A 188,288-nucleotide genomic window follows, 5' to 3' on the forward strand; every position below is an offset into this window, starting at 1 on the left:
CGGTCATGGCGGCCATCGGGAAATCCCAACCCCAGGTATCCTTCCAATCCCACACATCCCAAACCAGGTTAAAGGTTTTCTTCATTACCACAGTATCCAGTTTATCATTATAGGGTAACATACCATAGGCAGCCAATACTGCCGGGTGATCTGTTTTTAATTTAGGATTTGTATATGCATCCGGCGAACTTTCGGCAGCAAGATAAACGCCATCCTTTTGAGGCAACCGGGCCAACTTATTCAGAATTTGCGCATACTTATTATCCGGTTGCATGCCCAGGCGTTTGCGCCATAACTGAGCAGTATTTAAAGCCCATCGCCAGTATTGCAGCTCATAAGTTGGATTATATGTTTCTTCGGGCTTATAACGTTCCTGCGCCAGGATAATGCCCTTACCTAAATTATACCGGTCATTCTCCTTGTCATAAGTTACGAACGAAGCCATAAAATCCGCATCGGCCATTACAAGGTCTTTATATTTATCGAGGGTTTGCTTACTCGGATGGGCACGATAATCCAGTTCAGCAAAATAAATAAAATGCGGCTGCTGCCAGATCAGGAACGCCCCCACCGATGACGGGCTTTCGTTACCATCCGGGTCGGTCATTTTTTGCCAGCGGACGCCATCGTACCCTTGTCTTTTGGCTATGGCCCTGGCATTGGCTTTTACGTGATGATACCAGTCTAAGCTATTTTCGAGCAGTTGTTCCCTGCCCCACAGTGCAAAATGAATCCCGTGCCACCAGTGCATTTCAAGGTGTGGCTTGCCGTACCAGCTGTTATACGTTAAGCCGGTTTCCTGCGGGGGCTGATGACCTGAACATTGTATTTTGGTAAGATATTGAGACAAAACCACCCTGCGTTCCAGTTCTTTTGCACGGGGATCGGTACTGCCGCTAAAATCAACAGCGCCTCCGCTTTGCCAAAAGGCTTTCCATTGTTGTATGCTGTTGGCTTGTGTTTGGGCAAAACCTGGTAACGGCGTTGTGGTTTTCTTGAGGATAAACAAACAGGTAAATGTTAATTCATTGGTTTTGCCCTGCGGTGATAACACAAACTGATGAGCAGCGGTATTATTAAGCGATGCAGACTTATCCCAGGCAAGGCGTACAAAATACTGGTTGGTATCTAAACGGTGAATAATACTCGCCTGCCTAATCCCGGAAGTAACAATAGCCGAATAATGCTTTTGCGGATTTTTCCAGTTGTCGCCATAATCGGCAAACTGATTGGTTGGGAAAGGGAAACGTAGCCTTACCTTAAGCCTGCCCTGGGCTAACAATGGCGACTGTACTTTTACTGCTACCAGGTCCTGCCCCTGGTGCGCATAAGTTTGAACTTTTACGGGCTCACCATCAAAAGTAAAAGAGCTGCTAATAGCGCCCGTCCATAAATCAAGTTCCTGCCGGATATTTTGAATCTCGGTTATCTGCGCCTCGCTTCCATCCTTATACAATAACACAAAGCCAAGATTGCCCAATTGCAGGCGATGTACATTTTCCCTGAACCAGTTAGCAGCATTCCTGTTACGGCCGGGCTGGTTCCATTGTACCGAGTAGCTTACGTTGCGGCCATTGAGCGTGTATGTTTTTAACGTTTCGTCAAACTTGTAGCCTGCGGTATCTTTAAAGCTGTGCCAACCCCACTCAGATTGTGTGCCTAATGGAATGCCTTTATCATAATGTTCAGGAAAGGTTTGTAAGCCTGTAGCGTCAACCGTAAAAGCAAAACGACCATTGCCAACGGAGAGTGAAGATAGCGTGTCGGTGCCATTATTTATTACATTGTGCCTTTGCACCAAAGCCTTACGGTCTATTTTATTTTGCGCCCTCAGTAAAACCGGCCAAACAACAGCAAATAATGCAAAATATACGGGCAGTATTTTTTTCATATTGAGAGTACTATGATTCTATTTTAAATATAAATGGCGATGCTGTCATGTATTTACCACCCTGCGAGGTAGTAAACATATAAGTTGGTTTACCATTTTGGAATAAGAGCTGGGGCCGTTCAAACCTGCCATATTTGTTAAGGTATTTTGGCGGCGGTGGTTGATTAATATGATAATATTCAGCATTAAAATAGCCAATCTCCGGTTCGCTCCATTTTTTACCGGTTTTTGATTCCATGTATAAACCATACTGGTGATTAAATACCCCCATATCCCTGGCCAGCATTTTAAAGCGACCTTTATCCAACCAAACAAAAGCATCCTCCAACTGGGCATTATTGCCCCGTCCCGAAAAATCTATAACCGGGTTGCCATCATACTTGATATAAGGGCCTTCCAGCTTATCGGCAATAGCTAAACCATATTTACGGTTCCCCTTTACCAGCGGGTCGGTTGATGTTTCATATTCTTTGGTGTTCCATGATTTATAAAACAGCCAGTATTGCCCGTTGGGATGCTTAACAAATGCCGGATTGGTGGTACAATGATCGTCCCAAGCCCCTTCGGGACCGGGCAGCAGCAACGGTTGATCCGGACGGGTCCAGGGGCCATCAAGCGAATCGGCCATCGCCAACCCTATCCGTTTTGTATTGGTTTTACCGTTAGAGTTGCCCATAAAAAACAGGCAATATTTACCATCAACTACTTTTATTGATGGGTTATGACAGGTAGTTGCATCCCAATAACCCGGACCTCGCGGGGCAAGGATTACTTCTAAAAACTTAAATTCGCTTTCCGGCGTATCTGCCACAGCATGGCATATTTCGGATCCGTTGATCCATCCGCCCATTTTTTTTGAGGCAACCCATCTCGAAAAAAACACGTGGATCCTGCCGTCGGGTCCCTCAATAGGACTATTGCACCAAACGTAATAACCCTCTATTTCCAACGCACGGCCAACGGGCTTCAGTTTTTTGGCGAAAGCGGAAACACGATCATCGGTATTACCAAAGGCCCAACCCGGCAATAATGCCATTGCCGAAGCCATGCTTAGCCGTTCAATGAAATCTCTTCTTTTCATCATCCAAACACAATGTTTATTGAAACTATTGCTTTAAATATTTATTGAGCGCCAACTGATTGAACGAGCGGATACCCTGAATAACTAATTTAGCATTTAGTTGCGCACCCGGCTCCAGCGTGTGGGTAGCATCGGTACCGAAATAGGTTGACTTAACTTTTGCTTCGCCCTCCATATCGTAATCATCAGCAATCAGTTTGTTTAAGTCGATGAAAAAAGCCCCGGTTTGTTCGCCCAGCTCACGCGCCCATTGCCCGTAACTGTTTTCATTGTTGCGCCCTGCGGATTTACCATCTTTCCACACATTACGGGGTATAGGCGAACAGATGATAGGAGTTGCGCCCTTTGCCTTAGTATCGGCAATAAACTTGCGCATATACCAGCCGTAGGTATGTACCACCTCTTTTACTTTCCTTATAGGGTTGTATATTTCCTGCTGCTCGTTGCCAATACCTTTGATAGTTCCGCGGGCCCGGGCTGTATCATCCAGGGGACCGGCGTCGTTATGGCCAAACTGCATGATCACAAAATCGCCTGGCTTTATCTTAACCAAAACCTTGTCCCACAAGCCCATGGTTTGAAAGGTGCGGCTACTGGTACCCCCAAGCGCATCATTTTCAACCGCTATTTTTGTTGTATCAAAATAAGGGGCTATGTAATTTCCCCATCCCCATAAACCACCATCGCCTTTGCCTTTACCATTTTTTACGGTCGAATCGCCTATCAGGTAAAAGGTTGGCTTATCAACCGGTTTCATCAGCATAAAAGAAGATAACAGCATAACCAGGACAAGCAGTAAGCTTAAGCCGGCATTTGTACGCAACCTATTTTTCATAGCAGCTAAAATTTAGTTTTTAAGATATTTATTCACAGGGTTTGCAGGGTTGGCTTTAATGCCATCAACTACCGATTCAGCATTTACAGTAGCGCCCATCTTGTTAGTGTGGGTATGATCTCCGGGGAAGAATTTCTTAACTGAATCGGCTCCCCGTTGATCATATTTATCGGCTGTGATACGGTTCATATCAATGAAGATGACACCTTCCTGCTGTGCCACTTCCTGTGCCCATTTACCATAATCGTTATCGGCACGGATAACCTTGCCATCACGAAACTCATTCCGTGGAATCATGGATAGTACAATAGGCGTTGCACCTTTAGCTTTGGTATCCCTGATAAATTTGTGAAGATACCAACCATAGGTATGTACAGTTTCTTTAGTACCGTTAGGCCAGGTAAGCTCTACAGTTTCATTACCGGTGCCTTTTAATACCCCACGATACCCGGCTTTGGTAGTATCGGGTTTACTGCCTTCATTATGGCCGAATACCATCATCACATAATCGCCCGGCTTTAAAAGCGAATCAACCTTGTTCCACCGGCCTTCTTTGATAAAAGTGCGTGTACTGCGACCGGCCATGGCATGGTTTTCAATATTGATCTTCGACAGATCGAAATAGTATGGGATAATGCTTCCCCAGCCCCAGGTTTCCTTATCGTTATTATGCGTAGTGGAATCGCCAATTAAATAAATGGTTGGCTTTTGCTGATTGATAAAAGCCAGGCCTGCAAAGGCCATTATTAATAAAGCTAAAAGCGGTTTCAATATTTTCATACTATTTTTTTATGTTTTTAGGCTTCAGTTCGTCTGGAGCGCCATTGGTATAGGACACAAACACCTCTTTTGAAGGCGTTTTAAACAGATCTTCAACGGTGTCTATCGAAATGCTGTCAGCAGGTTTAAACTGCGGTGACGACATATATTTTAAAATACTGTAATATAATTGCTTTGCTGCCGGCCTGTCGTCGCCGGTTGTTGGCGAAAGATCGGCACTGCTTACCATCAGGCTACCCCTACCCACCTTTACTTCAAAGAGCAACGCTAAGCGGCGGTTCATGAACCAGGTATCGATAGGCTGAATAACCGGGCGAAATGTTGCCGGAAAATCTTCCAGGTGCATTACCTGAGCGTTCGACAGGATATCCCACCATTGTATTTCACTATAGGATGATGTAGGGAAATCATTAAATGCGGGATGTTTGGGATCGCACACAAAACCCAGCGCATGCGGGGGGCGCATTTTAAACCAGGAGGTATTCCAGAAAACCGGGGTAAACGATTGTATAATTTCTTTACCCTTTATTATTTTACCAGAGGCATTCAGAAATATTTTGCCGCCATTATTAAGTACCTCTTTAGCCTTATCATCCAGCGATGTAGTATAATATACATCGTTTTTTACAGCGGGCAATGTTGCCGGATACACCCAAAAGTCCCAATCGTTTACATATTGAGTATTGGGCACAGCTACTTCAAGGTTCAGTTTTACCGGCGATTTTATTTTTGATAAAGCGACATTGATCACTCCTGTCTGCTGACAGTTCCCCATTACATAGCTTTTTTTATCCAGCACACCCTCGCTGATCACTTTATGCTGAGCATCGGTTAATTTCCAGTTAAGCGTAGTTGCCATAGGCTTGCTATAGTTAAACAGCTCAACCTGCGCCTTTAGCGTTTCACTGTTTTGATATACAAACTTTTCGGTACGGATAAGTGGTACTGTTGCATTGCAAAACCGTGCAAACTGCTTTGCTGTAATATAGCCCTTACTATCCCAAAAGGCATTAAGTACCCCAACCAGTGCGGTTCCCTGCCCCGGGTAGTCATTCAGTGAAAGCAACTGAAATCCCGAATATCCGGGTGTACGCATGGCTTTTTCAATTTCGTACTTATAACATAAAGCCTGTAATTTCCCCGAAGCCATCAGAAATTTTTCGGCCTCGTCGGCCATGCCGTGGTCTTTAAGGTCTTCCTGAAAAAGTTCAAAGTTTTTGGCTTTATATATCCCCGTATACTTCTTAATTTCCTTAAAATCGGGGAAGGTGCAATACTGGCCCATCTCATGGGCTACAAAGGGCACATTAAACTGGGATATCTGTTTGCCGTAATCCGAATAACTTTCGGGCCGCTGGTTCCAGGCCAGGCCGCGCGCGCCTGCACGGGCCATATATTCGTTATTGGGGATTACCGGCCAGCTGCCGCCTACCGCCGCACCTGTGTAAAGCCTGCGCGGGTCTTTAGCTTTCCAGTAATCAACAAATTGGGTGAGGTATTCTACTTGCTTACCGCTGGGTTCATTGCCATAAGCCATCATGCAAAATGAAGGATGATTGCCATACCATTTAGCCATGCGGCTTGTTTCGTCATAAATATATTGGTCAACCGGTCTGCCCAAACCTAATCCACTGCCATGGTTTGCCCATGAAGGCCCTTCCACATGCAAATAGAAGCCGGCTTTATCAGCCGCTGCAAAAGCAGCCTCGGGCGGGCACCAGGAGTGGAAACGCATGTGGTTAAGCCCATGCTCCCTGCAAATTTTAAAGATCCTACCCCATTCTGCTTCGGTGGTAGGCGGATAACCCGAAAGCGGGAACTCACAGTTATTCACCGTACCACGCAGAAAAACGGGTTTGCCATTTATGGTAAATGTTTTTCCATCAGCCTTAAACTCATGCATACCAAAATTTACTTCCCTAATATCTGTTGATCCACCGGCAGTGTGTAGTGTAGCTGTAAGTCTGTATAAAACCGGATTAAATTCATCCCATGTTTGCATTTTGGGCCCCATGGGCAAATCAATGCTGAACTCAGCCACGCTATCTTTGATATTAACAGGTTTGCTAACAGCTGGTATAAGCTGCGAAACCGGGGTATTAAATGCTTTGGCCGAAAGTGTGATAGTGCCGGCGACAGATGTCCGTTCTGTTTTTACCCGTATTTTGATATGGGCTGTTTTTTGTTTCAGATCAGGGTAAACCTGGATCTCATCCAGCCAGGTCTGGTCTCCGGCTCTCAGCTCCATTTTGCCGATCACGCCATTCCAGTTGCCCTGTGTATGATCAGTAATACTATGTGAATCGGGTCCTACGTTGATCGCTTTAATGCGGTTATCAATACAAAGTGTGATTTGATGTTTTCCGACCGATAAATGTTCTCCAAGATCATACTGATGCGGAGCTACCAGACTGTTTTGCATCCCAATTTCGGTGCTGTCAATCCATAACCTGGTTTCGGTATGGGCCCTTTCCAGGAAAAGCACAAGGTGTTTATTTTTCCAATCCGCAGGAATAATTACTTCTTTTTTATACCATGCCGCTCCCGTGTAATGTTTCGGCGGTGTAAGCCAGAAAGGTATTTTGAGGTTGCCAGGCACCCGGTACTTTGCCAAACGTGGGTTATAAAACCACGAACTATCGTAGATGCTGCCTGTCCATTTTGTTTTAAGGCTGATATCATCACCTTTTAGGTTTTGGGCCATGGAACCCGGCAAGTGAATAGTATCCGCCAGCGGTTTTAAGAACCATTTCTCTTCAATCCCCTTATCAGCGCGATCCATCTGAAACTGCCAACGACCTGCCAGCGAAATAACATTGCCATTTTTCTGTGCCGGAGGGACTGACCATGCACAAAAAAGCATTCCCAAACCCGTACCCACGCAAATAAGGGTTCGCTTTAAAAGCTTGTATTTATTATTGACCGGCTCCCGCATCATTTAAATTAAGTTTTGTACTATCCTGAGTAGTGATCTGCGAGTTTTTCCACTCCCATCCTTTTGCAAACTGCACATCGCCCGCCGTGCCCGACTCAATATTAACCCCATCAAAATGGAAATTTTGCATCGTAGACTCTTTAAGACCTATAGCGTTAATGGCCTTTTTAGCACCTGTTACTTTAATATTTGAAATAAAAACATCTTTGAAATGCGGGATCCCTTTTTCGGCAGGTTCCACTTTATGCAGGATCTTTTTCCAATGGTCGGGCAGCGTCGCTTCAACGTAACCATCGGGCAGTTTAGAATAACTGTAGCTTGGGTTCCAGTTCATGGTGATTTGAAAGGCCGTGCCTACACCGTTCATCGTTATATTGGTAAAGTGGATATCTTCCACCGTGCCCCCCCGGGTAATGGCCGACTTAATGTTTAACCCATTACTTGTTCCGTTACCTGTCAGGTCGGTAGCAAGCACGTGCCTGATCCCACCCGATGTTTCGCTGCCACAGGTAAGCAACCCTGCACCCGCCCTTGATACACATTTACGGATCACCACATATTCGGTTGGTTTATTTACCCGCAAACCATCCCAATCGCGACCGGCTTTGAGGCAAAAATCATCGTCGTTACAATCAATATCGCAGTTTTGCACAAGGATCCAGCTTGATGAATCTATATCTATACCATCTGTCGATGGCCCATGTCCATCAACATTGTTGCGGATGGTAATGCCATCAACAGTAACATGATCTGAGTAAAGCAACTGCACCGTCCAGAACCCGGCCTGTTGCAGCGTAATGTTTTTAATGGTAACATCTGCCGAATTAGAAACCAATAACGTACGCGGGCGCCTGGCGTCATAATCAACTATCCAGCGCAAACCTTTAGGGTCATATTCAGCCCGCATTTTCCGGTAGAGATCCCAAAATGGTTTACCCTGTGCGTTTACCAGTCCTTTCCCGGTAATTGCCACATTGGCTTGCCCGGCTATGTTGATCAAAGCGGCAGGCCATTTCATTTCAATACCGGCAACGCGGGTATCAATTTCGGGATAATCTTTCAGATCCTGGCTACCCAACAACGTTACTCCCTCATCAATATTCAGGCAAACATTATTCTTCAAAAAAATTGAGCCGGTTAAATATTTACCCGGCTTAAATGTGACTATGCCGCCACCTTTTGCCGAACACTGATTAATAGTTTTTTGTATGGCGGCTGTGTTTAAGGTGACACCATCATTGACTGCGCCATTATCATTTACATACCACACCATTGTTTTTTGCGGCGCGTGCCTGGCCCCAACCTTTTTTGCCCAGTCAAGCTTAGTTTGCCCGTTTACGGCATTTGCGGTAATAACTATCAGAAGAAAAGAATACCGTAATAATTTCATAGGCAGTGTTAAGTTAACAGTACTAAGCCTTAAGTAAAAAGTTAAGCTCATTTTTTTTAACTTAGAACTTAAGACTTTCGACTAATGACTATCCATCATTATATGATTAACATTAAATGATTTACCCTCCGAAAACCCGAAGGATAAACTATTTTTATGGCGATCAGGATAGGTCATTACTTATCCGAATCAATACCCGGGATTTTGTGAGTACAGCCCTGGAGCCGCATCCAGTTGCGTTTGCGGTACAGGGTAAATAACGTAATTAGCAATAACCGGCTTTATCGCTTTCTGAGCATCTTCTTTAGCGATCCAGCTGTTCATAATAGTTACCAGGTTACCACTTCTTTGCAGGTCGAACCAGCGCGAACCTTCATCGGCAAATTCCCTGCGGCGCTCATCAAACAATTGTGCCAGCGTTACACCTGTTACCGGCGGTAAGCCGGCCCTTGTACGTACCTGGTTAACAATAGCGTCAACATCAGCCTGCGATCCGCCGGTTGCGCCATTCAAGATACACTCCGCCTTAAGCATTAAAACATCGGTATACCTGATGGCAATAAAGTTAATACCCCAGTCAAAGCGGCTGGCCGTTGGGATTTTTGTTATATCGAGCCATTTTTTAAAGAAAGGGCGATTTTCTGTGCTGCCCGCATTAGTGTAACCCGCGGTATATACTGTAAATGCTTTGCGCACATCAGCGGCGTCATAGCTGTTGGCCAAATCATTTGATACCGGGATGATTTCCAGGCTTCCATTTGATTTGGTATCCTTAATAGATAAAAAGTAAGCATTAGGTGTAAGTACCCAAGGGTATGAAGCACCATAAAGATCGCTTGTACCGCTTATGCCACTGGTATACATCACATCAAAAATGGCTTCTTTATTAACCGCTGGACTTTGATTGGTATATGAAAAAATATTGCTGTAAGTGGGTTCAAAAGCAAACTTGCCGCTGCTGATAATATCCTGCAATAATGGCAAAGCCAAATTCCATTCGTTTGATCCCGTTCCAGGCCCCTCAATACCGTAATTCGGTGCCGATTTAGCCATATACACCTGTGCCAGCAAAGCTTCTGCAGCATATTTGGTGGCACGGCCTACGTCTACCCCGGTATATGTGGTGGGTAAGTTAGCTACGGCGGATTGCAGATCGGCTATAATCAATTTGTAAACATCAGCTACAGAACTGCGGGCGATTGAATTAGCTTCAGGCGCAGTAACCGGGCGGTCAATGATTGGAAGCTTACCAAAATACCTAAGCAGATCGAAGTAATAAAACGCCCGCAGAAACTTAGCTTCGGCCTGTAACCTGGTTGCTAATGAAGCCGAACCTATGTAGCTGCCATTTTTGGCAACCTGGTCAAGCAGGGTATTAGCCCTGAAAATACCGTTAAAGTCGGTGCCCCAGGCTTCGGTAACGTAAGCGTTTGCTGCTAATGATGGCGAAAAATCATTCACCGGGTCCCAGTCGCGCACGGTGACCGAAACACCATAAATATTATCCGAACGAATTTCAGACATATTAGCTAACCGCACCGGGTAATTGTGCAGATCGGCATAAATAGCGTTTGTTGCCTGCAAAAAATCGCTTGGCGATTTATAAAAAGTTGCTGTTGTTGAGCTGGATATTGGTACCTGATTTAAATCCTTATTACAGGAAGCCATTAAAATAACAGCTGATATGGTTGATAGAAAAAATATCTTTTTCATTTTAATTGGTTGAAATAATTAAAAAGTAACATTTAAGCCGAAAATCAATGATTTAGCCAGCGGCAAGCCTCCGTAATCCCCTGCTTCGGGATAGTTACTGTCAGAACTGATGGCTGTGTTTTGCGCCTCCGGGTTGAAACCTCCATAATATTTGTCATGCCCGAAGAAGTTTTCGGCCGTAACATACAAGCGTGCTGCTCCTAAAACTTTGGTTTTAAAGACATTTTTAAGATCGTACCCTAACGTGATATTTCTAACCCTCACATAATCTGAAGAGTACAACCAATCGGTATTGGCTACGAAACCGAATGTAGAATAGGCTTTGCTAACGCGGCCGGCGCCCTGGTTTTCAGGAGATCTCCAGCGATTATCATAAAATGCAGGAGCATTATCAGTAAAGCCCTGGCCGGTACGGGTTATAGCCCTGCCCAGTAAGGAATAAACAGATCCTCCATTTTGGCCCTGCACTAAAACACTGAGGTCGAAACCTTTCCAGCGTACAGTATTGGTAATACCCCAGGTATAATTGGGGTTGGGATGGCCAACAATTTGTTTATCAGCTTCGGTTATTACACCATCGCCGTTAAGGTCCTGGTACTTTGGATCACCAACGGTTTCGCCAGTGCCGTAGGTTGCCACATGGTTATCAAGATCGGCCTGTGTAAGGAAACCGATTTGCCTTACCACATAGATACTGTTTATTGGCTGGCCTACGCGCAAAATAGCGTCTGAAACATCAAATGAATTTGGAATAATAATTTGCTGCTGGTTACTGTAAAGGCTTACGATTTTATTTTTGTAATGACTGATATTAATTGATGTGCTCCATTGAACTTTGCCAACCAAATTACGACTTGTCAATTCCAGCTCCTGACCAACGTTACGCACTGAACCTGCATTGCGCAGCTGGCTGCTGAAACCGGTAGATTGCAGGATGGGCACATTCAGCAATAAGTCGGTATTTAGTTTATTATAGTAATCAAATGAACCGGTTAAACGGTTGCTAAAAAAACCGAAGTCGAGGCCCACATCATAAGTTTGTGATTTTTCCCATTTGATATCGGGGTTCGGGAGGTTGCTTGGGGCCTGACCAATGGCCAATGCCTGCGGCGAACCCAAAACATAACCATATGAACCTATTTGCGAAATACTTCCATAATCGGCAATGCTGTTATTACCATTTACGCCATAACTAAAGCGTAGTTTCAAGTCGCTCATTACAGGCAGCTTTTTCATAAAATCTTCCTGAATGATGCGCCAGCCTACAGACGCCGAAGGGAAAATACCGTATTTGGTATTGCCGCCAAACCTTGAGGAACCGTCTTCACGTAAGCTTGCGGATAAGAGATACTTGTTCTTATATGCATATTGCGCGCGGCTAAAGTATGATACCAACACACTTTTAGTGCTGGAGGTGCTGCCTGTTACCGCTGCGGCAGCATTTAAAGTTTGGATGACGCTGCTAGTATAACCGCCAACTGATGATAATGAAGACTGATCTAAACGATCTGTATTGTAAGACTGGCCTAACAATATACTCAGACTGTGATTTGCGTGAATAGTGGTATTATAAGTCAGCGTGTTTTCATTAACAAAGGTTTGCCTTTTAAAGGTGCTGTATGATCCTGAAGTATTAGCTGTTAAATTAGGATTTTTAGCAGCATCAAATGTTCTGGAAGCAAGATTACCGGCTATTGTATACGGTGTGTAGCTATTAGTGGCATTGTCAACATTATCCAGGTTCAGTGAGCTTCTTAATGTTAACCCTTTTATAATTTCGTATTCGGCAAATATGCTGCCTAATGTGCGGTATTTTTTGGTTTGTCCTACCTTGTTCTCCAATTTAGCGATAGGGCTGTTTGCCGAGTTGCCCCAGGTATATTGTCCGTTCTTAAACGCGTTGGGGTATAAACCTACCGTATCTTCCTGGATAGGGCTATAGCTTATGGCCTGGTGAAAAATATTGTCTTTTCCTTCTACCCCAGGATCCTGCCAAATTGAATAAGTAGGTGCAATGTTTAAACCCAATTTCAGGTTTTTGGCAATACGAGCCTCCACATTGGCCCTGGCCGAGTAGGCTTTATAACCCAGGCCTTTCACAAAGCCATCCTGGTTGGCATAGTTTCCTGAAATAAAATAATTTACAAATTCGTTGCCACCGCTTGCGCTCAATGCCTGGTTTTGCATGGCACCTTTCTGCTCAATCGCTTTCTGCCAGTCTATATACTGCAGGCCGGGGTGGCCCGGCATGGCCCATCTTGGATCGAGCATATAGGCTGAGCTAAAGGCACCGCCATTCATCGCCTGGCGTGTTGCATTATCATCACTGGCAGTTGCACCTTTTGCACCATATTTGAGCACATAGGCAGCATTGATCATTTCGGTAGCCCTGTCAATCCATTGGTCGCCGTTAAGCATGGGCAAATATTTAGCCGCAGCATTATAACCATAGTAAGCACTATAGCTAATTTTAGCCTTACCCGATTTCCCTTTTTTGGTAGTGATCAAAACAACACCGTTTGAGGCCCTTGAGCCGTAGATAGCCGCGGCAGCTGCATCCTTTAAAACCTGGATATCTTCAATATCATTTGGGTTGATATTATCGAGCGGGTTTCCTGAGCCAAAGCTACCACCGCTGCCTATTGCCGATACAGACAAAGGAAAGCCATCTATTACATATAAGGGCTCATTACCGGCACTTATGGAGCCACTGCCACGTACGTTAACACTAAATGCTTTACCCGGTACACCCGTTGTTTGCTTAACAGTTACACCTGCCATTTGGCCTACCAAGGCCTGGTCAACACGGGTTATAGCGCGTTCGTTCAGGTTATCGGCCTTGAAGGTAGCCTGAGAGCCGGTAACATTAGCCCGCTTTTGTGCACCGTAACCGATAACTACCACTTCGTTCAATTGCGATTCAGTTTCCGTTAAACTAACATTGATGGTATTGTTTGTGCCTACGGTAACTTCTTTAGCATCAAAACCGATTGATTTAAATATTAAAACCTGCCCTGCGGAAGCCTTAATGGAGTATTTTCCGTCAATATCAGACGTGGTACCTGATTTCGTGCCTTTTATTTGCACGGAAGCAGCCGAAACCGGCTCGTGCTTACTATCTGTAATAGTACCCGTAATGCTAAGCTTTTGTGCCAATGCACTGTTTGCCCCTGCCACATTAAAGAGCAGCAACAGCAATAGCATTTTACAAGAATAAATAAAAATTCTTTTCATAAAATCAAATTAAGGGGTTTACTGTTTGGTACAGTTTGGGTTATAATTGTATAAACGAACATAAAAGTTAATTTCAATAATACCATCCTGTAGTATCCTGCTCCAATACATTAAAAACACAAAAAAAGGCGGCCAACATGACCACCTTTTTGAAATAAATCCTTAAATAATTACTTAACAAACAACGGCTTAACCGGCTCAAGTGTTACCGGACCAATCAAACCTGAAGGCTTCGGTTCCCAGTTTACAGCTGTAAAAAGTCCGTCCGGTCCTTTAGAACCCGGACTGTGTGATTGAAAATTGGTATTATAAAATATACGGTATGGGATATGCTTCCTATCCATGTCAATGATCCGGTTAACCATGAGGTTAGCTACCCTTACTTCCAACTGATTGACCGTCCTTAACTGTGCTGAAGGTATAGTAACTACATATTGCGGACCGATGAGCGTGGTCAGCTTTTTTCCGTTTAAATAAACCTCTGCACTTTCATTAACTTTCCCCAAATCAAGCTTCCAGACAGCAGCATTTTGCACCGGCTTTTTAAAGGAGATAGCGTAACTGCCCGTTCCGGAAAAAGCCTTGAGATCATCACCGCCTAAATCAGTCCATGATTTGAGCGCTGCGGTTTTTATTGGTTGAGGTAATGTTGGGCCACCTTCGGTAAAGCTCAGTGTCCACGTACCGTTAACAGGCACTTTATTACCTACAACCTGATAATAAGGATACGCTGCTATTTGAGTTTTTACAGGCAGGGTTTGTAAAATACAGCTTTGTCCGGGCGATAATTGCAGGTATACGCTGGTTTTACCATCGGCCTGCTTGCGGCTTTTAGCCAATCCGTAACTTTTTGTCATCGGATCAAATACTACTACTGATGCAGCATTAACAGATAGATCAACCCAACCATTAACCTGGTTACCGCCGCTATTTGTTATAAAGTAGCAGTTCCCATTTTCATAAGTACGGCGTACAAATTGCAGCCCTTTATCGGTCATTTGTTCCCTGTTTATTCCCGCCGCGTCCAGCAACGGAACAATATCATCTGCTATTAAAAAACGGCCTTTGCCAACTTTGGCAGTTTTAACACCATTATTTTCAGCAGTAAAATTAAGCCCGGCAAGCACTGTTTTAAATGCTTTTTCGCGTTCCTGCAACCCGGAATATCCCGGAACACCCGATGGAAGATTTTTATACACCACAATTGTTGCCCCGGCCTTTGCCAAATCCACCATTTTATTAAAGGTTTCGAACGGGATATATTTATTATCAGGCAAAAGGATAGTCTTATAATTAAGACCGCCGGTAAGCAAATGACCACCGGAGGTTTGTAAATCCATTATTTGCTTATCTGATATAAAATCAAACGTGTAGCCTTGTTTAAGCATTTCTTCGGCAGAGGATTCAAAGCCTGTCCCCTTAAAATCGGGTTTCATGGCATCATAATGCTTAAGCAGGCCCCTATCCCCCGGCTCGGAAAAGCTATCAAATAACGGGTAATAAACCAATATATCATTATTGGGCTTTCCTTGCTGCAAAAACGACTGACAATTAGTTATGTATTTATTTAATGTTGAAAAATCATTCCAGAACGGATTGGTTTGATTAAAATGTACCGCGGCATAAAATAACCACCCCGGCCATTGGGCATTTTGAGGCGAGTAACTGATTCCGTGATAGAAAATATGGTTTACGCCTCCTACAAAATATTTATCAATAGCCTGTTTAACATCTCCTAACGACGATAGAAAATGATCATTAAGCCATGTCGCCGACTCAGACGATGCAAGGGGCTTCCCCATTACATGTGCTGCCGATGTGGCAAATTTAAACCGCAGCACATCATCGCCCTCTGTTTCGGGAATATCAATAGCAGCATACAGATCCAGTATATTTGATGGGGAACCGTGTGATTGATTGCGGATTAAAGCGCCCCTGGTTTTAGCCCAGCCATGCCATGGTTTGGTAAAATCATCAAGCAACAGGTCGGATATAGTTTCCCGGTAGTCACACAGGATACGGCTATTGTTTTCTTTGCTATCATTACCAAACAGAGCAGGCAAGTGATCGCGCAGATCGTACCCGCGGCGTTTAATAAATTCGTCAAAAAACAGCGGGGTAAAGTTCGATTGCCCGCGAGCATCATCCACTTCGTACGAGTCATTAAAATATGCCCTGATCCCGCTTAAATCCTGCCCTTTAAATGCCTGATCAAACCGGGCAAGGTAATGATCAAGTGCCGGTTTGGAAAAATGATCGATGACATAACCTTCGCCGCCTGGAGCAGCACGCTCAACCATTTTACCATGCCAACCCTGGAAAAGTGCATAAAGTTTCCATTCGCCTACGGGAGCCGTCCAGTTAAGGTTACCGGCTGCATCAACTTTATCGGTAAGGTTCAGCACCTGCCCCTTACCATTGTAAGCCATTAAAACAGTTAAAGGGATCCGTTTTTCAAACCGGACCTGGTCAAGGGCTATTAACTGGAGGTTTTTATTGCTGCTGATGGGTTCAACAAGGTCGGTGATCTTCGGAGCCTGGCCGTCCGCCCTCACTAAGGGTTGCTGCACAAATACCACGGCGTCGCTTAGTTTTTCGCCACCTTTAACATCGTAATTTTTCCAGAACATTTCCTTACTGGCATCTTCATTGGTAACCCAAGGGCCACCAAAAGGCCAGCCAGTGGCATTAGCCAAATCGATACCCATATTTAGCCGCTTCGCCTCTGTGAGTGTATACTTTAACATATCTACCCATTGCGGCGACAGGTATTTTATAAACTCATTTTCGTGCCCTTTTACACCATAAATCGGCGTTATTTCCAAACCACCCAAACCTGCATTATGGTAGCTTTCCATGTTCCAGGTAAGGTCTTTTTTGTTTACAGCGCTGCCCTCCCACCACCAGCGGGCCCAGGGTTTAGTCTGTTCAGTAGTTGCAGGCCAGCCAACTTGTGCAGATGCTGTTTGAGTGCCAGCTAACAGTGCAATTACAACAGCCTTTTTTAAATTATTTTTAATGAATGACATCTGTTTAAAATTATTGATGTTTAGCAATTTCCACAGCGTAAACACCTTCGTGACCTTCAAAGTTGGCCCTGAAGATAACCCATTTTTCATCGGGCGAGAAATGCACATTAGGTTCCAGGTGGTAATTATGATGTTTCATATTTACCAGTTTTTCTGATTTAAAATGATCACCATTGGGCTTAAATAAATAGATCCACATGCCATCGGGTGCTTTGGCTACCTGCCCGGAATTGCCACCGTCGCCGGCAAAGGTTTGCTCATCTTTAGTTACATTAAAATGGATAGACCATTCGTTCCTGTCCATTTGATAAACACGGTCTTCTTTTCCTGTTTTCATGTTGATACCTGCCAGAAAAAAAGTTTGCCCTTTAGGTTTCTGCAAATCAAACCACTCAGTATTGCCCAACGGTGAAAAAAACTCATGACCGGCTATTTCATTGACCATGGTGCGCTTGTGCAACAGCTTGTTTTCGCCGGTTTTTATATTGATGTTCCAAATCCGGTCCACCTTTTCCCAGGGGCCTTCATGGCAATATGAAAGGTTATCAGGATCCGTCGGTGAAAAAAGCAGGTGATTTGTCCACTCGTTTTCCTGGTGTATTTGTTTCAATGCTTTATGTTTAACGTCGAGCACGTATAAAGTATGTTGGATATGCGCATCATAGATCCGGTTAAAGAAATCATGCTTTTCGGGATATTTTGCAAGTATTTCACGTTCCTGCTCGCCGGTAGCCTTAACGCAGGCCATATAGGTTCCATCGGCATTTACGGTACCCACCCTTCCTTTAAAATCGGGTGCAAAGGCGTAGATAAACCTTGTTTTGTGCGTGTTAACATTTACAGCGAAGATACTATCGGCACTTTGATAAAAGGCTTCACGGGTTTTGGCACAGACCATCTCGCCGGATACTTTTGTCCTGTTCGTTAGCTGTTCTATTTTCTGCGTTTTTAAATTAACCGTAAATAGCTGCTCTCCCTTATCCGTTTTACCGTAAAACACCATCAAATCGCCTTCATTCTTCAATTGAGGAACAAAAGGCGTATTGTTAAAATAAAAACTGCCATTGTCATTTTCGCGGTTCACCAGGCGCATCACTTTATGACCGGTTTCGCTATCAATCCATTGTTCGGGCATATGCCTGGTGCCACCTGTTTCCATTACTTCCTGGGCCTCTACAACCTGTGAAAGGACAAGCAATAGCTGTACGGGTACAATGAGCCGCAACGAAACGCAAACAGAACGCAGCAAGATCTTGTAAGGCAGCTTGATCATTATAGTATAATTTATCTGGTTACCGGCCGGTTTATACGGGCCGAGGTTTATAATAGATAAAGTTAGAGCATGTTTATACCAACAGCGTCCTGCACCATCCTGACTGAAGGCTCTCTTATTGTAACAAATTCATCACTTTATTTATTTTGGCTGCTTATTAAGCTTCCCCGGCTTACACACGCAAAAGGAGGGAGTCTTATCAAACCTAATTTGATTAACTTTAAGTTTTTGCCAGTAGCCAGTTCAATAGTTATGAAGTCTTCACGATTTTTAGAATACATTTATATTGATTATTATTCGTCTACCCCCAAATACATCCAGTTAGCTAACTCGATCATCAAAAGTGTACGTGAAGGAAAATTAATCATTAACGAAACGCTGCCATCCATTAACGAGTTAAACTGCAACTTTGAAATATCACGTGATACTGCTGAAAAAGCTTACAAACACCTGAAATCAATCGGTTTGCTTGGCTCGGTACCCGGCAAGGGGTATTACATCAAAAACACTGAAGCCGGGCAACAGTTTAAGGTGTTTTTAATATTTAACAAGCTAAGCACTCATAAAAAGCTGGTTTATGATGCCATAGTTGATGGCCTTGGGCATGAAGCCGCGATAGACTTTTATATATACAATAACGACTTCGAATTTTTTAAAAAACTACTTCAAAACAACAGCAACGATTATACCCATTATGTGATCCTGCCGCACTTTATGCACGGCGGCGAAAACGTTCACGACATAATCAATATGCTGCCAAAAGAGAAACTAATCATACTTGATAAATTAGTACCGGGAATAAAAGGCGATTTTGCCGCTGTATACGAAAATTTTGAAAAAGACATTTTCCAGGCCCTGGAGGAAGCCCTGCCGCAATTAAGGAAGTATCACACCCTAAAGATCATATTTCCTGAATACACTTATTTTCCGGGCGAAATATTGAAAGGCTTTTTCAGTTTTTGTATCCAATACGCGTTTACTTACAAGGTAGTTCATGACATACAAGGCGAGCCGATACATGAAGGAGATGTATTCATTAACCTGATGGAAAACGACCTTGTGGTTTTGATTGAAAGAATCCTGGCTACGGAATTAAAGATAGGTAAAGATGTTGGCGTAATATCATACAATGAAACCCCGCTAAAAAAAATCATCCTCAATGGCTTAACCACCATATCCACAGATTTTGAACAAATGGGAAAAATGACCGCGGATATTATTAAAAATGGTTCTACCGGCCGTTACGAGGTGCCTTTTTACCTTACACTCAGGGCTTCGTTATAGCGATTTTCGGATAATTATTTTGAAGGCGTTTTTAATAACCGCGGCTTTGTTTTGCAACATTAGCTCAGCTGCTTTTCTGCCCATTTCTTCAAAATCACTTGTAATAACAGTAATATCCAATAATTCTTTAAACACGGTTTCATTAAAAGATATGATCCCTATATCTTTCCCTAATTCATATCCACTTGTTCTGGCGCCTTTAATCAAGTCGGCCAGGTCATTTTCGGTCAATACAATATAAAGGGAGCCTTTTTTAAGATCGTCTGTTTTAAACGCGTCTATTACTTCAAACTTTTTGTTTTTCTCTTCACAGAACTGCATTATTCCATCCTTAATTTCGGGCGGATGGTGGCGATCTACGGGATATATGATAATTAATTTTTTGTATTTGGCAATCAGGTCGGTGACTACGTTTAATGCGCCGTAGATATCGTTGCGAAAATCCTGGAATACAGCCGACTGCCTGCCTAATTTGGGCAAATCTTTATCCAGCAATATCAACTGATCAACCGGAATCTTCTTTAAAATGGTTAAATATTCATGCTCGTTACTATAATCAAAAAAATGCGGCATTACCACATAATAATGGTAATTGCCCAAATTTGAATCTATACTTTCCTCAAGCAAAGCGGGATTATAATGATGAATATGAAGATCGACCCTGGCTTTATCACCCAGGGTGCGTACGATGGTATCATAAACTGTTTTCTTATAAGAGCTTAACTTATTAAACAACAAAAGTACCTTGATCCGCACATCGGGCTTACCGACTACAAAATAACCCTTTCCGGAAACCGAACGGATATAGCCATTGCTCTTAAGTATCGTGTAAGCCTTTTCAATGGTGTCCCTTGCTACACCGTGTTGCTTGCTGTATGTATTTATTGACAGCAGCTTTTCATTTTTCCGGTAAACACCTTTGTCAATATTCTTACTGATTGATCCGACAATTTGCTGCACGAGGGATTTCACCCCGTAATTAGCTCTTTGCTTTGTTTGCATTATGCTTGTTTAATTGGTTTACAACGGCGATTTAAACATAGTTTAATTTTATCAAAGCCGTGATAAGCAATGAAAATATAAAATATGTTATTAAATTAAAATATTGGGGGTATAGGCAGCATCGGTATTTTTTATCAGCTATTTTAAGGCTCCACCTCTAATAAAATAAATCTATGTTTAATATGGGCATTTAATAATTTAAGCGTCGCACAAAAACGATAAAACTACCTAACAGGTACAAAAAGCACTGCATCAGCCACAATTACGCCATCCGCGTTTTTATTGAAAATTTCAACATATGCCTTTTTTTCTCCTGAAAAGTTATATAGCCCCAGTGGAAGCCACTCACCTGAAGTTTGGCCTTCTACCTGCAAATCAGACTGGTTGATTATCTTTTCTGTGGCCTTATCACCATCATAAATAGTAATATAAGTTTTTGTTGCCGGATTCATAACCTTAGGAAAATAGGTATAAACGTGGTAAGCACCTTTTTTTAATTTTTCCGGAATAAACCTTACCGATTTTGCAGTTTCTGCTTTTGAATCATCCGCGAGATAAGTTGGCCCATAGCCGCCTGATTTTTCAGTTTTCCAGTCGCCTGTGATGTGACTGTCCTCATTATCAACCAGTACTTCGGGTATACTACCATCTGCAAGAGGGTCTGCCCTGAGCAAGCTTTGTACTTCTTTTACATTAACCTGCTGTACCGCAATTCTTTTATCAATAGCCTGGCATGCCGCCACAGCCGAAGATTGGCCTAATACCATGAATACCGGCTCCATCCTGATTGATCCGTAAGCTATATGACTTGCAGATAAGCATACCGGGACAAATAAATTAGCGGCTTCCTTTTGCTTTGGGACTATTGCCCTGTACGAAACAGCGTATGGCGCAAAACCATGTACCTGAACATCCCCCTCATTTTTCACCATGCCATTAACTACCAACCTTTCGCAATTATGCGAATCCATACCATATGCGGCCATTCCTACTCCATCTTCTACCTGTTCTTTTCCCTGACAATGATACTGGGTCATAACCAGTTCACCAATCATTCGTCGGGCTTCCCTGATATAAAGCTGTGGTGTCCAGTTCCCATTATCCGTATATTCATCTTTGGGATACCCCCATTGTTTCATTTCGTCCCTGATATTTCCGGGTATGCGGGTGTCATTGCCGATAAAATAAAAGAAACCTTTGGTATAATCTTCATGCTCCTTCCATATTTTGGCCCTTGTATTATAATCAGCCTCCGGATATTCCCAGTTCATCCCGATCATATCCGTAGAGAAACCTCCGTTATTATTGATATCCGTTTTGCCATTGGGCATTTTACTTATAATAAAAACATCGGAAATTGATTTCCAGGGTTGCTTCTCTTTTAAACGCAGCAGTAACTCATACTTTTTAGGATCATAGTTGTCGGGTTTTGAAATTGGGATCCGGTTTTCGGGCACATTGGTTAACGTGATACGAAAATTGTATGCCTGCACTTTTTTATCGCCCGCACCATTTACTTGTAATACCTCATTACTTATGCCCCACAATAAACCGCTTTTTGCGTCGCCCGGCACTTTATAGGGATCAATATTATCCGGAAACTGGTGTTTATCCAGCAACTCTACTCCGTTTATAGTTTCATCATACTGGCTGTTAGCTTCTCTTCCTACAGTATAAGAAACACCCGAGCGGGCCATCAGATCCCCTTCATAAGTACAATCAATAAATACCTTAGCGCGAATAGTTTTATTGGTAGCAGTCGAGGGCTTATAGCTGTCCTCTACTATAATTTCCTTTAGCTGATTTTCTTCCTTTTTCACTTTTATAAGCCTGTTCCGGAATAAAACAGGAAAGCCAGCCCTTTTTACATAATCGTTAAAAATGCTCTCCGCTACCTTTGGCTCAAATATCCATTGTTCAAATTTTCCATAATGCGTACCTATACGGCGGTAAAAATCCCGCGCTAAGCCCGTCACCACATATTTGTTCCCAATATCCGTATAGCCAAGACCTCCCGAACTCATGCCACCTAAATGCTTTCCCGGCTCTATCAACATCACCGTTTTCCCCATCTTTTTTGCCGTATATGCAGCGATTACCCCTGCGGAGGTTCCGCCATATACACAAACATCGGCGGTGATTAATTTGCTGCTTTGACCATTAACCGAAGCTCCGGCCATAAAACAGGTCGTTACTATTGCAAGGATGATCACTTTAATATTTTTCATTATTGCTTATTAAACATTTCAAATTTTCAGAAAAAAGATATGCCGGTAAATCTTAAGGGATAGGTAGTTAAGACTTGTAAATTTTGATTATTTAATTTTAAGCCTAATATCTGACAATTTTAAAAAAATATATAAATGTTTTGAGATTACGCCGGGGAGCTTAAATAATGGCGTATAGGTTTCTGAACTTTGCTGCGATGAGTTGCCAATAAAGCGTTCGTTACAGGGCAGGTTTAAGCTATCAGGGGTTTTGCTTAAACGAGAAGCTGTTTCAATGACTGAAGATTTTCCAGTGCCGCCCCGGCGGTATTGTTGAAGTACACGTAAACTGTTTTACCCTCCTGCTGCCATTCATTGATATACGATGCGTATTCAGAAAGGAAACTTTCACTGTAACTTCCTTTATAATTGCCTGATGGGCCATGAAATCGCAGATAAACCAGTTCATCGGCAGTGATTTCCATGGGCGTGGCCGATTTGGGCATATCCTGCAGTACCATTGCAGCCTGGTACCAGTTTAAAAGTTCAAAAACTTCATCCCTGTACCAGGACGGGTGACGAAATTCGACGGCGATGGGCCAGGTATAAGGTTTAAGCGCCTCCAGTAATTCTGTTAATTGAGGAAGTGCACCCGCCTGCAGGCTTGGCGGAAACTGAACAAGCAGACAGCCCCGCTCAGTTTCCGGCAAATGGATAGCCTGCATAAAACGGGTAACCTCTTCCTCATTAAAAAACAAACTTTTTTGGTGCGTGATCCCCTGCCACAGCTTGAAAGTGAAACGAAACCCCTCGGTTACTTCCGTTGCCCACCGGGCTATGGTTTTTGCCTGCGGGATTTTATAAAAAGAGCTGTTGATCTCTATACTGTTTTCCTGCAAAGCATAATAACCCAGCCGCGACAAATGGCTGTATTCAGGGGGAAAATCCCGCCTGGACCTGTCGATTTGTAAGCCACTGGCACCTCCAAAAAATAGTCCTTTCATAGGTCAAGTATGATATACCAATGATTGTCATCGTCGAGGGCATAGGCCAGGCCGTCACTCATTTCATAAACATCACGGCCATGTTTTTGACTAAAATAGATTTTCTCATCACGGATAATAGTCCCGTTGTTTTCCACCCGCAGAAAAAAAAGCAGTGCGCCTATGTTCGGCGCAACATCTTTAAGATGCCTGGCCTCCCCCTCTTTTACAAATGCCGAACTCATGCCTGTTTCAGTTTGGCTTCCATACTTTGGGTAGTGTGCGGAACCGCAAGCAGGCGTTCCTTTGGTATCAGTTTACCGGTAGTACGGCAAATGCCATAAGTCCTGTTTTCAATGCGCATCAGCGCGGCTTCAAGCTGCTCGATGAATTTTTTCTGGCGGGCGGCCAACTGGTTGATCTGTTCCTTTTCAAAAGTTGCCGAACCATCTTCAAGTGTCTTGCCCGCAATTGCGGCATCATCCCCGTTGGTGTTTGAAGCGCTGAGCGTACCCACCAGTTCCTGCAGCTCTTCGCGTGCCATGCCGATCTTTCCTTTGATCAACGTTTTGAATTCATTTAATTCGATATCAGTGTACCGTGTTTTAGTAGTTTCGTGTTGCATGATTGGCTTAACAAACATATGCATAAATGGTTGGCATAAATGTGATATGCTATATAAACCTGTTCAAACCGTTAATCCCCAACCCTTTGGATTAACCCTAACAGCCCTTCCCCCGCGGGAGTCGACTATATCAGCTACGCCCTCTCCTAATTTAATTAAATAATTAAAAAAATTCTTCAAAAGAAACCATTACGCATTTGCACTGTATTTAATGGTACAAAATCTATGCAATGACATTAATCAATCTTAAACGAGATGGTACCAGGAATAGCCCCTGGCAGTCTCTCAGCAGTTCGGCAGCCAGGGTTAGGCCTGAAGATAAAATATATGATTGCCTCATTGTTGGCGCCGGAATCACTGGTATGACGGCGGCGCTACTATTACAAAAAGCAGGCAAGGCTACCATTATTACAGAAGCGCATAATACCGGTTTTGGGACAACCGGCGGCACCAGCGCGCATATCAATACTTTTGCTGATACTACTTACAGCGAAGCTGAAAGTGCTTTTGGCGAGGAAGGCGCACAGGGTTTTGCAGACGCGATCAATGAGGGGTTCGAACTGATTAAGACCAATATCGATATCTATGGCATCAAGTGCGATTATGAACCGAAAACCGGTTACCTGTATTCCGAAAATGAAGATGAAGTGAAAATGCTGGATGACTTATACCAGGGTGCTACCAAAGTTGGCGTTCCTGTAAAATATACTGACGAAGTACCGACACCTGTTCCTTTTCAAAAAGCTTTGGCTTTCGATGGCCAGGCACAATTTCATCCCATAAAATATTTAAAAGGATTACTAAAAGCTTATTTGGAAGCCGGCGGCACCTTATTAGAAAATACGCTTGTTGAAAAAATAGTCACTGAAGATGAAATACATAATGTGCAGGCCGGTGAAAATAAGATCCGTGCAAAAAATGTAATCTATGCCACCCACATGCCGCCGAATATCAATGTACTCAATTTCGAATGCGCACCTTACCGCAGTTACGTATTGGCCGTTAAACTCCATAGTGGAAAATATCCTGACGGACTTATTTATGACTGCCAGGAACCATATCATTATGTGCGGACACATGTAATAGACGGACAGGAATTATTATTGATTGGCGGGCTGGATCATAAGACGGGGCACGAAGAGCCGGAGAAAGCTTTTGGCGACCTTGAAAAATATGCACGTAAGTATTATAATGTATCATCGGTGAAATACCGGTGGTCAAGCCAGTATTATGTACCCGTAGATGGCCTTCCTTATATCGGCCGCATGCCTTTAGCGGCCAATGGTATTTACTGCGCAACCGGTTATAATGGCAACGGCATGATGCTTGGAAGTGTTGCCGCCCAAATCCTTGCCGACCTGGTAAGCGGCAAAGGCAGCAAATATGAAAAACTGTTTAATCCGGGCAGAATAAAACCGATAGACGGGTTTAGCGAATTTGTAAAAGAAAACGCCGATGTAGCCTACCACTTTGTGGCTGATCGCCTGAAGATTAAAGGCACCGATTCGCTGAACAGGTTAAAGCCTGGCACCGGCAAAGTGGTTGAAGTAGACGGAAACAAAATCGCCGCTTACCGCGATGACGACGGCGCCATACATGCCTTAAGTCCCGTTTGCACTCACGCCGCCTGCATTGTTAGCTGGAACAGCGAAGAAAAGAGTTGGGATTGTCCTTGCCATGGTGCGCGCTACGATATTGATGGCAATGTATTAACCGGGCCAGCAACCAAAGGCCTTACGAGGATAAGCGGTGATGAAAACTAAAGAAATTTTAATTTCGGGAGTCACCGGCACTACCTTCATGACGCTGTTCAGCTATCTTGTATCGCTGGCCGATGGCGAAAACTTTAGCGAACCAGAGCGACTGGGGCAGCTAACCGGCCGCCTGATCCCTAAATTAGATAAACAGCAAAGCCAGGCGTTAGGCTGGCTGGGGCATTACGGCGTAGGCCTGCTGTTTACGCTCGTTTATGTAGAACTATGGCACCGCGGTAAATTAAAACCTGACCTTAAAACAAATCTTTGGTTGGGTGGCCTAAGCGGGCTGTTAGCTGTAGCTGTTTGGAAAACGACCTTTAAAATGCACCCATTGCCCCCGTCCCTCAACTTTAAAAAATACTATCTGCAACTGATACCAGCACATATTGTGTTCGCAGTTTTTGCCGGCATTGGTTATCACATCTCACAAAAAACAACAAGCTATGCTACAAATAATTAATAATCTCCCGCAGCACGTGATAGGGATTTATGCCAGCGGCGAAGTAACCCGCAACGATATGGAGATCATACTGATACCCAAGATACAGGAGCTGAAAAACCGCCAGGGTGAAATCAACTATTTGCTGGTATTGGGAACAGGCGTGGAGAATTTTACGCTGGCGGCCTGGTGGGACGACCTCAAACTTGGGCTAACCAACTTTACAAACTGGCACCGCATTGCGGTAGTAACCGACCAGAAAGGTGTGGAATGGTTTACGGACCTCTTCCGGTTTATGATACCCGGCAAGTCGCGCGGTTTTTCACCCGATCAACTGGAGGAGGCCAAAGCCTGGGTTAGCGGGGAAGAAATATGAAAGACCTGGCACAACGCTTTCCCGAAAACCCTTTGCTGCTGCCAAAAGATCTTGCTCCCAGTCGCGAGGGTTTACAAATTATCAGCCTGCTTAATCCCGGCGTTTTTAGGTATGGCGGTAAAACCTGGCTTATTGTAAGGGTAGCCGAAGGGGTTATGCAGGAGGAAGGAGTTTTATTTTTTCCTGCCCTGGATGCCATGGGCAATACCGAGATCATCAAAGTGCCGCTTAACGACCCCGACCTTATCGCTACCGATGCCCGGGTCATTAACTACAAGGGGTTGGATTATCTCACCACAGTTTCGCATTTACGTTTACTGGCCAGTGACGACGGCGTTCGTTTTACCGAACAGGAAGATTATCCGCCTTTGTTCGGAAAGGGGTACCTGGAACGTTTTGGTATAGAGGATTGCCGGGTTGCGCAGATAAATGACACTTATTACCTCACCTATACCGCTGTATCTGACAGCGGCGTAGGTGTAGGCCTGCTAACTACCACCAATTGGCAGCACTTTGAAAGCGGCGGAATGATCCTGCCTCCGCATAATAAGGATTGCGCAATTTTTGAGGAAAAGATCGGCGGAAAATATTACTGTTTACACCGGCCAAGCAGCAAAGAGATCGGCGGCAATTATATCTGGCTGGCAGAGTCATCAGACAGCCGGCAATGGGGCAATCACCAATGCCTGATAAAAACCCGGCCCGGAATGTGGGACAGCGGTCGCGTTGGCGCGGGCGCGACACCTATCCGTACGGAACATGGCTGGCTGGAGATATATCATGGAGCAAATGCTGAACACCGTTATTGTCTTGGAGCTTTTTTAATGGATATTAACAATCCATCAAAGGTTATCGCCCGAAGTGGTGACCCGATTATGGTGCCAACCGAGGCTTATGAGCTTAGCGGGTTTTTCGGTTATGTTGTTTTCACTAACGGCCACATTGCCGATGGCGACCGTTTAACCATCTATTATGGAGCAGCCGATGAGTTTGTTTGCGGTGCACATTTCTCTATCAGTGCCATCCACCAAACCTTAATTTATTATTAAAATAATAAATTACAACAAAACAAAACCGTATTTCCGGAGGTTTTTATAGAGTCTGTAATCGACAGGCCTGGATCAATTAATCATGGCAGAAAATAAGATTAAAGAATGTAGTAAATTGATAGCTCAACAGGGGATGACCATTGCTTTTGCCGAAAGCGCTACGGCAGGCTGGCTTTGTTCGGAGTTTGCACTTACCGACGAATCCGGCCAGGTGCTTAAGGGCGGGATCGCCTGCTATGATGCCGATCTCAAAGTATCACTGTTAGGTGTACCGAAGGGATTGATTGATCAGTTTACACCAGAGTCGATGGAGGTGACGAGGGAAATGGCATACCGCCTGGCACATCTTATCCCATCCGACATACAGGTAACCGTTACCGGGCTCACTACACCCGGTGGCAGCGAAACCCCGGAAAAACCGGTTGGAACTATGTTTGTATATGCGCTGATCCATGACAGGCACCTCAGTTTTCGAAAAGTATTTCAGGGATCATGCGAAGAAATTATTCAGCAAACCATCCAGGCTACCGCGGAGATGCTGATCAGGGGGCTAACTCAATTTAATTATCATCAACATATATCTACTATGGCAACAAAAAACAACAAAAAGACCGCAGCAGCGGCCAGTCGCAGTCCGGAAGCCGAGAGCGCGCTGAAAGAACTATTCATCGACGAGATCAAGGACCTTTATTGGGCCGAGAAGCATTTGGCCACCGCTCTGCCCAAATTGATCAAGGGAGCTACCTCAGAAGATCTGAAGCAAACTATCACCACCCACCTGGAAGAAACCAAAAACCATGTAACCCGACTGGAAAGCGTATTCGAGTCTATTGGTGAGAAAGCTTCGGCTAAAAAATGCCTGGCCATGGAAGGTTTGCTGAATGAAGCAACAGAATTGCTGTCAGATACCGACAAAGGCACCGAAGTACGCGACGTAGCGATCATTTCAGCGGCACAGAAAGTGGAGCATTATGAAATCGCGTCATACGGCACCTTGCGCACGCTGGCCGGTACATTAGGCTATAGCGAAGCGCAAAGCCTGCTTGAGGAAACCCTGGCCGAGGAGAAAAATGCCGATGCACTGTTAACCCAGGTAGCTGAAAACTATGTAAATGAAGCCGCAGCAGCGGAAACAGAATAAAACAAACCGATTGTTAGGGCGGCTTTCGCCGCCCTATTTATTAACCTTTTATTTTAGTGCTTAACCGAAAATTGCAGCAGGGACTTTGCGTTGGGAATAGCTGCCACTGCCGCGTCATTGTTAAAATAACACCATGCTTCCCGGACTTCCGGTTTTGAATTAATCTCATCGGCAAATTTCCGTAATTGAGCATCACTATAAGATGAGCGGTATAAATCCGGAACACCGTGAAAACGATAATATACCACAGGGCCGGTTACAACAGACTTATCCGGCAGTTCGGGATGGCTCATACCGCAAAAAGAAACACCACGCTCCCTAAGCCGTGAATAAACATCTTCCTGCCACCAGCCCGGGTGCCTGAATTCCAATACATTACTAAAGCTGGGATCCAATTGCGCCAACACGCGTGCCAAACGTTCTTCATCATAATGAAAACGCGGCGGGAACTGGAACAATACAGGCCCTAACTTTTCCTGTAAACCATCGCGAATGGTATCATAAAAACTCGTGATCATATCCACGGTTCCGTGAAACTGCTTAAAATGGGTAATAGCCTTGGGGGCTTTCACCGCGAAGCGAAACTCAGCCGGCGCTTTTTCGTACCAGGTACGCAACATAGATAATTGCGGAAAACGGTAAAAGGTTACATTTAATTCCAGGGTACGGAATTGCCCGGCGTAAAACTCAAACCAGCGTTTTTGCGCCAACCCTTCCGGGTAAAAAGTATTTTTCCAGTGACGATAGTAAAACCCTGAACATCCTATATGCCAATCCATACATATCATTTTTTAATGGCGCTGATATCGCCATTCCGTTCCATATACACCTTGTCTATCTTTTCTAAATCTTCAGTAAGTGCAGATTTGCGTACACCCTGCATGACATCTTCGCGGCAAACCAGTGCCCGTTTCATCCGCTCTTCATCAAACCGGCCGCCACGAAAAAGCGGGATCTTCTCCCCTTCTACCCAACTAACTAAAGGACTGTTACGTGCAATAAGCCAGCCCAGCAGCCGGTGTAGCAGAACGATCACAAAGCAGCAAACAATAACCGGCACAAAAGCCGAGGCACCAACCACCGCCCTGCTCATAACAGCCCCAAGCGAAATACTGACGATATTATCAAGCGGGGTACGTAACCCAAAAGAGCGACGTCCTGAAATGCGGATCAGCATAAGCGCGATAAAAAAGATAACAACGCCGCGGCTACTCATTTGCAGCGCATTCAGGTCCTTCCCCTCTCCAAAAACAGTGATCAATAACTTTTCCATAACTCAATTTTTTAAAGGTCCGCTGCAAACAACTACGGGCTTGACGTTTTGGGCCGAACGATACCTTACCGCCAGCCAAATGCCCGCTGCAACAAACCCGATGATGATCAAAAATCTTATTTTGCTTATCATAATCTCAATAACTGACGCGCCACCGGCGCTTCCAGGCATCCGGTTACTCTGACCTCTTATTACTCCTGGTATAACGTTTTGATTTATTTTGTTGATTTACCCGCGCGGCATCAATAGAATGTGTTTTGGTAAGGTCACTTTCTTTTTGCGCCAGTTCGGACAAACGGATATAAAATTTGTATAGGTGATCCAGCTCCTCTTCACTCAGGTCCTCAATATTAACCATCCTGTTACTGGTACCTTCATGAGAAGCCAGCAATTCATTCAGTTTTAAATGGACGGCTTTCGAATCCTTATTCTGCGCCTTCTGAATAAGGAAGACCATTAAAAAAGTAATGATGGTTGTGCCGGTATTTATAATAAGTTGCCAGGTTTCCGAGTAGTGAAATACCGGCCCGGTAACAGCCCATATCACTATGGTGGACGCGGCTATAATAAAAGCGGCCGAACTGCCGGTTGCCGCGGTAGCCCAGTTAGAGAACCGCTCAAAGTAATTGATTTTCTTTTTCATGTTATTTCCAGCTAATAGTGATTTCGGCATTGCCGGGTATTAAATATTCAAAGTGGCCGCCTTTGATTTTTTTTCCGTCGATAGGCTTCTGATTAACACGCACTTCTACCCCTGGTAATTTACCAGTACTGCTCTTAACCACCATCAAGCGGCAGTCGATGCGATTATCGCCCGCCATGCGGACATGAAGATAATCTTGCTTCCTGGTGGTAAATCGGTAAACAGGATAATCAGTGAAGACCATGAAAGGCTGATCAGGTATACGGATATAGTGGCGCGGCAGGATCCCGAAAGCGTTGCCTGCCCCATATACTTCCTGACCTACCTGCCCTGATTTTTCCCAGCCGTCGTGTAAATCCTCAAGCGCGATCCACAGGTTCGGATCAACCTCTCCTATTTTGGGCTTTTCCTGGAGCATTTCTTTTGGAAGCATTGTTGGGTAGTAATAAGCGGCACGGTCTACAAGGTAGCGGACATATTCGGTTATCAGGAGGCGTACTGATGGTAAAATCTCAATATCCTGGGCGTGGCGGAGGTAGTCATGCAGCGCGCAGAACACTTCCTGCTCTTCGTATACTGCCGTATAAGGAGCATCATTAAGCGGGAACAATGCAAAAAATGTCGGAAAGTTTTTCCCATAACCATAATCACAGTCCCACAGCCTCACGTTGTTAAACACACCGGCCAGGCACAGGTAACTAAGCTCGCGGTAAATTTCTTTTTTGGTGATTTTATATAAGCGCAGCATTGCACCAGCTGAAAAGGCGGTATTGTTGGCCTGGTAGAACAGGTCGAAACCCTGGCCGCGCAAATGCATAGCGGCTTTTTCCGCTTCGGTTAAATAGCGTTTTTCGCCCGTAAGCTCCCAGGCCTGCAGCATGACATGGGCATATAAACCCGGCACATCCTTTTCACCTCCTTTGCCTGGCTGCGTTTCGGCTTTCACTACCTCAAGGGTATCTACTTTATAAAAAACCGGCCATTTGTAATTAAAATGATGCGCCACCCGTATCGAAAATTCCAAAGAATCTAAAAAGAGTTTGCTGGCAACCTTATCGCCTTTCAGCGCAAGACGCGACAGGTTTAACAAAGGGTGGTGCAGGTACCAGGAATCCATAACCAGCGGTTGTTTTTGCTCCTCCTCACCTTCCAGCGTATCGGCTGCTTTTGGGTGCCAGCGCATTATGGTGCCGTATTTTTCACTATAGAATGATGGCAAGCCGGCTTTAACTTTTTTCATTACTTCCAGTTCCGCGCCGCTCCATTCCACATAATCAAGTAAAGGAAGCAGTACCGCCAGTTGCACCATGATTTCGGGAGGAGTGGCATAGTCTGATACATAGGCGTTAAAATAATGATGACCATCAAGTTGTACCCAGCAGCCCGGGCTGTCTATCAGGTCCTTTAGTCCTTTGCCAAGTATGTCGGGCCAATGAGTATAATTGGTTGCCGGTTTGGGTAAAGCCAGGTAAACTTCAGCCAGCAGGTCGAGATATTGCTGAACCATAGCCGCCTCATCAGCAGGCACTTCTTCCGAAAAAACAATAAAGGCATCACTCAAAGTATAGCTTTTACCTGCTGCCAGAGGTTTATTTTTAATGGTGGGCGGCAGGGCAAAGCCGATTTCAGGCCATTCGCCCCCTACACTATCTCCTGCGGAGGTTTCGGTTTGCTGGTTGTAACCGGCCAACGCGGTTAGATTTTGCAGGTATAATACCGAACCCGCTTTTGGCCGGCTCATACTAAAATAGAGCTGTCCCGAACGCGTACCAACCTGCCTGGTATGTATTTCTCCGTCGGCCATGTTTTCACTTCCGCCGGAACCAAGCGGTACAATGTCGCGCGGCCAGTAAGGGAACAATAAGGTGGAGGCCGGCGTTAACCTGGTGGTGTAATGAAGTACGGGCCGGTTTTCTGTGGGTAGCGTCAAAACAACTTCGTAGTCGCCCAGTAACGAGCCAATCTTCAATCGCACGTCGTTTTTCCTTTCTTTTAGTGTGATCTGTAACCGGTCGTTTGGTGAATAGGCCAACCGGAAAGCAACCTGGCTGCTATTTGGCCATCCGGCCACCAGCCAGCAGCTGTCCCCAATGTCATATATTTTAAAATCATAACTGCCTGCTGTGGTTTTATATACCGGAATAAGGTCAGGCAAATGCAGGGCGGCTTTGGTATTCCTGAGCCAGGGTGATGCGTTCATAGGTTTAAATCGACTAACAATTAAAAAAATCGCTGAAAAATATCTTTTAAATGATAATTAAAACATCGCTTGCTGTTTTAAGTTTTAATTATAAAACTATCAGTTTATGAAAAAGTTAATTACACCACTATTCTTAAGCCTTTGCCTGTTATTGAGCAGCTGTGATGCCATTGTCGGTATTTTTAAAGCCGGTGCTGCCGTGGGCATTTTCGCGGTAATCGTCGTTATCGCGGTCATCATCTGGGTTATCTCATTGTTTCGCGGCCGCAGCAATTAACAGGTAGATCATGGAAAAAGAGCTGCAGAATTTCAAGATCGCCCGTTTCGCGCTTAATGCCCGCTATGACGACATCGGTGAAACCTCCATCGAACAACTGAAACGCCATCTGCTTGACGCTTTGGGGTCGCTGATCCACGCCGGTAACAAACCTGCCATCCAAAAATTATTGAGGCAATTGCAGGTTATGGGCGAAGGCGGCAAATGCAAAGTGCCGCTTATTGAAAACTTACCCTACGACCGGGCGGCACAATTGTATACAGCGCTTATCCGTTATCCGGATTTTATGGATAATTTTATGGGCAAAGAAGCTACCTGCCATCCCAGTGATAATATAGGCCCGCTGCTGGCAGTAGCGCAGTTTGGGCCGATATCAGGTAAAGATTTCCTTGCTGCCATGGCCGTGGCTTACCAGATAGAATGCCGCCTCGTACTGGAAATCCCGGTCATGAAAGAAGGTATCGACCATACCTTGCTTTTAGGCTACTCAATGACGGCCGGAATTGCCCGCCTGTTAAACCTGACTGAACAACAAACAGCTCATGCACTGGGCATTACCGGCACTTCAATAAGCCCAATGGTAAGCAGCCGGGCATCATATACCTATGAGTGGAAGGGGTTTGCATCTTCCCTGGATGCGCTGAACTGCGTTAACATCTGTTTCCTGGCCCGAGAAGGGATGACCGGCCCGGTGGCCATTTTTGAAGGCCCCAAGGGCTTTGATGATGTGTTTGGTATGAGGCTGGATTATGACTGGGATAGAGAGACCTTTGAACTGCTACCACGCTGCGTATTGAAGAAATATAATGTAGAAGTACATGCACAGGCCACACTGGAAGCCCTTGACGAGCTGCGCAAACAGCAGCAGGTTAACCCGGAAGAGATTGAAAGCGTTGAGCTGACCACATTTTTAACTGCCTATCACATCATAGGATCCGGTGCTTACGGCAACCGGCAAATTGTAGAAACTAAGGAACAGGCTGATCACAGTTTATTTTATGCCGCCGCAGTGCTCCTTCTGGATGGCGAAGTTTATCCCGAACAATATGAGCCGGAAAGAATTAAAAATAACGATGTACAGCAATTGCTAAAGAAAGTGAAAGTAAGTACGGGTTTCCCGCTTCATCAACCGCTGATAGTTGCCGGTATCCTTGATCCTTATACCGTTGCTTATCCCGATAAAATGAAAACTAAGGTGGAGATCGGCCTGAAAAACGGCCAAACCCTAACCAGGGAACAGGAAGATTACCATGGCTTTTTTACCCGTCCGTTTACATGGAATGATACGATTGAAAAGTTCCGGCGGCTGAGCAACAATATTGTATCCGCAGAAATGCAGGAGCAACTGATCGGCACTGTTCGTAACCTCGAAAACATTCCCGAAATTTCAACCTTAATTAACCTGCTGGCAGCTATATAAAGAATTTATTTGAGCCACTATGGCAATTGCAGGGCTATGTCACAGCCGGAGATTTACGGCATGGCGCCAATCAAGCGGCAAAATGGCGCACATGATTAATGAGCTCATTCACATCAAAAGGCTTGGCCAGATAATCATTGGCGCCGCATTGTTTTTCGTGCATCGTATGCAACCCGTGACTTGCCGAAACAATAATTATAGGTATATCCTGCATACCAGGGTCATTCTTCAAATGTTTACAAATATCGCGGCCATCCATATCGCCCAGCATAACATCCAGCAACACAACATCTGGTCGTAAAGCCTGTATGGCTTCAAGGACGTCATGACCATTATCCAGTTCGGTCACCGCATATCCCTCCATTTCCAGGATCAGGTGCATTAATTCACGAATGTCCTTATCATCATCAACAACCAGGACTCTCTTCTGATAAGAGGCAATCATTATAGTTCTAAAAGCTACGTTTTAACATAGCTCCTTTCACACAAACATCATGCCCTGATATCGGAGGATTATTGAAAAATAAGTAGACACCCCATCTTCTGACCTGTTTAAAGCCGCCTTAAACAGCAACCAACTCTTCGTTTTCTATTGGCACAGTAAAACAGAACGTACTTCCGATCCCGGCTTTACTTTCAAACCATATGGTGCCATTGTTTCTTTCCACAAGCTCTTTACATAATAACAGCCCAAGACCGCTTCCTTTTTCACTGGCTGTACCAAAAGTAGTATATGAGGTATATTTGTTAAATATTTTTGATTGTGCTTCTTCAGGGATACCTTTCCCGTTGTCCCGAATCTTCAATATCGCAAAAGCCTCGCTTTTTTCCGCGGTTACGGTAACATGATCACCCGCTTTTGAAAACTTTACGGCATTCTCCAATAAGTTCCTGATCACAATATCAATCATAGTTTCGTCTCCGAATACCATCACGGGCTCAGCCATCTCCTCACTTGTTATTACCACTTTCTTTTCAGCGGCCCGTTGTTTCAGCAGCATAACATTTTGATCAATTAGCTTTCGCAGATCAAAACCGGCAGGGTTAAGTTGGATTCCGTCTAACTGGCTTTTTGCCCAGTATAGCAGGTTTTCAACCAAGCTGGAGGTTATAATCAGGGTCTCATCTATCTTTTCAATCCAGTAATCGCTTTCTTCTTCCGACAGGCTTTTTTCCTTTACAATATCCATCATATGGCTGATGGTATGGATCGGTCCCCTTAAATCGTGCCCGATAATTGAAAACAGGCGGTCCTTTACGTGTACAAGTTCTTCGAGGTGAAGATTTTGCTCAGATATGTTTTTATTTTGCAGAGCCAGTTGCTCACTGAGCTTCTTTTTTTGCATGTAATTTCTGAGCAGGATAAAAGCGAGCAATACTAAAAGTATGGTGCCCGCAGTTAAAATATCCCGCTTCAGGCTCACTTTCTCCAGTTCTTTCTGACCTATAATTTTATTTTTATTCAGCAAATCAATTTGCTGTTCCTTTTTTTCCAGCTCGTAAACAGACTGCATATTTTTGATAGTTTTCAGTCGTTGTTCGGTTTTCAAACTATCGTTCAAAGCCACTTCAAGGTTACGATAATACAGCGCCTGTTTATAATTACCTGTTTTTTTAAGGGTTAAGTACAATACGTTATAGGCAGTTTGAATAAGCTCAACAATGCCGGACCTCTTGCTTTCTTCAAGAGCTTTTTGTGCATAAAGTGTACTGGAGTTGTATTTACCTGTATAATAAGATGTAAGTGCCAGCCCGCCATGACAGTATGCAACATCTTCATCATCACCTGCTTTTTGCGCGATATCAAGCGCCTTGTTTAAATAATCTTCGGCCAGCCGGTAATTTTTCTTTGTAATATAATTTTCGGCGATATTATACATGGTGGCGGCTATATAGATGGGGTTCTTTATTCGTTGAGCTATGGCTAACGCTTTTGAATTATAGGCAATAGCCGAATCGGGTTTTCCTTTTTTCTTAAATATTTCGCCAATATTTACCAATGGGCTGAAAGTGCCTTCATGTGCGGAGTCATTTTGCTTCAGGGCTATGTTGTAAGCTTGCTGGTTATAATAAAGCGCTTTTGAATAATCCTCCATAGAGGTGTACAGGCCGGCGATATTATTGTATTCGTTTCCGCTTAAGCCTTCCATGCCCAGTTTTTCACTAATGCGCAGGCACTGTAAATGACTATTGAGGGCTTCGGGCCATCTTCCTTTGTATCCAAGAGCTACCCCTTCTGCAAGATATGCCAGGGCAATGCCTTTTTCAAAATTGATCCTTTTGGCAAGTTCAAGGGATTTTTGCGCCATGAACAATGCGCTGTCTGCATTTTTGCTCCAATACAACCTTGAAATAGCGTAATAGATCTTTACCCTGTCGGTGTCGTGCTTTGCTTTATCAAGGTTTTTAATTTGCATATTTATGCTGTTAACCTGGGCCTGGCAGGGTGACGCGCCCACAATCGTAAATCCACAGCAAGCCAGGATACCATGCATAATAACACACAGCGTATATAAACGAAGTTTACTAATCGTTGCCAAGCCGAACATTGATATGTTTTCTAAATGTTTATATAATGGTTTATTCCCTGACACTTTATGACATGCTCAATATCCCCCCTGCGTGTTAACGACCGAAGGCATGTTGCTTTTTGTGCAGGCGGATTGCAGTAAGAATAAGAACTAATATGAATATATAAATAGTCCAGGTATCCAGCGGACAATTATTATCCAGCGGGTCGCTGTCATCACACGGTGCGCCCGGATCATCGGCAAACAGCAAAATGGGGCTGATAACCAGGTACAAGGTCAATAATATCTTACTGACCCGGTAGATTGTTTTGCAGAGGTAAGATTTCATTTTTTATTAAATTTTTTAATCCCAATCAGCCTTTTGGTTGACTTGTCCGAAATCTCAACAATGTAGTTTCCGGGCAGCAGACTGCCTACGTTCTGTTGTATATTATTGCCATCCGTTTCCCGGTAAAACATTACCTGGCCGGTTATACCGGTTACTTTAAGCATCACCCTGTCTGGTGCATTTCTATTGATCTTAATATAAAGTTCGCTGTTAACCGGATTAGGATAAAGTGTAATCTGCTCATTAATAATGCCAGGTGCATTGAAGCTTACCGCTACTATTTTGCTATAGCTGATCGTATTAAAAGCATCATTTTGCTGCAAGCGGTAGTAATTGGTTCCTTCTGACGGGAACCTGTCTATATAAGTGTAAGACCCGCTGCCATTGCTTAACATAGATGTTAAAAGAACAAATTCCTTAGAGCCGTCCTGCCTTTGCAGTGTAAAGCCGGACAAGTTTCCTTCATGCTCAGTTTTCCAGGTTAACTGAATACCGTCTTTAACCGGGCTTGCCTCAAAACTCAGCAACCGGTAGTTTAATGAACTTTTTTTATGAAATACGATTTCGAACCTGTTTGCACCGTAGCTGGTTGTATCTGTTTTGTTGATATTGAACGGATAACGTTTATACTGGCTGAAAAGCAAAGAATCTTTTTTATAATGATCAAGCAGATATATGTCATATCTTGAATCAAGCGATTCAAACCCCGAGCCGGAAATTGTATCAGTGGTTGCCGAATTATTAACATTCACAAATAACTTAACCCGGGTAGTGGAATCTATAACATTCATCCTGTTAATGGCGAGCATATTTGGACTCCTGTATCCGTAACTGGCCAGTGTCGAAACATTTCCAATCCCGTTTAACCGGTCTGAATCATAAAAAGGCTCATATTCGTTTTTGGATCCGGGATCAAATAATACCATGATCTCATCCGTATTAACCGAATCAGATGAGAGTTTCACCCGCATTAACTGGGGCCTGGCTAATGCCTGGCTTTTTTTGCTCATCAACATATAAAGGGTGCTCCCCAAGGAGCTGGGTTGCACCGTTGTTTTGGCTGCTTCATTAAAAGTCAATGAAGCCGAGGTTGTAGTAGCCTGCACAAAAAAGCCCTGCCCGCTTGCAATGTAACGGGTTGCATTATTGGTGCCAATGCCCCCCGGGATCAAAGCGGTATAAGTACCATAATTTTTATTGGTATAATTGAAAACATATATGGTAGCAGATACACCGGGGCCGTAAATACCGTTTGTTGAACTGCTTTGCGAAAACGTATCCCAATCAATAGAAGAGGCATATGGGTTGCCTACCAGGTTATAACCGGTTTGTGCTTTACTTAAAGTGGTGCTGCTGCTGTTCCACCATAGTTTTACCGGGATGCTGCCCTGGTTTAACGTACCGACAGCTACCATCGTTGAAGCATCCGGGTCAATATAGCTTCCGCCAAAGCGGTATTGTTTATTCAGTGCTGTTGTTGAGGTAACATTGTTAACATTATTTCCGGCATAATATAACATGTAGCCGTTACCTACCGGAAGTGTTGTTGTTGCAGTGGTGGTGCCTGTGCCGGTATAATAAGATATGGTGTTACCCGAAATGTCTGTTAAGCCCTTAAAATTTCCGGAGTTAAAAGTAGTGCTGCTTGCAGGCAGGTTCTCTTTGTATAAATAAACCGTCGAGGCGGCGTTGGTGACAGTAAATCCACCCGCCGTCCCGGTTGGGCCGGCAACAAAAACCCCGGTGAAATTGCCTGAATTGGCGTTCAGATAACTAAGGTTATAGGCACCTGTAGTGGTATTTACCGGGGAAGACAGAAGCCGGTAATTGCGGGTGTTGGTAGCAATAGTCCCGGCCTTGAAATAACGTTCTGCATATACTGTTCCTGTAATACTGTACCCCGTAGGGATAGGATCGACAGAGGCCGTTTGAGATACACTGCTTTTGAGTACCATAATGGCCCCGGAGGCAACCGCCAGGTTCCCCTTGGTAATTTTGAGCTCGCTGTAAATATCAAGTGTATCACTATTAACCGTTATTGTTCCACCTGCCGAATTATTCACCTCCATAGTGCCTACATGCGCATACCCTGTAGAAGCTGCACCATTGTAGCTTTGGGCGGCACTGGTCCCATTCCAGGTTATCTTTGATGTGTTTAAATTATTCCAATCTATTTTTCCGGTGCCCTGGTTATAGATATTACATCCAACGCTTAAATTTGCCTGAAGGCTTATTGAAGCCGTACCGCTTAGTGTTAACCCGTATACCGAGGCATCAGAGTTAATTGTAATACTTTTTCCTGTAGGGATAATTAAAGTAGCTGTACCGTCAAAGGCAGGTGCCTGGTTGGTGGTACCAGCGGTGGTGTTATCCCAGTTGCTGGCATCGGTATAAGTCCCAGTAACGCCTTTATAAGTATAGGTTAGCGCGCCTGGTATACTCGCAGCATTAGTGACATTAACAGAGGTTGTACCAACAGTAGTAAACGTTACCGGGTTATTTTGATTTACATATTCTGCCTTAAGCCAATCGGCCGTTTTTGCAACATTGGAAACGCGTGGTTCATCAATTACCCCGTTAAAATAATAGCTGTTCCCCCCTTCTCCTACTCCAATATAAAAGCTTGTATTAGCCGAAGGATTATTGATAGTAGTTAATATTTTATATTGTGTTCCATCAACGTATGTACTGAGGGTCGTACCTGTATAAACACTTTGTATATAATGCCATGCGCCGCTGGCAAAAGCCGTTGGGTTGGGGATACTGAGCCGGTTTGTTGCGATACCCGATTCCGATTCAGGGATGTTATTAGTATAGATTCCCATTTTATAGCCGCCGCTAAGCCCTCCTGTGGCGTCCTGGTTTGTCATTACTTTTTGATCCAGGCCTGTAGCCCCTAATTTAACCCAGGCAGATAAGGTGAAGGGGCCTGTAACAGATACGGCATTGGTTGTAATTTTTTTACTTGATCCGTTAAAGCTGTAAGCCGTACCGATTTTACCGGTAACAAGGTCTGCCGAGGTCATCCCGCTGGAGGTGCCCGTATGCCCTCCCGCGGTACCATCAGCAACCGAACCCGTATAGCTCGATTCATTAAAATGAAATACTGCCAGGTAATTACTTGCCCAGGTATTTGCAAAAAATGCCGTATTGTGTGTTACCGTAGGTGATTTTGAACCGTAATAAAAAGATATGATATTGTTGGTAGCATAAGTTAAAGTAGGTATTTGTACCCAGACCAGCAGCGTTCCAGTGGTTTGGTTATAGCTTTCAACCTGGTAATACAACTCGCTGCCGCCACTTACAAATGCAAAATCGTAATTGGGACCGTTGGGATTTTGCACCTTATCCGCACAGGCATTTGAAATAATCAGGTTATTATCCTGTATGCTGAGTAATGCCGGAAAATTGGTAAGATTTGATGTGATGCCAAGCGAGGTTGTATTTAATGTGATGGTTTCACCAAAAGCATAATTACCATAGGTACCCAGGCTTACAGTTACATTTTGTGTTGATGACGACGAGCAGCCCGTAGCATTGGTTACAGTCAAAGTAATTGTTTTTGTTCCGGGCGTAGTCCATTGTACCGAAAACGGTCCTTGCCCGGTACCGGTTGAGGGTGTGCCTCCACTAAAATCCCAACTATAAGTTGAAGTTGAGGGGTCAGTCCCTGTATAAGTGACAGTTGCGTTTGAGTTAATATTTACCGAAGACGTCGCTGTAAATGCTGTTGAAGGGAGTGCATTTACAACCGCGGTTACATTTAATTGCGAGGTACAGCCATTTGAACCGGTTACAGTAAGTACATAAGTGCCCGCATTTGCTGATGTAACATTGCTGATGGTAGGATTTTGAGAGGCAGATGTAAAGCTGCCCGGCCCCGACCAGGAGTAGGTAGCGCCGCTTACTGTATTGGCCTGGAAAGTAAGCGTGCCCCCTGAACAAACCGGGGCGCTGCCTGCACCGTATAATGTATACACTTGAGCCGCAGTTAACTCTGTTTGATAAACAGCTATGTCATCCAATGAGCCGTTAAAATAATAACTGGATGGTGCACCCGGCCAACTTGCTAAATTGTCATAAGCAACCCGCCAATAACCTGTGTAAGCTCCTGCTGATGTCATCGTAGGGTCACTGGCCTGCAGTGCACCATCTACATACAGGTTGGCCCCATTAGTAGATGACATAGTTACAACTGCATGGTGCCATGCACCATCAGCATAGGATGCAGTAGTGTTTATTGTATTATATGTACTGCCAGGTTTAACCCCAAAGTATAGTTGTCCGCTGCTATTCATATAAATATGACGATCGTAACCCAAGATACCTGAGCTTGACCCAAATTCTGACGAACCGAAACCGACCAGCTTACCTCCTGCCGAACTTGTTTTAAACCACACACTGATAGAAAAAGTTTGCGGACTAATTAGTATAAGGCTGGAAGTAGCCATGTACTGACTTGAACCATTAAAACTATAGGCGCTGCTTGCTGCTCCATAACGATCAGTAGTAAGTGTGGGAGCATTCTGAGGTATTCCGCTATTTAAGTTACCGGAGCCATCATTGGCATTGCCGGTAAAAGGATAGGAAAGATATAAACTACCCGTAGTGGGTGCAGTTGATATAACAGGTTTGGCATTTACAGTTGCAGTTACGGCGATGCGTGGCGTGCTTGTTGCCCCGTTTTGAGTGTAGCTTACATAATAAGTGGTAGTTGTTGTTAGGGTTGGTGTAGTAAAGGTTGAGCCCGTTCCTAAAGATGAGCCGCCGGTAAGAGCTGCATACCAGTTATATACCCCGCCCGACGGGGAGCTTCCTGAAGCTGAAAGCGTTACGGTGCCCGAACCGCATGTTGAGCCGCCCGTACCTGTAGGTGTTGTAGGGTTAACCGTAATAGAAAATGTATTACTGGTACCTGCACCACTGGCATTATAGCCCGTTACAGTATAGTTGGTGGCGGCCATCGCTGCTGTCGGGGTACCGCTGATGCTGCCTGTTGAACTATTAAAGCTTAAGCCGGCAGGTAAGGATCCGCTCAGGAAAAAGCCACCCGTTGGGGTAGATTTATTCATCTGGTTGGCATAATAAGCCGAGGTATACAGTACGCCTTTACTGTCAATAGCAATCCCTTCAGGATCTGTAAGGGCTTTACTGGTAAGTAAGGTACTGCTTTGATTGTAAACATAAACTGTATTGGTAGCTGCATTGTCGCCCACATAAAAATTTCCGGCGCCATCAATGGTTATGGCTTGCGCTGATGTATACCCGCTAAGAAAAATAGATTGAAATGTTCCGGCCGAGTTATATTTTGTTACGTTCCCGGTGCCGTTATTTAACACGTAAATATTACCGGATGCATCCACAGCTACTCCAAGAGGAGTGCTTAAATTAGTAGTGGGCAGCGATAGTAACAGTGTACCGCTGGTGTTGTATTTTTGCACCGTAACGGCACCCTGATCGGCGATGTAAATGTTATTCGAATTGTCGATGGTCATTCCCAAAGCATAATTTAAGCCGCTGAGTATGGTTGACTGGTATACACCGCTTGAATTATATTTATATACGCTCCCCGTGCCCGGAGTGGCGCCAAGGTTTAATACGTAAGCGTTACCCGATGAGTCAAAAACCAGGTCTTTAGGGAGAGACATGGTAGCGCCGGTACCGAAGGTCCCCTGGTAGGTACCGCTTGAATTATACTTACTGATGGTATTGTTACCCGTATTGGTCACATAAATATTGCCGGCTGCATCGATAGCTACACCGCGGGGATTATTTAAGGTAGCGCCCGTAAGCGCCGTAGCCGCGCTATAACCTATCGCGCTAACGCCGTTAGTAACCGTAGGTGTCAGGGTAGTAATGGCTGTGCCAACTGTATAGACATTGGATGAAGTATAGGTAATGACCGGAATCGCGGCAAAAATGTTATTCCCCAGCAATATTAAAACAACCGATAGTAAAAAGTAAGCATGACGCCCTCTCATATTCACAGGTAAAAACGTTATTAAATAATATCTTTAATAATATCCCACCTTTATACGACCAGTCAAAACAATTGGTTTAGTTATTTACAGAAAATCAGCTATTTGAGCAAAGTATTATAGGCACGAGATCAACACTTAAACATATGCTTAATAATATGAAAGCTAATCATTCGATAGACGCGCAGGAAAATAAGCAGCGGAAAGACTTCGGCTTTATTGCCTGATGACTGGCGAACAGAAATCGCCTTTATTTTCAAAGATTGTTATTTTACGGTTAGCTTACAGAAGATAAAAGCAGCGTTAACAAACCCGGTAAGGAGCCTAAAAAGCGAAATAACCGGAAAATTCCAGTTACGGTATAGCGGGGGGTAAAGCTAAAAAAAGCCGCCCCTGTCGCTAATTTTATTCAGGCAGGTTTTCGCTAAAACGATAAATGCCGTAATGTTAAATTTTTACTAAGTCTTTATGCTAACCATTAAATTAACTGTTTAAAGATCGCGCGCAATTTGCATGACTTTTTCCGCTTCAATGCGACGGTGAATCTCATGCACCATACTATCCATTTCCCGGGCGCATTCGCGGAGTTTTGAAAAGATCTCTCTTCGCTCGCTCTCGTCTTCTGCCATATCCAGCAAGTTCACCAATCCGAGCATAGTTGCCACAGGCCGCCTGATCTCATGCGAGCTTATCCACGCAATCTCACGGAGTAAACGGTTCTGCCTGTTAACCTCTTCTTCTTTTTCTTTACGGTAAGTTATATCCTGACAAACGATGATGTATCCCTGAAAAGCGTTATCTTCATCATATGCCGGGGTTAACTGGGCTGATACCCAAACCGGGGTTCTGTTTTTGGTATAAATGATCGTATCTATACCAAAAGCTTCCCTGGCCTGTTGTTTTCTTATTAACGTTTGGATCACCGGGTCATCGGGATCTGTCAAAAAATCACCCGGCATTTTATTTACCACTTCTTCCATAGCGTAGCCGGTCAGCTCTACAAACGCATTATTTACCCATTGTACCCTTCGCAGATCATCGGTAATAAGCACCATATTATTTACCTGTTTGATGATGCGTGCCAGCCGCTTATTTTCCTGGGTGCTGCGTTTAAGGGCATCAATATCTCTTACCGCCCCTATCAGTCGTATCGGTTGCTTTTGGTCGTTATAAATAAAATACCCCTGGTCCATCACGTATTTATATTCACCTTTACCGCAATTGAGCCGGTATTCGCATTCCCAGTTGGTAAAACCGGCACGGCTGATCCTTTCCTGGCTGCTCACTACCTCTTCCATATCATCCGGATGGATCAGTGACCGCCACCATTCCAACTCATAACTGATTTCGTCGAGCGGTATTTGCACCAAATGCGTAAGGCTTGTATTGTATATCAGTTTGTTTTCAACAATATTAAGATCATAAACAACATCCCTGGTAGCCTGGGCCACCAGTTCGTAACGTTCAACTGCTTCTTTTAACCGTTCGTCTTTAAGCCTGTCTTCGGTAATGTCGGCGAAGTATACGGCAACACCTTCATCAGTAGGATAAGCAGCCATCCTGAGCCAGCGCTGCAGGATAACCGAGTAATCTTCGTGCCTCACAATAACCCTTTCTTCAAGCGCTTTATGGTAAACATGATAAAACTTATTTTCGGCTTTAGGAAAAAACTCAAAAATACTTGCACCAATAATCTGGCTTCTGTCTGTTTTAACCATCTCCCGAAAGATGTCGTTTATCCGGGTTATCTTCATTTGGCGGTCGAGCTCAAAAAAGCAATCGGTGATACTGTTGAGGGTATGCTCAAAGCTGTACTGGTAGCGGTTACGCTCCATTTCCAGTTGTTTAAGCTCAGTAATATCCTGTAGCGAACCCGCTATCTTAAGTTCCTGCTCCCCGGTGCTTTCTACGCGGGCAAGCTGCCGGATGTAACGGGTTGTACCATCCAGCGCAGTAATGCGGTGCGTTATATCAAGTTGTTTACCGGTACTGATCAGTTCATGCAAAGCGTTGATCATCATCGGCCGGTCTTCCGGAAAAATGTGATGTACATAAATATCGAAAGCTTCGCGCTCATCCCGTTTCAAACCCGCAATGCGATAAACTTCGTCTGACCATATCAGCTTGTTTTCACGGGGGTAGAATTCCCACCCGGCCACCCGCGACAACAACTGGGTTTCACTGAGCTTGTGTTTTTCTTCTAAAAGCTCCTGGTTTACTTTTTCAAGAGCCTGCTCAAATGCCACCCGTTCGGTCATATCACGTATCATAACCATGATATGGGGCTTTTTATTGAACCAGATCTTATGCGAGGTAATATTTACATAAATCAGTTGCCCGTCCTTTTTAATGTGACGCCAGGTACCGCTATCATTGAGCTTACTGTCCACCCGCTCTGATGAAGCAATCACGTTATCTCGGTCTTCCAAAGGTCTGATATCCAATATTGTCCGTTGCCTGAACTCTTCCGCACTGTAGCCATAAACCGCAATTGCGGCATCGTTTACCGAAATGAAACGGAGTGTCCCCGGCTCGTAAATCCACATTGGGTTTGGATTGGATTCATACATGCTCCGGTATTGCTTTTCGCTCTGTTTCAACCTTTGCTCTTCTGACCTGATCAACGCGTAAAGAGCAATCGCTGTAACCACCACAAACAAGCACCCCTTTCCCAAACTCAGCCACAGGTATTGGTTGGGGCTAAGTATTCCTTCGAAATAAAACAATAGCCGGTCACTGAACATGATCCACAACAGGCTAATCAACAAATAAGCAAAGGCAATTCCAAACGCCCCTTTTCTCATATATAGTCAGTAAAATCAATAAAGTTGTTAAACGTTATTGTTAATTAGTAAGTTACCAATTAAAAAAATTAAGCCTCTGAGTTAAAATTAAAGCGTTGTATAAATAGCAGACCCAACAATAATTGTAACATCTATGTTACCTTCGGCATTTATTACCGGTAGCGCCAAACCATCCCTTTGGTTTTTTTCGTAAAAAACATAATTATTGCATACCCCTTAAACCATTGATACCCGGTATCTCTATGCGACTGAACTTTACCCGCAATTTACAGCTCGGCTACGGGTTTTCGATATTGACCCTGCTGATCGTGGGCTTTTTTTCTTATAATACGATTAATAATTTGCTAAACAGCAATAAAGCTGTTGGGCACAGTACGCTGGTTATCCAGAAGCTTGAACAAGCTATTTCATGGATGAAAGATGCAGAAACAGGGCAGCGTGGCTTTCTGCTTACCGGCAAGACCGCCTTCTTGGGCCCTTATAAGGGTGCCTATCTCAAAACACAGCGCCTGATTAATGAGGTAAGTGCCTTAACCTCCGGTAATGCCCTGCAGCAACCCAACCTGGCAAGCATTCAAGCGATCCTAACCCGGCGAATGGCCATTCTGGAGCAACTTGTTTCAAAAAAGCAACATCATCAGGTTGTTTCCACAGCCGATCTGGAAGAAGGCAGATCTGCCATGGATGCATTGCGCCTTGCCATTGACCATGCAGAAGATACCGAACGCAAACTCTTGGATGAACGCAGGGCGGTTTTGGAACGTTATACCTTTGTTGCTCCGGCAGCCATAATCGTAATGCTCATACTCGCCGTTGTGATCGCCTCATTATCATATATCAGTGCAATTCGCGATGTGAAGGTAAAAGAACGCCTGCAGCGGGAACTGGAGGTCAAAGAACAGGAGACCGCGGCTTTTAATGAGGAGCTTACTGCGGCTAATGAAGAGATCAGCACAGCAAACGAAGAACTCATCTCTATCAATGGTCAGCTTTTAGAGGCGCAACAGGCCCTTTCACGGATCAACGGATCGTTGGAGGAACTGGTTGCTGCACGCACCAAATCCCTTGCAGAAAGCGAAGAAGAAACACAAGCGCTTAATGAGGAACTTACCGCAATTAACGAAGAACTTGCAGCATCAAACGAAGAAATGCTGGCAAGCAATGAAGAACTGCAAAGAAGCAGGGACGAAATACAAAAGAAGGAGCAGTTATTCCGTTCTATCGCCGTCAATATTCCCCGCTCGCTGGTCCTCGTTATTGACAGGGAACATAACCTGATAACCATGGAAGGTGCCCTGATGCAAAAATTAGGGTACCACGAAGATAGTTATGCAGGTTTACACATGGCCGAACTGAACTCTCCGGAGCGATATGCCATAACCAGGGAATACTATAAGCGGATGTTGAATGGTGAACAGATAAGGACCGAACTTAAAAGTACCGGCGGTCATGATCTGCAGGTAGATTTTGTACCATTAACAGATGAACGGGGAATGGTTTATGCCGGGCTGGTGATCGCGCTTGACATATCCGATCAGAAAAAAGCAGAGGAACGCAGTGCCAAACTGGCCGCCATCGTAGAATCATCAGATGATGCGATAATAGGCAAATCGCTGGAGGGAACGATCACCAGCTGGAACAAATCGGCAGAAAGGATCTTCGGTTACCCGGCCTCCGAAATGATAGGACAGTCTATTCTTAAGTTGGTTCCGGAAGATCGGCAGGATGAAGAACCGCAGATCATAACCCGCTTAAAAAACGGGGAGCGCATGGAACATTTTGAGACAAAAAGACTGGCGAACGGAGGTCGTATCCTGGACGTATCCCTAACCATTTCGCCTATACGTGATAAACACGGAAAAATTACCGGGGTTTCCAAGATCGCCAGGGATATTTCAGAACAGAAACAGGACGAGCTCCGAAAAAATGATTTTATAGGCATGGTGAGCCATGAGCTTAAAACCCCGTTAACCTCGCTGATGGCGCTGATCCAGGTAGCTAACCTCAAATTGAAAAATAATCCTGATAATTTTCTCGCGGGCGCTATGGAAAAGGCGGAGATACAGGCGAAGAGGATGAGCAGCATGATCAACGGATTCCTGAATATATCGCGCCTGGAATCGGGTAAAATCGCCATTAATAAAGAATTATTTGATCTGGACCTGCTGATCAGGGAGGTTGTAGAGGAATACGGACTCACTGTTTCCACTCATATTATTCACATTGATATCAGTAATCACGTGCAGGTTAATGCTGACAGGGAAAAAATCGGATCGGTGATTTCCAACCTGATTAGCAACGCCGTCAAATACTCGCCTAAACGCAGAAAGATTGAAGTGAAATGCGCTCCGGTCAATGGCTTTGCCCAGGTTAGCATAAAAGATGAGGGGATGGGGGTCAATGCCCAGGACCTGCCCAGGATCTTTGACCGTTACTACCGGGTTGAAAGCAACCAAACTCGTCATATTTCAGGTTTCGGTATAGGGCTTTATTTAAGTGCCGAGATCATTCGTCGGCACGAAGGACAGATCTGGGCAGAAAGCGAAAGCGGTACAGGATCTGTTTTTCACTTCAGTTTACCGCTGGCTTAAAATTGATCATCATTCCGGGCATTAAGGGTAACCGGCGATTGTTTTATTAATTTACCTATTGCATCGTTAAAGTTTAAAGAAGTATACAATGCCCGAAAAAATACTATTCTGTTTACTTTAAATTACCTGGGCAATAGCGAACGCATCCACACGCTCCCCGGGCAAAATCATAGTTTAATGTCGCCATATCTGATAAATTGGCAATTCCGGGCTTTGGGTTGTGCTGCGGGATGGGGAGCTGTGGCACCTGTTTGGTACAAATTACCGGCCATCACTCAACAATTAAAAGAAATGTGCTGAGCTGCAGCATCCTGATCAATGACGATCTATCAAATACGGATATATTTATACCGGATAAAATATATTAAAGATTCTGTGAATGCTGATATAGCCTTGCTAATGTTTTTAATGCTATTTCTTTTCGATGTTGCTAATTATTCCTTTTAACAAAGATTTAAAACAACTGAATACTAATAAATTACATAACACAAGTATAGCTTTTAAATTAGCAGATGTACTTGAATATACCTAAATTTAAAAAAAGATTGATGCAGACAGGCTCCCAACCAAAGATGAAACGAGCTGCCACGATACGAAAATGCAAACTGATTATCCTGTGCTTTCTTTTGGCCATTTCAGCAAACGCGCAGGAAATTACCAGGCGCCATGTTGATTCTTTGCTTTCGCAAAAAAGCTTCCCGGGTTCTGCCACCAGCCGGATCAACATTGTACTTCAACTGGCGGAGTTTTTTACCCATCTGCGCCGCCCATCCCCTGCACAATTGGATAGTGCTTCTCATTTTATTAACCAGGCCGAACAGCTTAATCGCCGATCTCCACAGGCTGAAACCAACTTTCGTATTGCATTAATACATTCGGCATTTTACAAATCGAACGGCCAATCCAAAAACGGCCGCGCATTGCTTGAACAAACCACACAGCAAATTAAGCAGGCACATAACTGGGCGCTGCTTGGTAAAGCTTATTTTGAACTATCTGAATATTACAGTCAAGATTTTTTGCAGCAAACCATGATTTCCCGGATTCATTACTTGAACCTGGCCGTCGGTGCTTTTGAACGTACAAACCAACTGGTTGAACTTGCCCGGTGTTATCGGTTATTAGCCGACCTTCACCAGATGATGAATGATTATACCCTTGCTTTTGCCGAAACTAAAAAGGCATTAGCCTTTTATGACCAGGCGCACTATACCGAAACCCAGGGGCTTTACGCGTTATTAGGAAGGCTATATTATACCCAGGGCGACTATAAAACAGCCATAAGCTATGAACTAAAGGCCCTGAAAATTGCTACTGCAAGCCACGCGGACAATGTGAGGTTAATATGCCAGATCAACAATAACCTGGGCTACGATTTTGTAAAGCTTGGCGATAATCAAAAGGCCATCAATTATTTTTCACGTGCTTTGGAAATTGCTAAATCAGAGAAAGATAATGCAACCATATACCTGCTGGCAGGCAATATAGTTGATGTTTACCTCCGGATGCATCAGCCCCAAAAAGCCAAAGCCTTTTTAACACAGGTGACTCAAAAATTTGTGCATCCCTCCGGGAAACTATATGAAGGAGGCGATGAGGTAAGTCAAACCTATCTTAAAATTTACCTGGCATTAAAACAGTATGATACGGCTAAACTTTACTGCGACAAGCTGATACAACAAACCAACAATCCCAACCTCAATTTATATGCCCGGACCAGCTATTATGAACTGATCATTAAGTTTTACACCGCAACAGCAAGGTTTGCCGAAGCGTTAAAATATCTAAAAATGAACCGGGACCTATTGAGGAAGATTGGCAATGACAATGACCTTGGCACCAATGAAACTCTTTGGTTTGGCCTGGATACCAGCCGGAGACAGTATCAGTCGGCTATTCATCATCTTATATCAGCCAATACCATCAAAGACTCGATATTTAATACCACCAAAAGCAAACAGATTGAGCAGTTGCAAATTGAGTATGAAACCCGGCAAAAAGAAGCACAAATTACACTTTTAAACCAAAAGAGCAAGCTTGAGCAGGCTAATTTACAGCAGGCCAACCTGGTTAAAAACCTTACTATCGGCGCCATATTTTTATTGCTGGTCATAGCGGCTTTATTATTCAGGCAAAACGTACATAAACAAAAAAGCAACGAAGTGATCACTTCCAAAAACGTTCTGCTGGAAGATCTGCTGCTGCAAAAGGAATGGTTGTTGAAAGAAGTACATCACCGGGTAAAAAACAACCTGCAAATTGTGATGAGCATTCTGAACACACAGTCGGCTTATTTACAAAACGATATCGCGCTTGAAGCAATTCGCGGCAGTCAGCACCGGGTAAACGCCATTGCGCTTTTACACCAGAAACTCTATAGCAGTACAACCACTGCCCTTGTATCTATGCCCGCTTATATCGGCGAATTGATCGATTACCTGAGCGATTCGTTCGATACAGGTTACAGGCAGATCAAAATAAAACAGGTATTAAATCCACTTAACCTTGATCCGGTCCTCGCGGTACCCATCGGGCTAATATTAAACGAAGCCATCACGAATGCTATAAAATATGCTTTTGATCACAAAGGCGGCGAGATCATGGTGAGCCTGTCAACGTCAGATGACGAAAACGCAATTTTAAAGGTATCTGATACCGGGCGCGGCCTCCCTCCCGACTTTGACTTTAGTGAAGCAAATTCCCTGGGGATGGAAATGATGAAAGCGCTTGGCAAGCAGTTAAAAGGGAAATTTGTAATTGAAAATGGCCATGGCGTTACCTTAATGATAACCTTTCCTGTTGAACAAAACCGAGAAGAGGCCTTTGTAGAAAAGAATTATTCATAGTACATCGTTAATTAAACATCTCTCAGCCAGGCAAAATCGTAGATTGTACATAAATATTTACGTATCACAATGAAAGATAAGCTTCTTTTAATCAAAAGCTTTTCGGGTTGACCGTTTTTTACAGCGCAATCCTTTTATTATTTTTGTCAATAAAATTGACAACTTTCCTAAAATTGTACTCCTTGACGTAGTTGGTTCGAACCAGTGGGTAAACCATTATTACTGCCCCCTCTTTGCCAATTTGCTGTGGCTTCCTAAAACTTGAAGTAAAACGTTAAAGATTTGGCTGCCTCGTTAGCTTGTTAGGTCGAAAAAGAAGGCGAACACTATCTAAATGCTTTTTAAGGCAAAAACATATTTTCACAGAAATGGTTAATTAATCATGCGTTTGCGTCTTTGTTTTTTGATATGTTTTTCAATATCAGGCTTATGGGCCGCAGCGCAGACGTTAGTAACAGGGCAAGTGGTAGATGCGTCTAGTGGTGAGCCCCTTGCATCGGTTTCAGTGACTTTTGCAGGTAGCAATATTGGCACACAGGCAGATTCGCTGGGGCGGTTTCGGCTGGCCGGAGCAGTAACGTTTACACAGGTAGCATTTTCGCATGTTGGTTATTTACCCACCGTCAAAGTAATTGTACCTGGGCAAGCGAATAAATTACAAGTATTGCTTGAACGGGATGCCCATGAGCTGGCAAATGTAACGATAACCTCGGCGAGAGGGCAGCGTTATCGCAACAAAGGAAATCCGGCAGTCGCGCTCATTCAGCAAGTGATCGATCATAAGCAGGAGAACCGGGCAGAGGCTGCAGCTTATTTGCAATATGAACAGTATGAACGAATGGGGCTATCTTTTTTTAATTTACCGCAGAAAGTGGTTGAGAGTAAATTTTTTAGCCAATATAAGTTTATGTTGGATACGGTGCAGGGGCAAACTTTTTTGCCAGTGTTGCTGGAAGAAAAGCTGTCGGACATTTATTTTCGAAAGGAGCCGGAGAAGAAAGTACAGATACAGAGAGCCTATAAAGGCGTTAACATATTGCAGTTTATCGATACCGCGGGGGTTAAACTTTATGTAAACCAATTGTATGGTCATCAGGTGGATATCTATGAGAATAACCTATTTATTATAGCTAACCAGTTTTTGAGCCCTATAGCGGATCATGCGCCAAATTATTATAAGTTTTTTATTACAGATACGATTAGCACGGCTATGGGTAAACAGGTAGAACTCGCTTTTACGCCACGTACAAAAGGAGATCTATTATTTGAGGGCAAGTTGGTTGTGACGTTGGACGGGCGTTTTTCAGTAACCGCTTGTGAATTAAGGCTAAATGGAAAGATCAATGTAAATTTCGTAAGAAGCTTTGACGTACTGTTAGATTTTGCCCGGCAAACTGGCGGTCGGTATGAACTGGCCAGCAGTAGGGTTAAGGCAGATTTTGGGCTGACTAAAAAAGGCTGGGGTGTATTTGGTGAGCGTAAGGTGATATATCGTAACTACAAAATCGGTGCGCCGCAGACTGCTGCATTTTACCAGGGTGAGACTTTACAGGTGGCTACGGGCAAAGCTGGTTTTGATACGCTTAGCAAAGGCCAGGCGCAGGTTTACGAAAAGTTGTACAAACTGGAACAGATGCCGTCTTACAAAAGAACAATGTGGTGGCTGTCTACACTTACAGCGGGCTATGCCGATACCGGCCCAGTCCAAATCGGACCAATTGCACATTTTTTATCTTTTAATAGCCAGGAAGGCCTGCATTTGGAATTGGGCGGACGAACTACTCCATTGTTGGATAGCACCTTTTATTTTGAGGGATACGGTGCTTATGGCACTAAAGACCATCGGGTAAAAGGGAATGCGATTGCTTATCTTTCATTAAATAAAACAGCGCCCTACCGTTTTCCTAATAATTATTTTAAGGTAAGCTATTTATATGATGTAGATGTACCTGGTCATACTTTTTCGGTAACCAACCGTGCTACAGCATTCTCATCTTTTCAAACCGGGAAAACCAACTATTGGCTATATAGTAGAATATTTGAGCTACAATATTTTCGTGATTTCGAAAATCATTTCTCGTACATTCTGGGTTATAAAAACTGGCAGCAAACACCGGCTGCAGCACTGGTTTATCAAAAAAATGATGATGGCAGTTTGGTGAACAATTTAACTACCAGCGAGTTAAATCTTCACTTGCGCTATGCGCCGCATGAAGAGCTTATTCAGGGCAGCCGCACGCGGCATAGTATCCATAACCCTTATCCTATTTATGACCTTCTTATTAACCGTAGCCTTGGTGGCAAGTATGCATATACCGACTTTGGAATTAACATTTATAAGCGCTTTTATCTCTCTCAGGCCGGCTTTACCGATGTTACCCTGCTCGGCGGCTATGTGCTGGGCAAAGTGCCTTTTCCCTTGCTCAATATCAGCCCTGCCAATCAATCGCTCGCTTACAAGCGAGATGCTTATAATGCCATGAACTATCTTGAATTTGTAAGCGATCATTACGTTGGTCTTAACCTTACGCACACCTTTAACGGCTTCCTGCTAAACAAAGTCCCACTAATCAAGCATCTAAAATGGCGGGAATTCATCTCTGCCAAAATATTGTACGGTGGCTTGCGTGCCGAAAATGATCCGGCGCAAAGCACAGGCCTTTATCGCTTACCTGCTGCAACCAAAAGCTCCAACGGCACTTACACCCTTGGCAGCGCACCGTATGTTGAAGTCGGGGCCGGGATAGCCAATATTTTCAAATTTTTGCGGATCGACCTTATTCGCCGTTGCAATTATCTTGACCAACCCGGCGCACGCGTCTTCAGCATCAAATTCAGTTTCCAGCCTGAATTTTAAAACCAATGAAACTTAAATTGAAGCGGGGTTAAAAACTTTGAAGGAAAATAACACCGAACAGCTGATAACGCCGAAATTATAGACGGAGCATTGTTGCGGCTAAATATGCTATTTAAACTTGGTTCGGTTTTTCCAAAAAAATGGAAGAATTTAGAAAAAGCTGTAATAACCAGTCAAATTAGCTCGGCGGCATTTTTAATTCACCACACTAACAATAAGTTAGGAAAAAAAAAGCCGGGATAAAAACTGCGAAAAGCTTTCATCCCGGCTCGGTACTCAAACCCGTCGTCCACAGGAACCAATTTATCGATGACCAGAGGCGATTATCTGCTTTATTTAATGATTGAGGCCGATTTAAAATGTCTTAGCAGTTTTTGCTTGAACCACATTTTAAATCCTAACAATCTAAACTGCCGGTTAAAACAGCTAATATTTGCGGGTTGATTATTTACAATTAAGGGAGTAGCTTTATAAACTTACTCCTTTCCAGCTCTCCTATCTGCTTAAGCGATCTGATTTCGTCTGGTATAAGTTTATAAGATGTCTCAAACTGTTTTAAATACTTCTCAAAATTTATTGGATAATAGCTCAGTAAACGATTAGTTTCCTCCGCTATACCCAGATTTTTCGGTATGTACATTCCTTCGTTGCCGTTATCGGTACTTTTCAATACTGCTGTTATCATGGTTAGGCGTTTAAATTTCTCTACGAGTCCAGCCGCAGCCAAGGATCCGGGAATCTTGTTATAGGCTATGCGTATTTGCCTGGCAACCCTGCTATTTTGATCCGGAAGAAAAACATTTAAACAAAGGTTACTCCCATCATAATTCCAGCTGCCATCGTGGCTATCGGGGTTAAATTGCAGAGGCTTACCGTCTACCAATATCTTTGTCGGCGGTTGGGTGCCAAATAGCTTTAATGTAAACTTTTTCCGTTTGGCCATACCTTGATAACTTCCAACAGCAGGAGCAATATTCACGATCTGCTCGTTGCCGTTAATTTGTGATTTTATGTTCGTTTTGGCGAATTGACCTTCATAATTTTTATCGTTTCCGCTATCCTCGTAAATTTGAAATTTACCGCCATCACCCGGAAATATGCCAAGCGTAATACCATTTGGGTTCTTATCCAGGTTTTGTATCTGATCATTGTACATTGGTATAATCGAACCTGCTTTTATATACACCGGATACTCGTTAATGGAGAAAGAGCGTTCAAGCTCCTGGCCTCCCTTTAGCAACGTACCGGTGTGCCACTCGTACCAATCATTTCCCTTGGGCAACCAAACCTTAACAGTAGCGAAACCGTCTCTAGATGGTGTTGTAACCGGCCTGATCAGCATATTGTCGCCAAACATGTATTCTTCTTTATAGCTGTAGGCTTCCGGCTGCTTCTCATAATCATAATACATTGGCCGGCAAAGCCCGATACCTGTTTCGAAAGTTTTTCTCGACATGGTGTAGATGTAGGGTACAAGCGCGTAGCGCAGCCTGATAGCATCGTGCTGAGCCGTGGCATATTCGGGAGCAAAATTCCAGATCTCCTTTTTTATAGCTGCGTTTTTGGTTGAGTGCGTGCGCATTATCGGGCTAAAGCCACCGTATTGTAACCAGCGTGTATAAAGCTCAGGCTCCACGCCTTTCTCATTGCCTTTTAGAATATGCCCGCCGATATCATGGCTCCAGTAGCTGTACAAAACATTAGATGCGGTGCTGGTAAAATAAGGCTCGTAGGCTAATGATTCCCACGACATGAAAGTATCTCCCGAAAACCCGATCTGGTAGCGGTGATTACCAAGGCCACCCCAACGGTGATATAGTAATGGTCTCGTTTCGCCATGTCTGGCCTTGTCGGTAAAAAAGGTGTAATTAAGCCACCATGTGTTACTTAGTTGCGGTATTTTATTATCGTTTGGCCATTGTTGCCAGTCCAGCCACCAAAAGTTAACTCCCGCTTTTTCAATCGGCCTTAAAACAATATCAAATAAGCCGCGCATAAAAGCCTTGTTTGATGCTTCAAACGGAACAGATTGTTTTTTTGAAGTATCAGCTTTCATGTATGAGGTAAAATCTTTATAACGTTCTTCGGTTGGTTGGATACCATCTGCCGGATGAAGATTTAAAGTTGTTTTCAGGTGATTTTCTTTTGTCCACTTCAAAAAACCATCAGGATTTGGAAAAAGGTTTTTATTCCAGGTGTAGCCCGTCCACCCTTTGGTATGCCAGTCCATATCTATTACCAAAACATCTGTAGGCACATCAAAACGTTTAAGGTTTTGAACCAATTCCCGCAGTTCATTATCCGAATAACTCCAATATCTTGACCACCAGTAGCCAAACACGTAGCGCGGCAACATAGGTACCCGGCCTGCTATTTTGCTAAAATCCAACAGGGCCGATTTGTAATCATTGCCATAGCCCAGAAAATACCAATCTAATTTTGGCGCGCCGGGAGTGGTTACCCATGGCCAATCAGAATTATCTAGTCTTAAAGATTGCGAATCGTCAAGAAGAAACCAGCCATCCCTTGAAAGTATGCCATCTTCCAGTTGCAGTTTTTGATTGCTGTACAGGTTCATTTCACCATCCTGCCCATCAAGGGTTCGGAAGGTTCCTTTTAAATTAAATTTCTGTTTTTGCCCAGGTTTCCAGGCAATGGTATCCGTATTTAAATAGCGAATTTTAAGATTGGTACTATCAAACGCACCCGAGTTCATTTTATAAGCGAGTTCGATCTTGTTGGTTTTCAAGTAAAACCAATTGTCCTGATTGTGTGTAGTAAAAGCGGGAACAGGTAATTTGCGGTTAACAACAACTAACGATGCCCTGTTATCGTAGCCGCCCAATTCGCCCCATTGCAACCTGATCATTTGATCGGTAAGCACTGTAAAGCGGGCATTGCCCAATTGCACAACGGCCCTGGTATCGGGCGTTAACTGATTACCGCTCTGTGCATAAGTTTTGGTTGTGAGCAGTACAAAGGCAAAAGCTATCGCGCTGCATATTGTGTTTAATTTTAGTTTGTAGGTGACGATCATGTAATGAATATTAAAATTTTGATTAAGGGAAAACCTAAGTGTGCGGACACAGTACACCCAGCAGGGTTAAAAACTCCTGGTGCTATCTGATATTAAAAGAAAATGAGGGTAATTATAAAATCAGCACATAAACTAAATGCCTTTGCTCATTATTAGCTGTCGGTTTAAAGCGGTTGCCCTATCCGGAACAACCGCTTTATCAAATTTCCGGGTCTGGCACTTTATCCGAATCTCATTAAAGACATTGATAAAAGCCAAGGCACCGGTATCAGGGTTTAGGTTACCATCCAAAATTTTGTACTAGCGCCGGATCAATATTGATTTCGGTTTGCGGTATTGGCATCAGGTAATGCCTGTCGGCAAAAACACGGGTTTGATCTACCACGGTTTTGTAAAACACGGCTACGCCCGCAGCTTCGCTATTGGGGTCCAATCCGGTCGAGTTAAGCTCTGCCGGAGTTGGTCTGGCGTTCATGCCGTGCATATCGCCGTTATCTACACTTTTGGCTATTAACCAGCGGCGTACATCCCAAAAACGCTGATTTTCGAACGCAAATTCTATACGTTTTTCATTTTGGATCCTTTTGCGCATTCCTTCTTTAGTATTATCAGATGCGATGATAGGCAGGCTCGGCATAGATACCCGCCTCCTTACGGCATTTATGGCATTGTAAACATCGCTATTGGGCGCCCCCAAATATTCGTTCATAGCTTCAGCATAGATCAAATAAATTTCGGCCAGGCGAATTATTGGGAAATTGCGGTTAGCGCTGCCGCCGCCTTTCAGGTTAACGTTAGGATCGGCCCATTTACGCCAGTTGTAACCGGTTTCGCAGTTGGTGCCCGGTTTTGGCCAGCCATCACATCCGCCGCCATTGTTTCCAAACCAGGCAAATTTTAGGGGCCGGGCATTGTTGGTGTAATTCCATACACCATATTGAAAAAATATGGTAGCATAAAAACGAGGATCCCTGTTTTTATACATGTTAGAGATATTAGATACCGAAGTATTGCGCACGCCATCCCAAAGCTGGCCATTCCAAAAACCAGTGGTTTGATAGCCCGATTGAGCATCTGTTATAGGCCTGCCGTTATTCATCTCGTAAGCATCAACCAGCTCCTGAAAAACGCTCATCTTCCCGTTGCCATTTACCGCGTTGCCATCCCGACCGTTAGGCATGTAATTGCCTTCAAAATCACGATTGCCCGGCACAATCAAAGGAAGGATAGTTTCATCATAATTCCGTGTAAAAAACAACTGTGCATAGTTATCAACCGGGTTTGACGGATTTGGGTTTGATAGCGAATAAGCATTCAGATCCAACACCGCTTTGGCAGCATTTGCCGCCTGCAACCATTTATTATTATCATACGTTTGCGGAAATAGCTGTGTGCCATCGGCATTCTTAACTCCTGCATACATGGTATTACCGTTAAATAAAGGGCTGGCCGCATAAACTAAAGTACGCGCTTTTAAAGCTAAAGCAGCGCCCTTGGTAATACGTCCATAATCGCTCGAGCCACTAGTGTATGATACCGGTAAAATGGCGGCAATGGCATCACACTCGGATGTGATGAACTTCACCACATCATCAACAGTATTTCGGGTTGTGGTTGTGGCCGATGGATCAGTAGTGACTAAAACGGTATTAATTAAAGGCACAGCGCCATATCTCCTGAATAATTCGAAATATTGATTTGCACGCAGAAACCTTGCCTCGGCTTTGTAAAGCGGAATGCGTGGCGCATAATAATCACTTCTTGAAGCCGGGATAGGTGTTTTATCAATACTTGCCAAAAAGATATTTGATGAGCGGATGTATTGATACGCCCTGCCCCAAATATCAAGTGAGTTATTGGTAGCATTCCACGCGCCCGAGTTAAATGCCAATTCGGGCACGTTTTCCCAGTGATTTTTACACTCATCTGTACAGGCACCTAAAGCCGGACCACCGCCACGCACATATTGTACATCGTTGTTATTTAATGATGCGTACAAATGCGCCCAGGCGCTTTCGGCATTTTGGATATTATTAAACACCGCATCTTGCGTAACTAGTTCGGTAGGCACTACGTTGAGGTATTTTTTACAGGAAACCACAGTAATGCAGGCAATTAAAAATAAGTATATAAGTTTATTGCTTTTCATGTTAAATCTTTTAAAATGTAAATCTTAAACCGGCGTTGATCACCTTTTGCTGCGGATAGGTTCCGGTACCGTTGTTACCAATTTCGGGGTCGAAATTAAAATCTTTAAGCTTGCTCCAGGTGAGCAGATTAATACCATTCACAAAAATACGCGCGTTCTCAATCCCTATCCGTTTCATCCAGGTTGTAGGTAAGGTGTAACCCAGTTCAACTGTTTTTAGGCGGATGTAATTTGAAGAATAGATCCAAAAGGTTGATGCCTGCTGGTTGTTCACATTATCGGCCGATGAAATGCGTGGGAACATATAATTAGCATCTGGATTTGAAGCAACCCAATGATTATCAACAACCTGAACCAACGAACTGGCAAACCTCGAGAAAGAATAAACGCCCGACCCCGACAGTAATGTAGAACCACCCAAACCACCCTGAAACAACACACTCAAATCAAAATTGGCATAATGGTAACCAAGTGCAACACCAAATTGCGATTTGGGATTGGCTACTTTTCCGGGAAGAAAACCTGCATCAAGGCTATTAATCACGTTGTCGCCGTTCAAATCCTTGTACTTGATATCGCCAGGCTTGGTAACACCAAGGCTGGCCTGCGAGGGGCTGCTGTTAATGTCCTGCTGGCTTTTAAACAGACCGAGAGCGGTGTAACCATAAATCTCGTTAATGCTTGTGCCTTTTAAAGCCTGCCATTCACGGCCTGGATAATCCGGTTGCGCGTAAAACAGGATCTTGTTGGTGGCATAAGCATAATTTATAGTAATACTGTATCCTTGTTTTTTACCAAACTCACGCCTGTGCGTAAGCGAAATTTCATATCCCCTGTTGTCGGTTATACCTGCGTTAACGGCCGGTATTTGTGGCAAACCTATAAAGGCAGGTATCAGTTGCGAAGTTGCGAGGATATTATTACGACGTTCCTTAAACACATCGGCCGAAAGCGAGAACATCCCTTTCCATAAGCTCAGATCAAGGCCTATGTTCAGTTTTTTTGATCGTTCCCAGGTTAGCATGGTGTTGCCCGCCTGGCCTTCCAGGTAGCCTCCATAGCTATTACCATCGTTATTAAAACCAAATTTGTACCCGTCGCCTTGTACCCAGGTGCTTAGATAAAGAAATCTGCTCGATCCTATCTTATCGTTACCAACAATACCGTACGATCCTCTTAACTTAAGTTGATCGATAAAACTAAGTGATGGATTATCTTTAATAAAGTGCTCGTTCGAGGCTATCCAGCCAGCCGAAACAGCCGGGAAAAATCCGAACCGGTGCCCTTGCGCAAAGTTTTCTGATCCGTTATAGCCAAAGTTAAACTCGGCAAGGTAACGATCATCATAAGCATAAGCGGCACGACCCAACACGCCCTGGTATTTGTATGGCAAACCGGCCCTGGCATTTTGAATGCCATCGGGTACAGCATCAAAAAAGCTCGATTGGTTGTAGATGGCCATAGCTTTTACGGAGTGCTTACCAAAATCGCGGTCGTAATTGACATAAGATTCCAGTACGGTACGCCGCGAACCGTTGGCATTTACGCCGTAGCCAAGTGTGCCATTGCCATTATTTACAATTACATAATGACCATTGGCCGCCAAATCCGTTTCGGTATCAGCAACACCCTGATTTAATAAATATTGATAGGTGATATTGGATAATGATCTGTTTACATTCCGGAAGTTATTATTATCAAATGATAACCTAACCCGGGTACTTAACCCCTTGGTTAACCAGCCCAAATCCCACTTAAAACCTGCTGTTGATTGCAATGAGGTTTCAAAGTTTCGCTGGTAACCAGATTGTGTGAGATCAACATACGGAGATTGATTGGTATTAGGCGCGGCACCCGGCGAACCATCCGGATTGGTGATTGGGTAATACCAGGCCGGTGTTTGTTTGATGTCGTTAAAGATCTGAGAGGCGTTTGCGCCGGGATAATTCCTATCATACACAATAGCACCTAAGTTCAGCTCCATCGACAGGTTTTTGGTAAGGTTTAAGTCGATATTTGAGCGGAAGTTGTATTTATGGGTGATGGCCTGGATATCGTATTGGCTTACAGCATCTTCGTAGTTATATAAACCATTTTGTTGTAAATATGATAAGGAGATAAAATATCTTGTTTTTTCCGTACCGCCAACAACGTTCAAATTACCTTGCGACAGGTATGAAAATGGCTTCAGCATTGTTTTTGTCCAGTTAACATTGGGGTACAAATACTGGTATGCCGGGTATGTGCGGTCGCGGTATTTATTCAGCAAAACATCAGTATAAGCACTGGTATCCGCAAAAAGTCCATCGTTTATCAAACCTTCCTTGTAAAGCTTTCGGCCAGTATATGAATCTACATATTGAGGCAACGAGGTTGGCGACTGCCAGCCATTTTGCGCAGTTGCCGAGATACGTGATGTGCCTATTTTACCACGTTTGGTAGTAACCAGCACAACGCCATTGGCACCCTGAATACCATAAATAGCGGTCGAGGCAGCATCTTTCAGGATACTCACGCTCTCAACCTCATTAGCATCCAGGCCGCTAAAATCCCTCTGAATCCCATCCACCAATACCAACGGGGCCGAATTATTGGTAGTACCAAAGCCCCTGATATTCAAGTATGAACCATCAGCCCCCGGTTCACCACTGTTTTGAACCGTTAATAAACCAGGTAAGCGGCCGGCCAGCGCATTGCTTAAATTAGCAACCGGGCTTTGCTGCAGTTCTTTAGTACCTACTGATACTATCGAACCGGTAACACGTTCTTTGCGCTGCGTTCCGTAACCTACTACCACAATTTCCTGCAGGCCGGTGCCGGGTACAAGGCCGATAACGCCCAAATCTTTCGCGGCCTGAACTTCTTTGGTTGTGTAGCCAATAAATGATATAACCAGCGTGCTGTTATCGGAGATATTTTTAAAGGCAAACTCACCTTTTTCGTTCGTGGTCATTCCCTGCGCTGTGCCCTTAATTTTTACCGATGCACCGGGCAATGGCCTGCCTGCTTCATCCACTACGGTACCTTTAACATCAATGTTTGCTGCAGCCACCTTTTTACCGGCATCCGAATCATTGGATTCTCCGTTGCCTTTAATAACGATGGTTTTTTCGGCAAAGCTGTATGACAGCGCCAGGCCTTTCAATAATACATCAAGCACATCTTTAATATCGGCATCTTTAACGTTAATAGATACCGAGGGAGAGTTTTGCAGCAGCTTATTCTTATAAAAGAAAGTATAGCCGCTTTGCTTATTGATATCCTTTAATACTTTTTCGAGCGATACCCCGTTTTCAGACAAGGTGATCTTCTGGGCGAAAACATCTGCTTTAACCTGGAAAGTAAAAGCAATCGTTAACAAAATAATTAGCTTCATCACTAAAAATATTCTTCTACTTAAAAACAGAAATTCGCAGTTTTTCGAACTACGTAGATTAATTTTCATAGTTTCGTTAGGTTTTTGGTTTGGTTAAAAAGTAAACTTCGACGGTTTCTTATAATCTCTGATCCAGAAACTACCGCGCAAGCGGAACCTGCCGGTGGTGTTGGAAGCACTTCCGGCATTTTTTTTGAATGAGATTTTGATGGGAGCTTTTTTAAGTATCTTTTTTCTTCATCGTAAATTGGTTTTTAGGTTAATAACTGGTTATTGGTTTTATAATTTTTATAGGATGATGTAGGGCCGCTATTGAGAAACTATAAGTTTTCGTCCGCTTGATTTCACATTGATATCATCTAGTTTGAGTATTTTGATCACTTCAGAAAAAGCCGCGTTTCTCGGAATTTCTCCGTTGTAGGTATCGTTGCCTATTTGCCCCTGGTATTCTATCTCAACATTGTACCACCTGGCAATTTTGCTCATCACATCGTGGATATCGGCATTCTTAAACAAGATCACGCCATTTTTCCAGGCCACAAATTCGTCGGCATCTACCGTTGTTTTTGATAGCTTATCGCTTTTAAAAACGGCCTGCTCGTTTGGTTTTATAATGATTTGCTGTGTGATAGCTGTTTGATTTTTTCGATAAACTTTAACGCTGCCTTGAAGCAGGGTTGTTTTAACCGCAGCTTCATCAGGATAAGCATTGATATCGAAATGCGTACCCAACACCTGTACTACCTGACCGGCACTGGTTACTTTAAAGGGTCTCATAGCATCATGAGCCACTTCAAAGTATGCCTCGCCGGATAACTCAACGGCTCTTTCATCACTTGTAAAATCTACCGGAAACTTAATAGTACTACCTGCATTAAGCCAAATCTTGCTACCATCGGCTAGTGTTATTTGATACTTACCGCCGCGAGGCGTTGACAATACATTGTAGGGCTGCGATTTGCCGGTAATTTGAGAGGCAGTTTTTTGATAGGTTATACTGCTATCTACATCATTATTGACGGTAACATCATTAAGTGTAAACAATTTTCCTTTGCGCAAACCATCAAGGGCAATTTGCTTTCCATCGGCAAGCGTTAGCGTAGCTTTATTGCCACCTGGTTTAATAATATTTTTATCTGATGCTAATTGGTAAGGCTTAGTGTTGCTATTGAAATACCCATTGGCAAATAATAGGCCACCAAGAACAAAAACCACAGCTGCGGCAGCTGCCCACCAGCCTACCGGGATAAGATGTTTTACCTGGTTTTTAAATAGCCTGTTATGCAAATCTGTTTTCAGGCGTTGCTCAATTTCTGCTTTATTGCCAAAATCTGATGTCCATGGCATATCCGATAAATCGAAGTTATCACGATATTCTTCAAATAATTTTTGCTCCTGGGGCGTACAATTGCCCAACGTGCAACGCTCGTATAATTCAACAAACTCTTTGTATAACATAGCTATAACGGTTATCGGTATAGACAACTTTCGCGGTAATAACTCACATACTTTTTTTATTTTTTTTAGATTTATCATACAATCGATATCGAGCCGCCAACTATCCCTCAACAATAAAACTTTGTTATTACCTTGCATGGTTCAAGCTCAGATCGGGATCTTTTTAAATGAACTACACGAAACAATCAGATGAAAATTTATTTGCCGCGGTAAAACGTAACGACAAGAAGGCGTTTACTCTGCTTTATGATCGTTACTGGGAGTTGGTTTATAAAAAAGCATTTTCTTATTTGCATGATACAGATACCTGCATGTCCATTGTAAACGATATATTTATTAATATCTGGGAAAAGCGGGATGTGCTCAACATTATCACATTTAAAAATTACCTAAACGCTGCCGCCCGGTACCGCGTATATAACGCTATAAAAGCAAGCAATACATCGCCGGTAAAATATGTTGAAGATTATGAAAAGCTGGATGATTTAACGGTTGTATACAACAATGCCGAAAGCAGTATTGAAGTTAACCAACTTAGCACCAATCTGGATAAGCTGCTTGATAAACTACCTCCACGCTGCAAAGAAATATTCCTGTTGAGCAGGGTAAATCAGTTAAGCAACGCCGAGATCGCCGAGCGCCTGTCTATTTCGAAACGGGCGGTCGAAAACCAAATCTCTCTGGCTGTTAAACACCTTAAGCCTCATTTTAAACATTACCCTACCGTTATATTGGTTGCCAAGCTTGTGCTTTTGCATAGCAAATTGGGATTATAAATTGCAACCATCTATTTAATAAGACATTGGTACTCTTATGGATTAGTGAAACAACTAAGCGTATATTTACCAACAGCAGGAAAAGCGGATAATCTTCAAATTTTAAAAAACGTCACCCAATAACGCGTTTGCCTGACATCAGGAGACCATTATTGGGTAACGTATATAACTAAAATGCTCAATCTCACTTAAGCACTATTCAAATAACGCAAATTGTTTAATGAGCAAGTGATCGCACCATATCAATTTAAAATCAAAAGGTATCAATTGTCGCCAGCCCTTATCAACCTAAAATGATCTAACATTGCCTGGTTAATGTTGATGTTCATGTTCTCGTTGGCGTTTTTAAAATAAAGCGATACAATGTGCTTACCCTTACTTAATTTAAGTTTTATGCCATTGCTGTACCCCCAATTGCTCCATTCACCTTTCCCGCGTTGGGGCAATACAATGGTACCCGCAAAACTATCATCCACAGTTAATGTGCGTATGGCGCATTTATTTTCGGTATTGATAGGCCCGTTGCCGTTAGCATATCGCAAATCGATAATATAGGTACCAGTCCTAACAATATTTACCGGTATATCCAATTTGGTAATCGTGGTTTTACTGACCTCAACAAAACCACAGCCTGTAAAACCCTGGTAAGGAAGTTCTGATTTTCCGGTGATCGTTTCAGCTTCAATGATTTGCTGCGCCGTTGCCGGAATTACGGAAACAGGTTCGCTTGCGAATGAGCTTACTCCTTTGGCATCTACCGCAACAACCTGGTATTCGGCGTACTTCCCGGCAATTATATTAAAGGTTGATGATTTGGTCAGCCCAATCGGTTGCCCATTCTTGATAACCCGATAACTCACTGCATTTTTCGTTTTTAACCAAGACAGCTTTTTTTTAGCATAGGTAACTACAGGTGTTTCCGGCGCGGTATATCCCGGCACCAGATTGCTTTTTCCGGAGACTGTATTGTTGGCGAGAACTATGCCTACCTGGTGGCTTCCTTTCAGATCTGCCGGAAGTAAGGCCCTGCTCATATTCCTTCCGTCAAGGCTTATGCTTTTTATTTGGTTACCGTAGCCACTCATTTTAATATCCAATACGGCATCACGGTATTTAAAATGATGTAATGAACGCTCGCCAGCCAAAGCTTTAGGCACAAATGGCGTAAACTCCAAACTGTTTTCGCTATAATGAATACCAAACAGAACTTTGTATACCAAAGCAATATTGCCCGACAGGCTCCACAGCATATTACTGCTGTTAATCTGGGTACCGGCGAAATCGCCATCGCTGGCAACAAAATTTTCTTTATTGGTAAGCCAAAGCGCGGCCGGGCGGTAAATAGCAGCAATAGCCCGCAAAAGCGATGTTTCATTACCCGCCTTTGCCGATGCCATTGCCCAATAACTTTCAACAAAGGGCCATACAGCGTTATTGTGATATGGTAAAATATTGGGTATTTGCGGGTAAATACATGGGATACCAAATTCGTTTACCGGAGTGTTGTCAACAACAGATTGTTGTTTACCAGCATCCGCGGCATCAAATAACACAGCCAAAGCTTCGCCCAATGCTTCAGACCGGGGCGATATAATTTTATTGTTTCTGCCATAAAGATATTGGCCATAGTAACCCTTACCTGGCAACCATAAACTATTGAGGCCTTTTTTTATTAAATCAGCCTGTTGAAGATAGCCCGAAACAGCTTTATGATCCCCCATTAAGCCAGCCATAGCAGCCAAAACCTTGTTAACCTGAAAATGCACGACACTGGTGCCTAAACATTCAGACTCATAAATATCGGCCGGTTGCATCCATTTAGCGTAAGTTTCTTCGCGCCAGTCTAAAAACGACGATTCACCCCTGACAAGACCGGTTTGTCTGTCATACACGTTATAAGCATCATCGGCCGCTGATTTTTTAATGATCGGGTATACCTTTTCCAGCCACTTTCTGTCGCCGGTTACCTTGTAAACCTCCCAGGCGGCAACAGCCCAGATCATCCTGTCGGACGATACCGGGTAAGCCCCGCCCGTACCGGTATCCTGTATAATACGGCCGTTCTGTACCTTCTTCATGAGGCTATACATGGCTACTTTGGGTTGCAAAACCGCCATGGAAAGAATAATGCTGTAACTGATATCCCGTGTCCATACACCGCTCCACTCCTTGCCTGTCCTAAACGTACTGTCGGGCTCAACAGCATTCTGCATTTCCTCTAAAGCAAGATTATAGATTGCATCGGATAACAAATAACCTGAACGATATTGAGGAAAAGCGCTTATATCTTTACTCAATTTCCATAATGAAGCTGTGTTATTGGCATCACCCGGTTTATTCAAAATAAGCGTGGTTTCGTAAATGCCATCACCATCGGGATCCTTTAGTTCCAGTTCGGGATGATTGATCAAATTGTTAAAATCCCAAATCAGGGGAGCAGTGCTTCCTGCTACAAACAAACCTTTAAAATCATCTTTATAGATCTTATCGCCATTAAAACAGGTATAATAGCTCTTCGTTTTAAAAGCGCCCAATACATCGCGCATATCCACACGGATCTTAAATTGTGAAGATGGTTTTAGATAAATACCGGCCGGTGCGATTTTTTTATCAGCATCAGGCTGCCCAAACCTGATAAGCGGGGTTGCGTTTTCAGAACCTGAGCAAATAAAATGATGATCGTTGCCTGAAGGCATTTCATTATCCTTGCCGTTAATACTGAATTTAAAGTCGACCACCGGGCTTTTAAACAGGTTGGCCGGGCTTTGATAGTTGGATTGCAGATCGGTTGCTGATGCCGCTATTGCCGTGTATTTGCCCTGCACCACCCTATCCGGATAAATGGTATAAGCATCCGAAGTGTAAATTGGTTTACCACTTTGCGCGCTCACATAACCGGCGCTAAGCAATAAGCTAAGAATTACTGAGACAGAATTTTTCATTAAAAGATATTTTGATTATAAAACAGTATTCCGCCGGGGCAATAAATCATGCCCGGCGGAATAAAAAGAATAGATAGAACAATCTTATTATTGATATTCAACCACTACCATGTCCCAATATTTCAACATTGGCAATGTAAATGTAACAGCATTGCCCGATTGTTTATACGCAACGTCTTTCGATGTACCTCCGTCGATATCCGGAGATGCTACCCAGATCTTTTTAACGGTTTTGGCTGCGGTAAAATTAAAGCGGCCATTACTAACCGGGTGAGGGACAGCTTGCGTACCATTGCGGTCGCGCCAATCGAAACTTGCGGCATTGGCAAAGTTAATAAGATGTATAATCTGTTTATTGCCCAAATCTTTGCCGATTACCGATACCTGCCCCGTTTGCGGCGGAAAGTTATTGAGTTTGGTCTGGCTATCGCCCGGAGTAATGGCAGGGTTGTTGAATGTTCCCCCATCGCGAAGCAAATTCTCATAAGCCGTTAAAAAATCATAGTAGCTAACCATGGCGGCTTTCAGGTCGTCGCGCATTTGCAGATTGTTATTTGGGAAATACTCTTTGCCCAGCATATGCTCACCTAATTCCAGGTGCGAGCCGCCGTGCGCAAAGATCACCGCGTCGGTAAATAAAACACCGGGAGTACTAAAATAACCAGCGCTGCCCGCCAGGTCGTAATCCATATATGCAGCAAGTACGCTCTTTTTGGCACCGCCGGTGAGGGCGTCATTGCTCTTAATGATGTCGGCCAGATCTTTATACCCCTCGTTCGGTGCCCATACTTCCGAGTACAGAAAATCAACTGGTGTATCGGCTATTTGCGGCTGACCATACTGAGTTACCGCGTTCATTACCAACCTTTTTGTTGGCGATGCCACTTTCATCGCTTTTATAAAGGAATTGAAGGCTGTTGGCAGATCAACCGTTCCACCGCTATAGTTGTACAAAGTTTTATCACGGTTACCCAGCTGATCAATTTGATAACCATCGAAGTTGAATACTTTATACATGTCATTGGTTTTACCCGCTAAGTATTGCTGCCAGCCGGTATTTGAGGGATCCATAATATACAGATCGCTTTTAAAAGGCGGTTGCGGCAGCGAAGCTACTTCCTTTTTAGCATGGGTTGCATCATCAAACAAGTACCATTGCTCGTTTACACCATCGGCAGCGGCATCATTCAATGATCCATATGCGAGGTTATAATGCAGGGTTTTCATATTGTAACCGTGCGCGGCCGTAATATAACCCCGAACAGTTGTAAGGTAATTATCCCGGTTAGCGATGTCTTTCCAGCTTGCATCGGGTTTGGCTACAATACCGGCCAGTGGCTCATGGTGTTTATACTCCCAATCCTGAAACTGCACGTAATTCATGTGGTAACGGTTTAATGAACTCATCACTGTTTTAATATCGCCATCGCTCAGTTTACCATAGGCGGATAAAAATCCATTTCGCGGAAAGCGTGCCGGATCCGACGATACATCCACAGCAATAGTACCATAGATCTTTTCCTGGCCGTTCACTGTATCAAACAACTCAACCATATAACCGGTAAAATCCGGCGCGGGCGCCGTCCACTTCCATGATGTACCCGTTACCGTTCCGGATTGTATAACGCTGCCCGATTGTTTATACCTTACTTTCGCGGTAGCGGGCAAGGCCTTATCAAGTGTAAAAACAACCTCGTCTCCCGGTTTATAAAAAGCTTTATCGGTGCTGATGCCGGAAAGGCTGCTTGTGGCTACTGTTTTTATCAAACCGGTATTATCAACCAGTTTGTCCTTTGTGCAGCCGCAGCTAATGGCTGCGAACATCATCATTACACCTACGCTGTATATTTTCATTTCAAATATTTTATTTCCTGTTTTCAATTGATTATTGTTTTACAATAGCCACGCTCAAGTCTTTCATATTGAGCGTTATTTTATAGTTTCCTTCGGCTGAGGCCGTAACTATCCATTTATTATCCGGGTCGCCGGCACTTAGCTGAACAGTTGTTGCAGATAGCGCGGGATGATCAGTTACCGGGCGATAAAACTTGGCGCCAAAATCCTTAGCTGTAGCTATTTTGAACTCCCCGGCTACTAAAGGCCCTGTCCAGCTGAATACAAAGGGATCAGTAGCACTTTTTACCATTGGTGTGGCGGCATCCAAACTCCAGCCGCCGGGCGAGGCATCACCGATGATCCATAACGCGGTGTAAGGCGGCGTGCTGACAACTGTATTAACGATGCTAATGGTGTTGGTATGCAAATTCAGTGTAATTTTATAGGTGCTTGCCGTAGTAATATGCCATTTGTTATCCGGATCGCCAGCGTTAAGTTGCACCGCGGTCGCCGACAGATCGGGCGCGTTGGTGGTAGGCCTGTAAAACGGCGCGTTAAAATCTTTGGCTGTAGCTATTTTAAAATCACCTGTAGTAAGCGGACCTGTCCAGGTAAATATGAATGAATCGTTCGCGTCGACAATTAATGGAGTTACAGCGTCCAGGCTCCAGCCACCTGGCGTAGCATCTCCTAATAACCACAACTGGCTAAATGGTGCCTTCGGCGGATCGGTACTTACAATATTGATGATATTGGTATGCAGGTTAAGGGTAATTTTATAATTACCTGCCTGCGCGGCGCTTATTTGCCATTTATTATCCGGATCGCCGCTGCTTACCTGTGCCGCGGTTTCGGTAAGCGTGGGGTGATTGGCCAGCGGACGATAAAACGCGCCGCCAAAATCCTTAACGGTAGCAATCTTAAATTCACCGGCAACCAATACTCCTGTATAGGTGAACAGGTACGGATCATTACCATCCTGAACCACAGGTGTGGCATTGCTGATATCCCAGCCTTTTGGTGTTGCGTCGCCTACCATCCATAACTGGCTGTAAGGAGGCGGGATCGTTTTTGAATAGGTAGTTACAGTAAGCGCAACAACGTTAGAATTAAACGGTGATACAGAACCATCCGACGTAGCTGTAACCAAACGCATCTCTACCGCAGTAGCCGTAGCCACAGGTAGCGTAATAAACATATCGTTCAGGGCCTCTTGCGTGTAGGCTTTGGTAAGCGTGTCTTTACCTAATTTAATAGTAGCCGCGTTGGCAAAGTTGTTCCCTTTTATATCCCACTGCAAAAAGTAAGTTACCGAACCCTGCATACCCTGCACGTTAGCTGCCGACCAGGTTAAAGTGAGGGCTGGTTTCGCGGCATTATCCCGCGTAAGTACTACCGAATTGGATGAAGCCGCCAATACCGGAGTTGACGTTACCTTAGCTGTTATTGTATCCTTTTTACATGAAAAAGTAAAGAGGGACAGGAAGGATAAAACGATTAGCGCCCACCATGTGGACTTTATATATCCTGATCCTGGTGTATAAACACCATTAAAATTTAAAGCTTTCATTTTTTGATGACCTGTGTTGTGATAAATTAATAACCCGGATTTTGTGTAAGATTTGGATTAGCATCTATTTCCTGCTGCGGTATAGGAAACAGCAGGAACTTAGCCGTGGCGTTCACCTTCCCTATCGAATGCAGGAAATCCAGTCCGTATTGCCCATTGTTAACCCTGATCAGATCAAACCAGCGCTGGCCCTCAAATGCAAGTTCCATGCGGCGCTCATGCAGTACTTTGGTACGGAACGCATCTTTTGATAAACCACTTGTGGTGCTTGCCAAACCGGCACGGTTACGCACCATGTTTAAAGGTACTTCGGCACCTGACTGACCAAGCTCGTTCATGGCTTCGGCCTGCATCAGTAATACATCCGCATAACGCAAAACCGGGAAATCTGCCGGACTGGTATTATAATCGGGCGAAATGGATTTAGGCACCAGGAACTTGCGTAGGTTAAAGCCTGTTGTGGAATATGATGCCAAATAGGTTTTACCATCAAAAGCAGGGCAACCTGGGTATAATACGGTTAAATCCTTGCGCAGATCGCCGCTTTCATAATCGTTTACAAACTCCTGCGTTGGTTGGTCCCATCCATAAGCGCCTCCAACAAAATCCGAATTGCGCGGCCCCGTAAAGGTGCTGGTCCACGATGCCTGGTTAAAATCATCAAAAAAGCCATAAGTGGTAGCGCCGCTATATTGCACCTCAAATAATGATTCGCCGGTATTCTTTTTTGTTGCAGAAAAGTTATCGGCATAACTGGCGTTGAGTGAATAGCCCAATGCCGTTACCTGTTTACATAGATCGACCGTTTTTTGGTAATCACCCAAAGTTAAATACACCTTGGCCAGCAAACCTGTGGCTGCGCCTTTTGATGCACGCCCTATATCGGTCCCGCCATAGCTACTCGCCGCAGGCAACACGGTTATCGCATCATTAAGATCCTGGATAATGAGGGCATAAACATCGGCTTTAGGCGCGCGTTTTACCTTCAGGTCGTCCCCTACCACCTGTGGTTTGGTTATCAGCGGTACATCGCCAAATAAACGAACGAGGTTGAAATAATAAAGCGCACGTAAAAATTTAGCTTCGCCAAGCACGCGGTTTTTCAGGGTTTCGTCCATGTTAATGGCAGGTACTTTTTGTAAAACAATATTGCATTGTAAAATACCTGGTGCCGGTCCGCGGTAAACATCAAGCACACCGGCATTGGCCGATGTGGTTACAAAGTTTTGTTCGTCCTGGGTTTCAATCCCGTCGGTGCCGCCACCGGCACCTGTTACACTGTTACCGGCCATGATATCGGTGGTCCAGATCCTGAAATTGTACAATTTGGGGCGCTGCAGGGGTTGATAGGCCGCATTTACTGCGTTTACAGCGTCTTCGGCTGTTTTATAATAATTGGCGGTATTTACCGAGTCGAGCGGGGCTTTATCCAGGAAATCCTTTTTACAACCTATAAAAGCGGTAGTAAGCACTAAAGCGATAATATATTTATTGATTTTCATTACTTAATGCTTTAAATATTAAAGTGTTAAATTGATACCTAAACTAATGGTACGGGTAACAGGATACACGCTGAAGTCGATACCGTTGCTACCCACTTCCGGGTCGAAGCCGGTATATTTGGTAAATGTGAACAGGTTTTGCCCGGTAACATAAATGTGGGCATTGTTAAAGCCTGCTTTTTTGATAAGTTCTTTGGGCAGTGTATAACCTAACGTGGCCGTTTTTATCCGCAGGTATGAGCCATCCTCCACAAAACGGTCAGAGATGCGGGAATTTTTATTGGGGTCGTTATAAATGGCCCTTGGCATGGTATTACTTGTACCCGGCCCTTCCCATCTACCTAAAACCCTGATGGTTTGATTTTGCGCAACGGCCATGCTTTCCTGGTACACATTATTGGCGTTAAATATTGTATTGCCATATACACCCTGTAAAAATATGCTCAGGTCAAAGCCCGCATAACTGAAGGTGTTGTTCATGGCATAGATGAATTTAGGGTTCGGGTTGCCTATAAAGGTCCGGTCGGCGTCGTTGATCACGCCATCGTTGTTAAGGTCTTTAAACCTGATGTCGCCCGGCGAGGTACGGTTGTACGGATCGGCACCGGTTTGCTGCGAGGCATGCGCGTCTACATCAAACTGTGTTTGAAAAATACCCTGTATTACAAAACCATAAAAGTTGTTAATTGGCCTGCCGACGGCATTGATATTGATGTTACCATTAAGGCCAATATTACCGCCAAAAATTGACGTATTATCGCTGAGGGCGGTTATCTTATTTTGGTTGAAGGAGATATTGGCACTGGTTGTCCAGTTGAATTTACCGGTCATGTTTTTGGATGTAACCGAAAATTCGATACCCATATTTTCTACATCACCTGCATTGGTTGGCGGCGCGGCCCCGGAATAGCCGGTTGAAATAGGCAAATTAACCGGCACCAGCATTCCGGTAGTCTTTTTGATATAAGCGTCGATATTTACCGTAATACGCTGTTTAAAAAAAGTGACATCCAAACCGATATTGCTTTGCTTAACCGCTTCCCACCTCAGGTCAGGGTTAGCCGCATTTAAGGCGATCTGTGCCGGCACAACAGTTCCGTTAAAATTGTAAACAGCTGACGTGAGTACAGAAGCGAAGGAGTAATTACCGATATTCTGGTTACCTGTAGTACCGTAACCGGCCCTCAATTTCAGGTCATCAAAAAAAGTGACTTTTTTAAAGAACGGCTCCTGCGATACACGCCATGCTATTGAACCCGAAGGGAAAGTACCATATTTATTATTATCGCCAAAGCGTGATGAGCCATCGCGCCTGATGGTAGCGGTTAACAAATACTTGTCTTTATAAGCATAATTGACACGGCCAACATACGAGAGCAAAGCCCATTCCGAGCCATCGCCATTAAGTACCGGATTCAATGTTCCGTTGTTAAGCTGCTGGGTAACATCGCTTGCAAAACCACTTACGTTGCCGCCTGCAAAATGGTAGCTGTTGGTTTGTGCATCGGTACCAGCTAAAACCGTAAGGTGATGGTCTTCGCCAAAATATTTATCGTAGGTAAGGAAATTGTCCCAGGTGTAGGTAATGCTTTTATTATACTGCTCGGCCAGGTAAGAATTTGGCTGCGGTATCGGCTGGTAATTATATTTTGGCGACCAGGTACGGCTGTTGAAAAACGAAGCCTGGATGCCAGCGGTACTTTTAAAAGTTAAACCGGGAATAATAGTGGCCTCTGCAAAAACAGAACCTAATACGTTATATCCTTCGGTATTATTTTGAACCAGCTTAGCGGTGGCGATAGGGTTTTTCACATCACCATAAAACTGCGGCTGACCAACCGGCCCGGAGTAGCTGCCATCGGCATTGTAAACTGGTTGCGCAGGATTGGCGGCCATGGTAGCGCGGATATCGTAAGAGCCACTTGGTTTTTCATCGTGGTTTAAGGTAAGGTTATGGCCAAACTTCAACCATTTAAGCACCTTATCGTTACCGTTGAATTGCAGGGTATACCTGCGGTAAGCGGTACTTGTTACAATTCCTTTTTGATTAAGGATACTACCCGATACATAGTAGTCGGATTTTTCAGTCCCACCCGAATAGGATAGCGTATAATTTTGAATGGGCGCCTTGGTGAACAAGGCGTTTAACCAATTGGTACCCGTCCCTAATGAAGCAGGATCGGCGTAAGCAGGGTTGGTTGATTGATTGTTATTGGCAAGCAGCTCGTTATTGAGTTGGGCAAATTGGCTTGCATTTAATAGTTTTACCAGGTTAGTTGCCTGCTGTACCCCGGCAAAGGCATTAACGTTGAGGTGACTTGCTCCCGCCGAACCTTTTTTTGTAGTGATCAGCACAACCCCATTGGCACCCCGCGAGCCATAAATAGCCGAAGCAGATGCATCTTTCAGTACATCCAGCGATGCTATATCATCGGGGTTAAGGGTATTAAGGGGCACATCAGTAGGTACACCATCAATCACCAATAGCGGGTCGCTGTTATTAATGGTACCAACGCCCCGCACCCTCAGCGTAACGTTACTGCCCGGCGCCCCGGAAGTTACCGCCTGCACACCTGCCGCACGGCCTTCAATGGCCTGGCCAATATCCGGCACCGGCTGACCCGCAATTTCTTTTACATTTACCGAAGTTACAGCACCGGTAACATCTTTCTTTTTCTGGGTGCCATAACCTACCACCACTACCTCATTGAGGGCTTTAACATTTTCGGTCAGAACTACATCAAGTGTCGCCTGACCGGCCAGCACTACCTCACGGGTAACGTACCCAACAAAACTGAATACCAGTACGGCATTGCGATTTTTAACATTAAGTTTGTAGTTACCCGCGGCATCGGTAAGTGTACCGTTTGACGTACCTTTTTCGGTAACAGCAACACCAGGCATTGGGCCGGCGGCATCGGTAACCTTACCTGCTACCGGTATAGCTTGTGCCGCGTTTATGGCTGTCGGTGCTTTATTGGTGGCCGCGTTTGAAAAAGCGGGTAGCAGACAGGCCGCTATAAGTTGGAAGGCTAAAGCTTTAGGGCACAAGCCAACATATAAGTTTCGTAAACGAAATTTCATAAATGGTATTTTAGGTTATTTTTAAAGGCATTAGAGGCCTTTTTAATCGGTTGTTAAACTGGCTTATTTAAAGCGTAAAAAAGGTGTGATGTAAAATTCTCTTCATACTAATTGGTTTTGTTTTTTGGTTTATGCTCAGGCTGATACTGGCAGCCTTAAACTGGCACTAAGTAAGTGCTTTGCCACCCATGGCTGCAATCACAGCATTTCAATTTAAATTCAAAATGTATCAAAGTTTAAATCAGGAAATATCAAACAAGCAATGTCGCTATATTTACATGACCAGTTTAACCTTTTATTGATCGTGTAGCCAGAAATGCGGTACCCTTGATAACTACTGAACTATAATTTGATTTTGAAAAAAGCTTTTATCCTCCTGTTTCAGATCCTTTGTTTTACTGTGGCCCGCAGCCAGCAGGCAACGTACTATTTTAAAAATTACCAGGTTCAAAACGGTTTATCCAGCAATACCATTACCAGCATTTTGCAGGATAAGAAAGGCTTTATGTGGTATGGTAGCCGTAATGGCCTTAACCGATTTGACGGTAACGTGTTCAGGTTGTTTGGCAACAAATTAGGCGACAGCACCAGCATAGGGAGTAACTCTATTTTTAGCTTATATGAAGACAGTACCGAAAAACTTTGGGTCGGTACTTATAAGGGGATCTATATTTTCGATCCGATTACTGAAAAATTCAAGCCGTTTAAACTTATCCCACCCGGCGAGGTAAGATATATTGCCGGTGATAAACAGCATCATATCTGGATCATATCGAACCTTAATCTATACCTGTATGATGAGCATACCAACATATTGACAGCATACCCGCAAAAAAACGATCTCACAGTAACGATGAGCATGGCCAAGGATGGCTCGTTATGGACGGCTACTAATCAGGGCTTTGTTAAACACTTCAATGCTGGAGGCAGGCAATTGGCATCATACGATTTGTCAAGCGCTAACAAGGGGCGCAAATTTTCTACTGTTCAGGAAATTTTCCCTGTTGGTGATACTGCTTTGATCATCGGCACCATGAACCAGGTGGTTTTATTCAACTACCGGAACAACAGTATTGCTAACGCGCTGAATGACCAATATAAATCAGGTGATATCCATGTACATGTTATTTTTCATCAAAATGATGATACCTACTGGTTAGGAACAGAAAACGGGCTTTACATATTTGATAAAAAGAACAACCGGACTACTGTTGTACAAAAACAATACAGCAACCCCTATTCTATCACCGATAATATCATTTCAGCCATTTACAAAGATCGCGAAGGCGGTACCTGGATAGGTACTTATTTTGGCGGGGTAAATTACTACCCCGGTCAATACAATAATTTTAAAAAGTACTTCCCCGAGCCTGGCGTAAACAGCCTCAGCGGCAATATAGTGCATGAAATAACCAAAGATCAATTTGGCAATTTGTGGGTTGGCACTGAAGACGCCGGGTTAAACAAAATAGATTTAAAAACCGGTATCGTAAAGCACTTTATGCCCGGCAAATCGCCCGGCAGCTTGGCTTACCGCAATATCCACGGCCTGGTGGCCGACGGTGACCGCCTTTGGATAGGCACATATGAACATGGGCTCGATGTTATGGATCTGCACACAGAGCGAATCATCAAGCATTACAACTCGGCGCAAAACAATAAATCGTTCAGCAGCGGTTTTATAGTCACTCTTTATAAAACCCGTAAGGGAGAGTTGCTTGTTGGTACCTGGAATGGGCTGTTTAGCTATAACCGGCCTGACGATACTTTTAGCGCGATGCCGTTTTTTGCCGATCATATCCAATCCATTCATGAAGAAAACGATGGTACGTTATGGGTAAGTACTTATGGCGGCGGCGTATACTATCTAAATACTGCGAGTGGTAAAAGCGGCCATATCAGTTCGCGGGCAGGTGCGACTAACACTATTTTAAACGATTATGTGAATGGCCTGTTTATTGATAGCCGCAATAACAAATGGTTTTGTACTGAAGGCGGCTTAAGCAGGTTTGATGCCAAAACAGGCGGGATAAAAAACTACACCACCGAAAACGGTCTGCCGGATAACCAGGTATTCAGGATACAGGAAGATAAAAATGGTAAATTATGGATTTCGACGGCGAAAGGCCTCGCCAGGTTTGATCCGGAAAATAACACATTCAGCAATTATCATACGGTTAACGGTTTGCCAACGGAGCAGTTCAATTATAACTCGTCATTCCGTGATGCCGATGGCACCATGTATTTTGGCACGGTTAAGGGGATGGTAAGTTTTGATCCTTCAAAGTTTGTCAGGAACCCCTATGTGCCGCCGGTTTATATTACCGGTTTACAGGTTAATAACGCCGATGTAACTGTTGGCAGTGCTAATTCTGCACTTAACCGATCCATTACTTATACCCCCTCAATTACCTTGCCTTACAACAGCTCAAATATTAGCCTGGATGTAGCTTCTCTTAGCTTTGTGATTCCGGAAATGAACGAGTATTCATACAAAATGGATGGTATTGATAAAACCTGGGTAACGTTTAAAAACAACCGCAAAATATATTATACCAAACTACCCGCCGGTAATTATGTTTTTAACTTAAAAGGCGCCAATAGCGAAGGGGTTTGGAATAACAGGGTTGTGCAGCTATCAATCCATATTATGCCGCCGCTTTGGGCTACCTCCTGGGCTTATACAATTTACCTGTTGGTAATAGCGGGTATTGTAACAACAATTGTGCGCTACTACCATTTGGCCGTGAGCGAAAAAAATAAACGGCGTATCGAAACTATCGAGATCAATACCGAGCGGGAGATCTATAATGCCAAGATCGAGTTTTTTACCAACGTAGCCCATGAGATCCGTACCCCCCTCACCCTGATAAAAATGCCCCTTGACAAACTGATAAGCAGCGAAATTAATCACCCCGAAACGATGGAGAATCTTGCCATGATAAAGAAAAATACCAACAGGTTGATCGGCTTGACCAATCAACTACTCGATTTCCGAAAAGCCGAAGCCAACAAGTTCAGCCTTAATTTTTCTAAAGCTGATATTAACGAGTTGCTTGAAGAGGTATATAACACTTTTAAGCCTGCGGCCGAATTAAAGGAAATAAGTTATAGGCTTGAACTGCCGAGGATAACATTGCACGCTTTTGTTGATCATGAGGCTTTGAAAAAGATACTGGGCAACCTGTTCAATAATGCCATTAAATACGCTTCGGCTACCGTAGCGATCAAGCTTTTGCCCTTTAGCAGTGAAGACGAAATGTTTAGGATTGAAGTTCGCAATGATGGTTTCCTGGTTCCCGAAGAGTTGAAAGAAAAGATATTTGAACCTTTTTATCGTATTAAAGAAACCGAAAAAGAGGCCGGTACCGGAATTGGCCTGCCCCTGGCCCGCTCATTAACTTTGCTGCACCAAGGCACCCTTGAATTAAAGCCCTCGATGAACAGCCAGAATATTTTCCTGCTATCGCTGCCTATCCACCAGGAAACAGAGATCAACCTTGAAATGGCCGATGAATCGGTTACCTTACCAACCGAAGAGCTTATGGTAAACGATCAAAAAAACGAAAAAGATAAGCCATCTGTTTTGCTGGTTGAGGATAACAAGGAGATCATCAATTACCTACAACGTGAGCTGGCAACTACCTACCGTATATTTAAAGCCTATAACGGGACCGAAACCATTGAAATACTAAAAAAGGAGAATATCCACCTGGTGATCAGCGATATCATGATGCCGGTGATGGATGGTATCGAGTTGTGCCGGAAGCTTAAAACCGACCTTGAATACAGTCATATCCCAATTATTCTGCTTACGGCAAAAAACTCCCTTAACTCAAAAATCGAAGGTCTGGAAGTTGGCGCAGACGCCTACATCGAAAAGCCTTTTGCATTTGAGCACCTTCAGGCACAAATGAGCAACCTGCTGATGAACCGCAACATGATGAAGCAATATTTCGCGGGGTCGCCACTTACGCATATCAAAGGCATAGCGGTTTCAAAAGCCGATAAGGATTTCCTGGACCGGCTAAATAAGGTGATTTATGATAACATTACCGATATGGACCTTGACGTAGACCAGCTATCAAACATGATGAACATGAGCAGGCCAACGCTTTACCGCAAGATCAAAGGGATATCGGATATGACGCCAAATGAGCTTATCAACCTTTCGCGTTTAAAAAAAGGTGCGGAACTGCTTGCCGAAGGTGACCTTAAAATAAATGAGGTAGCCAATATGATCGGTTATAGCTTGCCTACCAATTTTTCACGTGATTTTCAGCGGCAATTTGGTGTCAGTCCTTCTGTATATGTTAACAAATTAAAATGCGATCAATAAAGATAAAAAAGGATACCACCGGAAAAAATCCGGCGGTATCTGCAAAAAGGTAGTCTATTGTAACCTCGTAACAACCCATTGCTGGTTATTACCACCAGTATAGGTAAACTGCTTAACCAGGCCTCCGTTGGCAGTTGAAGCGCCGTATACATCAAGCACCTTCCCGCTGTTGAGGTTTACTATTTTGTAATATCCCGATCCAACACTTACAAGCGTCCATTTTTGGCTGTTAACATTCGAAGCCGTCCATTGGTGTATCTGCGTGTCATCGGCAGTCCCTTGTTGATAAACGTCCAGGTTTTTATTGCTGTTTATATTAGTGAGGGTGAAATAACCATTGCCCGCACCGGTAAGCTTCCACTGTTGGCTGTTTGCATTAAGATAATCCCATTGATGAATAACAGCACCATCGGCAGTAGACTGTTGGTAAACATCAAGCGCCTTATTGCTATTGCGGTTAACGATCTTGTAAACTCCGCCAGAAACTATTTCAGGCACGATTTTCAGAATAACGCAACCGTGCGCAGGTACGCTGGCCGAATACATACCCATCGAGCCTAAATTACTGTGCAGCCACAGATCCCTCACAGCTGCGTTACCGGTTATACCTAAATCAGTCGTAAAATTAAGACTCCGCGTTTGGGCGTTATCCTCGCGGTTGAATAGGCCTACCAACCAGTCGCCATTGCTCATCTGTCCTTTCCATACCTGGCTTGACACGTTAGTAGGGTCGTTGCTAATTGGTTTACCTACAAAGCCGTCCTGATTAAGGGCAAGCATTTCGGCGTTTTGATATAACCATAAGTTACTGCCTATTGAGTTATACTGATCTGCGACTGATACCGGCCCCCCTGCCATCAGGTTTAAAGAAATCACCGTCTTCTTTTCATCATCATTGGCAAACTTATTAAGCCTGATAAAATCACCATCGAGGATCAGGCTGCCCCGTCCTGACAGTTTTGACCAATAGGTATATCCATCAAAAGCATTGTCATACTGCGACCATACGTCTACCGTTCTTGTACCACGGTTCAGGCTGTTAAAACGTCCCCATCCGGCATCAAAGCCCGCATCATCATTTATCCTGATCATGTTACCGTACACTTTTTCCAGCTCACCTTCGTTTTTCAGGTTCGGCATTACCAGACTCAAAAATATCCCATTTGAGTCGCAGGCCTGCTTCATCCAGTTCAGCGCTTTTTCATAATCTGCCTTAGGTCGGCTGGGGCCTACCCTGCCCAGGTTTTGATCCTGACCTGTTTCAAACCAAGATAAAAAATCAACCCGCAGATATTTCACACCCATATCAGCATAATACTGGATATAGCCTTTTACGTATTGTTCGGCTCCCGGATTATTTACCTGTACCCAATTAAACCATGTAGAATTCTCACCGGTATTGATCAGGCTGGACAAAGGAATAGTTGTCCCTTTAACTTTCACACCCGCGTCGGCAGCGGCCTTATTAACCCATAATGGGTTATTGTACATACCCAACGTCATGCCCCGCTGCTGGAGATAGCCTGACCAGTAGGCATAATCATGCGCCCATTGGCTGGCATGCTTGGTGCGGTAACCGTCGGCATTGTATGATCCGTCATCGCCCCAGCCATCAATACACACCATATTATAACCGTATGATTTCAGATTGGTATTTACCCAATCAATATTGGCCTGCCACTCATTTTCCGGGATATAACTGTCATGAACAATATTGTATTCATAAGGATTCCAGTAAAGGGGCGCTTTGGCTGTGGCGCTTACCGAGAATGACTTGTTAGCTTTACCGGGATTAAAATCGGTTTTTAAGTCGTGGGATTTGATTTCCGCATTCTTTTTGCAGGAAAAAACAATGACGCACAGCGTCAGGATCATGAGGATTGTTTTCTTCATCATTAAATGATTTAATAATTGGTAATTGGTTTGTAGGCACAATTGGAAGTGCCTAACAAATGAACATTTTAACCACAACAAAAAACAATCACTGATTATCAATTTGTTATCAATCCGTATCAATTAATAAAGATAATTTTCGAGAAAAAGCCGATTACCCTCTAAAACTCCGATACCACTTCTCTATAGAATAACTTTTGCAGACGACGGTAAAAAAATGATCAGAATCTTTCAAGCTTTGAATGAGAATGCCTGAATTTGTTCAACTAAACCTATATTTTCTCTTGCCGGTTTAGGTTTAAAATTTATCCCATAAAAAAAGTTGCCAATAAAATTGACAACTTGCCTAAAAATGTACCCAGCGCCGGAGTCGAACCGGCACGGTTTCCCACAGGTGTTTGAGACCAGCGCGTCTACCAATTCCGCCAGCTGGGCATGTTGTAAGTGTCTTTCCTTACAAGCGGGCTGCAAATGTAGATAAACTCTCCTTAATTCGCAACAGATATTTTTGTTTATAGTAAATATTTGCAATTTCTATCCGGCGGCTTTCCTTCGCGGTATCGTCCAACTGTTCATAATCTTCGGTCAGCTTCGCCAGCTCGTCATTCATATCACCTTCAATAGCAAGTGTTTCTGCGGTTATGGCAGCCAGGTGCGTTGCATCATCAACTTCCATAAGGCGCTCATTAATATCCATCATTTCCATTAAAAAATCTGCAGGCAATTGTGGTTTTGCCCCTTCAGATACCAGGTCATGCAGTTTTAAAATGTATTCCAAGCGCTTTGCGGGGTCACCAAGCGCATGGTAAGCCTTGTTATTTAGGGTAGATAGCTCCAGGATCTCCTGTTGCCTGGTTTCATCCTCATTGGCATAAAAATCGGGATGGTAAAGCTTGCTCAGCTCGTAAAACTTTTTCTTAAGCAGCGCCTGATCAACCTTAAAAGATTCGGGGATGCCATAAAATTCAAAATAGTTCATAGGGCAAAGATAACTATTAACAATTTATCCATGCCGCTATCAACTTCATGTTAAAATAAGTTATCTGCTACGCGTTGGTCGGTTTCGGCTTTTTCTACCAATTCTGTTTTGGGGTGCATATCTACAAACAGCTTTCTGTCTTTAGTTAAAGTGGGCGCTACGCCCAATATACCTATCCCGGCAGTGGCCAATGCCATAAACAATATAAGCCCGCAAAGCCTTATGAACTTTTTAAGTCTTTTCATTTCGATCTCAGAAAATAAACGACAGGTATTATCCTTTTAGGTTTGTTCCTAAATAATTTATGGGAATGATTACCACATTGGGTAATCAGTAAGGAAGAATTATCCTATGAGGGAATTATCGGCATCGCCTAAATCCGGATTGAAATCTTTATTGAAAAGAGCCTGTTTGTTGAGTCTGCCGGGTATAAACAATTTCGAAGTTTGTTTAATGTTGACATCGGCTTTCCTGCTATGCAAAAAGCTTAACGCAGCAGGACAGCTATCCCCGGAAATAAAAGTTGAACGATTATTCCGCTTAGCCGTTTTAAGAGCAGCTTTATATGATAATGATTTTGAGACCCTGTTTACAAAACTGACAACTAAAGTTGTATCAGGTAGAGCTACCTTATCTGCAGTTTGGGCAGTAAGCCCTGAAAAAGTAAAAAAGCCAGGTATTATAATGGCAGTTAACAACCATTTGGATAACACGCTTTTTACCGGACAAAACTTCATTATATAAATGTATGATATTGATCCACAAAAAAGGCCCCTGCGAAAAATCACAGGAGCCAGCCCATTTGTCTGAAAAAATCTTATTTCTTATTTCATGTAATCTTTATCCAAAAACAGGTAGCGCGCCCGGTTAACCTCCGGCATCTCCTCGCTATTAACATCAATATTCATGAATTTAACATGATTGTTATCCTTAATTGCCGACCATTTTGGCAAGCCTGCGCCGTTAGGGTTGCCAGTTTTTATAAAGTTGGCAAAATAGTTTTCCATGGTTTCGGATACTTTGAAATCATCGGGTGTCCAGGCATAGGTTTTGTTCCCGGCCAGGTTTCCCATGGCATATTCAATTTCTGAAGCATGGGCAGCACCCACAGGTGGCGGCATTTTCGGGGCCGGTTTTGCGGCATCGCCCTTAACCACACCACCGGCGAGCCCCGGGGTGGCATTCCCCATAGAAGCCACCATGGCCGGGCGAACCCGTGAAAACAGGTAACGATAAACCGGCTTCCCTCCTGTTTGTACCTGCAAATCGGCCCATTTCCAGGTGCTGTATACGATAAACCGGTCGCTTGATAGGTCGGTTGCAACTTTGATCACCTCCCCGTCATTAGCAGCCGGGTATAGTTTCAATGCTTCCTCTGCCCTGTCGCCATATAATTGTTTCAGCGTTTTGGTATAATTTTCAAGCGTTGGCGCATCGCCACGCATCATGAACTGGAATGGCACTTCGGCCGAGTTCCAGCCCACTAACAAAGGAACTTTGGCCTGTTCGCCCGCCATAAAGATCTCAGGCAACGATTTTGGCAACAGGTAATTGTCAATAGTGGCCGACATTGGCGGTGTACCCGGTTTAAAAGCATCGTTCAGCAATTGTTCGGCGGGTATGGCCCTCAGATCAGCCAGGGTATTTGCTTTCTCGTTAGCAGCAAACTTAACGCCGTTTTGCTCGGCATCAGCTAATGGTATGGGGAAAAGCGTTGGCTTGATCCCTGCGCCACTCTCGCCAATAGCACCCGCAATCAGGTCTTTTGACAAAGGTGAAGCCATTTGCACCGATACCGAGATAGACCCCGCCGATTCACCCGCAATGGTAACCCGTTTGGGATCGCCGCCAAAGGCAGCTATATTTTTTTGTACCCAAAGCAAGGCCAGGTGCTGATCAAGGTACCCATAGTTGCCCGACGAATGGTTAGGTGACTCTTTAGTTAATTCGGGATGCGAAAAAAAGCCAAATACACCAAGTCTGTAATTAACAGTTAAAGCTACAATCCCTTTTTTTGCCATGCTTTCACCATCATAGCGCGACTCAGAACCATCACCGGCCATCAACCCCCCGCCGTAAAAATAAACCAATACAGGCAGTTTCTCTTTGGCTGATTTTGCAGATGTCCATACGTTAAGGTATAAACAATCTTCGCTCATACCTGATGAACGAAAACCCATATCACCAAAAATGGGCTTCTGCATGGGGTTATGGCCAAAATGATCGGCCTTTAATGTACCCTCCCAGTTTTTGGCGGGCTGAGGCTCCTTCCAGCGCAAATCGCCCACGGGAGGCTGCGCAAACGGAATACCTTTAAAACTTAATACGTTTGATGCTCCGCGAGTACCCTCAAGCGCACCGTTCTCAACGGTGGTTTTGTTTGCCGATAGCTGCGCCATTACTTTTACCGAGGCAACTTGTGCAAGCAACAGCATTACTAAAATTGGTTTCTTCATTACTGGTATTTGGTTAGTCTGGTTTAATTGATGGATATTTTTGAGATTCGACCCTTATTGTATCAATTTGTTACAATAATAAATTATTTTTCGATGGCTGTCAATTTTTTTTATTTACTTGTGCCTTTGTTTTATTACGATACATGAATAAAGAGTTTCACCAACTGGAAAATAACATCGCGGGCGAGGGTTTTCTACCAGGTCTTGCTATAGATACAGTTATTTTTGGTTTTCATGACAACCAATTAAAGGTATTGCTGCTGGCTTATAAAAATACCGGGCTATATGCGCTTCCCGGCGGCTTTATTCATGATAATGAGGATGTGAACGAAGCGGCGCGGCGGGTACTTCAAAGCCGAACGGCTTTAACCAACATCTACCTTGAACAGTTTTATGTTTTTGGCAATTACAGCCGGTACGATCCCGGACCGCTTAAGGCCATTATGCAGGCCCGTGGCTATAACCCACCCGCTGATCACTGGTTATTAAAGCGTTTTATTTCGGTGGGATACTATGCGCTTGTCGATTTTACCAGGGCTATCCCCACACCCGATGAAATATCTGATAGCTGCGACTGGTACAGTCTGAATGAACTGCCTGTGCTGATGCAGGACCATCGGCAAATTATTAACAAAGCGCTGGAAACCCTACAGAATGAGCTTGACCAAAAGCTGATAGGTTTTAACCTCATGACCGAGGAATTTACCATGGGCGACCTGCAATCGCTCTACGAAACTATACTTAACAAAAAACTGATCCGCGCTGCTTTTCAGCGTAAAATGCTGGGGCTGGGTATTTTGGAGCGGGTGGCAAAAAAATGGACTGGCGGCGCGCATAAGGCACCATACCTATATAAATTTGTTTCGGACGGAGTGCCGGCGGATAATAGCTAAAACCGGCAATACCTTCTTTATTGATCTATTTGTGTGTTTTGCGATGAAACAATGTCGCAATTAACCCCTTAACATGTCTTGATAGCCCCCTCCTATGTTAGGGTACAAGACTTAATTTTACTTTCACAAAATCACTCAATTATAAATCTATAAAAACAATCACATCATGTTAGCTATTAATCCTTATTTAAACTTTAACGGTAATACCGAAGAAGCTTTTAACCATTACAAGTCAGTATTCGGCGGTGAGTTTGCAATGATTATGCGCTTTAAAGATTCGCCTGCGGCTGCCAATACGCCCGAAAAGGACCAGGATAAGCTTATGCATATTGCACTCCCCCTTGCCAATGGCAGCATGCTGATGGGCACAGATGCAATTGGCGAAGGAGGCATGCCATTCGTAACCATGGGTAATAACTTTTCGCTTACCATCAGTGCCGAATCAAGAGAGGAGGCAGACAAACTGTATAGTGGTTTAGCCGAAGGCGGTAATGCTGTTTCGCCTATGCATGATGAGTTCTGGGGCGATTATTTTGGCTGCCTTACCGACAGGTTTGGCATAAACTGGATGATCACACACAATCCTAACGCCACCAAGTAATTTATTGATTTTTTAGGGGAGCGGATGAACCAATCACCGTTCCCTAAAAATCAAACATTTCTATTGTTCAATCAAAGGTTTTAGGCACAAACCAAAACAGGCTTATGATAGTAGAAGTTTTTAAAACCAATGTAAATAAACGCCGCCAGGCTAATATGCTTTTGAATGCCATCCACACCACGTTTGGCAACCATAAAGCCAATTTCGATCTTGATGATTGTGACCGGATTTTGCGGGTACAGTGCGACAGCGGTACATTATGCGCCTATTCGCTCATTAATTTTTTAAAGGAATTAGGTTGCCGTGCCGAGGTTTTGGAAGACTAAACTCACTTTTACAAAACAAATTATTAAAAAGCAAGGTAGTATCAGTAACATAAAGCCAATTATCATGTTAAAAGACAGCAAAGCATTCAGCGGATTTTCGGTAGATGATACAGCTAAAGCCAGGGCGTTTTATGCTGATGTACTTGGTTTAGATGTAAGTGATGTACCCGAAATGCAAGGTTTACTTAACCTTAATATTACAGGCAGTACCCCAATATTAATATACACTAAGCCCAACCATACCCCGGCTACCTTCACCATTTTGAATTTCCCGGTTGATGATGTGGAAAAAACAATTGACGAACTCAGCGCACGCGGCGTTAAGTTTGAGATTTATAACCAGGAGAATTTTAAGACAAACGAAAAAGGCCTTTTTCTTGACGGCGGCCCCAAAATAGCCTGGTTTAAAGACCCTGCCGGAAATTTTTTATCCGTGATAGAAAAGTAGCGCTATAAATACCTATACCCGGTATAAAATTAAATCCCATTTTGGGGAATTACAGCTACCCGCCGTGGGAATAAATTCCTCGACGGTTATTAACTTTCCGTTAATATCGCAATTTTTCACAACCATTTTATATATTAACCGTATAAAAGCCTACTAAGCCTTTGATTTCGGCTGTTTTTTTATTTGAGGAATGTTTTTTGCATACCATTACAATGAAAAACAAAACGTGTTAATTGTCAGGCTATTTATTTTATATTTAGCTGTTAGTTAAAAACGGCTAATAAACCATTTCCTTTTCATTAATAACATTTATTAAATTTATATTTTTTTTGACATATCAGCATTTACAATAAATAATAATAACATACAACAAACTGATTAATAAAATACTTGCTTCTCTTTTATAAACAACCCCAATTAATTAAGTATGAAAAGAACGCTACTTATAGTTGATGACGACTTGAGTATCCTAAAACTGCTCAACTTCATTCTATCAAAAGAATATGATATTGTAGTTAAAAATAACGGCATCGAAGCTTTTAGCTGGCTCGAAGATGGCAACATGCCCGAATTGATTATATCCGACCTCCAGATGCCTTATTTTGACGGCCAATCTTTTATTAAAAACGTAAAAATCAGTGGCTTTTATCGTGAAATTCCTGTTATATTGCTATCGGCAGCCCATGATCTTGATGCCCAGGTAAGTAACATGCCCTTTAAGGTTGATGCCTACATTCACAAGCCGTTTAACCCAACTGCATTAAAAACAGCCATTAATCAAGTTTTACAAGTTTATGAATCACCAAACATCTGATTGGAACGAAAGTTCAGGTTCTAATATCAGGGTAGCCTACGCCGGCACCGAGTTTAAGGAAATGATTTCTGCTGGGCTAAATGAAGGCTTTAAAATTGCGTACAACAACTCTATTGACCAACTGAATGATTATTTAGGCGAGCAATCTATTTTATCCGTTCCTGATATTATTTTGGTTGAAGTTGATGCTGAAGGTAAATGGATTAAAATGGTTGAAGAAGTTAAGCAAAGCTTTCTTCTCAATGGTTTAATTATTGTGCTCCTTTCATCACAAAATGATAAAACTTTAAGGCAAAAAGCCATTAAATTAAAGGTGCATGACTTTTATGGCGAACCGTTTGCCATAAGTGACCTGCGCGAAAGGCTTAACTTTTTAGTACGCTTTAAACTGATAAAGCCAAAATTGCTTGAGCTTTCAAAAGTAGTTGATACGACTTATAAAATGCCGGCAGGTAAGCGCCTCATCGACCTGGTAATTTCGGGCGGTATGATGTTTGTATTATCCCCTGTTATGCTAATAGTTGCTATTTTGATTAAGCTGGACTCAAAAGGTCCTGTATTTTACAAAAGCAAACGCGTAGGTACAGGTTATAAAGTATTTGATTTTTATAAGTTCAGGTCGATGCGTACAGATGCAGACCAACTGCTGGCCAAGTTATCTGCCGAAAATAATCAATATGCCGCCGAAGGTGGTGACAATAAAGTTGCCTTTGTTAAAATCAAGAATGATCCACGTATTACTAAGCTGGGTAATTTCTTACGCAATTCAAGTCTTGATGAATTACCGCAATTATTCAATATACTACGGGGCGATATGTCGGTAGTTGGTAACAGGCCGTTGCCTTTATATGAGGCCGAGATGCTTACCTCTAACGAGTGGTCGATGCGTTTTCTTGGCCCTGCCGGTTTAACGGGCTTATGGCAGATCAGCAAGCGCGGTAAGGAAGACATGTCTGAACGTGAAAGGAAAAAATTAGATAATTTTTATGCCCAGAAATATTCTATTTGGTTAGATTTAAAAATTATTGCCGGTACAGTACCCGCATTATTCCAAAAAGAAAAAGTATAACTATATGCCCCTGAAACTGACGCTCATTTATATTTTTATAATTACTCTTTTATTTACCACCCGCGTACATGCGCAGCAAACTTCATTTATAAGTGACATTAACTATCCTTTTCTTGAAAAACTGGTAGCAACTGCAAAAAAAAATTACCCTGAAGTAAAATCCCGTCAAAGTCAGGTAAATGCAGCCAAAGCCGTTTATAACTCAGCTGTGTTTTCATGGCTCGATGGTTTAACTGCATCTTACATTTATAGTCCGCAAACATCTATCAACATTTCGCAGCCAACCATATTTAAAGGTTATCAAATAAGCCTGTCGCTAAACATAGGACACCTGTTTTCGAGGCCGGGAGTTATCAGGCAAACGAAAGAAATTTACAAAGCAGCAGAGTTTCAACAGGCCGAGTATATGTTAAGCCTTGAAGCTCAGGTTAAACGCTATTACTTTGCTTATCTGGCAGCACAGGCCGAACTAAGGCTGCGGGCAAATGCCGTAATTGATGCCGAAAGTGCTGTTAAGCAATTAAAATACGCGTTTCAAAAAGGCGAAACAACTTTTCAGATCTATAATGAACAGCTTACCACCTTATACAGCCAAAACGCCTTTAAAGTACAAGCTGAATTATCGACATTTACAGCCAAAACCAATCTTGAAGAATTATTGGGTACTAAATTAGAAGACGTTAAGTAAAAGATGGAGATAGGCAATTTTTTCAATCTGCTAAAGAAATACAGAACTGTACTGATAATAATACCGCTTGTAGCAGTAATCACTTCTTTTTTCCTGGTAAAAAACTTACCTGATAATTACCAGTCGCATGCGGAAATAGCCACCGGCATAGTTGACGCCTCCAGCCATCTTCTTGATCAGGATCCGACAACGAACGTACAAGAGCAACAGGTTTATCGCGAATTCAGTAACCTCATGGCGATCATGAAGCTAAAGAAACTTATTGACCAGGTTTCTTATTCGCTCATGATCCATGACCTGAGCGATCCTTATCCCTTTCGTAAACAAAGTAAGGAATTACTTGAATTGCGGCCTTATGAAAAGGATAACGTATTAGCGATTTTTAAAAAGAAATTTGCCACCCTTCAACCGTTATCTGTTTATGATAAAACCGAGAACTCACTTATTGGTTTGCTCAGGTCAATGAAATACGATGAGCGTAACATCGTAAAAGACCTGCTGATTTACCGTGAAGAAAGCAGTGATTTTATTTCTGTAAGTTTTAATTCAGAAAACCCTCAGCTTTCGGCGTTTGTAGTGAATACATTATGCAAACAGTTTATCGACTATTATACCCAAAGCGTAAAGCAAAATGAATCAAATGCAGTAAATTTTTTATCAAATCTGTTAGATACCAAACGTAAGGCGCTGAGTGAAAAAACCAGCGAATTACAGCAATATAAAATTCAAAACGGTGTATTGAACCTGGATGAGCAGTCCAAAGCGATTTTTAGCCAGATCATGACTTACAATGACAGAAAATTGCAGGCCGAAAAGGATGTAATATCCAATCAGGGCGCCATTGATGCTATCGTCCGAAAGTTCTCACCCGATGAAAGGAAATATGTTGAGTCGATAACCAACAAATACAACCAGGCTATCATTTCCACTCAGGACCAATTACATATACTCGAAGATCAGTATGTACGCAGCGGGTTTAATAATAAATATAAAGAATCTCTTGATTCGTTACAGAAACAGCTCTCAAATCAGGTAAATTTAACATCTGATAAATACATTACCAATCCGCTTGTGGCCAAAGAGGATCAGGTTAAACAAAAGCTTGGTCTTGAGATTTCCCGCGATCTGGCTAAATACAGCGTTAAATCAATAAATGACGAGCTCACAAACCTTAATGCTAAATTCTCCCGCCTGGTTCCGTTTGATGCGAAAGTAAAAACCCTTTATTTTGATATTGATATTGCAGGTAAAGAATACCTTGATGTATTGAACAAATACAATGAAACTAACCTGCGTTCAAGCATTTCAATAAAACTGGTCCAGATTGAGATGGCCCAGCCGGACGTGGCCCAACCTTCAAAAAAAATGCTGCTTATTATATTAAGCGGCATGGGCAGTTTATTTGCCTGTCTCTTCTGGCTGTTCGTATTATTTTACATCGATGATACCATTAAAAGCCCTACCGAACTGGTTAATAAAACCCAGCTACCGTTATTAGGCTATCTGAATAAGATCAGCGGTGAGAATCTCGATCTGCGCAAGCTGTGGGATGTGGAGCACCGTGAAAAAATGAAAACCTTTAAAGAGCTGTTGCGCTCTATACGGTTTGAGATTGACCAGGAATTAAAAGGTGAAAAAATTTTAGCCATAACAAGCATTGAGCCTGGCGAAGGTAAAACACTGCTGGCGATAAGCCTGGCGTACTCTTACTCCATGATTAACAAAAGAGTGTTGTTAATTGATGGCAACTTCAATAACGCCACGATAAGTAATACCGCTCAGCCGCAGGTATACCTTGAAGATTATTTTAAAAACAGCCAATTTGGCCAACCCGAGCTCAGCAGTTCAAACACTACCGTTTTAGGCAACCGCGGAGGTGATGTAACCCTGCTTGAAATTGGCAGCGAAGGCTTTGTAAAGAGCAAATTTGACGAGCTGCGGAATAAATACGATATTGTGATTATTGATACTGCCCCACTTACCGCGCTTAATAAATCCAAAGAATGGTTATTGTTTACAAACAAAACAATAGCTGTATTTGAAGCCAACAGGAAAATAAACAATATTCAGAAACAGCACATAACCTATTTAAAAGGGCTCGAAAACAAGTTTGCCGGCTGGGTACTCAATAAAACCGAATACAATCAGAACAAAGAAAAACGCTCCTAATTGAACGAAGCGCGCAACACCGGTTCATATACTTAACGTTACTTAAAATGAGAATTGACCCTCCCAAACCTGTAAAGGATCCGTTTGGAGATTTAAGTCCGCTTCAAAAAAAAACACGCAAAGCGGCTATAGTATTTGCGTTTATCAGTGTATTTGTATGGGCTGTGAAGATCTTGTTCCTGTAAATTTATAAAAAGACTTACTACTTCATGCGCAATGAACCAACAGGTAATACTGAAATTAAGCAAAACTTTTGGAAAGCGCTTCTGATTCAAAAGTTTTCGCATCCGTTTGCCCTGTTTTTTCTGCTGATTATCTCACTTGTGATAAGTTTTTTAACCTATAAGCTTGGATTTATAGGCGTAGGTGCTGTTTTAGCGATAACTATAGGTTTACCCATTGTATTTGCCATTACCGTTTATCCTGAATTCGGAATTTGCGCGCTGATCATAGGTGCATTTTTTATCAGTTACATTGCTGAATTATTACCAAGCGGAGTACCCATCGGTACATTGATGGATGTAACCACCTATCTGCTTATCCTTGGTTTTTTTATAAAACAGCGAGCCGAACAAAACTGGACCTATTTTAAAAATCCTATCAGCTACATGATATTGGTATGGCTGGCTTACAATATGTTTGAGTTTGTAAACCCAGCAGCCGCATCACGGCTGGCCTGGATTTATACCGTTCGGACTGTGGGTTTCATTATGCTGATGTACTTTGTTTTTGTTTACCAGATCCGCACGGTAAAGTTTATAAAAACGCTTTTAAAGCTTTGGTTATTGCTGGATATACTGGCGGGAATTTCTGCTTTTCAACAAGAAAATATAGGTTTTTTTTCATTCGAGCGCCGATACCTGTATTCTGACCCTACCCGTGTAAGCTTGTTGTTCATCAACGGTCATATGCGTAAATTTGCCATCTTCTCTGACCCTGTTACATTTTCATACAACATGGTTATAGGCGCATTGCTCTGTGTTGTGCTTATCATGGGCAATTTACCTGTTAAACGCAAAGTATTACTGGGCTTTATAGCTGCTTTCTTCTTATATGTTATGCTCTATTCCGGTACAAGAGCTGCCTATGTATTGGTACCGGGAGCGCTTTCCATGCTGGCCGTTTTAAACTTCAACAAACGGGTTTTATTTTTCACCCTTGTGGCAGGAGGCATGCTCGGCATTTTGATAGTAATGCCGACCTCCAACCCATTGATCAAGCGGTTTCAAACAGCTTTTAACCCATCCGATGACGCATCTTACAACGTCCGTGCTGAAAATCAAAGGAGGATCAAGCCTTATATCCTTTCCCACCCTATTGGTGGCGGCTTAGGTTCTGTAGGCGTTTGGGGCCGTAAGTTCTCACCAAATTCCATGTTAGCCAAATTCCCGCCCGACAGTGGTTATGTGCGCGTAGCTGTTGAAATGGGCTGGCTCGGGCTCATCTTATTTTGTACACTGTTTTTTGTGGTGCTTAAAACGGGGATAAACTTTTACTTCAGTATCAAAAACCCTGCACTTAAAAACTACTGCCTGGCTATGTTGCTGATCTTGTTCGCGTTCAATATTGGTAACTTTCCGCAGCAGGCTATCGTTCAATACCCATCAAACATCCTGTTCTACCTGGCCATATCCATCCTTGTAGTATGCAAGCGCCTTGACGACCAGGAACAGGAGCAATTAAAAAAAAACTAGTACAGGGGCAATACTAATTAACTAAGCAGATGTCATTTGTATCATCCATAAAATCAAATACCAAGTTAAAAAAATTAGTCCACTGGATGCTTATTCCGCCCGGACAGTCGAGGCCAAGGCTTTGGGTTAGGCTGATACTTAACCGCTTTTTCCATCACCGGGGTAAAAACAGTGTAGTAAGATTTAATGCACGGATGGACCTTTTTCCGTTTAACAAGTTTTCCCTTGGCGCAAAAAGTATTGTGGAAGACTTCGCTGTGATCAATAACGGCGTTGGCGATGTATTTATCGGCGAAGGATCAGGCGTTGGCATCAGTACGGTAATAATTGGCCCGGTTAAAATAGGCAATTTCAGCATGACAGCGCAGCATGTTGTAATATCCGGCCTTAATCATGGCTATCAGGATGTAAGTATACCGCCACGCCATCAAAAAGTAACCACCCAACAAATTACTATTGATGATAATGTTTGGATAGGTGCTAATTGTGTGGTAACCGCCGGTGTAACTATAGGTAAACATTCGGTTATTGGGGCTGGCAGTGTGGTTACAAGGGATATCCCGCCTTATTCGGTAGCAGTTGGCAATCCCGCCAAAGTAATAAAACAATATAATTTTACAACACAATTGTGGGAGAAAGCGTAAAACATGATACATGAGTTTATTTAAAAAATTAATAAACAAACACACGCTTTCACTGGCAACCAACGCCGTATTACCGGTTTTGGGAATGGTAATATTATCACTGCTGGCCCGCCGCTTAAGTAAACCCGCCTTTGGCAACTATGTGTTTTTCCAGATTGTATTTACACTGGCCGATACCTTTCGTACGGGTTTTCTGCAAACATCGGTCATAAAATTTTATTCGGGCTCTACACCCGAAAAAATGAAAAACATATCAGGATCTGCCTGGTACCTGGGTTTTATAGTTACCTGCGTATTTGCCGTCGTAAATCTCCTGATCTATCTTATTTACACCAATCCGGATGCTGATATAGGTGTTACGCTTAAATGGTTTAGCTTCATTTATTTCTGCACACTCCCCTCGGCAGTGAGCCTTTGGACCCTCCAGGCCGAAGAGCGCTTTGATAAAATGTTCACCTTGCAATTAATGAACCAGGGAGGTTTTCTGGCGCTGGTGGTTGCCGTTGCCGTTGCAAGCAAATCAAACTTTGAAACAACTATATATTGTTACTTTACAGCTAACCTGTTAAGCAGCGTTATTTGCATTATTACAGGCTGGGCTAAGGTAAAAACCATAGCATACAAAAACTGGGCTACAATAAAACAAATGGCCCATTTTGGTAAATACAGTGTAGGCACGTCTATAAGTTCGTACCTGCTCAGGAGCTCCGATACGTTTATCGTAAAGCCTATGTTCAGCCCCGACCTGTTGGCTGTTTACTACATTCCGCAACGACTTATGGAGATTTTTGAAATCCCGCTCAGGGCTTTCATTTCTACCGCATTGCCGGTAATGTCGGCAGCTGTACAGCGCGGCGATCAAAAATATGTCACCTATATCATGAAAAAATATACGGGCATGCTTACCATAGCGCTTACCCCTATCGCTGTTATCTGTTTCGTTGCTGCTGACCTTATTATTGGACTTCTCTTCGGTGCAAAATACCAGCATTCTGATGCAGGCAATATCTTCAGGATTTTTATGTGTTATGTAATGCTGTTGCCTATCGACAGGTTTTTCGGGATCACCCTTGACATCATTAACAAACCACATCTTAACATGATCAAAGTGTTCCTGATGCTAACAGTTAACGTAATAGGCGATTTTACGGGGATTCTCATATTCCACAACCTGTATGCGGTAGCAGTTGCTTCTATCTTTACCTTTGCTACCGGCGCTATATTTGGGTACTGGGCATTAAAAAAACATCTTCAGTTTAAAATATCCGACATCTTTGTTTTAGGCTACATCGAACTAAAAGAGCTTATAGGTGTTGTGATGGGCAAAATAAAAGGAAAACGACTAACTGAATAATTAAGTTATATGGAGCTTAAAAATCGGCATATCGTAATATTTTCGCAAATGCAGTTTGATAGCCGCCTCGAATCAACAAACTATACTATGGCCAAACATTTGGCCAAAGATAACTACGTGTATTATGTTGACAGGCCGTACACCTGGAAAGATTATATCCAGTTTAAAAATACGCCGGGCTATAAGGCCCGCAAGCCGCACTTCTTTTCTCCCAAAAATAGTTTTATCCAAACAGAAATCCCTAATTTAAAGATCATCATTACGGCTCCGGTGCCGTCGATTAATTCGTTACCGGAAGGAGCTGTCTATCGGCTGGCCGTGAAGGTGAACGAACGAATTGTAGCAGCGAGGCTTAATAAGATTATTAAAAGCCTTGAAATAAAGGACTACATCTTTATCAACTCCTATGCGTTTTACTATCCAACCATGCACCGGTTGTTGAAATTGAAACCATTATTAAAAGTTTATCATTGCGTTGATCCCCTTATTGAGGAATACCAGATCCGTCATGGGCTTATATCCGAAGATATATTGGTTAAAGATATGGACCTGGTGATCAGCACCAGTAAAGAGTTGCGCAATGCAAAAGCAAAACTTAACCCTAACTCGTACTTCGTACCAAATGCAGCCGACATCGGCCATAGTCAAAAAGCGCTGGATCCGGCGTTGCCTGTGGCAGATATCCTTTTTGATATCCCTAAACCGATAATCGGTTATTTCGGCAATATTGAACGACGTATTGATTATAATTTATTAACACAGCTACTCGAACAAAACGCCGATAAAAACTTTGTATTTGTAGGGCCGGTTGGTAAAGATTATGAGAATAATCCTGCTTTTAACGCGCCTAATATTTTCAAAAAAGGAGCAGTACCCTATGAGCAGTTGCCTGCCGTGCTTAAGGGATTTGATGTTGCTATTATCCCCTTCAAAAAAGATGATGTAAGCAGTTCCATTTTCCCGCTTAAGTTATTTGAATACCTGGGATCGGGCCGGCCGGTAGTGATCACTAATTTTAACGAAGATTTAGAAGAGTTTACCGGCGACAGCGTATATATCTGCAAAAATGTTGATGAATTTTCTGCTGCCCTTAATTTATCGTTAAACGACACTCCTTTTTTACAACAAAAAAGATTAAAAATAGCCGCACAAAATACATGGGAGCACCGTATAACAGAGATCAAAAGTTTGCTGGCAACAAATTTGAACAATAAACGGAAAAGTTAATTTTTAATAATACAAACCTGCTGCTAATTAATACAAACAGGGTTTAGCAATAAAACACATGGAAATCATTAAATTCATAGCATCCCTAATCGCCATTTTGCTGTTTATATACCTTGGAGTATATAGCCTGTACCTGTTTGTATTTTCGGTACTCGGAAAATTAATCCCCATCAAACCGCCTGCCACAGCCACCGCACTCAGTAAATTCATAGTTTATATCTGTGCTTATAAAGAAGATGAAATTATTTTAAACTCGGCGGCGGCGGCACTAACTATCGACTACCCTAAAGATATGTTCACGGTTTGTGTGATAGCCGACTCCATGAAGCCTGAGACTATTGTTAAATTAAAGCAGATGCCTTTGCAGGTAGTAGAGGTGGTTTTTGAAACCAGCACCAAATCAAAGGCGCTGAACAAAGCCATTGAAAATACAGCAGCCGGTTTTGATGCCGCCGTTGTTTTTGATATTGATAACATTGCCGCGCCTGATTACCTGCACCAGATCAATAATTATCTGCAGGCAGGTCATCGTGTGGTGCAGGGCCATAGGGTAGCAAAAAACTCAAACACACAGGTAGCAATACTTGATGCTGTGAGCGAAGAAGTTAACAATCATATTTTCAGAAAATCGCAGCAGTTGTTTAATTTTTCGGCAGCCATTATAGGTTCGGGTATGGCCTTGGAGTACAACCTGTTTGTAAATGTAATGTCGCGTATTGATGCCGTGGGCGGGTTTGACAAGGAAATGGGCTTATTATTGACCCGTGATAAGATCCATGTTGCTTATGCAGAAAAAGCGTATATCTACGATGAAAAAGTGAGTAACCCCGCAGTGTTTGAAAAGCAGCGTAAGCGCTGGCTTTCAGCTCAGTTTAACTTGCTTAAAAAGTATGGAGCTACCGCGCCGGCCCAATTTTTCCGCGGCAATTTTGATTACGTGAATGAGATTTATCAGATGGCCATTCTGCCGCGCGTATTAATGCTTGGCCTGATGCCTTTTATGCTATTGATCTCTTTTTTTACTCCGGGCATAGGCCCGCATTGGCATTTGTGGCTTGGGGCAACAGTGGCTTGTTACCTTGGTATCTTAGTTGCCATACCAACATCGTTTTATAATAGGAAACTTTTAGAAGCCATGCTTAAACTGCCGCTTATATTTTTTACCATGTTTTTACTGCTGTTTAAGTTAAAAGGAGCAAACAAAAAGTTTATTCATACACCGCACGATAATGCTCCTGCAGAACCGGTAAACGAAGGAGAAATTGTAAAATAGCGAAAACGGGAGTGATAATTAATTGCCGAATAATATAATTACTTTGCCGAAAGTCGTTCTCCCGGTCGCTGTAGTTCGCCACCCATGCAAAATTTTTCTTACCCCATCAAGAAACACTACAGAAATTACGCAGAAATGCCTAACGCTGTTTAAGTTCAATTATCGAGGTAAAAGTATTTACGCCTGTATCAGGTTTATGTTTGTAGTTAAACGCATCGCTGGCACGTGCAATGATCATCAGGCCATAATGTTCATTTAATCCCATAATGGTTTCCTTGTTAATATACCTTACATCAAGGTCTTCGGTAAAAAACTCTAATTGGTTACTGTTTTTCACCCGCCCTTTTAATGTACCGAAGTCATCGCCATAAATAGCAATTTCATTTTGGGCAAATTTGCTGTGCGTTAACGGCCATGTTAACAATGCCTGCCTGGTATTAATTTGCAGCGGCCTTCCCTTATCCTGTTTACTTATATATAATTTGTTGTTTTTTAGATCGATCCCGATCCTGGTAACATCATCTCCCATGTGCTTGAGCGAATTGGTAAGCAGTTCAATCAGGATGGTTTTTATCCTGAAGCCGGCATCGTCATCAACTATATCTTTTGCTATGTTTTGGATATAGTTAATGATCTGGACGGTTAAAGGATAAATACCTTCGGTTTCATTGTTAAAAACAAATTTTTTCAAGGTAGTAAATTCGTTTATGCCCCAGTTAAAGCCTCCTGTGTATTTGTATAGATCCTGAACACCTTATCAAGCCGCACCAATTGAAACAAGGACCTGATGTCATTATTTAAGCCAACTACGGCAATGTCTCCCCCGCTGTTCATGGCCAGTTTAAGAGCCGATACCAATGCGCCTAAAAAAGAACTGTCAACATATATTACCTGTTCAAAGTTTACAATAACATACTTATTTCCTTTATTGATCAGGCTCATCAGTTCCGACTTAAATTGTTCAGCATTTCCCAAATTCGCCTCTTTAAGCAGGATATCCGCAATTAATGCATTATTAAGCAGATGTGTTTGTAATATCATTTAGCTGTTTTTTTTGAATAAATATTAAACTGCAGTCATCAATTTGTTCTCTCGCTTTTTCGTTCAAAAAGCCATCGTGTTTTAAGGTTGCAAATGAATTGGTTTTACCAAGATATTTTTCAATCTCATCAATAAAACTGTTCAGATCGGTTTTCTTTCCTGCCGGTGTCTCTTTATCTATCAATCCATCTGTTATCATGATCAACTGATCACCAGGCAGCATGGTAAATAAATGTTCATCAAAGCCGCCCTCTTTACTAATCCCCAGCAACAAGCCTGATGAGCTAATCCTGTTAAGTTTATTTTCCCTGGAGCTAAAATACAACAGCGGCAAGTCGCCTGCGCCGGTATAACTTAGCGTTTCATTCTCCGGATCGATTCTGACAAGTGAAAGTGTCGACAACACGTCGCTCACAATCGGGTCATGATAAATTACAGAGTTTATTTTTTGCATGATACTTTTGGTTGATACGTCCCCTTCCGAAACACATATCCTTACAGCGGCCCTTATATAGCTCAGATAGCCGAATGAAAAAAACCATGCTCCCCATTTTTTGCCCATCACATCGCCCAGGATAATAAAAGTATACCTGTTATTTATAGTTAACACATCAATAAAATCTCCGCCCGGGTAATTCTCAAACGATTTATGCCAGAAATCTATTTCAAAGCCATTAATACGGGGTATTTCCTGCGGAACGGAATACAAATTTAAGGCTATTGCGGCGCTGCTCAGCTCCCTGATCGTGTGTTCGTGGCGTTCGCGGATGCTGTTCAAAAAATTATTGATCTTTGAGATAATGACCACAATGGGTGTATCCTTATCAATGTAGTCAATAGCATCAAGACTGATCCCCGCTATCATGTGAGCGTGATCGGTAACTGATGTTAAAAACATAAAGGGGATATTTTTATACTCAGGTATAGTCATTAAATGCTGCCTGAATGCAAAACCATCTGTACCGGGCATTTGATAATCAGACAAAATCAAATCGGGGATCTCATTTTCAAGCGCCGTCATAGCTTCCTCTACATTACCTGCCTTGCGGCTAATAAAACCCTCTTTTTCCAAAGCCTGCCCTATAACCATCAAAATCAGCGGGCTATCATCAACCAGGAGTATTTTTGGACGTTTCGGCATATTAGTGAGTTCAGGCGTTAATTTTTCGGAGTAGGGCATTTATAAACAAATATACACCCGATAATACTATTAACACCGATATAACATCCATTAAAGTTATACCGTCGTCTTTTGAAAAATAAAAAATGGTAAACATTTCAAAATATGGCGGTGCAGGCATGATGATCATGGCTAAACCAAGTATGATCATGGTAACCGCAATTGCTACCAAAACCATACGTTTTATTCTTTCATGCAGCAAGTATTTCTTCGATTCCCGGCTATCAACCTGATGTTGGGTAAGTAAAAATTCCAGGTTTGTTACCATATCGAGCCGGCTTTGCTCCTGGTCTAACCCACTAAAAGCATCAAATTTTTGCGGGTTAGAATTACTTTCGACGGCATTATTTATTTTTTGCTGTATGGCTTTAACAAGTTCTTTATCAATATTCCCCTTTTTCAGCAATTGTATAAGCTCATCTGCTTTTATGGTAAGCAGTGACTCATCATTATTGGGTTGGTTATTATTCAAAGGAATATAGTGATATAATTGGTTAACTTTTACTCATATTAGCCGTAAAAAGCAATATTGATAATAACCCCTTTTAGATGAAAAAAGTTTCTGTTGTTACTGTAAGTTTTAATCAGCCATCCGTTACCGAGGAAATGTTATTATCAATTAAAAATACAAGTACTTATAGTAATATAGAAATAATTGTTGTTGATAATGCAAGTAAAGTAGATCCGGTTCCCGGTTGGAGAATAAAATATCCCGAAATAATATTCATCCGCTCGGATGTTAACCTTGGTTTTGCCGGTGGAAATAACCTCGGGCTTACGGTAGCAACCGGTGATTATATTTTTATGGTGAACAATGATACCGAGTTTACCGCCGGTTTAGTTGAAAAACTGGTTGAGGTAATGGATAGTAACACCGCTGTAGGAATGCTGTCGCCCAAGATCAAGTATTTCAGTGATAAACAATTAATCCAATATGCGGGCTACACGCCTATGAACTATTACACCTGTCGAAATAGCGTGATAGGCTTAAAGCAAAAGGACGAAGGTCAGTTTGATCATATCACCGCGCCTACAGCCTACTGCCACGGAGCAGCCATGATGATCAGGAAAAAAGCTATTGAAAAGGCGGGCATGATGAGCGAAAACTTTTTCTTATACTATGAAGAGGTTGACTGGTGCGAGCACATCATAAGAGCAGGTTTTAAAGCCTGGGTTTGTACCGATGCGCTCATTTACCACAAAGAGTCTGTATCAGTAGGCAAAAAAAGCAAACTCAAGGAATACTTCATGAACCGGAACCGGATCCTTTTTATCCGCCGGAATGCCCCGCCGCTTAAAAAAGTATTATTTTATTTTTATTTTCTGCTGATTGTGGTACCCCGTAACCTGGTTAATTACGTCAAAGAAAAACAATACGACTTTATTCCGATGCTTTTTAAAGCAGTATGGTGGAATTTTACCCACTCAAAAAACAGCAGCAATTTAGGATACCCTATTAACACCATAGCATGAAAATAATTTTAGCCATAAGCCTTTTTATTGTTTTTTACACTTTTGCAGGATATGGAATTTTTCTGTACCTAATCATCAGGATCAAAAGGGCTTTTAAAGGCCGGAGAACTCTTCCTTCAGAAAACCTGGATGAACTTCCTACCTGCACTTTGGTGATAGCCGCTTACAACGAAGAATATTTTATTGAGCAAAAGATCAGCAACAGCCTCCTGCTTAACTATCCCGAAGGAAAACTAAAACTGCTTTTTGTGACCGACGGGTCATCAGACAAAACACCTGATATCATTGCCCGGTACCCGCAAATACAATTGTTGCACCAGCCACAGCGCGCCGGCAAAATAGCCGCGGTACACCGTGCCATGGAATATGTTGACACCGATGCTGTAGTATTTACCGATGCCAATACTTTTTTAAATAAAGACGCATTGATCAAGATCTGCAGGCATTACAGCGATGCAACAGTTGGCGCCGTTGCGGGCGAAAAACGGGTACATATTGACGAGAACGCAGATGCCAGCGCGGCTGGTGAAGGGTTCTACTGGAAATATGAATCGGCCCTGAAAAAATGGGATTCGGAGCTATATTCGGTTGTTGGCGCGGCAGGCGAACTGTTTAGTGTGCGCCGCTCGCTATATCAGCCTGTTGAAGCGGATACTGTGCTTGACGATTTTATGATCTCGATGCTGATAGCTGCTAAAGGCTACCGCATTGTTTATGAACCTGAAGCATATGCTACTGAAACGGCGTCGGAAAATGTGTCGGAAGAGTTAAAACGAAAAGTGAGGATAGCTGCCGGTGGGATGCAATCTATTTTAAGGCTAAAAAAATTATTCAATCCTTTCCCCTATCCAATTTTATCGTTTCAGTATATCAGTCACCGGGTTTTAAGATGGACCATTACACCGTTCCTGCTTATATTATCGTTTATTTTAAACGTTGTGCTGGCGTTTAAACCTGGAGAAACAGCGATGCAAGGGCTGTTATTAGCGCAGGTATTGTTTTATTTGCTGGCTTTGCTCGGGCTGATAATGGAAAAGCGGCAGCTCCGTATAAAAATTCTTTTCATTCCTTATTATTTTTGTGTTATGAACTATGCAGTACTGGCCGGCATTATCCGCTATTTCAGTACTAAACAAAGCGCAGTTTGGGAAAAAGTACAACGGAAGCAGTAAAATATTGATTATAAAGCTTTAACGTCAACATTTTTTAACATCTCAGAAGCTGTTCTTGCTGATAATTTCAGTGAAGAATAAATCCGGTTTATGAAAGCTACTACTATAGGAAACTCTTACTTTGATTTAAACAAACCATATTTAAGGATACAGTAAATAGCCCTAACCCCATCCTTCCATCCTATCTTTTTGCCTTCCTCATAAGTACGGCCATAATAAGAAATGCCTACCTCATAGATCCTGATGCGGTGTACCCTCGAGATTTTTTGGGTAACCTCGGGCTCAAAGCCAAAGCGCTTTTCAGTAAGCTTTATGGATTGAATAACTTTGGTATTGAACAATTTATAGCATGTTTCCATATCAGTAAGATTAAGATTTGAAAACATGTTTGAAGCAAAGGTAAGCCACCTGTTGCCAATGGTATGCCAAAAAAAGAGGATGCGGTGAGGGTTGCTCCCCATAAACCGTGAACCATAAACCACATCCGCAAAGCCCGCTACCACGGGCTTTAACAGGTCGTTGTATTCAGCCGGATCATATTCAAGGTCGGCGTCCTGGATGATCAGGTAATCGCCTGTAGCTTTTGCGATACCTGTATGTAAAGCTGCTCCCTTACCTTTGTTTACTTCGTGCTTAAAGTATTGAATGTTAACTTCGGGGTTGGCAAGTTTATATTTATAAATGGCTGCTTCAGTATCATCCTTTGAGCAATCATTTACAATGATCACTTCTTTTTCAATATTGTTGATGAGGTTTACCTCCTTAATTTTATCTAAAATTAAATGTATGGTATTACCTTCGTTGTAAGCCGGAATAATAATTGATAATTTTTGTATCGTCATTTATTGTATTATTGCCTGGTAGATTTTTGCCACAATTATAGTTGTATAAACCTGAACTGGCTTAATATTTTTATATTTAGTAATGCAATTTGTGCTAAAACGAGCTAAAAGTTATTTAAAAAAGCCTAAAGTTATAGTCTCGCTTTTCTTTTTGTTTGTTTTAACCCTGATATTTTGGTTTTGTTTGCCCAATCCTTTATTTAATAGCCCCACCTCCTACGTAATTGACGATGATCAGGGCCAGTTACTCGGTGCTTCCATAGCAAATGATGGCCAATGGCGCTTTCCTTATAATCCCACAGTACCCGAAAAATTCAAACAATGCATTATCACTTTTGAGGATAAACGCTTTGAGCACCACCCCGGCTTTGATATTGTTGCTTTTAGCCGGGCCATCAAACAAAACCTGAGCTCGAAAAAGGTAAGCAGCGGCGGCAGTACCCTTACCATGCAGGTGATCAGGCTGGCTACCCGGCATAAACGCAACATCTGGAATAAACTGAAAGAGATTTTCATGGCCATGCGCCTCGAAGTAACATGCAGTAAAAGTAAAATCTTAGCTTTATATACCAGCAATGCCCCATTCGGCACCAATGTTATTGGCCTGGATGCTGCCTCCTGGCGATATTTTGGCCGCAGCCCGGATAAACTTTCCTGGGGCGAAATGGCGGCTATGGCTGTTTTGCCTAACTCGCCATCCCTGGTACATCCCGGCAGGAACAGGTCCATACTGCTCCGCAAACGGAATTCATTGTTGGATAAATTGCATAAGGCTGGTATCATTGATAGTACTACTGCAGCCCTCGCTCGGTTAGAGCCTGTGCCCGACAGACCGATGGCCCTTCCTCAGCTTGCTCCGCACATGCTGCAACGTTTTAAAGCCGATCATCAGGCTAAGCCCGACGGAGATACCCGCATTACAAGCAGCGTCAAATCGTCGCTTCAGCAACAGGTAAACGATATCCTGGAGCAGCACCATAGTTTATTAAAGGCTAACGATATCAACAATATTGCCGCCATCGTACTTGATGTTGAAACAGGTGCAACACTTGCCTATGCCGGTAACATATCCCACCGGGAGGACCCGCAAATGGAGAGCGATGTCGATGTAATAGATGCTCCGCGAAGCCCCGGAAGCACACTGAAACCACTACTTTACGCGGCAATGTTGCACGACGGGTTGATATTACCCAATAGCCTGATGCCTGACGTACCTACCATGATCGCGGGTTATCATCCCGAAAACTTTGATTTGGGTTATGACGGCGCCGTACCTGCATCGCGGGCCTTATCCCGTTCGCTGAATGTACCGGCTGTCAAAATGCTGCAACAATACAAATACGAACGCTTTTATGATTTTTTGCATAAAGCAGGCATCACCACTTTAACCAAACCTGCCGATCATTATGGGCTGTCGTTAATATTGGGCGGGGGTGAAAACACGCTTTGGGAATTAAGCGGCGCTTATGCCGATATGGCGCGTGTGCTCAATCATTACAACAAAAACGGTGGCAAGTATAACCCTGCAGATTTTCATAATCCTGTTTATGAAAAGAAGCCCGCAGCCAAAACTGAACTTGACAAGTCCGGACTGTTGGATGCAGCATCTATTTATTACACCTTCCAGGCCATGGAGGAAGTGATGCGGCCGGGCGAGGAAATGCTATGGCAGCAATTCAGCTCGAGCCAACGCGTGGCCTGGAAAACCGGTACAAGTTTTGGCTTTCGCGACGGCTGGGCTATTGGCGTTACACCAAAATACGTAGTTGGTGTTTGGGTTGGCAATACCGATGGCGAGGGCCGACCGGGCTTAACAGGGATCAATACCGCCGCACCTGCCCTGTTTGAGATTTTCAGGCTGTTGCCCGTATCGCGTGATTGGTTTGAAATGCCGGTGGGAGAAATGGTGAAAATAAATGTGTGCAGGCAAAGCGGTTACCGTGCCGGACAATATTGCCAAGATGCAGATGAGCAATATGTACCCAAAAGCGGCCTGAAAGCCCCTGTTTGTCCTTACCATCAATTGGTGCATTTATCTGCCGATGCAAAATGGCAGGTAAACGGCAATTGTGAGCCGCCGTACAACATCCTCAATAAAAGTTGGTTTGTGTTGCCGCCATCTATGGAATATTATTACAAAGCCAGGAACTATCAATATCATGTGCTCCCGCCTTTCCGCCCGGATTGCGCCCAGGCAGAAAATGGAAATACAATGGAAATCATTTATCCTAAAAATGGCGCTAAAATATATGTGCCCCTTGAAGCAGACGGCACCCGCGGTCGCATGATTTGCAACGCAGCACACCGCCAGCCAGGTATGAAGATCTTTTGGCACCTGGATGATCAATATGTTGGCGAGACCAAAGATTTTCACCAGGTGGCTTTAAACCCGCCTCCGGGCAAACATATTCTTACGTTGGTTGATGGCAACGGCAATACTATCAGCATAGCGTTTGAAGTATTGAAGAAATAAAAAACACAACTTATCGATTTTAATTTTTCTGTAAACTAAATGTCCGCAGCAATCATCTACTAACTTTATCATTATATTGGCTCTATATTTTTAACCGGATGCTTGAACAGTACGATCTGCATAATTTATTGGTAATTGACATCGAAACTGTGCCGCAGTACAGCACCCACGAACAACTGCCCGAAAATCTACAGGTTTTATGGGAACTAAAAACCCGGCATCAACGCAAAGATGAACCTGCCGACATTCATTATGAGCGCGCCGGCATTTGGGCCGAGTTTGGTAAAATAGTTTGCATTTCGGCAGGGATCTTTACTGCCGGGAAAAACATTGGCTTGAGGGTAAAATCTTTTGCATCACATGATGAAAAAGAGCTGCTTAGCAAGTTCTGCAACCTGTTGTTCAGTCAGCCGCCCAACCTTATTTTATGTGCTCATAATGGCAAGGAATTTGACTTCCCGTACCTCTGTCGCCGTTTACTGGTGAATGGCATGCCATTTCCGCCGCAACTGCAAATAGCTGGTAAGAAACCCTGGGAGATTGTTCATTTAGATACCATGGAATTATGGAAGTTTGGTGATCACAAACACTACACTTCCTTAAACCTGCTTACCACAATTTTTAATATCCCAACCCCTAAAGATGACATCGACGGCAGCGATGTTGGCCGCGTATACTGGCATGAAAACCAGTTGGAGCGGATTTGCGCTTATTGCCAAAAGGATGTGATAGCTACGGCACAACTATTAAGACGTTACCGCGGCGAAGATCTGATAGCAGACGAATTTATAACCATAGTAGGCTAATAATGCTTAAAGTCAGTGATCTGTCGGTTAGTTTTAAGAATGGTAAAGACCAGTTCACAGCCGTAAAGGGAATTTCTTTTACACTTAACAAAGGCGAAACAATTGGCATTGTTGGCGAATCCGGCTCGGGCAAATCTGTTGCCTCCCTTGCCCTGATGCGTTTGCTCAATGAAGATCAGGCCGTAATAGACGGCTCTGTGCTTTTAAATGGCGTATGCCTGTGTAAATTATCGGAAGATGAAATGCGGCATGTGCGCGGCAACCAGGTAGCCATGATTTTCCAGGAGCCCATGACCTCGCTTAACCCGGTACTTACCTGTGGTTTTCAACTTACGGAAGCTATCAGGTTGCATTTAGGATCAAGTAAAGCCGAGGCTAAACAAAAAACCATTGAGCTGTTTAAAGAAGTACAATTACCGCGGCCCGAAGCCATATTCAACAGCTATCCTCACCAGATTTCGGGCGGACAAAAACAACGGGTAATGATAGCGATGGCTTTGGCCTGCAACCCGGAGATTTTGATTGCCGATGAGCCCACCACCGCACTTGACGTTACCGTGCAAAAAACCATCATTGAACTGCTGCACAAGCTGAAAGCCGAACGGCACATGAGCCTGATCTTTATATCGCATGATTTGGGCGTGATCAAAGAAATTGCCGACCGGGTTTTGGTGATGTACAAAGGCGAGATTATAGAGGAAGCCGCGGTAAAAGATCTATTCGCAAATCCCCGGCACCCTTACACTAAAGGATTGCTGGCCTGCCGCCCTTCCCCGCAGCAGCATTTGAAAAAACTCCCTGTTGTGGCCGATTTTCTGGATGGGGCCAGGCCCGCAGTAACTATAGAAAGCATCAGGGAATTATATCATTACCCGGACACTGAAATCGCCGACAGAAAGCGTAAACTATATGAACAGCAGCCTTTGTTAAAGGCAGATAAATTAAACACCTGGTTTCCAACTGATACAGGGTTTTTCAAACGGAAAGATCATGTTGTAAAAGCAGTGAACAATGTAAGCTTTGATGTATATCCAGGCGAAACCTTAGGCCTCGTCGGCGAATCAGGCTGTGGAAAAACCACTTTGGGGCGAAGCATTTTAAGGTTGATAGAACCAACATCGGGCAAGGTTTCTTTTGACGGCACTGATCTTCGCGGGCTTAAAAAGGATGAGTTGAGACAGATCAGAAAAGATATCCAGATCATTTTTCAGGATCCATACTCATCATTAAATCCTAAGCTTACCGTTGGGCAATCACTTATGGAGCCATTGCAGGTACATCAGTTTTACAGCAATGATACAACCCGCAAACGAAAAGTGCTGGAACTGCTTGAACGGGTTAACATGCTGCCCGCGCACTTTGACCGTTATCCGCATGAGTTTTCGGGTGGACAACGGCAGCGGATTGTTATTGCCCGGGCTTTGGCGCTCCAGCCTAAATTTATCATTTGCGATGAATCAGTTTCCGCGCTTGATGTATCGGTTCAGGCCCAGGTATTAAACCTCATCCGCGAACTTCAGGACGAACTTAAATTGACCTATATCTTTATTTCGCATGATTTGGCCGTGATTAAACATATCTCCGACCGGATGATGGTGATGAACAAAGGCGAGATAGTGGAAACCGGCTATCCTGATGATATTTATTATCGCCCAAAGGAAGAATATACCAAAAGGCTGATAGCTTCGATACCGGGTTGATTAAACAGCTTTATCTGTCGCTCTTCGTTCAAGATGGGGTATCCAAAATTCTGTATCTTTGATGCAAATACTATTCTATGTCTAAACACAAGAAAAACAATTCTTCTATACACCAGGTACTTACCCAAATGGTACTTGATATATTTGAACAAAACGGCAATACGCCACTCAACTATAAGCAGGTTTCTGCTAAACTAAACGTCCGCGATCCCGAATCACGCGAGATCATCTACGACATCTTAAAAGACGAGGTTAAAAAATCGGTATTAAAAGAAATCGCTCCGGGCAAATTCCAGCTGCTTGAACTTAAAACCTTTATTGAAGGCGTAGTTGACCTTACCAACGATGGTTCGGCTTTTATAGTTACCGATGATGAGTTTGAAAGCGACATTTTCATTGCTCCGCGTAAGCTCCGCACTGCTCTTAACGGCGACCGCGTAAAAGTTTATGTATACGCCAAAAGTAAGGGCAAAAACAAAGAAGGCGAGGTTATCGAAATTCTGCAGCGCGCCAAAATGGAGTTTACGGGCATTGTTAAACTCTCCGAACGATACGCGTTTTTCATTCCCGATGATCGTAAGATGATGCACGATATTTTCATCCCCATTAGCGAACTTAACGGGGCTAAAAACGGCATCAAAGCTGTAGCCGAAATTACCGACTGGCCAACCGAGGCTAAAAACCCTATCGGCCGCATCAAACATATTTTAGGTGCGCAGGGTGAAAACGATACGGAAATGAACGCCATCCTGGCCGAATATGGTTTTCCGCTATCATTTCCTGCCGAGGTTGAGCATGATGCTGAAGAAATTCCGGATGTGATCACGCCTGAAGAAATTGCCAAACGCCGTGATTTCCGCAACATCACCACCTTTACCATCGACCCATTTGATGCCAAAGACTTTGATGATGCCCTATCCTACCGTGTACTGGAAAACGGAAATTACGAAGTAGGTGTTCACATTGCCGACGTATCACACTACATCATTCCCGATTCGGCTTTAGACAAAGAAGCTTTGGACAGGGCCACATCAGTTTACCTTGTGGACAGGGTGATCCCAATGCTCCCGGAAAGATTATCAAACGGGCTTTGCTCTCTTCGTCCTAAAGAAGAAAAACTCTGCTTTTCGGCAGTGTTTGAGATGGATGAGAACGCCAATATCATTGCCGAATGGTATGGCAAAACCATCATTTACTCCGACAGGCGTTTTACCTACGAAGAGGTGCAGGAAGTAATAGAAACCGGCGAAGGCGATTTTAAGGAAGAAATATTCAAGCTCAACGCACTTGCTTATAAGCTTCGCGACCGTAAATTTAAAAACGGCGCTATCAGCTTTGAAACTACCGAGGTTAAATTTAAGCTGGATGAAACAGGCAAACCCATCGGTGTTTACGTAAAAGAGCGTAAAGACGCCCACAAGCTAATCGAAGATTTCATGCTGCTTGCTAACCGCAAAGTAGCCGAACGTGTAAGCAAAATGGGCAAGGGCAAGCACAAATACACTTTTGTTTATCGCGTGCATGATTCGCCCAAGCCCGATGCGCTGGCCAATTTTGCCCAATTTGCAGCCAGGTTTGGTTATAAAATCAATACTAAATCTGACAAGGAAACAGCAAAATCCCTCAATTACCTGATGGAGGATGTAGAGGGCAAAAAAGAGCAGAACGTGTTAACCCATCTGGCTATCCGCTCAATGGCCAAAGCTATTTATACTACTAAAAGCAGCAGTCATTACGGTTTGGCTTTTGATCATTATACGCATTTTACCTCACCAATTCGCCGTTATCCGGATGTAATGGTACACAGGCTCCTGTTCCATTACTTAAACGGCGGTCAATCTGCCAATGCCGAGTTCTATGAAAAACTATGCTCGCACAGTTCTTTAATGGAGAAAAAAGCAGCAGATGCCGAGCGTTCTTCAGTAAAATACAAACAGGCTGAATACCTTCGCGACCAGGTTGGTAATACCTTCATGGGCATCATATCGGGTGTTACCGAATGGGGCATGTATGTAGAGATCATCGAAAATAAATGCGAAGGAATGATCCGCCTGCGTGATATCTCGGACGATTTTTATACTTTGGACGAAAAAAACTATGCCATCATCGGTCAGCGTAAAAAGAAAATTTACCAACTGGGCGATGAAGTAAAGATTAAGGTAAAACAGGTTGATCTGACCAAAAAACAGATAGACTTTATATTGGTACAGGATTAGTGATTGGTGAAATGGTTGATTGAGTGAGTAGTTTTTTAGGTTAAAACCATACACAACTCGCCTGATCAATTCAATAAATCAGTTGCTTTTAAATTGGTTGACAAGGTTGGCTGAGGGTATTGTCGATTTACAAAATACGATAACCACTCAGCTAATCAACCCAATCAACCGCTCACTTTAAAAATGAAACAACTTACAGAGTTACAGTTACTAATAAATGATGCAGTAGGCAAACTAAGCTACCCGGCTTACCCCGCCGATCTGTATGAACCGATAAGCTATATTTTATCTATTGGCGGCAAACGAATGCGCCCCGCCCTGCTCCTGCTGGCTTGCGACCTTTTTGGTGGCGATGTTGTCAAGGCTATTGAGCCTGCATTGGCTATAGAGGTATTCCATAATTTCACGCTGATGCATGATGATATTATGGACAAAGCCCCTTTGCGCCGCGGCAAAGCAACCGTACATGAAAAATGGAACGCCAACGTTGCTATTCTTTCGGGCGATGCCATGATGGTGGAAGCCAACCGCCTGATGATGAAGGTTGATGACAGCATTTTACGTAAGGTACTTGATGTTTTTAACAATACTGCGACCGGCGTGTGCGAAGGCCAGCAAATTGATATGAGCTTTGAACAGCGTAACGACGTAAGTATCGATGAATACATCAACATGATCCGCCTTAAAACGGCGGTGCTGTTAGGGGGCACATTAAAGATCGGTTCTATCATTGGCGGTGCCGCTCTAACCGACGCTGATTTGATTGATTCCTTCGGGGTTAACCTTGGTATTGCCTTCCAGTTGCAGGATGATATTCTGGATGTTTACGGCGATCCGGAAAAGTTTGGCAAGCAGGTTGGCGGCGATATCATCTCCAATAAAAAAACCTTTTTGCTGATAAGGGCCCTTGAACTGACAAAAGGCAGCCTGGCACAAACGCTAAACCAATGGCTAAGTGCAGCTGAATTTGACACTGCAGAAAAGGTTAAAGCTATAACCAACATTTATAACGAACTTGATATCAGGCAGCATGCTGAAGAAGCAATGCAAACGTATGCCGATAAAGCTTTTGCAGCTCTTGATGCTATTAATTTGCCCGAAGATCATAAACAATATCTGCGAGATTTTGCAGATGGCTTGCTGGTGAGGGAGAATTGAGTTATATTTAAGGGTGAAGAAATTTTCAACCATCCTTATCATCGTTATTTGCTCAATAAGTGCGAAAGCTCAAAAACTTACGCCACCGCATTTTCGTGGTGGTGAAAAAGCATTTCATGAATTTTTAAACAAAAATTTGAAATGGCCAAACGATGTAAGCGGCGGAGAAGGCATTGTTACCATAAGCTTTTTTGTTGAAAGCGATGGCCGTTTAACCGATGTAAAAGTTGTTAAAGGCATGAGTGATCCATTTAACAAAGAGGCAATACGGGTAATTAAGTTGTCAGAAAAATGGATCCCGGCTACGCGCGATGGTCATTTTATTAAATCAAAATATTCCGTCCCGATACAGTTTTTCACCATGCAGGCAGTGCAGGTTTTGGATAGCACAAAAGTTAATTGATCAATATCATGAATTTCATTAAAGAGCAAAACTAAATGAAGAGAATTCTACTTGCAACTATTTTCGCTATGATGTCTTTAGTCGTTAGCGCGCAAACAGATACCACAAAAAAGATCGACACTACCTTTCACAGTGTTGAGAAAATACCCGAGTTTCCGGGTGGCCCTGAAAAACTTTTCAGGTTCATCGCTAAAAATTTAAAATATCCGACGGGCGAGACTGTTGAAGGAAGAGTAAATATTTCGTTTGTAATAGAAAAAGATGGAAGCCTCACCGATTTTAAAGTGGTTAAAAGTTTATCTGAAGCTACTGACGCCGAAGCTATCCGTGTTATGAGCATATCTCCCAAATGGCAACCAGGCTTACAAAATGGCCATCCTGTAAGGGTTCGATATTCTATTCCAATCTCATTCAGTAGCAGCAATTAATATGATGACAAAAAAGTTTTTTTTCGTTTTGATATTCCTTGCATTCGCATGTAACTCGTATGCCCAAACCCTCACCTCAGGCGGCAAACTCAAACCAGAGCAAGCTATCATGGATGTGCGGCATTACACCATTTCTCTAACTGTTGACCCGGCTCAAAAAACTATTAATGGCTTTACTACCATTGATGTAATCATGGCAAAGCCCACCAAAGTTTTATTGTTTGACCTGTTAGATTCATTAAGCATCAGCAAGGTTTTGGTAAATGGTAAACAGGAACCTTTTGAATATAAAAACAATCTCATTACTATTAATACCGGCAAAGAATTGCCCGCAGGTAAAGCAAGCGTAAAAGTGATTTATGGTGGCAAACCGCATGTTGCCCGTCGCCCACCATGGGATGACGGTTTTATCTGGACACGCGACTCAACCGGGCACCAGTGGATGGCTATCACGGCCGAAGGTACAGGCGGCAAATTGTATTTCCCTTGTAAGGATCATCCCTCTGACGAACCCAATGAGGGTGTAGATATGTTTATCACCGTTCCTAAAGACCTGATGGTTGCCGGGCCGGGACTATTAAAAGGAGTAAGCAAGCAAAAAGGAACAGCAACTTTCCATTGGCAAACCAAATACACTATCAACAATTACAGCATCTTATTTAACGCCGGTGATTATACGGTGGTAGCTCGTCCGTATACTACTGTAGATGGGCATAATGTGCCAATCCAGTTTTATGTATTAAAAGAGCATGCCTCTAAGGCCGAGCACCATCTTGATATCTTTGTAAAAACAATTAAGGAGCAGGAGAAATATTTTGGTGAATATCCCTGGGTAAAAGAAAAGATAGGCATAGTCGAAACACCTCACCTGGGCATGGAACATCAAACCATGAATGCTTACGGCGCCAAATTCAAATACGCCAAAGTGGGCGGCGAAGATTACGACGGCCTGATGCACCACGAGTTCGGCCACGAATGGTGGGGAAACAAAGTTACCGCCAAAGACTGGGCCGATTACTGGATCCATGAAGGCATCTGTACCTATGGCGATGCACTTTATGTTAGGGAATTTGAAGGTGAGAAAGCTTACATCAAATTCTTCCAAAACTCGGCACTCTCATTCGGCAATAAAATCCCTATTGTTATCGGGAAAGATATTGATGAAGAATCAGCTTATAATGGTGATATTTATGGAAAAGGTGCATTCTTTATGCATACGCTCAGGTATATTATGGGCGATAGTACCTTCTTCCCCACCCTTAAAGGTTTTGTTACCGACCCCCGCTACACCTATAGCAATTTAGCAAGCACTGATGATGTGATCCAATATTTCAGCAAAGCTGCCGGTCAGGATCTCAAGCCGCTGTTTGATTTGTACATCTATTCCATCAATAAACTGGAAGTACACGTAAAAGCCCAGCGGGGCGATAAATACCAGGTTCAGTTGTTAAATATAGATATGCCTTTACCTGTTGATATTACTATTGATGGTGTTACCAAACGGTATACACTTGATAAAAAAGGCATCACCGTAACCAGCAAAACTATGCCGGTTATCGATCCTGATACTTACTATTTAAAGAAACTGATTGTCGAATAAATAAAGTACTACTATCTTAAGATGAAACATGTCCTACTTATCGCATTTCTATTTGTAATGTTATTACCCGCCGTTAAAGCGCAGACAACGAAGATAGACACCTCAGTTTATACCGAGGTTGAGCAACTTCCGGAATTTCCTGGTGGTGTTGAAAAACTTAAAGAGTATATATCGAATACTATAAAAAAATCCCCACTTAAAGACCTGCATTCAGGATTGGTCATTATTACCTTCATTATAGAAAATAATGGCAGTATTACCAATACCCATGTAACCAAAGGGTTAACTTCTGAAACTGATTCGCTTGCCATCGACATAATAAAAAGAGGCCCTAAATGGAAACCGGCTCAGCAAAGCAGCAAAACAGTACGTTGCCTATACTCTGTACCTGTATTGTTTGGAAAAGGTAACGATATACCAGCTGTTGTAAAAAAGATAAAAGAGCGATAATCGGAAATATCTGCAAAACAAAAAATCCCGATCAAAACTGACCGGGATTTTTTATATCCTAATATTTGTTAACTGATTACTCAGCTACAGTTTCTTCAGCAGCATCAGCAGCTTCTTCTTTTTTAGCTTTTGGTGCAGCAGCTTTCTTTGCTTTTGGAGCTTCTTCAGCAGCAGGAGCTTCAACAGCTACAGCTTCTTTTTTTGCTTTTGGTGCAGGTGCAGCTACTTCTTCAACTTCAGCAGCTTCAAATGGAACTACTGATACGTATGAACGATTATCAGCTTTCTTTTTGAAAACTACGATACCTTCAGCCAGTGCAAATAAAGTATGATCTTTACCAAGACCAACGTTTAAGCCTGGGTTGTGTTTAGTACCACGCTGACGTACGATGATGTTACCTGCGATTGCTGGCTGACCACCGAAAATTTTGATACCTAAACGCTTGCTATGTGACTCACGACCGTTTCTGGAACTACCGGCCCCTTTTTTATGTGCCATTTCTTATATCTTTTATGGAATTGCAGAACAACTCCGGTTCAACCTTTAATTATAATGTAATACCGGTGATCTCAATCTTGGTAAATTGCTGACGGTGACCGTTTTTCTTTTTGTAACCTTTTCTTCTTTTCTTTTTGAAGATAATTACTTTATCACCTTTTAAATGTGACACGATCTTAGCCGATACTTTAGCGCCTTTCAAATCAGAACCTAATTTGAATTTACCTTCGTTTTCTGCTAACAATACACTGTCAAATTCAATACTAGCGCCTTCATCGCCTTGTAACCTGTGTACAAAGATCTGCTGGTCTTTGGCAACTTTAAATTGCTGTCCTGCTATACTTACTATTGCGTACATGTTTGTTAAATATTGTTTTAAATTTCGAGGTGCAAATATAGGGATTGATTATTTAATAAACAACATCCCGATATTTTATTTTTTACCACGATTCTCTACATCAGTTAGTTTTTTCTGAATCTCGGCTATCAACCTTTGATTAGCGTCAATCAGTTTAGGATTGCCAAAATAATCGGTATCAAAGATCACACGCTTGGTTTTTTCCTTGTATTTGAACTCAATAATGTACCGAACGGCTTTTCCATCAGCAACTTTCGACGTATCACCGATTTCTTTGGATGGGAAATCCCAAAAACCCAGGTCGGCCGCTTTACGGTGCAGGTATAGCAGGTCATCTTTAGTCAAGCGTAAATGCTCTTTCACCAGCGAATCGCGTTTGTCGAGATATTGAAACATGCCTGTATGTGAATCGTATTTATTTACAAGGCTGTCCTTATGGCCATATTGGAAACTGATCGATTCAAAATCAACAAAACGGTATGGTGCATTCTTGATCATCATACCATAATAATAAACGCAGTACAGTATAAACGGTACCACAACGGTCATGATCAGGAATACTTTTTTTAAACGGGGAGACATATATAATTAATTAGTAAATTATTGAGTTTTAGTTATTGGATTAATTTCTTCAAGCTGTCATGGCGAGATACGAAGCAATCGCGAACTTTACAGAGCGGCTATGCTTTCCAGAGATCATTAATAGCTGCTATGATTTGATTTTACAGGTATTAATGAGCTCCCTTTTTGTCGACTGTCTTCGTTCCTTATAATTGCTTACTTGTAAGCTATTGATTAATAATTTTTTCTATCTATTTATAAACGTGGGCGTTGCCTGGGGCCCGGGCTTTCCGTTACAAGTCCTCGCCTTTCCTGCCCGCAATTCCAGCCCGCGCTGTGGGCTTTTCACTACAATCCCTAACGCGACCATACGCACCTGCTCTAAAATATATTTTCCCATCATCACTGTTTTTTGGGATTTGCCCTATAGTTCTTCGCAATGACGGCATACTTTATTCTCTTATTATTTGAGTACCTACCTCTTCTCCTTCCCACTTGCTCACAACGGCTGTTGCCATTGCATTGCCTAATACGTTTGTGGCCGAACGTCCCATATCCAACAACGGATCGATACCTATTAGCAAAAACAAGCCGGCTTCGGGGATATTAAACATAGCCAACGTACCTGCTATAACCACGAGCGAAGCCCTTGGTACACCCGCCACTCCTTTACTGGTAAGCATCAGCACCAGCAACATGGATAACTGGTGCCCGAATGAAAGATGAATATCATATGATTGTGCCAAAAACAACGAGGCGAAGGTCATATACATCATAGAGCCATCTAAATTAAATGAATAACCCAAGGGCAATACAAAGCTTACTATTTTATTACTGCAACCAAATTTCTCCAGTTCTTCCAATACCTTTGGATAAGCCGCTTCACTTGTGGAGGTACTAAATGCTATCAACATAGCATCTTTAATACTGTTAAGCAGCCTGAACACCGGCTTTCTTAATACAATGTATCCGGCCAATATAATCACAGACCAAAGTACGATAAGCGAAAAATAAAACTCGCTGATAAAAATACCATAGGTTGAAAGTACACCTATTCCCTGCTTGGCCACTACCGCAGTTATGGCACCAAATACAGCTAAAGGGGCCATTTTCATCACATAACCGGTAATCTTCATAATCACATGGGCAAAAGCATCCATCGCTTTGATTACTATTTTGCCTTGCTCACCTATAGCAGCGGTAGCTACGCCAAAAAACAAAGAGAACACCACAATCTGTAAGATCTCATTATTGGCCATTGCCTCAATAAAACTCTTAGGGAAAACGTGACCAACGAATTCGGTTAATGATAATGCCGTTTTTTTAATGCCTGTACTTAAATGACTATCAGGCAGTGGCAAATGCATGGTTTTGCCTGGCTCAAACAGGTTAACCAATAGCATCCCTAATAATAAGGATACCAGCGTAGCGCTGATAAACCAGAGCATTGTTTTGCCGCCAATCCGGCCCACAGCTTTGATATCCCCTACCTTGGCTACGCCTACCACCAAAGTCGTAAACACCAATGGTGCCACAATCATTTTTATAAGATTGAGGAAGATCTTACTCAGGATATTATAAAGTTCAAGTTTATCTTCCCGTGCATCGGAAGCCTGGCTTTGCAGTTTAACCTGGGCAATTCTTTGTAACTTAAGATCTTTGTAGGCTGCAACCGTAGTATCGGGTAATGCTTCAATATTTTTATCAATAGCTTTAATAGCAGCCCCGGCGGTACTGAGCTGTTTATTCAAATCGGCAAAAACATAGGTGTTATAAATATAACCGGCTACCACACCCAATACCAGTGCGATAAAAATGAAGAGCGTCAGTCTGCTTTTTTTCATTTAATTTAATAAGCCTGCAAAACTACAAAATTTACGCGCTGTTTAAACAGGTGTGGGAATATTCTATTTTCCGTTTAAATCAGATGAGAAAATAAAATCGCTGCACTCAGCAAACGCTATTTCAGTTTCTTCACTAATTTTGCGAACTACAATTAATTACACCATTATAATTAGGAACCCATTCGTGTAATTCGTTCTAATTGAATCAAGCTTAAAAGGCAATTCGTGAAAAATATTTAAACAATTAGTATTTTACCCGCTTATTTACAACATGAGTACCACAGCTTACGGATTACAGCATATAAAAAAGGAAATTCAGCACCTGCACAACGAGCAATTGGCCGAATTAATGCTGCGCCTGGCACGGTACAAAAAAGAAAACAAGGAGCTGTTGGCCTACCTGCTTTTTGAAGCCCATGATGAAGCCGCTTTTATTGAAAAAGTAAAAGCCGAAGCCGGGTTCATGTTCAGTCAGCTATCATCGCTGAGTTACAACGCGGCCAAGGGCATGCGCAAAATATTAAGGTTATTGAGCAAGTACACCAAGTTTATGGCATCAAAAGGTGCTGAGATTGAATTACTGATCAATTTTTGCGAAAATTACCTTGAATATGCCGACCGGCGCACCTCATACAAGCCTTTAAGGCTGATATTAATTAGGCAGGTTGAAAAGATCCGCGGGTTAATTAATAAACTCCATGAAGACTTACAGTTTGACTACCAGGATAGTTACAATAAATTAATAAACGATGCCGAAAGCAAGTTGGGCTGGTTTAAAAAGAATGATCATTTGTTGTAACATATAAAGTTTAACATCGTCTAAATATAAAATTAACTGAAGTGGCCAACAAAGAAGCAGCATTCAAGCAGATATATGAAGCTAATTCTAAAAAGATATTCCATCTGTGCTATGGTTATACCGGCGATGACGATGCCGCCAACGACCTGTTACAGGAAACCTTTTTAAAGGTTTGGCAAAATTTAGAGAAATTCCGTAACCAGGCCATGATATCAACCTGGATTTACCGCATTGCTGTAAATACCTGTTTAACCTATTTGCGCTCGGAAAAACGCCAGGCCAAAGACGAACTAACCCCACAATTAGCGGAAACAAAACGAGAAGAACTATCGGATAAAAACGAGCAGGTAGCTTTGCTCTATAAATGTATTTCAAAACTGGAAGAATCAGAAAGGATTATTATAACTATGGTACTTGATGAGGTGCCATACCCCGAAATTGCTGAAATTTCGGGCATATCAGAAGGGAACCTGAGGGTGAAAATTTATCGTATAAAACAAAAATTAACGGAGTTATATAACCAGTATGAAAGACTTTGATCATTTGATGTCGGTTTGGCAGGGACAGCCAAAACCAGATCAGCTTTCGGTGGATGAGGTGCTGAAGCAGGTAAAGAAGGGAATAAGGAGTATAACCCAAAAGTTATACTGGAGTATTGTGGCCATGGTTGTAACTGTCGCATTCGCTTTTGTCGTCACTTTTTTCCTGGCATTTAAATCTGCAGTTACTACTATCGGAATCCTCATCGTACTGGTAACCATGTTGATGTATCTTTCATTAATGGTACGTCATTACCACATTTTGAGTAAGCGCGATGCAACACTCAACCCTGCCGAATATCTTGACAGCCTTAAGGCATATCAAAAAAACCGCAGCAAAGTTATAGGCTGGTTTTATTATACCTATATATTGTTGCTCAGCGCCGGTTTAGCCATGTATTTTATCGAGGTACTTGAACATTCATCACTCACCTTTAAAATAGTCACCTATACATCAATCGGGATCTGGTTTTTGTTCACCACGTTTTACCTTAAACCCCGCATGTTTAAAAATGAGGAAGAAAAATTAAATCTCATGATTGACAGGTTAGTAAGATTGAAAGAGCAATTTGATTGAAAAGGTAGTTTGTTTAGATTTGCTTCATGACTACCGGAACTATAACGATTCAAAAACTGGCATTGACCGATGCCGATGTATTGCTGGCTTTAAGCAAAAAAACCTTTTTCGATTTTTTTGGCCATTTAAATAAACCGGAAGATATTGAGGCTTATGCATCTGTTGCTTTTACGCCGCAAAAAATACAAGCAGAACTCAGCAACCCAAACTCACACTTTTACTTTGCAATATCTAACGGCGAGATAACCGGTTATCTCAAGCTAAATTACGGCCCGGCCCAAACAGAATTTCAGGACCTTAATGCTGTCGAAATAGAACGGATCTATGTTTTGGCCGAGCATCACGGCAAAAAGATAGGCCACCAATTTATTGATTTCACCTTAAAAGAAGCCGCCGATAAAAACCTGCAATACATTTGGCTTGGCGTTTGGGAACACAACCAGAAAGCAATTGCCTTTTATGAAAAACATGGCTTTGAAGTATTCAGCAGTCATGAATTTGTCCTGGGAAGCGACAAGCAAACCGATTTATTAATGAAGAAAGCGATCTTATCAAGCTCAAAGCCGAAAGCCTAAGGCCGAAAGCTTTTTTGCTTTATTGATTTCTTTTCGCTTTAAGCTTTCAGCCTTAGGCTTTTAGCTATTTAATAACGGCAATTGATAATTAACTCCAACCCTTAATGCTTTTAAGCCTGTAACGCCCTGTAACTCTTCCAGTTCAAGGTATTCCAGGTCATCCAGCAAATAGCCTTGTACTTGCAGGTACCTGATGTACTCGTCATATTCAGCAGCTTCTGTTGGGTTAAAATATACCATGGCTATTTTGCCGGGTTGGGTAAGGCGCTCAAAGGTGCCTGCTATCAAAACCTTGTCGATACGCTTTTTGATCACCTCGTAACGGATATTATAGGCCCCCTCAACGTCAAAACGCCTTTCATCGTTTCTGAAACTGATATCTATAGCGTTTGAGTGGATAAATATCATGTGCGTAGTTTGTAAAGGACGTGAAAGCTGATCGCCAAGGTCGTTTGTCATCCGGGCTATTTCGGCCATTGACCGTAACTGCCACAAACGGATATTTTTAAGGTACAGCATATCAAAAACGCGCTGCGGCGCTATAGATTGCCCTATGTAAATATCATATTCCACCCCATCTGTACGGAATTTTTCAAAATAACAGGGGAATGACTCCTGCACTTCTGTCTGGGCCTGTTCAAGGTACTGATTGATGGAGGTGTTGATGAGCTGCATGGAGGTTTCGAGGTTGCGCCTATGCTCAAATGAAGCACCGGTTTCCTCGTTCATGGCATCGAAATACCTGTCAATGATCTCCTTCTCGGCTGGGTAATTATTTCTGAAATGCTCCAGGAAAGGATTAACCTCATTATGGAGGAAAGTATCCAGCATCAACTCATCGTTGGTGGTGATATAGCCGCTGATGCGTTCAAGCCAATCCTCGCATTTAGATACAAGATTGCCTGTAAGGCTTAAATGAATATGTTCATTTAAAGCCCGCAAGGTTTCGATAAGTATAGTAAGCAGGCTTTTCAAATCTTCCTGCAGGGCGCTGTTGCGCTCAACTGTGGAATTGCGGATATCGACAGCCCCGAACAAAGGGTAAACATGGCTGAATGATACTGTTTCAATTTCGGGGCTCTTTTTCTTCTTTCTTTTTTCCTTAAGATAATTCCAGGCCACTTCATTAAACTTCCATTGAACGGATGGCTGCAACGAGGTAAATTTATTTTTGATAACACTTGAAATGCGGGCCTCGAACTGATCGATGCTGTTTTGCAGCAATTGGGCAATCAGCGGGATAGTAGCCTGTAATTTCGAGAGCAGCTTTTCGTAAAAAACAATCTCTTTATATGAAAATACTTCCATGATGCCTACATTCTTCACATTGTAGTACACCGGGAAAATTCCGTAAGATTTAATGCCGGCTTGCTTCAAAACCTGCAAAAAGGGGAATTTACCTATCTTTTCGTCGGTAATAGAATTGAAAAAGATAGGCCTCGGGTTTTGGTTGTAATCATCAATGATCGCGTCAAAAGTTTCCTCGGCAAGATTAAAATCTTTAGCGGCCTTAAGCAGGATACTTCTGGAGCATTCGTCGTTATCAAAAATAGGCTCATTATTGATAGTTAAAAAAGGCATCAACCCAAACTCAATGCCCGGGCTTTCGGCAAGGGATTTTAGCGAGCTGATGATGTGCGCATATTGCTCCTCCTCATTTGCCGAATGGTTAACCAGCTCGGTACGAATATTTTCAAGTGCATGCGTTAACGTTACATCTGTTAACGTAATTATTGTGAACCCCTTGAATTTAAAAATATTAAGTGGTATTACCTTTTCAATTAACTCAAGGCTGGTATGTGAATGTAAATAGGGTTCAATAGTATCAAAGCTAAGTTCGGGCAGTTCGCCATTCAATTCAATTTCCACGAAACGGGCATCAGTCTGGATATTAAAATACCGTGAAAGACCAGTTTCCGGATCTTCGTACGAAAACAGCAATTCATTCTTAATCGCCGACGAAAAGCCGTACATCCGTTCAAGGATCAGGTTATAAATGAACCGCTTTTGCCTGTCGCTAAACATTTCATTCTTGGATACATTCAACGCATATAAATTAGAATGATGACTTGAATGGAAATCATAAAAAGCCTCAGTACTGAAAAAGATCTTATCAGGTACCGGTGTGCTCAATGCCCAGTGAAATTCCTTTTCGTTAGCTATTGGCGGTGTCAATATGGAGTAAATAAGCTCCAGCATTTCCCGGTATTTTTCGGCATCCGTGGGCCGCATATCCAGGTCAATACATATATCATGCTCAAAACGTTCCAAAACATAGCGGTAAAACTCGCTCTTGAGCGTTTTTTCAGTAGCAATCCGTTCTTTTAAATGCGCCACGAACGGGTTAAATGTCAGGCATGTTTCAACCTGGCAAATGGTGCATTCGTTTTTACTTATATTGAGTACTTCTGTGTGCATTTTTTTATTACAATTTTACCCTTCTTTAAAATCTGAAACTTGTTGAAAGATAAGGATACCATCCTTCTTCAGAGTAACCGGCAATTATTTTAATAACTGCCAATCGTGCAGGTGCAACATAAAAACCTGCACCGGTGCCGTTGTGCCATTTATCTGAGCCTTGCCCGTTTTCCCAAACACGGCCTATATCATAAAATCCTATAACACCTATTTGTCCGGGAACTATATAACTGGCAAAATCAGTCAATTTTATCCTCAACTCCAGGTTATTATAAAAACTATGCTGGCCGGCAAACCTATAAAGCCTGTAGCCTAATAAGTTATCCTGCCCGCCTAAAAACAACGACTGATAAAAAGCGGTTTTTCCGATGGTAATGCCGCCGCCCATCCTATCCGCCAAAACAATAGTGCTTTTGGCATTCAGGCTTTTGTACAAAGCAACCTGGGGTATAAGCTGGGCAAAACTTGTGGAGTTATTATTTAAGCCATTAAACTCCTGAAGTTTAATATTTACAAAACTTCCCCAGGCCGGAAGTATCTTGTCATTGCGTTTATCACTGGTAAAGTTAACAACTATACCGGCATGCATTTTTGTTTTATCAAAGGTATAATTGTCGGGCGCATTTGTGAGTAACGGATATGTAATAAATCGGCCGATATTGTCATCAACATCTAATTTATAGTACTGAAACGCAGGCCCTAACGTAACGGAAGTACCCGATTCATCGCGCCACCTGAAGGCGGGGCTGAAAGTAAAATTATCAAAACGGGCACGGTAGTATTTGCGATAATCGCCCACTTTAATAAATGGCGTTTCGTTCCCCCGGCCAAAAAAATTGATATTATCCGGAAAATCAAGCTGGGCATCCATCAAAAAGTCGGCTTTGCCGAAGGCATGGATCCATTCACCACTGTATTTAACCTTGAAAGCCTTTGTACTGAATGAGTGACTGGCAAATACAGTTTGAACATCATTATAAGGCAACTTTTGAAAGCCTTCCTGGTGAGTGTATTTAAAACCGGCACCAAGCAGTACGCCCTCATCCGGATTGTAAGAAATATTGGCCAGAGGCGCTATCACATTCATCAGGTTAACGCGCAGGTATGATGTATTGGCGCTATCCTTACTGATATGCTTGTTAACTTTTGATTCATCGCCGGTTATGCTCAATTTTTTGCCGCGGTCATAAAGCTGAACCGTGTTGAGCGATTTTACAATATTGTAGGTTTTGGTACCGGTACTATCAATAAACCTCAGTTTTATTGGTGATGTGGCATTATCAAGCACTACCTTATCATCGCCGCCGCTTACATAAATGCGAAGCTCTTTGGTAATATCAGGGTGATAATTCTGGTTCATGAGCGTATCCTTAATCTCACCATCTTTATTGATCTTATTGATGATCACATTAAGACTGCCGTTAGGCTCATCCTTTACCGTTACCCGCTCATTTTTATTTGAAGTATGGATATCAACTATTTTATTGATGAACTTGTAGTAGTACTCCATTTCGGCCGGGATATTGGCGCGTCGTTCCCTCAGTTGCTTTAGCAATACATCATGCCTTAATTTGTGCGATGATTCGGGCAAACGCCTTAAACCGGCTTCCAGTACTTCATCAGTTTCTGCTGCAACAAAATCATTCACAATCTTTGTCCATTGTTCATGACTGTATTGTACCGATGGCCATCGTTGCATGAACATGGTTTTCCATAGAGAATATTTTACGCTGTAGATCTCTCCGCTAAAGCCTTGCAGGTTCGGGGCCACCCACGGCTGCGCTGCTATGGTTGGTAATACTCCCTGGTTAGTGTAAAACACCTGATCGCGGTCGCGCGGAACGGCAGTATAAAATTTACCTTTCCCTTTATTCTCATCACGCCAGCGCCACTGATCGCCGTGCCTGTCCCAATCACCAATCAACAGATCGAGCAAACGGGCGCGTAGAAACTCCTCGCCGTCTACGGTATTATCATTGTCCTCAAGCATTTTACCAATCATCTTCACGGTATTATCTGATTTGCCGCCTGGTTCGCGTTCTTCAAGCAAACAAACTTTATTGGCAAAAATATTAGCATATTGCCCTAAAACCGGATCAGCCGATACCACACCGATTATCGGGTTGGCATGCGGCACACGGGCGGCATCAGCAAGCGGCGGTACTATCAGCGCCGAAAACGGGTGCTGGGCACTCATGGCATCATTAACCCAATCTTTGGCAAAGGTTTCCTGGAATTCATCGGGCAGGATCTTTTCCGGTTGTTTCTCCACACTGCGCAACACCCATTCCTTGCCATCCTTATCAATTAAACGAAGTGAGTGTGTTTGGAACCCACCGCCAATACTTTCGGACTTTAAACCGCCATGAATTTGTGACAGCCTGATCACAGGCAGCTTAGTTTCAGCAGCCCACTCCTTGCGGTAGTTTTCACCAAACCAGCGGCGGTGAAAATTGCTTACGCTATCATATTTAGGATGAACCCTAACCATGATACTATCTGCTTTGATAGGCGTATGCAGCGTATCAGGAACATTTTTTACCGATGTGTAAGGTTGTGTATAGGTAAACGCCTGCTTAACACCTTTATCACTGTCGATATAATACGTAAAGCGCATCCGTTTATCAATCAGTAAGTCAGCCGTTACATAGCCCTGAGTGGCATCGGCAAAAAGAGAGTATTTACCTTTAATAGCATAGGTTTGCTTGGCACCTGCGCCGCTCACCACCTGCAACTGTTTGCTTTTGATAAACTGTAAGCCATGCTCATGCCCAGCCACATGGATCAAATTCGGAAAACTGCCAAAAACTGCATCCACTTTTTTAATCATATCCTTATACAAGGGATGTCCCAAATCTTCGGGATTTGAAAATGTAGAGCGTAGAAAAGGATAAAGGGAACCGACGACAGGCAAGGGTATCCAAAGATCTTTATTGGCTACGGTAAGCGGGAAAATATGATCTTTAAGTGAAAAATATCCGCCATGTGTACCATAACTCTGGAATGGATGATGCGATGCCAAGATGATAACCTTATCTTTGTTCCGCTCAAAGATCAGCTTGATCTTATCGGCAATGTCATCTTTGTTTTTACAATCGCACTCGGCGCCGGGGTTACTTTTATTGAATGGATATAACCACCATTCGCTGTCAAAAGCTATTACAGTAAGATCATTGGTAAGATTGATCTCGACCGGATCGGGGCAGCCGTTTTCGGGCACCATTTTAAGCAGCTTATCGCCCTGCTGATCCAAAAACGCCCACTGGCGTTTTATTTTAGCCAAACCGAGCGGACCCATCTTATCCCAGTCATGGTTACCCGGTATAAAGTAAACAGGCGCACCGGTGGCACGCATAGGCTGGTATTGTGATTGCAGGATTTTTTGGGTTCCGGCTTCTTCAGGACTACCCGGCAGCCCCATTCCCCGCGGATAGATATTATCGCCCAGATAAAATACCGAAGTTTTGTTTTTGAGCACATTGGCAGCCGCATGTTTTAAAACGGCACTTTGCTGCAGATCTATTTCGCCTGCATCGCCAATAAAGATCATCCTATACTGAACTGAATCCTGGGCCTGTACATTGAGTATGCCCAATAGTAAAACAAATAATAAGGGTAGTTTTTTAATCATGAGGTCCGGTTGGGATGTATATAGTATTGGATTATCTGTACTTCAATAGCACTATTTCTTATAGCTGAATTTCAAAATATTACCTGCGCTTAATTGGTCGCCCTCGTTGGAGATGTACAGGTTACGCTGGTTGTCAAATGCCATACCTTCGGGCTGGCCAAATATGGTAACACTTAAAGGATAGACGTTTTTCACTTTCCAGTTAACATCGGCAACTACCAGCATTTTATTTACCGACGAAAGGATATACCATTCATTGGTAAATGTATTTTTCGCCATCGCCGAAGGGCGGAACGGCACACGTTTTTTATTGGCAAGGCGCTCAATTTCCTTAACATCTATTACAAAAATACCGGTCTGTTTCAGGGTGCCGTCTGCCTGGAGTTTCAAAATATAGCCGCTACTGCTTTTGGATGTTTTTTCATCGGCACAATGCTTGCAAAGCACGTAAACCAAGCTGGCCTTTTCATCGGCGCACATAGCTTCAAACTCTCCTTCGGGCAATTCACCTTTAATCTTTTGTACGTTGGCTGCTTCTTTACTCCTAACCTGGCTAAAAGGAAAAGTAAACAACGTGCCATCGCTCTTAAGCATGATTACCTGTTCGCGGCAAATGGCCACATCCTCATAATCACCACTTTTGCCAAACTTGGTATAGTTAGCATTTTTATCGCCCAGTTTCAGGTTAAACAAAAAGCCTTCTTCGTCCTGCTCGGCATAAACCGAATCATTTTTACCATTGTGAAAGGCAAAACCTGAGATTTCGGTGAGATCTTCGGGCATTTTATATTTAACAGGATTATTAAGGTCGTACCCCGTCGGACTGGCAGGGATCGCCTTTTCTTTATTTTTACAAGAGATGATCAAAAAAACTACCGCCACGGCAAGCATGCCGGCTACATAAAGGGTCATTGCTCGTTTAGCACCTTGTTTTTTAAACCCCGTCATATTTTTTTTGCTGTAAAAGTTCATAAATGGCCCGCTGCGATTGTACCTGCGGTTCAGTTTTATCAACCCTTATGTTTTGCAATTGTTCATTTAATTTTACAGCCTGCACATTATCGGCCAGTTGAATATCAAGCATGGCAATTACCTCGTTCCTGATGCGCTCATCATAAACCGGAAAACACACCTCGATACGGCGGTAAATATTACGGTTCATCCAATCGGCCGAGCCCATGAAAACCTGCTGGTCACCGCTGTTATGAAATATAAAAATGCGTCCATGTTCCAGGTATCGGTCAACTATACGCCTTATGGTAATGTTTTCGCTCATTCCCGGCACTCCGGGTATCAGGCAGCAAATGCTACGGACTATCATCCTGATCTTCACCCCGGCTTGTGACGCTTCATAAAGCTTACCAATCAGCACCCGCTCTTCCAGGTTATTGAGCTTTATGGTGATCCCTGCCGGCTTCCCTTTACGGGCCTGCTCAATTTCCCTGTTAATAAGCTCAATAAACTTTGATTGCAAATTAAATTGAGCCACCAGCAGGTGTTTAAAATCAATATGATATCCCTCGGCCGATTTTGCTTTTTTAGCAAGATAAATGAACAGCAGGTCCATTTCGCGCAGCAACTGCGGATTGGCCGTCATCATGATATGATCGGTATAAAAAGCAGCAGTACTTTCGTTAAAATTACCTGTAGCTAAAAGTCCCGCATATTTTATCCTCCCGTCGACAAGGCGCTTAACCAGGCCTACTTTTGCATGCACTTTTATAGCCTTATCGCTGTAAATAATATTGGCTCCGGCTGCTTTTAATTTTTTAGCCCATTTGATATTATTGGCTTCATCAAAACGGGCTTTTAACTCAACAAGCACCCTTACTTTTTTACCGCTTTCGGCAGCGCTGATGAGGGCATTTACAATCCTCGAATCGCTGGCTACACGATAAAGTGTTACCGAAATCTCTTCTACATTTTCGTCGATTGCTGCCTCATTAAAAAAACGGAGGATAGCGTTGTATGACTGGTAAGGCGCATGAAAAATACAATCGCCATTATCTATATAATCAAATATGGATTCGTCTGCGCTGATCTGCCTGTTTACCAGCGGTGGCCATTTGGTGTATTTTAAATCGGGGATACCAACCGGCAAGCCCATCAAATCTTTCAAATTGTGATAAAAACCGCCTTCCACAATGCTTGATCCCTGTACACCCAGCTTATCTTCAATTAAATGCAATATGCGCAGCGGGATATCCGGCTGGTGTAAAAAACGTGTCGCCAAACCCTGATCACGTTTCTGCAATTGCTTTTCTATCTGCTCCTGAACATCTCCATCATAATCATCTTTAAGTTCAAGCTCAGCGTCGCGGGTTATTTTGAAGCTGTAACAACCTTTTATTTCTTCGGTTTTGAAGATCTTATGAAGATTATACCGCACAATATCATCCAGGAAAATGATGTATTGCTTACCATCTTCATTAACACTAAAAAATCGCGGCAACTGGTTCGACGGAATATTGAGAATCACTGACCGTTCTTTTTCTTTCTCCAAACCAAGGTTCACCAAAAAGTATAAGCGGTTATTTTCGGGGAAGAATTGCTTTTTACCGCCTACCAGGTCAATAGGTTGCAGAAATGCAAGTACCTGACTGTAAAAGTAATTACTCACCCTATCGATTATAGAAACTGGGATAGGTTCATTGAACAACAGGTTTACATTATTCTCCTTCAGGAGCGGAATAAGCCTGTCTGTAAAAACCTTCCCAAAGCGATTTTGCTGAGCTTCTACCAGTTGCTGGGCTTTATATAGTACATCCTCGCTTTCATCGGTTTTATTAAGCAGATTAAGCTTGTGCAGTGCCATTACCACTGGCATCCGCACACGGTAAAATTCGTCAAGATTTGATGAAAATATAGCAAGAAAATTTACCCTTTCCATTACGGGGAGTTCTTCGCTTTCGGCCTCCATCAATATGCGTTCATTGAAAAGTAACCAGCTCAGGTCCCTGTCGAAAAATGAGTATTCCATAGGTTCAGATTTTGTTTTTGGCAGTACCCCGACCGCCTACAATAACGAAGATATAATGAATGCTACTACCGATACAATAAGGCCAAACATGAATATATTGTACGATGCCCTGAGCAGCCTGTATTTTTTGCCAAGCACAACACCCTGCGAATAGTTATCACGGATTAAGCTACCGTAAAGAAACTCGCGGTCTTCCATCATTTTCTCCATACCATCGCTGTAATCCTGGTATGACATGCGGTAGAAGTTACCGAAGAACAACAGGTTAACTGTTTTCTTATTAATATCCTCGGGGGTAAACAAACCCGGTGGGATTGACGGACGGGTTGAAAGTATGGAGAAGATCATGGTAGCCAAACTAACCGACAAGAGCATAAACGTTGGGATCAACAAATTAGAATGCTCATCAAGTTTACGCAGCACCAAACTGATAATTGCAGAAAGAATGATGGAGTTAACCGTGATCATGATATGGGCCTTATTATCGGCCATATCGCTCAAACGCTGATGATTACTGGAGCTGATCCTGAACATGGTTTCGATCCCGCGGTCGGGCCTGTCATTTTTATGTTTTTTACCGCCGTGGTCGTCATCGTGGTCTTTGTCTTTATCCTTTTCTTTTTCAACAGTAATAATGGCTTCACGATCTGTTTCTGTAGTGATCATGGCCGGGGTTTCTTTTACTTCAACGTCAGCTTGCTTTTCAATTAGTTTTTGAAGATTTTTATGTTTTTGATCATTAAGCAATAGCCGGCAATAATCAGTATAGTATTCATGCCCCTGTAAAAACTCAATATTGTAGCTGCGCCATTCGTCCTTATCAATATCATGTTTTTTGATGGCTTCCATCTCTTTGCGCAGCAGCTTATTTTTATCGCGGAAATCATCTGTACCTAAATGAAACAAATCTGCATCGCAAAGAATCTGTTGCAATAAACCGGTGGGGTTTTGCGGCATTTTAGTAGCTAAAATACAGCCGGATACTTTATCAATAACAGGTTGCTCAACTTTATGCTGTTTCAGAAAATGTGTAGCCAGCGCAACACTTTTTGATTCGTGATCCTTTTTATCAGTAAAATATCCGGTATCGTGAAACCAGGATGCAGAGATCACCACAAAAAAATCTTCATCACTTAACTGGTAGTGGTTAGCTATTTGAGTGGCCGCTGCAACAACATCTTTAGTATGCCTCAGGTTATGATAAATTAAATCGGGATCATGATGTACGTCAAAATAGGATATAGCGTACTGTTTTACCTGTTCTAACAGCGGTTGAAATTTCATCGTAGTTTTTGTTGTTAAAAGTAAATCAATTTTTTTTAAAATGCCTATTTGCAGCTATGCACCCGGGAGAAACGTCAATTTTTCGGGCATTGTTTATGCAAAAGGCAAGAAAATGGTTGCTCTTACATTAACAAACCGTATACCACGCAAACATACAGCTGAATTTCAGCACTTTGGATTTTCATCTATAATGTCGCATGGCGATATACCGTAAAATGCCGAAAATTTATGTCGATTAAAAGTTAAAACCAATGTTAAGGTCCCTTAATTAAACCAATTGCCGGTCAAACCGTTTACCCGTCTGGTGGTGTGCTAACAATTTTCAGTATACCTCGAGAAGATGCCATTTCACCGCCCTGGCCCGTATTTAATTACTTAGCATAACAAAAAATAATTTGGATAAACTACCAACGCCACCCCGAAACCGGGATGGCGCTGACAATAAATAATTATCAGGGATTATTATTGTCCTCCGCCTAACACAGAGCGAAATTTTGATTCGTAACCCTTTAACTGGTTTTCAAATTTGGTAGCAAGAGCAGTTTGATGGTTGTCTTTGGTAAACTGCACCAGTCCGTTCAACACTTGCATGCCTATTTGTACATCGCGCCCGTTAATGCTATTAACATCCTGGCTTAGCAGGTAGGCATTATAATCCAACTGATCGGTAAGGTAATTGTCGATATTGCCTGCCAATTTGTTACCCAACACCACGTCGTGAAGCTGATAAGCCAATTGCGTTAAATATAACTTACGACCGGCAACATCTACATACGGGTAAATATCAGGCAGCTCAGCATCATATTTCTGAACAACTTTTAATGCTTTATCGTTTTTACCTTCCTGAACAAGGTTTTGGGCCAGGTCAAGGAATGTAGTTACCATTACCGGGTAAAACATCGAGGTCGACTCATGATCAAGATATTTGGCTGTTTTGAACTTGCCGAATTTAAACTTGTTCATCACGTTATCATACATTACATCAGTATTGGTTTTGCTCAACTGATCATGTAAAGCTGTATCCGGTTTAAACGGTATCAGGTGATAAGTAAAGCCCTCTTTGTAAAGGTAAGGCTGTAAACCTATCAGGTTTTCGTTACCAATGGTGGTGGTAAAGCAAATAGGGCGTTTCCAGTGGTTATGTGCCAAAATATCAAACATGGCCAAATTCTCTTTGGTTACATAGTTTGAAATATACTTCCATTCCATGGCGGTTGCCAGCTTATCTTTCTGATCGGCTTTCACTACACCGTTGGCTATTACCTCATCAGGGTTAATAGTAACTTTCAGATTTTTGGTTGGCAAATAGTTACCATATTCTCCGCTTTGATATTGCACCTGCGTAGCTTTGTCATCAGAAGTGATGAAATCGAACACTTCTTTAATATCCTGGTAACCGGGTAGTTTCTGATCGTTAAAATAGATAACGTCCCTAACCCCTTCTTTATATTTGTCAAAAGGCATAGTGATAGGCAAAGGTTCAGAAGCGTTCATTTTTTTCTGCATCTGACGAATGTACCAATCGCCTGTAAACAAGCTTAGGTTTACAATGCGCACATCCGGGCGGATGCCTTCAACTTCCTGATCGTACCACAATGAGTACGTATCATTATCGCCATACGTAAACAAAATAGCATTTGGCGGGCATGAAATAAGATAGTTGTAGGCCATATCATGCGGCGTCATTTTGGTTGAGCGGTCATGATCTTTCCACTCTTTGGCTGCTAAAAGTACCGGGCAAACCAAAAGGCCTATAACGGTTGAACCGATAGCGGCCATTTTAGCGTCGATATATTTGCGGCCAAATTCAGCAATAGCAATTACGCCGAGCCCTATCCATATGGCAAAGGCATAAAACGAGCCTACGTATGAGTAATCACGCTCGCGCGGCTGCACTGATGCCTGGTTTACATATAACACAATGGCCAAACCAGTGAAGAAAAATAGCAAGCCAACAATCAACGCATCTTTACTGCGGCGGTTAACGTGGAAAAACAAACCTATTAAACCAATTATTAATGGCAGGGCGTATAGCGGAGTATAAGTAGTAGCCGCAGTTACTGATTTTGGTAAATGTTTGCCACCGTCAAATAAACCGGTCGTCCAGTTACCGTCAATACCTTCTGTACTGGTTTGTCCGTCGGCATCGTTATAACGGCCAACAAAGTTCCAGAAAAAGTAACGCCAGTACATTTGGTACATTTGCCAGCTGAACATCCATTTCAGGTTATCGCCCATGGTTGGAGCCTGCCCCTCGGGAATCCTCAGCCATTGCTTGTAAAACTGTACATCGTTAGGATCGGTGCTGTACATACGTGGCAAGGCTGTAGTATGGTCATATACATAATCAGTTTTACGACCTGCATTTTCATATTTGGTTTTGCCTTTGCGATAAATGATACTCCCCTGTTTTTGATCAGTAACCTGCGAATCATACATAGGGCCGGTTAGCAAAGGTACTTCGCCATATTGAATACGATTTAAATAACCGTAAAGCGTAAAAGCGTTATCAGGATGTGAGTTATTTAAATTAGTATTAGCAGTTGCACGAATAGGGATATACGCGAACGAGCCATACCCAAAGTATATAAATGCAACGCAAAGTAAAGCCAGGTTTAATACAGGTTTCTTTTTGCGGATACTGTACAGGATCCCCAATACCAGGGCAACAATTATCAGCAGGATGAAAAAGAAAGCTCCGGTCCCAAAGCCCATTCCTAAGGAATTGACGAAGAAAAGGTCGAAATAAGCCGCAAACTTAATGGTATATCCCCTGATGCCGTATTGTACCAGGCCAAGAATCACTACCCCTGCCAAAAAAGTCAGGATGCTATTGCCAACGGTAATATTTTTGGCTCGGCGGAAATAGTAAACCATTGCGATGGCCGGTATAGTCAAAAGGTTTAACAGGTGGATCCCTATGGATAAACCGATAACATAAGCTATAAAAACAATCCATTTATCGGCGCCTGGCTCATCGGCATGTTCGTCCCACTTAAGGATCGCCCAAAACACAATAGCAGTACATAGTGATGACAGGGCAAATACAATGGTTTCGACAGCCGAAAACCAAAACGTATCGGTATATGTGAAAGCCAGGGCACCAACAAGGCCGGCCCCCATAATTACATTTAATTTATAACCGTCAATAGCCTCATCACGTTTTTCGACCATCAGTTTTTTGGCAAAAGCGGTAATTGTCCAAAATAAAAACATGATGGTTGCACCGCTGGCCAGTGCCGACCCCATATTAGTAAAGAAAGGCACTTTAGTATTATCACCAAATGACAATAACGACAAAACCTTGCCTATCATGGCAAAAACGGGGTAACCGGGCTGGTGGGCTACCTGTAAACGGTAAGCACATGAAATAAATTCGCCGCAATCCCAAAAGCTTACAGATGGCTCTAATGTTAAAATATAGGTTATTGAGGCTATAACAAAACAAAGCCAGCCTAACAGGTTATTGATTTTTTTGTACTGCATTTAATAATATCAATTGATTTAATAGCGCGGCAAATATCATGATTTTTATAACTTATTTAAAAAAAACACCTGCACGTGACAAAATTTAACATTAATTAACTTTTTGAAGTACCGGGATTAAAGAAATTTTATTTACCAATCTCCACGAACAGGCATATTTCAATCTATTTATTAATAAGTATAAACCTGCTTTATTGAATAATTAATTCAATGATTATGAACAGTTAACTAAGTATCAATGTCCAAATCAATTTGCATAATTTTAATATATCAGAAACAACCTGCGGGGCATTTATGTATATATCCTTATTTACCAATGAAATTTTTAACTTAGAATAATTAATAGTTATTTTGTTATAATGCAAAAACTCTACTCCTTAACCTTTCGGAAAACATTTATAATAGCCATAATTGCCTTATTCACATCGCAGTTAAGCAAGGCACAATCAGTTTATTTACCTAATTCATACCAGTTGTATCAGAAGTTCAATTCGGATATTTATTCTGTAAAAAACTCGGTTCATACTTCATTGCGCCCTTTTTTAATTGACAGCGCTATTTTGCACACCTATGATTCGGTAATGAATGTAGGGGTTAAAGATCGCAAAACCTGGGGCGGGCGTAAATTATTTAATGAACACCTTTTTGACGTAAAAGCAAAAGAATATACCTTTTATGCCGACTATATTACTGATCTGCAGGCCGGCAGGGATTTCACGAACAGTAATTCGACCAACTTAAATGTACGCGGATATCAAATTGGGGGAACAGTGGGCGGTAAATTTTCATTTTACACAAGCGGTTTTGAAAATTCGGCCAAGTTTGTATCGTATTATAACAACTATGTCAATACAAATGGTTTTATACCCGGCCAGGCATATGCCAGGAAGTATACAGGCCAACCACGCAACTCACAAGACTGGTCGTACGTAACTGCAATACTCTCTTATTCAATAACAAAAAAACTGAATATTACTTTAGGCGAGGATAAAATGTTTATTGGTGACGGATACCGGTCGGTGCTCTTATCTGACTTTGCCGCCAATATGCCGCTTCTCAGGCTTACAGCCGACCTTGGCCCCGTACGCTATATGGTAGCGTGGGCCTATATTGAAGACCTCAATAATGTCGCATCAAAATTTGACAATTTTGGAAGTAACCGCCGCAAATGGGCTTTATTCCATTATATTGACTGGAATATAACCAAACGCGCGTCGCTCGGTATGTTTAACGCCCTGATAACTCCCGAAGCAGACAACAAAGGCAACCGGGCAGGCTTTGACGCCAATTTTGTGAACCCCATTTTATTTGCAAGCTCGCTGGGTCCGGGTGGTTATCAAAAGGACAATGTATTTTTAGGTTTTAATGCCAAATACAAGATCTTTGATAAAGCTGCGCTGTATGGACAGATCATGTTCGACAGGTTCAAGGGCAGCGATTTCTTTTCGGGCAACAGTACCGATAACACCAACGGTTGGCAACTGGGTATCCGTGGCGCAGATATTTTTAAAGTTAAAAGGTTAAACTATCTATTTGAATATAACACTGTTAAGCCATACACTTACAGTAACCAGCAGTCAATAAGCAGTTATTCGTTTTACGGCGATCCTCTGGCCCATCCTTACGGAGCAAACTTCAGGGAGCTTTTGGGCATTGTGAATTATTCGGTTGGCCGGTTTGATTTCCAGGGGCAACTTAATTATGCCAAATATGGACTTGATGCCACAAAGGCCGAAAATAACGGCAAAATAATTATCAAGCCTTTTATACCTTCGGCAAGTACTACAACTACCATAGGCCAGGGTATAAGCACACAGCTTTATTATGGTGAAGGAACTGTTGCTTATATACTTAACCCAAAGTACAATTTACGCCTGGAACTCGGCGCATTGTACCGCCAGGAAAAAAACGATCAGAAAGATTCAAAAAACACCATGATCACCTTCGGAATAAGAAGCTCGTTCAGAAATTTATATCACGATTTTTAATTACCAAATTACAGCCTCACCGATTTTTTCAAACTTCGTGAGGCTGTAATTTGGAGAATCTTTCCTACCCTTTCTTCTTTCTTAAGCCCACAGACAAACCAACGGCAACGCCAATTGCTATACCTACACCAACGCTGTGCAAGGCTAAGCCAATAGCAATACCGACAATTAGCCCGCCTGCAAAATAATTAGGATCTATCCTGTTCATGCGTTCATCAAAATAAACCTTTCAAATTAAATCATTTTTTCTGCTGACAAACAGTTGTCATTAATATATATTTATTTTGAATAGTATCAAAACAGATAGACATGACCATACGTGATATAGCTAATCTCCGGGTTTATAACCAACACCTTAACCACAATAAATTCAAAAAACCCGAAGAGGTGGTTGGCTATATGTGCGCCATGCAGGCGCAGGAATATGCCCATGCCAAATGGGCAATTGGGTTACGTATGTCATCTCCATCGGACAGGGCCGTGGAAAAAGCGATGACCACCGGTGCTATTTTACGAACCCATGTATTAAGACCAACCTGGCATTTTGTTTTACCCCAGGATATCCGCTGGATGCTTAGCCTTACGGCGCCAAGAATCAACGCGGGCAATGCCGCCATGTATAAAAAGCAGGAAGTCACCGATGCAATTTTTAACAAAAGCTTTGATGTATTTATAAAAACCATGCAGGGCGGCAAACAATTAACCCGTGCCGAAATTGTTTCGGCCCTGCATGAGACAGATATAGCTACCGACGATCTCAGGCTTACGATACTGTTAATGAAAGCCGAACTGGAGCAATTAATTTGCAGTGGCGCAAGACAGGGTAAACAATTTACTTACGCACTGCTCGATGAACGTGCACCAATGACACCGGCCATAGATCGTGACGAGGCAGTAGCTCGTTTGGTTTTGCGGTATTTTACAAGCCATGGCCCGGCTACAATAAATGATTTTGTACATTGGAGCGGCCTTACTGTCGCCGATGCCAAAACCGGGATCGAAATAAATAAAGGCCGGCTAAGTAATATCATCATTGAAGGGATAAGCTATTGGATGGATACTGATGCCGATTTGAGTACAGCAAGAAAAACAGGGACTTACCTTTTGCCAGTTTACGATGAGTTAATTATAGCATATAAAAATCGCGATGCCATGGTACCGGCCAGGTTTCGGGATAAAATGGGGGCTATTACCTTTTTCCCAACTATAATGGCCAATAACCAGGTGGTTGGCAACTGGAGCCGGAATATGGGCAAAAAGAATATTGATATTGAGCTCAAACTATTTAACAAACTCAATAAGGCTCAAAACCAGTCTGTTGAAAGCGCCATACAACGTTTTAAAAAGTTTAATGGTCTCGGATAACAAACATTAATTACAACAACAAGTTACTTATAAAAACAACATATTATGCCCGAACTACCCGATCTGCAGGCTTTTAGCCATAACCTGCAAAAAATGCTTGCAGGTAAAACAGTTAAAAAAACAGAAGTACCTAACCCTAAAAAACTAAATGTTAGCGTACATGAACTGAACGAGGTATTAAGCGGACAAAAGCTCGAAAAAGTATATCGTGAAGGGAAGGAACTACATATTAAATTTAGCAAGGGCGATGTACTGGGTCTGCACCTGATGCTGCACGGTAAACTTTTTTCGTTCGATACCAAAAACGAAAACAAATATAGCATCATCGAACTGCACTTTGATGATGGCAGCGGGTTAGTCCTGACCGATTTCCAGGGGATAGCGACGCCTACCCTCAACCCCGAAAAAAAGGACATACCCGACGCGCTTGATGCCGATGCCGAATATTTGAAAAAGCGCCTGGCAAAAACAAAAACAAATATCAAAACTGTTCTGCTTGATCAAAAGATCATGAGAGGCATCGGCAACGCTTATGCGGATGAAATTTTGTGGCATGCCCGCATTTCACCGTTCTCCGTAAGCAGTAAAATACCGGAAGCCAAACTAAAAAACCTGGCTCAGTCAATAAAAACAGTACTGGAAAATGCCGAAAAAAGCATTTTGAAATCAAACCCCGACATCATTAACGGTGAAGTTCGTGATTTCATGGATATTCACAATTCAAAGAAAAAGCATAGCCCAACAGGCGCCGCAATCATAATTAACGAAGCATCGCGGAAAACATATTATACTGATGAACAGGAATTGTTTGAGTAAGCCGCGCAGGGTTTAAAGAAGACAATTTAGCGTATTTTGCTGCGCTCGTTTGCAATGAGCGCATTCTTAAAAGTCTCTCCTTTTAGGGGAGATTTAGAAGAACATCTACTTCAACTTTTTCACCAGTACATTAAAATCAACACCTACAATCGGAATCTTCTTCCAAGGTTGGGTTTCACCATCCTTATGAAAAGTACCACCGTTAAATAAGCCGCAGGCAAATCCAACGTTGGAGTTGGTTTTAGTTGTCAAAAATTCAATAGAAACCACGATATCACCGGCCACTTTAACATTGTATGGCGATAAGTCGACAGTGGTTAATTGATGGTTTTCCACATTGTCGTATTTTTTAATGTAGCCTTTTATTTCGTCTTTAACCAAATTAGCTTCATTTGGAAACTTCCCGGCCATTTGGTAAACATTTACTTTAAAAGGGATGCTATCGCTTGACCGGTTTTGAGTATGAAAGTTCAGCGTAAGTAATTGTACCTGCTTTTTACCAGCATTCATTTCAATACCAACCTGCGCACCTTTAACAGCATCGAAGGTATTATTGGATGAGCCGCTTCGGGGTTTGTTGCCTATCGTTTTGGTTTTATCCTGGGCAGATACGCTAACGGCAACAAAGCATAAAAAACATAAGGCAAAGAGTTTTACAAAATTTCGGGAAAATATCGATTTGAACATAACAATAAGCTTTAGATGGATTTGTAAGGTAGACGACGGTGATAAACAAATGGTTGCAACCCCGATCTGATTTTTTTAGGCTCTGCGTAGAGGCATCCTAACTCTATATACGTCTTTTCAAAAACAATCACTCCTTCTTAACAGCACTATTCCTGATAAAAATAATCGACATTAGTGCACCCAGGAAACCAAGGCCGGCGCAGATCCGCATAATATTGCCATAGGCTGAAATAAATCCGTTGTGATAGGCAATCTCGACTGCCTTTTTATTGGCTCCGTCGATGCCGGCGGGCACTTTAGCATTGCCTAAGTTGGCCGATTGTTCCATAACCGTCTTTTTATCTTTTTCATTAAGGGATAACTTTTTCAACTCCCCCTGCATCGCTCCCGAAAAAAACAAAACTGCCAGGGCACCAAAAATGGCATTGGCAAAAACATTCGAAATGCGGGTCATAGCATTATTAATACCCGACGCTGTACCCGAAAAATGATCACTTACCGATCCCATTACCGTTGCCGTAAGCGGCGCTACCGTTAAGGACATGCCGAAGCCAAAAACAAGTACGCCGGGGAAAAAGCTTGTCCAATAATCGGAAGGCCCTGTAGTTTGCTTAATGAACGACAACATTAGTAATCCTGCTCCCGCCAAAGCCGGACCGATGATGAGCAATAAACGCGGGCCTTTTTTATCGGCAATAGCTCCTGCATAACGTGCGATTGAGATCATCAGCACAGTAAAAGGCAAAAATGTTAACCCAGATTGCAGCTGGCTATACCCCTGCACCTGCACCATGTTTAGCGATATAAACAGCATACCGCCGCCTAAACCCGCATACAGAAAAAATGTAAGCAGGTTTATCCCGCTAAAGGTTTTATTGCTAAACAGGTTTAGCGGCATCATGGGATGTTTGCTTGTACCTTCTATGTAAATAAAAGCTATGAGCAATAATAAACCCAGGGCTAATGATCCATAAACCTGCCAGCTATTAAAACCTACCGCCGGCATCCTCAGAAAACCAAATGTTAGCAAAGCAAGCCCTGATGCAATAGAAATAGCCCCGGGAAAATCAATGGTTTGGTCGGTACTATCATCCTTGCTTTCGGCAACCTTCCGCCACAGGATGAGTAAAGCTACCATCCCTATGGGTATATTAATAAAGAATATGTACCGCCATAAACCGGCATCGGCTAAGGCGCCACCCAATACCGGGCCGCCCATTGTAACTACCGTGGTAATGGCCGACCATGTTCCGATAGCCTTGCCCCTTTCTTTAGCATCAATGGATGATGAAATAAGCGAAAGGCTCCCCGGAATCATTAGTGCGCCTCCAATACCTTGTATGATCCGGAAAACGATGAGATAAAAAACGCCCGGTGAAAGCCCGCAAAAGGCCGATCCGGTAATAAAAATAAAGATCCCGATCATGAATACCTTCTTCCGCCCCAGTTTATCGCCGAGCGAGCCGCCTATTAAAATAAGCGAGGCAAGCATCAACAGGTAGGCGTTCAGGATCCAAAAGAGATCGGCTCCCTTGGCATCAAGGCTTTGCTGTAATGCCGGCAGCACCACATTAAGTGCTGTACCATCAATAAATGCCATGGCCGAAGCCAATATCGCCGCAACCATGATCCATTTGCCGGCCGGGCTGCCCAATGAAACTGTAGCCATATTTTATAAGGTTGTAACTGAAAGGTTTATTACAAAGTTGCAGTAAATGATCGGATTAAACGGAGCCTAAAAAAACAATTTAAAGTGTTGCAAAAAAATATGACTATCGCCTGAAAACACCGATATTTTCCGGGCAAAGCAGGATCAGCAGAAATATAGCAGAAAGATTAAGCCATAAAACCTCCGACTCGTTTACTGCCGAAAATAGCATTATCAAAATAGTTAATATAATTATTGCGATAACGTGGTTGCGGTGCGGGATAGGAATTCCGATTCTATCAATAAAGCGTTTAGCCCTAAAATTACTCCGATATATAAACGGCAATATTAAAAAGTAAAAAGCACTTGCGGCTATCAAAATCCAATAGAGCACGATTTTGCCGGTGTCATTAATTTTAATTATTCCATTTGCATTTGCCCCCAATATTGCGGTGTTGGCTTTAAAAAGCGAATGGGTTGATAGATGAAAAAGGTCGGGTAAACTGCTCATTTTTTCGGCGATAAAAAACAGGCTTGCTATCCCGGTTAAAATTAAAACCACACAAAACTGGATGCTGCGATAGCGCGAAAGCCTTACAATATATACTGCCGACGCTATAAAAATTACAAGTAACAACAATACTGTGAAGTATCCTATAAAACCGCCATAGCGATTGTATATCATCTCAAAATATCCTTTATCAATAAAGAAGAGTATGATAGCCCCTATAGTGAACACGATCATTAATCCGAATATCAACGTCTCAAACTTTGTTAAGCTGTTCTTTTTACGGGCAGTATTATAAGTATTAAGCACGGCGATAATTTTATGAATGATTGTAATAACTAACAAAAACTTACCAAAACATGTTTTCGGTCCTTTTTTTAAACGAAAACAAGCTCCAAATTATTTCCGTCACGCCAACGACAACATTCGTCACATTTAATTCTGAAGGTCATATTGTTGCTGTACCATTGAATCATAAAATCAACAGCCACATGAAAAAGCTTATCCTGATACTCATTCATCTCACCATTGCATACCTGTTGAAGGCGCAGCCACCACAGCAACCTATAGTTTTGGGGAGGGTGGATACCATTTATTCCAACATCCTGAAAGAAAAACGACTACTTTGGGTTTATACGCCAGGATATGATACCAACTACTTTTCAAAACCGGAATTTCCGGTTTTGTACGTTTTAGATGCCGATGATCATTTCATGTCGCTGGTTACTATGATCAAAGAACTTAGCGCAACTGCAGGCAATACGGTGTTGCCGCAAATGATCATAGTTGGTATTTTGAATACACCTGGAAATCGTACCCGGGACCTCACGCCTACCAGCAGCGCTATGGACAAGTCATCAGGCGGAGGGGAAAACTTTGCCGCCTTTATGGAAAAAGAACTAATCCCATATATCGACAAAACATATCCAACTGCTCCCTATCGCACCATGATCGGTCATTCGTTGGGAGGATTAACGGTGATCAATTTATTATTAAAACATACACGGGTTTTTAATGCCTACGTGGCTATAGATCCCAGCATGTTTTATGATAACGACAATTTGCTTAAACAGGCAACAATTATCCTTAAGCAAAAGAATTTTGGCGGTAAAAAGCTTTTCCTCGGTTTTGCTAATACGATGAATGCAGGTATGGATACTATACAAGTAAAAAAGGACACGGCCGAAATATCACATCATATTCGGTCTATCATGAAATTGGCTGATGATCTTTCTGTCAATAAAACAAACAATCTGCAATGGGCTAAAAAGTATTATCCCGATGACGATCATAATTCTGTTTCATTCAATGCCGAGTATGATGCCTTACGGTTTATTTTCAAAAACAACCGCTTTCCTCGAAACCAGCCTTATAACCAATATTTTGATAAGCAGTATAATGCCGTCCAGCTAAGACAAATGATAACTGCCCATTACAAAATGATGTCCGCTGAAATGGGTTACCCCGTACGCCCTCCTGAGCCGGAGATGAATAGCATAGGCTACGCGTTTTTGCAACAAAAAGATTATGAAAAAGCGGCCATGTTTTTCCAGGTGAACATAGATAATTACCCGAAAAACTTCAACGTTTATGACAGTATGGGCGATTGCTTTTTAGCCCGCGGGGATAAAGCAAATGCCGAAAAGTATTTTAAGAAAGCTTTATCAATAAAGTATACCAAAGAGATCATGGATAAGCTGGATAAGGTGCAGGCAGAGCAGTAAGAGATTTGGAGGGGGCTAATCTATAAAACTCACCGGTTCTAAATCTTTCAACTCGTCTTCAGTAAACAACCTTGAATGGATCATAAACCTAAAACCCGTCGGTATTTCTATTGAAAAACTTGAACCACGGCCTTTGGTAATATCGAGCTGAAGCTGGGTATGCTGCCAGTATTCAAACTGATCCTTACTCATCCAAAATTCACAGTCATCCACCTCTCCTATTTTCACATCGCTGCCGCCGAGTTTAAACTCGCCCTTTTCAAAGCACATAGGCGATGAGCCATCGCAGCAACCACCGCTTTGATGAAACATCAGGTCGCCAAAGCGGGATTTGATTTCGGCTATCAGCTTTGAAGCTTCGGAGGTTATGGTTACTCTTTTGATCATGTTTGCAAATTTCGCGCGAAGCCGCAGATAAGTAAAAGAAGTATTCAAACACATAAAGACTTACGAAGTTTCGGAAACTTCGCAAGTCTGGGGAACGGGGGGATTAAAGCCGGGATTAAAAAAATCCCAACTTGTTCTTATTGTATGAGATCAGCATGTTTTTTGTTTGACGGTAGTGACCAAGCATCATTTTATGATTTTCGCGGCCAAAACCTGATTTTTTGTAGCCACCGAATGGAGCATGTGCAGGATAAGCGTGGTAGTTATTTACCCAAACCCTGCCGGCCAGTATAGCACGCGGCACCTGGTAAAGCTCGTGCGCATCGCGGGTCCACACACCGGCACCCAACCCGTACAGTGTGTCATTGGCTATCGCGATGGCTTCTTCAGTAGTTTTGAATGTGGTTACACAAGCCACCGGACCAAAGATCTCCTCCTGGAAAATGCGCATTTTGTTATTGCCTTTAAATAACGTAGGCTGGATATAATAGCCGCCTTCCAGCTCACCATCAAGCTTTTTAACCTCGCCGCCGCAAAGTACCTCTGCTCCCTCTTCTTTACCAATTTTCAGGTACGACTGGATTTTTTCGTATTGATCGTTAGATGCCTGCGCACCCATCATGGTATTCCCGTCAAGCGGGTTGCCCATAATGATAGCATTAGTGCGTTCTATCACCTTCGACATAAATTTATCGTAGATGTTTTCGTGTACCAGGATCCTCGACGGACAGGTACAAACCTCGCCCTGGTTAAGGGCAAATAATACGGCGCCTTCAACGGCTTTGTCAAAAAACTCATCGTCGGCATCGGCCACCGATTCAAAAAAGATATTTGGCGATTTTCCGCCCAACTCCATCGTAACCGGGATGAGGTTTTCAGATGCGTACTGCATAATCAAGCGGCCGGTTGTGGTTTCGCCCGTAAAAGAAACTTTGGCAACCCTTGGCGATGAAGCCAGCGGCTTACCTGCCTCCGGACCAAAACCGGTGATAATGTTCAAAACACCCGGCGGCAAAATATCCTGGATCAATTCCATCAATACCATGATGGATGTCGGGGTTTGTTCGGCCGGTTTTACAACACAGCAATTACCTGCAGCCAGCGCAGGGGCAATTTTCCAGGTAGCCATCAACAGCGGAAAATTCCAGGGAATGATTTGTCCTACCACACCCAACGGCTCATTTAAACAAATACTTACGGTATATTCATCATGCTCGGAAATCCCGCCTTCTTCGGCACGAATTACACCAGCGAAATAACGAAAATGATCAATCACCAGCGGCAAGTCGGCAGCGCGACATTCACGAATGGCTTTTCCGTTATCAATGCATTCTACAGCAGCCAAAAACTCCAGGTTGGCTTCAATAACATCGGCTATTTTATTTAATAGCAATGCCCTGTGCGCTGCTGAAGTTTTGCCCCATGCCGGGAATGCGGCATGAGCGGCGTCCAGAGCCAGTTCAACATCTTCCTTTCCTGATCGTGCAGCTTTGGTGAATACTTTACCGTCGATAGGCGAAACATTATCAAAATATTCGCCTTTAACGGGCGGAACAAATTTGCCGCCGATAAAATTGTCGTACTTATCCTTGAAGGATGGCTTAGAAACAGCGCTCATAATTTTTATGGTTTTTTGGTAACACTAATGTAGAACTACCTCGCTATAGGGCATTTGCATTATGCTCTCAAATGATAGCACAATGGTCGCATTTTTTGCACCCGCTTGTTAATCAGGATAAGTATGCCTAATTTGGTATAAATTATAAACGGCTATGAATAACAAAACCCTGTTATCTCCACTAAGCCTCTCACACGGAAAAGAACTGAATACCCTGGTTGAAAACCGCAGGGCTTACACCATGAACCATTGCGAGCTCAACGTTTTTGAAACTTTTGAGCGCAGCGAACTGGTGCCCTTAACTTTTAGCGACCTGGTAATAACAAGCATGCTGCGCGGCAAAAAAGTGATGCACCTGTTTGATAAACCCGGTTTCGATTATCTGCCTGGTGAAACAGTTATCGTTCCGCCAAATATTACAATGAAAATCGATTTCCCGGAGGCTACCATCAACCAGCCGTCACAGTGCACCGCTTTGGCCATCAACCACCAGGAAATTACCAATACACTTGATTTTTTAAATGAGAACTACCCAAGGGAAGATAAGCGGGTATGGCAGCTGAATTATAATCAGTTCCATTTTTTTAATAATTACGAGCTGGCCCAACTAATCAACAAGCTGATCCGCATCAGCACCGGCGATGCACTAACCAAAGATGTACTGGCCAACCTCACTTTAAAAGAGTTGCTGATCCGCATTATGCAAATGCAAAACATCAACGAGACCAGCGATAACCTGCATGAGCTATCAAGCAGCAGCCGATTTGCCTACGTACTGGAATACATTAGGGTGCATTTAAGCGATAAGCTTAATATTGATGCCCTGAGCCAAATGGCCTTCATGAGCAAAGCCAGCTTTTTCCGGGCGTTTAGGCACGAGCTGGGAATTTCGCCGGTTGACTATATCATTAAAGAGCGCCTGCAATTAGCCAAGCAGCTCATGAACAATCCGCATAACAGTATCTCTGAAGCTTGTTTTAAAGCCGGGTTCAATAACCTTAACTACTTTAGCCGGGCATTTAAAAAGATAGAGGGCATTACGCCAAGTTATTATAAGGCCAGGCTACGGGATGGGCACCTGAATTAATAGACTAATAAAAATATTATTCGGAAAGTAAGAAGCAATCTTATAAGTGCGCTTAGCAAACACTTATAAGATTGCCGTTATGTAAGACGTTTAACCTCCTGGTGCTTATGCCGATCTGCGGCTATTGCTGATCAATGCTGATTCATAAACAGTGCTGATGATGTCTTCGGCAGAAAAAGTGCCCAGGAAATCCCAATCGATATGGCTGTAGATGACCTGTTTTGATGGTTCAATAATATAGGTGGCCAATAACGGCGCATTTTCGTCGATGCCCGAAAACCTGTCCCACACCGGGTAATCGTCAGAATAAACCCTGAACTGCTGTGCTAATTCTTTATCGGCATCGTGATAAAAATTAAGGGTGAGGCTTTGCTCCCAGGCCCATTTTTCAAGCTCTTCGGTGCGCTCATCACTAATAATAAGCAGGTTGCCGCCGCTTGCCTTAACCTCATGCTGCAAATTATTCAGTTGTTTAAGTTGCGCCAGACCTTGCTGCCCCCAATGACGCGAATAAAAAGAAATAACCAGCGGTTTATTTAATAAATTTCTTTGCGAAACAGGCCCATGTGTTTCGGCGCCATTGTAAAATTGCTGCCAGCGGCTATAATCGTTACTTAACTTAAATTCAGGGACCAAATTGCCCGCTTTTACAGGATGTAATGATTTCAGCTTACGAAACTTAAGATCGGGTTCGGCAACAACTTCAAGCAGGTCAAAAAAAGGATATTTATTATTATTTGTGGTTTGCATTTTAAAATAGATTTATGATGTTATGGATAATGTTTTTAGGTAATCGTAGTTGAGTTGTATTGTTCAACAACAACGGCATAATCCATAAATTATCCGGTAACGCATGAGCAAGCCCGGCGGGATGGCGCTGCTTAATTGTTTATTGCTGGATGTGTTCATAAAAATATATTAATTGAGGTCAGTAAATTTAAAGGTGCGTAACAGCTTATCTGAGGTGGAGAGAATTTCAACAACAGCAACACATGGGCATGTACACCGTGCCCCGGTTTTCGGATGGTATATGTTTGTTGCTGATGGTTAAACTGTTACCCGTCATCTGTTTTTGAATATTACATGACAAATATACTATAATATCTATAAACTTAGTAGAGTTTATTTAAAAAATATTCATCCTTTTTTTCAATATCGGTATTTCCTGTGCTCTACGGGTATTTTATATCGGTTAACATTCAGTACCCTTTCCTTTTCCAAAACAAAATCTTTTCATTTACGTTCCGTATAACTAATAAATTAACTATGCAGAACAGGCTGAAACCACAATATATTATCGTACTTGCTTTAAGTGTTTTAGTCCTTTCTAACTGTAAAAACAACACCAAAAAACATCTCCTTTCTAAAGCCGATTCCCTAAAAAAGAAAATGGCCAAGGAATGGACAAAAACTATTCCGGGTAACTTTAGTGATCAAACCGAACTTGTATTTGACAGCACCCGCATCGCTGCCTTTCTGCAAAGCCATCCCGCTTTGGCTCCCTATGAGCAGGATCTGCGGAGTTTTTACCGTAAGCGTAAATTTGCCTATGCGTGGTATGAAAAAGGCATCTTAATTGAACAGGCCGGTAACCTGAACGACAGGCTAATGAACCTGCAAAACGAAGGCATATATAAAGGTATCCCTTATCAAAAAGATTTAGACTCGCTGATATTTGACAATCATTCAAAAACAAGGGTCAAAAAACCTGATATCGGCACCGAGTTAATGCTCACTGCCCAATATTTCGCGTTTTCAAAACTGGCTTTCCGGGGCATGAGCGACTCGGTTAGCCGTTCGGTAAACTGGTTCCTGCCGCGTAAAAAGATAGCATATGATGATTACCTGGATACCCTCTTAAAAAAAACCTCGAAACAAACCCCTGCTATAAGCGAGCCGGTATACCGTCAGTACGATCTGCTAAAAAGCTTTCTGGCCAAATACCGCCGGCTTGATGCCCATGAGAGCTGGGAACCAATTATTATCAACAAAAAACTCAAACCCGGCGACTCGTCGGCCGTAGTTGCCCGCATAAAAGCCCGCCTATATAAACTGGAAGATTTTAAAGGCGATACGCTCAACAATAGGTTTGATGACGAGTTTAAAGCAGCAATAACCCAATTCCAGCTCAGGCACGGCCTTAGCGCCGATGGCTTACCCGGCCCCGGAACTATGGCCGAAATGAATGTACCGCTCAAGTCACGGATCAAACAGATCATCGTAAACATGGAGCGCTGCCGCTGGCTGCCTGTAAGTTTAACTACCGACTACCTCGCTGTGAATATCCCCGAATTCAAGCTGCACGTTTACCATGCCGATAGCTTATTATGGAGTTGCAATGTGGTAGTGGGACAAAAAGTACATCAAACAGTTATATTTTACGGCGAAATGCAACATGTGGTATTCAGCCCTTATTGGAACCTGCCCGAAAGCATTGTGCGTAATGAAGTGTTGCCGGCCATGCGCGGCAACCCCAATTATCTTAACGAGCATAACATGGTTATTACCGGCCGGGAAAACGGGCTTCCCGTAATTCAGCAAAAGCCCGGGCCGGCAAACTCTTTGGGGCTGGTAAAATTCCTGTTCCCCAATAGTTACAGTATCTATTTGCACGATACGCCTTCAAGGTCGTTGTTTGGCGAATCGTCGCGGGCGTTTAGCCACGGCTGTATCCGCGTTGGCGAACCGGTAAAACTGGCTTCATTTCTTTTAAAATACGACAGCACCTGGACAACCTCCCGCATTAATAAAGCCATGCATCTTGGCAAAGAACAGCAGGTTACACTCAAACAAAAGATGCCTGTATTTATAGCTTATTTTACCGCCTTTACCGACAGGAATAATCTGCTCAACTTCCGCAAAGATATTTATGACCGCGATGAACAGCTTGCATCTATGATCATGTCAGGCAGCGGGCAATACTAATCCACTTCTTACCAATCTCTTTTTTTCCATACAGCAGTTTAAAATACCGGTAATTAATAATTGCAAAATATTTTTCATGGGTTTGTAGGCAATCGCTGAAATTTAATTGTCCTCACTTTAAATCACTAAAGTGCATCCCTACAAAGGATAGATTTCCTTTAGCACAGTGATCATTAACCAAACTATATGACATTATTAATAAACCCAGGAAAACTGATGCCTATGTAAAAAAAGCTTACTCTCCCCGCTACAGGCGATAATTACCCGGAGGGAATTACTGCCCCGAAAAAGATTTTTGAATGTTTATAACTGCGTTGTGCTTCCAGGGCGCTTCGCTATTAACTCCCTTTAAATTCAATAAAATATGAAATTTTTCAAACACCCGGTGGGTGTACAGAGGCCATGGGTATCAAAATCCCTCAACCTGTGTAAATTTGCCCTTGCAGGTATGGTGCTCTTGAATATGCAGGCTTCGGCTGCTGAAGCGCCAAAAGCAAATGCCAAATCAAACTATAATTTTAACTTAAACTTCGCTAAACTTACCGGTAAGGTTGTTGACGAAAAAGGCGAACCACTCGTAGGCGTAAGCATCAGGATCAAAGGCACCACCACCGGTACCCAAACTGATGCCAACGGTAACTTTACGCTTGATGTTCAGCCAAACACTGTGTTGATTTTGAGCTATATCGGTTATGGCACTAAGGAAGTTGCGGTGGGAGGTAAATTAACTATTACCATTACTTTAACCTCAAACAACAATTTGAACGAAGTTGTGGTAACTGCCTTAGGTATTAAAAAAGAAGAGAAAAAATTAGGCTACGCCATTACAACCGTAAAAGGCGACCTACTTGATAAAGCGAAAGAAAGCAACGTAGCCTACTCATTAGAAGGCCGCGTGGCCGGTCTGAGCATCAGCGGTGTAAGTGGCGGTCCGGGTTCTTCAGCCCGTATCTTATTACGCGGTGTAACCAGCGGTACAGCTGGCGGCCCGTTATTTGTAATCAACGGTGTACCGATGGACAACACCCAGCGCGGTTCATCCGGCGAATGGGGTGGCGCGGATTATGGTGACGGTATCAGCAACATCAACCCTGATGACGTTGAAACTATCACTGTGTTAAAAGGCCAGTCAGCCTCAGCACTTTATGGCACCCGCGCTTCAAATGGTGTAATTTTGATCACCACTAAAGGCGGCAAAAAAAATTCGGGCTTTGGTGTTGAATTCAATACCAACTACCAGGCCGACAAGGTTAACAACACTACCGATTTCCAAACCACATATGGTCAGGGCCAGCGTGGTGTAAAGCCTCAAAATGCATCCGACGCACAAGCGTCAACTCGTTTAGCATGGGGTTCAAAACTTGATGGTTCACAAACCATACAGTTTGACGGCAAAATGTACCCTTATTCTGCGATAAACAATAATCTGCAAAACTTCTACCGCACAGGCAATACTTATACTAATACAGTAGCGTTTGACGGCGGTAATGAAACAGGAGCTTTCAGGTTATCAGTTTCGGATATGAATGCCGGTTCGATAGTACCTAACAGCAAACTCGACAGGAAAACTTTCAACTTAAACGCCAACCAAAACGTAACCGACAAACTGAACATCGGTATCGTGGCCAACTACCTGGTTGAGAACTCTACAAACCGTCCAAGCCTTTCTGACGGCCCGGGTAACCCAAACAACATCTGGTTTATCGCCCCTAATTTAAACCAATCTATCCTAAACCCCGGCTACGGCGCTAATGGTTATGAGCAGGTTTGGACAGACGACCCATATGTAACCAACCCTTACTTTGCTGCCAACAAGTTTATCAATAACACCGGCCGTAAAAGGTTAATTACAGCATTAACTGCCCGTTACAACTTCACCAGCTGGATTTACGCGCAGGCCCGTTTAGGTTATGACAACATTAACGATAGCCGCTTTAAAGTAACCCCAACCGGTACCGCGTACTACTCGGGCTTAATGGGCGGCTTGGACGAGCAATCAACCACGCAAACATCCGAATTAAACATCGACGGTTTAATTGGTGTTAAACACGACATTGTTAAAGACCTGTTAAGTTTCGACGTAACCGCAGGTGCTGCAACCCGTAAAAACCAATACGAATATACCAGCCTTAGCGGCGGTCCGTTCACGCTACCGTTTTTCTATAGCATCAACAACGTAGGCAGCAAAAACTCAAGTTATGGCTTCACCAAATCAGAAGTGCATTCGGCTTACTACAATGCTGATTTTGCGATTAAAAACTTCCTGACCATTGGTACCAGCGGCCGTTATGATGCATACTCAACGCTTAATGCCGGTAACAGAGGTATATTCACTCCATCGGTATCGGGTGCCTTCATTTTCTCCGAGTTGACACATATACCGAATATTGATTTAGGCAAAATCAGGTTATCATACGCTAAAACAAGCGGTGAGCTAAAAGAGCCTTATGGCACTTCGGCTTATTACAGCCTGGGTAACAATATTAATGGTATAACTATCGGTAATTACTCATCTGATCTTTATAACACAGGTTTAAAACCATATACCCTTTCGGAAATTGAGATCGGTACCGAGTTAAAAATGTTTAACGGTAGGTTAAATTTTGATTTTGACTATTTTGCCCGTAAAACTAAAAACGAGATCCTGCGTAGCGGACTTGACATTGCATCAGGTTATACCACCCGCTTAATCGGTTCTCAGTCATTCCAAAATCGCGGCGTGGAGTTAGAGGTTAAAGGTACACCAATCCAAACTTCATCATTCTCCTGGACTCCATCGTTTAACTTTACTTATGTTAAAAACAAGGTGCTAAAAACCGATGAATTCGGCACTACGCAAAATTTAGGCACCTATCGTCCGTTAAACGCTAACCTTGCTTACGTAGTTGGTTTACCTGGCCCGCAAATTATGGCTAACGATTACAAACGCGACGCAAGCGGTAATATTATTTTCGATTCAAGCGGTTATCCTGAGTACACCGATCGTAAAGCAATGGGTACAACAGTGCCTAAAATTTACGGCGGTTTAAACAACGATTTCAGCTACAAACATATTAATCTTTCGTTTTTGGTTGACTACCGTTTTGGTAATAAAATTCTTTCGGCAACAAACGCTTACAGCATCTACCGTGGTTTAAACAAAATCACACTTGATGGCCGTGAAGGAGGTGTAGTAGGCAAAGGTGTTACTGAAGCAGGTACGCCAAACACCAAAAATGTTGAAGCGCAGGATTACTACCAAAATGGTTTATATAAAGTGTCGGCTCTTAACGTATTAAGCGGCGACTTTATTAAACTACGCCAAGTAACATTGGGTTATACCTTTACAAGCGGCATATTGAAAGGTTCACCATTTAACGGTATTACCGTATCAGCAGTAGGTCGTAACCTTTGGACCATCCTGAAACATTCAGACAATATCGATCCTGAATCAGGCTTCTCAAACAATATCAACTATGCAGGCATCGAAGGTACCAGCTTACCGGCAACCCGCACATTCGGTATTAATGTTAACTTTAAATTTAGAAAATAACAGAGATGAAAAAGAAACTTATATATAGTGGTCTTTGTATTGCAGCGTCGCTTTTTGCCGGCTGTACCAAAGATTTCACCAAAATAAATACCGACCCTAATAAAACGTCGGCCGAAGTGTTCAATCCAAACTTCCTTTTAGCGCAGGCTGAACTTAACTATTCGCAAACTGGCTACTCGCAGTTGCTTTTTCAAAGTATGTGGTCGCAGTCATTAGCTTCAACGTTTGGCTACTACGGTAACGGCGATAAGTACACCCAAAGCGGTTCGTTTAACGATTATGTTGGCCGTGTGTACAGTGAAGGCTATGGCGCTGAAACTTACGCCCAGGAAATGAAAAACCTTACCGAGGGCAAGGCCGCCTATTCAAATTTGAATAAAATAGGAACCATTATGAAGGTACTTATTTTACAACGCGTTACGGACACCTATGGTGATGTTCCTTACTCAGAAGCAGGCATGGCAAAACAGGGTATCTTTTTCCCTAAGTTTGATAAGCAGCAGGATATATATACCGCTATGCTTGCAGATCTTGACGCGGCAGTAAGCGGTCTTGATGCTGCAAAAGATAAACCATCTTCTGATCTGATCTACGGCGGGGATATTGCCAAATGGAAACGGTTTGGTTACTCTTTAATGCTGCGTGTTGCTATGCGTTTAACTAAAGTTGATGCCGCTACAGCGCAAAAATATGCTGAAAAAGCTTATGCCGGTGGTACCATGGCCAGCGTTGATGATAACGCCAAAGTAAAAACAGATAACGCGAATGGTTACAGCAATGCTATCGTTAACGCTTTATTAACTACCGATGATTTCCGTGAAGTACGCTGGTCAAAAACTTTGATCGATTACATGAAATCAACTACTGATCCACGAGTTAGCGCGATTGCTGAAATTGCTGCTGCAAACGGAAAGGCAGCTAATGAAAATGAATCGCTTGCAGGCGATAATACCTACAGTAAACAGTTAGGTATGCCAAATGGCTATGATCTTAACGGCGGAGCCACTGATATATCAAAAGCATCAGGTTACCCGGGCGCAACTCCGGCTGTAAGCGCTACTGATGCTCCTGCACCACTTGGCAAATATTCAAGACCAAGGCTCCAAGTTTATTACACCTCGTCCGGAAGCATTAACCCTGTTGATAAAAGCACCATCAACATGCTGTTAACTTATGGCGAAACCGAGTTGTTACTTGCCGAGGCTTCGACCAGGAACTGGAATACAGGTAATGCTGCTACGCATTATGCTAATGCTCTTGCTGCTAACATGAAATCGATCGCGCAAATCAATTCGGCCGCTACGGTAGATGCTGCCGCCATCACAGCTTATGTTGCTACACATCCATTGGTTAGTGCTACCGCGCTCCAGCAAATTAACATGGAGTACTGGGTTGAAACTTCAACCTTGTTCATGTTTAACGAAAACTGGACAAACTGGAGAAGATCAGGTTTCCCTGTATTAACACCTGTTGTTTACTCAGCTCAGTTTGATACTCAAATTCCGCGTCGCGTTATTTACCCAATTAACTTGTCATCAACAAACCCTAAAGGTTTAGCAAGCGGAGTTCAATCATTATCTGGTGGTGATAAATTTTCATCACGTGTATGGTGGGATAAATAATACCCCTATATAATTCACTTTAAAAACAAGGCTATGGCTTCATAGCCTTGTTTTTTGGTTTTTACAACAAAAAGGATTAATAATCCGGTGGTAATTATCAATACAAATAAGTAAATTTAAATCCCCCTGCGATCCGGAAAAAATAAAATCTGTTGATAATGTGTTGTTCTTCTCCCCTCGTTAATTTTAAACTTAAAAGGTTAAACACTTTTACATTTTGTACTGTTGCGCTGTTTACATTACAAAGTATGCGCGGTAATGCGCAGCAGCCGCTTTTTAAGCTGCTTACCCCCGACGAAACCAGTGTTAAATTCCGCAATGACCTGATTGAGGACGAAAAACTCAATGTGCTCTCCTATGAGTACCTGTACAATGGCGGTGGTGTTGCCGTTGGCGATATCAACAATGACGGTCTCGAAGACTTGTTTTTTACCAGTAATCTTGGTCAAAATAAACTGTATCTTAACTTAGGGAACCTTAAATTTAAAGATATTACCCAGCAAGCCGGCAGCGGCCTCGCGGGCAGGCCCGGCGACTGGAAAACCGGCGTTACAATGGCCGATGTTAACGGCGACGGTCTTTTAGATATTTATGTATGTTACTCCGGCCTTGGTGATAATGCCAAACGCCGCAACCAGCTTTTCATCAACAAAGGCAACAGCAAATTTGTTGAAATGGCCAAACAATACGGCCTTGATGATCCGGGCTATAGTACCCAGGCTGTATTTTTTGACTATAATAATGATGGCAAGCTGGATATGTTCCTGCTTAACCATAACGTTAAAAAAATCAGCAACCTTGAATTTGCGCAGGCCAAAGCCGAAACTGACGAATTGGCCAGCAATAAACTTTTTGAAAACCAGGATGGTCATTTTGTTGACGTATCCAAAAAAGTGGGCATCATTCAAAATCCCCTCACCTTTGGCCTTGGCGTTGCCATTGCTGATATTAACAAAGATGGATTACAGGATATTTATGTAACCAACGATTACAACGAACCCGACTACCTTTACATAAACAACGGAAACGGCACTTTTACCGAGGATAGCAAAAAGTGCTTCAAACATTTGTCACAATTTTCAATGGGGGTTGATATCGCCGATATCAATAATGACGGCCTTCCTGATATGATGACACTTGACATGCTGCCGCCTGATAACCGACGTCAAAAGCTGTTACAACTACAAGAAAACTACGAATCGTTTGAGCTGATGCTGAACCAGAACCTGTACAAACAATATATGCGCAACATGCTGCAGGTTAATAATGGCGATGGTACTTTCAGCGAAATCGGTCAGCTGGCAGGTGTTTCCAATACAGACTGGAGCTGGTGCCCGCTTATTGCCGACTTTGACAACGACGGCTACAAGGATATCTTCATCTCCAACGGTTACTTCCGCGATTATACCAACAAGGATTTTTTACGGTACTGGGGCGATTATAAGCTAAAAAAAGCTATGAACCGCGAACCATTCCTGCTCATGGACCTGGTTAAAGCTATGCCCTCTACTACCCTGTCAAACTATATTTTCCAAAATAATCATAACCTTACCTTCACCGATAAAAAACAAGATTGGGGGATCAATAAAGGTGGCATTTCCAGCGGCTCTGTTTATGCCGACCTTGATAACGATGGCGATCTTGACCTGGTTACCAATAATATCAACAGCGAGGCTTCCATATTACAAAACATGACCATGGAAACCGGTAAAAAGAACTACCTGGCTGTAAACCTTAAACAACCGGAAGGAAATACCAATGCCATAGGTTCAAAAGTATTTGTATATAGCGGTAAGCAAGTACAGTACCAGGAGGTTAACCCTAACAGGGGATATCTTTCGTGCGTATCCACAGTTTTAAATTTTGGGTTGGGTGATCAGCAGCAGGCAGATTCAGTACGGATCATCTGGCCCGATCAAACATCGCAATTGCTTAGCAACGTTAAAGCAAATCAACGCTTAAACATCACCTATAAAACAGGCAATTCTGTGTTTAAAACCAATGGAAAAGCCATTACCAAATCTGTTTTTAGTTTAGCTAAACCGACTATTGATTATACTCATACTGAAAATAGCATCAACGATTTTAAACGCCAGCCTTTGATGCTGTTCATGAGCTCAAAAACAGGACCGGTAATAGCCAAAGCTGATGTAAACAAAGATGGTCTTGACGACCTATTTATTGCCGGTGATCAGAATACACCGAGCAAAATATTTATTCAAAAAGCAGGCGGCAATTATGCCGTTCAGGAGATATCGGACGTTAACAAAGAAAACACATCAGCAGCGGCGTTTTTTGACGCCAATGGCGATGGTTTCCCCGATCTGTATATAGCCAAAGGCGGCTATTCACTATTAGAACCCGGCGCTAATGAGCTGCAGGACAAGCTTTATCTAAACGATGGTAAAGGCAATTTCAGCTTTTCAAGTACCTCCCTCCCGATATTAACCGCCAGCAGTAAATCATGCGTACGCCCTTGTGACTATAACAACGACGGAAAAATTGACCTGTTTGTCGGATCAAACGTTACACCGGGTTCTTATCCATCTGCACCAAAAAGCTACCTGCTTACCAATACGGGCGGTGGTCATTTTGAAATTACCGATGCACCATTTACAGGCATAGGTATGATCAAAGATGCGCAATGGGCCGACTTGAATGGCGATGGCCGTAAAGACCTGGTAGTATGCGGCGAATTTATGCCTATCATGGTTTTTACTAACACCAAAGCCGGTTTTGTTGATGAAACAGCCAAATATTTTGATCATCCCGTTAGCGGTTTCTGGAACACGCTAACCATTACTGATGTGGATGACGACGGCAAACCGGATATCATAGCAGGGAACCTTGGCGAAAACACGCAGATCCATGCCAGCCAAACAGAGCCCGCCGAAATGTATTTTGCTGATTTTGACGGCAACGGCTCAATAGATCCGTTCTTTAACTTTTATATACAGGGCGTAAGCTACCCTTTTGTAAGTCGGGACGAACTGAACGACCAGATTTACCCCATGCGTAAAAGGTTTGCTTCATACAAAGCTTATTGCGATGCTACTATGAAGGATATTTTTACACCCGAAGAGCTTGCTAAAGCCACTAAGCTTACAGCTAATGAGGTTGAAACATGCCTGTTCATGAACCGTGGTGGTAAGTTTGTAAAAGGTGGGTTGCCATTGCAGGCCCAATATTCGTCGGTATCAGAGATCCTGACCAGCGATTTTAATCATGACGGCAAAACGGACCTGCTGCTGCTGGGCAACCATTCAGATAACCGCCTGAAACTGGGGAGCTTTGACGCAAATTATGGCTGCCTGCTTACCGGCGACGGTAAAGGCAATTTCACATACCAAAGCCAACCGGTTGCCGGACTATCGGTAAACGGTGACGTAAAATCGGCCGCAGAAATAAAAATAAACGGTGCAAATTATGTAATGATAGGTGCATCGGGCCAGGCGCTGCAGTTTTACAAGTACTAAATCTTAAGTACCTATTGCTTAAGGCTTGGCACTGAAACAAAATTAAAACAAATGATCAAACAAATATCCATATTGTTTTTAACGCTGATAAGCACAGTAGCTTACGCGCAAAAGAGTAAGAAAAACATTCTTCCGTACCTGCATATCGATCAGGCTGTAAACGCTATTTCGGCGGTTATGATCCATGATGTTGTAAACCCGCCCGCAGCCTCCCGCTATTATGCTTATGTAACCCTGGGGGCTTATAATTTGGTTAGTCTCAACAATAAACAGGTAATACCGGTTGGCAATTTCATCAAAAGCTACACACTGGATAACCAGATCAGCATCCCGGCCGATAAGTACGATTATCGCATAGCCGCTATGTATTGTATACTGGAAACAGGAAAGCAGATGCTCCCATCGGGCTTTATGCTGCAGGATGATGAGGATAAATATGTAGCCCTTCTTAAAGAGAACGGAATCAGCGAAGATGTGATCAAGCAATCGATAGCCGCTGCCACCGAAATGACGGCTAAGGTTATTAAATATTCTAAATCAGATAATTACAACAAACTGAGCGGCCGACTCAGGTACTCACCTATAAAAGGTGGTAAAAACTGGTTCCCTACCCCTCCAATGTATATGGAGGCCGTTGAACCCAACTGGAAAACCATTCGCCCGATGTTTATTGACTCAGCCGATCAGTTTGTGCCGGTTAGACCCGCAGTGTTCAGCACAGATAGCACCAGCGAGTTTTATAAAGAGGCCTATGCAGTTTACACGGTATCCAAAAACATGTCGGCAGAGCAGATCATGATTGCCAACTTCTGGGATTGCAACCCTTTTGCTGTCACCACATCGGGGCACATGATGATCGGTTTTAAAAAAATCAGTCCGGGTGGGCACTGGATGAATATTGTCGGTATCGCCGTAAAAAAAGCCGGGCTTAGTTTTGATAAATCTGTACAGGTAGCAACACTGGTGGCCATGACCGAAATGGATGGATTTATCAGTTGCTGGGACGAAAAATATCGCAGTAACGGCATCCGCCCCGAAACCTATATTAACAAATACATTGATATTAAATGGGTGCCCATGTTGCAAACCCCGCCATTCCCGGAATATCCAAGCGGCCATGCCGTATTGTCAAATTCGTCGGCTGGAGTATTAAGTTATCTGTTGGGTGATAATTTTGCTTACACAGATGATTCAGAAATCCCCTATGGTGTTGGCCCCCGCGACTTCAAATCATTTAAGCAGGCGGCTGAGGAGGCTTCTTTGTCCCGTTTTTATGGTGGTATTCATTTTAATGATGCTATTGTTAACGGCAATCAACAAGGGCGCGATATAGCAGCGGCAGTTATAAAGAAATTAAAAGCAGCCGGAGTAAACTATTTGGGTAATTAGAACTTTAGTTAAAAGTGACCAGCCTTTTAATTATAGAGCGGCGTACCGTTCAATTCAATACAGTAATCAGTTATCCAGGAACCGGCTGAATCAACGTATAATATATTAGGCTTGTTATTTTTATTGATGGTACTATTGGCTATCCACTCATTAATTTTAGATGGCAGGTATTTGTTGCCAAATTGGGCGAGGTCGGTTATACTTTGATTTTTTTTCACAACGTTGGTCAGCAGCATTATACCGTTTACAATCGGGCTTACCTTTTCATCCTCAAAATCATTACATATCAAAGCTGCCTCATCACTGCTTTGGGTTAACTGCCAGTCCAGCCGCACCAGATCGTTTTTATTGATTCCGTCCTTCATCGATGTAAAAAACAGCTCCTCTTTTGCCAGCAGTTTATTTATTTGATTAGTAGCCGCGTAAGCGCGGCGAAAATTCAGAAAAGTTTTAGCCTTATCGGCCATGGAATTAGAGTCGACCAGCTTTTCCCGGTTAGCATATTGTTCAAAAGTGATGATCACTTTGCCGGCCAAGTCATTCAGTTTAATATTATCGATACTTTTAGACTTGTTATTATAGATCAGGTCTTTCCCAAGTATGCTGAAAATGGTATCGGCCACATGATCGGCCGGGGCCTCTTTCGGGCAAAAATGGCTAAAGGTTATAATTATAAATTCTTTTTTATGCCTGTTAAGAAACGTTTTAACCGAGTCAAGAATATCCTTAAACTGCTCGCCATATCCGCCGCCCATGGCATCGGCCATACAATCGGATGAGCTATGCTTGGTATAAATAGCATTTTTAAATGCCCCTACCCGCAAATCAAACATCCTGATGCCCGCATTTAACTGCTTCCCGATGTTTAGTTTTTGGGTAAGTGTATTGCAGGGATTAATGGAGCTTCCGTGCATGCCTCCTGTACCATTCAATGCCGACATACCAGCATCATGCGCACCCGGAATAACTATGTCCTTTAGCGTAAAGTTCCCTTTTGCCGGGAACAGGGTATCCTCCATCCAGCTCGCCGGGTTATAGCTGGTAAAATAGCTCAGGTAAAGTTTTTGATCTTCCCCAACAAAAGCCATGATAAACTTTTTAGTATCAACACTACATATCGATACCGGGTACGGGGTTTTAAAATAGTCGGGCAATTTATAGCCGTTTACCGGCCGGTTTTGTTCATGTTCTGAAGCGTAGTAAATGAAATTGTCTTTGCTATATCCTTTCCACAAATAAAACAAACGGGAAGTACTAAAGGCATGATAAACTGCCGGGGCTACTTTCGTTTTTGATTTTTCCACTGCAGTTCTTTTTGTCCAGGTTTTATCCGCGGGATTGTAATCAGCATAAAACATACCATCATCATTTGTATAACAAATACGGGCGTGGTTGTCAGATAAAGTAACAATAAAAGGATAGTCGGTACTTCGTTTATCCATCACGGTTTCCAAAACAGCGGGTTTAAATACACCATCTTCGCCGGCATCAAGCATGGCAACAACCATATCATTTTTATTATCGGCGTGCGATGCGATCATGACTTTGCCATTGATTACCGTAGCGGTAACTCCCAGCTTTAACTTAGGCGAACCATTAAAGCTCACCGTTTTAATAGCTTGTGTATTAAAAGTGGTATCGCTGCTATTGATGATATACTTCAATGAGCCATCGGTACCTATCCAAAAAGCATAGATGTGTTTATCAGTTACTCTCAGCACGGGTGCAAACGCGCTGACTTCGGTACCGGCGGTAGCATCAAGCTGTGAAAACCTGGTATCATATTGTTTACCAAGATAGCAAACATGAATAATGCCTGTAGCCCCGGCTTCTTTCCAGGCAATAAAGTAGCGCCCTTTAAAATTGGTGATATCAATGGCTCTATCCGTGGTGGCAGCAGGCAAAAAGTTTAGCGGAGGGCTAAGGCTCAAATTTTGGGCTCTCACCGAAGCCAGACTCATAACGATCAGAATAAACGCGAATAACGAAACAGTCCCGAAAAATTTCATAAGAATAGGTTTAAGTTAATACGCAACAGAATTTTTACTTAAAATAAAAAAACAGACACTAATTATTAACTACTTAAATAAATTTATAATATTTTTATATAAAAACGAACCTATGACAAAAATCCTTACCACTTTTCTGTGCGTTTTCCTGTTTGCACAAGCCATTAAAGCCCAGGATGCAAATTACTGGTCGTCAAGTTATAACCCGGCAGGCTTTTTAACTCCGGGCGCTGTGATAGCCTTTAACCGCGATAGCGGGGTAATGTTCCTGAACCCGGCATTGCTGGCCTACAGTACAAAAAGCACGGCTTCTATCAATGCATCTGTTTACCAATACGGCCGCATCAATATCAAGAACGGAGCGGGTACCGGGCTCGATCTTAAATCAACATCCACCAATATTATCCCGCAAATGATCTCGGCAACAATATCATTAAAAGGCAGCCACCCTTTTACTATCGGGTACGCGCTAACCCACAACCCCGTGATTACCTACCGGGTTAACCAACAGCGCGACGCCACGTTTAATGTACTTGACGACTCCTACAGCCCCGGCAATGAGTACTTTTTGGGTCAATATAGAAATGTAAACAGTATTAATGAAACCGCGGGTATAATAAGCGGCGGCTTTAAGGCGTCTGACCATTTTGCCATTGGCATCTCTGCCGAGGGGCAGATCCGAAAACAGGATTATGATTACAATGTAAGTTCAAGGGCGTTATATAACACCGTGGGGCTTGGGTTCCCGCAGTTTTCAAACGTACAGGAATCATACACCGCGGGTTATTATAATGTGGGGCTAAGGTTTAAAGGAGGGTTCGCTTACGACAATGGCGTACACCATTTGGGCTTAACCATATCATCACCATTGCTACATGTGGCAGGCAGTGGAAATTTGTTAAGTGACAACCAGATCAGCGATCTGATAACACCACATGAAGCCGATACCACCAATTTATTGGCGAACTCAAGACAGCGCAGTCTTAAAGTAAATTACAAAACGCCTGTTAGCGTAGCATTGGGCTATGCCTGTGACTATAAAGGAGGTCAGTTTTATGTTGTTGCAGAATATTTTGCCAAAGTTGGCGAATACAACATTATAACACCCAAAAAACAAAGCTTTATAAAAGGTGCGGAGAGTAACGAGGATTTCTTTACTTCCGAATTTTTAAAGTTTAATGACGCCCGTAAATCGATAACTAACTTTGGTGTAGGTGCAAGCTATCTGCTCAAGCCCGATTTGATGGGGTACCTATCGTTTCATACTGACTTTAATAATATAAGTAAGGCCCTGTATAATCCAGACGACTCGGGTTACCGGTCAAATACAGGCAATTACAATATTTATCACTCCCAGGTAGGGATAAACGTAAAGAAACGCAAGTTCAACCTGCGTACCGGCCTGCTGCTATCATACGGTACAACCAACAAGTATTTGCAAACGATAAATTTTGATAACCCTAATGAAACGAACTTCTTAAGCGGCGATCCGGGATATACCAAAGCTTCGCAGTTTTCTGTGGGGCTGATGCTGTCATACATCCACAACCTGTAAGTAATTATTCCGATTCGAGAAGGCGTTCAAAACGTTTATCAGGTATAAACCAGCTACCGGCTACCACCACATAAATTACAACGCTTATAGCAGGATTTAACCAGGTACATAAAATAGCTACTGCGTATAGCACCACAGAAATTTTCCCTTTAAAATCATTGCCGAAGGCTTGTGCTATCAATGAGTTTTCGCCATGATGTTTTATCAGGCTAAGGGCTAAAATCCGATAGGCGATCCCGTTCATGATCAATACTACGCCGTAAAAAAATACTGGCCATTGGGTTAAGCGGTTCTCCCCCATCCAACCTGTTACAAATGGGATCAGCGAAAGCCAGAACAAGAGATGCAAATTGGCCCACAATATTTTACCATTTACCGACCGCACAGCCTGCATGGTATGGTGATGATTGTTCCAGTAAATGCCTACATATACGAAGCTGAGCAGATAGCTTAAAAAAACCGGGATAAGCGGCTTTAAAGCTTCCAGGCTTTCGCCATGCGGAACCTTTAACTCTAACACCATAATGGTAATAATGATGGCAATTACACCATCACTAAATGCTTCAAGTCTGCCTTTACCTAATGCCATGGGCCAAATATAGCGTTATTTGGTAAAAGCCTTATAACGCTGCATAGCCTCAACAAAGTAATAATCGGCATAAGTTAAAGGTACATCAACTTCGGTACCTGCCGGGAAATGGCCCACGCTGTGTTTCAAAATAAAACCTCCGTTGGTGTTCAAATCAGCTTTATATGCCGGTGCAGATAAGTTTTTGATAATAGTTTGAGCTGTATTAAAATATGCCAGGCCATCCTTTTTATCAACATAACGGCAAAGTTCAAGCAAGGCCGAGGCCATAACTGATGCTGCAGAAGCATCGCGCAACGCATTAGGGATGTTTGGTGCGTTATAATCCCAGTAAGGTATTTTATCGGCAGGCAAGTTTGGATTGGTCAATATAAAATGCGCTATATTTTTTGCCTGCTCAAGGTATTTTTTGTCTTTAGTTTCGCGGTACATAACTGTATAGCCGTATAGCCCCCAGGATTGTCCCCTTGCCCATGCCGACTCATTAGCAAAACCCTGCGCGGTTTTCTTTTCTTTTACCGCTCCTGTTTGTTCATCATAGTTAATTACGTGATACGAGCTAAAATCCGGGCGGAAGTGGTTTTTCATAGTGGTGTTAGCATGGGTAACCGCTATTTTATAAAAACTTGAATCGCCGGTTGCCTTGGTAGCGTAAAACAACAGTTCCAGGTTCATCATATTATCAATGATCACCAGAAAATCATTAGCCTTTGAATTCCAGGAACGGATACAGCCAACCGTTGGGTTGAATCTGGTTGATAGTGATTTTGCGCTGTTAATCAGAATATCTTTATACTCTGGCTTTGGCTCGAGATGGTTTGCTGTGCCGAAACTGCAGTACATCATAAAACCAAGGTCATGTGTCCCTTTGTTATATTGTTCTTTTTCAAGGCCTTTTAAATTATTATTAGCCTCGTTAAGCAGTGCGGCGTCTTTAGTTTGCCGATAGAGATTTAGTAACGTGCCTGAATAAAAACCACTGCACCACCAGCTGCTGTTGCTTGTTTCAAACTTATCGGTATTAGGGTGATACGTTTTAGGAAATTGCTCCGGCCCAAACTGTTTGGCCATATATTTATATTGTACATCCGCATCAGCAAAGTTTTTTTTGATGGTGGCCAATACATCCTTTTGGGGTTTAAAACTATTTTGCGAAAAAGAATTGAGGCTTAGCGCTAATAAACATGCAGCAATTGTTGATTTGTACAGGTGTTTAAATTTCATAGACTATAAATAACTGGTTAAAGTGCTTATGCAGGGCACATTTCAAGTTATAAAAGTGCAGATTTTGGTTCAATAAAAACAAGCACCGGACAGCCATTTGACTATATATTTCTACTACATCGATGTAGTTAGGGCGATTTTTTGCAGTTGAAGACTTACGAAGTTTAAAAACCTCGTAAGTCCGGACAGAGAGCGCACAGATCCCGTCAGTATCATTTCTTAGTTAAAAGCCGTTACAACAAGATTTTTATATGCACCCTGTGGGCAGTTGCCGTGCCAGTAACCTACCGCACCGCTTTTCAATGATGGATCAAGCGGGGTGTAAACCATGGCCGGCTTCGGGCCATTATCTACATAAACCTCCATTTTGCTACTCTGAACCACCACCGTAATGTGAAACCATTTATTTTGCGGAATTATAGCTTTAGCCTGGTATTTTGTTGCCTCATAATCCCACCAGTTAAACTCGGCCTTTTTTTCGGGCATGTACTGGATAGCATTGATGGTACCGGATGACCCGGGCCTGAAATAAACTGTTTCGTAATGATGGGCATCCCGGATATGAAAAGCCAAACCAACAAAGCCTCCTTTGCGGTTTATACAAGCTACATCCATTTCAATAATACCGTCCTTAAAATTTAAACCCGGTTTATACGCTAAACTGGCCGATTTGTAATCGCCAATTTTCCGTTTGATGAGCAGCGCTTTTTGTCCCTGGAAAGCGCCCAGCTCATAGTCAAGTGTATCGTTTTTTGGAATGATCCATTGTTTAGGGTTTACAACCGAAAGGTTGTATACCTGATGCTTTTGTTGTGCCCGTATTTCCACGGCAGCAAACAGCATTAACATTAAGACTAATTTTTTCATGATGATGGTTGGTTTATACTTATTGAGTAATAACAAGGTTGGCAAAATCGCCCGGCAGCCCGGACGACCAAAGGCCAACGAGCCCGCTCTGCCGGTTATTTAGTTTTTTTACAGTAAGCGAGGGTTGATGGGAATGGTCAACGTACACAATAATATCATTGGCATTAACTACAATACGCGCATGAAACCAAGCATCGGCCAGTGGAAAAGGATTTACGGCATTTTCATAAACCAGCGGATGTTCCTTGCGGAGTTTATCCCAGGGAAAATCCGGCTCGCTGATGTATTGTACCGTATGTTTGCGGCGAAGCGTATCTGTGGTTTGAAAATTAAAAGGGCGAAAATAAATAACGTCATTGGTTGTAGTATCAACACCATGAAAAGCGATGCCTAAAAAACTCTGCTGAAAAACATCCCTGCCGCGCAAGTCTACATCTATGATACCTGTTTTAAAGTTTACGTTTTTAAGCCACAATATACCAGCCGTAGTCAGGCCCTGCTTACTGCCGTAGGTAACTTCGGCAACAGTTTGACGGGGATAGGCTTTAACCAGCTTATTTTCTTTCAGAAGGCGGTTGATATCATATGTAACTTTTTTCTGCTGGCTGTAACAAAAACTGCCGCCGAGCGTCATGCTTAGTATGGCAATGAATAAAATCTTGTTGTTCATGGGTTTTGATTTTAACTTTAATCAAAGCTTGCAAATTTGTCATTACAATAAAGCACGGGTGGCATTTCAAGTTAAGTTCAAGTTTGTTCAAAGCATTTTAGGAATTTTTAAACCACATTATTACCTGTAGATCAATGGAAAAGGAAAAACAATTGCTTTTGTTATGCCGGCAGCTTATTGAGCGAACATTAAACTGGGGTGATAGTGATATTTGGGGTAATGATGATTTTGAGCAGCTAAGCCAGCAGATCTTTGATAAAACACGGGTGCAGCTCAGTATATCAACCCTGAAAAGGATCTGGGGTAAGGTGCGCTACGAAAGCTTTCCCAATGCAGCAACGCTGAACGCCCTTGTCCGTTTCCTTGACTACACCAGTTGGCGGGATTTCAGGCAGCACCACCAGGTTAACGGCGTAATTGAGCAACCGTTTAAAATAAATGATTCGGATACCGCAGTTGTGAGTCCGTTTTCAAAACCCGGTTTACGCTATATATGGTTTGGCACCGCATTGCTGCTGGTATTGGGCGCATTGTTTTTTATGAGCAGCAAGCGCAATAAACCTATTGATCCCGGCTTAATAAAATTCACCAGCAAGAAAGTTTCTGACGATTTGCCTAACTCGGTTGTATTTAATTATGATGCTTCGGCATTTCACTCTGATAGCGTTTTTATCCAGCAATCATGGGACCCTAATCGCCGCGAACAAGTGCCCGGCGACGGCAAACAGTATACCTCTATTTATTATGACCCGGGCTATTTTATAGCTAAGCTAATTGTAGACAAACATGTGCGAAAGGAAACATCGGTATTTATCAAAACCAAAGGCTGGAAAGGCATCATTGATCACCAGCCCATACCTGTTTATCTTTCGCGGGAGGAAATTAAAGGGCAGGGTTTTATGGGAATTACCGCTGATGTCATGGAGAAAAAATCCGGAACACCTGTTTTTAACAATACCAGGGTAAAGTTTGCCAACATCCGCGAATTTCCGGGAATTAATGCAGATGATTTCACCATGGATTGCACCTTGCGCAATACCTCAACACCCAGCCAATCGGCCTGCGCCAAAGCCGACCTTACCATTTTAGGTAACGGCACCGCTATTGTGATCCCCATAGTAAACAAAGGATGCATCGCTGATATAGGCATTTTAACCGGTGAAGAATGGGTTGATGGAAAAAACCATGACCTGAGTGCCTTTGGCACAGACATGTCGCAATTTCAAAACCTGAGATGCAGCGTTAAAGACCATTACCTGAAAATATATCTTAATAACAAACAGATCTTTGAATTTAAACAGGCTCACACCATGGGCCGTATTGTAGGCATCCGTTTTGAATTTGAAGGGCCGGGGCAGATAAAATATTATAAGCTGCAAACGCCCGGAGGAGCGGTTTATGAAGAGCAGTTTTGAGTTTCCAGATACTTCCCTGTACAACTGTAATATAGCATTAAATACATTTGGCAAAGCCTATTTGTCTTTAACCAACCTCAAAAGTGCGTATCCAATACTATCCCTATCATTAATTGTAACTATCCCGGCATAATCCGGACTTAAACAGTAAAATTTTTTATTATTATTTTTATCAGATGTTTTATCATCAATAACATAGTAGCCCCTATCTGTGTTGTGAAGATAAAACCCGCTTGGCCCAAAATGAAGATAATAACCAGATGGTTCTCCATTGAAATGCAGTGTGTTTGTACCGTCAGTTCCTTTCCATAAAAATGGAGAAGTAAGCTTTCTTGCGCTATCGCTTTTTAGGGCTAAATAATTCCCATTACCATCTTTGGTTTGGGTTACGTTACTACTCAGTTTGTTATAATCATTTATGGTAGGAACACGCCATCCGGCAGGTAATTTATAGTCCTCGGTCATATATAAACCGTAGTATAAATTGGTATTATGCCCCTGAAAAACTGCTATAGCCAACGGACTTCCAAAACCTCGGTAACTTTCTGCCATCCAAATCTGGCTACCTATTTCAATGGTTTTATATGTAGTATCACCGACAACTACACTTCCATAATTAACCTTAACAGGAGGGACAATTTCGTTGGGTGTTTTTATTTTTTCTTTAGTACAGCCAAACAATCCGACAGCAACAATAAAAAGTATCAAAAGTTTAGGTTGCATATAAATGGCTGTTTTGTTTAGCCAAAATAACAATATTTTCTACGCATTCGAAACTAATTAGTTGCGTTATCAACCAATTTCAGATCATACCCGTGTACAAGCAAATCACTCACACCAGAGGTAAAGGGTTTAACAAATTGCTCAATCTTAGCATACGCCTCCTGAACTGCATCTTCATTTTGTGGGTCAAAAACAAGCTCATCCAAATTACTGATCGTCTTATTATCGCCATGATGTACATCGGCGATTAAAAAGATGCCATTTGTATCGCTCTCATGACCAGGGTGATTTGGTTCTGTTTGAGCGTTGATGGAAAACACAAGCCCATAATCATCATCAGAGATATTTTTTAAAACAGTGACCTCCAATACAAGGCAAAAAGCGCCATTATCGCTGTAACATTGCTGCGTGTACTGGCATTTGATCAGACCCTGAAAATCATTTTCGGCCTTTAACCGTATCTGCTCGTACAAATCAAAAACTGCTTCAAATAAATCCATAAAGAGGTGTTAGTCGGTTAATCCAAAACAAACATAACTATCTCCCGACTTACTTCCAATTTTTCCACCGCCACAGGCAATAACTACGTACTGTTTACCATCAATTGAATAAGTTGCAGGGGTAGCATAACCCGCCGCCGGCAAATTAGCTTCCCAAACCACTTTGCCTGTACGTTTATCAAACGCACGGATCTTTTCATCTTTGGTTGCCGCAATAAATACCAGGCCACCTTTGGTAACCACCGGCCCGCCATAATTTTCGGTGCCGGTTACGGGGATGCCTTTTTTAGTTAGCTCCGGATACTCACCCAGCGGCACTTTCCAAAGCAACTTGCCCGATGTAAGGTCGACGGCGTTGAGCGTGCCCCAGGGTGGTTTTATGCCGGGATAACCGTCTTTATCTAAGAAGCGGTTATAACCATTCATGGCATAAGGGACTTCATCAATCATTTTCTTTTCCGCCTCCGAGCTGGCGGCGCGAGTACCGGTTGGCTCTTTGGCTACTTCTTTCGCCGCCTTAGTTTCAGGGATCTTGAGAAGGAAAGCAAGCAGGTTCTTTTTATCTGCGGGCGAAATCTGTTTAAAAGAAGGCATCATGTTGCGGCCGGCAGCAATAATACCGCTCACCTGATCGGTAGTATACTTTTTGCCGATGTTTACCAACGATGGATAGGACGCTCCATTACCCTTCAGTTCGGCGCCGTGACAGCCAATGCAATTCGTATTATACACTACATGTCCTAATGCCTGCGGTGAATGATCGTTAGTGTTGGTTTTAGGTACATCGATCATTACCTGCGCCCATGGCATTTCAGAGCAGTTTACGTATAGTACCTTACTTTCAGGATCAACAGCAGCTCCGCCCCACTCGCCCCCGCCATCAAAACCGGGGAAGATCCAACCTCCCTCCTTGCTTGGCGGGGTGAACATGATCCGGTTTTTAACCTGGTTATATTTTGACAGCATTTCCCTGTGCACTTCGGGCGTACGGTCGGTAACATCTTCGGGATTAAACATTTGCCGGGCGAAAGGTTGCGGCATAGTTGGGATGGGTTGCGTAGGCCAAACTTCTTCGCCGGGCAGGGCTTTAGTTGGCACAGGTTTTTCCACTATGGGGAATATAGGTTTTCCATTTGTTCTGTCGAACATAAATACATAACCATGCTTGGTGATTTGTGTTACGGCATCTATCTTTTTACCGTCTTTAACAATGGTTACCAGGTTTGGATTGGCGGGCAGGTCGCGGTCCCACAGGTCGTGATGCACAAACTGGTAATACCATTTCAGCTTACCCGTAGCTGCATCAAGTGCCAGCAACGAATTGGCAAACAGGTTTTGCCCTTTCCTGAACCCGCCATAAAAGTCGCCACCTACCGAGCCGGTGGGAATATACACGATCCCCCGCTTTTCATCCAAAGCCATACCTGCCCAATTATTAGCTCCGCCAAACTTTTTGTAAGCTGTTGTATCTTTCCAGGTATTGTAACCCACTTCGCCGGGATGCGGTATGGTGTGGAAGATCCATTTTAACTTTCCTGTACGGGCATCGTAAGCACGCACATGCCCAGGAGCCGCATCGGCTGATTCGGATACACGGTCACCAACAATCAATACATCTTTATAAACCACGCCGGGCGTAGTTCCTGCGACAAATGATTTGGTATCCCTGTCTAAATTCTTAGTAAGGTCGAGATATCCACCCTTGCCAAATGAGCGCACCGGAGTGCCGTTTTCGGCATCAATAGCCCAGGTTTTAGCACCCACGCTGTAGAAAATCCTCTTTTCGCCATCATCATTTTGCCAGTATATCACCCCCCGGCTCACCTTATAATAAGCCATAGGATCGCCGTTATTGGTGGTATCATCCTTTGCGGGGTCAAACAGCCATTTTTGCAGGCCTGTAGCAGCATTTAGCGCAAACAGCTTCAATTTAGGACTGGTGCCATACAAAATGCCATCAACCATAATGGGGTTGCATTGATTTTGGCTGAGGTTGGCAGTGTCCTTATCGCCTGTGCTAAAAGTCCACATCACTTTTAGCTTGTTTACATTATTTAAAGTAATTTCATCATTGGATGAATACCGTAACCCTTCTTTTGAACCCGCATAGGCAGGCCAGCCGCTATAGTTATTGTTTTGATTGCCTTGCTGATTTTTACAGGACGTGTAAATGCCTGCGGCAAAGCACAGGGCTATCAAATACCGGGTGTTAATCATTTATAATGTAAATTTTGGTGTTAAATTGGGGGCCGACGCATTTCAGCATACATGATGCCCCTGTTTGCAACGGTGCTCTCTAAATGTATGAATAAAAATTATTTTACAATTATTCATCCGTTACCGCGCATACCATTTCGCCAATAAAAAATGCCATAGCTAATAAAGCCATGACATTACAGGATTCCTCTGCAGGGAACTCATACTTTTATTTCTTCACTAAGCTAACCGGCGCAACCTCCTGGCTCAATAGCTTACCGAACAGCTCCCAGCGTTTTGCGGGAGCCCTGGCAGTACCTCCGTTTGATTCAATGTAGTTTTTTACCAAATCCTGGCCGTAATTATAATTGATAACATAACTACGATATTTTTTGATAAAGCTGATCGATTTTTGAGCTGTCTCATCGTTCATGAGGCAATACTTTCTAAGATACGACAATGCCTTATCCTGGCTCATGGTATTATTGATCAACCCTCTGGCTGCCTCGTTGCGGGCATAGTTTAAAGTGCCTTTTATAGCGAGGGCTTTGAAATACAGATCGGCACCGGCGGTATCTAAACCGGCCAGCGGCAGCAATACATTTTTCGCAAACTTTATTTTATCATCACCTGGGAAAGCTACTTCAATACCATAATTGGCACTGCCCTCGGCAATCAACGATTGCGGACTAAACAACGGGTACAGAGAAATTTCAACCCAGCCTTTATCATGGTAAAGGTTTTTCTCCAGCAGCATGTTGTATACATGGTGCCCGGGATAGCTTTCATGACTGCCCACATCGATGGCACGGTCAATAAAAATCTTCAGATCGGTATTGATCTGTACGGTGCTCTTATACCCCCCTTTATACCAGTTATACCCCGACCATGGCTTATTAGTTACATACTCCAGCGTAAATGTTTCGCCGGCAGGTAGTTGGTAATGGGCAATTGTGCGCTTGCGGGCTTCGGCAATAGCCGCTTTTATAACAGGGTCTAATTTATCTTTTGGGATAATGAACTTATTAGCCAGTTTTTGAAACCTGTCGTTTACGTTACCTTTACCCGGCAAAACACTGTCGAGCAGAGCTATCTGCCCCTTAAAAAAATCATCGGTATAAACCGGGGCAGCTACACCAAATAACTCGCGCGATTCTTCATCAAAAGGTCTTTCCTCTCCCGAAAAAATACGGATCCGGCGACTGAAAGCAATCAACTGATCGGCCATCCAATTAGCGCGGATCTTATTAGTATCAATTTTCGAAGTATTGGCGATGGTACGCAGGTCATTCATCAGGCTGTTTGCCGATGCCAGCAGGCTATCCTTAGGGAAAGTTTTCAGTGCTTCCTGTTTGGGTTTCAATGAGTCCGGGCCATAGTAGGCATCTACAAAATCACCATCATACTGTCCTATGGTTAAACCAAGTTTTACATATTCGACAGCGAGGTGGTTGAGTTTTTTATTTTCGAGCTGCTGCGCCGGGCCCTGCCCGCATGAAAACATTAACAACAGAGGTGCAAAAAACAGTAGTTTTTTCATGGCGAATTATCTTGTGCGCGTAAATGTGGCGCAAGATAATAATTCCATTTAGTATAAAGTGAATGCAAACCTCACAGAAGCAAACGCACGGGAAACCATTAAGGCTTTCTAAACGAATTGATGTTATACGTTACACCTACCGCTACACCTGTCGATTGCAATTTGATATCAGAATATCCAACTCCCGAGATGGGAACTTTCATATATGGCTGAACACTTACACCAAACTTTGAGTTTATTTTATGCTCATATGTAGCGTTAATATTGATAATGCTTAATAGATATCCTTTACTGTTAGGTACGGTGTAGGTTTGAGGCCATGCGGCACTATTGGCACCATCGCCATAATTATAAGTATACTTTTCATGCAGCATCAGGTATGAGGATAAACCAGTGCCCACTGATAATTTATTGCGAAAATTACCATACACCTGGTAAGCTATATTGACTGGGATATCAAGCATTTTACAATCGGCAGTTACATCAATTGGATCATGCTTAAAGTTATATGTAGTATTATAATTAGCAAAGCTTGTACTGTAAGGCTTTGACGAATACACAACACCGCTGGTAATAGTTAACTTTTTAGTGGCACCAAATGAAAGGAGCAAGCCATAGTTGCTGCCAACCTTACCCTGAAAAGAATTTGTACCATTAACATCAGATGATGCCAGCGCCGTAATGGCCCATTGCGGCCGGTAACCAAAGCTCTGTTTAATTATTTTTTTATTAGATTTTGTTGTAGGCGCTTGAATAGGTTGCCTTTCAATATTTGTTTTAAAATCAGGAACAGATAAAGGAGAAGATTCTATATCAAGTGATAACGCCCTATTTGCCAGCAAATTTGAAATAGCAACATTATTACCAGCCGGCTCAGCACCTGCCATCAGGGCGGGATCATGCAGCATAATGGTATCACGTCCATTAATTCCCTTTTTGCTTGCACCTGGAACATTACGATGGGATCCGGCGACAGACGGTGTTAAGCTTATTTGACCTGTATGGGCATAATTGCCTGTACTGCTGTTGGCAGCTATGCTACTGTTCCCGGCCGGCCGGGTTGTTAATAAAGTGTCTGTTTGTGGTTTTTGTGTAACCCCGCCGCTGGTTCCGGGAATTGTTTTAGGAACAGTAGGCTTAACCTTAACCTGTTGTTGTCCCGTTGTATTATCATCCTTTACATTAGGTTTAAAAAACCACCATCCTAAAAACAGCAGCAGCATCGCCGCTATTCCGCTTGCAATTGGCAACCAATAAACAATTCCACGGCGTTTTTTGCCCTTGTCAAGCATTTGCTCAAGCGCATCCCAGTCATCCTCGTTAAACGATCGATGATTTGCCGGGTCTTCCAGCCTCTTCTTAAAAATGTTATCTAAATCTTCTTCGCTTTTCATCCTCTGATACCATTATTAAAAAAAGTTGTCCTTACATCTATACCTATGCCATTATAGGCCACAATCGGGTTAAAATCCATACCCCTGTTGTAATTGGTTTTATTAGCAGTTTCCTCTGCTTTTAATATCATTTGTTTTAGTTTTTGACGTGCTTTATGCAGGTTTGACTTTGATGTGCCCGGATTGATATTTAACATTTCCCCTATCTCTTCATGAGAATACCCGTCAATCGCAAAAAGGTTAAAAACAGTACGATAAGCCTGTGGCAACTGCTGTACCATAGCCAGCAGGTCTTCATAATTTAAATTTTTATCTGTCAGGTCCCCCTCGCTCACATTTTCTGCCCTCTCCAAATCCTCGGTATAAGCCATTTTTAAATTGGCCCGGTAATAATCAATAGAAACATTCATCATAATGCGGCCAATCCATGCTTTAAACGGCCTTGAAGTATCAAACCTGTCTATATGGGTAAATACCTTCATAAAACCCTGGTTCATAACTTCTGCAGCCTCATCACGGTTACCTGCATAACGAAGGCAAATGCCCATAGAAAAGCCATAAAACGCCTTATAGAGCATTTTCTGACTTTTCCTGTCCTGCTTTACGCAGCCATTGATTAGTTGATGTAACTCTTCTTCGCCCATATGGGGGTTATAAACTCAGAATCAAACACATAAATTTAACCTTATCTATGCACATCACGGTAACTATTATTAAAAGGTTGCCTGTTGTGCAAAATAATTTAAATTTTTCACACAGTTGGATAAAATCATGCACACTTTTCTCACCTAAAGAAATCATTTATACAAAATGTGGACAAATTAACACGTCCTGAATAAATCCTCACAAATAATTGTATTTTTGATAATGAGGCAACCGGTACGTGTGCTTATAGCGTAATGCCATATAATCCGCCTGCTTTAAAGGCCTTTTATGAGAATCGATATAAACCCAAACTTCCCTGTAAAAAATTGTAAAACCTGCGGGACACGTCCGGTAATTGAACAAACTAAAGATCGCTGGATTATCCTGTGTCCCAATCCGAATTGTCGAAACGCCATTTCTGATAAGCTGATTAATGTAACAGAATGGAATAAGCAAAATCCATAATGTTTTTTCGCCGGTTTATTTATCTTAAGGCAACCATCCCCGGAACATGCACGATATATATTATAAAAGGGCAAAACAAGCTCTTTATAATTTATATACTAATACTACTGCTGCATGGTACCGGTGTCTGTTGTGATCATTACTAAAAACGAAGCTGCCTTAATTGAAGATTGTATAAAAATGGCTTCTTTAATTACGGATGATATTGTTGTGATTGACAATGACAGTACCGATGGCACGCCGCTTATTGCCTCCCGTTATGGCTGCAGGGTGTTTCAAAAAAGCTGGAGCGGATATGGAGCAAACAAAAATAAAGGGGTAGCTCAGGCCCGCTACAACTGGATCTTAAGTATTGATGCTGATGAGGTACCTGATTTGGAGCTTATTAAATCGCTCCATAATTTAACCTTTGACAAACCGAATGTTGTTTACAATATCAAATTCAAATCATACTTTGGCAAAAAGCTGATCCGTTTTGGTAATTGGGGAAATGATCATCACCTGCGTTTGTTTAACCGTTCATTGGTAAAATGGGGTGAAACCGAAGTACACGAAACGTTGATTTTGCCTTCCGATGCCGAGATCAAAAGCATAGCGGGTTATATCCAACACCACTCTGTAACCGATATTGACGACTTTGAGCGTAAAGCTATTCTTTATGCGCAGCTAAGCGCAGCCAAATATTACAAATCCGGTAAAAAGGCAACATTTATCAAGCTACATTTTTCAGCCGCTTTTGGTTTTTTCCGCAATTACATTATCAGGCTCGGTTTTTTAGATGGAGCCGAGGGACTGGCTATAGCATGTGTTATTTATAAAAACACACGCCTTAAATACGCTTACCTGAAACAATATAAAGAGCTGTCTCAAACGCGAAATACCTATCGTAACGAGTTGGTTATAGAACAGATTAACTAACCAAAGTATGGGATCGTATAGTTGGCAATCTTAAGTCTGAAGTCAAAATTAAACAGGACATGAGGCTAAGTATTATCGACTTAAAACTATTTGTCCAGCACCTGTTGGTAAAACTGTAGGGTTTGCCTCGCCACTATATCGATATCAAAACATTGTTTTACCTTTTCATTACCAGCTAAAGCAAGTCGCAACCGTTTTTCAGGCTCATTGAGCAATGTAACTATTGCTGATGCTAATTCCTCAATATTGTCTGGATCTACCAGCAACCCATTAACGCCATCATCAATAAGTTCGGGGCCGGATGTTCGGTTTGAATTAATCACCGCTGTTCCACATGCCATGGCCTCTAACGGCGCAAGTGCAAAAGCTTCGGCATACGATGGGAATACCGCCACCGCCGAATTACTTAAACAGGCATAAAGTTCATCCCTCCCCACATGCCCTTTAAACACAACACTGCTTTTTGCATCCTTCTGCAAGCAGGTGATTACTTTATTTACCGGGCCTTTCCCCAGTATTAGTAACCGGGCATCAGGGACCTGTTTTATAACTATATTCCAGGCCTCCGCTAACTGAAAAATCCCTTTCTTTTGAACAAGGCTCCCCGTAAATACCACCTGTTTGGTATCGACCGGTGTACTGTTTCCTACAGCTAAGTTTGTATCTATACCATTATACAACACCGTGATGGGCTTGCTGTACGACAGGTAATCAGCGCTTTTTTTTGCAGTGTAAGCGCTTGCACTGCTAACGGCTGCTGCACGGTTTAAAATATCCCGTTCCATTTTCAAAACATGCGGTGCAATCGGTATCCCTGCCTCAGCATTAAAGTAGGTAATGGAACCATTCAATTTAACTACTACAGGAACAGGTAATGTGGGGAACGGCACATATGATTTACAAAACCTGATATAGTCATTATAATCGGGCATTTCAATAATATTGATCTGCTCATCAGCTATAATGTGCTCCAGTTTTTTTTGATAAGCCGCAAGGCTTCTTTTTATATCCCGTTGTGTAATACCTGTATCCAGTAATATCCTGTTAAGCATCCGTACCCCGGCAGACCGCTGATTTTCAAACCACTTATCATCAATACTCCAGCGATATCTCAAAACTTTTACACCTTCATCCTCAAATTCATCCGCGCCTCCATATCCGCGGCTATACAACCCGGCAACAATTACCTTATGTCCCAGCTTTACCATTTGCCGGGCAATGAGCCGCACATAGGTTCCAATACCGCCATGCGGTCCGGGAGAATATTCATCGCACAGGTATAAAATATTCATTGCGCTAAAAACTGTTTACTATTTTGAATATTACGACTGCTCAATTGCTTTGACACTAAAGCTATTAAAAGATAAAAAACTATCCCCAATAAAAGCCTGAACAAGAAATGTATGTTTATTGAAGCTGTGATAAACCAGCCGGCCAAAGCAGCAGGGAGCAGTATCACAAATGGCCGTAAGCTGATATGCATGATATTTTTATTCACTAACCTGTAATAGAGCACCGCCTGTAACATATTGGTTATTAAAAATGCCACAGCCGAACCAATGCCATCCAGTAGCGGGATCAATATCAGGTTAAGCGCAATATTTGTTGTAGCACAAATTACGGTAACAGATGATACAGCCTTGTACTTTTTAACGCTAAAACTTAATGACCAAAGTAGGTTTATGAAAAACTGCAGGGGTATACACAACGACAGGATCAAAAATTCGGTAGCATTGGCAGCTCCATATTTTCCGCCGGTTATCATTCCCACTACAGGTGTCCAAAGTATATTAAGGACAAGAGGTAAGAGCATAGCCAGCAGCAACTCTGCAGTATTAAAGGAATTTACCTGCTCCTGCAATTGGTTAGATGGCTTTAAGGCCATCAGTCTTGACAAGCGCGGTAAAATAACAGGAGCTATAACAAGCATGGGCAGGCGCGAAAGCTCATAAGCCCGGTATGCGAAGCTATAATCGGCCAGCACGGTTTTGCTTGCCATAAAACCCAGCAACAACCAGTCCATCCGCGACAAGCTCATATCAAATATTACCGATATATACTGCGCCGTGGCCTCTTTAAGCAACTTTTTATAAGCCCGAAATTGAAATTTAAAACTGAAATCTGTTTTCGTGATAACATACATGAGCAGGGCCAACAATTCGGCCCCGGCTGTGCCTATCATTACCATCACTACAGAGTGAACTTGTAATTGATGTATCGTAATAAGATAAAATGCGCCACAAACCCTTAAGCTGTTACTTATAACGGCGATTATACCATAGGGTGTAAATTTTTCCTTTGCATTTAAAAACTGCTTTAACGGAACACCCAGGAAAAGCAGGCCCTGGGCTATAAAAAACCATGGAAGCGCCTGAGAAATATTGTCGTGCAATACTAAGCTTAATAATAACAGTACGCCCAGGGTTACAAAAAAAGTAGCGAGCGAATGGAACAAAAATGCCGCCGCCGCCCAATCCGACCGTTGTGAGGCTGCTATACGCCTGATCACTACCTGCTCCAGTCCGAACCCCAGGATGGTAGTAACAAATATCGATAAGGCATTCATCCAGCTAATGGCCCCAAAACTGTCTTTACTCAGGTAAACAGAAACAATATAAAAAAAGATACTGCCAAGTGCCTGCAAGGCAAGTGCCTGCAAACCTGACGAAAAAAACCTGATGAACGCTTTACTCCTGAACAACGACGTATATGTTTATACTCTTATACTATTGTTTTTATCGGCCGGTTGCCTGTAACATTTTAATATCCCGGTTAAATATCTGCATATATCAGCACATTAACGAGGCAACCATTCCATTTTTTGGCACGTAACCTATTTAAACAAAACAATTGCGACAAGGCCGGCAAAACCGGGAAATGAACATCAATAAATACAAGGGAATAATGACAATCAGTTTGCCGGGTTTTGATATTAAGAGGTGGAAAACTTATGCCGATTGGCGGCTGCTGATCTTCCTGCTGCTGTTTATCAACGTGCGGATCCCATTTAAGATAGTGGCGTTGCTTTTTGTTTACATAAGCCAGTTTAACTTTCAATTTGGCTTTAAGCTGCGCAATTCAAGGATCCCGTTATTCTATCTGCTGGTTTTCCCGATAGCTATTGCTGCAGCCATTATCAACCAAAATTTTGCCAACCTGTATTATATGCCCGTTTTTGGCTGGGCTTTGATATGCTGGGCGCTGGCCCTGCTGGCGGTTCATCAGGTTAAGCTGATGGTTGATAAAACAGATGCCGAAACCATTTACCGTACACTGATCATTTTTTTTATCATAAACGCAGCTTTCTCGGCAGGTAACCTAATGCATATTATGTGGATCACTAAAAGCATTAACCCCTATGCTTTTATGGGAATGCACCAGCGCTATTATATCAATACCGGCGATGATGTAATGGGTATAAGCTTTGACATTTCATCAACCAATGCCATTATCTGCGCTTTCGGTGTGTTTTACTTCATTTATAAGAATAATTTGCCCATGATGATCGTGTGCATGAGCACGCTGGCACTTACCTACAGTAACCTCATCAGCATTTTGGTACTGCTGATCCTCGCTTTCATTTTTGTTTTTAAAACCACACGCAATCAAAAAAGTATGATAGTAGTGGCATTGCTGCTTTATGTGATCTCCCTGGTCAAAATATCTCCGCAAAATGAAAAGTATATTAACGAAGTGACTAAAAGTACGCTGCGGGAAAACCGTATTGAAAAACAGGATCAGGCGAAGGCGCAGCCAACAACCGCCAATCCCGGCGGGCGATTCATGACCAGGGATGAACAAAGAAGGAGATTTGCACAAAACTACCTGGACAGCCTGAGCAGGATAAAGGCTCAACAGGAAAAACCAAGCGCACTTGATAAAAAAATCAAAGGCTTGCCGCTTACCGATGACGGCAGGCTATACATCCCGGAACCCAACACACATTTTGCCGAATTTTATAACACCGGCGAAATGACTCCCGACAGGCAACAGCTTGTCGACTGTATCGCTGCTCACAGGGCTCAGCTACCACTTTGCCGGCTTGAGCCCTTCAATCCTGCATTGCCTGGAAAGATTTCCGGTGCAATACAAACCTTTAATTATCTTACCAGCCATCCTTTACAAAGTATAGCGGGCTTAGCTCCCGGAAATTTTTCATCCAAAATAGCTTTCAGGGCGGTTGGTGCCGGTATAAGGGGCAATTATCCCCCAAAATACATCTATATCAACCCGGCATTTATGCACAATCATTTAGACCTGTACCTGAGCTTTTTCAGCAAGGATGCTGGTTTCCGTTCGGTACGCAATAACCCCTACTCCACTTACGATCAAATGCTGAGTGAATACGGTATCCTCGGATTGCTTGCCCTTCTTATGTTTTACATTGGCTTTTTTGCCCGGCATTATAAAAAGCTTAGTTATGGTTTGCCCATACTAATAATGGTAATGGGCATATTTTTCCTTGATTACTGGTTCGAGCAGCTCTCGGTACTGGTAATTTTCGAATTGATGTTACTCCTCAATATAAAAGAGAGTACTACACCCCATTTGAAAACAAAAACTACAGTGCAGGAGGAACTTGCGTATGCATAGCCCTCAAATTACTGTTTTAATGCCTGCTTATAATGCCGGTAAATATATTCGTGAGGCTATTACATCGGTACTTGAACAATCGTTTGCTGATTTTGAACTGCTAATTGTAAATGATGGCTCAACTGATGACACGGCAGATATTATTAACTCATTTAACGATGAGCGTATAGTGGTTTTGAGCCAGGAAAACAAAGGTGTAGCTGCGGCCCTCAATAACGGTTTACGCCACGCGCGGGCGCCTTATATAGCCCGTTTCGATGCCGACGATGTATGTTATCCTTACCGCCTGCAGGTTCAGTATGATTTCATCACATCTCATCCCTATTATAGCATTATTGGTTCGGGAGTTGACTATACTGATGTTAACGGCGACCTGATATTTACCTGGCAACCTGATGCCCTGAGCCATAACGAGATCAGGCAGCTCAGCTACAGGATTTGTCCCTTCATTCACTCCTGTGTATTTTACAAGCGTGATACCGTTTTAAATGCCGGTGGCTACAATGAGTTGGCTTACACTTTCGAAGATCATTTTTTGTGGGCAGGTATCCTTAAACACGAAAAAGCTTTTAACCTTAATCAACCGCTCATCAAAGTAAGGCTTAATGCCGAATCTGTTACCATTGATGAAAAATGGCGTACGGGTAAATTCAGGCAGATCAAGTATAATACACTGCGCAAAGGGAGCATTACTGAGGCCGAAGGAAGGCAGTTATCCGAGATCGGTATTAAACAATTATCTCCACGCATCAAAAAAGGAGCTTATTATGCCCTGCTCGGCAAAAAATATCTGTGGAATAATTATCAGCCGGAAAAGGCGAGGGAAAACCTGTTGAAAACACTTTCTATCAGCCCGCTGCATCTGAAAAATTATTTTTTGCTGCTGATGTCATTTCTGCCCGAGCATACGCTGATGAGGTTATATCAATTAGGTAAACGCAATTTCCGTTTACCTGAAGCCGAACTGCCAACCGCTGTTTTAAATCAAAACGAATTGAATTATGGCAGCTAAAAAGATAAAACTGTTTGTTGATGCCCACTCCTTTGATAAAGAATTTCAGGGGGCGCAAACTTTTATACGCGAATTATATAACCACCTGCTGACCCACCGCCCGGACATAGATATTTACATCGGCGCCCACGATACCGATAATATCCGCAGATTGTTCCCGCTGTTGCCACCGCAAAACATATTGCTTTATAAAAACAGGGGAATCAACATCCTGCGCTTTGTATTTGATATACCGGCCTACATCAAAAAATACAGATTTGACTTTGCACATTTTCAATACATCAGCCCTAAAAAAATAGCCGGCTGCAGGTACATAGTTACCATGCATGATATGCTGTTTAACGATTTCAGGAAGGATTTCCCCATCCTGTTCAGCTTAACGCGCAATTACCTTTTTGGCCGCAGTATTAAAAATGCCGACATCAAAACCACTGTATCCGACTACTCGAAAGAACGGATCTGTGATTATTACCACATTCCCGCTGACGAGGTGCATATTATCCAAAACGGAGTAAATAACTCATTGCTACAATATCAGTCATCAAAAAAAGAGGCAGAAGATTGGGTAGCAGAAAAATTCGGCATAAGAAATTTCATCCTGTATACCAGCCGCGTTGAACCCCGCAAAAACCACCTTTTGTTGCTGCAAAAATATTTGAAACTGAAGCTGTACGAAAAAGGCATTGGCCTGGTGTTCATTGGTAAAGCATCCATAAAAACGCAGGGTTTAGCCAGGCTCATCAAGAGCCTTACGCCTGAGCAAGAGCGGTTTTTCAGGTGGATACCGCAGGCAGAACAGGCCGATCTGGCAGCTTTTTACCGGGCCTGCAGGTTGTTTGTATATCCCTCAAAAGCCGAAGGCTTTGGGATCCCGCCGCTTGAAGCAGCCATTTGTGATGCACCTGTATTATGCTCGGCAGAAACGGCTATGAAAAATTTCCACTTTTTTGAACCATATACTTTTAACCCGGCCAATCATGCCGATTTTGAGCAAAAGCTATTACTTGCCGCACAGCAACCACCCGGCGATGCCTTCACCAGCCAGGTAGCGCGGCATGTTGAACAGCAATACCACTGGCAAAAAAGCAGCACCATATTTTACAACTTGTTACAAGCAAATTTTCATTGTCATGAAACTAAAAATAGCGATCTTAGGCACGAGGGGCATCCCGAACTACTATGGCGGGTTTGAGCATATTTCCGAATATGTATCGGCCGGTTTGGTAAAAAAAGGGCATTCAGTTACCGTTTATAACTCTCACAACCACCCTTATGAAGCCGATACCTGGAACGGCGTTAACATTGTACATTGTTACGATCCGGAGTATCTGATAGGCACTGCCGGGCAGTTTGCCTATGATTTTAACTGCCTTATGGATGCCCGTAAACGGAAGTTTGATGTAGTACTGCTTATGGGCTACACCAGCAGCTCGGTTTGGGGGCATCTTTACCCGCCCAACAGCGTTATCATTACCAATATGGATGGACTGGAGTGGAAACGCTCCAAGTACTCAAAGCCTGTACAACAATTTTTGAAGTACGCGGAAAAGCTGGCCGTGAAACATAGCCAGTATTATATTTCCGACTCAAGGGTAATCAGGTCATACCTTAAGGATAAGTACGAGGTTGACAGTCGGTATATCCCCTATGGTGCCGATCTGTTTTCAGACCAGGAGCGTGAGCAGTTTGACAAAAGCGAACTGCTTAAAGAGGATTATTTTTTGCTGATGGCCCGCATGGAGCCCGAAAACAACATCGAAACTATTTTAGCAGGCTTTAACAACAGTTCATCAAAAAAAAGCTTTATGGTTTTGGGCGATACCAGTAACCGCTTTGGCAAATTCATAACCCACAGATTTAAAAACGATGACCGCATCCAGTTTAAGGGCGCCAATTTTGACAATTCGGTTGTGCGTGCCCTACAGAACAACAGCTACCTGTATTTCCACGGGCATAGCGTGGGTGGTACTAATCCGTCCCTGCTTGAAGCCATGGCCAGCGAAGCCCTGATTGCCGCCCATAATAACCCTTTCAATAAATCGGTACTCAATTCAGATGCTTTTTATTTTGATAATGCTAATGAGGTACGCCATTTGGTTGAGAATGTACAGCGCAAGGATACCGAACGCGAAATGGTGAAAAATAACCTTCATAAGATACAATACCAGTTTAACTGGGAGGTAGTGATCAACGATTACGAAGATTTTATATTGGAATGCTATCAGCAACAACATGGAAAAGTTATTAAGGCCTGATGATACGCTAAACAACAGGATAAGCTATTACCTGCTGATGCTGTTATTGCTAAGCCTGCCTTTCAACCTGTTTTACAGCCACCTGTTTTTAATAGGCCTGGCCCTGCATACTATTATCCAAATTCGCAAAACAACTATAAAGCCGCTATTAACAAGGGCTAACTTCGCTTTGGCTGCTGTTTTTTTTGTAACGCTTTTGAGCATTATTTACACCACCAATAAACCCCAGGCTTTTACAGAGTTAGGCAGGCAGGTTACTATTTTGCTTACCCCGTTAATCTTTTGTTTTAACCCGCTCGATCTAAAAAAATACCGGCATAGTTTTTTACTCGTATTTTCATTCGGGTGTACCATCACTATCACTTATCTTTTTTTACAGGCCCTTTTTACCATAAAATATTATCATCTGCCTTTAAAAGCATTAGCGTCCCCAGCGTTCACAAACCACAATTTTTCGGAACCGATAGAGATCCATGCTACATTTTTTTCCATGCAGATAGCCATAGCACTGGTTTATCTGCTGTATGTTTTAGTAACGGAAACAGTAAAGACCCGCAAATTTTTCTGGCTCATTTGCAGTGGTATTTTAGCTATGGGAATTCTGCAGCTTAGTTCAAAATCGATATTTATAGCTTTGCTGCTTATTATAAATATCGCCCTTCCCTGGTTCATATTAAAAGGGCGAAACCGCTTCAGGTTTATGGCCATTAGCACAGCATTATTTATTGTGGTGATGGCAGGCATTTATACCCGGGATACTTTTAAGGAACGTTATGTAACCGAGCTAAAAAAAGACCTGAGCCAATCAACCGACGCCGAACTCACCGATCCGCGATTAGCGCGCTGGAACGTGGCCATTAGTGTGGGAGCACAATCGCCTGTTATAGGTCATGGCGCAGGCACTGAAATTGGTTTGCTCAAAGACCCATTTTTCGACCATAAATTTTACCGGTCGTACCTGGCCGGGTTAAATGCACATAACCAGTTTATTAGCTTTTTTATTAAATCGGGGATCGTTGGGCTGATGGTTTACCTGTGTGTGCTGGCATTTGGCATCAGGACAGCTGTTGCAAAACGCGACTTAATGCTCATGGCTTTTATGGTTATTATAACCGCCGTTTCCTTTTCCGAAAACTTTTTAGATGTGGACAAAGGCATCTTTTTTTATAGTATATTCTTCTCATTACTAATGTTTTCTGCAAGCTCAGAAACAACAGGGACCCGCGCTAAAAATATTGTGTAATTAGTTTATTCAAAGGCAACCAAAGCTGCAAGGGGTACGTCATCATTATATATACAAAGCGTGAAAAGTACAGTCATCTTAGTTGAACAAAACAATAAACGATTGTTAAATACCAGGAATAATATTTTAGCTACCCTTGCCTATTTTGACATGTGGGACTACCCATTAACCTACGGCGAGATATTCCTGTTTTTGGAAAACAAGTATGGCCGGCATGATTTCACTGAAGCGCTTGATCAACTTATCGTCAATAAGCTGGTATTTCATTTCGACAGGTTTTATTCGCTCAAAAACGATTATATGATAGCGGTAAGGCGTAATAAAGGAAACAAAAAAGCTGCCGGGCTAATCAATAAAGCTAAAGAAGCAGGCGCCTTTCTGATCCGGTTTCCTTTCGTTCGCGGTATTGGCATTTCAGGTTCCTTGTCTAAGAACTTCGCCGATGACAATTCGGACATTGATTTTTTTATCATTACCGAACGCAACAGGCTTTGGCTTGCACGTACGTTTATGCATATATTCAAAAAACTTACCTTTTTGGTTGGTAAGCAGCACAACTACTGCATGAACTACTATATTGATGAGGCCCAACTGCAGATAGTTGAAAAGAACGTTTATACAGCAATTGAAGTAGCAACTATTATCCCATTAGAGGGTGACCTTACTTTTGAAAGCTTTTATAAAGCTAATGCCTGGACCTCCGGTTTCCTGCCTAACAAATGTATGCGCCTCGCTACCGCTAAACCATTAAAAAAGCGGTGGTATAAAACATTTACAGAAAGCCTGTTCAATAATCCATTCGGCGATTGGCTGGATAATGTATTGATGAAAATCACCTCCGGGCGATGGAAAAAGAAAACTGAAATGAAGAAATTGAATATGCGGGGTACGGTAATGAGCATGGCCGCAAGCAAACATTTTGCCAAGCCCTCTCCCGAAAACTTTCAAATTAAACTGATAGAAAAATACCGGATTAAAGTTTCCATACTGTTACAGCAATTTGAAGAACGGATGGCGCAGTAAAACTCCTCCTTATCGCCATACCGAATTTATTTCGGCCCTAAAATGCTAAGTCTAAACCCTGTATACAATACCTGTTCTATAGGTTCCTGAAACAAGTTACTTTTGGCATAATTTAAAACAGCTGTCATGCTGAGTGTTTAAATCCGTGGCCTCTGAAGGTGAAATGACATAGATTTGCTGAACCGTGCAGTGTGGCCGACCGAGTTATAGTGCTTATTGCCTGTTGCTGAGTATGGTTCCGAAGCAAGAGTCTGAAGGTATGGTACGATCCCTTGTGTGGGTGATTTGTCCGATGGGTAGCCTGTCTTTTCTTTAAACTCCTTCGGGCACGGTTTAAAAAGCGTTATAAGTATGGAAAAGATGCATTTTCATGCGGCAGGTATAGATATTGGAGCCCGCAAGGTATTTGTGGGTCTTGAAGGCCAGCCGGTTCGTTCGTTTGAGACTTTCACCAGTGATCTGGTATCACTTAAGAACTATTTATTGGAGCATAAGGTAAGTACAGTGGCAATGGAAGCCACAGGAGTATACTGGTATGTACTTTACGATATTCTTTTAGATGGGGGATTGGATGTGTGGCTTGTTGACGGAAGACAGACGCGCCAGTTACCAGGCAGGAAAACAGATGTAAAAGATTGTCAGTGGATACAGCAATTGCATAGTTATGGCTTGCTGAACCGCTGTTATGTATCCGAAGGTCATATCAAAGAATTGCGTAGTTACCAGCGCCTTCGTGAGGATCATCTTCGGAGTGCGGCCATGCATGTTCAGCACATGCAGAAGGCCTTAATAGAAATGAATATCCGTTTGCCGGAGGT

General features: G+C 42.8%; 135 protein-coding genes and 1 tRNA gene (1 of these 136 cut by a window edge). 63 read left to right on the forward strand and 73 right to left on the reverse strand.

What is annotated here, in order from left to right; all coding sequences use genetic code 11:
- From ABIC84_RS05850 to ABIC84_RS05895, 10 genes are all read right to left on the reverse strand, one after another.
- Positions 1-1,891, reverse strand: partial view of a hypothetical protein gene (locus ABIC84_RS05850; protein WP_429262958.1) — the 5' portion only. Its footprint begins 251 nt before the window's first position; only the first 1,891 of its 2,142 coding nucleotides appear in the window; it begins with the start codon at positions 1,889-1,891; its stop codon lies off the left edge, out of view.
- 10 nt (positions 1,892-1,901) lie between these two features.
- Positions 1,902-2,972: a glycoside hydrolase family protein gene (locus tag ABIC84_RS05855; RefSeq protein ID WP_429262959.1), complete on the reverse strand. Its 1,071-nt coding sequence runs from the start codon at positions 2,970-2,972 to the stop codon at positions 1,902-1,904.
- 25 nt (positions 2,973-2,997) lie between these two features.
- Positions 2,998-3,807 (reverse strand): rhamnogalacturonan acetylesterase, encoded by an 810-nt coding sequence (locus tag ABIC84_RS05860; protein ID WP_429262960.1) that lies wholly within the window; start codon positions 3,805-3,807, stop codon positions 2,998-3,000.
- 12 nt (positions 3,808-3,819) lie between these two features.
- Positions 3,820-4,587 (reverse strand): rhamnogalacturonan acetylesterase, encoded by a 768-nt coding sequence (locus ABIC84_RS05865; RefSeq protein WP_429262961.1) that lies wholly within the window; start codon positions 4,585-4,587, stop codon positions 3,820-3,822.
- Position 4,588: 1 nt separating this feature from the next.
- Complete coding sequence (locus tag ABIC84_RS05870) at positions 4,589-7,525, reverse strand: exo-beta-1,4-galactosidase (RefSeq protein ID WP_429262962.1); 2,937 nt, start codon at positions 7,523-7,525, stop codon at positions 4,589-4,591.
- The gene (locus ABIC84_RS05875) at positions 7,503-8,912 is read right to left on the reverse strand and encodes a glycoside hydrolase family 28 protein (protein ID WP_429262963.1); all 1,410 of its coding nucleotides are present in this window, start codon (positions 8,910-8,912) and stop codon (positions 7,503-7,505) included. Before ABIC84_RS05875 ends, ABIC84_RS05870 begins: the two co-directional genes overlap by 23 nt.
- Before the next feature lie 189 nt (positions 8,913-9,101).
- Entirely contained in the window at positions 9,102-10,625 is a 1,524-nt protein-coding gene (locus tag ABIC84_RS05880) for a RagB/SusD family nutrient uptake outer membrane protein (RefSeq protein ID WP_429262964.1), read from the reverse strand.
- Between the two features lie 18 nt (positions 10,626-10,643).
- The gene (locus ABIC84_RS05885; protein WP_429262965.1) at positions 10,644-13,859 is read right to left on the reverse strand and encodes a SusC/RagA family TonB-linked outer membrane protein; all 3,216 of its coding nucleotides are present in this window, start codon (positions 13,857-13,859) and stop codon (positions 10,644-10,646) included.
- Positions 13,860-14,029: 170 nt separating this feature from the next.
- Positions 14,030-16,888 (reverse strand): glycosyl hydrolase, encoded by a 2,859-nt coding sequence (locus tag ABIC84_RS05890; protein ID WP_429262966.1) that lies wholly within the window; start codon positions 16,886-16,888, stop codon positions 14,030-14,032.
- A 10-nt stretch (positions 16,889-16,898) separates the two neighbouring features.
- Positions 16,899-18,161, reverse strand: coding sequence for an oligogalacturonate lyase family protein (locus ABIC84_RS05895; RefSeq protein WP_426588664.1), 1,263 nt, complete (start codon positions 18,159-18,161; stop codon positions 16,899-16,901).
- A gap of 252 nt (positions 18,162-18,413) precedes the next feature.
- On the opposite strand from ABIC84_RS05895, the gene ABIC84_RS05900 reads away from it, so the two are divergent.
- Positions 18,414-19,445, forward strand: coding sequence for a GntR family transcriptional regulator (locus tag ABIC84_RS05900; protein ID WP_426588666.1), 1,032 nt, complete (start codon positions 18,414-18,416; stop codon positions 19,443-19,445).
- Here ABIC84_RS05900 and ABIC84_RS05905 read toward each other — a convergent pair.
- From ABIC84_RS05905 to ABIC84_RS05925, 5 genes are all read right to left on the reverse strand, one after another.
- Complete coding sequence (locus ABIC84_RS05905; protein ID WP_429262967.1) at positions 19,440-20,447, reverse strand: GntR family transcriptional regulator; 1,008 nt, start codon at positions 20,445-20,447, stop codon at positions 19,440-19,442. The two genes, ABIC84_RS05900 and ABIC84_RS05905, sit on opposite strands and share 6 nt — an antisense overlap.
- Before the next feature lie 224 nt (positions 20,448-20,671).
- On the reverse strand, positions 20,672-22,675 hold the full coding sequence (locus tag ABIC84_RS05910; RefSeq protein WP_429262968.1) for an FAD-dependent oxidoreductase: 2,004 nt from the start codon (positions 22,673-22,675) through the stop codon (positions 20,672-20,674).
- Positions 22,676-22,929: 254 nt separating this feature from the next.
- A complete protein-coding gene (locus ABIC84_RS05915) occupies positions 22,930-23,658 on the reverse strand; it encodes a DUF72 domain-containing protein (protein ID WP_429262969.1) in 729 nt (242 codons plus the stop codon).
- Positions 23,655-23,882, reverse strand: a complete 228-nt coding sequence (locus ABIC84_RS05920; protein WP_090525124.1) for a hypothetical protein — start codon at positions 23,880-23,882, stop codon at positions 23,655-23,657. The genes ABIC84_RS05915 and ABIC84_RS05920 overlap by 4 nt, the downstream gene beginning before the upstream one ends.
- On the reverse strand, positions 23,879-24,262 hold the full coding sequence (locus tag ABIC84_RS05925) for a TraR/DksA family transcriptional regulator (RefSeq protein WP_426588674.1): 384 nt from the start codon (positions 24,260-24,262) through the stop codon (positions 23,879-23,881). The genes ABIC84_RS05920 and ABIC84_RS05925 overlap by 4 nt, the downstream gene beginning before the upstream one ends.
- A 230-nt stretch (positions 24,263-24,492) precedes the next feature.
- Between ABIC84_RS05925 and ABIC84_RS05930 the strand changes: the two genes are divergently transcribed.
- The 5 genes from ABIC84_RS05930 (at position 24,493) to ABIC84_RS05950 (ending at position 29,024) form a co-directional block, all read left to right on the forward strand.
- Positions 24,493-26,025: an FAD-dependent oxidoreductase gene (locus tag ABIC84_RS05930; RefSeq protein ID WP_429262970.1), complete on the forward strand. Its 1,533-nt coding sequence runs from the start codon at positions 24,493-24,495 to the stop codon at positions 26,023-26,025.
- The gene (locus tag ABIC84_RS05935; RefSeq protein WP_176624292.1) at positions 26,015-26,479 is read left to right on the forward strand and encodes a hypothetical protein; all 465 of its coding nucleotides are present in this window, start codon (positions 26,015-26,017) and stop codon (positions 26,477-26,479) included. The genes ABIC84_RS05930 and ABIC84_RS05935 overlap by 11 nt, the downstream gene beginning before the upstream one ends.
- A complete protein-coding gene (locus ABIC84_RS05940) occupies positions 26,463-26,834 on the forward strand; it encodes an STAS/SEC14 domain-containing protein (RefSeq protein WP_429262971.1) in 372 nt (123 codons plus the stop codon). Before ABIC84_RS05935 ends, ABIC84_RS05940 begins: the two co-directional genes overlap by 17 nt.
- Positions 26,831-27,883, forward strand: a complete 1,053-nt coding sequence (locus tag ABIC84_RS05945; protein WP_429262972.1) for a glycoside hydrolase family 130 protein — start codon at positions 26,831-26,833, stop codon at positions 27,881-27,883. Before ABIC84_RS05940 ends, ABIC84_RS05945 begins: the two co-directional genes overlap by 4 nt.
- 82 nt (positions 27,884-27,965) lie before the next feature.
- On the forward strand, positions 27,966-29,024 hold the full coding sequence (locus ABIC84_RS05950; RefSeq protein ID WP_254780052.1) for a DUF892 family protein: 1,059 nt from the start codon (positions 27,966-27,968) through the stop codon (positions 29,022-29,024).
- A gap of 53 nt (positions 29,025-29,077) precedes the next feature.
- Here ABIC84_RS05950 and ABIC84_RS05955 read toward each other — a convergent pair whose 3' ends face one another.
- The 4 genes from ABIC84_RS05955 to ABIC84_RS05970 all read right to left on the reverse strand — a co-directional run bounded on the left by ABIC84_RS05955 (position 29,078) and on the right by ABIC84_RS05970 (position 33,140).
- Positions 29,078-29,803: a DUF72 domain-containing protein gene (locus ABIC84_RS05955; RefSeq protein WP_426588686.1), complete on the reverse strand. Its 726-nt coding sequence runs from the start codon at positions 29,801-29,803 to the stop codon at positions 29,078-29,080.
- A gap of 5 nt (positions 29,804-29,808) precedes the next feature.
- Positions 29,809-30,297 (reverse strand): DUF421 domain-containing protein, encoded by a 489-nt coding sequence (locus tag ABIC84_RS05960; RefSeq protein ID WP_112655007.1) that lies wholly within the window; start codon positions 30,295-30,297, stop codon positions 29,809-29,811.
- Between the two features lie 175 nt (positions 30,298-30,472).
- A complete protein-coding gene (locus tag ABIC84_RS05965; protein WP_426588688.1) occupies positions 30,473-30,940 on the reverse strand; it encodes a low affinity iron permease family protein in 468 nt (155 codons plus the stop codon).
- 1 nt (position 30,941) lies between these two features.
- Positions 30,942-33,140 (reverse strand): hypothetical protein, encoded by a 2,199-nt coding sequence (locus ABIC84_RS05970; RefSeq protein WP_429262973.1) that lies wholly within the window; start codon positions 33,138-33,140, stop codon positions 30,942-30,944.
- 106 nt (positions 33,141-33,246) lie between these two features.
- Here ABIC84_RS05970 and ABIC84_RS05975 point away from each other — a divergent pair, with 106 nt between their 5' ends.
- Together ABIC84_RS05975 and ABIC84_RS05980 are read left to right on the forward strand one after the other, a co-directional pair.
- A complete protein-coding gene (locus tag ABIC84_RS05975; RefSeq protein WP_176624282.1) occupies positions 33,247-33,417 on the forward strand; it encodes a hypothetical protein in 171 nt (56 codons plus the stop codon).
- A 10-nt stretch (positions 33,418-33,427) separates the two neighbouring features.
- Positions 33,428-34,837 (forward strand): MmgE/PrpD family protein, encoded by a 1,410-nt coding sequence (locus ABIC84_RS05980; protein ID WP_429262974.1) that lies wholly within the window; start codon positions 33,428-33,430, stop codon positions 34,835-34,837.
- Positions 34,838-34,907: 70 nt separating this feature from the next.
- On the opposite strand, the gene ABIC84_RS05985 is transcribed toward ABIC84_RS05980, so the two are convergent.
- The 5 genes from ABIC84_RS05985 to ABIC84_RS06005 all read right to left on the reverse strand — a co-directional run bounded on the left by ABIC84_RS05985 (position 34,908) and on the right by ABIC84_RS06005 (position 46,478).
- Positions 34,908-35,282, reverse strand: a complete 375-nt coding sequence (locus ABIC84_RS05985) for a response regulator (protein ID WP_426588696.1) — start codon at positions 35,280-35,282, stop codon at positions 34,908-34,910.
- A 118-nt stretch (positions 35,283-35,400) separates the two neighbouring features.
- Positions 35,401-37,254, reverse strand: a complete 1,854-nt coding sequence (locus ABIC84_RS05990; protein WP_429262975.1) for a tetratricopeptide repeat-containing sensor histidine kinase — start codon at positions 37,252-37,254, stop codon at positions 35,401-35,403.
- 208 nt (positions 37,255-37,462) lie between these two features.
- Complete coding sequence (locus ABIC84_RS05995) at positions 37,463-37,696, reverse strand: hypothetical protein (RefSeq protein WP_429262976.1); 234 nt, start codon at positions 37,694-37,696, stop codon at positions 37,463-37,465.
- Positions 37,693-43,677 (reverse strand): DUF2341 domain-containing protein, encoded by a 5,985-nt coding sequence (locus tag ABIC84_RS06000; protein WP_429262977.1) that lies wholly within the window; start codon positions 43,675-43,677, stop codon positions 37,693-37,695. Before ABIC84_RS06000 ends, ABIC84_RS05995 begins: the two co-directional genes overlap by 4 nt.
- Positions 43,678-44,165: 488 nt before the next feature.
- Positions 44,166-46,478, reverse strand: a complete 2,313-nt coding sequence (locus ABIC84_RS06005; RefSeq protein ID WP_429262978.1) for a PAS domain S-box protein — start codon at positions 46,476-46,478, stop codon at positions 44,166-44,168.
- Positions 46,479-46,720: 242 nt separating this feature from the next.
- Between ABIC84_RS06005 and ABIC84_RS06010 the strand changes: the two genes are divergently transcribed.
- The 3 genes from ABIC84_RS06010 to ABIC84_RS06020 all read left to right on the forward strand — a co-directional run bounded on the left by ABIC84_RS06010 (position 46,721) and on the right by ABIC84_RS06020 (position 54,772).
- Positions 46,721-49,069 (forward strand): PAS domain S-box protein, encoded by a 2,349-nt coding sequence (locus ABIC84_RS06010; RefSeq protein WP_429262979.1) that lies wholly within the window; start codon positions 46,721-46,723, stop codon positions 49,067-49,069.
- Positions 49,070-49,641: 572 nt separating this feature from the next.
- The gene (locus ABIC84_RS06015) at positions 49,642-51,915 is read left to right on the forward strand and encodes a tetratricopeptide repeat-containing sensor histidine kinase (RefSeq protein ID WP_429262980.1); all 2,274 of its coding nucleotides are present in this window, start codon (positions 49,642-49,644) and stop codon (positions 51,913-51,915) included.
- A gap of 463 nt (positions 51,916-52,378) precedes the next feature.
- On the forward strand, positions 52,379-54,772 hold the full coding sequence (locus tag ABIC84_RS06020) for a DUF5686 family protein (protein WP_429262981.1): 2,394 nt from the start codon (positions 52,379-52,381) through the stop codon (positions 54,770-54,772).
- 454 nt (positions 54,773-55,226) lie between these two features.
- Here ABIC84_RS06020 and ABIC84_RS06025 read toward each other — a convergent pair whose 3' ends face one another.
- The 4 genes from ABIC84_RS06025 to ABIC84_RS06040 form a co-directional block, all read right to left on the reverse strand.
- A complete protein-coding gene (locus ABIC84_RS06025) occupies positions 55,227-57,809 on the reverse strand; it encodes a TIM-barrel domain-containing protein (RefSeq protein WP_429262982.1) in 2,583 nt (860 codons plus the stop codon).
- 280 nt (positions 57,810-58,089) lie between these two features.
- The gene (locus ABIC84_RS06030) at positions 58,090-59,958 is read right to left on the reverse strand and encodes a RagB/SusD family nutrient uptake outer membrane protein (RefSeq protein WP_426588711.1); all 1,869 of its coding nucleotides are present in this window, start codon (positions 59,956-59,958) and stop codon (positions 58,090-58,092) included.
- A 10-nt stretch (positions 59,959-59,968) separates the two neighbouring features.
- Positions 59,969-63,334 carry a TonB-dependent receptor gene (locus tag ABIC84_RS06035; protein ID WP_429262983.1) on the reverse strand — a complete coding sequence of 1,122 codons (3,366 nt, stop codon included), beginning with the start codon at positions 63,332-63,334 and terminating at the stop codon, positions 59,969-59,971.
- 309 nt (positions 63,335-63,643) lie between these two features.
- Entirely contained in the window at positions 63,644-64,792 is a 1,149-nt protein-coding gene (locus ABIC84_RS06040) for a FecR family protein (RefSeq protein ID WP_429262984.1), read from the reverse strand.
- Between the two features lie 167 nt (positions 64,793-64,959).
- On the opposite strand from ABIC84_RS06040, the gene ABIC84_RS06045 reads away from it, so the two are divergent.
- A complete protein-coding gene (locus ABIC84_RS06045) occupies positions 64,960-65,568 on the forward strand; it encodes an RNA polymerase sigma factor (RefSeq protein WP_426588717.1) in 609 nt (202 codons plus the stop codon).
- A 263-nt stretch (positions 65,569-65,831) separates the two neighbouring features.
- Here the strand turns inward: ABIC84_RS06045 and ABIC84_RS06050 are convergent, their stop codons facing one another.
- The 5 genes from ABIC84_RS06050 to ABIC84_RS06070 form a co-directional block, all read right to left on the reverse strand.
- Positions 65,832-68,510, reverse strand: a complete 2,679-nt coding sequence (locus ABIC84_RS06050; RefSeq protein ID WP_429262985.1) for a glycogen debranching protein — start codon at positions 68,508-68,510, stop codon at positions 65,832-65,834.
- An 87-nt stretch (positions 68,511-68,597) separates the two neighbouring features.
- Positions 68,598-70,364 carry a glycoside hydrolase family 66 protein gene (locus ABIC84_RS06055; RefSeq protein WP_429262986.1) on the reverse strand — a complete coding sequence of 589 codons (1,767 nt, stop codon included), beginning with the start codon at positions 70,362-70,364 and terminating at the stop codon, positions 68,598-68,600.
- Positions 70,365-70,395: 31 nt separating this feature from the next.
- Complete coding sequence (locus tag ABIC84_RS06060) at positions 70,396-71,916, reverse strand: SusF/SusE family outer membrane protein (RefSeq protein WP_429262987.1); 1,521 nt, start codon at positions 71,914-71,916, stop codon at positions 70,396-70,398.
- 26 nt (positions 71,917-71,942) lie between these two features.
- A complete protein-coding gene (locus tag ABIC84_RS06065; protein WP_429262988.1) occupies positions 71,943-73,418 on the reverse strand; it encodes a RagB/SusD family nutrient uptake outer membrane protein in 1,476 nt (491 codons plus the stop codon).
- An 18-nt stretch (positions 73,419-73,436) separates the two neighbouring features.
- Positions 73,437-76,502: a SusC/RagA family TonB-linked outer membrane protein gene (locus ABIC84_RS06070; RefSeq protein ID WP_429262989.1), complete on the reverse strand. Its 3,066-nt coding sequence runs from the start codon at positions 76,500-76,502 to the stop codon at positions 73,437-73,439.
- A 355-nt stretch (positions 76,503-76,857) separates the two neighbouring features.
- Here ABIC84_RS06070 and ABIC84_RS06075 point away from each other — a divergent pair, with 355 nt between their 5' ends.
- The gene (locus ABIC84_RS06075) at positions 76,858-80,841 is read left to right on the forward strand and encodes a hybrid sensor histidine kinase/response regulator transcription factor (protein ID WP_429262990.1); all 3,984 of its coding nucleotides are present in this window, start codon (positions 76,858-76,860) and stop codon (positions 80,839-80,841) included.
- Positions 80,842-80,895: 54 nt separating this feature from the next.
- Here ABIC84_RS06075 and ABIC84_RS06080 read toward each other — a convergent pair whose 3' ends face one another.
- The 4 genes from ABIC84_RS06080 to ABIC84_RS06095 form a co-directional block, all read right to left on the reverse strand.
- Complete coding sequence (locus ABIC84_RS06080; protein ID WP_429262991.1) at positions 80,896-82,737, reverse strand: RICIN domain-containing protein; 1,842 nt, start codon at positions 82,735-82,737, stop codon at positions 80,896-80,898.
- Between the two features lie 352 nt (positions 82,738-83,089).
- A tRNA-Leu gene (locus ABIC84_RS06085) sits at positions 83,090-83,169 on the reverse strand.
- A gap of 19 nt (positions 83,170-83,188) precedes the next feature.
- Positions 83,189-83,713, reverse strand: a complete 525-nt coding sequence (hscB, locus tag ABIC84_RS06090; protein ID WP_373614019.1) for a Fe-S protein assembly co-chaperone HscB — start codon at positions 83,711-83,713, stop codon at positions 83,189-83,191.
- Positions 83,714-83,763: 50 nt separating this feature from the next.
- The gene (locus tag ABIC84_RS06095; RefSeq protein ID WP_176624244.1) at positions 83,764-83,958 is read right to left on the reverse strand and encodes a hypothetical protein; all 195 of its coding nucleotides are present in this window, start codon (positions 83,956-83,958) and stop codon (positions 83,764-83,766) included.
- A gap of 139 nt (positions 83,959-84,097) precedes the next feature.
- On the opposite strand from ABIC84_RS06095, the gene ABIC84_RS06100 reads away from it, so the two are divergent.
- Positions 84,098-84,457: a hypothetical protein gene (locus tag ABIC84_RS06100; protein WP_429262992.1), complete on the forward strand. Its 360-nt coding sequence runs from the start codon at positions 84,098-84,100 to the stop codon at positions 84,455-84,457.
- Positions 84,458-84,537: 80 nt separating this feature from the next.
- Here the strand turns inward: ABIC84_RS06100 and ABIC84_RS06105 are convergent, their stop codons facing one another.
- Positions 84,538-86,169: a carboxylesterase/lipase family protein gene (locus ABIC84_RS06105; RefSeq protein ID WP_429262993.1), complete on the reverse strand. Its 1,632-nt coding sequence runs from the start codon at positions 86,167-86,169 to the stop codon at positions 84,538-84,540.
- 143 nt (positions 86,170-86,312) lie between these two features.
- Between ABIC84_RS06105 and ABIC84_RS06110 the strand changes: the two genes are divergently transcribed.
- The 14 genes from ABIC84_RS06110 (at position 86,313) to ABIC84_RS06175 (ending at position 99,369) form a co-directional block, all read left to right on the forward strand.
- Positions 86,313-87,062 (forward strand): NUDIX hydrolase, encoded by a 750-nt coding sequence (locus ABIC84_RS06110; RefSeq protein WP_176624238.1) that lies wholly within the window; start codon positions 86,313-86,315, stop codon positions 87,060-87,062.
- A gap of 166 nt (positions 87,063-87,228) precedes the next feature.
- Positions 87,229-87,663: a VOC family protein gene (locus ABIC84_RS06115; RefSeq protein ID WP_176624236.1), complete on the forward strand. Its 435-nt coding sequence runs from the start codon at positions 87,229-87,231 to the stop codon at positions 87,661-87,663.
- 104 nt (positions 87,664-87,767) lie between these two features.
- Positions 87,768-87,989, forward strand: a complete 222-nt coding sequence (locus ABIC84_RS06120; protein WP_426588744.1) for a hypothetical protein — start codon at positions 87,768-87,770, stop codon at positions 87,987-87,989.
- A 64-nt stretch (positions 87,990-88,053) separates the two neighbouring features.
- The gene (locus ABIC84_RS06125; protein ID WP_176624234.1) at positions 88,054-88,437 is read left to right on the forward strand and encodes a VOC family protein; all 384 of its coding nucleotides are present in this window, start codon (positions 88,054-88,056) and stop codon (positions 88,435-88,437) included.
- Between the two features lie 427 nt (positions 88,438-88,864).
- A complete protein-coding gene (locus tag ABIC84_RS06130; RefSeq protein WP_090525064.1) occupies positions 88,865-89,251 on the forward strand; it encodes a response regulator in 387 nt (128 codons plus the stop codon).
- Complete coding sequence (locus ABIC84_RS06135) at positions 89,232-90,320, forward strand: sugar transferase (RefSeq protein WP_176624232.1); 1,089 nt, start codon at positions 89,232-89,234, stop codon at positions 90,318-90,320. The genes ABIC84_RS06130 and ABIC84_RS06135 overlap by 20 nt, the downstream gene beginning before the upstream one ends.
- Before the next feature lie 4 nt (positions 90,321-90,324).
- Positions 90,325-91,008: a TolC family protein gene (locus ABIC84_RS06140; protein WP_426588750.1), complete on the forward strand. Its 684-nt coding sequence runs from the start codon at positions 90,325-90,327 to the stop codon at positions 91,006-91,008.
- A gap of 3 nt (positions 91,009-91,011) precedes the next feature.
- Positions 91,012-93,177 (forward strand): exopolysaccharide transport family protein, encoded by a 2,166-nt coding sequence (locus ABIC84_RS06145; RefSeq protein ID WP_429262994.1) that lies wholly within the window; start codon positions 91,012-91,014, stop codon positions 93,175-93,177.
- A 47-nt stretch (positions 93,178-93,224) separates the two neighbouring features.
- On the forward strand, positions 93,225-93,362 hold the full coding sequence (locus ABIC84_RS06150) for a hypothetical protein (RefSeq protein WP_429262995.1): 138 nt from the start codon (positions 93,225-93,227) through the stop codon (positions 93,360-93,362).
- Between the two features lie 24 nt (positions 93,363-93,386).
- Positions 93,387-94,871 carry an O-antigen ligase family protein gene (locus ABIC84_RS06155; RefSeq protein ID WP_429262996.1) on the forward strand — a complete coding sequence of 495 codons (1,485 nt, stop codon included), beginning with the start codon at positions 93,387-93,389 and terminating at the stop codon, positions 94,869-94,871.
- A 29-nt stretch (positions 94,872-94,900) separates the two neighbouring features.
- The gene (locus tag ABIC84_RS06160) at positions 94,901-95,515 is read left to right on the forward strand and encodes an acyltransferase (protein WP_429262997.1); all 615 of its coding nucleotides are present in this window, start codon (positions 94,901-94,903) and stop codon (positions 95,513-95,515) included.
- A 10-nt stretch (positions 95,516-95,525) separates the two neighbouring features.
- Entirely contained in the window at positions 95,526-96,869 is a 1,344-nt protein-coding gene (locus ABIC84_RS06165) for a lipopolysaccharide biosynthesis protein (RefSeq protein ID WP_429262998.1), read from the forward strand.
- Positions 96,870-96,878: 9 nt separating this feature from the next.
- Positions 96,879-98,096, forward strand: coding sequence for a glycosyltransferase (locus tag ABIC84_RS06170; protein WP_429262999.1), 1,218 nt, complete (start codon positions 96,879-96,881; stop codon positions 98,094-98,096).
- Between the two features lie 58 nt (positions 98,097-98,154).
- On the forward strand, positions 98,155-99,369 hold the full coding sequence (locus ABIC84_RS06175) for a glycosyltransferase (protein WP_429263000.1): 1,215 nt from the start codon (positions 98,155-98,157) through the stop codon (positions 99,367-99,369).
- Positions 99,370-99,508: 139 nt separating this feature from the next.
- Here the strand turns inward: ABIC84_RS06175 and ABIC84_RS06180 are convergent, their stop codons facing one another.
- The 4 genes from ABIC84_RS06180 to ABIC84_RS06195 are packed head-to-tail and all read right to left on the reverse strand — an operon-like array spanning position 99,509 to position 102,062.
- Positions 99,509-100,060, reverse strand: coding sequence for a hypothetical protein (locus tag ABIC84_RS06180; RefSeq protein ID WP_426588765.1), 552 nt, complete (start codon positions 100,058-100,060; stop codon positions 99,509-99,511).
- A gap of 14 nt (positions 100,061-100,074) precedes the next feature.
- Entirely contained in the window at positions 100,075-100,410 is a 336-nt protein-coding gene (locus tag ABIC84_RS06185) for an STAS domain-containing protein (protein ID WP_091167740.1), read from the reverse strand.
- On the reverse strand, positions 100,385-101,551 hold the full coding sequence (locus ABIC84_RS06190) for a PP2C family protein-serine/threonine phosphatase (RefSeq protein WP_429263001.1): 1,167 nt from the start codon (positions 101,549-101,551) through the stop codon (positions 100,385-100,387). Before ABIC84_RS06190 ends, ABIC84_RS06185 begins: the two co-directional genes overlap by 26 nt.
- A 10-nt stretch (positions 101,552-101,561) precedes the next feature.
- Positions 101,562-102,062: a hypothetical protein gene (locus tag ABIC84_RS06195; RefSeq protein WP_426588769.1), complete on the reverse strand. Its 501-nt coding sequence runs from the start codon at positions 102,060-102,062 to the stop codon at positions 101,562-101,564.
- Between the two features lie 77 nt (positions 102,063-102,139).
- Between ABIC84_RS06195 and ABIC84_RS06200 the strand changes: the two genes are divergently transcribed.
- Together ABIC84_RS06200 and ABIC84_RS06205 are read left to right on the forward strand one after the other, a co-directional pair.
- Positions 102,140-103,063, forward strand: coding sequence for a glycosyltransferase family 2 protein (locus tag ABIC84_RS06200; RefSeq protein WP_426588771.1), 924 nt, complete (start codon positions 102,140-102,142; stop codon positions 103,061-103,063).
- Positions 103,060-104,235 carry a glycosyltransferase family 2 protein gene (locus ABIC84_RS06205; protein ID WP_426588773.1) on the forward strand — a complete coding sequence of 392 codons (1,176 nt, stop codon included), beginning with the start codon at positions 103,060-103,062 and terminating at the stop codon, positions 104,233-104,235. The genes ABIC84_RS06200 and ABIC84_RS06205 overlap by 4 nt, the downstream gene beginning before the upstream one ends.
- 116 nt (positions 104,236-104,351) lie before the next feature.
- On the opposite strand, the gene ABIC84_RS06210 is transcribed toward ABIC84_RS06205, so the two are convergent.
- Positions 104,352-105,077 carry a glycosyltransferase family 2 protein gene (locus tag ABIC84_RS06210; protein WP_426588775.1) on the reverse strand — a complete coding sequence of 242 codons (726 nt, stop codon included), beginning with the start codon at positions 105,075-105,077 and terminating at the stop codon, positions 104,352-104,354.
- 184 nt (positions 105,078-105,261) lie between these two features.
- Here ABIC84_RS06210 and pbpC point away from each other — a divergent pair, with 184 nt between their 5' ends.
- The 9 genes from pbpC to ABIC84_RS06255 all read left to right on the forward strand — a co-directional run bounded on the left by pbpC (position 105,262) and on the right by ABIC84_RS06255 (position 116,311).
- On the forward strand, positions 105,262-107,550 hold the full coding sequence (gene pbpC, locus ABIC84_RS06215) for a penicillin-binding protein 1C (RefSeq protein ID WP_429263002.1): 2,289 nt from the start codon (positions 105,262-105,264) through the stop codon (positions 107,548-107,550).
- A 98-nt stretch (positions 107,551-107,648) separates the two neighbouring features.
- Complete coding sequence (locus ABIC84_RS06220; RefSeq protein WP_429263003.1) at positions 107,649-108,356, forward strand: 3'-5' exonuclease; 708 nt, start codon at positions 107,649-107,651, stop codon at positions 108,354-108,356.
- A gap of 2 nt (positions 108,357-108,358) precedes the next feature.
- The gene (locus ABIC84_RS06225) at positions 108,359-110,056 is read left to right on the forward strand and encodes an ABC transporter ATP-binding protein (protein ID WP_429263004.1); all 1,698 of its coding nucleotides are present in this window, start codon (positions 108,359-108,361) and stop codon (positions 110,054-110,056) included.
- Positions 110,057-110,133: 77 nt separating this feature from the next.
- On the forward strand, positions 110,134-112,272 hold the full coding sequence (rnr, locus tag ABIC84_RS06230) for a ribonuclease R (RefSeq protein ID WP_429263005.1): 2,139 nt from the start codon (positions 110,134-110,136) through the stop codon (positions 112,270-112,272).
- A gap of 183 nt (positions 112,273-112,455) precedes the next feature.
- Positions 112,456-113,430: a polyprenyl synthetase family protein gene (locus ABIC84_RS06235; protein ID WP_426588785.1), complete on the forward strand. Its 975-nt coding sequence runs from the start codon at positions 112,456-112,458 to the stop codon at positions 113,428-113,430.
- Positions 113,431-113,443: 13 nt separating this feature from the next.
- A complete protein-coding gene (locus tag ABIC84_RS06240) occupies positions 113,444-113,833 on the forward strand; it encodes an energy transducer TonB (protein WP_426588787.1) in 390 nt (129 codons plus the stop codon).
- 35 nt (positions 113,834-113,868) lie between these two features.
- A complete protein-coding gene (locus ABIC84_RS06245) occupies positions 113,869-114,261 on the forward strand; it encodes an energy transducer TonB (RefSeq protein ID WP_426588789.1) in 393 nt (130 codons plus the stop codon).
- 4 nt (positions 114,262-114,265) lie between these two features.
- A complete protein-coding gene (locus tag ABIC84_RS06250; RefSeq protein WP_429263006.1) occupies positions 114,266-115,861 on the forward strand; it encodes a M1 family metallopeptidase in 1,596 nt (531 codons plus the stop codon).
- Between the two features lie 21 nt (positions 115,862-115,882).
- On the forward strand, positions 115,883-116,311 hold the full coding sequence (locus ABIC84_RS06255) for an energy transducer TonB (RefSeq protein WP_429263007.1): 429 nt from the start codon (positions 115,883-115,885) through the stop codon (positions 116,309-116,311).
- 76 nt (positions 116,312-116,387) lie between these two features.
- Here ABIC84_RS06255 and rpmA read toward each other — a convergent pair whose 3' ends face one another.
- The 4 genes from rpmA to ABIC84_RS06275 form a co-directional block, all read right to left on the reverse strand.
- The gene (gene rpmA, locus ABIC84_RS06260) at positions 116,388-116,810 is read right to left on the reverse strand and encodes a 50S ribosomal protein L27 (RefSeq protein ID WP_110583361.1); all 423 of its coding nucleotides are present in this window, start codon (positions 116,808-116,810) and stop codon (positions 116,388-116,390) included.
- Positions 116,811-116,859: 49 nt separating this feature from the next.
- Complete coding sequence (rplU, locus tag ABIC84_RS06265) at positions 116,860-117,168, reverse strand: 50S ribosomal protein L21 (protein WP_090467954.1); 309 nt, start codon at positions 117,166-117,168, stop codon at positions 116,860-116,862.
- Between the two features lie 75 nt (positions 117,169-117,243).
- A complete protein-coding gene (locus ABIC84_RS06270; RefSeq protein WP_429263008.1) occupies positions 117,244-117,750 on the reverse strand; it encodes a hypothetical protein in 507 nt (168 codons plus the stop codon).
- A 431-nt stretch (positions 117,751-118,181) separates the two neighbouring features.
- Positions 118,182-119,573: a dicarboxylate/amino acid:cation symporter gene (locus ABIC84_RS06275; RefSeq protein WP_429263009.1), complete on the reverse strand. Its 1,392-nt coding sequence runs from the start codon at positions 119,571-119,573 to the stop codon at positions 118,182-118,184.
- A 271-nt stretch (positions 119,574-119,844) separates the two neighbouring features.
- Between ABIC84_RS06275 and ABIC84_RS06280 the strand changes: the two genes are divergently transcribed.
- Genes ABIC84_RS06280 through ABIC84_RS06295 form a run of 4 tightly spaced genes read left to right on the forward strand, consistent with a single transcriptional unit; the run spans position 119,845 to position 122,063 of the window.
- The gene (locus ABIC84_RS06280; RefSeq protein ID WP_429263010.1) at positions 119,845-120,372 is read left to right on the forward strand and encodes a hypothetical protein; all 528 of its coding nucleotides are present in this window, start codon (positions 119,845-119,847) and stop codon (positions 120,370-120,372) included.
- 41 nt (positions 120,373-120,413) lie between these two features.
- Positions 120,414-120,911 carry an RNA polymerase sigma factor gene (locus ABIC84_RS06285; protein ID WP_090525007.1) on the forward strand — a complete coding sequence of 166 codons (498 nt, stop codon included), beginning with the start codon at positions 120,414-120,416 and terminating at the stop codon, positions 120,909-120,911.
- Positions 120,898-121,488 carry a hypothetical protein gene (locus tag ABIC84_RS06290; protein ID WP_090525003.1) on the forward strand — a complete coding sequence of 197 codons (591 nt, stop codon included), beginning with the start codon at positions 120,898-120,900 and terminating at the stop codon, positions 121,486-121,488. The genes ABIC84_RS06285 and ABIC84_RS06290 overlap by 14 nt, the downstream gene beginning before the upstream one ends.
- 26 nt (positions 121,489-121,514) lie before the next feature.
- Entirely contained in the window at positions 121,515-122,063 is a 549-nt protein-coding gene (locus ABIC84_RS06295) for a GNAT family N-acetyltransferase (RefSeq protein WP_426588802.1), read from the forward strand.
- Positions 122,064-122,123: 60 nt separating this feature from the next.
- Here ABIC84_RS06295 and ABIC84_RS06300 read toward each other — a convergent pair whose 3' ends face one another.
- The 6 genes from ABIC84_RS06300 to ABIC84_RS06325 form a co-directional block, all read right to left on the reverse strand.
- Positions 122,124-124,481: a GAF domain-containing protein gene (locus ABIC84_RS06300; RefSeq protein ID WP_429263011.1), complete on the reverse strand. Its 2,358-nt coding sequence runs from the start codon at positions 124,479-124,481 to the stop codon at positions 122,124-122,126.
- Positions 124,482-124,506: 25 nt separating this feature from the next.
- Complete coding sequence (locus ABIC84_RS06305) at positions 124,507-128,112, reverse strand: BamA/TamA family outer membrane protein (protein ID WP_429263012.1); 3,606 nt, start codon at positions 128,110-128,112, stop codon at positions 124,507-124,509.
- A 51-nt stretch (positions 128,113-128,163) separates the two neighbouring features.
- A complete protein-coding gene (locus ABIC84_RS06310) occupies positions 128,164-129,024 on the reverse strand; it encodes an SdiA-regulated domain-containing protein (protein ID WP_429263013.1) in 861 nt (286 codons plus the stop codon).
- A 22-nt stretch (positions 129,025-129,046) separates the two neighbouring features.
- On the reverse strand, positions 129,047-131,092 hold the full coding sequence (gene ppk1 / locus ABIC84_RS06315; RefSeq protein WP_429263014.1) for a polyphosphate kinase 1: 2,046 nt from the start codon (positions 131,090-131,092) through the stop codon (positions 129,047-129,049).
- A gap of 36 nt (positions 131,093-131,128) precedes the next feature.
- Positions 131,129-132,376: a Pycsar system effector family protein gene (locus ABIC84_RS06320; RefSeq protein ID WP_429263015.1), complete on the reverse strand. Its 1,248-nt coding sequence runs from the start codon at positions 132,374-132,376 to the stop codon at positions 131,129-131,131.
- Positions 132,377-132,838: 462 nt separating this feature from the next.
- Positions 132,839-135,862: a protein O-mannosyl-transferase family gene (locus ABIC84_RS06325; protein ID WP_429263016.1), complete on the reverse strand. Its 3,024-nt coding sequence runs from the start codon at positions 135,860-135,862 to the stop codon at positions 132,839-132,841.
- 359 nt (positions 135,863-136,221) lie between these two features.
- On the opposite strand from ABIC84_RS06325, the gene ABIC84_RS06330 reads away from it, so the two are divergent.
- The gene (locus tag ABIC84_RS06330; RefSeq protein ID WP_429263017.1) at positions 136,222-137,850 is read left to right on the forward strand and encodes a gliding motility protein RemB; all 1,629 of its coding nucleotides are present in this window, start codon (positions 136,222-136,224) and stop codon (positions 137,848-137,850) included.
- Positions 137,851-137,914: 64 nt separating this feature from the next.
- Here the strand turns inward: ABIC84_RS06330 and ABIC84_RS06335 are convergent, their stop codons facing one another.
- Positions 137,915-138,058, reverse strand: coding sequence for a hypothetical protein (locus ABIC84_RS06335; RefSeq protein WP_429263018.1), 144 nt, complete (start codon positions 138,056-138,058; stop codon positions 137,915-137,917).
- A gap of 101 nt (positions 138,059-138,159) precedes the next feature.
- Here ABIC84_RS06335 and ABIC84_RS06340 point away from each other — a divergent pair, with 101 nt between their 5' ends.
- Both ABIC84_RS06340 and ABIC84_RS06345 read left to right on the forward strand, forming a co-directional pair.
- Positions 138,160-139,215, forward strand: coding sequence for a winged helix DNA-binding domain-containing protein (locus tag ABIC84_RS06340; RefSeq protein WP_429263019.1), 1,056 nt, complete (start codon positions 138,160-138,162; stop codon positions 139,213-139,215).
- A gap of 45 nt (positions 139,216-139,260) precedes the next feature.
- Positions 139,261-140,031, forward strand: coding sequence for a DNA-formamidopyrimidine glycosylase family protein (locus ABIC84_RS06345; protein ID WP_429263020.1), 771 nt, complete (start codon positions 139,261-139,263; stop codon positions 140,029-140,031).
- 105 nt (positions 140,032-140,136) lie between these two features.
- Here ABIC84_RS06345 and ABIC84_RS06350 read toward each other — a convergent pair whose 3' ends face one another.
- From ABIC84_RS06350 to ABIC84_RS06360, 3 genes are all read right to left on the reverse strand, one after another.
- Positions 140,137-140,718, reverse strand: a complete 582-nt coding sequence (locus tag ABIC84_RS06350; protein WP_321559548.1) for a hypothetical protein — start codon at positions 140,716-140,718, stop codon at positions 140,137-140,139.
- A 127-nt stretch (positions 140,719-140,845) separates the two neighbouring features.
- Positions 140,846-142,387, reverse strand: coding sequence for an MFS transporter (locus tag ABIC84_RS06355; protein ID WP_429263021.1), 1,542 nt, complete (start codon positions 142,385-142,387; stop codon positions 140,846-140,848).
- A 103-nt stretch (positions 142,388-142,490) separates the two neighbouring features.
- A complete protein-coding gene (locus tag ABIC84_RS06360; protein WP_429263022.1) occupies positions 142,491-143,183 on the reverse strand; it encodes a hypothetical protein in 693 nt (230 codons plus the stop codon).
- Positions 143,184-143,365: 182 nt separating this feature from the next.
- Between ABIC84_RS06360 and ABIC84_RS06365 the strand changes: the two genes are divergently transcribed.
- Positions 143,366-144,598 carry an alpha/beta hydrolase-fold protein gene (locus tag ABIC84_RS06365; RefSeq protein ID WP_429263023.1) on the forward strand — a complete coding sequence of 411 codons (1,233 nt, stop codon included), beginning with the start codon at positions 143,366-143,368 and terminating at the stop codon, positions 144,596-144,598.
- A gap of 15 nt (positions 144,599-144,613) precedes the next feature.
- Here the strand turns inward: ABIC84_RS06365 and ABIC84_RS06370 are convergent, their stop codons facing one another.
- On the reverse strand, positions 144,614-144,985 hold the full coding sequence (locus tag ABIC84_RS06370; protein WP_429263024.1) for a DUF779 domain-containing protein: 372 nt from the start codon (positions 144,983-144,985) through the stop codon (positions 144,614-144,616).
- Positions 144,986-145,100: 115 nt separating this feature from the next.
- On the reverse strand, positions 145,101-146,603 hold the full coding sequence (locus ABIC84_RS06375) for an aldehyde dehydrogenase family protein (protein WP_426588831.1): 1,503 nt from the start codon (positions 146,601-146,603) through the stop codon (positions 145,101-145,103).
- 154 nt (positions 146,604-146,757) lie between these two features.
- Here ABIC84_RS06375 and ABIC84_RS06380 point away from each other — a divergent pair, with 154 nt between their 5' ends.
- A complete protein-coding gene (locus ABIC84_RS06380; protein WP_429263025.1) occupies positions 146,758-147,690 on the forward strand; it encodes an AraC family transcriptional regulator in 933 nt (310 codons plus the stop codon).
- A gap of 105 nt (positions 147,691-147,795) precedes the next feature.
- Here ABIC84_RS06380 and ABIC84_RS06385 read toward each other — a convergent pair whose 3' ends face one another.
- Complete coding sequence (locus ABIC84_RS06385) at positions 147,796-148,440, reverse strand: redoxin domain-containing protein (protein ID WP_426588835.1); 645 nt, start codon at positions 148,438-148,440, stop codon at positions 147,796-147,798.
- Positions 148,441-148,956: 516 nt separating this feature from the next.
- Here ABIC84_RS06385 and ABIC84_RS06390 point away from each other — a divergent pair.
- The 5 genes from ABIC84_RS06390 to ABIC84_RS06410 all read left to right on the forward strand — a co-directional run bounded on the left by ABIC84_RS06390 (position 148,957) and on the right by ABIC84_RS06410 (position 160,634).
- Positions 148,957-150,615: a L,D-transpeptidase family protein gene (locus ABIC84_RS06390; RefSeq protein ID WP_429263026.1), complete on the forward strand. Its 1,659-nt coding sequence runs from the start codon at positions 148,957-148,959 to the stop codon at positions 150,613-150,615.
- Positions 150,616-150,979: 364 nt separating this feature from the next.
- The gene (locus ABIC84_RS06395) at positions 150,980-154,147 is read left to right on the forward strand and encodes a SusC/RagA family TonB-linked outer membrane protein (RefSeq protein ID WP_429263027.1); all 3,168 of its coding nucleotides are present in this window, start codon (positions 150,980-150,982) and stop codon (positions 154,145-154,147) included.
- A 5-nt stretch (positions 154,148-154,152) separates the two neighbouring features.
- Positions 154,153-155,769 carry a SusD/RagB family nutrient-binding outer membrane lipoprotein gene (locus tag ABIC84_RS06400; protein WP_429263028.1) on the forward strand — a complete coding sequence of 539 codons (1,617 nt, stop codon included), beginning with the start codon at positions 154,153-154,155 and terminating at the stop codon, positions 155,767-155,769.
- Positions 155,770-156,017: 248 nt separating this feature from the next.
- The gene (locus tag ABIC84_RS06405; RefSeq protein ID WP_429263029.1) at positions 156,018-159,245 is read left to right on the forward strand and encodes a VCBS repeat-containing protein; all 3,228 of its coding nucleotides are present in this window, start codon (positions 156,018-156,020) and stop codon (positions 159,243-159,245) included.
- A 51-nt stretch (positions 159,246-159,296) separates the two neighbouring features.
- Positions 159,297-160,634: a vanadium-dependent haloperoxidase gene (locus ABIC84_RS06410; RefSeq protein WP_429263030.1), complete on the forward strand. Its 1,338-nt coding sequence runs from the start codon at positions 159,297-159,299 to the stop codon at positions 160,632-160,634.
- A gap of 26 nt (positions 160,635-160,660) precedes the next feature.
- Here ABIC84_RS06410 and ABIC84_RS06415 read toward each other — a convergent pair whose 3' ends face one another.
- Positions 160,661-162,643, reverse strand: coding sequence for a phosphatidylinositol-specific phospholipase C domain-containing protein (locus ABIC84_RS06415; protein WP_429263031.1), 1,983 nt, complete (start codon positions 162,641-162,643; stop codon positions 160,661-160,663).
- Positions 162,644-162,755: 112 nt separating this feature from the next.
- On the opposite strand from ABIC84_RS06415, the gene ABIC84_RS06420 reads away from it, so the two are divergent.
- Positions 162,756-164,198 (forward strand): hypothetical protein, encoded by a 1,443-nt coding sequence (locus tag ABIC84_RS06420; RefSeq protein WP_429263032.1) that lies wholly within the window; start codon positions 162,756-162,758, stop codon positions 164,196-164,198.
- Between the two features lie 4 nt (positions 164,199-164,202).
- Here the strand turns inward: ABIC84_RS06420 and ABIC84_RS06425 are convergent, their stop codons facing one another.
- From ABIC84_RS06425 to ABIC84_RS06440, 4 genes are all read right to left on the reverse strand, one after another.
- On the reverse strand, positions 164,203-164,787 hold the full coding sequence (locus ABIC84_RS06425) for a TMEM175 family protein (RefSeq protein ID WP_426588851.1): 585 nt from the start codon (positions 164,785-164,787) through the stop codon (positions 164,203-164,205).
- A 15-nt stretch (positions 164,788-164,802) separates the two neighbouring features.
- Entirely contained in the window at positions 164,803-166,011 is a 1,209-nt protein-coding gene (locus tag ABIC84_RS06430; protein WP_429263033.1) for a glycoside hydrolase family 88 protein, read from the reverse strand.
- Positions 166,012-166,230: 219 nt separating this feature from the next.
- The gene (locus ABIC84_RS06435; RefSeq protein WP_429263034.1) at positions 166,231-166,878 is read right to left on the reverse strand and encodes a LamG-like jellyroll fold domain-containing protein; all 648 of its coding nucleotides are present in this window, start codon (positions 166,876-166,878) and stop codon (positions 166,231-166,233) included.
- A gap of 19 nt (positions 166,879-166,897) precedes the next feature.
- A complete protein-coding gene (locus ABIC84_RS06440) occupies positions 166,898-167,548 on the reverse strand; it encodes a hypothetical protein (RefSeq protein WP_429263035.1) in 651 nt (216 codons plus the stop codon).
- A 134-nt stretch (positions 167,549-167,682) separates the two neighbouring features.
- Here ABIC84_RS06440 and ABIC84_RS06445 point away from each other — a divergent pair, with 134 nt between their 5' ends.
- A complete protein-coding gene (locus ABIC84_RS06445) occupies positions 167,683-168,963 on the forward strand; it encodes a hypothetical protein (RefSeq protein ID WP_429263036.1) in 1,281 nt (426 codons plus the stop codon).
- A 57-nt stretch (positions 168,964-169,020) separates the two neighbouring features.
- On the opposite strand, the gene ABIC84_RS06450 is transcribed toward ABIC84_RS06445, so the two are convergent.
- The 6 genes from ABIC84_RS06450 to ABIC84_RS06475 form a co-directional block, all read right to left on the reverse strand.
- A complete protein-coding gene (locus ABIC84_RS06450; protein WP_429263037.1) occupies positions 169,021-169,686 on the reverse strand; it encodes an FISUMP domain-containing protein in 666 nt (221 codons plus the stop codon).
- Between the two features lie 53 nt (positions 169,687-169,739).
- Positions 169,740-170,186 (reverse strand): hypothetical protein, encoded by a 447-nt coding sequence (locus tag ABIC84_RS06455; protein WP_429263038.1) that lies wholly within the window; start codon positions 170,184-170,186, stop codon positions 169,740-169,742.
- Between the two features lie 9 nt (positions 170,187-170,195).
- On the reverse strand, positions 170,196-172,403 hold the full coding sequence (locus tag ABIC84_RS06460) for a PQQ-binding-like beta-propeller repeat protein (RefSeq protein ID WP_429263039.1): 2,208 nt from the start codon (positions 172,401-172,403) through the stop codon (positions 170,196-170,198).
- A gap of 208 nt (positions 172,404-172,611) precedes the next feature.
- Positions 172,612-173,922: a hypothetical protein gene (locus ABIC84_RS06465; protein ID WP_429263040.1), complete on the reverse strand. Its 1,311-nt coding sequence runs from the start codon at positions 173,920-173,922 to the stop codon at positions 172,612-172,614.
- Between the two features lie 98 nt (positions 173,923-174,020).
- On the reverse strand, positions 174,021-175,316 hold the full coding sequence (locus ABIC84_RS06470; RefSeq protein ID WP_429263041.1) for a hypothetical protein: 1,296 nt from the start codon (positions 175,314-175,316) through the stop codon (positions 174,021-174,023).
- Positions 175,313-175,960: an RNA polymerase sigma factor gene (locus tag ABIC84_RS06475; protein WP_426588871.1), complete on the reverse strand. Its 648-nt coding sequence runs from the start codon at positions 175,958-175,960 to the stop codon at positions 175,313-175,315. Before ABIC84_RS06475 ends, ABIC84_RS06470 begins: the two co-directional genes overlap by 4 nt.
- Before the next feature lie 580 nt (positions 175,961-176,540).
- On the opposite strand from ABIC84_RS06475, the gene ABIC84_RS06480 reads away from it, so the two are divergent.
- Positions 176,541-177,344 carry a glycosyltransferase family 2 protein gene (locus tag ABIC84_RS06480; protein ID WP_429263042.1) on the forward strand — a complete coding sequence of 268 codons (804 nt, stop codon included), beginning with the start codon at positions 176,541-176,543 and terminating at the stop codon, positions 177,342-177,344.
- An 86-nt stretch (positions 177,345-177,430) separates the two neighbouring features.
- Here the strand turns inward: ABIC84_RS06480 and ABIC84_RS06485 are convergent, their stop codons facing one another.
- Together ABIC84_RS06485 and ABIC84_RS06490 are read right to left on the reverse strand one after the other, a co-directional pair.
- Complete coding sequence (locus ABIC84_RS06485) at positions 177,431-178,636, reverse strand: glycosyltransferase family 4 protein (protein WP_429263043.1); 1,206 nt, start codon at positions 178,634-178,636, stop codon at positions 177,431-177,433.
- Positions 178,633-180,045 carry an oligosaccharide flippase family protein gene (locus ABIC84_RS06490; RefSeq protein WP_429263044.1) on the reverse strand — a complete coding sequence of 471 codons (1,413 nt, stop codon included), beginning with the start codon at positions 180,043-180,045 and terminating at the stop codon, positions 178,633-178,635. Before ABIC84_RS06490 ends, ABIC84_RS06485 begins: the two co-directional genes overlap by 4 nt.
- A 176-nt stretch (positions 180,046-180,221) precedes the next feature.
- Between ABIC84_RS06490 and ABIC84_RS06495 the strand changes: the two genes are divergently transcribed.
- From ABIC84_RS06495 to ABIC84_RS06525, 7 genes are all read left to right on the forward strand, one after another.
- Positions 180,222-181,937: a hypothetical protein gene (locus ABIC84_RS06495; RefSeq protein WP_429263045.1), complete on the forward strand. Its 1,716-nt coding sequence runs from the start codon at positions 180,222-180,224 to the stop codon at positions 181,935-181,937.
- On the forward strand, positions 181,930-182,949 hold the full coding sequence (locus ABIC84_RS06500; RefSeq protein WP_429263046.1) for a glycosyltransferase: 1,020 nt from the start codon (positions 181,930-181,932) through the stop codon (positions 182,947-182,949). Before ABIC84_RS06495 ends, ABIC84_RS06500 begins: the two co-directional genes overlap by 8 nt.
- Complete coding sequence (locus ABIC84_RS06505) at positions 182,939-184,141, forward strand: glycosyltransferase family 4 protein (RefSeq protein WP_426588883.1); 1,203 nt, start codon at positions 182,939-182,941, stop codon at positions 184,139-184,141. The genes ABIC84_RS06500 and ABIC84_RS06505 overlap by 11 nt, the downstream gene beginning before the upstream one ends.
- Positions 184,080-185,204: a DUF1972 domain-containing protein gene (locus ABIC84_RS06510; RefSeq protein ID WP_426588885.1), complete on the forward strand. Its 1,125-nt coding sequence runs from the start codon at positions 184,080-184,082 to the stop codon at positions 185,202-185,204. Before ABIC84_RS06505 ends, ABIC84_RS06510 begins: the two co-directional genes overlap by 62 nt.
- On the forward strand, positions 185,182-186,447 hold the full coding sequence (locus ABIC84_RS06515) for an O-antigen ligase family protein (RefSeq protein WP_429263047.1): 1,266 nt from the start codon (positions 185,182-185,184) through the stop codon (positions 186,445-186,447). Before ABIC84_RS06510 ends, ABIC84_RS06515 begins: the two co-directional genes overlap by 23 nt.
- A gap of 60 nt (positions 186,448-186,507) precedes the next feature.
- On the forward strand, positions 186,508-187,470 hold the full coding sequence (locus tag ABIC84_RS06520) for a hypothetical protein (RefSeq protein ID WP_429263048.1): 963 nt from the start codon (positions 186,508-186,510) through the stop codon (positions 187,468-187,470).
- A gap of 351 nt (positions 187,471-187,821) precedes the next feature.
- Positions 187,822-188,288: IS110 family transposase (locus tag ABIC84_RS06525; RefSeq protein WP_429263049.1), on the forward strand; the 467-nt coding region annotated here is incomplete at its 3' end.

Source organism: Mucilaginibacter sp. 3215 (assembly GCF_050433785.1).
Lineage (GTDB): Bacteria > Bacteroidota > Bacteroidia > Sphingobacteriales > Sphingobacteriaceae > Mucilaginibacter.

Coding starts and splice junctions, on each gene's coding strand:
- ABIC84_RS05855 (WP_429262959.1), bottom strand. CDS start 2,972: ATGAAAAGAAGAGATTTCATTGAACGGCTAAGCATGGCTTCGGCAATG.
- ABIC84_RS05860 (WP_429262960.1), bottom strand. CDS start 3,807: ATGAAAAATAGGTTGCGTACAAATGCCGGCTTAAGCTTACTGCTTGTC.
- ABIC84_RS05865 (WP_429262961.1), bottom strand. CDS start 4,587: ATGAAAATATTGAAACCGCTTTTAGCTTTATTAATAATGGCCTTTGCA.
- ABIC84_RS05870 (WP_429262962.1), bottom strand. CDS start 7,525: ATGATGCGGGAGCCGGTCAATAATAAATACAAGCTTTTAAAGCGAACC.
- ABIC84_RS05875 (WP_429262963.1), bottom strand. CDS start 8,912: ATGAAATTATTACGGTATTCTTTTCTTCTGATAGTTATTACCGCAAAT.
- ABIC84_RS05880 (WP_429262964.1), bottom strand. CDS start 10,625: ATGAAAAAGATATTTTTTCTATCAACCATATCAGCTGTTATTTTAATG.
- ABIC84_RS05885 (WP_429262965.1), bottom strand. CDS start 13,859: ATGAAAAGAATTTTTATTTATTCTTGTAAAATGCTATTGCTGTTGCTG.
- ABIC84_RS05890 (WP_429262966.1), bottom strand. CDS start 16,888: ATGTCATTCATTAAAAATAATTTAAAAAAGGCTGTTGTAATTGCACTG.
- ABIC84_RS05895 (WP_426588664.1), bottom strand. CDS start 18,161: ATGATCAAGCTGCCTTACAAGATCTTGCTGCGTTCTGTTTGCGTTTCG.
- ABIC84_RS05900 (WP_426588666.1), top strand. CDS start 18,414: ATGAAGTCTTCACGATTTTTAGAATACATTTATATTGATTATTATTCG.
- ABIC84_RS05905 (WP_429262967.1), bottom strand. CDS start 20,447: ATGCAAACAAAGCAAAGAGCTAATTACGGGGTGAAATCCCTCGTGCAG.
- ABIC84_RS05910 (WP_429262968.1), bottom strand. CDS start 22,675: ATGAAAAATATTAAAGTGATCATCCTTGCAATAGTAACGACCTGTTTT.
- ABIC84_RS05915 (WP_429262969.1), bottom strand. CDS start 23,658: ATGAAAGGACTATTTTTTGGAGGTGCCAGTGGCTTACAAATCGACAGG.
- ABIC84_RS05920 (WP_090525124.1), bottom strand. CDS start 23,882: ATGAGTTCGGCATTTGTAAAAGAGGGGGAGGCCAGGCATCTTAAAGAT.
- ABIC84_RS05925 (WP_426588674.1), bottom strand. CDS start 24,262: ATGCAACACGAAACTACTAAAACACGGTACACTGATATCGAATTAAAT.
- ABIC84_RS05930 (WP_429262970.1), top strand. CDS start 24,493: ATGACATTAATCAATCTTAAACGAGATGGTACCAGGAATAGCCCCTGG.
- ABIC84_RS05935 (WP_176624292.1), top strand. CDS start 26,015: ATGAAAACTAAAGAAATTTTAATTTCGGGAGTCACCGGCACTACCTTC.
- ABIC84_RS05940 (WP_429262971.1), top strand. CDS start 26,463: ATGCTACAAATAATTAATAATCTCCCGCAGCACGTGATAGGGATTTAT.
- ABIC84_RS05945 (WP_429262972.1), top strand. CDS start 26,831: ATGAAAGACCTGGCACAACGCTTTCCCGAAAACCCTTTGCTGCTGCCA.
- ABIC84_RS05950 (WP_254780052.1), top strand. CDS start 27,966: ATGGCAGAAAATAAGATTAAAGAATGTAGTAAATTGATAGCTCAACAG.
- ABIC84_RS05955 (WP_426588686.1), bottom strand. CDS start 29,803: ATGGATTGGCATATAGGATGTTCAGGGTTTTACTATCGTCACTGGAAA.
- ABIC84_RS05960 (WP_112655007.1), bottom strand. CDS start 30,297: ATGGAAAAGTTATTGATCACTGTTTTTGGAGAGGGGAAGGACCTGAAT.
- ABIC84_RS05965 (WP_426588688.1), bottom strand. CDS start 30,940: ATGAAAAAGAAAATCAATTACTTTGAGCGGTTCTCTAACTGGGCTACC.
- ABIC84_RS05970 (WP_429262973.1), bottom strand. CDS start 33,140: ATGAACGCATCACCCTGGCTCAGGAATACCAAAGCCGCCCTGCATTTG.
- ABIC84_RS05975 (WP_176624282.1), top strand. CDS start 33,247: ATGAAAAAGTTAATTACACCACTATTCTTAAGCCTTTGCCTGTTATTG.
- ABIC84_RS05980 (WP_429262974.1), top strand. CDS start 33,428: ATGGAAAAAGAGCTGCAGAATTTCAAGATCGCCCGTTTCGCGCTTAAT.
- ABIC84_RS05985 (WP_426588696.1), bottom strand. CDS start 35,282: ATGATTGCCTCTTATCAGAAGAGAGTCCTGGTTGTTGATGATGATAAG.
- ABIC84_RS05990 (WP_429262975.1), bottom strand. CDS start 37,254: ATGCAAATTAAAAACCTTGATAAAGCAAAGCACGACACCGACAGGGTA.
- ABIC84_RS05995 (WP_429262976.1), bottom strand. CDS start 37,696: ATGAAATCTTACCTCTGCAAAACAATCTACCGGGTCAGTAAGATATTA.
- ABIC84_RS06000 (WP_429262977.1), bottom strand. CDS start 43,677: ATGAGAGGGCGTCATGCTTACTTTTTACTATCGGTTGTTTTAATATTG.
- ABIC84_RS06005 (WP_429262978.1), bottom strand. CDS start 46,478: ATGAGAAAAGGGGCGTTTGGAATTGCCTTTGCTTATTTGTTGATTAGC.
- ABIC84_RS06010 (WP_429262979.1), top strand. CDS start 46,721: ATGCGACTGAACTTTACCCGCAATTTACAGCTCGGCTACGGGTTTTCG.
- ABIC84_RS06015 (WP_429262980.1), top strand. CDS start 49,642: ATGAAACGAGCTGCCACGATACGAAAATGCAAACTGATTATCCTGTGC.
- ABIC84_RS06025 (WP_429262982.1), bottom strand. CDS start 57,809: ATGATCGTCACCTACAAACTAAAATTAAACACAATATGCAGCGCGATA.
- ABIC84_RS06030 (WP_426588711.1), bottom strand. CDS start 59,958: ATGAAAAGCAATAAACTTATATACTTATTTTTAATTGCCTGCATTACT.
- ABIC84_RS06035 (WP_429262983.1), bottom strand. CDS start 63,334: ATGAAGCTAATTATTTTGTTAACGATTGCTTTTACTTTCCAGGTTAAA.
- ABIC84_RS06040 (WP_429262984.1), bottom strand. CDS start 64,792: ATGTTATACAAAGAGTTTGTTGAATTATACGAGCGTTGCACGTTGGGC.
- ABIC84_RS06045 (WP_426588717.1), top strand. CDS start 64,960: ATGAACTACACGAAACAATCAGATGAAAATTTATTTGCCGCGGTAAAA.
- ABIC84_RS06050 (WP_429262985.1), bottom strand. CDS start 68,510: ATGAAAAATTCTGTCTCAGTAATTCTTAGCTTATTGCTTAGCGCCGGT.
- ABIC84_RS06055 (WP_429262986.1), bottom strand. CDS start 70,364: ATGAAAATATACAGCGTAGGTGTAATGATGATGTTCGCAGCCATTAGC.
- ABIC84_RS06060 (WP_429262987.1), bottom strand. CDS start 71,916: ATGAAAGCTTTAAATTTTAATGGTGTTTATACACCAGGATCAGGATAT.
- ABIC84_RS06065 (WP_429262988.1), bottom strand. CDS start 73,418: ATGAAAATCAATAAATATATTATCGCTTTAGTGCTTACTACCGCTTTT.
- ABIC84_RS06070 (WP_429262989.1), bottom strand. CDS start 76,502: ATGAAATTTCGTTTACGAAACTTATATGTTGGCTTGTGCCCTAAAGCT.
- ABIC84_RS06080 (WP_429262991.1), bottom strand. CDS start 82,737: ATGATGAAGAAAACAATCCTCATGATCCTGACGCTGTGCGTCATTGTT.
- hscB (WP_373614019.1), bottom strand. CDS start 83,713: ATGAACTATTTTGAATTTTATGGCATCCCCGAATCTTTTAAGGTTGAT.
- ABIC84_RS06095 (WP_176624244.1), bottom strand. CDS start 83,958: ATGAAAAGACTTAAAAAGTTCATAAGGCTTTGCGGGCTTATATTGTTT.
- ABIC84_RS06105 (WP_429262993.1), bottom strand. CDS start 86,169: ATGAAGAAACCAATTTTAGTAATGCTGTTGCTTGCACAAGTTGCCTCG.
- ABIC84_RS06110 (WP_176624238.1), top strand. CDS start 86,313: ATGAATAAAGAGTTTCACCAACTGGAAAATAACATCGCGGGCGAGGGT.
- ABIC84_RS06115 (WP_176624236.1), top strand. CDS start 87,229: ATGTTAGCTATTAATCCTTATTTAAACTTTAACGGTAATACCGAAGAA.
- ABIC84_RS06120 (WP_426588744.1), top strand. CDS start 87,768: ATGATAGTAGAAGTTTTTAAAACCAATGTAAATAAACGCCGCCAGGCT.
- ABIC84_RS06125 (WP_176624234.1), top strand. CDS start 88,054: ATGTTAAAAGACAGCAAAGCATTCAGCGGATTTTCGGTAGATGATACA.
- ABIC84_RS06130 (WP_090525064.1), top strand. CDS start 88,865: ATGAAAAGAACGCTACTTATAGTTGATGACGACTTGAGTATCCTAAAA.
- ABIC84_RS06135 (WP_176624232.1), top strand. CDS start 89,232: ATGAATCACCAAACATCTGATTGGAACGAAAGTTCAGGTTCTAATATC.
- ABIC84_RS06140 (WP_426588750.1), top strand. CDS start 90,325: ATGCCCCTGAAACTGACGCTCATTTATATTTTTATAATTACTCTTTTA.
- ABIC84_RS06145 (WP_429262994.1), top strand. CDS start 91,012: ATGGAGATAGGCAATTTTTTCAATCTGCTAAAGAAATACAGAACTGTA.
- ABIC84_RS06150 (WP_429262995.1), top strand. CDS start 93,225: ATGAGAATTGACCCTCCCAAACCTGTAAAGGATCCGTTTGGAGATTTA.
- ABIC84_RS06155 (WP_429262996.1), top strand. CDS start 93,387: ATGCGCAATGAACCAACAGGTAATACTGAAATTAAGCAAAACTTTTGG.
- ABIC84_RS06160 (WP_429262997.1), top strand. CDS start 94,901: ATGTCATTTGTATCATCCATAAAATCAAATACCAAGTTAAAAAAATTA.
- ABIC84_RS06165 (WP_429262998.1), top strand. CDS start 95,526: ATGAGTTTATTTAAAAAATTAATAAACAAACACACGCTTTCACTGGCA.
- ABIC84_RS06170 (WP_429262999.1), top strand. CDS start 96,879: ATGGAGCTTAAAAATCGGCATATCGTAATATTTTCGCAAATGCAGTTT.
- ABIC84_RS06175 (WP_429263000.1), top strand. CDS start 98,155: ATGGAAATCATTAAATTCATAGCATCCCTAATCGCCATTTTGCTGTTT.
- ABIC84_RS06185 (WP_091167740.1), bottom strand. CDS start 100,410: ATGATATTACAAACACATCTGCTTAATAATGCATTAATTGCGGATATC.
- ABIC84_RS06190 (WP_429263001.1), bottom strand. CDS start 101,551: ATGCCGAAACGTCCAAAAATACTCCTGGTTGATGATAGCCCGCTGATT.
- ABIC84_RS06200 (WP_426588771.1), top strand. CDS start 102,140: ATGAAAAAAGTTTCTGTTGTTACTGTAAGTTTTAATCAGCCATCCGTT.
- ABIC84_RS06205 (WP_426588773.1), top strand. CDS start 103,060: ATGAAAATAATTTTAGCCATAAGCCTTTTTATTGTTTTTTACACTTTT.
- ABIC84_RS06210 (WP_426588775.1), bottom strand. CDS start 105,077: ATGACGATACAAAAATTATCAATTATTATTCCGGCTTACAACGAAGGT.
- ABIC84_RS06220 (WP_429263003.1), top strand. CDS start 107,649: ATGCTTGAACAGTACGATCTGCATAATTTATTGGTAATTGACATCGAA.
- ABIC84_RS06225 (WP_429263004.1), top strand. CDS start 108,359: ATGCTTAAAGTCAGTGATCTGTCGGTTAGTTTTAAGAATGGTAAAGAC.
- rnr (WP_429263005.1), top strand. CDS start 110,134: ATGTCTAAACACAAGAAAAACAATTCTTCTATACACCAGGTACTTACC.
- ABIC84_RS06235 (WP_426588785.1), top strand. CDS start 112,456: ATGAAACAACTTACAGAGTTACAGTTACTAATAAATGATGCAGTAGGC.
- ABIC84_RS06245 (WP_426588789.1), top strand. CDS start 113,869: ATGAAGAGAATTCTACTTGCAACTATTTTCGCTATGATGTCTTTAGTC.
- ABIC84_RS06250 (WP_429263006.1), top strand. CDS start 114,266: ATGACAAAAAAGTTTTTTTTCGTTTTGATATTCCTTGCATTCGCATGT.
- ABIC84_RS06255 (WP_429263007.1), top strand. CDS start 115,883: ATGAAACATGTCCTACTTATCGCATTTCTATTTGTAATGTTATTACCC.
- rpmA (WP_110583361.1), bottom strand. CDS start 116,810: ATGGCACATAAAAAAGGGGCCGGTAGTTCCAGAAACGGTCGTGAGTCA.
- rplU (WP_090467954.1), bottom strand. CDS start 117,168: ATGTACGCAATAGTAAGTATAGCAGGACAGCAATTTAAAGTTGCCAAA.
- ABIC84_RS06270 (WP_429263008.1), bottom strand. CDS start 117,750: ATGTCTCCCCGTTTAAAAAAAGTATTCCTGATCATGACCGTTGTGGTA.
- ABIC84_RS06275 (WP_429263009.1), bottom strand. CDS start 119,573: ATGAAAAAAAGCAGACTGACGCTCTTCATTTTTATCGCACTGGTATTG.
- ABIC84_RS06280 (WP_429263010.1), top strand. CDS start 119,845: ATGAGTACCACAGCTTACGGATTACAGCATATAAAAAAGGAAATTCAG.
- ABIC84_RS06290 (WP_090525003.1), top strand. CDS start 120,898: ATGAAAGACTTTGATCATTTGATGTCGGTTTGGCAGGGACAGCCAAAA.
- ABIC84_RS06295 (WP_426588802.1), top strand. CDS start 121,515: ATGACTACCGGAACTATAACGATTCAAAAACTGGCATTGACCGATGCC.
- ABIC84_RS06300 (WP_429263011.1), bottom strand. CDS start 124,481: ATGCACACAGAAGTACTCAATATAAGTAAAAACGAATGCACCATTTGC.
- ABIC84_RS06305 (WP_429263012.1), bottom strand. CDS start 128,112: ATGATTAAAAAACTACCCTTATTATTTGTTTTACTATTGGGCATACTC.
- ABIC84_RS06310 (WP_429263013.1), bottom strand. CDS start 129,024: ATGACCCTTTATGTAGCCGGCATGCTTGCCGTGGCGGTAGTTTTTTTG.
- ppk1 (WP_429263014.1), bottom strand. CDS start 131,092: ATGGAATACTCATTTTTCGACAGGGACCTGAGCTGGTTACTTTTCAAT.
- ABIC84_RS06320 (WP_429263015.1), bottom strand. CDS start 132,376: ATGAAATTTCAACCGCTGTTAGAACAGGTAAAACAGTACGCTATATCC.
- ABIC84_RS06325 (WP_429263016.1), bottom strand. CDS start 135,862: ATGCAGTACAAAAAAATCAATAACCTGTTAGGCTGGCTTTGTTTTGTT.
- ABIC84_RS06330 (WP_429263017.1), top strand. CDS start 136,222: ATGCAAAAACTCTACTCCTTAACCTTTCGGAAAACATTTATAATAGCC.
- ABIC84_RS06335 (WP_429263018.1), bottom strand. CDS start 138,058: ATGAACAGGATAGATCCTAATTATTTTGCAGGCGGGCTAATTGTCGGT.
- ABIC84_RS06340 (WP_429263019.1), top strand. CDS start 138,160: ATGACCATACGTGATATAGCTAATCTCCGGGTTTATAACCAACACCTT.
- ABIC84_RS06345 (WP_429263020.1), top strand. CDS start 139,261: ATGCCCGAACTACCCGATCTGCAGGCTTTTAGCCATAACCTGCAAAAA.
- ABIC84_RS06350 (WP_321559548.1), bottom strand. CDS start 140,718: ATGTTCAAATCGATATTTTCCCGAAATTTTGTAAAACTCTTTGCCTTA.
- ABIC84_RS06355 (WP_429263021.1), bottom strand. CDS start 142,387: ATGGCTACAGTTTCATTGGGCAGCCCGGCCGGCAAATGGATCATGGTT.
- ABIC84_RS06365 (WP_429263023.1), top strand. CDS start 143,366: ATGAAAAAGCTTATCCTGATACTCATTCATCTCACCATTGCATACCTG.
- ABIC84_RS06370 (WP_429263024.1), bottom strand. CDS start 144,985: ATGATCAAAAGAGTAACCATAACCTCCGAAGCTTCAAAGCTGATAGCC.
- ABIC84_RS06375 (WP_426588831.1), bottom strand. CDS start 146,603: ATGAGCGCTGTTTCTAAGCCATCCTTCAAGGATAAGTACGACAATTTT.
- ABIC84_RS06380 (WP_429263025.1), top strand. CDS start 146,758: ATGAATAACAAAACCCTGTTATCTCCACTAAGCCTCTCACACGGAAAA.
- ABIC84_RS06385 (WP_426588835.1), bottom strand. CDS start 148,440: ATGCAAACCACAAATAATAATAAATATCCTTTTTTTGACCTGCTTGAA.
- ABIC84_RS06390 (WP_429263026.1), top strand. CDS start 148,957: ATGCAGAACAGGCTGAAACCACAATATATTATCGTACTTGCTTTAAGT.
- ABIC84_RS06395 (WP_429263027.1), top strand. CDS start 150,980: ATGAAATTTTTCAAACACCCGGTGGGTGTACAGAGGCCATGGGTATCA.
- ABIC84_RS06400 (WP_429263028.1), top strand. CDS start 154,153: ATGAAAAAGAAACTTATATATAGTGGTCTTTGTATTGCAGCGTCGCTT.
- ABIC84_RS06405 (WP_429263029.1), top strand. CDS start 156,018: ATGCGCGGTAATGCGCAGCAGCCGCTTTTTAAGCTGCTTACCCCCGAC.
- ABIC84_RS06410 (WP_429263030.1), top strand. CDS start 159,297: ATGATCAAACAAATATCCATATTGTTTTTAACGCTGATAAGCACAGTA.
- ABIC84_RS06415 (WP_429263031.1), bottom strand. CDS start 162,643: ATGAAATTTTTCGGGACTGTTTCGTTATTCGCGTTTATTCTGATCGTT.
- ABIC84_RS06420 (WP_429263032.1), top strand. CDS start 162,756: ATGACAAAAATCCTTACCACTTTTCTGTGCGTTTTCCTGTTTGCACAA.
- ABIC84_RS06425 (WP_426588851.1), bottom strand. CDS start 164,787: ATGGCATTAGGTAAAGGCAGACTTGAAGCATTTAGTGATGGTGTAATT.
- ABIC84_RS06430 (WP_429263033.1), bottom strand. CDS start 166,011: ATGAAATTTAAACACCTGTACAAATCAACAATTGCTGCATGTTTATTA.
- ABIC84_RS06435 (WP_429263034.1), bottom strand. CDS start 166,878: ATGAAAAAATTAGTCTTAATGTTAATGCTGTTTGCTGCCGTGGAAATA.
- ABIC84_RS06440 (WP_429263035.1), bottom strand. CDS start 167,548: ATGAACAACAAGATTTTATTCATTGCCATACTAAGCATGACGCTCGGC.
- ABIC84_RS06445 (WP_429263036.1), top strand. CDS start 167,683: ATGGAAAAGGAAAAACAATTGCTTTTGTTATGCCGGCAGCTTATTGAG.
- ABIC84_RS06450 (WP_429263037.1), bottom strand. CDS start 169,686: ATGCAACCTAAACTTTTGATACTTTTTATTGTTGCTGTCGGATTGTTT.
- ABIC84_RS06455 (WP_429263038.1), bottom strand. CDS start 170,186: ATGGATTTATTTGAAGCAGTTTTTGATTTGTACGAGCAGATACGGTTA.
- ABIC84_RS06460 (WP_429263039.1), bottom strand. CDS start 172,403: ATGATTAACACCCGGTATTTGATAGCCCTGTGCTTTGCCGCAGGCATT.
- ABIC84_RS06465 (WP_429263040.1), bottom strand. CDS start 173,922: ATGAAAAAACTACTGTTTTTTGCACCTCTGTTGTTAATGTTTTCATGC.
- ABIC84_RS06470 (WP_429263041.1), bottom strand. CDS start 175,316: ATGAAAAGCGAAGAAGATTTAGATAACATTTTTAAGAAGAGGCTGGAA.
- ABIC84_RS06475 (WP_426588871.1), bottom strand. CDS start 175,960: ATGGGCGAAGAAGAGTTACATCAACTAATCAATGGCTGCGTAAAGCAG.
- ABIC84_RS06480 (WP_429263042.1), top strand. CDS start 176,541: ATGGTACCGGTGTCTGTTGTGATCATTACTAAAAACGAAGCTGCCTTA.
- ABIC84_RS06485 (WP_429263043.1), bottom strand. CDS start 178,636: ATGAATATTTTATACCTGTGCGATGAATATTCTCCCGGACCGCATGGC.
- ABIC84_RS06495 (WP_429263045.1), top strand. CDS start 180,222: ATGAACATCAATAAATACAAGGGAATAATGACAATCAGTTTGCCGGGT.
- ABIC84_RS06500 (WP_429263046.1), top strand. CDS start 181,930: ATGCATAGCCCTCAAATTACTGTTTTAATGCCTGCTTATAATGCCGGT.
- ABIC84_RS06505 (WP_426588883.1), top strand. CDS start 182,939: ATGGCAGCTAAAAAGATAAAACTGTTTGTTGATGCCCACTCCTTTGAT.
- ABIC84_RS06510 (WP_426588885.1), top strand. CDS start 184,080: ATGAAACTAAAAATAGCGATCTTAGGCACGAGGGGCATCCCGAACTAC.
- ABIC84_RS06515 (WP_429263047.1), top strand. CDS start 185,182: ATGGAAAAGTTATTAAGGCCTGATGATACGCTAAACAACAGGATAAGC.